Raw genomic sequence first — 223167 nt, forward strand, 5'->3', positions numbered from 1 at the left:
CGTCGGTGGCGGCCGTCCGAGAGGTCGATTCCGAACTCGCGACGGGCGGCGTCCAAGACGTCGCCATCGACGAGCGTCACCTGACACCCGTCGGTAGCCGAGTAGTACCCGGTGCCTCGGTAGTATCGGTCGCCGTCGATACCGCCGTCTCTGAGCGACACCTCCTCGTGGGCGACCATCGGTTCTCCCTTCGACGGGGCCGTATAGAGCGCTGCAACTCGACCGTCCCCCGCTGTCGTCATATCAGAGGCTTCCACCGGAGAGAACGAATACGTTGGGACCGTGGCCCGAGACGCTGTGACCGGACTGTCGTTCCACGGCCGAACTCAACAGAGTGGTTTTGGGTCGACGCCGAGTTCTGCGAGGCCATCTGCGTAGTCGTCGTAGGCGACCTGCACGACGTACTCTGCGACCATCCGTGCGCGTTCCCAATCGCCGTCGTCTTCGCACAGTTCGTCGAGGAGTTCGAGGCCTGTCGAAAGCGTCTCGACGGTCTCTGCTTTCAACTCGCGGAACAGGTCTGCGTTTGCTCTGTCTGCCTCGTTGACGAAGAACCCGATAACCTGCGTGTGCGTCCGAATCGAGACGAGTCCACGTCCGACCATCCCTGCGGCGATACGTTCGATAGTGTCGTCTCGGCCGCGCAGATAGGCGTGCATCGGTCCCGCTCCGTCTGGAAGGTCGATGTCTTCTTCAGCGGCATCGAGGACACGCTGGAGGTGTTCGTCTTCTTGCCGTGCGGTCTTCTCGAACGCCGCGCTTGCACGCCCGTTCGTCTCGTCGGCGGCCCACACCCGAAACGTCTCACAGGCCGCGTGCTCGGAGTAGGCGGCGGCCCGCAGGACGGCCGATTTGGAGAGGTCCGCTTCGGTCAACGCGAGGAGCAGTTTCGAGGAGCCGAGACGTTTCAACTGTGTCTGTTTCGCCGTCTCGACAGTCTCACGAAACGATTCAGCGTTCATGGCCGTCTGTTCGTGCGCCGTCTTCCTGAACGTTACCACGGTGAGAACCCTTCCCTCCGGAACCCCACCGTCCGGTGGTGAATAAAACACCCCACAAAATACAGGTATCAGTCGTGATACTCGGCGGTGAGGGTTGAAATACGGGTGCGAGAGAGCGTTCGGTATGACCGAGGTCCCTGACCGAGTGACGGCCGACGCGCGGGCACGCGTCGACGGAAATCATCTTCTCTCGCGGTTGGATATCGACGAGGCAGAGATCGAACAGCGAAAATCGTTCGTTCGACTCTCGGCCGCAGACGAACGTCGACTTCGCGAGACTGGGTCGGTCTTCGACGACGTTGCCGACGAGTTCGCAGCGGAGTTCTATCGACACCTCGAATCACACGCTGACGCGGCATCGTTCTTCGACCGTTCCACGAAGACCGTCGAGATGCTGAAGACAGACCAGGCGGCCTACCTGCGTGAACTTGGTCGTGGTGAGTACGACACCGAGTACTTCGCACATCGTGCGCGAATCGGGAAGATACACGATATGATAGACCTCGGTCCGAAGTACTACCTCGGTGCGTACACCGTCTATTACGAGGGTCTGACCGAGGCCATCGCCGGCGAGGTAAAAGACGAGTTCTGCGGTTCGACAGGCGGGAATAGCGGGCTGCTCTCGGGACTCGTCGGTGGGGACGACACTGGCGACACCGACGCAGTCGAGGCGGCCGTAGACACGCTCGTCGAACGGCTCCTCCCGGTGTTGAAACTCCTCTCGTTGGACCAGCAAGTGGCGATGGAGACGTACATCGACTCCTACAGCGAGGAGGTTCGGACCGCTGCAGAACGGCGGAAAGAACTCGCCGCAGAGGTCGAAGCAGACGTCAGTGCGCCCATCGAAACGCTGTTGGAAACCTCCGAGGAGGTCACCGACCGAACGACCGACATCGAGGACATCGCGGAGTTCCAAGCGAGCGACATGGCGACAGTTGCGGACGAAGTCTCGAACATGAGCGCGACGGTCGAAGAGGTTGCAGCGACGGCCGAGGAAGTCGAACGGACGAGTGCCGACGCCGCCCACCGTGCGGCCGAAGGAGAGGACGCGGCCGACGAAGCCATCGACGTGATGCAGGACGTGAGTCAAGCAGCAGAGACGGCGTCGGCGGACGTGCAGGGCCTCCACGACCAGATAACGGAAATCGACGAGGTTCTCGACGCCATCAACGACATCGCAGAACAGACGAACCTGTTGGCTCTCAACGCCTCCATCGAGGCGGCCCGTGCTGGCGACGCAGGCGACGGGTTCGCCGTCGTCGCGAACGAGGTGAAGAACCTCGCTGAAGAGTCGCAGGCCCGCGCAACAGAAGTCGAAGAGACCGTCGACAACATCCAAACAGAGGCGCAGGGTACTATCGAGAGTCTCTCGCAGACGACCGACCGCCTCCACGACGGTATCGACCGTGGAGAAGAGGTGATGCGAAGCCTGACGGACATCTCGGCGGCCGTCGAACAGACGACTGCGGGTGTGAGCGAAGTCGCGAAAGCGACAGACGACCAGGCAGTGAGTGCAGAACAAATCGCCGAGATGGTCGACCGAGCGAACGACTTGGCCAACGAGGTTTCCGAGCAGATTGGTGAGGTAGCCGACGCCAACCGGTCACAGACAGAGCAGGTACTCACCATCCGAGAAGCGGCACACAGACTCAGTTCAGACGACACCGCATCGGAGTCTTCTCCCGCAGACGTCCCCGGCGGCGCCGACAGACCGCCTCTCGACATCAGTGCTGACGAGTCGTTCGACGGCCCCCCACACTCTCGACTCAGTAACGACGGTGGGACGCTGGAGTAGCCCAGCGGTCGGGTCTACTCACCACTGTTGGCTCTCCACACTCACTGTTGCCCCCCACACTCACCATTGCCCCCACACTCACTGTCGTCCTCAACACTCACCGTTGCCCCCCACACTCACTGTCGTCCTCAATACTCGCCGTTGCTCGGTCCTGCGGAGCGCTCTTGCGGTGAGAGGTCCTATGGACGGGGATGACTCCCGAAGAACTCGCGGCCCGCCTCAGACGAGGAGCGCCGACGACGATACTCGACGTGCGCAACCGCGACGAGTTCGACGAGTGGCACGTCGAGGGGCGGAACGTCACTGCGACACAGATTCCAGCTATCAAGTTCACGCAGGCCGAGATTCTCGGAACGGTCGCAGAACTCGCAGACCAGTTCCGCGAGAGCGCAGGCCCGGTCGTGGCCGTGTGTGCAGAAGGCCGAGCGAGCGACCACGTCGCCGACCTCTTGTCGGACGCCGGTGTCGCTGCCGAGAACCTCGAATCCGGGATGGACGGCTGGGCACGCGTCTATCGAGCGTCACGTATCGACCACGCGGACGCGACGGTCGTTCAGTACGACCGGCCATCCAGTGGCTGTCTCGGCTACATGGTCGTCTCCGGTGGGGAAGCCGTCGTCGTCGACCCGTTGCGAGCGTTTGCAGACCGTTACGTCGACGACGCGAACGACCACGGTGCCGAAATCGTGGCCGCGCTCGACACGCACGTCCACGCCGACCACGTCAGCGGCGTCCGCGCCGTGGCCGAACGAACGGGTGCGATAGTTGCCCTCCCGGCCGGTGCGGCGGACCGCGGCCTCTCGTTCGACGTTCGACTCCTCGAAGACGGTGACAGCGTCTCTGTCGGCGATACCGAACTCCGCGCCGTTCACTCACCGGGACACACCACCGAGATGACTGCCTACCGATTGGGTGACCTCCTGTTCGTCGGCGACGGCCTCTTTCTCGAGAGCGTCGCCCGCCCGGACCTCGAAGAAGGCGACGACGGCGCACCTGCCGCGGCACGGCGACTCTACGTGACGCTCGTCGAGCGCTACGCTGCCTTCGACGGCGAGACACGCGTCGCCCCTGGGCACTACAGCGACTTGACCCTCGCCGGCGACGACGGCGTCTACGTGGATACGTTGGAACGCCTCCGTCACCGCCTCGGCGCGTTTTCGATGGGTGCCGACGAGTTCGTCGAGTACGTCCTCTCCGATATGCCGCCACGGCCGGCGAACTACGAGCGCATCATCGCCACGAATCTCGGCACCGAACTGCTCGACGCAGACGAAGCGTTCGAGGTGGAGTTAGGTCCCAACAACTGCGCGGCGACGAAAACGAGTGCATAGCGCAGTCGCTCGTCAGTTTTCGGAGAGAGAACGAAGTGACGCGGGCCTCCGCGTCAGAGTCCGTCGTCAGTCGTCTGCGGCAGCGTCAGCGGCGGCGGCGACGTCGTCCTCGATGCTCGGTGGGTAGATGCCGCGTTCGAGTTTCAGGTCGCTCTGCGGGCGCGCCATGCAGGTAAGCGCGTACCGTTCGGCTTCTTCTTCGGTCAGTCCACGGGCCGCAGGTTGGGTGACCTCTCCTTCGAGAATCTCCGCAGAACAGGCGAGACACATGCCAACACGGCAGGAGTACTCTTGTGCGATACCTTCCTCGATGCAGGCTTTGAGGATGGTCTGCTTGTCAGAAACCTCGATGGCCTCACCCGTGCCGACGAACTCGACGGTGTACTCGGTCATAACCCGGCGTATGAGCGACCACACCAAAACTGTTTATCAAACAGTCGCATTCGACCCAAATATGTCGGGGCAAAGAGGACGAATTACTCCATCTCGCCGGTTTCGTCGGTAAACTCTGTGTCGGCTTCCTCGTCGGCCAACTCTGCTTCTTCGTCGCTCATCCGTACGGTGAGTACCGGAACTGGGCAGGTTCGGACGACACGTTCGGTCACGCTCCCGAGCAGGTAGTGGCTCAGTCCCGTGCGGCCGTGGGTCCCCATGACGACGAGGTCGACGTCGTGGGAGTCGATGTAGTCGTGAATCGAACGATACGCAGTCCCGGTGACGACTTCCGAGTCGATTTCGACGCCCGCCGCCTCGGCGGCCTCACGGACGTGCCGGGTGGCGACGTCTCCCTCGCGTTCGAGTGCATCGATGACGACGTCTGCACCGGCGTCGAGCGACGTGTAGATGCTCGTATCGACGACGTACAGCGCGTGAACTCGTGCGCCGTAGGTTTTGGCGATGTCGAGCGCGTGGTCGATGGCTCGTTCGGCGGCTTTGCTCCCGTCGGTCGGCACGAGGATTTCGCTGTACATGACGGATTACACTTAGTTCGGAACGGGGTTAATTCTAGGCCTCGTTCTCGTCGTCTTGGAAGGAGAGAACCGCAGTTTCACACACCTGCAGACCGTCGATTCGAGGCTGTTCGTCTGTGATTTCGACTGTCTCGACGAGTGACCATCCCGACGTGTCGTCGTAGGCGACGCCTTTGACCCACGCGTCGGTGGCAAAGAGGACGCCGCGTGCTGGGCCGTCGTTCTCGACGGCGACGACGAGTTCGAACGCCTCGGAGCGATTCAGGGAGGTGAGTTCCTGTGGCTTCAGTGGTCGTGGGGGGAGGGAGTCGATGAGCGCCATATTCCTGTGCTGCCGGTCGGTGCGGATGACGCTTTCGAAGCCTCGTTCGTGGAGTTCGCCTCTGGACTGCGAGTCGTAACAGTTCACCTCTGGACTGCGAGTCGTAACCTTTCTTTCGTACGGCGCGTCACGTCTGCTCATGATTCCCTCTCGCGTCGAGTCGCGCTTCGACCGGGTGGCCCTCGCCGTGGGTGCGCTCGCGCTCGTCGCGCTCGTCGTCCGACTCGTCGGACTCGGGTCGCGACCCGTCCACTGGGACGAGGCCCGCGTCGGGTACTGGAGCCTTCGCTATCTCGAAACAGGCTACCTGACCTACCGACCAGTCGCCGGCGGCCCACTCGTCTACATCCTCACGCGTACCTCGCTGTCGCTCTTCGGAGCGTCTGATTTCGCGCTTCGACTCCCCGTCGCAGTCGTCGGTGCTGTGCTCCCGTTCGTCGCACTCCTCTTTCGGTCCCACCTCGACGACGACGAAACCGTCGCGCTCGCCGCCATCCTCGCGGCGAGTCCGATTCTCGTCTACTACGGCCGGTTCGCACGGGGTGACGTCCTCGCCATCGGATTCACACTCGCCGCCTTTGGATTCGCACTTCGGTTGTTCGACGGCGAGGGACGGCGATACGCCTACGGCCTCGCAGGGACAGTCGCACTCGCAATCGCCTCGTCCGGCCTCGGTATCGTCGCCCTCGGCTGTCTGGCAATCGCTGGGCTCCTCGTCTTCGACCACGCCGCACTCGTCCAGTCGTCTCTCCCCGCCAGCGCACGACTCGGCGAGTTCGCTGCTCGGGCCCGTGGCAAGGCGACTCCCGCGGCGCGAGCAGTTCTCGTCTTCGTCGGCGTCTACATCTTCACCTTCGCGCCGCGAGCGGGCGTCACCGACGACGCTGGCCTCTACTCACCGGGGACGATTCTCGGCGCGATAGACGTCGCGCTGTTCGATTCCGTCCGTCGGTTCCTCGGTGTCCGTGTCGAGCATCGCTATCCCGACGGAACGCACGAGTTTCTCCCGTACTTCGGTGAGTTCCTCGAGGTACTCGTGTTCGCGGCCCTCCCGGTGACGCTCCTCGGCGTCGCCGCCTTCGTCGTCGACCGATACACGTCAGGCGGACCGCGAACCGTCGTCTCGGCGGCGACGTACTGGGCCGGCGCGTCTGTGGTGTTCGTCCCGATGCTGGCGGAAGTCTCTGCACCGTGGCTTGGAGTCTACGCCGTCGTTCCACTCACGATTCCCGCCGCTGTCGGACTTGCGGGCGTCGCTCGATGGGGACGACGCGCGCTCGACGCCGGCGACGTCCCACGGATTGCTGCAGTCGCGCTCGTGCTTCTCGCGCTCGTCGCACAGACCGGTGCAGTCGCGACGGGAGAGGTCTACGACCCGAGTGACCGGGACACTCGCCTCGCACACTACGCACAACCGTCACACGAGTTCACGTCGTTCCGCGACAACCTCTCTGTGTGGGTTGGACCGACCGACGACGAAGCTGCAGACGTGCTCTACTACGGGAGTTCGATGTACGTCGCCGACGGCGTCGCAGACTACCCACCAGTTCCAGAACAGTGGGGAGAACGATTGCCGATGGCGTGGTACGTCCACCGAGTCGGTGCAGAGACGACGTCTGCCACGTCGCCAACGGAGCTTCGGCAGTCTGCTGACGTCCCACCGGTCGTCGTCGCTCCCGCCGACGAACGCGCGACGTTGGCACCGGTGCTCGACGGATACGTCGCACACGAGTTCGATACCGCTCTCTGGGGGCGGCCAATCGTCGTCTTCGTGAAAAAGTAAGCGCGAACTCGGGGCTTAGCGGAAGCCCATCGCTTCTATCTGCTCTTGGTAGCGGTTCCGGATGGTGACCTCGGTCACCTGCGCGACGTCTGCGACTTCTCGCTGGGTCTTCTTCTCGTTACAGAGCAACGACGCCGCGTAGATTGCGGCGGCGGCGAATCCCGTCGGGGACTTGCCCGAGAGCAGGCCCTGTTCGGCAGAGACGTCGATAATCTCGGTTGCTTTCGCCTGTACCTCTTCGGAGAGGTCGAGTGCGGAGGCGAAACGGGGAACGAACTGCTTGGGGTCTACGGGTTTGAGTTCGAGACCGAGTTCCTGGGAGATGTAGCGGTACGTACGACCAATCTCCTTCTGTGGGACGCGAGAAACTTCAGCAACTTCGTCGAGCGAGCGCGGGATACCTTCCTGCCGGCAGGCGGCATAGAGGGCGGATGTGGCGACGCCCTCGATAGACCGTCCGCGAATCAGGTCTTCGTTGAGTGCGCGACGATAGATGACGGAGGCGACTTCGCGGACGGAGCGTGGGACACCGAGTGCGGACGCCATACGGTCGATTTCGCTGAGCGCGAACTGGAGGTTGCGCTCGCCGGCGTCCTTCGTTCGAATGCGTTCTTGCCACTTACGAAGACGGTGCATCTGCGAGCGTTTTTCGGACGACAGCGACCGACCGTAGGCGTCTTTGTCCTTCCAGTCGATGGTCGTCGTCAGTCCACGGTCGTGCATCGTTTCTGTGATGGGTGCACCGACGCGCGACTTCGACTGCCGTTCCGAGTGGTTGAACGCACGCCACTCTGGTCCGCGGTCGATTTGTCGCTCGTCTAGGACGAGACCACAGTCGTCACACACCAGCTCCCCCTGGTCTGCGTCTGTGACGATCTGGTCGGACCCACACTCCGGGCAGTTGAGTCGCTCGTCCTCTTGTGCCGATGCCTCCTCTCGTTGACGCTGCCGGCTCGGACGTTCCATTAAAAGGTTTCTGGTGGAGAGTGAATTTAAACCTTTTTGTCCATTTTTTGACAAAGGCCGCGGTCTAGCGATTTCGATTCCACAACTTCCGGTGTGTCAGACTCTCCTACTTATACGGTTCCTTGACTAACGGTTAATCGAATGGTCAGAGGTGCTACCACGACACTCGTCATCGTATTTCTCATCGTCTTCGCGGGGTGTCTCGGGAGTGGTGACGTGGCGTCAGATACGACGACGCCCACTATGTCACCTACTGCCACACCGACGTCGACTCCGACAGGCGGCAGTGCAAGTGGCGACGTCACCGTCGAAGTCGTCGAAGTCGTCGATGGCGACACAGTGAAAGTCGTCATGCCAGACGGCGCGCGCGAGACGGTCCGATTGCTCGGCGTCGATACGCCCGAAGTGTACGGAGAGAACACCCCCGACGAGTTCGAGGGTGTCCCCGACACCGAGGCGGGCAAGACGTGTCTCCGTGAGGCAGGATACGACGCGAGCGACTTCGCGAAGTCGAGACTCGAAGGGAAGACCGTCGAACTCCGGTACGACGAGAAGGCGGGAGAACGTGGCTACTACGGCCGACTACTCGCGTACGTCGTCGTCGATGGAACCGAGTTCAACTACGACCTTCTCACCGAGGGACACGCGCGGTTCTACGAGAGTTCGTTCGAAGAACGAGAGCGCTACGAGCGAGCAGAACGGGACGCACGCGAGCGCGGTGTCGGTCTCTGGTCGTGTGCGACAGAAGGGTCGGCGGCAGGCGGGTCGGACCCGACGGCCGACGGTCTCTCTGTCTCTGTCGTCGCCGACGCACCGGGCAACGACAACGACAACCTCGACGAGGAGTACGTGACGCTCCACAACGGCGGAGACGACGCAATCGACCTCTCGGGGTGGACCGTCTCCGACGCAGTCGGTGCCACGTACACGTTCTCCGAGGGGACGGAACTCGCGGCCGGTGCGAAACTCACGCTCTACACGGGGTCAGGAACTGACGCTGCCGACGAGGTCTACTGGGGTCGGTCGTCTGCCGTCTGGAACAACGGCGGCGACACGGTGACGGTCCGAAACGCCGCAGGTGACGTGGTTCTGTCGTACACGTACGAGTAGTCGAATCAGTTGGAGACGGTCGACACCACCGGCCGGAGACGGACGGCCCCATCGCTGAAGACGGACGGTAGCCACGAACAAATCGGAACCGACGGCAGGACGCGTGCGACTCCACTTCGCCGTCAGGGGGAGGGGGCTAAAGCGTGTGACCCCCAAACACACTACGGTATCGTCCGTAATTAGTCTCTAGGGCCATCGAGAGGCCAGATTATGGTGGATGCGTGACTGTCTCTAATTCCGTAATATTACCATCACGCATTCACAAAGTTATATGTATAACCAAAGGAAATGTGTGGGCAACATGAGCACACTCGAATCTTCTCCGGTCGAAACCGCCATCGAATCGTGTCGAACCACCGATTTGACTCCCATCGTCCTCGAGGCGTCGAGTCTGGAGTCGACTGCCCCCGAACACCTGCGTGGCCTGAAGGGTGGACTCGCAGACGCAGGCTACCTCCCCGCCGAACTCGTCGCCGAGGCGGATTTCTGCGAAGACGACCCGCTGGCCGTCCAGTCGGAGTCCGACCGGCTCCGCGAGTACGTGCGCGCCGCGTCGTTCCTCGGAGTCGGCCGAATCACCGTCGACGTCGTCGAGTGCTGCCGTCCCGACGACGTCGAATCGACACTCGCGGCCCTCGAAGAGCGCGCCCACCGCGAGGGTGTTGCTTTTGAGGCTCGCGGCCGCATCGACGCCTGATGGCTACCAAAGCCGCGCTGGAGACGCAGTTGGCGGTGGTCGCCGGGTTCGAGAATCCGAAAGTCGGCCTCGAACAGTATCCGACCCCGCCAGACCTCGCCGCGCACATCGTCCACCTCGCAGACCTCAGGGGCGACATCGAGAACAGGACCGTTCTCGACTTCGGAACCGGGACCGGAATGCTCGCGCTCGGTGCTGCACTCCGGTCTCCTGCTCGCGTCGTCGGCGTCGAACTCGACCCAGAGGCGTTGCAGACAGCAACAGCCAACGCCCGGCGCGTCGGTGCCAGTGCACCCATCCACTGGGTCCGGGGCGACGCGACTCGACTTCCACTGTGCCTCGACGACGACTCCCCTGTCACGGTCCTGATGAACCCCCCGTTCGGTGCTCAGCGGGGGAACGAACACGCGGACCGAGCGTTCCTCGAGTCGGTCGCCGACGTCGCAGACGTGTCGTACTCTGTCCACAACGAGGGTAGCAAGGAGTTCGTCGAGGCGTTCGTCGCCGACGAGGGTGGAGAGTTGACCGACGCCTTCAGGGCGACGTTCGACCTCGAACGCCAGTTCGACTTCCACGAGGCCGACAGAAAGGAACTCGACGCGGAAGTATTCAGAATCGAGTGGTGACGATTCGGCGAGAACTCTGCCACAGTCCCACTGCGCCTCGCACGCAGTCGTTATTGATACGTCTCTTCTCTCGCGACACGAACTCTCGTCTTCTCGTACTCCGCAAAGACGAACTCGCCTTCTCGGACGAACTGGACTCCGGCGAGCGTCGTGGACACGTTCTGTGTCGGCATCGGTCCTCTGACGGTCCTGTTGTCCGACGAGACAGCGATGTCGTATCCCGTCTCCGTCGGAACGACCGAGATGTTTCGCCCGGCGACGACCGGTTCGGCACGAACCGGGTCGGTCGTATAGGCGAGCGACGACGTGCCGTTGGATACGAGGAAGACGCGATACGCGGCCGTTCCCGCCCCTGTGACGACGAACCCGTCGCGTACTGCTGTGACCTGTTCTTGCCACCCGAAACCACCGACTCGGACCGTCGACTCGCCAGCGAAGGCTAGTCGCCCAGTCGAGACGGCAGTCGTCCAGATGCCTCGTCGTTCGCTCTTGACGATGACACCCGACGTGTTCGTCGTCGTCGATTCACCGAACAGTTCGATTTCGAACGCGGCGGTGAGGCCGTTCGGCACGTCTTCGGCGTAGGTCACGTCGTAATCTCTGACCGTGACGCTCTCGCCGGGCAGGTCTTCGTCTGCTGCGGTGAACAGATTGTACGGAATCGCCGGTCCGGTCAATGCGGCAGTGACGACGAGCAAGACGGCGACACCGACCTGCCACCGACGAGTCGAGAGTAGTGACCCTGTCGGCGCGCGGTCACGGAGTGGTCTGTCCGACGCGGAGACAGTGAGTGCGACGACGAGTGCGAGCGCGACGACGAGCGCGAATCCGATGGCCTGAAAGAGGACGAACGTGTCGCTCCCTCGGAACCAGTAGACTGCCCACAACGACTCGCTGACGGCAAAGAGGAGGACGCCGGTGAACGACCGAAGCGCACTGGGTCTGTCAGTCTCTCGGTGGTGGACGACCACGACCCCGAGGATGATGCCGACGAGAAGCCCGATAGCGTGGCCCTGAATGGCGATTTGTGCCCACCACGGCGTCGAGAAGACTGGCCGTGCAGTGGCGACCACTTCGGGCGTCTGGAGCGCGTTGTAGAAGAGACTGAGGACGCGTCCGGAGACGAACGCGAGAACCGTCGTCAAGGGGCGCGTAACGAGGGCGAACCCGGCGAACGCGAAGACGACACCAGAGAACCCGATGACCGGCCCGAGGGCGAACAGCGAGGTAAACAGGCCGACGATGAAGACGCCCGCGGGGAAGATAACGAGGGCACGAGCGTACGGGTTCTCCCGGAACGACCCGAACGACGTCGACCCGCGGCGCGTCGGGTAGTGACTCCACGCGTACTCGGCGATTGGGGCCAGCGTCAGGGTTCCGACGAGGTTCCCGACGAGGTGGCCCGAACTCGAGTGGGTGAACGCCGCGGTGGCCATCCCGAGCGGATAGAAGTACGACCACGCTCGAAACGGGATGACGAGTGGGCGATACCACGACGAGAAGCCACCTTGGACGAACAGATAGACGAAGAGGATGCCACCGGCGCTGACGAGCGTTCCGAGTGGAAGCCCGAAGAGAAACCGGCGCCGGAGCGTGGCCAGGACACGCCCCGGTCGGTCGGCGAGAGAGAGCGCCACGAGAGCGACGACGAGGGCGAAAACGACTGCAAGCCGGTGGAACGGAATCCAGCCGGGAATCTCTAGCATTGGCTACCTTTGTCGTGCGAACGGGTGATAAAGAAACCCGTGGAGAACTGCCTGCTGCGTGCTAGCGGGCGGCACCCGGTGTACCGAACCGGAAGGTCACGCTGTCGGACGTGCGAGGAGGGCTCGCGGTCAGATTTTGCCTTCTGCGTCTTCGGCCAGTTCTTCCATCCGCTTGCCGACGCGACCGGCGCTGGAGAACTCGTCTTCACTCATCGCGGTGGCGAGTGCGTTGCCGAGGACGAAGACGGCGTGCTTGTGTTCACTCTTGGATTTGTGGACGTGGGAGGGGTCGACGCCAAGTTCTTCGTAGGGTTCGAAGAGCGAGGAGTCTACGTGTTCTCGAGACGAGAAGTGGTCTTTGATGATAACCATCTGTTCGTGCAGCTCCAGCAGTTCATCCTTGTGCATGAGAGTGCGTTAGGCGCGATGATGTTTTAAGAGTTATTGGGTAATTCTGTCATTCGGTCAGAAGACGTACTCGTCTTCGTGACCCATCATCCCGTCGTCTTCGAACGCACGGTCCTCGTCGGACATGGGGCCGCTCGTCTTGTACGCGCGAATCCCGGTCGAAAGCAAGTCCTCGATTGCCTCGTCGCGGTTGACGAACTCTCCTTTTTCGACGAGCTGGATGATCTGCATCTCGAGGTGTTCTGGGACGGTAATCTCTACTTTTGGCATCTGAACGTCCGACGCTTTGGAAGGGCTGTATATAACTCTACCGGGGCACCAATCGTAAATATCGAACTTCACCTCACGATATGTGAACTTCCGTTTCGGTTCCGGTGTGCGATGTTGTCGAATCCAGTATCGGGGTGGTCCGGAGTCGTTACAGATAGGTACGTCGGGTCGAAGGTTCGACTATGACCAAGGACGTGACGCATCTCTACGAGGAGTTTGGTGGCGACCGCCTCCCGCCGGGACAGCGTGAGACACAACGATTTCCTGTACTCTCGAAGAGCGGCACCCCGTCGTGGGACCCCGAGACGTGGTCGTTCGAGGTATGGGGTGCCGTCGAGAACCAACTCGACCTCTCGTTCGACGAGTTCCGTGACCTGCCGTCTGAGACGCAACGACAGGACTTCCACTGTGTCACCGGGTGGAGCAAGTTCGACTGCGAGTTCGAAGGTGTGACGTTCCCGGCGCTCGCGGAAGAAGCGGGGGTTACCGATGAGGCCGTCCACGTGATGTTCCACGCGTTGGATGGCTACACGACGAACCTCCCGCTCGACGCGTGCATGCGCGACGAAGTGATGTTCGTCTGGGGCTACGATGACGAGGACCTCCCGGCAGACCACGGTGGCCCTCTCCGCGTCGTCACACCGCACAAGTACGCGTACAAAGGTGCGAAGTGGGTCACTGGCGTCGAGTTCCTCACAGAACCCGAACGTGGGTACTGGGAGAAGCGTGGCTACTCGAACACGGCCAACCCGTGGAACGAAGAGCGGTACAGTTAGAGTTAGTTGCCTGAATCACCGCTCTCGCCACGCCCTTCTCGGATGAATGCTGCGCATCGTTCGGGGTGAGCGAGATATGGGATGTGGCCTGCATCGACGGTTTCGAACCGAACGTCTGGAATCAACTCGACACCTCGTCGAACCTCGCCAGGACTGCCCAGTGGGTCGTGGGCACCCCAGACAATCGTCGTTGGTTGGGAGACCGAACGCAACTCCACGTCGTTGAAGCGAACCGACGAGCGCCACCCCCATGCCGAGATGAGTGCGCCGAACTCGCTCCGTCCCGCCAGTGCCGACTTGGGGTCTGCCTCGTGGGCGGCGATAGCCCGAACGAACGCCGGATGCTTCCGAATGACGGCTCCTTCTCCGAATATGGATGCGATGTCGTAGACGCCTGCCTCACCCGACTTCTGGACTCGTCTGATGACGTCGTTGAGTACGGGAACGGACAGCAACCTGAACGGCAGCGGTGGGTGAGTCCCCGGAAATGCTGGGACACCTCCAACGAGGAATAGTCCGCGGACTCTCTCAGGGTGAGAACGCGCGAACAGGAGACTCGCGTGGCCTCCCATAGAGTGGCCGACGAGGTCGGCGCGCTCTACGTCCATCGCGTCGAGGACACCTTCGAGAACGTCGACTAGTGTCCGCCGAACGGTCGATTCTGTGTAGACGAATCCGTCGCTGAGGCCGTACCCAGGCCGGTCGAACGTGAGCATCCGAACGCCATCGAACTCTCCCATCAGCGGGGCGAGAAATGCACCGAACTCGGCCGTCCCGTGGACGAATACCAGTGGGGGGTCTTCACTCGGTGGGCCGATTTCCAACACGTGTATCCGTCCGCGTGGGCTCTCGAGCTCGACGAACTGCGAACGGACGTCGAGTCCAACTGCGTCGAACAGCGCGTCCTGCGCTCGCTCGAACACCGCCACCGTGTCACGCTCGTGTGAGTTGGCCGGTGTCTCCATGTTTCTTTTCGTGTGCGTAGCCATCGTCACTCCCCCGACACCCGACTCAACTCTCCCGACCACGGTGTCGCGTCGGGTAGTCACCACCCATAGTTCATGTCTAAAGTTAACAATTGTCATGGGGTGGTTCTCCGTTTCGACGGCCAGACATGCGGACTGGTGGGCAGAATCGTCACTTTTGGACCGCCGACCGACACCACCACCCGCCGGAACAGAAGGGAGAGTTTCAAGCGTCCCCGGTCCTGAACGTCGTCCGATGGAACCGTTGCGGACAGACGAGGTCGCCACGCACCTCGTCAGTAGGTCGGTCCGACTGCCTTCACCGCCGGTTACAGCGTCCCTCGCGGCGGTACGACGCCCACGAACGCTGTGGACCGCGCCCGACGAACCAACTGTCGTCGGTGGCGGCGCGGCCGTGACTGTCGAGGCTGACGGACCTGGCCGACTTCGAGAGGTCCGCGAATCGGCGTCTGCACTCCTCGAAACTGCGGACGTCGAGGGACCGACCGTCGCCCGTCCGCGATTCTTCGGCGGATTCGCCTTCCACGAGGACGCGACCGGTCGCGGCCCGTGGGCCGACTTTCCGGCGGCACGCTTCGTCGTCCCGGAAGTACAACTCGTCTTCGACGACGACGAAGCATGGGTGACCGTCACCGCGGTTGACACCACCCCCGAAACCGTCGAAGACCGACTCGATGCAGTCCGGGAGATGCTTCAGAATTTCGAGGAAGCCCCACCCGAAGGGCCGCCCGGTGTCTCGAAACGGCACCGAACGACCTCGATAGACGCGTGGCGAGAGAGCGTCGAGACGGCCGTCTCGCGGATTCGCTCCGGTGAGTTACGAAAAGTCGTTCTCGCACAGGCGCTAGAGGTCGAACTCGACCAACCAGCGTCGGTCCCGGACCTGCTCGCTCGACTCGGAGAGACCTATCCCGACTGCCACCGCTTCCTCGTCGAACCCGCGATGGGGGCGAGTTTCCTCGGTGCGACGCCCGAACGACTCGTCTCACTCCGCGGCAGAGAAGTCTCGACTGGCGCACTCGCCGGAACGACCGGTCGGGGCGACACCGACGACGAAGACGAGTGGTTGGCCGAGGAGCTCCTCGCGAGCGAGAAAGACAACCACGAACACGAACTCGTCGCGGAGACGATTCGCGAGCAACTCGACCCACTTTCGGCCGAGATTCGCGTCGGTGACAGAGGCGTCCGGAAACTCGCCACTGTCCAACATCTCTGGACCCCAATCGACGCCACGCTCGAACACGACGAACACGTCCTCTCGCTCGTCGAGGCGTTACATCCGACGCCGGCCGTCGGTGGTCTGCCACCGAAAGCAGCCCTCGACGTCATCCGCGACACCGAACCGTTCGACCGCGGGTGGTACGCCGCCCCAGTCGGGTGGTTCGACGCCGATGGGGACGGTAGCTTTGCGGTCGCCATTCGCTCTGCAACCGTCGAAGGCACGATGGCGACGCTGTTTGCGGGCGTCGGACTCGTCGCCGACTCCGACCCAGACGCCGAGTGGGACGAAGTGCAACTGAAGTACCGTCCTATCCTCGACGAACTCGAACGCGACGACTGACCGACGCGTCTCCCACGAGAACCGCTCACTGAGGATTCCACTATCACGACGACCCGAGACAATACGAGATGACACACCCGAATCGCAACACCCTCTGGGCACGAACCTTCGTCGACGAACTGGCACGTAGCGGCATCAACGCAGTGTGTATCGCACCCGGCAGTCGCTCGACTCCGCTGACCGAGGCGTTCGACCGTCACGACGACGTCGAGACGTTTTCGCACCTCGACGAGCGGTCGATGGCCTACTTCGCCCTCGGTCGTGCCCGGCGGACCGGGAAAGTGACGCCAATCGTCTGCACCTCGGGAACGGCGGCGGCGAACTTCCACCCCGCGGTTATCGAGGCCTCACAGGGGCGCGTACCGATGCTCGTCCTCACCGCCGACCGACCGCCTGAAATCCGTGACAGCGGGGCGAATCAGACGATAGACCAAGAGAAACTCTACGGGAGCGCCGTCCGCTGGTACAAAGATATGCCCGAACCGGAGGCGACAGACCGGAAACTTCGGAGTCTCCGCACGACTGCGGCCCGTGCCGTTTCGGAAGCAACGGGCGTCGACGCCGGTCCAGTCCACCTCAACTTCCCGTTCCGCAAACCGCTCGAACCGACCTACGTCGAAGGCGACGTTCCCGCCGACATCGACCCGGAGGCACGCGACGGCCGCGACGGGAACACACCATACGTTCGAACGACAGACGGTGTCCCCGAACTCCCCGAAGACCACCTGCGCAACCTCGCAGACGAACTCTCTGTCGGCCGTGGACTCATCGTCGCCGGGCCTGCCGACCCACCGGGATTCAACACCGAAGCCATCGCGGCGTTCGCACACGCGACTGGCTTCCCAATCGTCGCCGACCCGCTCTCTGGGCTACGATTCGGGGGACACACCCGAACGACGACCGTCCTCGGGGGCTACGACGGCTATCTCGACGAACGAATCACCGACGACTGGCCAGACCCAGACGTGGTCGTACGCATCGGTGCGTCTCCGACCTCCAAACCACTCCGGAAGTATCTCGCACGAACCGACGCCCGACAGTACGTCGTCGACCCATCGGGTGAGTGGCGAGAAGCGGAGTTCACCGCGACAGACCTCGTCGAGGCCGAACCGTCCGTCCTCGCGTGGCGGCTCTCGCAACTCGTTCGCAACCGGCCGGACGCCGAATGGAACCAGTTGTGGACGGACGCAGAGGACGCACACTGGGACGCCGTCGACGCCGAGACGGACGCGTTCGAGGGGCGACTTGCCGCAGACGTGGCAGACCTCGCACCCGAACCCTCGACGCTCTTCGTCTCGAACTCGATGCCCGTCCGCGAACTCGACCGATTCGGCCGTCCATCGGCGAAGTCTCGCACTGTCCTCGGAAACCGTGGCGCGTCGGGTATCGACGGAATCGTCTCGTCGGCCCTCGGTGCCGGGTCGGCGTCGACCGACCACCTGACGCTCCTGACCGGTGACCTCGCGTACTATCACGACATGAACGGTCTCCTCGCACTCGGCCGACTCGGCGTCGATGCGACCATCGTCCTCGTGAACAACGACGGCGGCGGTATCTTCCACATGCTCCCCATCGAGGAGTACGAACCACCGTTCACGGAGCAGTTCAAGACGCCACACGGCCTCGATTTCTCTGCAACCGAAGGCCTCTACGACCTCTCGTTCAGTTCCGTCGAGATGGACGAGTTCCGCGACGCCTACGCCGACTCAGTCGCCTCCGACGGAACCGACGTCATCGAAGTCCGCACCGACGCGGCGTCCTCGCACCGCGTCCGCGACGAGGTTCGAGAGCGGGTCGTCGACCAGTTGACCGACTGACTTCCCCGACGAGTCACTCGACGGTTCGACGGCGCTCCTCACCGGACTCTCACCCGCAGTTCTCGGTACTCTTCTCAGACTTACTCCGAACTCAGGCCGACGTCCGTGAGCCGACGTACATCGAAAGGCGGTAGAGAAAGACGTCGAAGAGGACGAACACGACGCCGACGACACCTCCAACGAGCGCGGCGATGCCACCGCCAGCGCTGACGATGAAGACGAACGAACCCACCTGTACTCCTGGGAGTGACACCGGTTCGAAGACGAACCGAACGGCGACTTCCACCAACACGACGCCTATCAAGAACCCGGCACCGATGAGTGCCCCAGCGAGTGCGCCACGAACGAGAAGCGACGAGAACTCCCCAATCTGGATTCGCTCGAGACCACCTGGCTCCAGCGCCCACCGGGTCGCAGCGAACGTCAGTGCCCACAGATAGGTGAACACCAGCACGCCTTCGAGTGTACTGAGGCCGCGCAGGAGGCCGGCCAACTCCCCACTCACGTGTACCGCGATGACTCCCAGAACACCGAACACGACGACGTTGAACGTCGCAACCGCCCACATTTCGAGCGTGTTCGTGCTAGCCATGTGCGAGCACCTCTGCGAGCGCGACGATGAGACCTAACCCGACCCAGGTCGCGGTGTAAAACTGACTCAACCTGGCTTCGTCGATGTCGCCAGCGGCACTCTGGCGCGCGGTGAGGACGACGAACGTCCGAACGAACGACCCGACGACGAACACCGCGACGACGGCGAGCTTCACCGTCAGAATCGTTCCCCAGCGAGTCGTCGGACCCGGTGCGCCGAGTTCGCCCGCGTTTCCGACACCGGTGACGAGCATCACCACCATCGCCCCCCAAAACACCCACTCGTAGTGGACCGCGAGTCGAATACTGTCGTAGCCGACACCGGCCGTTCGAAGCGCGTTCCAGACGAAGAGCGCGCCACCCAGGAGGACAGCCATCCCGCCGACGTGGGCGAACCGGACGAGGAGGACCGACAGCGTGGACATGTCACCAGTGCATCGCCAGCAGAGATAGTATACGTTCGGTTGGTCGACGGGGTGTCGGCCGCGCAAGCGAATCTTTTTGCGCCGCCCGCGCCGCCTCTCGGTATGGTCTCGGAGATTTTCGACCCCGACCGTTGGGAACCGGTCGAGGGGTCCGACGAGTTCGACGACATCACCTATCACCGCGCCGTCGACGTCCCGGCGGTCCGCATCGCCTTCGACCGCCCAGAAGTTCGCAACGCCTTCCGTCCGGGGACGGTCGACGAACTCTACGCCGCGCTCGACCACGCCCGAAAACAGGCCGACGTTGGCTGTATTCTCTTGACCGGCAACGGCCCGTCCGAGAAAGACGGTGGCTGGGCGTTCTGTTCCGGCGGCGACCAGTCGGTTCGCGGTGGCTCTGGCTACGAGTACCGCGACGACGACGAAGCGGACGTCTCCGACGACCCACTCGTCCGCGAGGCGAAAGCCGGCCGATTGCACATCCTCGAAGTCCAGCGCCTCATTCGGTTCATGCCCAAACCCGTCGTCGCCGTCGTCCCCGGATGGGCCGTCGGCGGTGGGCACTCGCTCCACGTCGTCTGTGACATGACGCTCGCCTCGGAGGAACACGCGAAGTTCCTCCAGACCGACCCCGACGTGGCCTCGTTCGACGGTGGGTTCGGGTCGGCGTACCTCGCCAAACAGGTCGGCCAGAAGAAGGCTCGCGAGGTGTTCTTCATGGGCAAGACCTACTCCGCCGAGGAAGCGGTGGACATGGGCATGGCGAACGAAGCGATTCCCCACGAGGAGTTAGAAGACGTCGCGCTGGAGTGGGCCGACGAGATGACGAAGAAGTCGCCGACGGCGATGCGGATGCTCAAGTACGCCTTCAACATGACCGACGACGGCATGGTCGGCCAGCAGGTGTTTGCAGGCGAGGCGACGCGACTGGCGTACATGACCGAGGAAGCCCAAGAAGGCCGCGACGCGTTCTTAGAGAAACGCGAACCGGCGTTCAGGGATTACCCCTGGCACTACTAACTCACCTGTTTCGAGCGGCCTCGAACCCCTCCGACAACCTGGAGGCAAAAAGGCCGCCACTCGCTCGTGCTCAAAAATAGAGATTTTTGGCATCACGAGAGAACGCAGTTCTCTCGAACGACTGTGTTCGCGCCGTGCGGGACAGAACCGTAAACCTTCGAGGGGACTCTGAACGTTCTCTGCGTTCGTTCGAGAGCACTCCCTTCTTTCTGTGAGCCCTCGTTTTGGGAGTATGGTCGAGACGATTCAGGGCGACGTTCTGCACGTCATCCCGCCAGACGAACTGGACGAACACGAACTAGCGCCCGAACTCCAAGAGTTAGCCGAGTCGCGCTACGTCCTGGTACTCCGGAAAGGTGGACACCCCTCGATACTGGACCTCGTCTGGGCGTTTATCCGCCGAAGTCCAATCGAGGCTGTAACTGTTGTGAGTGACCAGTCGGCCGAGGAGGACGACGAAGTGACACTGACTGTCGAAGAAACGGATATCACCGGGGTCTACGTCACAGCGGACTCTCGAGGAGACGCATAGAACCACCCACACCGACGATTTCGTGGCCGAGACGGGCGTCGTATTCCGCACTCCTTCGGAGGGTTCTCACTGAGTGATGGGTTCGACAGCGCGGTTCACTCCGACCTGAACGTCTGCACACCCACGAACCGTGGGACCTGCTGTTTGTACCGCCGATACTCCTCACCGAACTCGTCCTGTAACCACGGTTCCTCCGCAAACGGCAGAAGAAGCACCCACGAGACGTGCAGCAGCGCCAGTATCGTCACCAAGAGCGAGTCGACGACGACGGCGAACCCGACGATACCGACTATCATCCCGACGTACTGTGGATTTCGGGAACGGGCGTAGAGACCAGACGTGTGCAAGTCGCCGGCGAGACCCATCGTCTCGTGACGCTCGAAGGAGTTCTCGCTGGTGGTGAAAACCACGACACCGACGACGGCGAGGACACCACCAACGACGAACTTTGTCGGAGCCGGAAGAACCCACGTTCCCCATTCGAAGACCGCTGTCCCGACGAGAGAGACGTTGAACGAGCCAACACAAACCCAGTGGAGGTGGTACTTCCACGTCAACTCTCCTGGTGGCCAGAAACGCCACGACGAACTGAAGATGGTGACGAGAAGCGTCCCGATGATGACCGACGCCGACGCGACGCCGAGCGCGAACGTAGCCGATTCGAGGAGGGCCATATCTGACGTTCAGTTGTCAATTACATAGCTGTTTGCCTCTGGAGGGGACCATCGAACCACGCCGTGGAATGCAAAATTTGACCCTCCCCGGTCCCTGAGTAAAACGCAATGAGTACCCAGGATATCTCTCGCAGGCAGGCGTGGGTGATGGCGTCTCGGCCGCAGACGCTCCCCGCCGCCGCTGCGCCGGTCTTCGTCGGAACCGCACTCGCGGTCCACGAAGGCGTCTTCGCCCCACTTCCGGCACTCGCGGCACTCGTCGGAGCGCTCTTGATTCAGATTGGGACCAACTTCGCGAACGACTACTACGACGCGGTCCAGGGTGCCGACACCGAGGCACGCGAAGGATTCACCCGCGTCACTGCAGGCGGCCTCATCCCGGCGGCGACGGTGAAGCGAGCGATGTATCTCACGTTCGCCATCGCCATCGTCCTCGGAACCTATCTCGTCTACGTCGGCGGCGTCCCCATCCTCGTCATCGGTCTCCTCTCTGTCGCATCGGGCATCGCCTACACGGGCGGGCCGTACCCACTCGGCTACCACGGCCTCGGCGACCTGTTCGTCTTCGTCTTCTTCGGACTTGTCGCCGTCGTCGGGACGTACTACGTGCAAGCGGCGAGCATCCTCGCAGACCCGCTCTCGATGGGTATCCCGCCGGGAACGGTCCCACTCGTTGCAATCCTCGCCAGTCTCCCGATCGCGGCTATCTCGACGAACATCCTCGTCGTGAACAACGTCCGCGACAAGGAAGAAGACGCGACGACTGGCAAGCGGACGCTCGCCGTCAGATTCGGCTACGGGTTCGCTCGTGGTGAGTACGTCGCGATGCTCGTGTTGGCCTACGTCGTTCCGGTCGTCCTGTGGACGCAGTTCGACTTCGAGTGGTTCGTCCTCTTGCCCGTGCTCTCGATGCCGATCGCGGCGCGAATCGCTCGCACCGTCGTGACGGAGACGAAAGGTGAGAAACTCAATCCGGCGTTAGAAGACACCGGGAAGTTGCTCGCCCTCTACGCCGTCCTCTTTTCGGTCGGTCTGGTCTTCGCGTGATGCGCCTCCGCGAGTTCTCCGTCGCGTTACGACGCCCACTCGGGACTGCGAAGGGCGACATCGACCGGCGAGACGGAGTTCTCGTCGCTGTCGAAGTCGATGGTGTGACCGGCCTCGGGGAAGCGACGCCGCTTCCGGGGTGGACCGAGTCGCTCGCGGCGTGCCGCGAGGCCCTCGAAACGGTGACGAACCCGGTAGAGGCACTCGACGACGGGTCACTCGACAACACGCCTGCGGCCAGACACGCCGTCTCCCTCGCAGTTGCCGACGCCCGTGCTCGCAGTGATGACCGGTCGCTCGCAACCTCCCTAGCCACCGAGTCACACACCTCGCTTCCGGTGAACGCGACGCTCGGTGACGCCGACGTCGAAACCACCGTAAACGCCGCAAGAGATGCCGTCTCGGCAGGATTCGACTGTCTAAAAGTGAAGGTCGGCGCACGCGACCCAGAGACGGACGCAACGCGACTCAGTGCGGTCCGCGACGCCGTCGGTCCGTCCGTCTCGATTCGGGCCGACGCGAACGGCGCGTGGGACCGGTGGACTGCCGACCGGTTCCTCGACGCCGTCGCAGCGCTCGACCTCGAATATCTCGAACAACCGCTTCCGGCAACCCAACTCGATGGACACGCCGCGCTTCGTCGTCTGCACGATACGCCGATTGCACTCGACGAGTCGCTCTCTGTCGTCACGCCCAGTCGGGCGATTGCGTCGAACGCGGCGGACGTTCTCGTTTGCAAACCGATGGCACTCGGCGGCCCAGACCGGACGCTCTCGGTCGCGAACCGCGCGCGTTCCGCCGGTGTCGATGTCGTGGTCACGACGACAATCGACGCCGTCGTCGCCCGACTCGGTGCACTCCACGTCGCCGCCGCACTTCCCGGCGAACGTGCGCACGGCCTTGCAACCGCGGCGTTCCTCGACACCGACGTCGCGGCCGACCCAGCACCTGTTCGAGACGGCGTGATGCACGTCCCCTGTGGTCCTGGCCTCGGTATCGACGTCTCTGCACTCTTCCACTGAACTCGAGAGTGGGTCCGACTTCCTCACCGAAAACCGCGTCACTGTCCTCGGTTCAACTCTCCACGGTCCAAACGTTTAACACGGTTCTGCACGTCTGCGAGGAAAATGGCCGAGGTCGAACTCGACTCCGACGCGGTACAACTCGATATCGAAGCAGGTGTGGCGACGGTGACGCTCGACGCACCCGAAGTTCGAAACGCGCTCACGATGGAGGTGACCGCCGGTGTTCGAGAGGCACTTTCGTCGCTCCCAGAGGAGACGCGGTGTGTCGTCTTCCGTGGCAACGACGGCGCGTTCTGCGCCGGCGGCGACGTCAACGCGATGTTGGAGTTACAGGCCGGTGCGTTGTCGCTTCCCGACGCTGTGGACCACGTCGTCCACGACACGGCAGACTGCATCCGTCGCGTCTACGAGTGTGACCTCCCGACGATTGCGGCTATCGATGGCGCGGCGGTCGGTGCAGGCGGCGCACTCGCTATCGCCTGTGACCTCCAACTGCTCCACGAAGAGGCCCACGTCGGCTTCGGATTCCGTCGCGTCGGCCTCGCCGTCGACTCGGGGCTTTCGTATCTGCTCCCACGGCTCGTCGGTCGGAACGTGGCGATGGAACTCGTCTACACTGGCGAACTCCTCGGTCCAGAGCGAGCACTCGAACTGGGTGTCGTGAACCGCGTCGCCACCGACGAGGAGTTCGAAGACGAACTCGATTCGTTGACCGAGCGTATCGCTGGCGGACCGACGAAAGCGCTCACTGCGTCGAAGCGACTCCTCCGTCGTCCCGGCGACTCGATAGAGGCGACCATCGAACACGAGGCGGCGGCCCAGGCGGTCATCTTCGAGACGGACGACCACACAGAAGGCGTCGAATCGTTCATGGAGCGCCGCGAACCGGAGTTCGAAGGGCAGTAGCCGCGGCAGTAGCGGTGTCGATGGAGTCGGCGTCGGTGAGGTCGTATTCGGCCGTCGTCGGTGCATACTTGTCACCCCCCACCGACAGCGGTGTATGGTCACCGTCACCGTCTGGAACGAGTTTCGACACGAGCGAGACAGCGACGACGTCGCTGCAGTCTACCCGGACGGCATCCACACCGTCGTCGCCGACGCCCTCCGAGAGCGCGGCCACGACGTGGGTACTGCGACACTGGACGAACCCGAACACGGGCTCTCCCAGTCAGTTCTCGACGAGACAGACGTCCTCGTCTGGTGGGGTCACAAAGCCCACGACGAGGTCTCCGACGAGGTCGTCGAACGCGTCGTCGAAGCGGTCCACGACGGCATGGGACTGCTCGTCCTCCACTCGGGTCACTACTCCAAGCCGTTCAAGCGGCTGATGGGCACCACGTGCTCACTGAAGTGGCGCGAAGTGGGCGAGAAAGAACGCATCTGGACGGTCGAACCGAGCCATCCCATCACCGACGGCGTTCCAGAGTCGTTCGAGATACCGCACGCCGAGATGTACGGCGAGCGCTTCGACGTCCCCGCACCGGACGAACTCGTCTTCCTCTCGTGGTTCGAAGGCGGCGAAGTGTTCAGAAGTGGGTGTTGCTACACACGCGGAACGGGTCGCATCTTCTACTTCCGACCGGGCCACGAGACCTACCCCATCTACGAGCAAGCCGAGATTCAGACCGTCCTCGACAACGCCGTCGAGTGGGCCGCACCCGGCGACGGACCGGACCCGTACTTCGGCAACGCCGCACCACTCGAAGACCTCGACTGACCGAGTTTCCGCAGCGTCGTTCTGCCGACGGTGACTGTCTCCAGCACCTGAAAAGCGATTATTCTCCTGTGTGACTAATTCACAGAGGCAGACACCGACTACCTGCAGGTAGGGAGTCGTGGTCGCGGTGGTAGTATGAAAGGTATCCAAGGAAAAACCGCCCTCGTCACGGGTGGTGCATCAGGTATCGGTCGCGCAACAGCACTCCGTTTCGGAGAAGAGGGTGCAAACGTAGTCGTCTCAGACGTTCAGGTAGACGCTGGCAATCAGGTCGTCAGTGAGATAGAGAACGACGGTGGCGAAGCCGTGTTCATCCAGGCAGACGTCTCGAAGGAGTCCGACGTCGCACGACTCGTCGACGAGACGGTGAACACGTACGGTGGCCTCGACTTCGCGCACAACAACGCAGGTATCGAAGGGGAAGTCGGGTCCATCGCGGAGATGGACCTCGAAGACTTCCAGCGAGTCATCGACATCAACCTCACTGGCGTGTTCCTCAGCATGAAATACGAGATTCCGCGCCTCTTGGACCGCGGTGGTGGCGCAATCGTCAACACGGCCTCTGTCGCGGGCATGACTGGTGCCCCGAATCTCTCGCACTACTACGCGGCGAAACACGGCGTCATCGGTCTCACTCGGTCTGCCGCCCTCGAGGTGGCAACCGACAATATTCGGGTCAACGCCGTGCTCCCCGGTGTCATCGAGACGCCGATGGTAGAGCGCTTCACCGCGGGTAACGAGGAAGCCAAAGCGGCACTGCTGAAGGACGAACCTATCGGCCGTCTCGGGAAACCCGAAGAGATAGCGAGTGCCGTCGTCTACCTCTGTTCCGACGACGCCTCGTTCGTCACCGGCCACCCGATGGTCGTCGACGGTGGGTACGTCGTTCCGTAGCCCGTTCTCTCACCATTTTCACCGGCTGGTCTGCCGACTCAGATAAATAGCCTCAGCACTGAGGTGTTCACATGGCACAATCGACGAGTGGACAACGGCGACTCATGTTCGCCCTGTTTGCGGTTGCGACGCTCATCTTCCTCCTCGGAATCGTGGTCATCGGCTTCCTCTCCGGCACCATTTGAAGAGAGAGCTGTCGGCTCAGCGCGTCGCGTCTTCTGGTCGGAAGGTCTTGCCTTCTTTTCCGTCTGCGGTCATCCGGCGGAGTGTCGCGGCGGCGTTGCTCGCGTCGTAGCCGAACAACACGTCCGTGGCGTACTCGTCGGCGACTTCGATAGCGTGGACGAGGTTGTCTACGTCGACGTCGACGGCGTACAGTTCGATAGAGAAATCCACATCGTACGGGTCGAGCAGCGAGACGAACCCTCTCGCGATGGTCTCGAGCCAGTAGGTCGTTCCGTAGTCGAGGTCGTAGAGGGGGACGACGAACTCGTCGACGTAGTCGGAGAGCGCCTCGACGTCGAGCCCGGCGCGTCGGTGGAGATGGCCGGGATAGGGGTCGGGGTAGAGGGTGAGATAGAGCCGGCCGGGGATTCGGTCTGCCGCGTCGGCGACGAAGTCGGTGATGACCTCTGTGCGCCACTCGAACCACGCCTCGTCGTCTTCTGGGTCTCTCTCGTGTTCGTCTGCCCACTCGCCGAACAGTCGCGTACAGCGGTCACAGTGGCAGTATTCGTCGCGGGGGAATCCCACGTCGTCGAGTCGGACGTCGCCGTTCGCGGCGGCGGCGTCCTCGACGATTTCGAGGAGGCCAGCGCGGTACTTCTCGTTGGTCGGGCAGATGTACGCCCAGTCGAAGTACGTCCGGTCGCGCGTGGCGAGGTTGCCGTCGGCGTCGACGGGGACGAGTTCGGGACTCTCGTTCGCGGCGGCGTTGTCGCCGAAACAGGATATCATGTTGACGGCGTTCGAGAGCGGTTCGGCCGCCCGGCCGGTTACGTCTTTGACTTCGTAGAATCCGCGGTCGAATTCGGGCCAGTCGATTTCGTCTTCGTTGCGCGTGACGACCCCGTACATGTCTCCCCGTTCGGGTGGCCGTCGGGTAAGTCGTTCGCTCCTGTCGCTGGCCGGCGAGACGACACTCGTCAGTCGGCGTGGAGCGTGACGCAAAGAATCGGGAACCGGGTGGCGACGGCGGTTACTCTTCGATTTCGACTTCGACCGACTCTCCGTCACCGGAGAAGACGGTGTACAGGAGTGCAACGACTGCCAGAACGAGTACGAGTTTCGCTTTCTTGGACATACTACTGTGTACGACTGCGGCCCACTAAGTGATTACGACATGAACTGTTGGCGCAGTGGAACGTCGTCCGAAACGGGTGTCCAGCAGACACCGACAGAGGAGAGTTAGCTGACGTCGAGGTTGGCTGCGACTTCGTCTTCGCGGACGATGGTGTCGCAGTAATCACACCGGACACCGTCGGAGAGGACGGTGAATCGAGCTTTGATGGGTTCGTCGGCGTTCGAGATACAGTTCGTGTTCGGACACGAGATGATTCCGGAGACGGTCTCCGGGCGGACGACGCGACTCTTCTCGACGACTTCGTAATCGCGGACGATGTTGATGCTCGCCGCCGGCGCGATGAGCGAGAGGACGTCCACTTCGGACTGGCTCAGTTCGCGTCCTTCGACCTTGACGATGTCTTTGCGGCCGAGACGGTCCGATGGGACGTTCATCCCGACAGAGACCGTCTCTCCCCTCGTGCCGTCGATGCCGAGGAGGGCGAGGACGTTGAGTGCCTGCCCGCCGGCGACGTGGTCGATGACGGTACCGTTTTGAATCTTCGAGACGCGGAGTTCGTGGTTCTCTGTCATCGGTCTTGTGAGAGGAGGATGTCCAACAGTGCCATTCGGACGGGAATGCCGTTGTGTGCCTGTTCGAAGTACTTCGCGTGGTCCGTCTCGTCGATGTCGGACGAGATTTCGTCGACGCGTGGAAGCGGGTGCATGATGGTGAGGTCGTCGGACGCCGCTTCGAGCGTCTCCATGTCGATTTGGTACTCCCCGGCCACCTTTCGGTACTCGTTCTCGTCCGGGAAGCGCTCGCGCTGGATGCGCGTCACGTAGAGGACGTCGAGTTGGGGGAGAACCTCGTCCAGTTCGGTGTGTTCTTTGACTTGCGACCCCGACGCGTGGAGGTCGTATCGGACGTTTCGTGGCAAGCGGAGGCTTTCGGGGCTGACGAAGTGCTGACGCGCGTCGAAGTTCGTGAGCGCTTCGGCCAGCGAGTGGACGGTTCTGCCGTACTTCAGGTCGCCCATGATACCGATGGTGAGGTCGTCGAGGCCGGCGTTCTCCCGGATGGTGTAGAGGTCGAGGAGGGTCTGACTCGGGTGCTGACCCGCGCCGTCGCCCGCGTTGATGAGCGGCACGTCGACGAACTCGGACGCCATCTGAGCGGCACCCTCGCTCGGGTGGCGAAGGACGAGGCTATCGGCGTAGCCTTCGACCACACGCACGGTGTCGGCGAGCGTCTCACCTTTCTTGACCGACGACGACTCGACCGGTCCCATATCGACCGTCTGGCCGCCGAGGCGTTTCATCGCGGTGTCGAAGCTCATCCGTGTTCGTGTGCTCGGTTCGAAGAAACAGAGCCCAAGAACTTTCCCGGCGTGTCGTTGCCGGAACGCCGCCGGATTCGCATCGATTTCAGCCGCGTGGTCGAGCACCGCCTCGATATCCTCCCGCGAGAGGTCTGCCGCGGAGATGAGGTGGTCCTGACGCATCGATGAAGTGAGAGACCCACACCGACTTGAATCTCCCGGCATCGGTCGGCGTGTGTGATATACACTCCTGTGTACAGTATTCTCGACCGAGGCAAAAAGTTTCGAGCGTCACGAGGCGCGACAGGACGCTCAGACGGTTACGTGGCCGAGTTCAGGGCCAGTTACCGCTCTGGTCGTAGGCGTTGACGACGCGCTGGATGGCGACGACGTAGGCGGCGGTGCGGAAGTTCGGCAGGTCGTGTTTCTCGTAGGCGTCGACGAGGGTGTCGAAGGCGTTGACGATGACGCGTTCGAGTTCGTCGTTGACGCGCTCTTCGGTCCAGTAGAAGCGCTGGCGGTTCTGGACCCACTCGAAGTACGAGACGGTGACACCGCCGGCGTTGGCGAGGATGTCGGGGAAGACGTGGACACCGCGCTCGGTGAGTACGTCGTCGGCACGGGGTGTGAGCGGACCGTTAGCCGCCTCTGCGATGATGTCGGCCTGCACGTCCTTCGCGAGGTCACCGTCGATGGCGTTTTCGAGTGCTGCGGGGACGAGCAGGTCTACGTCGAGCGTGAGCAGTTCGTCGTTCGTCAGGGACTCGGTGCCCTCGTATCCCGACACAGACCCAGTCTCGTTCTTGAACGCCTTGACGTCGCGGGCGTCGAGGCCGTCGGAGTTGTAGATACCACCGGAGGAGTCGGAGACAGCGACGATGTTGGCACCGAGGTCCTCGATGAGTTTGGCGGCGACAGAACCAGCGTTCCCGTAGCCCTGTACGGCGACGGTCGCGCCTTCGATGTCGCGGTCGAGGTATTTGAACGCCTCACGGGCGGTGAGCATCGTCGAGCGACCCGTCGCTTCGACGCGGCCCTCGCTGCCACCGTTGTCCAGCGCCTTGCCCGTGATGACGCCGGGGGCCGTGGTGTTTTCGAGGGTCTCGTAGGTGTCTTTGATCCAGTTCATCTCGCGCTGCCCGGTGTTCACGTCGGGCGCGGGGATGTCGCGGTCGACGCCGATGAACGGACGAAGTTCCTTGGCGAACGACCGGGAGACGCGTTCGAGTTCGCCCTCGCTGTAGTTCTTGGGGTCGATGACGATTCCACCCTTGCCGCCGCCGTACGGGATGTCGACGACAGCGCATTTGTAGACCATCCACCCCGAAAGCGCCTTCACTTCGTCGCGTGTGACGCCTGGGTGATAGCGAATTCCGCCTTTGTACGGCCCTCGGTCACCGTTGAACTGGGACCGGTAGGCTCGGAAGAGTTCGATACTGCCGTCGTCCATCTCGACGGACAGGTTGGTTTCGAGGACTCGTTCGGGATTTTTCAGACGTTCGATGACGTCGTCGCGCACGTCGAGGTATGCTGCCGCGTCGTCGATTTGTTCCTGTAAACTCTCGAATGGATTCGCCTCTTGTGCCATGCCTTAATACCAACGTGGCATCCGTTTAAGCGTAGCGGAATTTTTACCATACTATAATGATGGTATGCATACCCTGTGGTATAAGGTTCCAATGTATACAACGTTCGTTATTTAGTTCTTTGAACTGTGTGGTGGATGTTAAAATTAGTACGACTCGTCTGCTCGGTCGAGGATGTTCTCGGCTTGCTTGACGAGCGGAGCGTCTATCATCTCACCGTCCACGCCGAAGACGCCTCGGCCCTCAGCGTCTGCTTCGTCTCGGGCCCGAAGCACCTTCTTCGCCCACGCAACGTCTTCGGGGTCAGGAGAGAACGCATCGTTGATGATCGGAACCTGTGTCGGGTGGATAGCTAGCTTTCCGTCGTATCCGAGTTGGCGGCTGAACCGGGCGTCGTCGCGCAGGCCGTCGTCGTCGCGGTAGTCCACGTGGAGCGTGTCTATCGCGTCGATACCTGCTGCCGCGGCCGCGACGACGACTCGCTCGCGGGCGTAGAGTACCTCTGTCCCCTCGTCCGTCCGTGTCGCACCCACGTCGGCCGCGAAGTCTTCCGCACCGAAGATGAGTGCCGTCGTCGCGTCGGCCGCAGCAACCTCCGGCGCGGCGAGGACGCCGGCGGCGTTCTCGACGATGGCGATGATTGGACAGTCGGCACCGACCGCACGCGCGGCGTCTGCGACGCGGGTCACGTCGTCGGCACTCGTCGCCTTGGGAACCACGAGTGCGTCGGGTGGATGGTCGACACAAATCGCCTCCACGTCGTCGAGACCCGCGTCACCCGGATTCACGCGAACCGCGACTTCTGCGTCGGGGTCGTAATCAGGGTCTGAGAGCACCTCGACGACGGCCTCTCGTGCCTCTGTCTTTCGCTCCGGAGCGACTGCGTCTTCGAGGTCGAAGACGAGCACGTCGGCACCGGCAGCGGGGGCTTTTCGCATCAACGAGGGTCTATCACCGGGTGAGAACAGGACGCTCCGTCGTGGCATACCTGCGTGAGAGGTCGAATCGAATCGTGATGAATCTGCTGTCGTGTCCGCGGGAAAATCAGCGTGCGATGGCAGCGGGCAGTCTCGCAGTTAGGGCCAGAGTCCGCGGTGTTCGTGAGCGGCAGAGACGCGCTCGAGTGCGACCATGTAGGCGGCGTCGCGCCACGTGACGTCTTGCGCCTCGACTTGCTCGCGGACGGCGTCCCACGCACGGAGCATCTCGGTCTCCAGTTCGTCGTGGACGCGTTCGAGCGACCACGAGCGGTGGTTGAGGTCCTGCAACCACTCGAAGTACGAGACGGTGACACCGCCGGCGTTGGCGAGGATGTCGGGGACGACCTGGATGCCACGTTCTTCGAAAATCTCACTGGCGGCCGAGGTGGTCGGACCGTTTGCACCTTCGACGATAAGTTCCGCCTGCACGTCGTCGGCGTTCCCTGCGGTCAGCACGTTCCCGATTGCCGCGGGGATGAGCACGTCGACGTCGAGTTCGAGGAGTTCCTCGTTCGAAATCTTCTGCGGTGCGTCGTACTTCATCACGGCTTCCGGTTCTTCCTCGTGAGTCGGCACGTCGTGGGTGTCGAGGCCCTCGGGGTCGTAGATTGCGCCGTTCACGTCGGAGACGGCGACGACCGTCGCACCGTAGTCGTCGAGGAGTCGTGCGGCCGGAGCGCCGACTGAACCGAACCCTTGAACGGCGACGGTCGTATCCTCGATATCCCATCCGAGGTAATCGATTGCTTCGCGTGCGACGATTGCGACCGAGCGACCGGGGGCCGTGTCACGACCCTTGCTTCCACCGACGACTGGTGGCTTGCCCGTGACGACACCGGCCTGCGTCTGGCCTTCCTGCATCGAGTAGGCGTCCATGAACCACGCCATCGTCTGGGCGTCGGTGCCCATGTCGGGCGCTGGGATGTCCTTGGTTGGGCCGATGAACGGACGGAGTTCTTCTGCGAACCGCCGGGTGAGTCGCTCCTTTTCGTCGAGCGAGAGGTCCTTGGGGTTGACGACGATACCGCCCTTGCCACCGCCGAATGGGATGTCCATCACGGCGCACTTCCACGTCATCCACATGGAGAGTCCGATACACTCGTCTTCGGTCACGTCCGGGTGGAACCGAAGGCCGCCCTTGTATGGACCACGAACGCTGTCGTGCTGGGCACGGTACCCAGTGTAGACTTCGGTCGTCCCGTCGTCGCGCTCCAGCGGGACGGAGACACGGTGGACCTGATTGGGGTGATTGAGCCGTTCGATTACTCCAGGGTCGACGTCGAGATGTGCCGCCGCGCGCTTGAGTTGCCGTCGGGCTGTTTCGAGTGCTGTCTCTTCGGCCGATTCGTCGTCTTTTGCTGTGGGTGATGCTGCGGGTGCCATAGTGCATTCGTACCGGCGTTTCACCGGCGATGCCGGTCGGCCCGGTTTTGTCGCACACGGCCACTGGACGCCGACTTACGGCGGCCAACGGGTGTATTCGCGATTTTGGACGGTGGATAATTATAACGGTTATTATTCCCTTACGCTCGGGGCAATAGTTGTCACGCCACGTGGCCTCCCCCGACAGTCACGGCGTTATACGTGGCCTCCCCCGACAGTCACGGCGTTATACGCGGCCTCCACTGACTGTCACGGCGTTATACGTGGCCTCCACCGACCGTCACGGCTTTATCATGGTCTTACACACCCACGAACATGACCGGTCTCTACTACGAAGAGTTCGAAGTCGGCCAGACCATCGAACACGAAAAGCGTCGAACAATCTCCGAGTCCGACAACCAGCAGTTCTGCGATATGACGATGAACCAGCAACCGCTCCACCTCGACGCGGAGTTCGCCGCGGACACCCAGTTCGGAGAGCGCTTGGTCAACGGACTCTACACGATGAGTCTCGCCGTCGGCATCTCCGTCCCAGACACGACGGACGGCACGATAGTCGCCAACCTCAGTTACGACGACGTGTCGCACCCGAACCCGGTGTTCCACGGCGACACCCTTCGCGTACAGTCGACCGTTCTCGACAAACGCGAGACCTCTGACGGCGAACGCGGTATCGTGACGATGAAAGTCGAAGTGTTCAATCAGCACGACGACCTGGTCTGTGAGTTCGAGCGAACGGCCCTCTCCCTGAAGAAAGAACACGTCGAGACGGAGTGAGTCGTCGGCTCGAGTCGCCTCACTGACCACCGTCTCGCCTCCGTACATCTCTTTGGGTCTCGCGTCAGTAGCCAACTCATGGAGTTCGATGGCTTGTCAGACCGCCTCTCTGCGGTCGCCACGAGTGCCCCCCATCCATCCACTATCGCACGGGTCAGCCTCGGCCTGATGGTACTCACGGCAGGAGTCCACAAACTTCTGGACCCACTCGCGTGGACTGTCTACGTCGTCGAGTGGCTTGCACCACTGCTCGTCGTCACACCACTCACGTTCATGCTCGTCAACGGTGTTCTCGAAATCGGATTCGGAATGGCGATTCTCACAGACAGATACACTGCCTTCGCGAGCGCCGTCGCTGGCGTCTCGCTCACAGCGACGGTTCTGTATCTCTGTGTCGTGTTCGTGCTCGAAGGGGGCCTCTTTGGAGACGTTCTCGTCCGCGACATCGGCCTCGCTGGACTGGCATGGGCCGTCGTGGTCAGTTCGCTCCGCCGCTCTACCCGAACAGCGTGATGAGGATGAGTTGCGTGTTCATCAGTCCGGCGACGCCCCACGGAACGGCGACACCAATCGGTATCGCTGCTCGGTAGCGGTTCGGCAGCACCGTCCACGCGACGAGAGCGACGGCGAGCACGACCAGTTTCAGAATCAGGAGCGCTCCGACGGGGCCAAAACTCGGGATGAGCGCGAGTACGACGGGGTTCAGTTCAGCCAACCCTCGTCCGAGTCCGTAGAGGGTCGTCAACACGTCGAGAACCAATGCCAGCATCGTCACGACCCAGAGGATGTTGTCGTCACTGACGACGTGAGAAAGGAGTGCTTTCGGTGTTTCGACCGGCGGGGACCCGTGGCTCATTATCTGCGCAACGACGTGCGACATATACCAAGTCGGGCCCTACCGTCGTCAGTATCGACTGCTTAGGTCAGTTATCGAGACGTTATCTGCCGGAAAAACGGAGTATTAACCTTCGAGCCGGCAGCGATTTAATTGTCGCATTTCTGGTGTAAAATTTGCCGTGAATATCTGTCTTAATCTAGTCAACAATAGAGTGACAGTAGATGTCGAACACACACCGACGATTGGAATGGTCTCTCGTCGCAACGGTCGGTCTGTGGTGGATTCTCGTTGGGACTGTTGCGAATTTCGATTATCTCTCCTCGCTCGGGTGGGTGGCGAACATCGCGCTTATCGTACTCTCTACTGGTTCGATTGCCGGGTTCGCTTGGTGGGTCGCTGAGGAAGACGAGACGTTGTGGGACGCGTTCACCGATAACGCTCGGCAGCTCGGCGTGCACATCGGACTCGTCGACCCCCGTGTCGTCGTCGAGGGCGCGATAGAACAAGACGGTGTCTTGTGGGTCTGTCAGTACTTCCAAGACGGGTCGGCAGATTTCTCGCATCGGGCGTGTCCGTCCTGTCGTCTCGAACTGGTCGAACGACACGCCACTGCGTCTGAGGTCGACCAACGTCTCGTGACGGACGGTGGAACGACGGTGGACGCACTCTCGTGCCCACATTGTGCGTTCGTGGTCCGAGGACAGAAACACGACTCACAAGGTGCAGACGCCGCGCTCTCGAAGTTTCGAGAACACATGAACAGCTTCGACCAGTGGCGACGGATGGCAAGAGAATCTCTCGGGACTGACCCAACGCCGTCTGATGTCTGGGACGAGTACGTGAAAATCACCGACGACGACTCGGTTCGTGCTCGAACGACCGGTGTGCGAGGTGATACAAAACGGCGTGGAATCGACACCTACCCCAGATTTTCCGAACTGAAGCAGAACCGAAACACGCTCGAACGAATCGTCGACCATCTTCCGAAACCGCTCGCGCTCGCTGCGGAGCGTATTCTGGAATTCGACTACCTCGAAAAGAAAGCCTCGGTGAAACGGAAGCGAGACGAAGTCCGAACCGAGTTCGTCCCGCTCAGGGACGCATTCTACGATGAACACCAACCAAAACTGTCCTCACTGACGGCGGCCCGTGCGAGTCGGTCGTGGCCGGAAATCGACCTCTCGGTCGACGAAATTCAAAAGATTTCCCACGACCTCGCTGCCCTCACGGAAATCCGTGCGAAACACGACCGGTATCTCACCGCCCCGGAGTATCAGACGGTGGGGAAGTTTTCGAAACAGTTCGACGACGCCCTCGCTTACGTGCGGACGACAGACGACCTTCGGAACCGACTCGATGCTGCACAATCCGCGGTGGACACGTTCGAAGACGCCTTCGAACCGTACGAAGACCACGACCGGTACCTCGAAGCACGCGTCGAGAGACACCTCCGCGACGAGTTGTCTGCGGCTCGGGACGCGGTCGAAGCGGTCGGTGAGGTGCTCGAATCAGCATCTGGCCCCGTTCCAGAGCCAGCACACCTCCGGTACCTCGACCTCGACTCACACATCGACGACAGAGAACTCGTACTCGACGAGTACGAGTCACGGTTCGTCGACCACGAAGTCGAGACGTACCCCGACGTCTTCACCACAGAACACGGGCCACTCGACGACAAGCAGACGCTCGCAGTCGTCCGAAACGAACCGCACAATCTCGTCGACGCGAGTGCGGGGACCGGGAAGACGCTCACGCTCACTCGTCGTATCCGGTATCTCTACCGGACGGGGACGCAACTGGACGACATCCTCGCCATCACCTTCGGTGGCGATGCTGCCGAAGAGATGCGGACGCGAGTCACCGACGCAATCGGTGGAATCGACTCCGAGCGCCTCAACATCATGACGATTCACTCGTTCGCCCGTGATATCATCTCTCGGTCGACGTTCGACACGATAGAGCGAGGTCGGCTCAAAGACGGCACGGAGAACTTCCTCGACGCCGTTTTCGAAGCGGACGCGCATCGAGACACCGCTCCAGAGTGGATGCGAGAGTTCGACAAATTCCGTTCGGCGCTCGGCGATTCTGACGGCTACATTCGGGAGATGTTCAAGGAGGCTCGAAGTTTCGGCCGTTCTCCAGCAGAGTTGCGCGAGAGAACAGATAAGGCGGATATCGAAGAACACCACGCGGCACACGCCGCCGCTGCACTTCTCGAAGTGTATCTGGCGGTCGGAGCGAGTCGTGACCATCCAATCGACCACGACCACACGATAGAACGCGCGACAGAGCTCGTCCGGGAGTTTCCGGGCAGATACGAGACGCGCTTCGAGCACGTACTCGTCGACGAGTTTCAGGACGTCTCTGAACGGCAGCTCGACTTTATCCAGGCACTGCTTGGCCCCGAGACACACCTGTTTGCGGTTGGTGACGACTGGCAGAGCATCTACGGGTTCCGTGGGTCGAAGCCCGCGTTCTTCCGTGAGTTCGAGTCACGCTTCGAAGAGAGTTCGCGGACCACACTCGAAACCAACTATCGGTGTCCCCCAAGCGTGGTCCGAGCCAGTGCGTCGGTGATGCTCGACAGTGACGAAGCGACGACCAAACAGGTCGACGCGCACGCCGACGACGGAGACCCACCTGTGCTCCATCGACTGTCCGGTCCCTACGACGACCGAATCGGGTCGTACGTCGCAGATATGGTCGAAGATGCCGTCGATGACGGGCTCGACTACGGCGACGTGATGGTCCTCACGCGAACCAACTACGGGCCGAACCCGACGATAGAGTCCCACTTCAACGCTCGGGGGATACCGTTTACCGGGTCCGCTGACGACGGTGCTTCCGTGACGTTCCAGACGGTTCACAGGTCGAAAGGGACCGAAGCACCGTGTGTCATCCTCGCCCACGCTGTCGACGATAGAGAAAATGGGATTCCGATGGAACCACGGACGAACGAAGGGCTCCGACCAGCCATCGACGAGACACTCGACCACTACGAAGAAGAACGCAGACTCTTCTACGTCGCGATGACCCGGACCGAAGAGACGCTCAACATCGTCACTCGGTCGGATGCTATCTCACGGTACGTCTATTCGTTCGACCAGGGAGTCGACGTCGTAGATGCCTCCGTTCAGAGTGTAGAAGCGGTCGTCCAGTACGTCTCGCCGGGCCACGGGGATACGCCCACCAAACTTGGTGTCGATTGCGGGTCCTACGAGACGACTCTCGTCACGTGGATTCACTCTCTCGCCGACGAAGTCGAGAGAGGGGAGACCTACCGGTTCGAATCCCTCCAGAACTACGTGTCCAGACGCAAGGGTGAACTGAAACTCACCGCCGACTCCGAAATCGTCCGACTCGATTGACTCCGTCGCGACACCGACGGTACCGAATACAGAACGGTGCCGTATTATTACAGAACGGTGCCGTGTTTCTTGTCCGGCAGCGACTTCTCCACGGAGGCGTAGAACTCGAAGCGATTCGTGAGTTCGTCGCGGAGCTTCGACGGCGGGACGATTTCGTCGATGACGACTTCGCTCGCCATCCGGTGGACGTCGATATCTTCGCGGTACTCCTCGCGGAGTTCGTCTTCGCGTTGCTTGCGCTCTTCGGGGTCGTCGATGGCGGCGAGTTTGTTCGCGTAGACGGCGTTGATAGCGGCTTCCGGTCCCATGATGCCGATTTCGCCAGAGGGGAGTGCGATGACGCTGTCGGGGTCGTACGCGGGGCCACCCATCGCGTAGATACCTGCGCCGTATGCTTTGCGAACGATGACCGTCTGCTTGGGCACCGTCGCAGACGACGTGGCGTAGATGAACTTCTTTCCCTTCTCCAAGATGGCGTCTTTTTCCACCTGTGACCCGGCCATGAATCCCGGCGTGTCACAGAGGTAGAGCAACGGAATCTCGTAGGCGTCACAGGTCCAGATGAACTCGGCGGCCTTCTCTGCGGCGTCGGGGAAGATTGCGCCCGAACGCTCGGTGGGTTGGTTGGCGACGATGCCGACCGGTCGACCGTCGATTTTGGCGAACGTGGTGACTATCTCCTTCCCGTAGTCGGGTTTGAGTTCGAACATCGACTCGGCGTCGACGACGCGCTCTATCAGGTCGTGGACGTCGTACGGGCGGTTCGGCGATTCGGGGATGAGTTCGTCGATACCGTCGGGCGAATATCGCGGTGGTTTCGGTTCCGACCGGGGTGGTTTCTCGCCCGCCTTGTTCGGGAGATACGTGATGAGTTGTGCGACGAGTTCTCGGGCGTGTTCTTCGTCGCGGGCGACGAGGTCGGCGCTCCCCGACTCCTGTGCGTGCATCTGCGCCCCGCCGAGGTCCTGCATCGAAATCTCCTCACCGGTGACCATCCTCACCATCCGTGGCGAGGCGATGGCCATCGCGGACATGCCTTCGACCATGATGGTGAAGTCGGCGAAGACTGGCGTGTACGCCGCACCGGCGATACACGGCCCGTAGAGCACACAGATTTGCGGGACGTATCCACTCAACATCGAGTGGTTGTAGTAGTACTTCCCGATTCCCTCCCTGTTCGCGAAGAACCCAGACTGTTGGTCGATGCGCCCACCGGAGGAGTCCATCAGATACAACACCGGTTTTCCGGTCTTGAGCGCACGCTGTTGCATCCGGAGGAACTTCTCGACACCACGCCGGGCCATCGACCCTGCCTTCACGGTGAAGTCGTTGGCCATGAAGTGGAGGTCTCGGCCTTCGAACTCGGCAGCACCGGTGAGCAGACCGTCACCAGGGAGACGGGAGTTCGGGTCCGCTTCGTCGACTTCGGGTGAGTTCTCGTGCCACGAGTCGAAGTTGGCGAACTTCCCGTCTTCGAATTTCAATCCATCGGGGAACCAGAGGTCCAGACGGTCGCGGACGAACAGTTTGCCCGCGTCGGGGAGTCGGTCTTTGTACTTCTCCGGACCTCCACCGAGGATGTCGGCGATCTCCTCGCGGAGTTTTTCTTCGCGCTCGGTCGGTTCTAAATCGTCGTCGAGCGGGAAGGTATCCGCAGGCGGTTCGGCGTTCGCGACGGCCTCCTCGCCGTCACCGACGAAGACGTCTACGTCGGTCGCGAGGTGCCGTGCCAGCGCACTCGCGATGGCTTCGGCTTCTTCGCCAGTCGCGCCGTCACCGATTCTGACCTTCATACTCAGGCATGCGATGCCGAATTCAAAATGGTTTTCCATGCACGATTTGCCACCTGTCCGAAACAGGCATGTGTCACCTGAGGAAACACTCCGGGCATGTCCCCTCCCTGGTCTCCCTCTCGACGTTCGTTCCTCCACGCGACGGGTGCCGCCGCCTTCGCCGGTGGCGCCGGCTGTCTCGGCCGCCTGAAGTACGACGCGACAGCGCTCGAAACGGTGCTCGAAGACCCGATATCACGAATCCCACCGGGTGGCCTTCCGCTCCCCGTCGGCTACCTCGGGAGCGCACGTGACACCGCGGGACGAAGCGCGTCGGCACTCGCCGAGCGTCTGTCCTCGCTCCCGGACGACGTCTCACCGGACGACCCCTCTGTCGAGCGAGCGTCGAACCACTTGAAGTGGGGTCGGAAAGCCATCTCTGAGAGCACCCAACAGCAGTTCACCGACGCGATGCGGAGGCTCCGAGAGGCACGAAGTACGTTCGGAAACGGTCACGGATGGCTCGATGTCGCCGTGGAACGAACCGAGACTGACGCCCTTCGAGAACAGCACGCAGACCTGGGCCGTGTGCTCGCCCGTTCGTGGACTGCCGTCGAGTATCGGGCGACGACGATTTCGGTCGGCATCTACGTCGCCGGCGAGACTGAGAACATTCTGCTCGAAGCGACGTCCTCGCTCGAATCGGTCGACCGGGCACTGGACGGTGTCGACAGCACCGACGACGACGAGAAACGCGCTCGACTGTTCGCCGCTGCTGCGGGTGAAACCGCACACGCCCGTGCGGCACTCGCGGACGCGAACGCCGTCGTCGACGGACAGCGTGGACAGGTCTTCGAGGGAACGCCCTCGCTTCGAGACCCGATGGCCGCCGCGGCGCGGAGTCTCCTCGAAACGACCGAGGCGGACATCGAGTCGGTGACGCCGGTTCCGGACGACGACCCATGGGTCGTCCGCGAGGTGCTCGCCGAACTGTCCGTCAGGCCACCGCGAGACGTTCGGGAGGCGCTCGGCGCGGACCGTCCGGCAACGGCACTCTCGAACCTCCGATGGCGGCGACAACGACTCACCGCACGGGAGATACTCGACACTGACACGGTATCGGTTCCAGAGTCGACCGAGGCGCTCGTCTCGTCTCGGCGTGCGGCTATCAAGGCACTCCAGCAGGCGAGTTCGGAGGTCGATGGTCCACTCGAGCAAACCTGTCTTCGACAGGCACAGTTCAAAGCCATCGACGGTGACCGGGACCTCGAGAACGTCGCCAACGAAGCGCGGGGAACTGGGGCCCGAACCACCAAGTTTGCGACACAGGCGTACGCCCACTACGTCGCCGCGTGCACGCTCGCCGAGGCGGCGAAACCGACGGCTACAGAACTCGTCGACGCCGTCGAAAACGAACTCGGTCAGTAGCCCAGTGCGATTCAGTCCAGCGCGGATTCGAGTTTCGCGATGAGGTTCGTGTTGCCGATGTGGAGTGGCGTGCGTGCGTGGAGGTCTGGTTTATCCACGTCGAGGAGCGACTTCTCGCCGTCCGAGGACGCGCCACCAGCAGTTTCGAGGACGTAGCCGATGGGGTAGCCTTCGAACTGGACACGGAGTTTGCCCTCGGGTGCCGATTCGAGAGCGGGATAGCTGAAGATGCCGCCGTACGTGAGAATCTGATTCACGTCGCCAATCATCGACCCGCCGTAGCGGAGTTTCCGAGAGGCGTCCTGCTCGATTTCACGGGCGAACGCTTCGAACTCCTCGGTCCAGTTGGGGACGCGGCCACCGAAACCGTAGACACTGCCTTCGTCGGGTACCGAGATGTCTTCGCGAATGAGTTCGTACGTCGCGTCGTCGTAGATGACGTACTCGTCGACGGTGCCACCACGGGCGATAATCATCGTCATCACGGGACCGAAGAGGACGTAGCCAGCGGCGACGATGTCGCGGCCGTTCGCAGGAAGCGGCGCGTCGTAGACGGCGAAGATGGTCCCCATGGTGTTGTTGGGTTTCAGGTTGGACGACCCGTCGAGTGGGTCGACGGCGACCGACAGCGACCCCGTACCGACGTCTATCGACTCGGGTCGCTCTTCGCTCGCGTATTCGCCAACGCCGTCGAGTGCGCCGATTCGCTCACAGAGTAAGTCGTCGGCGAAGACGTCGGCAGCCATCTGCGTCTCTCCGCTGGGGTTCTGTACCTCCGAGGCGACACGGCGGCCAGGGAGTCCAGTTCGAATCTCCGGCGCGGTGGTCGCGATGACGTCGACGATCTCGTCGATGGTTCTCGTGTCGCTCGCGGAATCTGCGGTGTTGATGTCTTTCGTCGCCATTACAGGTACCTCTCGGAGTACAGACTCGGCGCGCGCGCCGCGGTCCCGACGAGACGGGAACCGGGCGTTTTCGAAGACGTGGGGCCCGCCTGCGAACGGGCGGCGATGGTATCGGCACCAGACATTATCTGGTTCAAATTGGGGTAACCAAATATATAAAATCTGTGTCTATATGTGGTTCGGCCCTGATATCGAGTTTGGGCATTTGAGGGCCCAGAAATCCAAATTTCGGAGGAGTACTGAACGATTGTGTATTACTACTCAGATAGTAAAAGTTCAGATGGCGACTGGTCGAGTCGGCGAGTTACTTGACGGCGTCGAGTGCCTGTGCTTTCCACTCGCGGATGGTCTCCTCGTCGGCTTCGAGTGCGTCCGCGACGTGTTCGGGGTCCGACGTCGCGAGGCGGCGTACCGACCGAACGCCCGCTTCGGCGAGGAGTTCGGCGTCGTCTTCGTCGATACCGTCGAGTGTCGTGAGTGGCGTCGGTTTCGACCGTTCGCGCCACGCCGCTTCGGCGGCGACCGCGTCTCCCGACCCGTCAGCAGTCGTGCCGCTGTTGCTCGGTGTCCAGTCACCACCCTGCGTCACGTTGTGGGTACGGTCGCTGTTCGAACCCGTCGGCTCCCCACTGGGCGTCCAGTCACCGTCTCTCGTCGGTCCGTCGTCCGCGGTGGTCGTCTCCGACGACGCGCCGCTCGGAGACCAATCTCCCGACGCGGTGTCGTCTTCGTCTTCCTTCCACGTCCCGGAGCTCGCTGCGACCCACGCGCGTTCGTCGTCGCCGAGTCCGCGTACTTGTGTGGACCGTCGGTCCAAGTCGTCCCCGGAGTTGAACGACCACGCCAACGAGTGCCACCGCCGAATCTTGGCTGCGACGCCTGGGTTGACCCCTGCTTCGACGAGGTCGCGGTAGCATACGTCTCCATCGACGATGGACTCGACGTCGATATCCGACGATTCCAGAAGTTCTTCGGTCGCCGGCCCGACGAACTTCAAATCCTGGAGTTCTTCCGGGACGGGGTCCGTTTCGGACTCTGAATGGGGCTTGAGCAGGTGCTCTATCGCTTCGTCAGTGTCCGATGGGTGGTTTCCGTCCTCGTCGTCGGTGTCGGTCAGTGGGGTTGCGTTCTCGTCGTCGGTTAGGGGAGTTGCGTTCTCTTCGTCAGTTAGTGGGGTTGCGTTCGCTTCGTCAGTGCCCGTTGGGTGCGCCTCTTCACCGTCCGCATCATGTGTGCCCGTATCGTTCTCGCCAGTCACCGTTGGTTGACACCATTCTGGGACGTAACTTGACTGTTTCCGTGAAAGTCACGAATTTGTCATTATTCTGGACGGGTCGGCAAGTTTTACCTTGCCACCTTGCGGAGTCCAGCGCATGCGTGGAATGAACGATATCGAGACGGTCGGCGTCGTCGGCGCAGGGACGATGGGCAACGGAATCGCACAGGTTGCGGCGATGTCGGGGTACGACGTCGTCATGCGCGATTTGGAGACTGAGTACGTCGAACGCGGCCTCTCGGCCATCGACGACAGTCTCTCGCGGTTCGTCTCGAAAGAGCGACTGAGCGAATCGGAAGCCGAGGCGGCCAAAGACCGCATCACTGGCACGACCGACTTCGACGACCTCGCGGCGTGTGATTTCGTGGTCGAAGCCGCGGTCGAGAACATGGACATCAAACAGTCTATCTTCGCGGACCTCGACGAAACCCTCCCCGACGACGTCATTCTCGGCACGAACACGAGTACGCTCTCGATTACGACTATCGCCTCCGCGACAGACCGCCCCGAACAGGTCGTCGGCCTCCACTTCATGAACCCGGTTCCCATCATGAAGGGCGTCGAAGTCGTCCGCGGCGAGAAGACCGACCCGGCAGTCGTCGAGTTCGCTCACGAGTTCTCCGAAGACCTCGGCAAGGAGACGTGGGAGTCCGACGACAAGCCCGGATTCGTCACCAACCGCATCCTCATGCCGTGGCTGAACGAGGGTATCCGCGCCTACGACGAGGGCGTCGCCTCCAAGGAAGACATCGACCGCGGGATGACGCTCGGCACGAACGTCCCGATGGGACCGCTCACCCTCGCCGACCACATCGGTCTCGACATCTGTCTGGACGCGTCCGAGACGCTCTTCGAGGAACTCGGCGACCGGTACAAACCGGCGTACCTACTCAAGCGCAAAGTCGCCGCCGGTGACCTCGGCAAGAAGACTGGAAAAGGCTTCTACGAGTACGACTGAACCGCCGAGAATCGGCGTTCGGGTCGATTAGAAGGGGCCACATCCCATCGTCGTCGAGATAGACGATTGGTCTATCCCGTCGTCGGTCACGACGAGGCTGTACACCTTGTCGTTGCAGTCGAAATCTGATTTTGGTATCTGCTTTTCGGCTTCGTGGTCTGGCGTCGAGAGCCGAATCCGGTATTTCGCGGGGTCACAAAGGAGGAATCTGATTTTTGAACTCGGCTTGAGTTCGTGGCGACTTTCGAGCTTTGGCGTCCACCGATATGCGCCGTACCGCTCGATGAGAATTTCTGCTTCGACTTTCGATGCAGTCGCGTTGGCGATGACGACTCCGATTGGTTTTCCAAAGAACACGTTATCGACGCCGCGTCGTCCGATGACGTACGTCCGTTCGGTCGTGGCGTCGTCGGGGATGTTTTGGGGCGACGGCACTGACGGCCACTCCGGTTCTGTCTCGTCAGACCCGAGTATCGAACCGCGTCCGAGACACCCGGCGGTTCCTCCGAGCATCGCCATCCCGCCGAGCGCGCCGAGGAACCGTCGGCGTCCGAGTCCGTCCATACGAATCGCTGACAGGAACCGCGTAAGTGTCTTCTGCTCAGTTGCCGTCCCGCAATTTCATCACCACTGCACCCACGACGCCGACGACCAGGAACACCCCACCAATCCCTGCTAACCCCAGCGCCAACCCAGATACCGCCTCCACGCCACCGCTGGCGACGTACGCCAGAATCGCACCGAAGAAGAAGATTGCGGCGACGAATCCCCCGACGAAGAGGACGAACGTCGGCGTAAGGTAGTCGTCTGCGGGCATATCTCCCCATTTGCAACCGGAGCACGAAACTGTTGTCCTGCAGAGAGGAACTCTATCAGTTCTGAAATCCTGCGCGAACCCTTTTATCCAATCCCGCGTGAAGGTCTGGCAATGATAACGGTCGAGAACCTGCGGAAGACCTACGGCGACTTCCCCGCCGTCGTGGGCAGTGACTTCTCGGTCGAGTCTGGCGAGGTGTTCGGCATCGTCGGCCCCAACGGCGCGGGCAAGACGACGACGCTGAAGATGCTCGCCGGACTCGTCGAACCCACCTCCGGCACGGCGGAGGTCCTCGGATTCGACCCCGAAGACCCTGCGATGCGCCGGAAACTCGGCTTCCTCCCCGAGGAGTCACCGCTCTACGAAGATATGACACCCCGGTCGTATCTCCGATTCTTCGCAGACCTCTACGACGTCCCACGCGACGTCGCCGACGAGCGAACCGACGAAGTCCTCGACAGGTTGGACCTCGAATACCGCGACAGACGCATCGGCGACATGTCGAAGGGTATGAAGCGCAAGGTGGCAATCGCCCGGTCACTCGTCAACGACCCCGATTTGCTCATCTACGACGAACCCGCGAGTGGACTCGACCCCCTGACGACGAACGTCGTCCTCGAGTTCGTCCGTGAGCTCCGCGACGAAGGCAAGACCGTCGTCTTCAGCGCCCACAACCTGTTCCACGTCGAATCGGTCTGTGACCGCGTCGTCATCCTCAATCGCGGCGAGATAATCGCCCGTGGGACGGTCCCCGAGATTCGCGCAGAACACGGCGAGACGACGTATCACGTCTACACGACGGTCGAACTCTCGGCGACCGACGGCTTCCCAGCGACAGAACCCGAGGGTGACCGATTCGTCGCGGAAGTAGCCGACATGGCGACGGTCGAGGAGATTCGGGAGGCGGCCGAATCCGCCGGCGGGCGCGTGGCCGATATCCGAACCGACGAGGCGTCGCTCGAAGATATCTTCCTCCGTCTCGCTCGTGAGTCACCGACGACGAGCGCCGCAGAAGGGGGTCGCGGTCGGTCGTGACCGACCGTCCATCGCAGAGACAGGATTCGACAGCGAACGGTTCGACAGCGAACGATTCGACAGCGAACGGTTCGACAGCGAACGATTCGGCCGGTGGTCGAGTCAGTGGCCTCCGCACGCGTCTCGCCGCACACCTCCGTGCAATCGCCCGCATCGCTCAGTGGGAGGTGTCGCGCTCGGCCGGCACCGTCGACCGCAAGACCATCGCACTCGGACTGATTGGGGCACTCGTCGCCGTCGCTATCGCCGCGGGTGCCGTCGGAAGCGGCGTCGCTATCGACCAGGACCTCTACCGGGTCGGAATCGATTCGGACAGCGCGTACTACGACGCAGTCGAGCAGTCGTCGGTCCTCGAACCACGCCCACTCTCGGACCCGAACGTCGAAATCGTCGTGAGCAACACACACGTCTCGGTCAAAGAGACACAGACGAGTAGGGCGGCGTATCAGGCGTTCCGCGAGGCGGTCCAGTCGTACAACGAACGCCAGATGGCGCGCGAACCGAACCAATCTGCGGCGTTTCCAGTCGTCGTCGACCTCCAGTATCGCGAACGCGGCGCGTTAGTCCCACCCGGTAGCAGAGTCGACGGTGGGTCTGGTGACGGGACGGGTGTCGGCGGCGGGTCGGACGCTGTCGGCGGGTCCGGAGACTCGTCGGGCACGACAGGGACAGTTGGAACAGACTCGTCGTCCGGAGCGAGCGATGGAGACGGGTCAGTTGGGTCTGGAGCTGACTCGACCGCGGTCGCGTCCGCCGACGACAGCAGTCTCGGCGCGTCGTCGCTCGGCGGCATGGCGGGCATCTTCGGCGGCGACACCAGCGGGTCGCCCGCGAGTATCAGTCCGCCGTTTCCCTTCGCGTCGCTCGTCCTCGCCTTTGCCTTCCTCGTCCCGATGAACTTCGTGATTCAGGCGTACGGGTCGAGCATCCTCAACGAACGCGTGAACCGCCGCGGCGAACTCTTGCTCGTCGCACCCATCGCACCGGGCGACATCGTCGCCGGAAAGACCCTCCCGTACCTCGCTGGAATGGTCGGCATCACCGTCGTCATCGCGGCAGCTATCGGCGGCGGTCCCGTCTCCGTTGCGGCCGTCATCCCCATCGGGTTGCTGTTCCTCTCGTCGACGTTCGTCGGCGCGATGTTCGCGCGCTCGTTCAAGGAACTCACCTTCGTCACGGTCACCGTCTCCGTCTTCTTGACGACGTACACCTTCGTCCCGGCTATCTTCACGAACGTGACGCCCATCGCGCTCATCTCGCCGTTGACGCTCGTCGTTCGCGACTTGGGTGGCGACGCAATCCCACTCGGCGACTTCGCCTTCTCGGTCGGCCCCATCCTCGTCGCGGCACTCGTGTTGTTCCTCCTCGGAACCGGTGTCTACCGCGAAGAGGATATGTTCACCCAGCGGTCGGTCCCGCTGAAGTTCCTCGACGCGCTGGACAGTCGTATCTCCCGACCACGGTCGATTGCGACGCTCTCTGCGCTGTCGATTCCGTTCGTCTTCATCGCGGAACTGCTCGCAATCGCCGTCCTGTTCGTCCTCCCCGTGGACGTGACGGTTCCGCTCGTCCTCGTCGCCGTCGCAATCGTCGAAGAACTCGCCAAGAGCATGCACATCTACGCCGCCTTCGAGAAGGCGCGATTCGCCCGGACCGTTCGCGTGTCGCTCCTCCTCGGCGGCCTCTCCGGACTTGGCTTCTTCCTCGGCGAGAAGTTCACCGCTATCGTCCAACTCGTCGGACTCCCGTCGCTCACGCTTGGACAGGCGGCGTTCGCACCCTCTGGAATCGGTATCGCCACCGCCGCAGGACTGCTCGTCGCGCCACTCGTGCTCCACGCCGTGACGGCCAGCGTGACTGCACTCGGTGCGAGGCAGGGCAAATCGGCCTACGGGCTCGCACTCGTGGGTGCAATCGGCATTCACGTCGTCTACAACATGCAGGTGGTGAACGCCCTTGGGTAATCCACGACTCGCCATCGCGCGGCGCGAACTCGGGTCTCTCCGAAAGGAGAAGACCATCGTGCTGGCGTTGGCCATCCAACTGTTCGTCGCGGCCTTCTCGTCGTTCCTCGTCGTCGGCCTCGTCTCGCTGTACGACCCAGGTGCAGCGAGTTATCAGGTCGACGTGGCAGTCACCGGTGGCGACGAAGCGGTCACCGACCTGCTCACGGCAATCGACGGCGAATCAGGGCTGGCCGGTCGGACGTACCCATCGACAGACGCGGCGATGACGGCCTTCGAGGAGCGCCAGGTAGACGCGGTCGTCGAGGCATCGACAGGTTCCGAAGGTCGGATACACCTCGTCGCGGTCGCTCCAGACTCGGGCGTGGAGACGACGGCGGTGGTCGTCCGACTGCGCGACGCCCTTCGTGCGCTGGAACGCACCGAACGCGCTCAGCGAAGTGCGTCACTGACGACGAACCCACTGCCGCTTCCACCGGCGACAGAGGCGAGTCCCTACTTCAGTTTCACCTACACGGTGCTCGTCCCACTGCTGTTGTTCCTCCCCGTCTTCATCGCCGGGTCGCTAGTCGTGGACTCGCTGACCGAGGAAGTCGCTCGGGGGACGCTCGAACTCCTCCGCGTCGCGCCAGTGAGTTTCTCTGCCGTCGTCGACGGCAAGGTGCTCGCCGCAGGTGGCCTCGCCCCGATTCAGGCTATCGCGTGGATGTATCTCCTCAGACTCAACGGCACCGGTATCGAGAACGTCGCGTGGTTGTTCGGCATGGTCGCCGGCCTCGCAGCGGTGGTCGTCTCGCTCGGTGCGACAGTCTCGATTACGGCACCGGACCGCCGCATCGCCCAGTTACTCTACTCGATTGGCGTCCTCCTCGTCTTCGCAGGGACGTCGTTGCTCCCGCTCAATCCAACGAACACGGCGGCGAGGTTGGCGCTCGGAACCGCCGGACTCGACGCTCGTCTGGCAGTCGTCGGTCTCTGTGTCGTCGGTCTCGTCTCGCTGGTCGGTCTCCGACTCGTCGTCGACGGTGTCGACCCGAACGAACTCGACTGACGACCCCGGTTCGGCACCGGAAGGCGTACAAGTGCTGAGTTCGACGGGCGACACATGGGAATCGGAGGCACTGCGAAGAAGCTCCAGAAAGTCGCAGAGATGGCCGAAGACGTCTACAAGAAGCTCAACGAACTCCGCGGGCAAATCGTCGAAGTTCGCGAGACGGTCGACGAGACCAAGCAACGAGTGGACAAACTCGAAGCCGAAAACGCCGAACAGCGCGCGATTCTCGAAGCTCTCGCGGAAGAACAGGGCATCGACATCGACGCGACTATCGCGAACGTCCACATCGCCGAGGCCGAAACAGAAGCCGACTCGAGCACGGCCGGTGCCGACGAGACCACTGCCGACGATTCAGACGCCGTAGCCGACGATTCGGCACCCGACAAATAACGGGATTCTTTCTTTGCACCCCGCGGCGGGATGATAACGTTCAGTAACCGGCGCAACATTTGCCTGGGTATGACCACGCACCGCGAACCCCTCGACTCGGTGGTCGATACCGTGGGCGAGACCCCGCTGGTTCGGATTCACGCATCTCCTGACGAGGTTCCGGTCTACGCCAAACTCGAGTCGTTCAACCCCGGCGCGAGCGTCAAAGACCGCATCGGGAAGTACATGCTCGAACAGATGCTGGCGTCTGGCGACCTCCCCGAGGGTGGGACCGTCGTCGAACCGACCGCCGGAAACACCGGTATCGGCTTCGCGGTGGCGGCGAATCAACTCGGTATTCGCGCGGTGTTCGTCGTCCCCGAGCGATTCAGCGTCGAGAAACAGACGCTCATGCGAGCGCTCGGCGCCGACGTGGTCAACACGCCCACCGAAGACGGCATGGGTGGTGCCATCGACCGTGCCCACCAACTCGCGGACGAACTCGACGACGCCGTCGTCCCCCAGCAGTTCTCGAACCCGCTCAACCCCGAGGCACACTACGAGACGACGGCCCCCGAAGTGTACGACGCGCTCGACGACGAGGTTGGTGCGCTCGTCGCTGGGTGTGGGACGGCAGGAACCCTCATGGGACTGGCCCGCTACGGCCGTGAGAGACACCCCGATACGTTCGTGACGGCCGTCGAACCGGTGGGGTCGCTCTACGCACGACTCCACGGCCGGGACGTCGAAGAAGGAGCGTACAAGACGGAGGGCATCGGCACCCACGACCCCGCGACGAACGAGTTGTTCGACCCCGACGTAGTGAACGAAATCGTCCAAATCGGCGACCACGAGACGCACGCCGAGATGCAGCGACTCGCCGCAGAAGAGGGCCACCTCGTCGCGTCCAGTTCTGCGGCGAACGCACTCGCGGCGCTCGACGTCGCAGAACGCGCGGCCGCGGGCGAACTCGACCTCCCGTACGACTCGGTCGTGACTGTCTTCCCCGACTCTTCTGAGCGGTATCTCTCGAAAGGCGTCTACGGCGACTTCGAGTCGTGGGAAGGATAGCGTACTCAGTCTGTTCGACTCGTTCTCGAGCGGCCCCAGTCAGGCGACGAATCTGGCGTGTTCGACCTTGTAACACTTGTCCTGGACGTAGTCGAGACCGGCCTCTTCGGCACGCGCTGCCGCTTCGTCGTCACGAATCCCGAGTTGGAGCCAGACCGCTTTGACGTCGCCATGGTCGGCCGCACGGTCGATTGCGGCATCGACGACGGCACCTGCCTCTGCCGACGGCCGGAACACGTTGACGAGGTCGACAGCTTCGTCTACGTCTGCGAGTGAGTCGTACGCCTTCTCACCGAGTACCTCGTCGTGGAACGGGTTGACGGGCACGACTCGATAGCCGTGACGTTGCATGTACGCCGGAATCTCGTGGGCAGCCTTTCCTGGCGTCGCAGAACACCCGACGACGGCGATGGTTTGGTAGTCGAGCATGGCTCGCAGTCCGTCGGGACTCGTGATGGGCATACCGACACGAACGAGAGTTGTGGATAAAAATCTCGGCCGAGCGTGCGTGGTCAGCGCAGTCGCCGTGGCTGAGTCGGAATCGACAGTCGCCGTTCGAAGACGTCGGCCGTCGGGGTTCGTTCGTCAGTCGCTGGCGAGTCTGACGCTGGGGGCGGCGTCTTCGGAGGTGGTGATGATGCCGTCGAACAACTGTTTGATGGTGTTCATCGTCCGGTCGTCGTGGGCGTCGGCGTCGATGGTGAACAGTCCGAGTCCACCGACGCTCTGGATACGCCCGGTGAAGACGTGGAGGAACCGAAACACCGTCTGGAGGTCGGCGTACATCAGGAGCGTCGAAAGCGAGTGGAGCATGATGCGGTTCTGCTCTAAGCCTCGGTCCTGGTAGTACTCCTGGAGAACCTCGGAGAGTTTGATTCCGATGCCAGTCATATCGACCGGTGACGAGGTGTATTTGATTCGGTCGTCGTCCCGAACGTCGCCGACTCCCTGTTGCCTGGTGACGCAGTCGACGACAGAGACTGGGTTGTCTTCGATTTCGATGCGTTTGTTGATGTCTTTGAGGATGCGGTCTGCACCGTCTTTGGTCGTGACGACGATCGCACCTTCGCCGCGCTCGCTCCCCGCGGCGAGAATATCGAGTGCCAGCGAGCGCTTTCCGGTCAGTGGCGGTCCGCTGATAAGGAGGTTCGTCCCCGGTTCGACCTCGGTGTCGAGGTCGCCGCCAAGTTCATACATACGAGTACCTCAGGTCAGTGGCATCGACTCCGAGGAGTACTATCGCATGACGCTTCCGCTCGCCGGGGGTCATCAGATAGTACGACCATTCGGTGTGCCGGTAATATTCTTTTTGATTGGTGGGTGGAAACTTCCCCTACTCTCGATTCCGAACGGGCCAGTAGCGAGCGCGAGAGACGTCAGAAGGCGATGGTGAGCGACGTTGCACGGCCGACGATGAACGCGAACGCGGCCAAGAACATCCCCTGTTTGAGTCTCCGCTGTGCGGTCCCAGGATTCTCGAACGACTGGGCCGACGCCACGAGCATCACCCCGTCGGCGGGGACGACCAACCCGAGATACACGAGGCCGAACTCACCGCTGACGAACGGGACGGCACTCGCGGCGACGGCGACGACGAGGACGGCGACGCCGAGCCACAGCGACGGTCGTTCACCGACGACGATGGGGAGGGTTCGAAGTCCCTCCTCTCTGTCGCCAGCGATGTCTTCGACGTCTTTGACGATTTCACGGGTGAGCGTCGCCAACGCGGCGAGGACACACAGCACGAGCGCGCCGAGTGGTTCTCCGATTGCAGCTCCGCCGAAGAGGAACGTCGACCCCGTGAGTGCGGCGACGACGACGTTGCCCACGCCGGGGAGTCCCTTGAAGAACTCCGTGTACGCGAGGAGTGCGACGAGGTTGACCACGGCGATGGCGATGGCGACGAGTGGTAACGCGAGTGCCGACACGACAGCGCCGCCGAAGAGGGCGACGCTGAACCACTTCGCCTCCGAGGCGGTGACCGCACCACTCGGAATGGGGCGGTCGGGTCGGTTGATACGGTCGATTTCGCGGTCGAAATAGTCGTTGATAGCGTTCCCCGCACCCGTCGCGAACACTGTGGCGAGGACCGCCGCGACGACGGCGAGCGTGTCGCCGAACGTCGCACCAGCGACGAACGCACCCGTGAACGTGAGGACGCCGGCCGCGATTGCATTCCCCGGTCTGGTGAGTCCGACGAATCCGCGCGCCCGCACTCCGAGAGCCATACCGGGTAGTGTTCGGACACTCCGTATAAATCGCGCGGAGTCGGCCGTCGCGAATCAATTCATTTAAACATGACCGCGGCGCACGAAGGAATGTAGGGCGCTTAGCTCAGTCTGGACAGAGTGCTTGGCTTCGGACCAAGTTGCCGTGGGTTCAAATCCTGCAGCGCCCATCTTTCTGCGACGAACTTCGTGAGGAGCGAAAGATGTCGCGCGAAGGATTTGAATCAGGGAGCGACTGGAAAAAGCGACCGAGGTTCAAATCCTGCAGTGCTCGCTAGGTCCAGATAGACGCGAGCACAGCACGTGACCGCTCTACTTCGACAGCATCACACTCGCGGCTCGCTTGGCTTTGTACCAGTTTTTACCGACGGTCCAGCTCTGTTTCCGGGTCCCATCGTCGGGGTCCCAGTGATACAACCGAGTTTTGGAGTTCCACCAGTTGTGACTCTTTGCCTCGACTGCGGCGACCCACCGATGTTCGTCCTTCCGCACCTTTACGTACTCGAGAACGTCGATCGTCTCGTCGACCGGCGTCCACGGTGGTGACTCCCCGAGACCCTTCTGGACTCGACTGACAGCGTCGACCTCGGCGTTCCAAAACTCTGGACGGACTCTCCACACGTGCACGTTCCTCCACGCTCCCTGGTTGCTGTCCCAGGCTTCTCTCTCGAGTCGGACGCGTATCTCACCTGTCTCGAGGTACAGGTCTCGGACGACGCCCATCCACCAATTGTCTGATTTGTCGATGGTCTTCACGTCGAGGATTTCCCGGCCGTCTTTGGATACTGGTTTCTGCTTCATGTCGCATCTCAATCGAAGTCGGGGTTTTGATTAAAACAGCGTATTCCCCCGATAGAACGCCTCTACCGCAAATTCAGAAAATTAAATATTTTCAATATATTCATCCTGGTATTTTGGGCCCCCCAATTCGTGCGCGAATTCGCGCGTCGCGCACGAAACGCGCGCCCGAATGAAGGGGGTGTTCAGGAAGAACCACCAATATGCTGAACAGTCGGTGAAATCTACTGTCGAAATAGTATATAAAGGAACGTGAAAATCGCGGTCGGGCTAGCATATTCTCGATGCGTTTGCTCTGCATGACGGCGCAAGATGAGGTGGCGTTCGACCGCGACTGACACGCTGATGGCGACACGTCGAGCGGCGAGTTGTTCGGTGGCTCGCTGGTGAATCTTGAGCCTACGTTGGAGTACGATTCGGACGATGCAGGGCCGTGGACGTGGGACTTACCGGGTGATTTCGAACAGATAGTCCACCTCCCGAATCACACCACTCCCATTTCTCCACCCAACCACTCCACAACAACCTCTGCAACCCTACGATGCGCTTCGCCATAAGAAATCGAAGCAGGCGAATCCCCACGTTGCCCACGATACGAACCGAACTGCGTGTGGTTCATCCCCTGAATCTCGTGGAACGTCGCAGTCGGCGGAACCTTCGTCGTCGCGGCCTGGTAGTTTTCCCAGTCGAGAACCGTATCTGCACTCCCGGTGACGCTCAGCACAGCAACCGACTCCTCACTCAGGTCCACGTTGCAGTAGGACGCGAACAGGAGGAGGCCCTCGACCTCGTGTGAACTGGCGTACTGGCAGGCGGCGACACCACCGAGCGAGTGCCCGCCGACGAACCACGTCTGAATCGCGGGGTTCTGACGCTGAATCTTTGCAGCAGCATCAGTGTCGAGGAGGGCAGTGTTGAGTGGCATCTGCGGGATGAACACCGTGACGTTCGCCTGTTTGACCACCGGTGCGAAGGTACTGTAGTAGGCGTCCGGAGCGACACGACCACCCGGATAGAACACGAGTCCAACAGTCGAGTCGGCATTCGCCGGAGCGAGGACGTGCACGCCGTCTGTCTTCTCGACGGACACCTGTGGGTCGTCTACGACTTCTTGGACTGACGACGACGTTCCGTGATACGGCAGCGAAAAGTAGAGCACGACACCGCCGCTGAGAACGACGAAAACGACGAACACGACGACAGCCCCTCGCTTCCACCTGTTCATACTATCTGAGGAGACGTGTCACGTGTATAAACAGTAGCTGTTTGGAGAACTAGTCACGACCTCTCACTCGAGTTCCACTCCCGTCGAGCCCTCAAATTCCCCACTGCCATACGTATCGTACAACTCGACCATTCGGTCGAAGAACACGAACATGAACGCCATCGACACACCCATTCCGACCACTGTTCGGACTCGCTGGCGTTTCACGGCCGCTCGAATCGTATACAGGTTGACCACCCCACCGACGGCCGTGAGTCCGAAGGTTCCTTTCTCCGACAACACCCCTCGGTCGAACCACACCTGCTCACCGAGGACGACGCGCGTCGCCCACGCGTCGTCACTCTCTGGTGGTGAGACGCCAACGAGATTCAGCACTATCGAGAGGAGCGTCGCCACAGCAAGCGGTTTGCTTCGGCGGTAGATGGCCGCGATGAGGATGGGATACGTTGCGACGAACGCCCAAACACTCCGCGGGTTGGCGTGTGGACTCCAGAACACGCTCTCGACCAACTCACCAACAGCCCCCCTGTGTTGGGTTTCGCTCTCGGCCGTCATCGTGGGAGAGATAGGTGCGGAAGGCGAATAAAGACGGCTGGAAGGGTGGTGAGTAGTCGGCGGTGAGCCTACTCGGCCAACATCTGCTGCAAGTCACTCTGCGGGTCACCGGTCGCCCGAAGGCCGAACTCCTCGCTGATGACGTCCGCGAGCGCCGGCGTCAGGAACTCGGGCATCGTCGGTCCGAGATAGATGTCTTCGACGCCGAGCGAGAACAGTCCCAGCAGGATGGCGACGGCCTTCTGTTCGAACCACGAGAGGACGATCGAGAGCGGTAAGTCGTTGACGCCGCAGTCGAACGCCTCCGCGAGTGCAGTCGCAATCTTCACCGTCGAGATGGAGTTGTTACACTGACCGAGGTCGATGTACCGCGGGATGTCGGTGCCGGGGACCGTTCCGTAGTCGATGTCGTTGAAGCGGAACTTACCACACGAGGTGGTCATGATGACGCAGTCTTCGGGAACCGACTGCGCGAGCTCGCGGAAGTAGTCACGGCCGGGCGTCGGGGCGTCACACCCAGCGATGACGAAGAAGTGCCGAATATCGCCGTTTTCGACGGCCTCGACGATTTTCGGGGCGATGTCGAGGACGGTCTGGTGGTGGAAGCCAGTCGAGAGCGTTTCGTTCGAGTGCCAGAACGCAGGTTCCGTCTGCTTGGCTTTCTCGATGACCGGCGTGAAGTCACCATCGTCGATGGTCGGAACGCCTTCCAATCCAGCGACGTTCGTCGTGAAGACCCGGTCGTGGTAACTGTCTCGAGTCGGTTGGACACAGTTCGAGGTACCGACGAAGACGCCGGGGAACTCTTCGAGTAAGGTCCGCTGGTCGTGCCACGCGCCGCCGACGTTCCCCTTCAGGTGGTCGTAGGAGTTGAGTTCGGGATAGCCGTGGGCGGGGAGCATCTCCGAGTGAGTGTAGACGTTCACACCCTCGCCTTCACTCTGTTCGAGAAGTCGCTTGAGCGCGTGCAGGTCGTGGCCCGTGACGAGGATGCTCTGTCCCTCGACGCGGTTCTGTGGGACTTCGACAGGTTCGGGGACACCCAGTTCGTCGATGTGTGCTTCGTCCAGAAGTTCCATCACGCGAACCGTCGCTTCGCCAACCTCCAGTGCGACGTCCAGATGGTCTTCGACGTCGAAGTTGACGTTCGTGAGCGTCGAGTACAGTGCTCGGTGGACCGTCGCGTCCACCTGCTCGTCGACGTACCCCATCTCACGCGCTTCTGTCGCGTACGCCGAGATCCCTTTGAGGCCGTACAAGATGAGTTCCTGTAACCCGTTGAGGTCTTCGTCCTTCCCACAGACGCCGCGGACCGTACACCCACCTTCGGGCGTTTGCTGACACTGATTACAGAGCATAGATGCAGATGTCCAGAGAATAACTGTAAGTACGGACGACGGTTCTCGGCCCGTAGAGATTTGGCTGAACCATTATACGATAGCGACGAACTTACGAGCCGTTTTCCGCCGCTGCGGCCTCACTCACGTCGCTTCGCCCACGTCGACGGAATATCGCTCCCTCCCTCGACCGACAACCGGCCTTCGAACTTCGCAAACGTCGGATTCTGCACGAATCGACCACCCAACACCGTCTCTCCGAGACCGAACTTGCTCGACTCGGAGAGCAGACTCGCAGGCACGTGCGAGAAGATATTCGCGAGGTGAGAGAGGTCTGAACTGGAGTTCATCCGCATCAACAGGAGGTTTTCACACTGCGAGAGGACGTTCTCGTGAATCTTGGCGGGGCGTTGGGTGGACAACAGCAGGTAGAGTCCGAACTTTCGGCCCTCTGCTGCGATGCGAACTGCAGTCTCGGTCGAAATCGCTTGCAAGTCGTCGGCTGGGTTCTGGGGACAGATGTTGTGTGCCTCGTCGACGACGACGAGTGTGGGGCGGCGTCGACTCCGTTCGCGCCACAGATGCGTCAAGACGGAGTTGACGACGACCATCTGTTCGGCCTGTGACCCAATCGTCCCGATATCGACGACGAGACAGCGCCAATCGGTGTTCGCCACGGTGTCGATGAGCGACTGCTCTCCCGGCGAACACCACACATCCCAGTCGGCCAACCCCAAATTTTCGATTCGGAGGCCGAGTTGGCGGGCCTCTTCGGTGAAGTTGTGGGCGACTGCCTCTCGAACTTCGTCCCACGAATACTCCTGTTGTCCGAGTTCGTCGAGAATGTGCCAGAACGTATTGAACTCCGCCGAGTCTTCGAGTGGGTCGAGCCGAAGCACGGTGGCCTGTTCGGGCCGACTGAGGTCGCCGAAGCGAACTCGAAGAACGTCGTCGTCGGCAGTGGCAACCGTCTGGGGACGGAAGACACGCAACGCTGTCGTCGCGTCTGCATAGCGCTCGGCCACCTGCTCGTACGCTGCAGGTGAAAGCGCGTCAGAACGGAAGCGGTTCACCTCGTCTCGTGGGCGCAGTTGGTCGAGACTGACGAAGTCAGAGTTCGGGTCGATGACGATGATTCGAAGGTCGGTCTCGAGCAGTAACTGTTCGAGGACGATACCGAGAGAGAACGTCTTTCCAGAGCCAGATTGTCCACAGAGGAAGCTATGTCGATTGAACCCGCCTGCATCGAGTCGGACGGTTGCGTCGCCATCGACGTACAACGCCTGTCCAATCGGCAGTTTCGCTCGATTCCCAGCCCCTGCGAGGTAGCGACTCACCACGTCGGCGTCGGCCCGAGTGAACGATGCGTTTTGAAACGTATCGGCGTCTGACGTTGCAGTCATCTCGTCTGCACCCACCTTTCTGAGGACGACACCACTGCCGACCAAGAGTGACACCCGAAGGCGGTCTGTGACGCCTGACAGACCGATTCCCTCGGGGAACAGTTCTTCTTGGTCGAGGTCGAACTCGACACCCAGTTCTGCACCTTCGCGCTCGACGACGTCCTTCGTGATAACCTGGCCGAGATACTCGACACCCGCGTCCGTCTGAATCTCGATATAACAGCCGACCGGTAAGGAAAGCGACAGTGGTGCTTCGAAGTTGAACGTCCGCCCATCGATGGAGTACGCTTCCTGCGGGACGTTACGCCCTGCTTGTTCTCGGAGGTAGTCGTGAAGCGCGCGGAGGTTACCACGGAGTTCTGCAATCTTCTGTTCGTTCAATCGATTTCTGTCGTCGGGTTCGTAACTCTCCATTGGCCTTCCTCCCCGCAGACTGCCGACTGGTGTCGATATCGACGTGGGACACGTATTCGAAGGCAGGGACAGACTTTGTTAAGCAGTCGAAACGGGCGAACAGCCACGTTCACGAGAACGTAATCACCGAGGGTGGCCGCGCCGTCGGGTCACACTCGTCACAGAAAGAACCAGATTTTGTTGCAGTTCTCGTGAGGGGAAGTCTCTTATACCCTCCAGTGAAGCCGAGAGTAGAGATGAAGCGTTGTTCGCATCCCGGTTGTTCGTGGCGATCGATTGCCCCTTCAGAGGATGCCGCATTGGCGCAGTTTGCCGAACACCTCGTCGAGTCCCACTCGAAGACGGTCGACGTCGACATTCCGGAGGGGATGGTCCAAATCAAACTCCACGAGGAAGGAGAGTGGGTCACGACGACGTTCGAAGAGGCCCGAAAACTTCACGACCGGTCCCACGACGACTGAAAGACTCGGGAATCGACAGGTCGAACATCGAGACGGTCACGTCCGTCACGACAGTTTCTGTTAAAATAGAATTTACCAGGTAGCTCCGTTCTGCCGACCGGCTAACTACGTCTCTAACTATTATCCCGGCGTCTGTTTGTCTCCATGGAGGTCCACAACAATGGTAAAAGAAATCGTCTGCCGAGACGCGGGCTACGACTGTGACTTCGAGATTCGCTCCGAGAGCGAAGACGAGATGATTCGGTACGTCAAAGAACACGTACAAAATGTCCACGGTGTCGGCATGTCGAGCGACGACATCCGTGGCGCGATGAAGACCGTCTGAGTCTGCGACGGTCACTAACCCGTCTTCGACAGACCACAATCGCGTGGCCTGTGTCGATACAGGTCTCGACACTCGATTTTTCACGATATGGGTGCCCACGAGAGCACGATTACTCCCACCGGACGACCCACGTCGACGATATCTCACTGACACCACCGACCGACGACCGGCCTTCGAACGTCGAAGACACCGGGGAGACTCAGCGGTGTATACGGCGCGTAAGTGTGAAAACGAACAGCGCAACGAGGAAGGCACCGATAAACCCCTCGAATGCACTGAGGACTTCTCCGATTAGCGTCAGATCACCAGGCGGTTGTCCGAGTAAGAACGTGACGTAACTCTGGAGACTGAGTGTGAGGATTTCCCACACTGACGCCGGAGATTCGCCTGTCCGTGGAGTCAGCGTGAGTGCGTACAAGGGTGTGAACGCTGCGATGACTCCGATTGAAGCATATATCACACGGTCGGGTTTCTCACCGTATCCCGTGAGCCCCCCGAGAACGCAACTCCGCCCCCATTTTGTCACGTCGATGATTCGGTTGGTGATGGAGCGACCGTCGTTGTTCAGTGCCCTGTCGAAGTGTGCCCGTCTTCGATTGACCATCTCTCGATAGAAGAACAAACCCGCGGCGGTGTTGTCACCTGCTCGTTCAGCACCGGTCTTTGCATAAAGATAGGTCGTCCAGAGGTCGTCTATCGACGGGTCCCGTCTCGATATCTGCGGAACGACTGCCGCTGCGTCGTCTGAGAGTGTGTGAATGACGTATCCTGCCGAGGCTAAATCGAGGTCGTCACTCGCACTGAAGTCGAATCCGTCGAACCGGGTCCGGAAAAACCGAATGTACTCGAAGAGCGACCCGTCGGGTGTCCCCGAGAATACGACGTCACCAACAGTTGCGAACGCGAGGTCGTAGACGATTGTTCCTGTCGGTGGCTGTCGAAGAACGCCATCAGTGACCGTACTTCTCACGAGACTGAGGTACGCTGGGTCGGTTCGGTCGCTCGTCGCAGCAGGCTCTACGACGAGCGTCGAAATCTGGGCACCATCGAAGAAGAGTGGTGATTCGATTCGTACTCGTTCCGCCTCAACATGCTGCGAAACCGAACAGTTATCCAGTCGGACCGTCCCACGTAGTGTGGCACCTGAGAGGACAATCGACCGATCGACCCTCCCTTCGGTGAGTGAGAACGGCGCTGTGATGACAGCGTCGCTGAGATTGAACTGACGGCTGAACTCGGTCTCGGCGAACGTCGTGTCGTCGTGGAACTGGGCGTTCACGAAATCGGCGTCGTCACCGAAGTTCGAGAGGTCGAAAATCGTCGGCCCTTCGAAGACGGCGTTGTTGAACTGCCCCCACCCGTCGAACGAGACCGCTCGAAACTTGGCCCGGTCTCTGAAGTGCACGTCACGAGCAGAGATCATGTCTTGAAACGTCGTCCACTCGAAGTTCGCATCGTCGTGGAACGTCGCCCACCGAAATCCAGCCCAATCGCGGAACCGTGCTCCTGTAAAGTTCACGGGGGTACCGAACGTTGCGCCACTGAACCCGACACTGTATCGAAAGATTGTCCGACGGAATATCACTTCCCGAGACGAGTCGTCGTTGCTCTCGCGTTCTGTATCAAACTGCTCTCCGAACGTTGCACTCGAAAACCGGATTCGTTGTTCGAATTCGGCATGCTCGCAATCGACACGCCCGAACCTCGCGTGGCGACAATCGATGTAGCCTCGTTGTGTCCCACCGACGGTCGTCGCACGAAGATCGAACTCGTCGAACGTGGCGTCGATGAACTGCCGGTGTCGCCGTCGCTCGTCGGGAGTCTCTAGTCGATTGGCCTGTTCGACTGCATCGAGAAACGCCTGTGTGATGTCGACACCGGCAGGGCGGTCGCTGGGTGAGAGGTGAAACACGCACTTGTCTTTCTCGTCGACAGTCTCGTGCGGACAGGTCCACACACCGTCCTCGACACCGATGTCGTCTGGCCCAAGGAGCCAACTTGCCCTTGCTTTGTTCCTGTCGACGTCGACCTCGTCGTACTCTGGAACCTGAAACGTGTGTGTGCACTTCGTAGTCCGTCGACTCGTCCCCATTCTTCAATGAATTTACTAGTATTCTAATATATGTACTGGCGCCGGAAAAATACTCGTCTGTACCGACGTCGGGCACGCACGACGGTGACCCCGTACCGCGGAACCACACGGACGTCGTGTCGCTACTCGTCTCGGTGTTCGATACCCTGCTTGGAGACGTTCGAACGCGTGACGTAGTCGTCCATCCACTCGGGGTCGTCGTCGGTTTTCTCTTCGGTCCAGGCCCACCCTTCGTAGACGTGAATCTTGTCGGTACCTCGCTCGCGGAGTTTGAGGGTCGCGTGGCCGTCGACTTCGTCTCGGCTCGGTGCCGGGTGGAGTCGTCGGGCGGCTTTCAGCGCTGCTTGCCGCGGATACGTGCCACTGAAGACGCTCGTCTCTTCACCGTCGTCCTCCACGAGGACGAAATTTCGCTTGCCATCATCTCGTACCATGGTCCTTCGTACCACGCGCTCCAAATTAGTAGTTCGTATCGCAACACATTCTGTCGTCGGTGAGTAGAACCGCCGTGAATCGAACCCCGAACCCGAACCGTGTTGTCGCCGGTTCAGTGGGTTACAACAGGGACTCGAGTCGCTGTCGATGGAACGACACGGCGCGAGTGCCCGTTCGTTCTGGGTATCCAGGCCGAGTCACCTCGCCGTTCGAATCGACTGCAGACCGAACGACCGCAGCAATTCGGTGTATCGGTTCGACCGGCGGATATGGACGGACGGTTTCGTAGCCATCGCGGAACGCCTGACGGAGTAGTGTTCCGTCGGAGACGTACCAGTCTGCGACGAGGTGTTCGACCTTTGCCACACCGAGACCTGGTACGGCGGCAAGCGGCTGTCCCCAGTCCAACACCGCAGAGACACTGCCGTCGTCGACCAGCGCATTTCCAGGTCTGAGGTCCCACGGGTACAGCGTCGAGAGGGGGTTCTCGGGGAATGTCGCGTCTTCGACGGCCGCTACGAGCGAGTCTCGAAGCGAGTCGAACGCTGCCGGAAGTGCGTCGATACCGTCGTGGACGTACGACGAAAACCATCGTGGCCAGTCTCGCGTTTCGTCGGCGCGAAACTCGACGCGAGTGCCGACTGGGTTCGCGGTCACTGCGCCGTACCCTTCGAGCGTGAACGCGCCGTGGAGTTCTGCGAGTCCTCGACCGAACGTGTGGGCAATCTCCCGCTGGGTTGCGTCGTCGAGTTCGACGAACTGCTCGTGGAGTTCGCTCCCCGCTGCACGCTCGACGACTGCGTAGCCTCTGTCGGCTATCGTCCCCGTGGTGACGACGGTCGGGACTGGAATGGTCGTCCGGTCACCGACCGCTCGTGCGAGCGCGGTTTCGAGGTGGAGTGCGTCGGCGTCGGTCGCGAGTTGGACGACGACGGCGTGGCCATCGACGAACTCGACTATCACGGTGTGTTTGTGGTTCCCCTTGCGTGCCGGCGTCACCGAGGCGACGTGCCGGTTGGGGAACTCCCGTGTCAACACGGCCGCAACGTAGTCCATTTGGCGTCAGTAGGTGCGAGAGAAAGAAAGACACGTCGGAACGTCGTGCCGAACGCCGTGAAACGACTCACGGAGCGTCGAGGATATCGCCGAGGATGTCGCCGAACTCGTGGAGCGACGAGAGGACGTACTCTGGCGAGTACGCTTCGTCGTCGAAGTCGCGTTCGACGTCGCCCGGACACCACGCCGCGTCGAGTCCCGCCCGCTGTGCCCCGACGACGTCGAACTCGAGTGAGTTTCCGACGTGGACACTGTTGGTGGCGTCTGCTTCGAGACGAGTGAGCGCCCGGTCGAAGGGGTCGGGATGTGGTTTCCGTCGTGGCATATCGCCGGCGAAGACGACGACGTCGAACGCGTCTCCGATGTCGAGTGCGTCGAGTTTGACGGCCTGTCGGTGCTCCGGTCCGTTGGTGACGAGTCCGACGTGTGCATGTGCTTGCGCGGTTTCGAGGGCCGCAACTGCGCCCGGAAGGAACGAGACTGCGGTGTGGTCGACCGTCTCCATGAATCCGTGGGCCAGTGCGTGTGCGTCCACGCTCCGGCCGTACTGCGCGGCGACGCGCTCGAATCCCGAGGCGAGTTGTGTTTCAGGGTCGGTGGGTGACGGTGGTTCGTCGAGCACGCTCCAGAGGTCGGCAGGGTCTCCGAACCGGTCGATACTGGCAGTCGAAAACGCCCCAGCGTAGATGTCTTCGCCGGTCTGGTCGTTCTGGATGAGCGTCCCGTCGAGGTCGAACAGAATCGCGTCGAAGGTTGCCACTCCGGAACTAGGACAGACGCGAATAAAACGTTCGTCCCCAGAAACCGTGAACCGTCACGAGGCGGTCGCTTCTGCTGCCTACGTCGTCACGTCGCCGTCTAACTCGTGGTACTCCCAGACGTGGTCTTTCAGTTCTTCTTCTGTGTCGAAGTGGTCGTCACACAGGTCACACGTGAACTCGGATGCGTCGCTATCGCGTGCACTCATGTGATATAATTGACGTCCAACTCGTATAACAGTACGTCTCGAACTGCCCCGTGAGGAGGCTTTAGAAGCCCTTGCCGAGCAGTTCGCGAGCGATGATGGTCTTTTGAATCTCCGTCGTTCCCTCGTAGATTTGGGTAATCTTCGAGTCACGGTAGAGACGCTCGACGGCGTGGTCGTTGACGAACCCGGCTCCACCGTGAATCTGGACGGCTTCGTCGGCGACGTCGGTCGCGACGTCGGAGGCGAACTCCTTTGCCATCGACGCGAGCGCGGTCAGTTGCCCTTCGTCGTTGTCCACACTCCAGGCGGACTTGTACGTCAGTTGGCGGGCCGCTTCGGTCTTGGTGTGCATCTCGGCGAGTTTGTGCTGAATCGCCTGGAAGTCGCTGATGGAGCGACCGAACTGCTCGCGTTCTTTCGCGTATTCGAGTGCCTGTTCGCTGGCACCTTTCGCGATACCGACACCCTGTGCGGCGACGGCGGTCCGCGTCTCGTCGAAGAACTGCATGAGCTGGAGGAAGCCCATGCCGCGAGTGCCGACGAGGTTCTCCTCGGGGACGCGAACGTCGTCGAGGATGAGTTCGGCGGTGTCGCTGGCGCGGATACCCATCTTGCCCGTAATCTTGTCTGCCTCGAAGCCGTCTCGGTCGGATTCGACGATAATCTGAGAGAACCCGGAGTAGCGGTCGTCCACGTCGGGGTCGGTCTGGCACATGACGACGAAGTAGTCGCCGACGCTCCCGTTCGTAATCCACATCTTGTTCCCGTTGAGGACCCACTCGTCACCGTCTTTCTCGGCGCGGGTCTTCACGGAGGTGACGTCGGAACCGGCCTGGGGTTCACTGATGGCGGCACCCATGACGGACTCGCCTTCGACGATTGGCGGGAGGTAGCGTTCTTTCTGTTCTTCGGTCCCGAAGTTGATGATGGCTTCAGCGCCAAATCCGGCACTCGTGATACAGAGGCCGATACCGGGGTCTACTGCGAACAGTTCCTCGGTGACGATGGCGTTTTCGAGCGATGAGTAGCCGACACCGCCGTATTCGATTGGGAAGTGTGCCCCGGTCAGGCCCATGTCGGCCGCCTTCTGGACGACTTCGTAGGGGTACTTCTCTTCGACGTCGTACTCGTTGGCGACGGGGGCGATTTCGTTCTCCGCAAACCGGCGAACCTCGTCTCGGATGGCTCGCTGTTCCTCGGTGAGTTTGAAGTCCATGATTGATAGACACAAACGCGCCCAATAATGTTTGTCACACTCGGAACAACGGAGAACTAGTTAAAACTAAACACAGTTTTAAAGTGTACTCGTCGTTCGGTGCTCTCTGCCCCGAAATCGGCGTGTTACGGGAGCGGCGTCACTCGAACAGCGCTGCTTCAAGCGCCGGTCTCGCCGTCGTCATCGTCGTCCGTCTCCGAGACGAGTTCGACGACGTTCTCCCGACCCAATCGAAGTTTCTCGACCGTTCCGTCGTCTTCCATCCGTGAGAGGACGCGCGACACCTTCGACTTCGACCAGTCGAGTTCCGCCACCACGTCTTTTTGTCGAACTCGGCCGCCGGCCTCTCGAAGGAGGGTCCGTACACGGTCCTCGTCGGTGACGATCGTCCCTGTACCGACTGTCGTGCTCTCGTCTCCGTCCTCCGTCTCGTCGTGCGGTTTACTGCTATTTCTTGGTGTGTTCGCCGGTCGCGTCGCTCCGGGGTCGGGGTTCGCCGACTCGTCCGCGCTCTCTCCGTCACCGGGGTGATGGCCATCGGATGAGTCGTCGCTCTCGACGGGTCCGCTCGACTGTTGCCACCATGCACCGGCCGCCACGAGGGCGACGAGAAACACGATACCCAATGGGCCAGCAACGGACTCGATTCCCGAGTCGGTCGACGACGGCGTCGTCTTCACACTCGGCTCTTCGACCGGTTTGGGTTCGAAGGTCACACTCGGCTCCCCGTCAGCGAACGATTCGGGGCCGTCCCACGTGAGGACGTTCTCGCTTTCCTCGACTGTGCTGGGAGATGCAGACGCGACTCGGTAGCCAGCAGGGGCGACCAGTTCGAGTGAGTCGTTCTCCGCGATGAACAGGCCGCTCTCGAAGACGTCGCCGACGACGAGACGCCCGTCTCGTTCGACTGCGAAGTTGGTCCAGCGGAATCGGTAGGTGACCACGCCCCACTGCCGCGGAACCGATTGGAGACTCGTCGAAGCCTCGAACCCTGTGGCGTTCATCTCACGGCCCGTCGCTTGGCCTGCCGCGTCGACGGTCCCGTTGAGACGGTCTGAAAATGGTCCGAGATAGGCGTCGGTGTCGTTTTCGAACTGTCGTTGAAACGCGCGATATTCGGCCTCGTCGTCGCTCGTTCGCAAGCGCGTTCGAATCTGTAACTCCCACGTCGCCGTGGTGTTTTCGTGAACTTCGATTCGGAGGACCGTCGTATCGACATCTGGTTGCGTCTGTGCCCGAACTGGCTCTGAGAGTGCGAGGCTCCCGCCGACGAGGCTCAGAACCAATATGAGGGCGACCACGAACTGCGCGTACGACTGGGCCATCTCGCTGGTTGCGGGTACCCCCGACACCTAGATAAATGACGTGGACCGTTTCTCGGTTCTGAGAGCTCCTCCCTCACGACCCAGTCAGCAGTGCTGACGGTCGTGGTGATTGGATGTATCCGCAAAAATCGGCGACTGCAACGGTTTGCAACGGTCTGAAACGGCCCGGAACACACTGAGAAACACCGCCACGGTTCTCCCGGTTTATGACAGTTCCACCGAGTGTGTCTGGCAACGATGCTCCGAAAACTACTCTCGGTGCTGCTCGTCAGTGCCATGCTCGTCGGTGTTGTCGCACCGTCAGCCGTGGCAGCGAGTACACCACACGATACGACCGTCGAACCCGCCGCGGTCGGTGCGGACGCCGGCTGGTTCGCAGCCAACAACACGACGACCGACACGACGTCGAATACGACGACCGACACGACGTCGAACACGACGACAAACGAGTCCACTGAGGACTCGAATGCGTCGAACGGCACAGTCGCGGTGACGGTCGGACAGCAACTGACGACTATCGTCTCGCAGACGGACAGCGAAGTCCGGACGGAAGTCGAAGAAAGTGCGTTCGAAGTCCGATTCGAAGCCAGCGAAGACGACGACCGGGCCGAGGCGATTAGCGAGCGTGCAGAGGAACTCGCAGAGCGTGCCGAAGACATCCGCGAGGAGTACGAAGAGGCTACCGAAGCGTACGAATCCGGCGAGATTAGTCGGTCGACGTACGCCCAGCGAATCGCGACGCTCAACGCACGCAGTGAACACCTCTCGGATTCTGTCTCACGCCTCGAAGCACGCTCGGACAACGTCTCTAACACGAGTCTCCAGACTGCCGGATTCGACGAATCCGAACTCGAGACGATAAACAACTCTCTCGAATCTGTCACGGGGACCGGTGCGAAAGCCCTCCTCCAGCGATTCACAGGGCTCAGCGAAGGTGAAATCGAAATCGAATCTGAGGACGGACTTTCCATCAAAGTCGAGAGCGAAGACGGCGAGGAGTCGCGTGAAATCGAACGGGAGCGCGACGACGACAACAACTTCACCGTCGACCAATCGTCCGCACTCGACAGCGCTCGGTCCGAACTCGGCACGCCTTCGACCGGGTCGTGGTCTCTCGTCGAGAGCGACAAACACACCGACTCGGGATACTACGAGTTCGAGTTCGAACTCACGGGGACGAACTCCACCGGTGACGCAGAAGTGCGCGTCGATGGCTCCTCCGGGACGGTCTTCCGGCTCGAATCAGAGATAGAAGCACCTGGCGAGGAGGATGAGGAAGACGAGGAGGATACTGACGACGAAGAGGACGAGGAGGACGAAGAAGAAGAGGATACTGACGACAAAGAGGACGAAGAGGACGAAGAGGACGAAGAGGACGAAGAAGACGAAGAAGACGAAGAAGACGAGGAGGATAGTGACGACAAAGAAGATGGAGAAGACGAAGAAGACGAGATAGAAGACGGGGATGAAGAAGACGAAGAGGACGACGAAGAGGATGATGAAGACGACGTCGAAACCGACGAACCCGACGAAGAAGAAGACGACGTCGAAACCGACGAACCCGACGAAGAAACGGACACGCCTGACAGTGAGTGACCGAACTGAACTGCTCGTCTACAGCCATCGAGGGTGCGACGAGTGATGGGAGGGGAACGTCGAACACGACTTGCCAGCGCAGCAATCACTGCACTGGTCGTCGTTGCCGCACTGACTGGGTCTGTTGGAGCCATGTCCGGTACCTCCGAGAGTAGTACACCCGCGTCGGCCGATTCGCCTCTCGGACAGTCGGAAACGGCAGTCGGAAACGAGACGTCGGCGTTCGTCGTCGACCTCTCGTCTGACGGGTCTGCTCGCGTCACGCTTCGACTCACGTACAACCTGTCGGAGGAGGCAGACCGAACCGGATTCGAGCGTCTGGAAGCGAACGCCTCCACGTTCGCCCAATCGTACGCGAACCGACTCGAACCGCTCGCGGCACGCGCCTCGAACGAGACGAGCAGACAGATGGTCATCCGTGACCCGACTGCACAGTTCGTCGAGACGGACTCGACCGGTATCGTCGAACTGTCGGCGACGTGGACGAACGTCGCCACACACCGCGACGGACAGGTCGTCCTCGCAGAACCGTTCGACGACGGGTTCGACCCAGAACGGCCGTTCGTCGTCCGCGGCCCGGACGGCTACGAACTCGAATCCGCCACACCAAACCCCGCCGTGAAGACGGCGACGGTGGTGGCCTGGAACACCAGCGAATCTCTCGACGACCTCTCAGTCACGTTCGAATCGACCGACTCGGACACCGACCAACCCGCCGACGAAACGACCACCACATCGACCGAGATGCCGCTCGGTCCCGCACCGATTCTCGCACTGCTCGGTGTGGTTGGCGCACTCGCCGTACTCGGCCGCCGCGACTGAACGCCCCGGTCTGGCCACGGCGGCACTACCTTCTCTCCGTTTTGCCGAACTCGTCTTATCGTTCGCTGACGTATCATCTGCATGAAGCGCCGCACGAAATTCGCCATCGCTGGCCTCGGTGTCGCACTCGCTGCCACTGCACTGTCGCGGGCGTTCCGTTCGAGCGAACCTGGGACAGAGACCGTTCCGTACACCGTGGTCGAGACGCTCGACGGCGTCGAGATTCGGCAGTATCCGACGACGGTGAGCGTCGAGACGACGGCACAGAACACCGGCGTGGCGTTTCGACGACTCTTCCAGTATATCTCGGGCGCGAATCAGTCCCGCGAGAAGGTTTCGATGACCGCACCGGTGACGACTGAATCGGCAGGCGAGTCGATTCCGATGACTGCACCTGTCGCGACCGACCGCACCGACCGCGGCGTACAGCTGTCGTTCTACCTCCCGTCGTCGTACGAGTACGACACTGCACCGCGACCCACCAACCCCGACGTCGAACTGGTCGAACAGTCCGCGCGGACACTCGCAGTCCGGCAGTTTTCGTGGTACGCGACCGACCGACGAACTCAGAAAGAGACCGATTCGTTACTTCAGACACTCGCTGACAACGGCGTCTCGGTCGTCGGCGACGCCTTCCTCATGCAGTACGACCCGCCGTCGACGCTGCCGTTCTTCCGGACGAACGAAGTTGCGGTGGAGATTCAGCGACGAGAACGAGGACTCGGTCCAGTGTAATCGAAGCGGGGACGGCGTTCGTCAACCCGCCGAAAGCGCAACACACCGGCTCCTATTTTTATCAGTTGAGCGACCGAACGTCCAGTCGATGAATCTCGTATCCGCCGTTCGACGAGGTGACTGGCAGGTCGTGTTCGGCTACGCCTTCTTCGTCGCACTTCTCACCGGTGGGTATTACTACAACGTCACGTTCGTCCAACTCGGCCTGTTGGACCTCGGAACCCGTCTCGTTGGGCTGTCCGAGGCCGCAGTCTCTGGATGGATGGCGACACTCGCACTCGTGACGCTCGCGACCGCAATCGCGTTCGGCGTCTCGATGGACCGACGCGGATGGTCGTCGTCGTTGGACGCAAAACTGCGAATTCTCCTCGGCGTCGTCGTCGCGCAGGTTCTCCTGACCGCTGCAGCACCGTTCGTCCGGACCGCCCCGCAGTTCGGAGCGTGGATTATCCTCGCGTCGGTCTCGATGGGCGTCGGATTCCCTGCGACGTTCGCCTTGACTATCGACTTCGTCGCGGTTCGTGACCGCGGTGCTGTTGCAGCGGCGGCGACAGCCCTGACGTACTTCTTGGCGAACGTCTACCCGTTGAACTGGCAGGTCGAGTCGTTCAGCAGGGTCGTCGTCGCCGCGATGCTTCCAGGAGTCGTCCTGCTCGGCGTCCTCGTCTTCAGACCACCCGCGTTCGTCGGCCGACTCTCACGCCACCACGAGCAGTTCGGAGTCGGCCGATTCTGCCACTCCGGGCCGGTTTCGGTTCGCGAGGCGGCGTTTGTCGCCCCACTTGTCTTGATGTTCGGGGTGTTCTTCGTCGACAGTCTCGGCTTTCTCAGAATCCTCGATACACCGTCGTTGGTGCTCACGTCGTGGCAATCGCCCGACTTCTCGATGCACCTGACTTTGGGTGTCGTCCACGTCGTCGGCGCGGTGATGGCCGGCGTCCTCTATACGTCGTTCGACCGGCGAGTCCTCTTTCTCGCGGCGTTCGGTCTGTTCTCGTTTACTCACCTGTTGTACACGTTCGACATCCGCGTCGCGATGTGGTTTCCGTCGCTCACCACTGGACCGAGTTCGCCGCTGAATCCTGCGTTCTACGCAGTTGCAGTCAGTTTCTATACGACACTCAACTTCGCCCTCTGGCCCGACCTCTCGACGCCAGACACGATTGGCACCCACTCGGCTATCGGCATCGGTCTCGCTGGGTTCCTCTCGACGTTCCTGAGTACCGCACTCGCGTTGTACTTCCAGAGTACGTCGGTGACACTTCTCGACCATCTGAACCTCGTGAACGCGCTCGCACTGCTGTTGTTCGTCGGCCTCGTCGTCGGAACGTATCTCGGACGGATGCACACGCTGTGGGAGGGGCGCAATGGCGAACCCAATTGAACTGATTCCACTCTTGGTCGTCGTGTTCCTCCTCGTCGGAGTCCAGGGTGGTGCGGTCGAATCGATGGAAATCGTCACCGACGGCACGCACACCGTCACCGAGATCCCCGACGTCTACGTCGTCGGTGGTGGTGAATCGACCATCCCGGCCAACGCTTCGGTGTCCGGGTCGGTGTACGTCATCGGTGGCACTGCCGACGTACAGGGAACGGTCGACGGCGATGTGACTCAACTCAGTGGCAACCTCACACTCGGACCGACTGCTGTCGTCACCGGCGACACGCAGTACATCGCTGGGTCACTCGATATCGACGACGGTGCCACACTCGAATCGCTCACGACTGCCGAGACGCTCGCGGCGCAGTCGTCGTCCCCAGGGAGAGGAGCGGTGTTCGTGGTCCTCCAGACGGTCGTCCTCGCTGTCGCCGCGGGACTCCTCGTCCGGCGGTTCGAGTTCGCCTTCGACACCGTCGGACGTGCGATTACCGGTCACCCGGTGGTCAGCGGTGTCGTCGGACTCCTCGTCACTGCGACGACGCTCGCGCTCGTCGTGTTCATGGCGATGACGATTATCCTCATTCCGGTGAGCATCCTCGGGGTCGGTGTGGGGGCGCTGACCGTCGCATACGGCCATCTCGTCTACGGATACCTCGTTGGCCGCCGACTACCCATCGACCGGCCGGACGTCTCCGCGGCGGTTGGCGTGGTCGTCGTCGCTATCGCACTCGAACTTCTCGGCGTGGTTCCGGTCGTCGGAACCCTCGTGCAACTCGCTCTCGTGGTCGTGAGTCTCGGTGCGATACTCGTGACGTACTTCGGTCTTCGTCCGTTCGAACCGGTGTCGTTGCCGACGTGAGGAGCGTCCGCAGATAGCGACGCCTGTCGTCAGGAGTTCAGTTCCTCTTCGACGAGCGCCACCGCTCGAGAGACGGCCCCGACAGACGTGAGGTGGCCAGCACCGACTGTCGCTTTCATCGCTTTCGCGGCGCTCCCGCGGAAGATGCTCGGGCCGACCTGTGCGACGGCCCCGTCACCGACCGAGACGATCCATCCTGGGACTTCGAACCGGTACGGTTTCGGACGCGGTGGGAACGCGCCGGGGTCGCCACTCTGTTCGTATGCGACCTGTGCGGCGATGTTGGCGGCGACGACCGACGCCTCACGGATGGCGGCGGACGCACTCGCAGGGATGGGTTCTCCGTCTGCGTCGACGGCCCGCGCGGCGTCGCCGAGGACGAACGTTCGCTCGTCGAGTCGCAGGTCCGCTCTGACGGTGGGGCGTTCGTCTCCCATCGCCCCATCGCCCGTTATCCCACCAGTCCAGACGAGCATGTCGTAGTCGATGTCGCCGGTGTCGGTCTCGACGGTCGAGGGCGTGACGGACTGAACTGTCGTCTCGGTCCGAACGTCGATACCTCTATCCAGCAGTTCGTCTCGGACTGCTCGCTGGAACTCCTCGGCGAACGCTGGCGCGACGGTATCTAACTGTTCGATGAGGACGATATCTGTGTGCGCGGCTTCTTCGTCCCGGAGCGCCGCGAGTTCGCCGGCAACCTGAATGCCCGAGAGGCCGGCACCGCCGACGACGACTGTGCCGCCGTCGTCACAGTCGTCGAAGAACTTCGCGCGGATGGCTTCGGCGTGTTCGAGGCGCTTGAGCGGGAGTGCGTGCGCTTCGAGGCCGGGCATGCCGTAGTAGTTGGTCTCTGCACCGAGACAGACGGCACAGTAGTCGTAGTCGAGTGTGCTCCCATCCGCGAGGTGGACACGGCGGGCCTCCGCATCGACGTTCGTCACGCGCTCGACGATAACCTCGGCGCGGGTCAACGCCTCGTCGAGGGGGACTTGAATCGGGTCTGCGACAGATGGACGCCGAATCGCGCGGTGGACTTCGTGTTGGACGAGGTGGAACGACGAGTCGTTCACCACGGTCAGGTCGGCGTCTGCGGGGAGGCGGCGTTCGAGTTCACGGGCGAGTGTGAGGCCCGCGTACCCGGCACCGAGTACCAGGACACGCATGTCTCTCATGTCGGGCGCGAGAGAAAAGAGGATGACGGCGTCGGAAGGTGTGACGGCGTCAGACCGTCGGTGCCGACGCGCCTCGGTCGCAGTTAGAACAGCGCTTCGGACTCGTCGAGAACTTCGGCGGGGCCACCGACCGACCAGACGTCGGTCTCGACACCGCAGTCGGCGACTGCTTCTTCGACACGGTCGACGTGTTCGGCCGTCGTGTTGACGTAGACGCTCGCGCCGGTGTCCGTCGAGAAGTAGACCGGAATGTCCGCTTCTTTGCGGAGTTGGCGGACGGCGTTGAACACGGCGATAGTGCGCGGTTGCCAGTAGACCCACCCAGCAGGGCCGGTCATCGTGGTTGCTGCGAGCGACAGCGAGTCGTGTTCGGCGAGTTCGAACGCGGCGTCGAAGTCAGCGTCGTACAGCGCATCACGCATGTCGTCGATTTGCGCGTGGATGTGGGCCATCCGGGCCTGGAACATGTGACTGTCCTCGGCCTCGGCGTGGGCCTGTTCGGTCTCCTTGTACGCGGGGACGTGCGCGGCGACGATGCGCAGGTCGTCTTCGAGGTCCGTCTCGATGCGCTCGGAACGGCAGTCGGTGTCGTTCATCCCCGAGTAGAGAATCGAGACAGCACCGGTGACGGCACGGGCGGCGGAGGCCGACCCGAGGCGGGCGATGGTCGAGATTTCGGGGTGCGTCAGGTCGAGGCCGGCCGCCTCGGAGAGTGCCGTCGCCGCGGCGGCGAATCCTGACGCCGACGACCCGAATCCGATGTTCGACGGGAAGGAGTTCTCACTCTCCAGACGAACGCGGTGGTCGAAGCCAGCGAGGTCACGGACCTCGTCGACGACGGCGCGGATGCGCTCTGCGCCGCGTCCGTCGACTTCCTCGCCGCCGATGACGTAGACGTCCTCGTCGGCGTCGGGGAGGAACTCGACCGTCGTCTTCGTGTGACTCGGTGCGGTGCAGACGCTGATACTGTCGTGGTACGGCATCCTGCGCTCCGTGTCTCGCATCCCGTGATACTTGACGAGGCCCTGAATCGGGTGGGCCTTGGCGGTGGCCTTCATGTTCGAAAGGCCGTCAGACTGGGAATTAAACGTCCCGATAGGTATCGGAACTGGTGGCTGGAAAATCGAGAGTGGCCGGCGACGAACCGCCGACGTCAGATGCAGAGCGCGAATTGTGAGCGCAAATTACCGAAGACGTGCCCAAACAGGGCGGTGATGTTCGAGGATGGTTTGCTGTGTGCCTATCGTCGTTACTCCTCGTCCGTCTCTAACTCGTTGCCACGTTCCCAGACGTTCGTGACGCTCTCTCCCATCGGGGGTGTGTGGCTGACATCTCGCATCGTCGATTTCGAATGGCTTGTTGTGTGCTTCATGTTTGCCTTGCTACTCCCTACCACGGTCCAGATAAAAGGGTTTCGCCAATATTATATTACGACTTATTACCATACTAGGAACATGAAACACGACGGGCATTCGACACGAACTCGCGTCGAACGAACGCCCGACGGCAGGCGACTCGTCGTCTCTCGAGCTATCTCGGTGCCGGCCGCTGTCGCCTGGGACGTGTTGGTGTCCGTCAGCGACTGGCCGGAGTGGGGGCCGAGCGTCTCGGCAGTACGTGGCGTCGATGGCCGAATCGAGGACGGAAGCACTGGGGAGGTCCGCGTCGCTGGCGTGTGGGTTCCCTTCACCGTCGAGACGTGTGTCGACCATCGGTGGACGTGGCGCGTCGCTGGCGTTCCGGCGACAGGACACAGTGTCACGCCAATCGGCGTCGACCGCTGTGCGGTGTCGTTCGAGATTCCGGTCGTCGCCGCTCCGTACGCGGTGGTCTGTGAGGTCGCACTTCGTCGAATCGAGCGACTCGCAACGTCGCGTGACCGACGCTCAGAACGGACCGAACAGAAAGACAACGACGGCGAGTACGGCGAGAACGAGCAAGAGAGCCAACAGACCGACGCTCCCTGACTCCTGACTGGCCGCTTCGTTCGCTTCGGCCGCCGCTTCTTCGGCGTCTATCTCGTCGAGAACTTCTTCGAACTCAGGTTGGTGTGGTTCGTGGTACTCGTCGACGACGTCCGACGCCAACTCTGCTGATTCGGTCGCCTCGACGAGGTCGTCTAACGTCGTCAGTGTGATGGGCACGTCGACGTCTTTGGGGTCGACGAGCAGACGTGGCTCTTCGTCTTCGTCTTCGGGTTCTTCGAGTTGGTCTTCGGTCGCAAACGCGAACGCCAGCGTCTCTCTGGCCTGGTCCTCGTCGCCGGTGGTCTGGAGTGTCCCGGCGACGCCCTGTGACTCACACCGCTCTGCGAACACTTCGACTGTCCGCTCGTCGAACGTGGCGTCGACGTCGACCCAGACGACTTCGGACGGTTGCGTTTCCCCGCGTTCTGCGACGAACAGAAACGTTCGGCCGTCTCGCTCGCTCCGTTTGGTACGCTCACCGTTTTTGGCGTGGACCTGGCGGAGAACAGTCGCCACCTCGTCAGCATCGAGAAACGAAAGCACACTCGACAACGACACGTCACTCATTGGTCGAACAGAGAGAAGACCCCGAAATAAATCTTCGCGCTACTCCGGACGAATCAGCTCGAATCGGTCGCGGGTGTGGGTGTACTCGCTTCCGGCGAGACGCCCGACGGCGTCGAGTTTCGTCGTGTCGAGTTTGCCGTCGGTCAACACGTCGTCATCGACGTGGGCGTAGACGACTTCACCGAGGACGAGCGTCGAGGACCCGACTTCCATACTATCGTAGAGCGTACACTCGAAGGCGACTTTCGCGTCGGCGACGCGCGGCGCGTCGACACGGACGGCTTCTGCCTTCTCGATGTCCGCGTGGTCGAACTCGTCGACGTCGGGCGGAACCGTGGCCGCGGTCTGATTCATCGCCTCGACGACGTCGCTCGTGACCACGTTGACGACGAACTCACCGTGTTCGATGACGTTCCGTGGCGTATCTTTCAGCGACGGTCCGTGTCCGACAGGTGCGAAGACGAGTATCGGTGGGTCGATGCTGGCGACGGTGAAGAAACTGTACGGTGCGAGGTTGTCGGCCACCGCGCCGCGGGTACTCACCCACGCAATCGGCCGTGGGACGACTGCCCCCGAGAGCAACCGATACGCCGACCCGAACGCTGTCGGTTCGCCGTCCATCAGTGCGCCTCCGGGGTGGTGACGAGTCGGTACTGTTCGGTCGCTCTCGCCTGGTTGGTCGGGTCGCGTGTCCGTTGAGTCATGTCGTAAGAGGGAGTGTGTGAGACGATGAATCTGTGGTCGAGTGGTCGCTCGTCGAACGCCCGGCTAGAACAGACCGATTCCGACGGCGTAGGGCCACGAGACTGCGCTGAGCGCGAGGAAGACGAGCGCCCCACCGAGCATAACCGTGTTCTTGAGGAAGTCCGTCATCTCGGATTGCTGTTGGTCTTCCGGGACGGCCCAGAAGTTGTGGAACAGTGGCGTACTCACGAGGAGGAACAGCGCAACTGCGCCAGCGGCGACTGTCGGGAAGACGCCCGCGGCGATGCCGAGTCCACCGAAGACGAGCATCCCACCGGAGAAGACGACACCAAAGCGTGGCGCAGGTAGGCCTTTCATCTCGGCGTATCCGGTCATCTGGTCGACGTTCAGGAAGTGGTTCAGTCCCATGAACGCGACGACTGCGCCGAAGAGGGCGCGCGCGACGAGGAACGCGACGTCGGTTCCCGGAGCGGCAAACTGGAGTGAGACGCTCATCTCGACACCTCCATCACCGTCGTCGTCGTGTGCGCTTCAGTCTCGGCGGATGTTGCTAACATTGCGTTATCTGGTACGGGAGTGAATCAACATATATGTTCGCTGACATAGGTGTCACCGGGTGGCTACGGAGGTACCCGGTAACACCAACGACACCGAGCCATCACCGACTGAAACCGGATTTTCTGTCACGTAGATGTCGCCACGAACCCGAACCATTCTTCGATAATTGAGAGTTCAATAAAATCTAGCCCATTTCCGGTATGTATGTGGTAAAATCTCCTAAATCGCACGAAAGATATACCCCCCTCCGGACTGATATACAAATGGGACGTGTCAATAATGATGAAAACCGCTGTTAGGTCTGAGAGCCATGACTGAGACATGGGACTCTGCAGGCTACATCGCAAGTTCTCGATACCGCCTCACTGTCTGTGAGTATTTATCGAAAAATGGGTCCGGTCTCCCCTCGCGTATCGCCGTCGAGACTGACCTCGCTCAGCCGCACGTGTCTCGTGCACTTTCCGAACTCCGAGAACAAGGTATCGTCGAGTTGTTGGTTCCCGACTCTCAACAGAAAGGCCGGTTGTACGGCCTGACTGACCTCGGGGAACTGGCCTACGAACGTGTCGCGTTAGACAACCGAGTCGAACTCTCCGTCGTCGATTCGGACGAGTTCCCTGCACCCGAGCTAATCGAAGAACTCGAATCGAAACACGGGGAGATGCTTCGTGCCATCGCGTGGTGTGAACCAGACGAAGTGCGGGTCAGGTTCTCTTCGCAGGAGGTACTGAACCAGTACGACGAAGATACGATGAAGACCATCGTCTCGACGCTCGTAAACCAAGATTCGATGGCCGAATCACTCGACAACCTGCCTGCAGGCGCCCCCGAGTTCATCGTCTTCGGCCTCGAGAAGGCACTCGTCGTCCTCATTCCGTTGGAAGACGACACCGACCTCCTCGTCTCTGTCGACAAATCGTTCGACAGGAATCTCGAAAACCTCACCGAAACCTGTTTAGAAGTAACCGGTGCAACGGTCCTCGACGCGGACGACTAATACTTCGCATTGCCCCTCGTAGGAGGCCGCAGTGCCGGTCACTCCGATAGTCGTCGGCGTGGATGGTTGCCCGTCTGGCTGGGTCTATGCATGCCATTCAGCCGACGGTCTCACTGTCCGTGTCGTCTCTGACTTCGAAGCGATTTGGAACGACGTCGTCGAACGCGACGCGACACGTGTCTTGGTCGATATCCCGATTGGACTTCCGTCGTCGTCCCGACGCGTGTGTGACGCCGAAGCGCGGCGACGTCTCGGTTCACGGGCTTCCACTGTGTTTTTCGCTCCCGCCAGAGGCGTCCTCGACGCGACCACACACGAACGCGCGAGTGCCGCCAACCGTGACGCGACTGGCTACGGCCTCTCGATACAGGCGTGGAACATCGTCCCGAAGATTCGAGCGGTCGATTCGCTCCTCAGGGCGACCCCTCGCGCTCGGGAACTAGTCCACGAATCTCACCCCGAACTCGCGTTCGCGGCGTTCGCTGGGCAACCACTCGTCGAACCGAAATCGACGTCTGACGGCCGCCGTCGTCGCCTCGAACTCCTTCAGGACGTGTTTCCCGACGACGACCCGGCGGCAGTCTACCGCGAGACACTGGACCGGACGTTGCGCCGTGACCTCAGTCGTGACGATATCGTGGACGCACTCGCTCTCACGGCGGCGGCACGGTTCCCTCTCGAAACTATCCCGGAACGACCACCGACAGACGCGGTGGGCCTTCAGATGGCAATTCACGTCCCACGCCACGTGGGTGATTTCCCATCGTCAATATTGGAGTATCGGCACAATATCGAGAAATAATTGGCAACTGGTAATATATAGCCCAATATATTTTACAAGATTTAACTAAGAGAAGGCTTTTATGCCCATACAACCACTTACGAACTGGCGTGCCCGCGGAAACGGTAACACAGTGCCCTGCCCATCCCGATTCTGTGCCATCTCTCCAGTCGGTCGCGCCTCCCGCTGCCTACACGGGTTCGTCGCCACTGCCCCCGGCGACGACCGTTGCGCCAGTACGTCCGAGAACGGTAGCTTCCGACTGCGTTCACAACTAACTATCAGCCATTGCTGACAGTCTAGCGAAAGGACCATACCGCTATTTCTCCGCGCGGAACGTATCAGGGACTAGTTGGGTTTCCCCGACCACACCCTCCATTGAGACCCGCGGTCCCAGAACGGGCCCGTTACTCGTCTGGGAGAATACAATGAAGAGCCACTTCGCAATCCTGTTTGCTGTACTGCTCGTCCTCGCTTCGGTCCCCGTAGCCGTGGGCCAAGAAGACCGAGAACCGAACAAGGTTCCTGTGTTCCGAGCGTACGTCGTCAACCCAGTCGTCGAACCGGGTGTCGAGACGTCGTTACGCGTCGGGTTCAGGAACGACCCGGTAGACCCCGAAGACGTGTCGAAGACCGCAGATAACGTTCGGGTCGAACTCGAGTCACGAAACACTCCATTCGTCGTCAGGACCGGTGAGGTGTACGTCGGGACGATGAACGACAGCGACACTCGTGAGGTCGAGTTCCGCGTCGAAGCCCCAGAGAATATCGCCGCCGGGGAGTACGACCTTCGACTCAAAGTCACGTACGAGTTCGACGACGCACAACGCCGAACGTACGACCTCGACGTGCCCGTCCGCGTCGAAGAACGCGTTCGGTTCGCCGTCGTCGGGTCAGACTCGTCCGTTCCGGTCGGCGGACAGGGCGCGGTCGCCCTCACCATTCGGAACGTCGGTGAACTCGACGCGAGAAACACCGTCGTCGCCGTAACCGCACAGTCTCCAGATGTCACCTTCGACGGGACGCAGACGGCGACACAGTTCACCACCGAGTGGCCTGCCGGTGAGAACCGGACGTTCGTCTACGACACCTCGCTCGACGCGAATGGCTCGATTCGCGGTTACGTCCTCGCCGTGGATATCGTCTACGAAGACCCCGACGGCAAACGCCTCCAGTACTCGCCGCTCGCCGCGGGGTTCCTCCCAGTCTCAGAACAGTCGTTCTCCCTCCGAAACGTCGAGAGCACGCTTCGCGTCGGTGACGACGGAACCATCGTCGGCGAAGTCGTGAACGACGGCAGCGAACGAGTTCGCAACGTAGTCGTCCAACTGTCGCTTCCCGAAGGGAGCGCGACGGCAACCGAGACGGAGTACGCTGTGGGTGACCTCGGACCCGGTGCGAGCGCACCGTTTTCGTTCGACGTTCAGATATCCGATAGCGCCGACGCCGGGCCGCGACAGTACACTGCGACAGTCACCTACCGAGACGCCGAGGGCGAACGCAGGACGAGCGACGAACTCGACCTCCGGGTGACCGTCGCGTCGTCCTCACCCGAGTTCAGCGTCACCGTCGACGAAGGGACGCTCGAACCCGGACAGTCCGGGCAACTCCGTCTCATCATCGTCAACGACCGAGCAGAGACGCTCCGCGACATCTCGGCCAAGATATATCTCGAAGACCCGCTCTCGTCGAGTGATTCGGAGGCCTTCGTCGACGAACTCGCGCCTGGTGAGTCTGCAGAACTCGTCTTCGACGTGGCGGCAAGTCGGAACGCGCTGGAGAAATCCTACCCGGTCGAACTCGACTTCCGATACGAGAACGACGCCGGTGAGACCACCATCTCCGACGCGTACCGCGTTCCCGTTCGCGTCGAAGCGGTCGAAGACGGCGGGTCGCTCCCGTTCGGCCTCTCGCTTCCCATCATCGGAGCAGCAGTGCTCGCCGCTGCACTCGGTGGGGCCGGGTTCCTCGTCGCCCGCCGTCGCGGACGGCGCTGAGTCGTGGCCCGACTCGACCCCCAGTGGTTCATCGACTGGGCAGACGACAAAATCGTCAACCACTCCCGACGGGTCATCCTCACCTTTCTGGTCATCACCGTCGTCTTCGGCGCGGGACTGAGCGCTGTCTCGACGGAGTCAGGGACCCAACAGTTCGCAGAAGAAGTCCCCGCAGAAGAGGCGTTCACACGTATCTCCGAGGAGTTCTCCCCGCGATTCCAAGAGGGGACTGGCAGTACGCAACTCATCCAGCGTGCGCCGAACGTCCTGACGAGAGGCGAACTCTTGCGGATGCTCGAAGCCCAGAAACGACTGTCTGACCGTGCGGACTTGCGAGTCGTTCAGACTGCGAGCGCAGCGACCATCGTCGCACAGACACTCGACCCGGACGCAGACGCACTGGACCAACAGATACGCGCACTCGAACTGGCGACTGATGGCGAAGTCGCGAAAGCGGTTCGCGAGAACGCCGACAACCCGAGATTCGTCGGCCTCCTCGCAGACGACTTCAACCCGACTGAACCGAGTGCGACTGCGACGATTGGCGTCGTTACCCACTCGATTCCACTCGCCGAGGAGGAGGGTGCCGGGCAGGGCGGTGACAGTCCGCTGAGCCCAATCCAGCAGAAGGCAGTCCGCATCGTCGCCACTGTCGGCGGCGACATCTCCGTCTTCGGGTCGGGTATCATCGCAGACGAGTTCGGGACGGTCATCACCGACTCGCTGCTCATCGTCGTCCCTGCCGCCGTCTTGTTCATCGTGGTGTTCCTCGTCGTCGCGTACCGCGACCTCGTGGACTTACTGTTGGGGACGTCGGCGCTCGTGATGGCGCTCGTCTGGACGTTCGGGTTCCTCGGCCTCGCGAACATCCCGTTCAATCAGGTGATGATTGCGGTCCCACCGCTCTTGCTCGCGGTCGGTATCGACTTCGGGATTCACGCGGTCAACCGCTACCGGGAGGACCGTGCGGATGGCTACGGCGTCGACGACGCGATGCGGAAGGCGACCGACCAACTCCTCGTCGCGTTCTTTATCGTCACCGGGACGACGGTCATCGGATTCCTCTCGAACCTCGTGAGTGACCTCACGCCGATTCGTGACTTCGGTGTCGTCGCCGCCATCGGCATCGTCTTCACGTTCTTCGTCTTCGGTGTCTTCCTCCCCGCCGCGAAAGTCGAAGTCGACAGACTCCGCGAGCGCTACCCAATCCCGACGTTCAGTCAGTCGCCCCTCGGTCGCGAGGGAAGTTCGCTCGGGGCGGTCCTCCGAATCGGCGTCGTCCCCGCACTGCGTGCCCCGGCAGTCGTCATCGTCATCGCCCTCGTCCTCTCGGGGAGTGCGATGTGGTACGCGACGGGTGTCGATACCGAGTTCGGACAAGAAGATTTCTTGCCGCCGGCCGAAGCACCCGCGTATCTGACGGTCCTCCCCGAACCGTTCGCACCTGGTGAGTACAGCGTCGTCGCCGACATCGAGTTCCTCGAAGAGCGCTTTTCCTCGTCACAAAGTGGGGTGGTCACGGTGTATCTCGAAGGGCGAGCGACAGACGACAGCTTCCTCCAAGAACTCGACCGAGTCGCACAGGACCCACCGGAGACGTTCATCTCGGTGGACCGCCGCGCCGACTCGACGAGTATCCTCACCGTGATTCGAGACGAGGCGAGTGGAAACGAGGAGTTCGCGAGAGTCGTCGCACGAAACGACCGAGACGGTGATGGGATACCCGACCGGAACCTCGTCGAAGTGTACGACGCCCTCGTGCTGACCGACTCGGCCGAGCGGGGACTCCAGTACATCTCTGCCAACTACGAGACCGCACGGGTCGATTACCGCGTGAAGGCAGACGCTGACGACGACGCTGTCGTCGCAGACACCCAAGAGATGGCAGACCGCTTCCGAACTGAAGGCACGGCGACCGGTGCAATCGTCGTCTTCGACGCCATCTCCGACCTCATCCTCGACTCGGCGATTCAGAGTCTCGTCCTCTCGATGCTCGGAACCGGGGCCTTCCTCATCTTCGTCTACTGGTGGACCGAAGGACGCCCGTCGCTGGCGCTCGCGAATCTCGTCCCCATCCTCATCGCGGTCACGTTCGTCGCCGGGACGATGCGCCTCTCGGGCATCTCGTTCAACGCGTTTACCGCGACCGTCCTCGCGTTGACCATCGGTCTCGGTGTCGACTACTCGGTTCACATCGTCCACCGGTTCATCGACGAGCGTGTCGACCACGACCTGGAGACGGCACTCGACCGGACGGTCCGCGGGACGGGCGGCGCACTCGCCGGCAGTATGCTCACCACCGTCTTCGGATTGGGCGTCCTCGTCCTCGCAGTGCTCTCCATCCTCGGGCAGTTCGGTCTCCTCACCGCCGCGAGTATCGTCTACTCGTTCCTCGCGTCGATTCTGGTCTTGCCGTCGGCGCTCGCCCTCTGGGACAGACTCAGTGGCAACGACCCGGTGGTTCCGCTCGGCAAACCCGACCACGACACGGGGGGCGTGGCCACCGCCGACTGACCGTACGAGGGTGGCAAACTGTGGCCGGGTGGGCAAACCGAAACCGGGTGGGCAAACTGAGGCCGGGTGGACAAACTGAAGCTGGGTGGACAAACTGAAACCAGGCGGGCAAACTGAAACCGGGTGGGCAAACTGAAGCGGACGCTCGTGCGTACATTTATATCAAAAAACGGGTCCACCCCCATTCGTGCCGTCTTCGAATACGACCCCACCTCGTCCGTACATCGATTCCGACTCCGACTCCGACTCTCACACCGTCTCGTCTATCGCTTTCGGCGTCGAATCACACACCCATGTCGGTGCCAAATCACGCATCCAAGTCGGTGCCGAATCACGCCCCCGTTCCGACGCCGAACATTCGCGTCGTCCCCCACGAGACGACGATGATACCGACGATGAACATCGCGAGCGCACCCATCATCGGAAACGGGTCGAGTGTCGGCCCGCCGAGGAATGGACCGCGGACGATGAGGAACGAGGTTCCCATCGCGAGACCGAGACCGACGCCTGTGACGATAGTGAAAAAGAGTTTTGCCACGCCGATTCCGCGCGTGTCGTTCCGAAAGCTCATGTGTCCTCTTCCGGACGTTCGTCCCTTGAAAGATTTGGCCGTCTTTCTGACGTAACCTACCGTTCGATTCGGAACCCGGTGACTCCATCCGGTTCTTCGTACGTCACGTCGACGTCTCGGACGCTCGCCATCGGACTCCCGTCGTGGCACCACCTCACCATCGACTCGACGTCGTCGCGTGGTCCCTCGAAGACTGCCTCGACGCGGCCGTCGGAGAGGTTCTTCACCCAGCCATCGACACCGAGGTCACGGGCGGTATCGCGGGTCGTCGCTCGGTAGTACACGCCTTGGACGTGGCCAGTGACGTAGACGTGCGCACGAGTACGCGTACTCTCGCTCATACGAGACGATACGACCTCCGATGGCAAAGGCGTGCTGTCTCTCGGTCTGCCGTCGTCTCGGTCCGACTGGGGCGCGGTTCAGCCGCGACGACGCCAAATCGTAGTTCGGCCGTGACGCCGACCAATCGTAGTTCGGACGCGACACCGACCAATCGTGGTTCGATGTGGCACGCATCCCACGAATCGTCAGCATCTAAGTGTCGCCCGGACGACGCAGGACTATGGAACTCTTCGGCACCGCCGGTATTCGCGGCAGTGTGACCGAGCGCGTCACGCCGGAACTCGCGCTTCGTGTCGGCCGCGCCGCCGGGCTCGCCGCACTCGAATCGGGCACCGCGGCCGAGTTCGTCGTCGGTCGAGACGGACGAACCAGCGGCCCAGGTCTCGCGGCCGCCATGGAAGCAGGACTGCTCTCTGCGGGCGCGGACGTGACTCGTATCGGCGTCGTCCCGACCCCGGCGTTGGCGTTCGCCTCGCAGGGTCGCCGCGGCGTCATGCTCACTGCGTCACACAACCCGCCGACGGACAACGGCATCAAGATGTTCGTCGATGGGCAGGAGTACGACCGCACGCTCGAACAGGATATCGAAGCACGCGTCGAAGCCGACTCACCACCCGTCGCGTGGGACCACTGGGGAGCGTCTGGAACGGCGGGCGCACTCCACGACTACCGTTCGGCAATCCTCGAGTTCGCCCGCGGTCACGGGTCCGCCCCGGACGGACTCAGCGTCGCCGTCGATTGTGGAAACGGGATGTCTGCACTCGGCACGCCGCAGGTGCTCCGTGACCTCGGTGCCCACGTCGTCACGCTGAACGCGCAGGTCGACGGCCACTTCCCTGGTCGCGAGTCGAAACCGACGCCCGAGTCGCTAGAAGACCTCCGCGCGTTCGTCGCCGACGGCGACTTCGACTTCGGAATCGGGCACGACGGCGACGCCGACCGAATCGTCATCGTCGACGGAGAGGGTGAAGTCGTCCACGAAGACACGGTCATCGCCATCGTCGGAGAACATTACGTCCGCACGAGCGACGTCGACGACCCCGTGGTCGTCACGACGCCGAACGCCTCGGGCCGCATCGACGAACGCGTTCGTGAGGCTGGCGGGCGCGTCGAACGCGTCCGACTCGGTGCACTCCACGAAGGAATCGCCAGTGCTCGCGACGCCGGTGGCGACGTGGTCTTTGCGGCCGAACCGTGGAAACACATCCACCCGTCGCTCGGCGGGTGGATAGACGGAATCGCCTCGGCGGCACTCATCACCCGCCTCGTCGCCGAGTCGAGCCTCGACGGCCTCCGCGAACCGGTGGCCGAACGACCGTACCGCAAGGTCAGCGTCTCCTGTCCAGACGAGAAGAAAGCTGGCGCGATGACTGCACTCGAAGAGTCACTCCCCGAGGAACTGAATCCCGAATCGGTCGATACCGAGTACGGCGTCCGTCTCGAATTTCCGGACGCGTCGTGGACGCTCGTGCGCCCGTCGGGGACCGAACCGTACGTTCGAATCTACGCGGAAGCAGACGACGTCGACGCTCTCGTGGAGTCTGTCAGAGGCGTCGTCGAAGCCGAGATTTCTCGAGCCTAATCGATAGGTCAGGAACGTAAACTATTTGCAAGTTCCTGAAGATTTGCGAGGATTTCACCCCGTAGACGGCGAAACGACACCTTTAACCGATTTTCGACTCCCTTCTCTCAGTAGGTGTTCACAGATATGGACAGACGTTCTTTTGTCAAGGTAACCGGACTCGCAGGACTCACAGGACTCGCTGGCTGTACGGGCGGCCCCGGTGAGAGCGAAGAAACCACGACCACCGAGGCCTCGGGCGGGGACGGTGGCGAAGAGACGACGACGGCCGCAGAAGAGACGACGACTGAGTCGTCCGAGGACACGACCAACGTCGGGATGGTCTACGCGACTGGTGGCCTCGGTGACGGGTCGTTCAACGACCAGGCTCAGCAGGGTGCCATTCAGGCCGAAGAGGACCTCGGCATCTCGTTCGACGAGGCCCAGCCTGACGAAGTCTCGCAGTTCAAGACGTTCCAGCAGCAGTTCGCACAGTCTACGAACCCGAACTACGACCTCGTCTGCTGTATCGGCTTCCTGCAGACCGACGCTCTGACCGAGACGTCGGAAGCGTACCCCGAACAGAACTTCATGCTCGTCGACAGCGTCGTCGACGCGCCGAACGTCGCCAACTACGTGTTCGCAGAACACGAGGGCTCGTACCTCGTCGGCCAGATGGCCGGTCTGCTGACGACAGAGGAGTTCTCCGCAGGCGCAGGTTCGACGTCCTCCGACTCCGCAACGCTCGGATTCGTCGGTGGCGTCGAGGGGAGCCTCATCAAGAAGTTCGAAGCAGGATTCAAGGCCGGTGCGAAGGCCGCGAACGGAGACGTCGAAGTCCTCACGAACTACACGGGAAGCTTCAACGACCCCGCCGCAGGGAAGGAAGCCGCACTCGCGATGTACAACAACGGTGCCGACATCGTCTACCACGCTTCGGGTAACACCGGCACGGGTGTCTTCCAGGCCGCACAGGAACAGGGCAAGTTCGCCATCGGTGTCGACCGCGACCAGTCGGTGACGAAGTCCTCGTACGCGGACGTCATCCTCGCCAGCATGGTCAAGCGCGTCAACACGGCCGTCTACAACTCCATCGAGTCGGTCGTCGACGAAGAGTTCCAGGGCGGCGGCATCGTCACGCTGGGTCTCGAACAGAACGGTGTCGACATCGTCTACGGCGACAGCCTCAGTTCCGAGATTCCGACCTCCGTCAAAGACGAAGTCGCGGCCTCTCGCGAGGCTATCGTCGCGGGCGACGTCGAAGTCCCGACGGACCCGTCGGACGTCTAAGCGTCGACGGACCTGCAGCTGTCCACGCTTCGACGGAGCCGTCACACGTCTAAGCGTCGACGGACCTGCAGCTGTCCACGCTTCGACGGAGCCGTCACACGTCTAAGCGTCGACGGAGCCGTCACACGTCCGAGGCGGGATAATCCGTCAAACGTCTGAGAACCGGCGTAAAGCCGAACCTATCCGCTTATCAACGAACCACAGGAATTCACACATATGGCCACAGCCGTCCATCTCGACGGAATTACCAAACGGTTCCCCGGCGTCATCGCTAACGACGACGTGGACCTCTCCGTCGAGCGCGGGACTGTACACGCACTCCTCGGAGAGAACGGGGCCGGAAAGACGACGTTGATGAACGTCCTCTATGGCCTCTACCACCCAACCGAGGGCCGTGTCGTCATCGACGACGAGGAACGAACGTTCGAATCACCGCGGGATGCGATCGACGCCGGCGTCGGGATGATTCACCAGCACTTCATGCTGGTCGACCCGATGACCGTCACGGAGAACATCACGCTCGGGAACGAACCAACGAAATGGGGCAATCTCGCCGTCGACAGAGACGCTGCCCGTGAGGCTGTCGTCGAACTCTCGGAGAAGTATGGGTTCGACGTCGACCCGGACGCCAGGGTCGAGGATATCTCTGTGGGCGAACAACAACGAGTCGAGATTTTGAAGGCACTCTATCGTGGTGCCGATATACTCATCCTCGACGAACCGACGGCGGTGCTGACGCCGCAGGAAGTCGAGGAACTGTTCGACGTTTTCGAAGAACTGACCGAGCAAGGCAAGACGATTATCTTCATCTCGCACAAGCTCGGAGAAGCGATGCGCGCCGCCGACGACATCACCGTCCTCCGAGACGGGAAGAACGTCGGAACGGTGGCGGCCGAGGAGACGACTCGTGAGGACCTCGCCAACCTGATGGTCGGCCGTGAGGTCCTCCTCGACATCGAAAAGCCGCCGACAGAGACGGGCGAAACCGTGCTGTCGGTGTCTGACCTCGCTGTCGACGACGACAGAGGCGTTCGCGCGGTCAACGACGTATCGTTCGACGTGAAAGCCGGCGAAGTCTTTGGTATCGCCGGCGTCGACGGCAACGGACAGTCACAACTCATCGAAGCGGTCACCGGACTTCGCAAACTGAAGCGCGGCAGTATCGTCTTCGACGGCGAAGACGTGACGAAGCGCCCACGCCGCGAACGCATCGAAAGCGGGATGGCGTACATCCCCGAGGACCGCCAAGAGCGCGGCCTCGTGATGGATTTCGACCTCGTCGAGAACGCCATCCTCGGCAGTCAACACAGCCCCGAATTCGAATCGAACGGCCGAATCGACTGGGAGTCCACGCGAGGGCACGCCGAAGACATCATCGAGAAGTACGACGTTCGACCGCCGAACCCGGAGGCCATCTCCGAATCGCTCTCCGGCGGGAACCAACAGAAGTTCATCGTCGGCCGCGAGTTCGAACGCGACCCGTCGTTGGTCGTCGCCGCACACCCGACTCGCGGTGTCGACGTCGGGTCTATCGAGTTCATCCACGAGCAACTCCTCGAACTTCGCAGTCGCGGCGTCGCGATTCTCCTCATCTCCTCGAAGTTAGACGAGGTGCAGGGACTCTCGGATAGACTCGGCGTCATGTACGAAGGAGACATCATCGACGTGGTAGACCCGACAGACACGACAGAAGAAGAACTCGGCCTCCTGATGGCCGGACAACACCCCGACGAGCACGACGACGCACCGACCCCGGACGTCGACGGCGTTGCCACGGGCGGTGAGAACCGATGAGCGCCGGTGACCGGGCACGGGACGTCCTCGCTCGCCTCGTCGACGCATCGGCGACCGAACGAATCCTCATCAGTCTCGCGTCGCTGGTCCTCGCAATCGCCGTGGGGACGGTGCTCATCCTCGTCGCTGGTCGGATGACGACGTGTTCTGCCCAATCTGCGGTCTACTACTTCAACGTCGGATTCTGTTACGACCCGGTGTTGGTGTTCGACCGCTTGTTCTTGGGTGCACTCGGCGACCCATTCCGTGGTGGCTGGTCACCTGACGGGCAGTTCTCCATCGCGATGCGCGAGACGACGCTCCTGATATTCACGGGCCTGTCGGTCGCGATGGCGTTCCGCGCGGGTATCTTCAACATCGGGACGCAGGGACAGATGATCGTCGGTGGACTCGCCGCCGCGCTCGGCACCCTCTGGGCGTCGCCGTTCCTCTCGGGGACGGTCGGAACCCTCGTGTTGGTCCCGTTCGGCATCCTCGTTGGTGCCGTCTTCGGTGGACTCTACGGCATGATTCCGGGTCTCCTGAAGGCGTACGCGGAGGCAAACGAGGTCATCACGACCATCATGCTCAACTTCATCGCCGGCGGGGTGACGCTGTATCTCGTCAGCGACGTGTTCAAAGACCCCAACAGTCCGGCGAATCAGACCGTCCCGCTGCCCGATTACGCGCAGTTCCCTGCAGTGCTGTTCGGGAGTCGGCAGGACTTCTCGCTGTACGCCCTGCTGTTCGGTGTCGTCATGCTGTTCGCGCTGTACTACGTCCTCGAACACACCTCGTTCGGGTACGACGTCCGGACGAGTGGGATTCAACCCGAAGCGGCCGAGTACGGTGGCGTCGACGCCGCCAAGACCATCGTGTCGAGTTTCGCCCTCTCGGGTGCCCTCGGCGGTGTCGCGGGCGCGCTCTACGTGACGATGGTCATCGGCAAGTTCCAGGCAGGTGTGCCAGCCTACGGGTTCGACGGGATTACCGTCTCCATCCTTGCGGGCAACAACCCGCTCGGTGTCGGATTCGCCGCACTCCTGTTCGGTGTGCTGAAGAGCGGAACGACGGTCGTCCAGTTCGCGACCGACGTGCCGCCACAACTCGTCGGTGTCCTGCGTGGACTCATCATCCTCTTCGTGGCGATGCCGGAGTTCTTCCGCCTCATCGGCCGGCGTCTCCTGCCGGAGGAAGACAAATCTCGGGCCGTCGCCACCGACGGCGGTGAGCGAATCGCCGATTCGCGGGCCTCGTCGGACGGTCCGTCCGACGGCGGCGTCTCCGGAGGTGAAGACGAATGAGTGAAGAAAACACCACGACACTGTTTGGAAGAGACCTCGGCGGGTTCTCCTCGCGAGCACCCGCTGTCGCCGTCGCAGTCGGTGGCCTCCTCGCCATCTTCCTGTTCGGCCTCATCTTCCCCGAATCGATTGCAGGAACGCTCACCGACATCCTGACGAGCGAAGGGACGCTCTCTTCGGCGCTTCGACTGTCGGTTCCCATCGCCCTCGCGGCACTCGGCGGTATCTTCGCGGAGAAGTCCGGTGTCATCAACATCGGTCTGGAAGGCCTGCTCATCATCTCGGCGTTCACCGCCATCTACGTCACCGACATCACCGGTGGTGTCTGGGTTGGCTTCGCCGGCGGCGTCGTCGCCAGCGTGCTTCTCGCACTGCTGTTCGCCGTCGTCGTCATCGAGTTCCGCGCGGACCAGATTATCGCTGGCCTCGCCGTCTGGCTTATCGCGCTCGGTCTCGCACCGTTCGCCTCCCAAGTCATCTACGGTCGCCCGAACTCCCCGAGCGTCGACACGCCCGGCACCATCACCATCCCGGTGCTGTCGGACATCCCGTTCTTCGGCGCGTTGTTCGACGCCTCGCCGACGGTCTATCTGATGTTCCTCGCCGTCGGCCTCTCGTGGTACGTCCTCAACCGGACGACGTTCGGTCGCTGGGTTCGTGCCAGCGGTGAGAACCCCAAGGCACTCGACACCGCCGGTGTCAACGTCTCGCGCATCCGTTATGCGGCCGTCCTCCTATCGGGCGTCCTCGCTGGGATGGGCGGCGCGGCACTGTCGCTCGACCTCGGCCAGTTCACTGGCAACGGGCCGACGATGGTCAACGGGAAAGGGTTCATCGCCATCGTGGCGTACCTCTTCGGCAACTACAACCCGGTCGGCGCGTTCTTCTCGACGCTCCTGTTCGCCGGACTCGACGCGATGCAGACCGTCTTACAACTGCAGGGTATCGGACTGCCGCGACAGCTCATCCGTATCATCCCGTTCGTGATGGTCATCATCGTCCTCGCGTTCGTCGGCCGCACCCGTATCCCGGCGGCGGCAGGCGAGCACTACGACACGGGTGACGACAACCGATAGTTTGGGCCTCCGGTAATCCGGCCCGCCGATAATTTGGGCCTCCGGTAATCCGGCCCGCCGATAATTTGGGCCTCCGGTAATCCGGGCCCGATTTTCGCTCTTCTGCGTTTCCGCTCGACGCACTACTCTCCCGAAAACACCCACCTCACTCCCTGAGTCTCCCGTCTGAGCTCGTTCTCGTCGGGCGTACCTGTCTACCGATTGACGCACGAACAACCGATGCGGGAGTAAAGAGTTTTCAGCCCACGATATGCAGGTGATACCATGTCCGCACACGAGTATGATGTGGTGGTCGTCGGCGCAGGTACCTCTGGGTGCTACGCCGCCGCGACTATCGCACGAGATGGCTACGACGTAGCCATCGTCGAGCGAAAGAACGAGGAAGACGCAGGCCACATCGCCTGCGGTGACGCCCTGAAAGGCGCGAACGACTTCCCAGAAGCGATTCCGAAGTCGAAGATAGAACCCGCCTTCACGAACACCGAAGTCGACCACGGTCGGTTCGAGATTCCGCAAGAAGACACCGTCCTCGACATCCCCGTCCCCGGCGAGCTCGCCGTCATCGACCGCTGGGAGTACGGCCGCCTCATCATCGAGGGCGCAGACGAAGCGGGCGTCGAGTTCTACTACGACACCGTCGTCCAGGACGTGCTTCAGGACGACGACGGCACCGTCACGGGCATCACTGGCAAGCGCAAGGGCGAGGACGTCCAGTTCGACGCGACCATCGTCATCGACGGCGCAGGGTCGCTGTCGCTCCTGCAGGACAAGGTGGACTTCTCCGGGTCTACGTTCGACACCAACGTCTCGTACTCTCATTTCTCCTCTGCGTACCGCGAAGTCGTCGAAGTGCAGGAACCCGTCGAGTGGTCCGACGCACTCGTGTTCAAGCCGGCCGATATCGCGGCAGGCTACGTCTGGTACTTCCCCCGGACGGACACCATCATCAACGCCGGGCTCGGCTTCCAGATGACCGAAGAACCGATGAAGCTCGTCGACGACCTGAAGAAGGACCTGCGCAACCGCGAGGAGTTCGAGGGCGCAGAAGTCATCGACAAACTCGGTGCCGCGCTCCCGACGCGCCGACCGTACGACTCTGCGACCGCACCCGGCTACATGGCCGTCGGTGACGCCGCAGCACACGTCAACCCGACGACGGGCGGCGGTATCGCCGGTGCGGCCTACGCTGGTTCGTACGCTGGCGAACAGGCAGTCATCGCCCTCGAAGAAGGCGACGTGAGCGAAGAGATACTCTGGCGGTACAACCAGCGCGTCATGGACCACTTCGGTGGCCGCTACGCCAGCCTCGACGTGTACAACATCCTCTCGACGGCCGTCGACGTCGACGACCTGATGGGTCTCATCGCCTCGCTGCCGGGCGAGAAGCTCGCCGAAGCGCTCTACTCCGGGACGACCTCGTTCGGTCCGCTCCTCCTCGTCCAGACCGCCGCTTCGAGCTTCGGTCACTGGCGACAGATTCTGAACTTCTACCGAGTGAAGCAACTCGCCGACGAACTGCTGACCCACTACGAGCGCTATCCGAGTCGGCCGAGTGCCCTCGCCGGCTGGCAAGACGAGCGGGACCGCATCATGGAAGACATCTACGAACTCACGGGCGCGGATCCGAAGTACTGACCTCGTCGGGACGCGCGACGTCTCGGAACTCGAACCGAACCCCTCCTGACTCTCCGCTCGTCGCAGTGACTGACCAGCCGTGGGCGTCGGCGACGCCCGAGACGATTGCGAGGCCGAGGCCGGTCCCGTCGGGGTCGGTCGTGTAGCCGGATTCGAAGACCCGTTCTTGTTCTTCCGGCGGAATGCCGGGACCGTCGTCTTCGACGAAGAAGCCGTCGTCGAGTGGGCCGACACGAACGTGGACGCCCGACGTACTGTGTTCGACAGCGATGTCGGACGGTGAGTCGTCGTCTACCGGACCGCCTCCGTCGGCGGTCGGTGTGGCTGGCCCGTTCGACGCGCTGCCCACGCCGGAGTCTGCCGCCGAGCGCCCGCTGGTCGAGGCAGAGGCGTGCTCGACTGAATTCCGAAAGAGGTTCTCGAAGACCGCCGTGAGTCGCTCGGGGTCGGCGACGAGTGTCGTGTCCGACTCGACGGTGAGGCCAGCGGCGTCGAGGTCGGTGTTGGCCACGGCGTCCGCGGCGACGCTCGCGAGTCCGACCGGTTCGGTCTCACCCACCGCCTCGCCGGTTCGAGCGAGTTCCAGCACGTCTTGTATGAGCGCCTCCATCCGGTCGTGCGCGTCGGCGACCGTCGAGAGATGTTCGTAGCCGTGTCCCTCACGCGCGAGTTCGAGACGCATCTGAGCGACGTTCAGGGGGTTGCGCAGGTCGTGGCTGACGACGGACGCGAACTGGTCGAGTCGCTCGTTTTGTCGCTCGAGTTTCGCTTCGTGAGCGTCGCGCTGGGCGTTCCATCGAACGGCGCCGACCGTGAGTGCGAGCGCTCCGGCCAACAGCACACCGTCTTCGAAGACGAGTGAGAACAGTTCGGGTTGGGCGACGACTTCGTCGAGCGCGTCGGTCGTGGCGTAGACGCAGACGAGAACCGACCCGGCGTAGAGTGGGCGCCAGACACGTTGGTACTCGCGAATACTGGCGAGGGCAATCGACCCGACGAGTAGAACCGGGACGAGCAAGAGTTCGAAGACGAAGCGCCCCCACGAGGCGTCCGAAGTGCTGGGAAAGACGAGGAACTGGATACTGGCGACTCCGACGACGACCACGAGCACGGCGAGGGTCGGTCGGAGGCCAACGTCCTCTGTCGATTCACTTCGGAGCGGCCCCATCGCTGGCGGCTATGCACGGGGGGGACAAATAAGCGCTGGCGGTTTCCCACCAGCTCAGATTGTTGTCAACTCCACATCAACTCTACAAACCTGCCGACTCAGGGCTGTTCTCCGGCGATACGGTCGATACTTCCAGCGATGACGTCGATGGCGATGCGGATGGTCTCTTCGTCTACGTCGAACGTTCGGGTGTGATGGCCGCCAGGGTGGTCGGTGCCGACGCCGACGTACGCGGCGAGACCGCCGTGGTCTTGAACGTGCTGCATGAGGTAGGTAGCGTCTTCGCTCCCGCCCAGGTCGTCGCTTTCGAGAATCGACTCGACGCCCTCGACACCCGCGCTGACGTCGCCGACGATGGTTTTGAGTGCGTCGTCACTTCGGGCGCTCGGTGCTTTACCTTCGACCGAGATATCGACCGTACAGTCGTGCATCGTGGCGGCCGACTCGATGACCGTGTGGGCGCGTTCTTCCATGTACTCCATGAGTTCGGTCGTCTCCCCGCGAACTTCGCCTTCGATGAACGACTCTTCGGCGACGATGTTCGTGGCCGTGCCGCCACCCATCACACCGACGTTGACGCGGGTCGCACCGTCGGAGTGCCGAGAGATACCGTAGAGGTTCTGGGTGGCCGTCGCCGCGGCGAGGTTGGCGTTGTTCCCTTCTTCTGGCTTCGCACCTGCGTGGGCCGGTGCGCCAGTGAACTCCGCGCGGAAGTGCGAGACTGCGAGGAAGCCATCGACCCCGCAGACGATTTCGCCCGTCGGGTGGTCGAGGCCGACGTGGAGTGCGAGGAGGTAGTCAACGTCGTCGAGGAGGCCGCCTTTCGCGACGGCGTTTCCGCCGGCGATCATCTCTTCGCTCGGTTGGAAGAACAGCTTGAACGTCCCTTCGAAGTCGGATGCGGCGACGGCGTCGAGCACACCGAGCCCGATAGTCGCGTGGGCGTCGTGTCCGCAGGCGTGCATGAACCCCTCGTTCTCGGAACGGAACCCCTCCGACGCAGGCACGTGGTCGTCTTCACCAGATTCCGTGATTGGGAGTGCGTCGATGTCGACGCGCAAGCCGATGGTGGGGCCGTCTCCGCGTTCGAGGACGGCCGCTGCACCGGTGAACCCGCCGGCGAGGCGTTCGAGGATGTCTTCTCGCGCGCCTGCCGCGCGTGCCCGCTCGTACCACTCGTCGAGTGAGTCGTCGTCGGGGACGGCCATCCGTTCGTCTGCTGCGAGTATCTCGGGGCCGACGTAGAGGGCGTCGAGGTCGCGCGTCTCCAGTTCGTCTACGATTCGGGCGGTGGTGTAGAACTCGCGCCAGGCGGGTTCTGGGTGTCGGTGGAGGTCGCGTCGGAACGAAACGAGGTCCTCGAAAGGTGCCTGTCGACTCATGCTCGAAATTCTCCATCGCCGCTGATAAACGCTCGTGACAGCGAAGGAGTAAACTCGAATTTTGGAGAAATCGTTGGAGGCAATTCGTGTATCTTTTATTCTCGACCGAAAGTGACACAGACGATGCCAGAAGAACCGGACATAGAGCTCAGTTTCCGCGGGGGGAGACTCGTCAGTGCGCTCCCTATCGCCCTGTTCATCGCGTGGGCGATTTTCCAGAGCGGTATCCTCGGCATAGGCGATACGACCGGCCTCGTCGCGGGGATGCTGACAGGACTCATCGTGGGAATGCTGTTCGTCCGGGGAGACTGGAAGGACTATGCGGACGTTATCTTTGCAGGCATGACCCGACGTGTGGCCGCGACGGCCGTCGTCGCCTGGCTTTGGGCGGGCATGTTCGCTGAAACCATCCAAGTCGGCGGTTTCGTCGATGGCCTCGTGTGGGCGGCGACCATCCTGAACGTCGGTCCGGGGCTGTTCCCGGCCGTGACGTTCCTCTTGGCCGCGCTCCTCGCGACGGGCATCGGCACTGGTTACGGCACTGCAATTGCCTTCACGAGCCTCGTGTTCCCTGCGGGGCTACTCCTCGGTGCGAATCCTGTACTGTTGTTTGGCGCAATCCTCTCGGGCGCTGTCTTCGGTGACAACCTCGCCCCCGTGAGTGACACGACCATCGTCTCTGCGGTGACGCAGGACGCCGACATCGGTGGCGTCGTCGCGTCCCGTGTGAAGTACGCCGTCGTCGCGGCGGCGCTCGCAATCGCGGCCTACCTCGTCGCCGGATTCGGTATCCCCGGCGTCTGGAGTGGCATGCCGCACGCGGACGTGACTGGACAGGTAGACGCGAGTGTCTCCGCGTGGGGACTCGTCCACCTGCTCGACATCGCGTTGGTCATCGTCCTCGCGATTCGCGGCCGCCACATCATCGAAGCCATCTCGTGGGGCCTGTTCGCGGCGGCGCTGTTCAACGTCGCCCTCGGCGCGGCGGGTCTCGTGGACGTCTCGGTGGGAAGCATGCTCCTGTTCAGTGCGCCAGTGAACGGACTGACGCAGGCAGTCGCGTCCCTGCCGGTCGTCGGCGCGTTCGTCGAGACGGTGCCTGCTGCGCAGGTCGGCGTCGGCGGAAGCATCTACTCCGGTGCGGCGGGCTTCTTCCCGCTCATCGTGCTGACGCTCCTGCTCGTCGCCGGTGCCGAAATCATGCGCGCCGGTGGTGGGTTCGACGCGATTCAGGAACTCCTCATCGACCGCATCGCGACGACGGTTCGCCGCGCAGAGACCACGATGGTCCTCGGGACGGCGCTCGTCAACGCGACGGTCACCATCAACACGGCAGCAGAAATCGCAATCGCGCCCTACATCGCCACGCTCGGCAAGCGCTTCAACATCAACGGCTACCGCCGCGCCAACATCCTCGACGCCAACACCTCGGCGCTCGGCTACATCTTCCCGTGGGGCGGTGGCCTGCTCGCCGGCCTCGGTGCCATGCAGGGACTCGTCGGCGGCGAGGCCACACCGTGGTTCACCCAGCAGATGGTCGTCAACCCGGCGAGCGTCTGGCCGTACGTCTTCCACGGCTGGTTCCTCGTGGGTGTGTTCCTCTTCGCCGCGTGGACTGGCTACGGCCGCGAGTACGTCTCTGACCGCACGAGTGAGGAGGTGAGTCGCGTATGAGCCGACTCGACAAACTCCTCGCAGGCTGGACGTTCCGAACCGCGACGCCCACGTTCGAAGCGGGCGAAGAGATTACGGCGTACGTGACCCACCGCGACGACGACGGCTACTCCGTCCGCATCGGTGACTCGGTGCTCCGCATCGACGACGCCGAGGGACTCGAAATCGAGACGAAGGTTCGAGTGAGAGTGACGTCGTTCGACGACGCCACCTACGAAGGGACCGGCGAAGTCGTCGACGTCCTCGGGACGGACGTCTAACGCGAACGAAACGTACCTCTTTTTCGAACGAACCGGAACGGAAAACGAGAAAACGGCGTCGTCGCGCCAGAACCTACGTCGGCGACGTGGTGTCGGGTGTCGAAAAACAGGTCGTCAGTTTCGACGATGTCCGAGTGGTTTCTTCTGTTCGACTTCTATCTCGACGTGGACGCTGTCCGGGAAATCTTTGTGTCCAACTTCGCGGGCGATGTGGTCTGCGCCGTGAATTTCGAGCCGGCGCGTGTAGACGGTGTAGTTCCACGACGAGAACTCGTCGCCCGGTTGGAGCGAGCGATACTGCGGGACGCTCGTGCGTTTCGGCTGGTCGGCGTGGGGGCCGCGACATTCGGCACCTTTCCGCTCGACGAACTGTTTCAGGTTGCCGACGACTCTATCGAGAACAGCCTTGTCACCGCTTTGAAAGGTGAGTTTTGTGACGAAGGTCATAGCTGGGTACTACCTGTCTCTTGGTTGCTCCGACGGTAAAAGCGCATCTACACAGACTCGGAGAGTCGGCGCATCGTGACGGTGAGACACGTCAGCAGGCGACGAGCGGGGTGAGGCCACACACGGAATCTGCACGAACGACTGTGCCAACGTGGTGCATTCTCCGATACCCTCTTAAAGGGTGGAACATTTATTTCGGGTAATGGCAGTCGAAGCGGTCAGCGCTGGCGCCATCCTCTTCCGCGACACCCGCGGCCGGAGGGAGTATTTACTCCTGAAGAGCCGTCCTGGGGACTGGGAGTTCCCGAAAGGCGGGGTCGAAGGGGACGAGGAGCTCCAGCAAACGGCAATCAGGGAGGTCAAAGAGGAGGCGGGAATCGAAGATTTCCGTCTCATCGACGGCTTCCGCGAAGACTACAGCTACGTCTTCGAAGCGAACGGTACGACTATTCACAAGACGGTTCACCTGTTCATCGCACGCTCGTTCGAGGCGTCCGCGGAGCTCTCGACGGAGCACCGTGACCTCCAGTGGCGCGACTACGAGCAGGCAATCAACACCATCACGCAGGATGGTCCGCGCGAAATCTTCGAGCGTGCCCACGAGTTCCTCGACGAACTCGCGGCGACGAACGAAGGCCAGCACAAGTACCTGAAGTAACGGCAGTCGCCCGCCGCGACTCGGTCGTTCAGGACAGTCGCGAGCGACGCGACTCGCGCCGTCCGAGACGTGTCTCCGGGACCGAAACGTCTTCGGTCCCACACACTGATTCCCGCTCGTGAGCGACACCACCGACCGCGACCCGGAGTTTGCCTTCGAGCTTCGCGTCTGTCGCTGGGCAGAACGCGCGTGGCATCCAGACGGCCCGCGCCCCGCGATAGTCGCTCGACAACTCGGCACGCGGAACCGTCGGTGGGACACCGTCGTAATCGAAGTCGACCCCGACGCGTTCGCCGCGCGACACGCCCTCTCGGCCGACGGGTTCGACTCTGACCTCTTGCGCGTCGTCCGCCACGCTCCCGCGGAGTGGCAGTGGTATCGAGACGCGATTCCAGAACCGGACTTTCCGTGGCGACACGTCGTGCCCGCAGTCCACCGTGCAGCAGGCCGTGGGGTCGTCGAGAAACGCCGCGGGTCACGAAATCGCGTCGAGTACAAACAGGTGGCGCCGTACCCCGACTGGGTCGAGCGAATCGTCGCCATCGAGAACAAACCGAACTTAGACGCCAGCGCCGCCCGCGCACTCGCAGACCAGTTAGAACACGACGTGTCGCGGGCGCTCGCAGACGAGGTGTGGGTCGCGACGGAAGCGACCGGGAGACGAGTCGAACCTGCCTTGCTCGAAGACCTGCCGATGGAAGTCGGCATCCTCGCGGTCGATGGCGACGCTGCCGACGTTCTCTGGCACCCGAGCAAACTCACGCCTGACCCCGCGGACGCCCGGCAGCGACTCGTCCTCGCAGAGCGCGCTTACGACCGCGGGTGGCGGGCGTATCTCGATACGATGCGCCCAGACTGTCGGCACTTCGAACTGAGTCGGCGAGGAATGGCACTCGTCCCTCGGTGTGCGGCCAAGGAGTGTTATCAGAGTCAACGCGAGTGTGCACACTCGTGTACCGACTTCGAACCCGAACCGCCCATATGGCGGACGAACGGATGGCCTATCGAGGGCGGGCCAGGAAAGGGACTGCGGCAGATACTCGAATCACGTCGAGAGCGGGCCCGAAAACGGGTGTTCGAGAAGAGGAGAACGCACGACGACTGAGTGTTCTGCGACGTCGTTAGACCACTTCGACGTCCACTTCGTCGCGTCCGACCGCGAGTTTGAACGTCGGCACCGTCCGGTAGACGACTTCGACGACACCTTTCCGACGGAGACTCTGGAGTGCGCGTCGAACGTCGTCGACGTCCGGGTCGATGTCGAACGACTCGCGGAGTTTGTTGAGGACGCTCACGACGCTCTCGGAACGGTCGTCCGGTCCTGCGACGACTTCGAAGACACGGGCTTCGAGGTCGGGGACGCGGATGACACTCGGAACCGACTCTTCTTCGCCGTCGCTTTCGACGCCGGGTTCGACACCGACGAGTTCCGCCGCTTCGGCCGTCGCGCGGATGAGACTGTTGTCGTCGCGGTAGTAGTAGTCTTTCAGTTCAGATTCGAGATACTGGTGGACCTCACTGCCGCTTTCGAGTTCCCATCGGTTCTGCAACTCTTTGTTCTTCGTCGGTTGGAGGCGGACGATGTCGGCGAGTCGTTCTTTCGCCTCGTCGGAGAGCGTCATATGCGGGTGATTCGACGGGGGACGTATAACGTTGTTCTGGAATCCTCAGCAAAACAGGGCAATCGTTAATTATTATCCCTTCACCACTCGTCGGCTCAGCCATGAGCTGGGAGACACTCCGACTCGACTGGGACGGCGACATCGCGACTATCACTATCGACCGACCTGACCGGATGAACGCACTCAACACAGACACACTGGACGCGCTCGAAGAGGCGCTCGACGAGGCCGAAGCAGAGGGTGCGCGAGTGCTCGTCCTCACCGGTGCGGGTGACAAGTCGTTCATCGCCGGTGCCGACATCAGTTACATGAAAGACATCGGAACGCCCGACGCACAGAAGTACGCCGAGCAGGGCCACCGAATCGCCTCCCGCCTTGAAGAGTTCCCGGCACCGACCATCGCGGCCATCAACGGCTACGCGTTCGGTGGTGGGATGGAGTTCGCACTCGCGTGTGACCTTCGCGTCGCCTCCGAGCGCGCGCTCCTCGGACAGACCGAAATCGACCTCGGAATCATGCCCGGATGGGGTGGCAGCATCCGACTCCCTGCCCTCGTGGGAGACGAACTCGCGCGTCGTCTCATCTTCTTCGGCGAGCGCGTCGATGCGAGCGACGCCCACGAGTACGGTATCGTCGGTGAGGTGGTCGCTCACGACCAACTCGACTCCCACGTCGAAGAACTCGCCGCGGACCTCGCCGCCAAACCACGGCACGCCCTCGCCGCGGCCAAGGCCGCAATCAACATGTCGCACGACGCACCCCGCGACGCAGCACTCGACTTCGAAGCGCGCGTCTGGAGCGGTCTGTTCGGAACGCACGACCAAAAAGAGGGGATGGACGCGTTCATCGACAAGCGCGACCCCGAGTTCGAGTAACCACCGACACACCGGGCCCTCCAGTGGGAGTTGCTCGGCTACGAGTACTGTTGTCGGCAAACGGCGGAGGTTGTGTTAGCACGTGTCCTACAACTGCTAAGTAGCTGTATGTGTAATGAATAATCATGCAGGATTCAATCAAGTTGAGTCGTGTCGAACCCATCCTCCAAGACATCTCCTACCCGACGACGCGACGAGACGCGGCCGACGCGTTCGACGGTGTGACACTTCTGTTTGCAGATGGTAACGCCGACCTTGGTGACGTAATCCGCACGTGCTTCACCGACGAGTTCGTCGATTCTCGGGACCTGTTCTACGAACTAAACAACGCACTCCCCATCGAAGCGCTCGGGGAACCGGGACAGTCCGACGGCGACGCCTGAGCCGGTCTCGCTCCGACGTGCCGACTCCTTCTTTCGAGACGACGTAATCCGGACGCTTAAGTGCCTCAAGCGGTAGGACGTACTATCATGGAGTTCTGCGACGAATGCGGGTCCCTCATGACACCGCAGGACGGTGTCTGGGTCTGTTCGAACGGTCACGAGAAAGACCGCGACAGCGAGAAAGAAAAGACGATGGTCACCACGGAAGGCCAACAGTCGAGCGAAGTCGTCGACATGTCCGACGTGGACGCCGGTGAGATTGGCCCGACGACGAAAGCAATCTGCCCGAGTTGTGGCCACGACGTGGCACGCTACGAGATGAAGCAGATTCGCTCCGCTGACGAGTCCGAGACGCGCTTTTTCACGTGTGTCGAGTGCGACCACAAGTGGCGCGAAGACGACCACTGAGCAGTTCGCCTTTTTCCGTTTTGCGTCCGTACTAAGGGGTATGGCCGACGTGCCGCCCCCACCGACACTCCCCTCCCTCGACGGGTGGGTCCGCGTCGACGAGTCTGTCGACCGTCCGTTCGAACTCGGTTTCATCCACGTCGTCGCACGGACCGTGGTCTACGAGGACGCAACCATCCGAGAGCGTGTCCCCACCGACGCCGATGGCCCGTGGAGGTTTCTCTTCGCGACCCGTCTGGAAATCCGACCGCGAACCCCGCCGTCGAAGTCGCTCACTCGACTCGTCGTGAACGGCGCTGCCTCTGGATTCAAAGACCAACTTACCGAGCGTGGCTTTTCCGACATCCACGAAAACTGGCGTCGCTCGCTCGCAGTCCCCGACGGTGAAGCCGAAGTCATCCACTACGATACGAAGGTGACGTTCGCTGGCGTTCGACTCGCCGCAGACGCGTATCTCTCTATCACCCCCCACGATGGGGAGTATCTGCTACTGGGCGGCGCGTATCCAAAAGAAGTCATCGACAGAGATGGAGCGACGGCCGAAGCACTACGCGACGCACTCGACCCAGAGCGCTTCAGAGAAGAGTTGTTCCGCGTGATTCGGCGCATGGAGTGAGGCGTCTCTCTCGCGCACCGACACGGCGGACACGTCGTGAACCGACGGTCTTTCGGTTACTCGTTGCGGGCGAAGACGAGATAGCCCGTGTGGCCGACGCCTGCGGTCGAGGGACGCGACCCGCGCTCACCGAAGTCCATGTGGCGCTGAATCGTCTCGAACGTCTCGACGTCTGAGAGACCGGCCTCGCGTGCTGCTTCGACCGTCGCTCGGGTCCCTTCGACGAACGGGGAGTAGACGGCGACGTAGCCGCCCGTCACGAGGAGGTCGGGTGCCTCGCGGACGACTTCCGGTGCGTTCTCTGTATCGAGCGTGAGCACGTCGAAACTGCCGTCGTCGAGGTCGTCGAGTTCGTCGGTGATGTCACCGGTCCGAACGTCGACGTGGTCTTCGACACCTGCGAGACGCATGTTCTCGCGGGCGACGTCGGCGAAGTCGGCGTTTCGCTCGAACGTCGTCACGTCGACGCCCATTCGGCCGAGATACGCCGAGAGGACGCCCGTTCCGGTTCCGGCGTCGAGGACGTGTTCGCCTGCGGCGATGCCGGTGTGACCGACGATGAGACCGATGTCGCGCGGCATCATCGGCGCACCAGTTCGCTCGAAGTGGTTGAAGAGGTCCGGCCCGCGGGGTTCGCGGACGAGGAACTCCTCGCCGATGTGGGTTTCGAGCGTCTGGCCTGCTTCGACGTCCGCAGGGACCGTCAGCATCCCGAGGTCGGTGTGTAACTCCTCGCCGGGTGCGCGGAGATACTCTCGGTCGCCGTGGACGAGGAGTATCACTCCAGTCGTGCGATGGCCGCGGCGAGGTCGCCGTCTTCGGCCTCCAGCGCTTCGCGGGCCTCGTCCTTCGAGGCACCGGCGCGCTGTGCGACGATTTCGATGTCGGACTCCGGAATTGCACCGTCGTCGGCGTCCGCGTCTTCCTCGTCGTCTCCAGCGCCGAGTTCACGCGTCTCGGGTTCGCCGACGATTTGGTAGGTCTCCTGGCCCTGCGCGTCCATGCGCGTGACCTGCGCGTCCGAGAAGACGAGTTCCTCGTCGGCCGTCTTGATGACGACTTCCTCGGCGTCGAGCTCGGTGACGTCGATACCCATCTGCTTCATCATCTGCTTCATCTTGCGCGGGTTCATCCCGCCGCCTCCAAACATACCCGAAGGGTCGGGGTGGGTTCTCAAAAGCGTGGCGAACGTCGCTGGCGACGTGTCCACCGAACCGACCGTCCCGATGGTGTGAGTATCCTCACTCGACGCGAGAACTGACGGCGATTCCGTTCCCCACGGGGAGAACGATGGTCTCGTAGCGCGGGTCGGCACGGACTGCGTCGAGGTAGGCCGCGATTCCGCGGGTGTCCGCGTTCGTTCCGTCGAGTGCTGCCGGCGTCTCTTCGCCCCATTCGACGAGTGCCCCGAAGTCGATGGGGCCGCGCATCACGTTGTCGGCGACGACGATACCGCCGACTTCGACCCGGTCGCGCACGATTTCGAACGCCTCGGCGTACCGGTGTTTCTGGTGGTCGAAGAGGACGAGGTCGAACTCGCCGTCGACCGATTCGACGAGTTCGAGCGCGTCGCCTTCGAGGAACGTCGTCCGGTCGGCCAGTCCCGCGCGGTCGAGGAACTCACGCGCCATGTCGAGTTCGTCGGGGTCGTGTTCGGTCAAGAACAACTCGCCGTCGTCTGCCATCCCCTTCGCGAACCACGTCGCGGAGTAGCCGAATCCGGACCCGAATTCGAAGAGCCGGTCTGCGTTCGCCAGTTTCGCCAGAAAGCGCAGGACGCCGCCGGCCTCCGGTCCGATGATAGGAAAGCCGTGTTCGGCGGCGTACGACGCCATCTCGGATTGAATCTCGTCGTGGTCGGGTGCCGTCGCGGCGAGAAACCGCTGTGTCTCTTCGGTCAGGATGTCCATACAGACAGAGGGAGTGCATGAGCGATAAAAACCGGCGACGAGAGCGCGGTCGAGACGGCAGGGCGACGAGCTAGCTGACGAAGCACCCGACGCGCCGACCCGCGTGGGTGGCAAACGTTACCGCCCGACTGAATCCCGCCTACTCTTAAGTTGAGTGGTCTCTCATCTTTGACCATGTTTGACCCCGAGGACCTCGACCAGATTCGGGAGGCGAAAGCTGAGTGGGAGGAAGAGACGCTCTCGCCGACACTCGAACGGTTCGGGGAACGAGCGGACGAGTTCACGACCGACACCGGAGGCAACGTCGTCGAACGACTGTACACACCGGCCGACGTCGACACCGACTACGAGGAAGATATCGGCTTCCCAGGCGAGAAACCGTATACGCGCGGCGTCTACCCGACGATGCACCGCGGACGGCTGTGGACGATGCGGCAGTACGCCGGGTTCGGCACGGCCGCAGAGACGAACGAACGCTTCCGCTATCTCATCGACAACGGCTCGTCTGGCCTCTCGTTGGCGTTCGACTTGCCGACACAGATGGGGTACGATTCCGACGCGATGATGGCCGCCGGTGAAGTCGGGAAGTCAGGCGTCGCCATCGACAGCCTCCACGATATGGAGACGGTGTTCGATGGAATCGACCTCGGCGAGGTCTCGACGTCGATGACAATCAACGCGCCCGCGTCGGTGCTGCTGGCGATGTACGTCGCACTCGGCGACAAACAGGGAGTCCCTCGAGACGAACTCCGTGGGACGATTCAAAACGACATTCTGAAAGAGTACGTCGCACGCAACCTCTACATCTACCCACCAGAACCGTCGATGCGACTTATCACGGACATCTTCGAGTTCTGTGCACAGGAGACGCCGAAGTTCAACACCATCTCGATATCTGGATACCACATCCGCGAGGCAGGTTCGACCGCCGCACAGGAGATTGCGTTCACCCTCGGCGACGGCATCCAGTACGTGCAGGCCGCAGTCGACGCCGGCCTCGACGTGGACGACTTCGCACCCCAACTGTCGTTCTTCTTCAACGCCCACAACAACGTCCTCGAAGAGGTGGCGAAGTTCCGCGCCGCCCGTCGTATGTGGGCGAAGATTATGGAAGACCGCTTCGGGGCGGAGAACCCCAAGTCGATGCAGTTGAAGTTCCACACCCAGACCGGTGGCTCGACGCTCACTGCCCAACAGGTCGAAAACAACGTCGTCCGCGTCGCCTATCAGGCACTCGCGGCCGTCCTCGGCGGCACGCAGTCGCTCCACACCAACGGCAAAGACGAGGCGCTGTCGCTGCCGACAGAGAAGTCGGTCCGGACGGCGCTTCGGACGCAGCAGATTCTCGCACACGAGTCCGGTGCAGCGGACACCATCGACCCACTCGCCGGCAGTTACTACGTCGAAGCGCTGACCGACGAAATCGAAGACGAAGCGTTCGAGATTCTCGACGAAGTAGACGAACGCGGTGGGATGCTCGACGCCATCAAGAACCAGTGGGTCCAACGCGAGATTCAGGACGTCGCCTACGAACGCCAGCGTGAAGTCGAAGAAGGCGAGCGAATCATCGTCGGCGTCAACGAGTATCAGGTGGACGAAGAACCGACCGTCGAAGTCCAAGAAGTCACCGAGGAAGAAGAACAGAAACAGGTCGAATCACTCGAGGCAGTCAAAGACGACCGCGACGCAGAGGCCGTCGAGAATGCGCTCGAAGACGTTCGTGCGGCCGCAAACTCCGACGAGAACCTCATCCCACCCATCGTCGAGGCGGTCAAGGCGTACGCGACTGTCGGCGAGGTCTGCGGCGTCCTCCGCGAAGAGTTCGGTGAACACGACCCCGGAATGGCGTGAGGGGTGGTCACACGCGGCGTGACAACGAGTAACTAATTTTATACGTTCACCCGGCCGAATCACGTCGTAAGCCGAACAGTTCGTGCTGACGAACCCACCGAATTGCGCCACCGACGACTATCGCCTCGAGGTACATCCCCACTGCGAGTGCGGGATAGAACACCGAACCGCCTCGGATACTGAACTCGTTGAACGCGAACGTATCGACGAGCATCGCCACTGCGAGTGCTGGGAAGTCGACGACCCACACTTCCTTTGGAAGGACGCCAGCAAACCCCGCACCCCAGGCGAGGAGGAGGACGACGAACACAGTGACTGTTTCGCGGGCGGTTGCCAGTCGAACCACTGCGTCGGATACTCGGGGCGTCGTGTCGCTCACGGACCGACGGGACTTACTCCCCTGTTGGGGTCGACTCCGACGTCTCTGCGAGTTTGACGGCGGTTCCGTAGGCGAGGATTTCGGCGGCACCCTGTGCAACCTCGGCAGTTACGTACCGAACGCTGACGACGGCGTCTGCACCCATCGACTCGGCGTCTTCTATCATCCGTGCTGTCGCTTCGTCGCGGGAGTCGGCCAAGAGACCGGTGTACGACTTGAGCTCTCCGCCGACGACGTTACGGAGTCCCTGCGTGATGTCTCGACCGACGTTTCGCGCGCGAACCGTATTCCCTCTGACCGTACCGAGTGATTCTGTTATCTCACGACCTGCGACTGTCTCGGTTGTAGTTACTATCATGACAGGATAGACGAATCGACTGGGTTTATCCGTTGTGCCCAGAGAGGTGTTGTCATGCACTTCGATCACATCGGAATTGCCACGTCGGACGCCGCCGGATTGGCCGCGTTGTTCGAAGAGTTGTTCGACGCGCCGGTGGCCCACGAGGAGACGTTCGACGGGATGACCGTCGTGTTCCTCGAACTCGAAGACGGATACTTCGAACTACTCGAACCCCACGAAGGCGGTGCTATCAGTCGGTACCTCGAGAAGAACGGCCCAGGCATCCACCACATCGCGCTCGAGACCGACGACATCGAGGGCGCACTGGAGACGGCCCACGACGCAGGTGTCGACCTCATCGACGAGAAACCGCGTCCGGGTGCGTGGGGTCACGACGTCGCGTTCCTTCACCCGAAATCGACCGGTGGCGTACTCGTGGAGTTTGTCTCCCATTAGTGTCTGCTGCCGCCCTCCACAGTCGAGACAGCCCGGTTCGACTCTCGACCTCGCGTCGGCAGGTCACTTACCAGCAAGAGGTGTTCGATGACCGAACATTCGACAGACGACGACGGCAACACGGCGGGCGACGAGGTCACGGTGACGAACCACGGTGATACGACGAGTGACGGCAGTACGGCGGACGAGGACGCTACGGCGATGAATGGCGACACGGCGGACGAGGTCACGACGAGCGACAGTGATACGGCGGACGAGGCCACGACGGCGACGAACGCGCTCTCGGGAACGATGCGAGACTGGCTCTCGCACCGGGTTGCGACCACGCCCGACCAGCGTGCGCTCATCCACGCACCGACGGGCGATTCGATGACCTTCCGTGAACTCGACACGCTCGTCTCGGAGACTGCCGGCCAACTCGCTGCACTCGGTCTCAGACCGGGCGACCATCTCGGCGTCGTACTCGAACCCGCCATCGAGTACGTTCGTCTCGTCCACGCTGCGAGTCGTCTCGGCGTGACGCTCGTCCCGTGTAGCGAACGACTCACACCGAGCGAACTCGGTCGAAATCTCGAACTCGCAGACGTGACGGCACTCGTCTGCGGGGAGTCCACAGAATCGACGGCCGTCGAAGCCACGACGGACATCCCCGTCGTCTCCGTGGACGAACCCCGATGGGAAGGTGTCATCAACCTCTCGTCTATCGCACCGAAGGCGATCACGCCGGTTCAGTGGGACCTCTCAGATACGATGTTACTCCTGTTCACGTCGGGGACGACGGGGACACCGAAGGCCGTTCGACTCACGATGGGGAACGTCTTGGCGAACGCCGTCGCGTCCTCGTTCAGACTCGGACTCTCACAGGGCGACAGATGGTTGGTCACCCTCTCGTTGCACCATATGGGTGGTATCGGGCCGATTCTCCGCAGTCCACTCTACGGTTCGACTATCGTCCTTCGTGAGGGGTTCGACGCCGGTGGGGCGGCCGACGACATCGGGAAGTACGACGTGACGGGCGTCTCGCTCGTTCCGACGATGCTCAAACGAATGCTCGATAGCCGTGGGACGCTGTCGGACTCACTTCGGGTCGTCCTCCTCGGTGGTGCGCCCGCATCCGAGGAACTCATCGAACGCTGTCGGAACTACTCTGTCCCGGTCTACCCGACCTACGGGATGACCGAGACGGCCTCCCAGATTGCGACAGCGAGGCCTCGAGAGGCGTTTTCGTCTGTCGGAACGGTCGGCCGACCGCTGTTCTTCACTGGCCTGGATATCGTGGACGACGACGGCACGCCCGTCGAACCCGGAAGCGCCGGCGAAATCGTCGTCTCCGGGTTGACAGTCTCTCCTGGGTACTACAGTAATCGCGAGGCGACGGCCGACGCGTTCACCGACGCCGGTCTCCGAACTGGCGATATCGGTTACCGCGACGACGATGGGCTCTTGTACGTCCTCAATCGCACGGACGACCGTATCGTCACCGGTGGCGAAAACGTCGACCCAGGCGAGGTCGTCGAGGTGCTTCGTCAGTATCCTGCCATCGAAGACGCGGTGGTCCTGGGCATCCCCGACCCAGAGTGGGGTGAGCGCGTGAGCGCGCTCGTCGTCTTGAGTGACCCGGACCTCAGACTCGACCGGTCTTCTCTCGACGCGTTCTGTCGTGAGCGACTTGCCGGGTTCAAGATACCACGACTCGTCGAACCGGCAGACGAACTCCCCCGAACGGTCTCGGGAACGATCGACCGAGAAGCGGTTCGCGAACAGTTGGAGGCCGCGTTACCGGTCACGGAAGCGGAACCAACACAGACAGCAGTCGACTCCGACAGCGACGGGACCCCACCTGACGAACCCCCCGTCGTCGACGACGCCGAGAGCGACGACGAACACGATGGCGACAGCGACGCTGAGGGGGACACCGACAGCGACGACGAAGGAGACACCAAGAGCGACGTCGAGGAAGACACCAAGAGTGACGTCGAGGAAGACACCAAGAGCAACGTCGAGGAAGACACCAAGAGCAACGTCGAGGAAGACACCAAGAGCAACGTCGAGGAAGACACCGACAGCGACACCGAGGGAGACGAACTGCCGGACTCGACGCCCGTAGAAGGAACGGGCGAGACAACCGACGAGGTGGCCGAAATCGGTGACGACGGACCGGCAGACGACACCGAAGAACGCCCGGACGACGAGGGTGCCGAGAACCTTGCGTCCGATGGTGAACCGGACGAAGCGACAACTGAAGACGCTCGAGACGACGCTGACGAATTGGACGACGAATTCGAATTCGGCGAACCACCAGTCGAAGAACAAGATGCGGACGTCGACCCCGACGGAGACAGCCCCGACGACGCGTGAACCTCTCGAAGCGTTTTTCGAAAATCAGTAGCCTGCGTCTTGCCGGTACCCGTCCAAACAATCATTAGGTTTTGCCACCGACTGGTTGCTATGGTAGGCGCTACCAATCAGACACTTCGACCGTTTTTGTGGCGTGCAGGCAAACTCTTCCCGGACCGTGAAATCGTCTCCCGAACGGCAGAGGGCATCAAACGGTACACGTATGCCGAGTACGAAGGCCGCGTCGCGCAACTCGCGGGCGCACTCGAAGACGCAGGTATCGGTGACGGTGACCGAGTGGCGACCTTCTGTTGGAACCACGGCCGACACTTCGAGACGTACTTCGGCGTGCCGTCGATGGGTGCGCAACTGCACACCATCAACCCACTCCTCCCCGACCACCACATCCAGTACATCGTCGAAAACGCGGAAGACCGCATCATCTTCGTCGACCCGTCGCTCGCCCCGAAACTCGCCAGCGCGTACGACGAAACGTCGTTCGCCTCGGTCGACCAGTTCGTCGTGATGGCGTCGGAGGTCCCCGACGTCGACCTCGAACCGGTCACCGATTACGAGTCGTTCATCGCGGAGTATCCCGACGAGTACGACTGGCCGGACCTCCCGGAAGACCAACCGGCGGGGATGTGTTACACCTCGGGAACCACCGGCAAGCCGAAAGGTGTCGAGTACTCCCAGCAGATGCTCTGGGCACACACGATGGCGACCCTCCCGCAAGCGGGTCTCGACATCGGCGCGGACGACGTCATCATGCCCGTCGTCCCGATGTTCCACGTCAACGCGTGGGGACTGCCGTTCTCGGCGACTGCCGCCGGCGCGAAACACGTCTACCCCGGCCCCTCTCCGACGCCTGCAGACCTCGCGAAACTCATCGAAGACGAAGGCGTGACGATGACCGCAGGAGTGCCGACCGTCTGGCTTGGCCTCCTCGAATATCTCGACGAGAACGACGCCGACATGTCGTCGCTCGAACGCATCGTCATCGGCGGTGCGGCCGCGCCGAAGTCCGTCATCCGCCGATTCGACGAAGAGTACGACGTGGAAGTCGTCCACGCGTGGGGAATGACCGAGATGTCGCCGGTGGGAACCGTCGCACACCTCAAACCGGGGATGGAAGACGAACTCTCGACGGACGAACAGTACGACAAACGCGGTATGCAAGGCCTCCTCGTCACCGGTCTGGAGATGCGCGTCGTCGGCGACGATGGGGACGAAGTCCCGTGGAACGGCGAGGACTTCGGAGAACTGTGGGTCCGCGGTCCGTGGGTCACGACGGAGTACTTCCAGCGCCCCGACGCGAACGAGACAGACTTCGAGGGCAACTGGCTGAAGACGGGCGACGTGGTGACCGTCGACGAAGACGGCTACGTCAAAATCGTCGACCGGGCGAAAGACGTCATCAAATCCGGTGGTGAGTGGATTTCGTCGGTCGAACTCGAAAACACCATCATGGCCCACGACGGTGTGGCGGAAGCGACAGTCGTCGGTGTCCCACACGAGCGCTGGCAGGAGCGCCCCGTCGCGTTCATCGTCCCGAAGAAAGGAGTTGACCAAGACGAACTCAAGAGCGGAGTCGTCGACCTCGTCCGCTCGGAGTTCCCTAAGTGGTGGACGCCCGACGAAGTCGTCTTCATCGAGGAGGTGCCGAAGACTGCGACCGGGAAGTTCGACAAGAAGGTCCTTCGCGAGGAGTACGACGACGCCTCACTCATCGAAGGGAAGACGCCCGACGAAGACGCACCAGCGGAGAACTGACCCCGGACCACGCCACTTTTCTTCGGCACGCGCTGCCCGCGTGAACCGTCCTGTGTGGTAGTCTGTGCGCTAATCCCGTCCTGTGTGGAAGCCTGTGCGGTAATAATCGACAAACACGTTTGAAGTTTGTACTGGTTCCCACATTATTTTGGGTGTTCAAGCCCACAACGACGTATGGAACTTCTCGACGAATCAATCGTGCCCGAGCACGCCCGCGCGGTCAAGCGTGAGGCACGCGAGTTCGCTGAAGAACACATCGCCCCCGTCGCCGAGGCCTACTACGAGTCAGGTGAGTACCCTCACGACGTCCTCCAAGCGGGGATGGACGCTGGATTGGTCGCACAGGACATCAGCGAGGAGTACGGTGGCAGAGGGTTCGACCTCCAACAGATTCTCGCCATCTCCGAAGAGTTCTACCGCGTCGACGCCGGCATCGCGCTGACGCTCCAACTCGCGTCGTTCGGCTGTGAGATTCTGCAACACTACGGGTCCGAAGAACAGAAGCAGACGTGGCTTCGCCCCATCGCGGAGAACGACCAGATTTCGGGACTCGCCGTCTCCGAACCACAGACTGGGTCCGACATGGCTGGGATGGAGACGACGGCCGAGAAGACCGACGACGGCTACGTCCTCAACGGCGAGAAGTACTGGGTCGGCAACGCCGTCGAAGCCGATTGGCTCACCGTCTACGCCAAGACCGGCGACTCGGGCGACCGCTACTCGAACTACTCGATGTTCATCGTCCCGACGGACACGCCTGGGTACGACGCCGAACACATCCCCGAGAAGATGGGCATGCGCGCGTCGAAACAGGGACACATCGTCTTCGACGACTGTGAGGTTCCCGAAGAGAACCTCATCGGCACCGAAGGCGGCGGGTTCTACATGCTCGCGGACTTCTTCAACCACGGCCGTATCGTCGTCGGCGGCCACGGCATCGGCCTCGCCGCCGCTGCCATCGAAGAAGCCTGGACGTTCGTCCACGACCGAGAGGCGTTCGGCCGGACCGTCTCTGAGTTCCAGGCAGTCCAACACATCCTCGCAGACATGCGCATGGAGTTCGAAGCGGCGCGGGCGCTCAACTGGCGCGCGGCCGAAAAAGTCGCGAACAACGACGACGCTGGCTTTTGGGCCGCGGCCACCAAGACGAAATCGACCGAGATGGCAGTCGACGTCGCCGAACGAGGTATGCAACTCCACGGCGGACGCTCTGTCCTCAACGAGTACAAGATATCGCGCGTCTACCGCGACGTCCGTATCCCCGTCATCTACGAGGGAGCGAACGAGATTCAGCGGAATCTCGTCTACCGACAGGGAAGCCTCTAACGGTTAGTTCGACCACACTTCGGCGGATAGAGTTTTACGACGGACTGACTGTCGTCTACGCAGGGTCGTTACTCGCGACTTCGTGACTATCATGCAACTCGAAGAATTCGTCAACTCGCACGCACCGAAAGAGGGTGGCAAAGCATTCGAACTGGAGAACTCGAAACTCCTCGATATCTCGCTCGACGGCGACGTCATGGCCAAAGCCGGAACGATGGTCAGCTATACGGGAGACATCTCGTTCGAACGGAAGTCCGCCGGCGGTCTGACGGGGATGTTGAAGAAGAAAGCCACCGGCGAAGGCCAGGTGATGATGCAGGCGTCCGGAACGGGCAACCTCTATCTCGCCGACCAAGGGAAAGAAGTCCAGATTCTCGAACTCGACGCTGGTGAAGAGATAAGCGTCAACGGAAACGACGTCCTCGCGTTCGAAGACAGCATCGACTGGGACATCAAGATGCTCAAGAGCATCGCCGGTGCGTCGACAGGCGGGTTGTTCAACGTCTTCCTCGAAGGGCCGGGCCACGTCGCAATCACGACGCACGGCGAACCAATCGTACTGGAGACCCCCGTCAGCACGGACCCGAACGCGACTGTCGCGTGGAGCGGCAACGCGTCGCCGTCGACGAAGCGTGACGTGAACATCAAGAGCCTTCTCGGACGCTCGTCGGGCGAGACCTACCAACTTCAGTTCTCGGGGAACGATGGCTTCGTCATCGTCCAACCGTACGAAGAAGTCCAACCGGGCCAGTAAGCAACCAAACACGCGTCTTTCGGCGTTTCAGCGGCCGACAGAGACGTGTGCTAACACGTTATCTGCCTGAAGCGTTATCTCTGTGCCATCCTAATCGTGGGTATGAGTGACAGTAGCGTCCACTTGGTCGACCGCGGTCGCGTCTACGCAGATATGGGGTACGTCCTCGACGGCTATTCGATGGGGAGCGCGTCGAATCCGAATCCCGACCACGAGACCGCCGAGTTCGTCGTCTGGAACGCCGTCGTCGACGGTCCGGACCAGACGCTCCTCTGGGACACCGGTTCGAATCCGAAGGCGGGAGACGGCTACTGGCCTGCGCCGCTGTACGACGCGTTCTCGCACGTCGACGCCGCAGAGCACACACTCGAAGCAGACCTCGACGCAGTCGGCTACTCGTTGTCCGACATCGACGGGGTGGTGATGAGCCACCTCCACCTCGACCACGCCGGTGGACTCGAGGCGTTCGCTGGTTCGGACGTTCCCATCTACGTCCACGAAGAGGAACTGAAGTTCGCCTACTACTCCGCGAAGACGACGAAGGGGTCGATAGCCTACCTTGCGTCGGACTTCGACCACGACTTGAACTGGCGTATCGTCCACGGTGACGAACACACGCTGTTCGATGGCTTCCGTCTCTACCACCTTCCGGGCCACACGCCCGGCGTGATGGGTGCTCACATCGAGACGCCCGAAGGCGACGTACTCATCGCCGGTGACGAGTGTTACGTCGAAGGGAACTACGCGGACGAGATTCCACTCGGACCGGGGTTACTCTGGAGTGACAGACACTGGTTCGATAGCCTGCAGAAAGTAAAGGAGTTGGAGCGTCGGACCGGTGGTGACGTGCTGTTCGGGCACGATTTAGACCGGTTCCGCTCCTTTGGAAGTGGGTGGAACGTCTAGGCGGGCGGAGGGAGGAGACGCCCACCAGCAACGTCAGAAGACGGTGGTGATGGTGGTGGTGGTGATGGTGGTGGGTTGGTTGTCCCGAGGGAGGGAGTAGTCGCGGTCAGATCATGAGTTGGACGTCTGCGTCGGCCATGTGCTGGATGGCCGTCGCCGCGCCCACGCCGGTAGTGACACCGTCGTAGAACTCGTCTTCGTCGTATCCCATCAGTTCGATGGTCATCTGACACGCCTGCAGGTCTACGCCCATGTCGAGAGACGTCTCGATGAGTTCTTCGATGGTCGCAGTGCCGTTGTCTTCTATCTTCTTCTCCATCATGTTCGTCGCGACGCTGTCCATGAACGGAAGCGCGGCGACGGCGTTCGGCATCGGCATGCTGGGGTTGCCAACGGCACTGAGTTTGAGGTTCTTCGACTTCTTCTCGTGGAGGATGTCGAGCCCCCAGAACGTGTGGAAGACCACGACGTCCCAGCCGAAGGCAGCTGCCGTGCTGGCGAGGATGAGCGGTGGGTACGCCATGTCGAGCGTGCCTTTCGTCGCGATGATGGTCATCGACTTCTGCCCGCCGTCGTCGGTCGCCTCTCGGAGGTCAGAGACTTCCTCTTCTAAGGCCTGAATCTGGGCCTGGAGGTCTTCGACAGAGGCGGTCGTCGTTTCGACGGGCGCGTCAGCGTCTGAGCTCATTCCTTCTGGATGTAGTGGAGGAAGAGTGCCTGGCCGTCTTCCTCGGACTCGTCTTGGTCGAGCATGTCGACACCGTCGGTGCTGTCTGCCCAGCCCTTCAGGTCACTCATACTACCGGAGTCTGTGGAGACGACCTCCAGAATCTCTCCGGACGAGAGGTCGTCGACCGCGCTGCGGGTCTTGACGACGGGCATTGGGCAGGACAGTCCTTTCACGTCGAGGGTTTCGTTTGCTTCGTACTCAGTCATGTATCGAGTTCACCTGTGTTGGGTGTAACCCACAATATCAGGGTGTTTCCTAAAAGTGTGTCGGTTCTTGGGCAGACTGCGCAATATCAGACTCGTGCTCCGCTGCACTGTCGTTTCTCGATGTGTTGCGTGGGTTAGGTTCATACGCTGCGCTCGCTCGTGCGTAATCGAACTACTCAGTGGCCTCTGTCGACCGATTTAGTATTGCAGAGAATCTGAACGACTATGCAAACGCTTAAGTTGGGCCATCTAATAGTGGGGGATGCATACATGACTGAACCAGATCTTCCCGAACTGGACGTCGAAGTTCCCCTCATCGAACCCGAGACGCTCAAAGAGCGCATCGACGACGGTGAATCGCTGACTATCCTCGACAACCGCATGTCCTCCGAGTTCGAGGAGTGGCGCATCGAGGGAGAAAACGTCTCTCACGTCAACATCCCCTACTTCGAGTTCCTCGACGAAGACCTGAACGACGACGTCTTCGCGGACCTCCCCGAAGACGAAGAGTTCGTCGTCCTCTGTGCGAAGGGCTCTTCTTCCGAATACGTCGCTGGAGTGCTCATCGACGAAGGCTACGACGCTGTTGCTCTCGAACGTGGCATGAACGGCTGGGCCAGCATCTACGAGTACACCGAACTCGACACCGAAGGCGACGCTGTCGTCGCACAGTACCAGCGTCCATCCAGTGGGTGTCTCGGCTACCTCGTCGTCGACGGCGACGAGGCGGCCGTCGTCGACCCACTCCGGTACTTCTCGGACGTGTACGTGCAGGACGCGAAGGCGATGGGTGCCGAACTGAAGTACGCCATCGACACGCACATCCACGCCGACCACATCAGCGGCGTTCGCACGCTGGTCGAAGACGAAGGCCTCACTGGCGTCATCCCCGAAGCGGCCCTCGACCGTGGCGTCGACTACGACACCGAGGTCGACACCCTCGCCCACGGCGAGACGCTCACCATCGGCGACACCGACCTCGAAGCAATCCACACGCCCGGCCACACCACCGGCATGACGACCTACAAGGTCGACAACGTGCTCTTTACGGGTGACGGTCTGTTCATCGAATCGGTCGCCCGCCCCGACCTCGAAGATGGTGACGAGGGTGCTCCGGACGCCGCCGGCATGCTCTACGACTCGCTGCAAGAGCGCGTCCTGAACCACGACGACCACTTCATCGTCGCCTCTGCGCACTTCAGTGATGCGGCAATCCCCGCCGAAGACGGCACTTACACGGCCACGCTCGGGGAACTCAAGGACACCATGGGTGCTCTCTCCATGCCCAAAGACGAGTTCGTCGAGTTCATCCTCTCGGACATGCCGCCTCGCCCAGCCAACTACATCGACATCATCGAGACCAACCTCGGTGTGCAAGAGTCGGACGACGACCGCGCGTTCGAACTCGAACTTGGCCCGAACAACTGCGCGGCCAGCAACGAAGCACTGACGAACTAAATGTCTGGACTGACGCCGCTCCTCGTCGATAGCCTCTTCCCGAACGGGGTCGCGCACTACGCGCTCGGTGGGCTCCTCATCGGACTCGGGACCGCCATCATCTATCTCGGCACGGGAATCATCGCGGGTGCGAGTACGTTCCTCGAGACGACGCTCTCGTACGTCTCCGACCTCCCGCGATTCAACAAGGCGAAGTACGTCGCGTCGCGCAACTGGCGCGTCGTCTTCACACTGAGTATCGTCGCCGGTGCCGCCATCTACACCCTCACACTCGGTGGGGGCGAATGGTGGGTCTCCGAGGTCCAACCGTGGCGCTTCGCGGTCGGTGGCGTCCTCGTCGGAATCGGTACCCGCGTCGGTAAAGGCTGTACGTCCGGTCACGGGGTTTGCGGCGTCGGCTCTCGCTCGCGAACCTCGTTCGTCAACGTCGCCACGTTCATGCTCGTCGCCATCGGCGTCGCACAACTCCTGCAGGCGCTGGGGGTGTCGCCATGAGTGACGGCGAACGCGGACTCGGATTCCTCCTGACCATCATCGTGGGTGGTCTGATATTCGGGTTCGGTCTCGGACTGAGCAATATGGCCCGACCGGAAGTCGTCCTCGACTTCCTCCAGTTCGACGACTTCGGCCTCGTCTTCGTCATGGGCGGTGCCGCAGTCGTCACTGGAACCGTCTTCGCACTCGCGGAGGCGACCGGCCGTCGCGCTCCGCTCACCGGAATCGACTACGGTCGCCGCCTGAAGTCGTTCGACAAGAACGTCGTCACCGGTGGCGTCATCTTCGGTGCTGGCTGGGGCATCTCGGGTATCTGCCCTGGAGCGGCGTACGCCAGCCTCGGTGTCGGTAACTATCCCATCCTCGTCGCTATCGGTGGGATGTTCCTCGGCGCATATCTCCAAGGGCTGTGGCGCGCTCGGCGGACCGAGAGTGCCACCCGCGGAACCTCGGCCGACTGACGACTCTCGCTCTCACTCTCACTCTCGCTCTCACTCTCACTCTCACCCTCACCCTTACTCTCACTCTCACCCTCACCCTTACTCTCACTCTCACCACCGTTCTATTCGACGGCGCGCCCGTCTCTGTCGACCGCCGTCTGTCTCCTCTCTGACCCACTTTCTTCGGAGCTTCTCGCGTCTGCGCACTGCTCTCTGTTCGACCCTCCGTACTATCTCGAACCACGGCCCGGTCCAGTCTGCCGCCGGTCGCGCCTGGTGTTCGGATAACCGAAGGGCATCCGAAAGCTCACGCACCCCCGACACCCTCGTTCGTGGCAGCGACGACGACACTGTCGAACAAATACTGTATTGTACATTTCATAAAATTCTGTTTTGTCATAGATAGCGGCCATATCTGTTCGTAACACCTCGTGGTACAAATTGAGCCACAGTTTGGCGGTATTTCTATGTCCAATTCATAACTTATGGATATCCAATGAGGATGTGGTATTGTACATTGTTCCCAAAAGCGTTATATCCTCTCTCCGGTTAGCCAGCAGTGTACAGGAAAGCATGATTCGTACAATATCAGTTTCGCGCCCCGCGGGGTGCAGGTAAGATGTTCGGAATCGAAACGCTAGGTGGTACCTCGCAGGCGGCCGCCCTCGTCGGCCTCGTCTTCGTCGAAGCGATGGTGCTGTACGTTGGTTACGGCGTTCTCGAGAGCGTTCTCGGACCTGCAGTGATGAAACTCCTCGGTGGTGAATAGTATGTTCGAACTATTCGGAATCCCGGCCACGATGCTCGTGATGTTCGCCGGTTTCGGCCTTCTCATCGGTATCCTCTTCGGGTTCTTCGGGATGGGTGGGTCGTTCCTCGTCACGCCCGCACTGTTGGTCATGGGATATCCGTCGCGCGTGGCAGTCGGGTCCGGGCTCGCGTTCGTCTTCGGGACGTCCGTCATCGCGACGCTGAAGCACCGTGACCTCGGTCAGGTCGACTACAAACTCGGTGTCTCGATGATTATCGGGACGACCGTCGGCCTCGAAGTCGGGAAGGAAATCGTCCTCTATCTCGAAGAACTGGGTCTCGCCGGCAACATCATCAGCATCACGTACGTGCTGCTCCTCGGCGGAATCGGCGCGTTCGTCACCTACGAAGCACTCAAGGGTGACAGCGGTGGCGGTGTGAGCCACGACGTCGACGAAGACGCCGAAATCGACGCCGACGACATTCCAGAGATAGCCAAGAAGATTCAGAGCTACTCGCTCCCACCGATGCTGACCCTCCGTGGCGGCATTCAGGTCTCGCTCTGGATGATTCTCGCCGTCGCGTTCGCGACGGGCCTCCTCTCGGGCTTCCTCGGTGTCGGGGGCGGCTTCATCCGCATGCCGGCGCTGTTCTACCTGATCGGTGTGCCGGTGCCCATCGCCGTCGGGACTGACCTCTTCGAGATTATGTTCTCGGGCGGTATCGGGTCGTTCCTCTACGCCCAATCCGGGGGTGTCGACCTCTCTATCGTCGCTCCGCTCCTCGCTGGCTCTGCACTCGGTGCCCGCGTCGGCTCTGCGGCGACCTCCATCGTCGACGAAGACGAAATCAAGATTTACTTCGGTCTGATGCTCCTGCTCGGTGCGCTCGCCGTGGCAGTCCGCCAGGCCGGGAACTACCTCGGTATGGGTGTTCTCGACTACGTCAGCCTCGCACTCATCCTCGGGTCTGCGCTGATGGTCGCCGGTGCTGTCGTCTACAGTGCCCTCAAATCGATGCGGGCAGGCACGACCGGTACAACACCCACCGCCGACTAACCCCAGAATCGCCCCTCGAACACAGCCCTCTGTTCTCGTTTTTTCGGTTCGGTGTTGTACGAAGCATACAAACCCTTTTGAGTGCTGACTACGTACCCGCTTACGATAATGGCTACCTCGATGGTCGAATACCTGCAATCCGACATGCAGTGCGAGGGACTCCTCGAGTGTCTCCACGGACTCAAGCAGCTCGACCGACGGTGCTTCGAGGTCCTCGTCGAAACTGAGGACCCCATGACCGTTGACGAAGTTGCTGAGGCCGTCGAACGCGAGCGCTCGACTGCGTACCGTTCCATCCAGCGGCTACTCCAAGCAGGGCTCATTCAGAAAGAACAGGTCAACTACGAACACGGTGGCTACTACCACGTCTATCTGCCCACCGACCCCAACGAAGTCGCAGACGACATGCAGCGGATGCTCAACGACTGGTACGCCCAGATGGGCACGCTCATCCAAGAGTTCCGCGACAAGTACGACGACAAAATTCTCACTGCCGAGTGAGCGGTTTCGCCCGACGATGGCCCGACGTTCAGTACGTCACCTCGTCGCCCTAACTGATTAGGCTCTGCGTTCAACCCCGACCAGCCCCTAGTTTCTTTTGCGACCCCACATGTCGAAGAGTAAAAGCAGTCCCCGCCACAACGAGTTCGTAGAAGAGTGTCCAACGTGCGACTCCCGCACCCCACATCAGGTCTCCATCGAGATCAAGACCGAGAGCAGAAAGCGCGAGAACCGAGAGTTCTCACGCGAACCGTACCGTGTGACACAGTGCTCTCGGTGCGGCGACCGGCGCGCTCAACGTATGAACGACGCGTGAATGACCCGTCAACCACGGTCGAATCTACGCCGACGCACGGCCAAGAGACGACTCGTCAGCCCTCCACCTGATTCGATAGATGACACACGTCCCATCCACCGACACGCCGACCGTCCTCCTCGTCGACGACGAAGTCGAACTCGCTGACAGCCTCGCGCTGTGGCTCGAGCGGCGCTGTGAGGTCAGAGTGGCGTACTCCGGGCGAGAGGCCCTCCAGTCGTTCGATGAGGACGTCGATGTCGTCTTTCTCGACCAAAACTTACCAGGGCTCCCCGGTGAGACAGTCCTCCACGAGTTGCGACGCGACTCGAAGCCCAACACACCAGCAGTCGTCATGTTGACCGCGACGCCGAGTGACGAACTGTCGGAACTCCCCGCTGACGACGTCCTCACCAAACCGGTCACGAAATCAGATATCTTCGATGCGGTCGCTCGCTTCGCCGACGACGCTCACGAAGTGACTGCCGAATAGCGCAGTCTCTCAGTCGTCGCTCGGCACAGCGTTCAGTTCCTCGAAATACGTCTCGATGAGCTTTCGCTCTGCGGCACGGAGGTGTTCGTGGAGCGTCGGCGGAGAGATACCGAGTGAGTCGGCCACTTCTTCGGCAGTGCTCCCGCGTGGCCACTCGAAGTAGCCCGAGACGAGCGACGTCTCCAAGACGGCCTTCTGGCGCTCGGTCAGCTTCCCGTCGAGTTCGGTCCGGAAGGACTCCGTCGATTGCGCGGGTTGTTCGACTTCCCGCTTGGCGACGACGGAGACGTTCGGTGCCGCTCCCGAAATCGCTTCGACGAGTGCCCCGTGGTCGGCGTCGGCAGCGACGTGGACCGCGAGGCTTCCACTCCCGTTCGAGAGTTCGAGCGCTTCGATACTCGCTCCGTGGTCGACGGCGGTGAGGAGGACCGACGCGCCGTCGAGGCGTACCTCTAACACCGATTCGTCGGTTCCCTCGGTGACGACGCGCACTTTGGAGATGTGGTCGTACGTGACGGCCGACTCGACCACGTCGCTTCCAGTTGCACCGCCGACGGTGACGAAACAGGTCACCCCGTCGTCTACCTGTGCCACGCCGTCGAGCGAGAGGTCACAACCAGCGTCTGCAGTGAGCGTCGCGAGTGCGTCCGAATCCGCTCCGAGTCGGAATTCGAGTTCGACGACGCTGTCACCGTTGAGGAGTCGTTTACTCTCGGCGGCGTTGATGCCGTTTCCGACCGTCGCTCCGAGGTCAGCAAACAGCGACGCTGACTCTTCGTCGAACGCCGCCGTCTCGTCGTAGACGGTGAGCGCACCGTACACTGTGCCTTGGTACGAAATCGGGACGCACAGTCCCGAGACGGTCTCGAAGGCGTCTGCGTTTCCATCGAACACCGCAGTTCGATGCTCGGCGGAGAGGTCGTCGAAGACGTACGCGTCGTCGGGGTCGTTCGGGTCGAACACGCTGTCGACGAAACTGTGGTCGACTTCGGACGGTTCGCAATCGAGGCCGGCCTGTGCGGTACACCGAAGTACACCGGCAGCAGTTCGACGGAGAACGAAGGCCGCTTCGTGGGCCTCTGCGACGGCGTCACAGACTGTCTGTTCGATATCGTCGCGCGTTCGAGCGTCGATGAGAGCGCGGTCGATCTCTCGCACGAGTCCGTTGACGCGGTTCAAGCGCTCGAGTTGCTCCTCGCGGTACTGAATCGCCGCCTCGTGTTCGGTTCTGACCGCTTCGAGTCGATGACGCAGTTCGTCGAGTGCTTCCGGTTTGCGGAGTTCGTCGATTTCCCTGCTTTCGAGGGCTTTCTCCGTCGATTCGAGGGCGAAGTACTCGCGTACTTCGGAGTCGAATCCAGACCGAAAGAGGAGTTCCTCGACGGTCTCTTTGACGTCGGTCTTGGTGACCGGTTTCACGAGGTACGTATCGAACGCCATCTCGACGATATCCGTGTCTGGTTCGACGGCGGTCATCATCGCCACGCGGCAGTCGATGCCGCGGGAGCGAATCTCGTCGAGGACGTCGTCGCCGGAGACGCTCGGCATCCGCCGGTCGAGCAGGACCACGTCGACGCTCTCGTCGAGACGGTCCAACGCCTCCTGGCCTCCATAGGCCGTCTCGACGGTAAACCGCTCACCGTCGAGCCAGTATCTACAGGTGTCAGCGAGGTCCTCGTCGTCGTCGACCACGAGGACAGTCTGCTCGGCAACCCGGTGAGTCGGGTGCCCGTCTGCCGAGCTATTGGTGACCATCGTATCGAACACACTGTATCATCGGACAGATATATATCTGCCCATCGGGGAAGGTGGAATTTACTCTGGTTGGAACGTCGTGAAAGACACTCTGATAGGTGTGAACTGGCGTGAACTCGACGCATCTGGCGGCTGTCTCACACTCGGTGCACCGACGACAGCTCCCGTGTCACGCCCGCTGGAACGTCGCGACGAACGACGCCCCGGTCGGTTCGTTGTCTTCGATTCGAAGCTCGCCTCCGTACCCCTCGACGATTTCGCGGACGAGGAACAGACCGAATCCATTTCCGGGGTCCGAGAGGTCTTCGATTCGCTGTTCGAGCAGTGACTGTTTCTCTTCGTCAGGAATGCCCGGACCGTCGTCCGAGACGCGGAGTTCGACGCGCTCGTCACTGACCGCGACGTCGACGTGAACCTCGGGAGTCGGATTGTCGTTGTGTTGAATCGCGTTCTTCAGGAGTTGTTCGACCACTTCGTCGAGCAACTCGTCCGCCAGCACGGGGATTCGGGGAACGCTACCGATGGAGATATTCGCATCTGCTGCACCCGTCGCGTCCACGTCGACGGCGGACAGTCCGGCGTCGATTGCCTCGTGAATCGACCGTTCGTAGAGTTCGTGGGAATCACGCTCGACGATGACCTTCATGAACGTCCGCATCGTGCCGACGAGTTCGGTCATCTCGTCGACTCGGTTTCGAACCGTCTCCAGGTGTGGTTCACCGTCCGGTCCGACGAAGTCGCCGACGATGTCGGCGCGCGCGCCGACGACGTTGAGGCCGTTCAGGAGATTGTGTCTGATGACGCGATTGACGAACTCCAGTCGCTCTCGCTCGCGTCGCAGTTGCCGTTCGCGTTCCTTCCGGTCGGTGATGTCGTGGCCTTCTGGGACGAGTAAGACGACGTCGTCGCCGTCGAAAACCGGCGTGAGAGAGAAGTCGATAACCGCGTCTGGTCGGTCGGGTCCGGTGTCGACTTCGACTTCGTACTGGACGAACTCACCGCTGGCGGCCCGCGAGAGTGCCGCTTTCAGGTCGGAGACACGTTCGTCGTCGCCGCGCCACCACGGTGTCTCCCAAGCGGGACGTCCAACGACGGCGTCTCGGCCGGCGTCGGCGACTTCCAGTGCGGCGTCGTTGACCCGGAGAACTGTCCCGTCGGGGTCGAGAAGTCCCATGTACTGGAACGTACTGTTGAAGACGGCGTCCAACTGGCGTTCTCGCTGTTTTCGCTCCGTCATGTCGCGAGTCACCTTCGCGAACCCGACGACGTCGCCGTCGTCGACGAGCGCGGTAATCGCGACCGAGGCCCAGAACTGCGTCCCATCGGCGCGGACGCGCCACCCTTCGTCTTCGGCACGGCCATCGCGTCGGGCCGCTTCGAGGAGTCGTTCGGGGAGTCCGCGCTCCCGGTCTTCGTCCGTGTAGAAGGTTCGAACGTGCTCGCCGAGGATTTCGCCAGTCGTGTACCCCTTGATGGCTTCGGCCCCACGGTTCCAACTTTCGACGTGGCCGTCGGCGTCCAGACGGAAGATGGCGTACTCTTCGATATCGTCGACGATTCGGGAGAAGGCCGCCTCTCGCCGTTCGAGTTCGCGCTCTCGTTCGCGTCTGACGTGTGAGTCGATGCCGTGAGCGACGGTGTGGCCGAGGTTTTGGATAGGTTCGACCAACTCGGCGGTGAACGCACCTTCGTGTCCGGCGTACATCGTGAGGACGCCGTATCGTTCGTCACCGAAGTCGAGTGGGACAGACGCCGCTGAGTGGTATCCTCGTTCGAGTGCGGCGTCTCGAAGCGCCCCGAAATCTGCTTCGTCGGCGATGCTGTGTGTCGTCTGGACCGTTCCTGACCGCAGTGCGCGCCCAATCGGACCGTCGCCATCGGCGTGTGGCCCAGCGACTGACGCGTCTCCTTCGTCGAGATAGCCGTCTTCGGTGCCGGCCCACGCAGTGGGGCGAATCTCGCCTGTCGTCTCCTCGACCACCCCTATCCAGACGAACCGAAGCGTCTCGGTTTGGACGAGGCGTTCACAGACGTGCTGTTCGACGTCCGCACGTTCCGTTGCAGCGACGATGGTCTCGCTAACGTCGGAGATGACCTCGTTGAACGTGGCGAGGATAGCGAGGCGCTCTTCGAGTTCTCGGTCGGTGGCCGACGACTCGTCGGCCGGCGTCTGCGCGTCACCAGTCATCCGTGGGAGCCCCCCGACCAGTGCGCCGCTGTGGGTGCATGTACCTCGAGTCAGACCCCCATCGACTTGGGCGTTTCCCGGTGTGTCGACACCGGCCCTAACTGAATAGGGAGGTGAATTAGTAGGAACGCTTCCTTCTACGTAGGTGGCCACAGTGACCCCACCCAGGTCACTCGTCGTGCCCGCACGTTCCCGCACAGCGGAACCGAACCCGACCCCCCCTCACTCCGCTCTCGGGAACGTGTCCCTGCCCAAACCCAACTCCCTTTGCGTAACTGACCGACGAGCCACAGCCGTCGGTAGAGCGTCCAACCAGCAGGCTTTCGTTCATGTCCGAACCTACTACATTCATTTCTAGGTGAGCCAGATACAAGACCGAAAACATGACTTACCGCGCACTTTACGGCAGATAAACACATATGTGCAACACATGAGAAAGAACGAGCTAATTCACTTGCACACACTGCTGGTGGAGATCGCCGGGGACTTCCTCGAATCTGGTATCGCGACGCGCGAGGACCTCGAACCGTACCACCAACTCGAAATCGGCCCGATGGCACTTCGGTCCTGCCGCGACGACCACGAAGTCGCCGTCAGGACGCTCGCGACGATACTCGCCATCTGTGCCGCCCGCGACCTCGGTCGCGAGACCAGCACGATTCCCGGCCAGCACCTCCTCGGACCGGGAGGCGAGGTTGGAACGACAGACACCGACCAACGCCTTCGCTCTCACTAATTTTGCCCCTCTGGGAGCTACCCGATTCGTGAGCGGTGCCACCGGGTGACGAGAGGACATAAGACACACCAGTGAGACGGCCCGGTATGCGACTCGAAGATTACTGGGGGGTCGGCCCGAAGACGTCGGCCCGACTGGAGTCGGCACTCGGCAGGGAGGGCGCGGTTGCCGCCATCGAGTCGGCCGACGTGCGAGCGCTCGTCGCCGCGGGCGTCACACGAGGACGCGCGGTCCGTATCCTTCGACGTGCCGACGGCAACAGCGGCATCGAGGCACTCGCGACCCGCGACGCACGCGACGTCTACGACGACCTGTTGACGCTCGCCAGCGACTGCGCACTGACGGAACACGCCGCAGACCGAATCCGCGTGTTGACGCCGTTGCCGACCGTAGACGACCGCCGGGACCGACTCGAACGCGTCCTCGCCGCCAGCGAGGCGTGGGACAGACTCTCTGCGGCGGCACGCGAGGCGGTCGAAGCGGCCTTCGATGCCTACGACGAGGCAGGCGAGACCGAACGGGCCGCAGTCCGTGCCGCACTCGAACTCCGCGACGCTGGCCTCCGAGGCGAGACGTTCGACGCACTCGACGACGCAGACCCAGCGGCGCTCGAAGACGCACTCGGGGCGCTCGGCTACGTCGCTCAAGACGGGTCGGTCGAACCCGGTGCGGACGAACGACTCGACCGGATGCGCACCCGTCTCGAAACGGTCGAAGAACTCGAATCCAGTGCGTTCGACGTCCTCGAGACGATTCAGCAACGTGGCGTCCGCTCGCTAGACGACTTCCGCGCTGCGTTCGTCGAGTACGTCGCACACGAGACTGACCTCACACGCGGCGAAGTCGAGTCCGCCGCAGCAGACGACGCACGCGACGCGACTGACTTCGTGAGTACGTCACTTCGCGCGCTCGTGACCGAACTCGAAGCCGACGTCGAAAAACGAGAGGCAACGGTCGCAGAGGAACTTCGTGACCGAATCTGGGCCGCACGCGACGACGTTGACCTCGCCGTCGAAGCCGTCGACGAAGTCGCGCTGTCGTTGTCGCTCGCACGGTTCGCCGTCGAATACGACCTCACGAAACCGACCGTCGCGGAGACGGGGCTCTCGGTCTGCGGTGCGCGGAACCTCTTTCTCGACGACCCGAAACCCGTCTCCTACGCCGTCGGCGACCACGACCTCTCGTGTTCGTCCGGTCCGGTTCCGCCGTCTGGCGACCGAGTCGCGGTCCTGACTGGGGCGAACAGCGGTGGGAAGACGACGCTGTTGGAGACGCTCTCGCAGGTCGCTATCCTCGCGTCGATGGGACTTCCGGTCCCCGCTGAATCCGCAGTCGTCGGCCGCTTCGACTCGCTCGTCTTCCACCGTCGGCACGCGAGTTTCAACGCGGGCGTCCTCGAATCGACGCTCAAATCCATCGTGCCGCCGCTCTCGGACGACGGCCGGACGCTCATGCTCGTCGACGAGTTCGAAGCCATCACGGAACCCGGACGCGCGGCCGACTTGCTCAATGGGTTGGTGAATCTCACTGTCGAACGCGACGCGTTCGGCGTCTACGTCACACACCTCGCGGACGAACTGAGTCCGTTACCGCCAGAAGCGCGTATCGACGGCATCTTCGCAGAGGGACTGACCGACGAACTGGACCTCCGGGTCGATTACCAACCCCGGTTCGGAACCGTCGGCAAGTCCACGCCCGAGTTCATCGTCTCGCGGTTGGTGGCCAACGCCCGTGACAGAGCAGAGCGCGCTGGCTTCGAAGCACTGGCGGCCGCAGTCGGCGAAGAAGCGGTACAAAAGACACTCTCCGACGCTGAATTCGCCGGGTGAGCGAGCATAGATGGCGATGCGTGGTGACCGCCGGTCGGGACGACTATCGCATCTCGTCGAGCGAGACGAAGGCCTCGACGTCGGCGGTCAACCACGCCTCCATCTGGTCACAGCAACTGTCACGCCGCGGATAGACGGTGACTTGGTCGGAACTCCCTCGGTACGTTACGACGATGCTATGAAGGAGACACTCACCAGTCGAATCCGTACCTGGGCGGTCAACAGACCCTGCAACCGAATCCTGGGACGCGGGCACTTCGGACATTCGCCGTCAGGTGTACAGAGGAGACGGTGATTACATAACCTTCACTAAGTGTGGTAATTATTGACACAGGCGATGGCTGAAGACTGTGGTGGCCGGAGACTGTGGTGGCCGGAGGCTGTGGTCGCTGAAGACTGTGGTCGACACTGAATCAGCGACAGTCTGTCACCGGGCGACATCTGCCGGCGGAGACGACTTGAAGTGCCCTCACGCGCCATCTGCGTGTCGATGGTTGACCCGACGTCTGACTTGGGAGAGAACGTAGACCCTGACGACGCGCCACAGTGTGCAACGTGTGGCGAGGCAATCGTGAACGTACCGACGCATCACGTCGTCACGTGGGTGGACGGCGACGGTGCCGTTCAGTACCGACACTTCTGTAACGACGATTGCCGCGCAGACTGGGACGACGAACGATAATCGAGCGCCGAGTTACTCCACGGACGACCAGAACTGGTCGAGACCGAACCCGAGCATGTCGGAACTGACGGGGCGGAACTCCTCGCGTTCCTGTTCGGGGAAGTACTCGCGGACGCCGTTCCACGAGTCACGCGCGTAGCGTGCGTCCACGAAGACGCGAACGCCGACTTCGTCGGTGCCGCGGATGACCCGCCCGATTGCCTGTCGCGCCTTTCTGACTGCTGGTACCGTCAAGGCTGTCTCGAATCCGTCTCCGAACTCCTTGTCGTACGCCGTCTTCACCGCGCGCGTCCGCGGCGACGACGTGTTGATGAGGGGGACGCCACAGACGACGGCGGCCGAGAGTTTGTCACCGCTGTAATCGACGCCCTCGGTGAGTGTGCCGCGCAGACTCGTGACGAGCACTTTCCCTGTTCCGCCGAAGAAGTCTCGCTTGAGGTCTTCTGTCGCACCGTCACCAGACGACTCGTCGAGGAGCACCGGTTTGTCGACGCGGTCTTCGAGGACGCTCGCCATCCACTCGGCTTCGGCGTAGTTGGGCATCCCGACGAGGACGTTCCCAGGCGACCGGGTGCACACCTCTGCGGCGGCGTCGGTGTAGGCGAGGCGCGTCTCGTTTTCCTCGCCAGGTTGGCCGCGGTTGCTGTGGGTGAACTTCGGGACGTCGACGGCGAAACTCGCGCGATTCGACTCGGGGAACCCGAGGCCGAAGGTCCGTTCGGCAACTGGCCGCCCCTCCTCTGCGAGGGCGTCGAGGCCGGTGACGCGTCGGAACACGTCGATCGGTTCGAGCGTCGCACTCATCAGGACGCCGCCGCCGAAGTCACCCAGTCGCTCGGCGATTGCCTCGCCGGGGACACAGTTGTGAACCGAGATGCGGGCGTTGTAGGCACGCCGCCACGACTCGAGTGGTTCCATCTCGTCCCACGTGCGTTCGAGGTCGATTTCGCGGAAGTGTTTCTCGTGGTCGGCGTAGGCCCACGTCGCCAGCGCTCGGCCTGCCGCAGGTGCGGCCCGACGTTTGTCGTCGTCTTCGACCGAGTCGAGGATGCGGGCGACGGCCGACCCGGTCGCTTCGGCGCGGACCCACGTGCCCTCGTCGTATCCGGCCGACTCGGCCCACTCTGTCAGTTCGTCGACGGTGGGTTCTTCGGGGTCGCGAAGCGGAATCTCCTCGTCCGTGAGTTCGGTCAGGTCCGCCCGCCAACCGACGTATTCGGTGTCGAGGTGTGCCGTCACGCGCCGGTCGAGTTCCTCGCGGAGGTCACGGACGAAATCGCGCGTCTCTTTGAGTTCGCGGAGGGTCACGTCCGCCTCCTGTAACTCACCGCGGACGAGGTCGGCGTCCTCGGTAGATTTGCCGGCGTCGTCGAACTCGACTGGTTGGATGACGCGCGTGAACTCGCTTTCGGCGTCGCGGAGGGTGCGGTCACCGACGCCGACGGAGACGAGGTCACGGACGCGCGGTTCGAGCATGTGCGCTTCGTCGCAGATGACGAACGTCGAGTCGTCGACGAGTGCACCGGTGAACGTGCCGACCGTCGTGGGGTCGAACGCGTGGTAGTAGTTGCCGACGACGACTTCGAGGTGAGGGAGCAACGCTCCCATCACGGAGTGCGGACACGACCCTGCACCGGCGGCGAGCGAGACGAGGTCCTCGGGGGTGATGAGACCCTCGTCAGAGAAGTCGAACGGAACTGCCTCGATTGGGTCGCCGTCGTCCGGCAGGTCTGCGAGGAAGTTGGCGTAGAAGGGGCAGTACTCCACGTCTTCGTACTCCGGCATCGACTTCGGGTAGGGCGTCGGTTCGTCCGCCGTTTCGAGATACGACGGGCCGGTGGTCGTCGCCCCAGTGTCGAGGAGGCCCGTCTGTTGTTCGCGGGCGTCTTTGGCCAGCGCTTCGGCGCTCGTCCGCCCGCCGTCGCCGACGAGCCCACGAGTTCGGTCCCGGAGGCCCTCACAGCGGTCGTAGACGCTCGACTCGTCGATGCCGCCGCAGCGCTCTCTGCTGTACGGACAGACGTCGGCTTTGCCGACGAGCGTGAGTCCGGAGATTGGATTCCACTCGTCGGGAAGGTTCTCGTTGATGGTGCGGAGGTCGGCTTCGAACTGCCGAAGTTGCTGCTTGACGCTCGTCAACACGAACACGCGTTCGTAGTCGGAGTCCGGGTCGCGGACGAGTTCGATGCCGGCAGTGAGCGCGAGCATCGTCTTGCCAGTCCCGCACGCACCTTCGACGACGGCGAATCCGTCGTCGCGGGCGGTCTCTATCGCAGTCTCGATTCCGTCGGCTTGTTCCGGATACGCCTCCGGGTGTCCGAACACCTCCTGCCAGGTCACGCTCTGTGGTCCACTTGCGACGGCCATAGGGGTGTCGGTGACTGGCCGCGTGTTGGTATTTGAACGTTCGCCACAGAAACGTGCGTCAGAACGGTCGGGACTGGCTGCATCGCAGATGGAACCGGATGCGCCGCAGATGGAACCCGGTGCGCTGCAGACGAGACTGGATGCATCGCAGACGAGTCCAGATGCGCCGCAGACGAGACCCCGGTGCGACTCACTCGAGGAACGACGAAATCGCGTCAGCGACGCCTTCCCTGTCGCGTTCGTCGCCGCCGACGCAGACGACGAGTGGCCCGTCGGTCGGCGCGTACACCTTCATCTCGCGTCCTTTCTCGGAGTATCGTGTGCCGGCGATGCGGACCAAGTCTGCGTCGACGAGGTTGCCGAGGTGGTGTCGGACGTTCTGAATCGACGTGTCGACCAACTCGGCGAGTTCCGTCGCCGTCGCGGGCGAGTCGTGGAGGCACGAGAGGATATCGCGGGCGGTATCACAGGAGAGACACGCGATGAGTTGCTCCGTCTCCTCGTCTTCCAGCCAGTGAACGCGGGGAGACGCCTCTCCACCCGTGTCCACGTTTCCTTCTGACGGAAGCAACCCTGACATGGTACGGACAAATCAGTGAAGTAAGTAAACCGTTTCGGGAGATTAGACCGTGGCTTCGTCACCAGTCGAGAGCCCCGGTAGTCGCCCGACGGCGTAGAGGACGGCGAGCACCGCGACGACCACGAGCAGACTCACCGAGAGCGTCCGAAAGACCAGTTCGAATCCGACGTTCGCTTCGGTCAGGAACCCGACAGCACCGCTGCCGTTGGCTTCCAAGAGGAGCGCCGCGCCGCTGAAGACCGCGTACGAACTTCCTCGTGCCTCGCTCGGGAGCGACGAGAGCATGAACGTATCCAGTGCCGGAAACAGACTGTGGATGACGTAGCCCAAGACGGCGACGACGACGGCGACGGCGAGAAAGCCGTGGACGAACGTCAGGGTAAACAGCGACGCCGTGAACGCGACGAGGAGTGCGAGGATGTAGGGGACGTGCGGGAACTTGTCGGCGAGTCGCCCCGAAAGCGAGAAGGCGGGGACGCCCGCCGCGAAGACGATGGTGAGCATCGTACTCGCCGCCGCTGGGGAGAGCCCCTTCGCCTGCGTCATGTACGAGACGAGGAAGTTGAACAGGCCCTGCCAGATGAACCCTGCAGGTGCGATGAGGAGGATTCCCGTGAGGATGAGTTTCCAGTGGCCGAGTGCGGCCGAGAAGTTACGGTCCGCCCCAGTGCCGGTCTCCGTACTCCCGTCTCGGGAGACGGCGTAGAGGAGGACGGTGACGACGGCGGCAGCGACCGAGAGCGCCCAGAACGTCTCGCGCCACGAGAACGACGAGAGGATGACGACGACGATGGGCGCAGCGACGACGGCGGCGACCTGACTGGCGGCCCCGTGGATACCGACCATGCGGCCGACGCGTTCGGGGAAGAGTTCGCCAACCAACGGGACGGCGGAGACGAAGTACGCACCCGAGGCGAGTCCGAGGCCGAACGCACCGATTTGGAGCGTCAGAATCGACGTCGCGCTCGCGGTGAACGCCGCGGCGACGACGAGCACCGTCCCTGCGCCGAGGACGACTCGGTCTCTGGGGACGCGCGTGAGGAGATAGCCAACCGGAATACGGGGGAGTGCGGTCCCCAACCAGACGAGACTCGTCACGACGCCGATAGTCGCCGGGCCGACGCCGAACTGCACCTGGAGGGTCTCGACGAGCGGGGGAAAGGCGACGCGGCCGAAGTTGACGAGGAAGACGAGTCCGCAGAGAGTACCGAAGAGGCGACGGGTCACTGCTCTCACGTTCCCGGTGGCGAGAGTCAAACGTTGCGGAAGCGACCGGGAGTGTCAGGCGAGTCGGTCACGACCACGAGTCTGAAGCGGTCGGTCACGACCACGAGTCTGAAGCGGTCGGTCACGACCACACATGTTAACGCAGGGCCGGGCGAACGACTCCACATGATTACGAGTCGACGTATGGCCGCGGTGGACGTCAACGCCGAGTCACTCGGCGTCCCGCGGAAGCAACTCATGGAGTCTTCCGGAAACGCCGTCGCTCGCGTCTGTCGTGACCTCGCAGAACCCGGTGGGTCGGTCGCAATCGTCGCCGGACGCGGGAACAACGGTGGCGACGCGCTCGTGGCCGCCCGGTTCCTGACCGAGTACGACGTGACTGTCCACTTGCTTGGCCGCCCGGAGACCATCTCGACCGACATCGCCCGCGAGAACTGGGACGCACTCGTCGCCTGCGACATCCCACACCGGACGGTCATCGATTCGACGGCGTTCGACCTCGGCGACCCAGACGTCGTCGTCGATGCGATGCTCGGAACCGGCGTCACTGGCGCACTTCGGGAACCCGAGGCGACTGCCGCCCGCGCCATCAACGACTCGTCGGCGACAGTCCTCGCCGTGGATGTCCCCTCTGGCGTGGACGCGGACACCGGTGAGACCGCTGGCGTCGCCGTCGACGCGGACCACGTCGTCACCTTCCACGACGACAAACCCGGTCTCGACGCACTCGACGCCGCGGTCACCGTCGCCGACATCGGGATTCCAGCAGCGGCCGAGTCGTTCACCGGCCCCGGTGACTTGCTCGCGCTCCGCCGCCACGCCCAGAGCCACAAAGGCGACCACGGCGACGTCCTCGTCGTCGGTGGCGGTCCGTACACTGGTGCACCCGCGCTGGCCGCACAGGCCGCGCTCCGCGCCGGTGCTGACCTCGCTCGTGTCGCCTGCCCCGACCACGTCGCACGCGAAGTACAGGGCTACTCGGAGAACCTCATCGTCAGCGGGTTCGACGGCGACCACCTCGAACCCGGCCACGTCTCGGACCTCCTCGAACTCGCCGCAGAGCGCGACGTCGTCGTCTTCGGCCCCGGTCTGGGCGACGCCGACGACTCACTGGAGGCGGTTCGTGAGTTCCTCGAATCGTACGACGGAACTGCCGTCGTCGACGCCGACGCGTTGCAGGTCGTCCCCGACGTGGACACCGAGGCGACGCTGATTTGTACACCGCACCAAGGAGAGTTAGTGAAGATGGGTGGGCAGACGGACACCGACTGGGAGACGCGGCGCGAACTCGTCGGCGAGTTCGCCGCGGAACTCGGGCACACACTCCTCGTGAAAGGGGCCTACGACGTGATTTCGGACGGCGACGAGGTTCGAGTCAACCGAACCGGCAACCCTGGGATGACCGTCGGTGGGACCGGCGACGTCCTCGCTGGTGCGACCGGTGCGCTCGCGTGCGTCCTCCCCCCACTCGACGCGGCGGCAGTCGCCGCGTACGCAAACGGTCGAGCAGGTGACGTTGCGGCCGGCGAGTTCGGAAACGGCCTCGTCGCGACGGACCTCCTCGAACGACTGCCTGCGGGCCTTCGGAGTGAGATAGATGACTGACGACACACCACGAGACGAGACGAACAGCACCGAATCGAACAGCGGCACCGAACGCGAACTGACACACGTAGACGAGCGCGGGAACGTCCAGATGGTGGACGTAGGAGCAAAGCCTGACACCCAGCGCCGGGCCATCGCGCGCGGAACGATTCACCTCAGTGAATCGACGATTCGCGCCATCCGTGACGACCAAATCGGGAAAGGTGACGTGTTGGCGACTGCGCGAATCGGCGCGGTTCAGGCGGTCAAACACACCTGGGAGACGATTCCGATGTGCCACCAGATTCCTATCACGAACGTCGACACCGAGTTCGACGTCGGAGACGAGACGGTCACACTCACCGTCACCGTCGGAACCACCGGAAAGACTGGGTGCGAGATGGAAGCACTCGAAGGCGTGACCACCGGTCTCAACGTGGTCTGGGATATGGTGAAAGCCGCAGAGAAAGACGACGACGGCCAGTATCCCGGAACGAAGATTACGGACGTCGAAGTGGTGTCGAAAGAAAAAGAGACCCTCGAATAACCGACAGGCGCTGTCGACTTCTCCTGTGTGGCGGAAGTCACCCACCACTAAGTGTCGGCCCATTGTCTCGTAGACCAACAGTATGCCCTCTTCAGCCTCCGCCGGTGATGCGCCCCCAGAAGCCACTGCCGTGGCACGTCGATATCACCGACTCGAACGGTCGATTAGCGGTGCCGTTGCCCTTCTCTCCGTCGGTGTCGTCGCCGCGGCGATTCTCTTTGCACCACTCCTCGTCGGCCTCCTCGTTGCGCTCGCCGTCGTCGTTTTGCTTCGGATTCCACTCTTTCGAACCAGTGGCACTGCCCGACTCGCGTCCACCGCAGAACCACGGTCGGTCCTCGCCGACTTCGAGAGTGCGACCCCACCACTGCTGGCGTTCCAGTGGGGAGTCGCTGACAGCGTCCAATCGGAGGTAGACGGAGCAGTGTACGACTTCTCGTATCTGTTTGGACTCCGGTCGGTGCGGATGGAAACGACGGTTCGGTCGGTCACGGCCTCTGAGAGCGATTCGAGTGCAGACCTCGAACTGGACGTGACGGCGGACGGGAATCCGTGGGGAACGTATTCGGTCTCGATTCACGAGGGCGCGTCCAGAACACTCGCAGATATCGACTGGGAATCGAGTCGCAAATTTGGACTTCGACGCCTCCCACAGTGGTTCGTGGCAGAACGCTACCGTGCCGAGATGCTCACAGCACAGGGCTACCGCGTGCTCGACCGGGACGCGTCGCTGTCGCTGTCGGTGTAGTCCGTCAGTTGTATCGAGAGGAAAACTGGACGTCGTCCGCGAGAATCTCAGTTAGGTCGAGTCGGGCGTCACCGACAACTTCGCCGCCTTCGCCCGTGCTTTCTCGACGATTTCCGGTCGGGCCTCGAACTCGAGGTGGACCTGTTCGCCCTCGTACTCCTCGGTTTCGACGTGGGTGTGGTCGTAGAGCCACGAGACGAGACTCATCGTGTCGTCCGTCATCGGGAGCAAGAGTCGCTCGCGCTCCCACGCGGGCAGTTCTTGCTCGACGCGCTCGGTCAACTCGGAGATGTTCTCGCCGGTGAGCCCCGACACCGCGACTGGGTTCGGCGCGAGTGCCGAGAGTGCGGCGCGCTTCTCCGCGAGTTCCTCGTCGCCTACCTTGTCCACCTTGTTGAACACGGTGACGATGGGCGCTTCGTTGCGCTCGTAGAGCGTGTCGTGACTCGTGATGAGTTTCTCGCGCATCTCCTCGACTGGTTCGGAGGCGTCGACGACGAGTAACACGAGGTCTGCCCGATAGACGGAGTCGAGCGTGGACTTGAACGACTCGACCAGCCAGTGTGGGAGGTCGGAGACGAACCCGACAGTGTCGGTGAGAAGGACGTCGTGTTTGCCCGTCTCGGCACGCCGCGTGGTCGTCCCGAGCGTCGTGAACAACTTGTCCTGCGACTCGGCAGTCGGGTCGAGGTCCGGGTGCAAGTCGTCGTTCTGGCCGACTTCGAGGTCGGCCGCGAGTCGCTGCATCAGCGTGGACTTCCCGGCGTTCGTATAGCCAGCGAGTGCAACGAGGTCGAACCCGGATTCGCGGCGCTGTTCGCGCCGCGTCTCTTCTTTCTCGGCGATGGAGTCGAGTTCGTTCTTGATGCGCGAAATCTGCGCTTTGATGTCGCGTTCGCGACTCTCGTCGTACTCGCCGAGACCCATGAAACCGGGGCGTTCGTCGCGTTTCGCCAGCGACGCTTTCGCCTCGGCGCGCGGGAGTTCGTAGCGTAACTCCGCGAGTTCGACTTGTAACTGCGCTTTGCGGGTGTTGGCCCGCTGTCCGAATATCTCGAGGATGAGCGTGAAGCGGTCGATAACTTCGACGTCGGTCGGGAGTTTCTGGGCGATGTTGTACGTCTGGTACGGGCCCAGTCGGTTGTCGAAGATGACGGCTCGTGCGTCTTCGCGGGCGACGAGCGCCGCTAGCTCGTCTACCTTCCCTTCACCGAAGTGGTAGGCTGCGTCCTCTTCGCGGGTCTGCGAGAGGCTGCCGACGACTTCGTACCCCGCCGCTCGGGCGAGGTCGGTTATCTCGGTGAGTTCGGCGTCTCCGCGGTCGACACGCTTCGCGACGACGACGCGGGTCATCGTTTCACCTCGATTGTGTAGTACGTTGCCTGCACTGTGTCAGACTGTACTAACCGCCGGAGACACTTAAGCCCCGCTCGGTGGTGCTCGTGCATCGAGCGTGTCACCCGCCACCTCCACGTCCATGCTAGAGTAGTACACACTCTGTGTCTTGTATATTGCCCAGCGACAGGTGGAACGTCTCGCCGTCGGTGACTGTCCCCCACAAATGACTTATACGAACGCGCAGGATGTTCGCCGTATGGACCCCTTGCAACTCAGTCTCGACCCACAACAACTCGGCCTCGAGTTCGGTAGTGGGGCCGTCATCGGTGGAATCATCGGATTCGCCGCCAAGAAGGTGGCGAAGCTCATCGCCGTCATCGTCGGCCTCGAACTCGCCGTCTTCAAGTTCCTCGAATCGCGTGGTATCCTCTCTGTCGATTGGGAGCGACTCACCGGTGGCCTCGTCAAGGCGACGGAGAACGCTGCGACTGGTGCACCACCGGATTGGATTTCGTCGATTCTCTCGACGCTCTCTATCTCCGCCGGGTTCTCCGGTGGCTTCCTCGTCGGCTTCAAGAAAGGGTAACGACGGCGTCGCGTCGCCGACAGAACAGTTCGTTCGAAAACCGTCGATTAGCGACTTTCAGAGGTCGTCTTCGTCTTTGACGATTCGCGTCTCGGCCGTCCCGCTGGTGATGTTGTTCACCTTGTCGTAGAAGTCGTTCTGCATCCCTGCCGGGAAGGTGATGACGCCGACCCACGACCCGTCGTTTTGCCACTCTTCGCGTTCGAGGTCGCCGTAACTCCGAATCTGTGCCTGTCCGCTGCCGGCGTATTCGGCGGGTAACTGGACGGCGATGGTGACTTCGGCGAACTTGATGGGCAGCACGGGTCGAAGTGCTTCGAGGGCGTCGTCGACTTGCGACTCGACGGGCTCCATCGGGTCGATTTTGAACCCTGCTTCTTCGAGCGCTCGCTCGATACGCTCGGGCGGGTGTGGCGAGTCGTTCATCTGCGGGTTGACCGCGTTGCGGGCGATGCGGTTGATGAGCGACTTCCGCTTCTGTTCTTGCATCTCCCGGCGCTGGTCGGCCGTAATCTGAATCTCCCCTTTCTTCACGACTTCGGGGATAATCTGCATCGGGTCGGTCGTTCCGAACACCTTTTCGAGGTCGGTTTCGGCCGGCCGGTCACCACGAGAGGCGTCTTCGAACACGTCTTCGGCGGCGATGACGTCTTCTAAGTCGCCGTCGAACTCGCCTCGTTTGATAGCAAGCGCCGCGTCGGGGTCGATGAGTACCTCGAAACGCGCGCCGTGAGATTCCAGGCGGGCAGTGACTGCTTCGTCGAGTGAAATCATAGGTTCCGATACTCTCTCCGTGGTAAAAAGCCCTCGCCGCGTCGGGTCTCGCCGTGTCGTCTGTCGAAATCGCCCGGTTCACACACCGAAGAAACCGTTATGCTGGCCCAACCCCCACGATTCGGTATGAGTTCGCAAGCATCGGAGAAGTCACTCGAAGAACGCATCGAGTTGTTCATGCGTCGGAACTTCCCCCAGATTCAGATGCACGGCGGGAGCGCCGGCATCGAAGCCATCGACGAAGAGACGGGCGAAGTGTGGATTTCCCTCACCGGCGCGTGTTCCGGGTGTGGAATCTCGCCGATGACGATTCAGGCACTCAAGTCGCGGATGGTGATGGAGTTCGAAGAAATCGACGCCGTCCACGCCTCGACCGGAGGGTACTACGACGACGAACCGGGCGCGGGATTCGAACCCGACGTCTCCGACGCGCCGTTCTGAGCGTCGGTCACTCGGACTCTCTGTTATCTCCTTTCGTATCAATCTTGTTTTTGTATTCACATTCTGATATTTTGTCGAGGCCGTGTTGAATACAGAGCGCGAGTCGGTCACACGTCCTGTTGTTACGCTCGTAGTGAACTCTCTGATTTTTGTATTAGTACATCATTACGTTCTAGACGCCGGGGTGCCTCTGACAGAAAACGCCGGCGTCTTGCCTAACCGAGATGCCCACCCGGTTTGGGACGTGAGGTGGGAAATTCTCCATGGTGGTAGGGAATTCCCTCACCTTTTAGAAAAGTACCCAGTTGGTAGATAGTCGTACTCAGACAGTCGTTATTTCAAATTTGGGACTGTCCCCCGATAGAAAATGGACCCGTGAGAAACTCTGGTGTGGCAACTCGATTGGCCTCTCGATCGACGACTAGTTCTTCGAGGCCATGCTGAACTCGTCCTCTGTCCGTATCACGCCACACCGACCAAAGAAGAGTCCGACAGAACCAATCTGTCCTACGCAGAGGACTTCGACAGAACCAATCTGCCCTATTCCGCTTCGCAGGTGACGGTGAAACTGCGCTCGAGGCGTGACGAGCGCACCGCTCACGGTGTTTCGGAGGCAAAAAAGAATACAGATTACGCGAGTTGCTCGATGACGTCGACGAGGTCGTCTTTGCTCTGGACACCGATGACCTGGTGGGCTTTCTCACCGTTCGCGAAGAACTGGAGTGTCGGGACGCTTCGAATCTGTTTCTCGCGGGCGAGGTCCTGCAGTTCGTCGATATCGACTTTCGCCACGACGGCGTCGGTCTCCTCGGCAATCTCCGCGACGGTGGGTTCGAGCATCTTGCACGGCCCACACCACTCGGCGTGGTAGTCGACGAGGACGATATCGTTCTCTGCGATGAGTTCGTCGAGGTGGGCCGCGCTCTCGACGTGGATGGGTGCGTTGGTCGCTTCGGGTGTGCTCATGCCCTCTTGTATCGGCGCGAGGCCCTTACCCATTGCGCCTGTTTGCGCGACGTTGCACGACCGCAAAAAGAGGCGACGTGGACACCGAAAACGCCCGCCTCAGCACTCGTACGTCAGAAGCACGCCGTCGTCCACACGCTCGACAGCCTGGAGCGAGAGACGAGGGAACGCCGAGACGAATCCGTCACCGTCGGCGAGCGTCGGTGCGTCTCGCCCGCCGATGACCATCGACCCGACGTACAGCGTCAGTTCGTCGACGAGGCCAGCGTCGAACAGTGAGAAGATAATCTCGCCACCGCCTTCGACCATCAGTCGTTCGACGCCGTGTGATTCGAGCGATTCGAACGCCGCCGGGAGCGAGACGCGCTCGTCGCCAGCGACGACCACTTCTGCCCCTGCCGTTTCGAGCGCGCCCCGCCGGTCTGCCGGTGCGGCCTCCGAGACGAGTACGTACGTCGTCGCTTCGTCGTCGAGGATTCGTGCGTCTGTCGGCGTGCGCGCTCGAGAGTCGGCGACGACTCGCGCGGGGTGCGACGATTTGCCGCGCGACTCTCGTTTTGAGACGAGTTCGGCGTCGTCGAGCGTCAAGTGCGGGTCGTCGGCGAGGACCGTTCCGACGCCGACCAGAACGGCGTCGGACGCGGCGCGAACCTCGTCCACGCGGGCGAAATCCTCGTCACCGCTAATCTTCACCTGCTCGCGGCGACGCGACGAGAGCTTTCCGTCGACACTCGTGGCGGCGTTGACGTGGACGTGCATACTCGTCGGTCGGCAGGGGGGAGAAAACGCCTTTCGGTGACGTGTCACCCCGATGTCTATCAGACAGGAATTAAATAGGGTTGTGTGGTAGATTGTGGCATCAATGACTCCAAAAGTCCTCATGCTGGGTTGGGGGTTCCCGCCGAACGTCAGCGGTGGACTCGACACACACGTCGGCGAGATGTTCGAGCGACTCGAAGACCGAGACGACGTCGAAATCGAACTTGTCCTCCCCGCCGAATACGCTCCCGACCGTGAGGGAATCGTCGGTGTCCCGACCGGCGAAGGTGACATCATCACGCGAATCGGCCGACTGGGCACGAAGTTCGCCGAGCGCGCTGCCGAGGCCGACATCGTCCACACCCACGACTGGTTCGGCTACGGACCCGGTTCGCGCGCGAAGTCGAACAACGCAGACGTCGAGTGGGTGACGACGTTCCACTCGCTGTCTTCGGACCGCAACATCGACCCGCCACAGCGCGAAGTCGAGACCGAACGCCGCATCGCCGAACGGTGTGACCACCTGCTCGCGGTGAGCAACCTCCTCGCTGGAAAGGTCAAAGAGGAGTACGGCGGCGACTGTCACGTCATCTACAACGGCTTCACCGAAGTCGAGACGACGGGCCGTGACCTGAAAGACGAACTCGAAATCGACGGGAAGATGCTCTTTTTCGTCGGCCGCCACACCGACCAGAAAGGCATCTCACACCTCGTCTACGCGTTGGAGAAACTCGACCGTGACGACGTGACGCTCGTGATGGGTGGGTCGGGCCACCTCACCGACCAACTCAAGCGGTTCGCAGAACTCCTCGGCGTCGAAGACCGAATCGAGTGGGCGGGCTACATCCCCGAAGAGGAACTCGGTGACTACTACGCGGCAGCAGACCTCTTCGTCTCGCCGTCGCTGTCGGAACCGTTCGGAATCACCATCGTCGAGGCGCTCTCGGTTGGCACTCGCGTCGTCGCCACCGAAAGCGGGGCGGCGGAGGTCCTTCCCGAAGACTGCGTCATCGAAGTCGAACCGGACTCGCGGTCGATCGCCGACGGCATCGAGTACGGCCTCTCACTCGAAGGCGAACCCGAGTACGAACCGTACACGTGGGACCGCGTCGTCGACGAGACGGTCGAATACTACCACCAGATTCTCGACGAGAAAACAGACGAAACAGCAGACTGAGCGCGCTTATCGGAGGAGACGGAGGTCGGTCACCGGTTCCGGATGTCGGATTCGGTAGCCGTCTCTCGTCGGAACCATCCCTTCGCGGGGCATCGTCCCGCGCGCAGATTGATACGGTGAGTCGTCGTTCTGAACCGACTGGTACGGTGAGTCGTACGACGACTGATATGGGCTATCCGAACGCTGGTACGCACTGTCGCTCGGGGTGTCTTCGAACCCTTCCGGTGGGAGATAGATTCGCTCGCCGGACTCCGAGCGGACGACGACTGCGGTGTCTTTGTCGCCTTCCATCAGAATCGTCGTCCACCCGTCTTCGATAGTCACCGAAAAGGAGACGTCTTCGTCCGACTCGGGAGTGTCGTCGTTCGTCATACCCCTTCAACTGATACGCGGACACTTAGTGATTCGCCCACGGAACCCGACCGACGAACGCACTCCACCTCCGGCCCCAGCAACCCTTTTTATCCGAAGGGGCCGAAGTGCGCATCGATGGATCTCGAACCACATGCCGAGGAGCTTGCCTCCGCTCTCGGTGTTGACAAAGAGGAGGTCAAATCCGACCTGCAGAACCTCTTGCAGTACAGCGTCCCACTGGACGAAGCCAAACAGAGCGTCCGCCGAAAACACGGCGGGGGCTCGTCGGGAAGCGACGCACCGCCATCGTCGAAGCGTATCGGTGACATCGGCCCGAACGACGGCAACGTCTCGGTGACCGTCCGCGTCCTCACCGTGGGTACGCGCTCTATCGTCTACCAGGGCGACGAACAGACGATTCGCGAAGGTGAACTCGCAGACGAGTCCGGCGTCATCTCCTATACGGCGTGGCAGGACTTCGGTCTCGAACCCGGCGACTCGGTGACGATAGGAAACGCCGGCGTCCGCGAGTGGGACGGCAAACCCGAACTCAACATCGGCGCGGCATCGACCGTCGGCGTGGAGTCAGAGACGGTCGAGACACCGTACGACGACCGAATCGGCGGCGAATCCGACCTCATCGACCTCCAGGCCGGTGACCGTGGCCGCAGTATCGAGGCTCGCGTCCTCGAAGTCGAGTCTCGAACCATCAGCGGCCGCAACGGTGACACGACGATTCTCTCGGGCGTCCTCGCAGACGAGACCGGACGACTGCCCTTCACTGACTGGGCACCTCGCCCGGATATCGAAGAAGGTGCGAGCGTCCGCCTCACGGACGTGTACGTCCGCGAGTTCCGTGGCGTCCCGCAGGTGAACCTCTCCGAGTTCACGACGCTGGAGGTACTCGACGAATCGGTCGCCGTGACCGACTCCGCTCCTCGCCTCAAGATTGGTGAGGCCGTCGATGCCGGTGGTATGTTCGACGTGGAAGTGCTCGGAAACGTCCTCGAAGTCCGCGACGGGTCGGGCCTCATCGAACGCTGCCCCGACTGTGGGCGCGTCGTCCAGAACGGCCAGTGCCGACAACACGGCGAGGTCGACGGCGAAGACGACATGCGCGTGAAAGCAATTCTCGACGACGGCACCGGCACGCTGACGGCTATCCTCGACCACGACCTGACGACGAAAGTCTACGGCGGGACGATGGAAGACGCGATGGCCGCCGCCCGTGAGGCGATGGACAAGGAAGTCGTCGCCGACGAAATCGCGTCGAAACTCGTCGGCCGTGAGTACCGCGTTCGCGGTAATCTCTCGGTAGACGAGTACGGTGCGAACCTCGAAGCAGCCGAGTTCGAAGAGACCGACGACGACCCGGCCGACCGTGCGAAGGCCCTCCTCACGGAGGTGGGCGCATGAGTTCCTCACCGGTCGTCGGCACGCGTGAAGTCGCCTACCGCGTCTTCGCTGCCGAGTTCGACGACGCGTCGCTGTCGTACTCCGAGAGCGACGAAGAACGCGCACCGAACTACGTCGTCACCCCGACGGGCGCACGTCTCAACCGGACGTTCGTCGCCGGTGCGCTCACCGAAGTCGAACACGTGAACGACGAGGTACTCCGCGGCCGAATCGCCGACCCGACTGGTGCGTTCATCACCTACGCCGGGCAGTACCAACCCGAACCGATGGCGTTCCTCGACCAGGCGACGCCGCCGGCGTTCGTCGCCCTGGCCGGAAAGGCGCGGACGTACAAACCGGACGACTCCGACGTCGTCTACACGTCGATTCGCCCCGAGAGCGTCAACACTATCGACGCCGACGTGCGTGACCGTTGGCTGGTCACCACCGCCGAAGCGACGCTCCACCGTATCGCCGTGTTCGACGAGGCGCTCTCGATGCCCCAGCGCGGTGACGAACTGCGCCGCCACCTCGAAGCCCGAGGTGTCGAATCGACGCTCGCCGCGGGCATCCCGCGCGCCATCGACCACTACGGAACCACTCGTTCCTACCTCGAAGCAGTGCGGGCGCTCTCCGTGCAGGCGCTCGAACTCGTCGCTGGCGAACGCGACCAAGTGGAGAACCTCACGGTTGCTCCGGACGACGAAGGCGACGCGACGCTCGGCGCGCTCCCAGAACTCGACCTGCGACCTGCCGACAGCGTCGACGTCGAACCGGCCGCAGAGGAGCGTCCGGCAGAGGCAACGTCCGCTGAAGCGGAAGCAGACGCCGAGGAATCGGTCGAGTCCGACCAACCCGAACCGGCCGACGAAGTCGTATCCGAGACTGCTGACGCGGAGTCGAACGCCACTGCGGATTCGACAGAGCCTGCTGACTCCGAACCCGTCGCCGCCGAAGCGACGACGGTCGGAGCGACCGAGAGCGAACCCGCTCCCGAGACGGAAACCCCCGCCGAACCGGACGAATCCACCGAACCATCGACCACAGACGTGGAGACGACACAGGCGGAGTCTGAACCCGAACCACAATCTGAACCCGAACCGACGTTCTCCGACGAACCCGCCGCCGCAGACGACGACTCGGAACCCGTGGAATCGGACACACCCGGAACACTCGGTGACTTCGACGACGACGGCGCTGACGAGACCTCGTCGTTCGACGACGAACTCGACGACCTGGGTGACTTCGACGACGACCTCCCAGATATCGAAGACGAGGTGAACGCCGAGGGAGCGGCCGACGCATCCGACGCTACTACCTCGACGGCCGACTCCGAGGACGAATCCACCGACCCGTCGGCAATGTACGAGATGGACGAGGAGGAACGCGCCGAAATCGAGTCCGAGTTCGGCACCGAGTTCACGAGCGGGTCCGAGGTGGACCCCGCCGGCGAGGCAGACATCGACGTGCCCGACGTGGACGAAGTCTCCGAACAGGTTGACGAAGACGTGGCCGACTCGGACGCCGAGACGGTCGCAGACGAGGCGCCCGTCGCCGACGAACCCGAACCGGAAGAAGTGACCGACGACACCGACACCGACACCGACTCGACGGGCGGCGACACGCCTGCCGAAGACATCGACCTCGAATCGGTGGTCGTCGAGGCGATGGAAGGTCTCGACGATGGAGACGGTGCCGCACACGACGACGTGGTCGCGGCCGTCGTCGACGAGTACGGCGCTGACGTCGGCGCAGTCGAAGACGCCATCCAGGACGCACTCCTCGGTGGTCGCTGCTACGAACCACAGGACGACGTGCTGAAGGCCATCTGAGGCCGTGTCCAGTCCGCTCGTCGAACCGATTCCCGGTGAACCCGCTGCAGTCGCGCGGACGACACGCCGTGGGTTCCCGGAGCGCTCGCTCGTCGTCGCAGACTATCACGCCGGCATCGAGGCGGGATTGCGGTACGAACGCGGTGTCGAACTCCCGTCGAACGCCGCAGTCCGCCGCGAGCGATTGCTCTCGCTTCTCGACCGAACCGACGCAGACCGACTCGTCGTCCTCGGTGATTTAGGACACCGCATCGGCGACCCGAGAGGCGAGGAAGCAGCGGAGTTGACAGACCTCGTCGACGCAGTCACCGACCGGGCAGAGATGACGCTCGTCCCCGGCAATCACGACGGCGGGCTCGCCGACTTCTTTGGAGACTCCGTCGAGGTGACCGGCCGCGATGGCGTCAGACTCGGTGAAGTTGGCTTCTGTCACGGCCACACGTGGCCCTCTCGGGAGGTCCTCGCCGCCGACGTCGTCTGCTCGGCCCACGAACACCCAGCGGTCAGACTCGAAGACGAAGTCGGTGGGGCGCGAAAAGAGCGCGTCTGGCTTCGCGGGTCGCTCGTTCCGGACGTGTTCGCCGACCACTTCGACGTGGACGGCTCCGAACTGGAGTGGCACGACCCGGAACTCGTGTTGTTTCCGGCGTTCAACGACACCTCCGGCGGGACGTGGGTCAACGTCCCCGGACAGGGATTTCTCTCGCCGTTCTTACCAGACGGACTCGCAGATGGCGAAGCCTACCTGTTAGACGGAACGCGGTTGGGAGACTACCAGCGAGTGTGATGGGGGAACCCGACTCAGCTAGGAGTACGCGAGGACGAGGACGCCGAGAACGAACACTGCGACAGCGCCTAGCTGCGCCAGCCGCTGCCACCCCGACCACTCACGGAAATAGTCTGGAACCCCTCGCTCTCGCTCGTGTACGGCGTAGACGACGAAGACACCGCTGGCGACGACGAGCCCACCCACGAAGACGAGTTCCCACAGGGCGAGTTCGCGGGTTCCGATGCCGAGTGCGATGAAGATATTTCCCACCAGAAACCCTGCCTGTGACAGCCAGAACGTCCGTTCCGGACTCACAGGACCACCGTGTACACCTGTAGTGCCACGCTGGCGAGAAACACTGCTACGCCCGCGGCGACGAGGTAGACGAGCGGCCCCCAGTCTGTCGGGATGTTCACACGGTCGGGATGTCGAAGTGCGGTCATCGAAGCATAGCCGACGACGAGAATGCCAAAGAGTGCGGCGACAGTGCCGATGCCGGCGGTTCCGCTCGCGATATCGAGGCCGACCGAGACTGTCGCCGCGAGACCGTAGACTGCGAACGAGAGCCAGAACGCGCGGGTCGGGGACACAGCACGAAGTTGATTTTTGAACGACATGAACGCTCTGGCCACCACCGCTCCGAGCGGTGTGCTCAATAGCCTCGAACCGTAACCTCGGGCAGATGCCAGACGGCGAGGCCGCCGCCGGAATGGACGCGTTTGCGACGCTCTCGTCGCCCGTCCGTGAGGCGCTCTCTGAGCGTGGATTTTCGACACCGACAGAGCCACAGCGCCGGGCGATTCCCCCACTTGCCGACGGGAAGAACGGCCTCATCATCGCGCCGACGGGAACTGGGAAGACGGAGACGGCGATGTTGCCGGTCTTCTCGGCTATCAGCGAGGCCGAAGACAGATTCGGAATCTCGGCGCTCTACATCACTCCGCTTCGGGCGTTGAACCGCGACATGCGCGAGCGTCTCGACTGGTGGGGCGACATCCTCGATATCGACATCGACGTTCGCCACGGCGACACCACGCAGTACCAGCGCCAGAAGCAGGCGAACGACCCGCCGGACGTGCTGGTGACGACGCCCGAGACGTTGCAGGCGATGCTCACGGGCAAGAAGTTGCGAAAGGCGCTCTCGGACGTCCACCACGTCGTCGTCGACGAGGTTCACGAACTCGCGTCGGCCAAGCGCGGGGCCCAGTTGACTATCGGGTTAGAGCGCCTCCACGAACTCGCGGGGCCGTTCCAGCGAATCGGTCTCTCGGCGACTGTCGGGTCCCCCACCGAGGTTGGGAAGTTCTTGACGGGTGACCGGGAGTTCGAAATCATCGAGGTGGACGTGGACAATCGCGTCGAGTTCGAGGTGGTCCGTCCAGAGGTGACGAACGAAGACGAGCGACTGGCCGGCAAACTCGCAACCGACCCCGAGATAGCGAGCCACGTCCGGACGATACGCGACATCGTTCGCACACACGAGTCGGTGCTCGTCTTCGTCAACACCCGACAGACTGCCGAAGCGCTCGGGTCTCGGTTCAAGAAACTGGGTGACTCCATCGAAGTCCACCACGGGTCGCTCTCGAAAGACGTCCGCATCGACGTCGAAGACCGGTTCAAAGCCGGTGAGTTGGACGCCCTCATCTGTACGTCCTCGATGGAACTCGGCATCGACGTAGGCCGGGTGGACCACGTCGTCCAGTACAACAGTCCGCGCGAAGTCTCCCGACTCCTCCAGCGAGTCGGGCGGGCAGGCCACAGACTGGGCGTCGTCTCCCGAGGGACCATCGTCACCGACCACCCCGACGACACCTTAGAAGCCCTCGCCATCGCCCGAAGGGCGGAGTCGGGTGAAGTCGAACCCGCCCGTGTCCACCACGGGAGTCTCGACACCGTCGCCAACCAAATCGTCGGCATCGTCATGGATTACGGCGACGTCTCTGCCCGACGCGCCTACGAAATCGTCACTCGGGCGTATCCGTTCCGCGACGTCTCAGAAGACGATTTCCGCGCCGTCGTCCGCGAACTCTCGCAGAATCGCCTGCTCTGGGTCGAAGAGGACAAAGACCTCTTGGAGAAGTCCAGCGGGACGTGGCAGTACTTCTACGCCAACCTCTCGATGATTCCCGACGAGGAGACCTACGACGTCCACGACATGTCCTCACGTCGGCAAATCGGGACGCTCGACGAGAAGTTCGTCCTCAACTTCGCGTCTCCGGGTGCGACGTTCATCCAGCGCGGGGAGATGTGGCGCGTCAACGACGTGGACGACGAGGAAGCACGAGTAAACGTCTCACCAATCGAAGACCCCGGCGGCGAAGTTCCGTCGTGGGTCGGGTCGGAGATTCCGGTCCCAGCACCCGTCGCGGGCGAAGTCGGTGAACTCCGGGACGTTGCAGCACCACAGTTCGAATCGGGTGCCGACAGAGAGAGCGTCGCCCGCGACATCGCAATGCGATATCCGACAGACTCGGCGACGGTCTCGACGGCACTCGGCCCTCTCGAACGACAGGTCGAAACCGGCGCACCGATTCCGACCGCAGACCGTCTCGTCATCGAAGGCTCACCCCGGAAGGTGACGCTGAACTCCTGTTACGGCCACCGGGTCAACGAGACGCTCGGACGACTTCTGTCGGCGCTCATCGGCCAGCGAACCGGGTCGTCGGTCGGGATGGAAGTCGACCCCTATCGCGTCGAGTTCGACGTTCCGGGGAAGGTGTCGCCGACGACGTTCGCCGAGGTTCTCCGCGAAACCGACCCCGAACACGTCGAAGCGCTCCTCGAACTCGCGCTCAAGCGCTCGGACTCACTCAAATTCACGCTCGCACAGGTCGCCGCGAAGTTCGGGGCGCTCAAGCGGTATCAGGGCCGCGGTCGGTTCGGCGGCGACAGACTCCTCGCGGCGCTCGAAGACACACCCGTCTACGACGAAGCGGTCAGGGAGGTGTTCCACACCGACCTCGAAGTCGAAGAGACGGTCGAACTGCTTCGGCGACTCCACGCCGGCGACGTCGAACTCGTCGTCGCCCGCGAACCGACGCCAATCGGCACGGGCGGGCGCGGGTCTGGGACCGACCTGCTCGTCCCCGAAAACGCCGACGCGAGCGTCATCGAGACGATACGTGACCGGATTCAAAACGACCGTGTCCTGCTGTTCTGTCTGCACTGCAAGGAATGGACGCGGAAGACGAAAGTCAAGCGCGTGCGCGACCCACAGGAGTGTCCGCAGTGCGGCGCGACCCGTATTGCGGCGCTCAACCCGTGGGACGAAGAGACGGTCAAAGCAGTCCGAGCGACGGAAAAAGACGACGAACAAGAACGCCTGACGAAGCGAGCGTATCGCTCTGCGAGTCTCGTCCAGGCACACGGCAAGAAGGCGGTTATCGCGCTCGCTGCCCGTGGCGTCGGCCCGCACAACGCGGCGCGTATCATCAACAAACTTCGAGAAGACGAAGACGACTTCTACCGCGACATCCTCGAACGGGAACGCGAGTACGCCCGGACGCAGTCGTTCTGGGACTGATTCGGACTCGTTCGGGGACTGGAATCGGTTCTGGGACTGATTACTCCGCTATCGCCCACTCGTCGAGAATCGTCGTCACGGCGGTTTTGAGCGCCTCGAAATCCTGCATCGTGATGCCGTCTGTCGTGACGAAGACCCCGATGTCTTCGAGCGTGATGCGGACGAGGTAGCCGTTTTCGAACACGCGAATGGTGTACTCGTAGTCGCCGAGCTCGGACCCACGATAGGCGTCCTGTGTCATCTTGAAGTCGTGCCACTCGTTTCCGATGAAGGAGTTCAGGTCGGCCTCCTGTTCTAAGTCGTCGCGCAGGTAGACCTGCAGGTAGTCGAATCGGTTGAAGTACGTGAGCGACCGAAGACTGTCTCCGGCGGCGGCACGACACACCGAAATCAGCTTTTCTTGTGCTTCCTCTGGGAGGAGATTTGACATCGGGTTTCGGTGTGTGACCAACTACCAAATAGGCGGCGCATCCGGCAGGTGACGTGACGACCGGTGAAGGAACCGAACGAACTGCGGCGTCTACGCCGACGTGTACGCGTCGCGGTAGTCGCGTTCACGCCGAATGAGTTCCTCGACACCGTATTCGAGGATATCTGCGCCGAGTGACGTCGCGCGGTAGTAGGAGAACAATCCATCGCCGTCCGCGTGGGTTCGCTTTCGTTTCTCGACCAGTCCGGTGTCGACCAGTTTTCGGAGGTGGTAGTGGAGGTTGTTCGCCCGGATATCGAGGGCGTCTTCCAGTTCTTTCGGACTTCGCTCCCCGAAGTGGACCAGTCGGTAAAGCAGGGTAAACCGGGTTCGGTCACCGATAGCCGCCTGCATGTCGAGATACTCGTCCAGCGTGAGGACGCTCGTCGGCGGCAGCAACTCGGCAGGGTCTTCTGGCAGTCCCTTCGCGTCGGCCGGAGAGTTCGTCGCCATCTCGTCTAGTGAGATGTCCCGTACCGACTTAACGATTCTCGAGTCAAACTTCCCTGAAAAGGCCGTTTTTTATATATTGATTCGGTCAGTACGACGGTACATGCGCGATACCATCACACGGGACGACATCCGAGACGCCCTCGGCCGGACCACCTACGACCGCTTTCTCGTCTACGTGATGGGGCCCTACAAGTCGTTCAACCTGAACTACGTCCTCTCGGAGGAAGAACTCGCAGACATCGACGTCGCGGACCTCCCCGGCCCGATTCGGAAGTTGTTCTCGGCGCGAGACGACGTCGATGGCGCACTCGCCCTCCTGCGTCGCCTGCAAGGGTCGTTGCGCGCCGACCCAGGTGTGAACGCGTTTCTCGCCGTCGATATCGACATCGACACCGACGACGTCGACGCCGCGACGCAGAGTATCGCCTTCGCGCAGGCGAGCAACGCGACCGTGTTCGTCCTCCCGTTTCTCGGCCACAACTTCGGCGTCGGCGAAGAGGCTGGGTCCATCCTCGAACGCCTCTCGGAGAGCCACGGCGACCGAATCGTCTTCGTCCACGAGGCGACGGTCACGAGCGAGATGATTCGGGCGGCACGAGCGCGATGGGACCTCAGAGTCGAAACCTACGACACCGAAGACGAACTGCACAAGCGCATCCGACTCTTCGTCGCGGACGTGATGAATCGCGAACTCCACGGCGATTTGGAGCGACTCGACTAGTGTATATCGGACTCCCTAGGCAGTCTACTCCCACCGGTTCGTCGCCTCGTTCCGCCTCGGAAGGAACGGAAGCAAGAACGCGACGAGGAAGACGATTGCCGCGATGACGAGGTAGTCGGGCGTCGTCAAGACGAGGGCGAAAATCGAGAGGACCGACGCCTCACCGGCGTTGACCGCCATAATCGCGTCTGCATCGTTGTTCATAATCACGAGGAACATGAAGATGACCTCTGCAAATACGACCCGGAGTCCTGCTTTCGTGAACCACCACCCGGCAGAGAGCGGTCCTCCCGTGAGTGCGTCTACCTCTCGTTGGACCTTCCGTCGCCACGCCGCGTTCACGACACACCACTGTTGCATGTGAACATGACTCGTGATAGGTCGTGAAAGAAGATAATCTCGACTGTCAGGAGAGACTCGGCCGAACCGACTCCAGTGCCGCGTCGAAGTGTTCCCGTGTGATGCGAATCTCGTCGGCGTGGTCGTTAGCCGCTGTACCCTCGTAGGCGCTGGCGACGTCCTGAATGGCTCGAAGCGCCGCCTCGCGGCAGACTGCGGCGACGTCTGCGCCGGAGTACCCGTCCATATGCGCAGCGACGTCGGTGAGGTCGACGTCGGAACTGAGTGGTTTGTTCCGGACGTGAACGTCGAGGATGGCGCGACGCGCCTCGATGTCGGGGGCGGGCACCTCGACGTGCGTCTCCAGTCGACCGGGACGAAGGAGCGCAGGGTCGAGGGCGTCTCGCCGGTTCGTCGCCGCGAGGACGACGAGGTTCGGATTGTCGGCGGCGTTGTCCATCTCGGTCAGGAGTTGCGAGACGACGCGTTCTGTCACGCCAGAGTCCGACCCCATACTGTCGCGGTTCGTCGCGATAGCGTCGATTTCGTCGAAAAAGAGGATGCTCGGCGCGGCCTGTCGGGCCCGGTCGAACACCTCTCGGACGGATTTCTCGGACTCACCGACGTATCTATCGAGGAGTTCTGGGCCGGCGACGTGGATGAAGTTGACCTCGCTTTCGGCCGCGATAGCACGCGCGAGAAGCGTCTTCCCGGTTCCCGGTGGGCCGTAGAGGAGCAGTCCAGTCGGTGGGTCTGTCGCCGCCGCTTCGAAGAGTGGTGCGTAGGTCAACGGCCACGTGACGGCACGCTCGAGCGTCCGTTTCACGTCGTCGAGGCCGCCGACTGCTTCGAACCCCTTGGTCGGTTGTTCGGCGACGTACTCGCGCATCGCCGAGGGTTCGACTACCGCCATCGCCGTCTCGAAGTCGGCGCGCGTCACCGTCAGGTCTCTGACCGGAACCCCATCGCCGGTGCGCCGAGAGCGTCGAAGTGCGGTCATGGCCGCTTCCTTCGCGAGCGACTCGAGGTCTGCACCGACGAACCCGTGTGTCCGCGAGGCGAGTCGGTCGATGTCCACGTCGTCTGCGAGTGGCATCTGACGGGTGTGGACGTCGAGAATCTCCCGACGGCCACCGACGTTCGGGACGCCAATCTCTATCTCGCGGTCGAACCGCCCACCGCGACGGAGCGCCGGGTCGAGGCTATCGACGCGATTCGTCGCCCCGATGACGACGACGTCGCCACGAGCGTCCAGGCCGTCCATGAGAGAGAGTAGTTGGCCGACGATACGACTCTCGACGTCGCCGCCGTCGTCACGCTTGGCCGCAATCGAATCTATCTCGTCGAAGAATACGATGCTCGGAGACTGCTCGCGCGCCTCTTTGAACACCTCACGGAGTTTCTCTTCTGACTCGCCTTTGTACTTCGAGAGGACTTCTGGCCCCGAAATCGTGATGAACGTCGCGTCGACTTCGTTGGCGACGGCTTTCGCGATGAGCGTCTTCCCGGTGCCCGGCGGGCCGTGGAGGAGCACGCCTTTCGGCGGTTCGATACCGAGGTGGGCGAACACTTCGGGTTCCGACAGTGGGAGTTCTATCATCTCCCGAACCAGGTCGAGTTCGTCGTCGAGGCCACCGATATCTTCGTAGGTGACGCCCGTCGCGCGTCCTCGACCTCCGTCCCCGTCGTCGGTCCCCGTCATGCTCTTGACCGCGTCTCGGACTGCCTCGCTCGCACCCTTCGACTCCGTTGCGGTCACCGTGACGTTCGTCGCGTCGGTGACGCGGACGACCCCACCCGGTCGTGTCTCGCTCACGACGAGGAGTGAACCACCGAGTCGCTCGACGCGGACACGGTCACCGGCCCGAAGGGGGCGATTCCGAATCTCCGATTTCACGACGTCTTCTATCGTCTCTCGACTCACACTGGTTCGTTCGAACGCGCTGGGGCCAGCGAGCGTCACCGACTTCGCGTCGTCGACGTCTATCTTCTGGACGTGGACGGTGTCACCGATTTTGACGCCCGCGTTCGCTCGCGTGTCGGCGTCGACGAGAATCTCGCCGGCGTCAGCACCGGGGCGGGCGGGCCACATCTTCGCCACCGTCTCACGAGTCCCCTCGATGACGACGGTCTCACCACTCAATACACTGAGTTCTCGCCGTGCTGCTTCGGGGAGGCGGGCGATGCCGCGCCCCGCGTCGCGCTTTTCGGCGGCACGGACCACGAGTGTCACCCCGTCTTCGGTCATGACAGTTGCTTGGGTGTCTCAGTTCTTGAGCGTTCGCCCGGAGTAACCGTTTTCCGGACTCGTGTGATAGCCATATACATGGTGACCACGACACAGAAAGACGGAGAGACGTGGTTCCAGTGTGAGGAGTGTGGGATGCTGTTCGACGTCAGAGCAGACGCCCAGGCCCACGAGGATAACTGCGATACCGATAGCCCATCGTACCTCCAGTAAGAGACGGTCGCACCGCCAGCGTCGGACGCTGACTACTCGGGGTCGTGTTCCGCGGCGATTCGTTCGGCGTGGTCGAGCGACGTTGCTCGCTCCCAGCGAACACGCTCGCCGTCGCCGTAGGCGAGTACCTCTTTCAACTCGTCGCGGAGGACGCCCACGCCCCGTCCGACCAGATTCCCATCGGCGTCACCGAGTTCGTAGTAGCCGTAGGCTTCCGGTGCCTTCCCAATCGTCCGCTTTTCCAGGGGTTCCCATCGCTTCCGGAGCATCACTCGGAGACGAACTCGTAGGACTGTTCGCTCCAGTCGTCTTCGACGAAGACGAACACGCGGCCACGGGCCACGTCCGGGTCGGCCTCTATCTCGAAATTGTGGCCGGGCAGGCGGCGTGCGACGACACCAGGAAACAGTTCTTCTTCTTCACCCTCTGCGAGGATGACGCGGCCGACACCGCTGGACTCGAGGACGCCGTCGTGCGTCTTCAGGTCGTTGACGTACATCATCACACCCTCCGTCTCCGTCGGGTCGGTGACGAGTACGTGGACCTCTTTGCCGGGACTCGTCTGCAGCGTGCCCGTAATCGCCTCGGGGACACCTCGGTAGACCGTCGTCCGATTGTCGATATACTCCACTTCGACGCCGTAGTCGTGGAGTTCGATGCCGAGGGTACTCGGGGCGATATCGTTTCGGGCGCTCATACCACGCGATTACTCCGGAACGGTGAAAAACGACGCGATACCGCGTATCGAATACGCAGCGATACCGTGCATCGAACCGGCACGCTCGCCAACTGATTCGGCAGCGGATGATATGGCACCGACCGCTACTTCTTTGCCTCCCCTCGTTTCCGTACAGGTATGCACGGCCGAGCCGCCGCCCTCGGAGCAGGAACCATCCTGAACGCCCTCGCGACGGGGACTGGCTCCGCGTTCGCCATCGACGCAGAGACCACCGCGACGGTCGAATTAGACGACTCGGACGACGTTCGCGGGACCATCGCGGAGGCACCCGACGCCGACACGCGCCTCGTAGAACGCTGTGTCGAACTCGTCGTCGAGCAGTACGGCGACGGCGAGGGCGGCACCGTCGAAACCGAGAGCGACGTGCCGATGGCCGCCGGTCTCAAGAGTTCGAGCGCCGCCGCGAACGCGACAGTGCTCGCCACACTCGACGCAGTCGGTGCGTCGGTCGGCCGCGGTCCGGACGACGACATCACCCGCATCGACGCCTGTCGCCTCGGCGTTCGGGCGGCCCGAGAGGTCGGCGTCACCGTCACCGGTGCGTTCGACGACGCATCGGCGTCCATGCTCGGAGGCGTCGTCGTCACCGACAACACCGAAGACGAACTCGTCGCCCGCGACGAACCAGACTGGGACGTCCTCGTGTGGACACCGCCGGAGCAAGCCTTCAGTGCCGATGCCGACGTCTCTCGCTGTGAGGACGTCGCCTCGATGGCAAATCTCGTCGCAGAACTCGCGCTCGAAGGCCGGTACGCAGAGGCGATGACGGTCAACGGCCTCGCGTTCTCGGCCGCGCTGGACTTTCCGACCGACCCCGCCGTCGAAGCGATGCCTCTCGCAGACGGTGTCTCCCTCTCTGGGACCGGCCCGAGCGTCGTCGCAGTGGGTGACCGTGACGGCCTCGAACAGGTCCAGGAGCGATGGGACGCCCGCGACGGCGAGACACGACTGACCACCACCCGAACTGACGGAGCACGAATCCTATGACAGACGACACGACAGACGACGCCGAATGGATACAGGACATGACGCTCGACGAACTTCGCGAAGAAATCGAAGATATCGACCGCGAAATCGTCGAACTCATCGCTCGCAGAACCTACGTCGCCGACACCGTCGCGCAGGTCAAAGCCGAACACGACCTGCCGACGACCGACGAATCCCAAGAAGAACGTGTGATGGAACGCGCCGGCGAGAACGCCGACCACTTCGAAGTGGATTCCAATTTGGTGAAGGCGATTTTCCGGTTGCTCATCGAGATAAACAAGGCCGAGCAAAGACAGTCTAGATAGCACTAAACAGGTGTAAATCGGCGTCTTGAACCCGGTTTGGGTGCCGCGTTCTTCCGGCTGCTTCTCAATAGGTCAGACCAACTTCTATCGAGTCGGCCACTGGGCACCGCTTGTCTTCTGTCGTACCACACGACTCACGAGACCGAGTACATACCCGACAACGCCTACTGGTCCACCGAATCCAAGCCCGATAATCGCTGGTCCGACTACGTAGCGTTCCCAAACCGTTGGTTCAGTGTGGAAGCCTGCGAAACTACCCCCTGCAACTGCCGCACCGGTTAGTACCCACGCAACCAGTACACTCACCACGGGACCGTTATTTCGTGATGCGTTGATTGCTGCCAAAAGCAGCACCCCAACAAAAAACAGGTACGACGCAGGCGGTTGAGAGAACTCAACAAATGGGATGAGCGTCTGCAGCAAAAATACGAACAGTGCGACGCTGAGAGACAGAAGGATAACACGAAGACCCACAATTCGACTTTCGCCAAACAGATAGGTCGTAACCGTCGTCATCACGAACACGCTCTGTAGAATGTCATCTGAATGTGATAAATTACCTGCCTAAATGGCCCTGTCAAACCTAATTTGGATTTCTACGGATGCAGACGGCGAAACCGCTTTGGTAAGACGCACGTAACACATGCGTATGTCTGAAGCAACTACGAACACCAACGGTGGCGACGATGAAATCGTCACGGTGAACTTCAAAGTCACCCAGTCGTTTCTCGACGAGATAGACGACACGTGGCAGGGACGCGGCTTCAATAGTCGGAGCGAGTTCATTCGCTACACGTTGCGGGACGCAACCGAATTCCCGACGTTCGACCGCGACGAACTCGTCGCGCTCCTCAAAGCCGAAGAAGACATCCGCGAAGGGCGAACGATGAGCGCCCAAGACGCACGAGAGAAATTCGGCACGGACGGCGATGAGTGACGGCGACTGGACGTGAGAACTCACACCGAACGCACAAGACGGCCTCGCCGCGCTCGATGCGCACGAACAAGACCGGATTCTCGACAAACTCGACGAGATAGTCGATTCACCGTGGCGTGACCCGCCGGATTACGGCGAACCGCTCCAGAACAGCCCACACAAGAAAGTTCGCGTCGGCGAGTTTCGACTGGCTGTGACGTTTCGTCAGAACGACCAGCGAATAGTCGTCGCTCGAATCAAACGTCGCGGTGGGGCCTATACTGCTGACGACGACTGAGTCCGTTCGTTCACCAGTATGCTAGATTTCACCATCTTAAACAAGGCGGAGCAACGGCAGAATCGGTGATTCTGCCAAAGCTGTTATCACACTGTCACGATATCGTTCGTCAGAGATGAGCGACTCGGTGACGAGAGACCAACCCGACCTTCTTCGGACCCTCCAACAGTTAGGCATCATCGTCGGTATCCCGGTGTGGGCCTTCCTCTGGTTCTGGCCGATGATTGGGCAGGACTTCACGTCGTACAGCGGCATTGACTACCTACTGCACGCCGAGAGTGCCGTGGCGGGGTTCTTCTTTTCAGGCCTCTTCGTCGGACTCGTGGTTGTGGCGTTGATGTACAATGTGGCTCGGTGATAACTTGAGGGCCAGACTCACTCCTCGTCAGTCGGTTCCAGCGGAATTCTCGACGCGCCGATGTCCTCGTAGTCTTTCTCTGACGAGCGTACGTCCATGTCTGGCGTCGCGTGTCGCCGCGTGGAACGCGTCGAACGGTGTCATCCCTTCGTCGGAGTTTGACCCCCTTCAGGACGATTTGTTTCTCTTGTTCGTCTTGCACAGGAACGAGTTCGAGTAAATTCACAACGAGCGAAACGAAGTCGAACTCATCCGACCAGAGTCACCCCAATGAGCGTCCCAATGCCGTAGGTGAGTATCGCGGCGGCGAGTCCGATTCCGACCTGTCTGAACCCCGAGTACAGGACACTCCGCCCCGTCAACAGCGTGATTCCAGCGCCGATTACGAAGAGTGCGAGGGCACTCAGTATCAAACTCGCTCCAATCGCTGTGAAGCCGGTGAGGAGGAAGAACGGGAGGACAGGGACGATTGCACCGAGCGCGAAGAGGACGAACGACGCTCCGGCGGCTTCCCATGCCGACCCGCCAAGTTCCTCCGTGTCGATGCCGAGTTCCTCACGAGCGAGTGTATCGAGGGCGGTTTCCTCGTCACTGACGAGTTGTGCAGCCAACGATTCCGCCTGCTCCGTCGAGAGACCTTTCGCCTCGTAGATGAGCGCTAACTCCCGCTCCTCCTCTTCGGGGATTTCGGCGAGTTCCTCCGCCTCGATGTCAATCTGGCGCTGGTAGAGTTCCCGAGAGCTTTGGACCGAGAGCCACTCGCCCATCGCCATCGACCCCGCACCTGCGATGAGGCCGGCGAGTCCCGTAATCAGAATGGCCCCCGATTCGAGAGCGGCCCCCGCGACACCCATCACGAGACTGAGGTTCGAGACGAGTCCATCGTTCGCCCCGAGCACCGCCGCACGGAGGGCGTTTCCGCTCGTCGCGCGATGGCGTCCCTCTAGGCGGGCCAGCACGCCACCTTCGACTCCTCGTCCCGGTACCTCCGCGATGGTCGCTAACAGTCGGTCGTGCGACCGTTCGTCTGCGGACAGACCGGTCCCCTTCGCTTCGGGCTGTGCCGTGTACTCTCGACCACCTGCGACTTCCCCTGTTCTCATCGTCGAGAGCACGATTCCGGGGCCGAAGCGTCGCGCCAACCACGCCAGCGTCCTCGCTCGGATGGTCGGCTTAGGAGTCGATACGGTCACCCCAGCCTCTTCGAGTTTCTCCGCCCAAAAGTCGGCGTGTCGCGTCTCTGTCTCGGCTAACCGCCGGTAGACTTCGGTGAGTTGGGGGTGAGATTCCGCCTCTGCCATCGCGCGATAGACTGTCGCACTATCGATTTCGTCTTGCCGATTTTTTCGGTAACGCGCGATGGCTTCCTCGTTCGCCATCGTTCGTTACTATTCGTCGGATTGTCATATAGGTGTGTTGAGCAATTCCGCTCGTCTATCGACTGGTTTTAGCGTTCTGGATCTCGGAACCGGTTTGATTCGACCTCTGTGTAAATCTCGGCGGAGACGCCGCCACGCGGTTACCTGTACTTTCGGTCGTCTTTGAAACTCTCGATGCGGTCGTTCGACTTCCCCCTCGACCCAGCACGATACGCAGTGTCGTCTTTCTGGCGTCCAAATCCGAGTCGTGTGGCAGTGTCGTGTTTCTTCTCGGGCGACGCCTCTTGAGTTCCCGAACGCTTGATGACCGTCGCGTCTTTACATCTGAAACCGTTCTCCGTCTCGACAACGCTGAACTCCAACCGGTCACCCGTCTGTAGCGTGTCGGTGTCCACGTCTGAAATGTGCACGAATACATCGACGGTGTCAGTCGTCTCTGCCGTACTCTCGGTGTCGACATCGGCCGTCGCCACGAACCCGAACCCCCTGTCTTCTTCGAACGAGTGAATTGTTCCTGTCGCCCGTGCGGTGACCTCTCTCGACTGCCCCCGTCGTTCTCTCCTCTCGTCGCGGGCGGGCGGTTGGGTATCCTCGTCTCCACAGTTCGCGTACTTCTTGTGGTATTCAAAATTCGTCTTCGCAGAGAACCGTTTCCCACACGTCTCACACCTGACACTAGCCATGTTAGTGTAAATATCAAGATATATTATATAAATCATACTGTCGGTGTGGTTCTTGGGAACCGTTCGTCAGTCGTGGAAACAGTTCAAACTGTAACTCTCGTTACCGAGCAAAGATAGAAGTCATAGATGCGACTGGTGACAGACGACGTTCACCACATGATGCTCACCGAAGCAACCGAAGACGACATCGGTGTCCTCGTCGAGTACTGGTACGACCTCGCGTCCGAGACGGAACGGTATTCGGAGTTCAACGAACTCGTGTACGACGGCGTCGACGACGTTCCCAAAGCGGGCTTCGAGACCCACTTCGACAGCGACGACATCGCTGACTACCTCGTCGAAGAAGCGGACGAGTCCATCGGGTTCGTCACGCTCCGAGACGGCGAACATCCGTCGAGAGAGTACGAGCGCTACAAGTCGATCGTGAACCTGTTCATCGTGGAGGACTATCGGAACCAAGGCTACGGTGGAGCAGTCGTCGCGGCGGTGAAAGAACTCGCCCGCGAGGACGGGTGTGACCACCTCAAAGTCTCCTGTGAGTGGGAAAACCACGACGCACGCCGGTTCTACGAAGACACTGACTTCGAAGAAAAACAGGTCACGTTCGTCCAAGCAATCGAGTGACAACGACAGGAGACGGTGCGGCAGGAGGTGCGACGGGAAACGGTGAGGCAGGAGACGGTGTCGAACCTAACTCGGCGATATATCGTCGCCACCCCGTACCAACCGCTCTCGTCCCCAGTAGACGGCGACGGCAATCGTACTCACTGCGAGAAGCGCCACGAACGTGAGACTCGCGGGGTCGGAGTCGAGGATGGGGAACATCGCCTGCGACCAGTTGAACGACGCGTGAAACAGCAGTGCAGGGAGAAGGCTTCGGTTCGTGTTGTTGTACACCCACGTCAACAGGACCGAAAAGAGCGTAATCGAGACGGCGAATCCGAGGAACGGGTTTTGGTAGTAAATCGTCTCGCTGGGGATGTAGAACAGCGGAACGTGCCAGATGGCCCAGGTGAGTCCGATGATGACGCCGCTTACGACTGCGCCGAAGCGTTCTTGCAGCGCGTCGAGGAGGTAGCCTCGCCAGCCAAACTCCTCCTGAATCGGGCCGCCGAGAAGCAAGATGAACACGAACGCGATGGGAAGCACGAGCAGGTTTCCGGCCCACGGAAACGACGGGGTGGTGTCGGTGGCGACCGCGACGGCGAGCGACGCGAACACGACGACGGGTGCGAACAGAAGCGCGACGCCCACCCACCGCTTCGGATAGTCGAGTTGGAGTGCTCGGCCAGCGAGTCGTTTGGCACCCTGAAGACCGTCAGCGTAGACGACGAGAACGAACGCAGCAATCGTCGGTCCGAATGCACCGAGTTCTGGGAGGAGTGGAAAACTCTCGATGTATCCCTCGGAGACGAGCGCTCGTGGTACCCAGAATACCCACGACCACCCGAACGTCAGTAGTAAAAACACAGCGACTGCTCGCCAAGTGGTCGACCGACTTCGAGAAGCCATGATGATTGATACGTTCATCTGTACGATAATACTTCCCGACGACCGGAGCGGTTTCTGCGGTCTCTCACGCTCTCACTCTCGGTTCCCTCTCGGTATCGGTGTGGTTTACGCTCGCTTTCGGGGTCCTCACGGAGTCGTTCTGACTCGTTCTGTCGAATCGCCCGGAATTTCTACAGGCGATGCAGAACGTCTGGATTTCGGTCGAGACTGGTGAAATTGGTACAGTTTCGGGTGACAATTAAAACGGACTCTATGCAGAACTGACCAAGAAGTTGGCAAATACCTATTGTCTTTCTTGGCCTCTTTTCAGTCCAGTCAACGGGTGACAGAACGGACGCTGTCCGACTCGTTGATTGGGTAGGTAACTGAAAATGACCACCGAAAAACAACACAACAGCCCGACTCGCCGCAGGTTCTTGCGGACGACGGGACTCGTTGCAGGTGCGCTCGCGCTCGGAGTCACTGCAACTGGAAGCGCAGCAGCGGTCCAGACAGCGAACGGTTGGTACGAAGGAGAAGAAATCTACTACATCAACCACGGTATCGAAGAAGGCGTTACAGAACGCGGCGAAAACGACATCTACCTCATCGGAGGAGACCGGAAGTTCCAGGCACAAGTCGTCGAGTTCGTCCCCGGTGAACGCGGCTACTCACCCCACTGGAACGTCAACCTAGTCCAGACGGCACCGGGAGTGACGGTCAGCGATATACTCGCTTCCGAGTACGCCTCGAGCCACTACCCAGAGGCACTCTTCGACGACGTCGAGGATATTCTCGGAGCACAAGACGCTGGGCTCGTCACCATCACCAAACCAGGTGTCGTAGTGCTCTGCCCCATCGTTCCCGAAAAAGCGGCGGAAGCCCCCGGTAACGACGAACTACCGGAAGTGTTCGAGCCGTGGGAGGAGACGTTCTAATCCCGAAACGATTCGCCATACTACGGCTGTTTTTTGCGCGTTCTGACCCAGCTACCGGCATCGAGACGACCGACTCGTGCCCACGTATCAACCGCCGATATTTCCTTACTGGTGGAACCCGATACTACGTGTGGAATGCCCATTAGACAAGCTGAAACGACGTGGCAAGGTGGAAAAGACGGGAGTGGCGACTTCACGACCGAGAGCGGGTTAGTCGAAGGGACGCTGTCGTTCCCGACTCGGTTCGAAGAAGAACCCGGAACGAATCCTGAAGAACTCATCGGCGCGGCGCACTCTGGGTGTTTCTGCATGCAACTGACAGCGCTCCTCGAAGGTGAGGGCTACACAGCGACCCAACTCCACACCGAAGCGGACGTTCACCTCCGCCCTGCGGATGGTGGTGGCTTCGAGATTCCGAAAATCGACCTGACGCTGGAAGCCGACATCCCCGACATCGACGAGGAGACCTTCGAAGAAATCGCTCAGCAAGCGAAGGAAACCTGCCCAGTTTCGAAAGCGCTGGCCGGCCCCGAAATCACGCTCGACGCGACACTGCTGAGCTAACTCCGACCCGTCATTTTTTCAGACACCAGTTCACCCGAGCGGCCAGTGTACGACTTCTACTCGTCTTTCGAAGCTGTGGGCCCAGAGTCACCACCGTGTTTCGACAGGACACGGCCACTCAGCGATGTGATTCGAACCACTCGACCGCAAACTCGACCAGTTCGGGTTGGCTGCCGTACGTGGCAGTCGCTGCACCGACTGTCCCTTCGGTGAGTCCGACCTCGGATTCGAAATCGGCACCGAGTGCGTCGAAGTCGTCGGAGTCGATTTCGATATCTTCGTACTCGACCACGACTCGCTCGCCGTCTCGGAGCAGCGGTGCGGCCGAGTGGGTGTGTTCTTTCTCGACGTCGGCGCGATACTCCGCGAGGTGAAGTGAGGTGTTTCTGTCGTGGCCGACGCCGAGGAGTAACACATCACCGTCTCTGTCGTAGACACGGGCGAGTGGGGAGTTCTCTCCGAGTCCGTAGTCCAGTTCGTGTCCCCCGACGACTTCGTCGGCCCCTGCGCCCCACGCGGCGAACGAGAGTGACGGGTGTTCGCTCCGGAGGACGTCAGGATAGGTTCGGAAGCATTCAGCTATCGCTCCCATCCCACGTGTGGGCGTCACCTCTGGTCGGAACGGCGGCATCTCGTCACGAATCGGTTGAATCCAGTCGTCGGGAACCGGTGGATTCTCCCACCCTTCGGGGTCGGTGAACTGTCCGCTGTGGGTCGGCATGACGAGCGTTCCCTCCGGGGTGAGGACCTCCTGAAGGGCGTCGACGACTGCTTGCGGACCGCCCGCGACCCAGCCGAGCGAACTGAGAGACGAGTGGACGAGGAGGGTGTCGCCCGCGTCGATACCGAGCGAACGGAAATCCGATGCGAGCGAGGCGACGGTCCCCGGTTCGTCGACTGCCTCGATGGCGTCTGCTTCTGTCATGTGATAGTTGTCTGAACAAGTCGACATCAGTATTGGCTTCGTGAACCGCCAAGAGACATCCTTCCCACACACTGTCCCGGCCGAAAAAACGAACGCAACCACGGTTCGTGGCCGCGCCAATATGCTCGTGACCTACGCTTCGAACACGCGGAGCATCGCCGCCGTATCTGTGCTGTTGACGCACTTCGTTATCTTGCCGTCTTTCATGTCACAGATGTGTGCGAACGAGACGTCGAATCGGTTGCCCGATTCTCTGTCTTTCCCGCGGAACCGCCCGACACCGACGACGGTATCCCCGCCGTCGATGAACCGTTCGGGCTCAACTGAGAGGTCCTCGAACGTCGCCATCGTCTCCATGAAGATGTCGTTCAAGACTGCGTCCGGGCCGATGTGCGACCCTGGACTCGGAGCACCGTCCGGTTCAATCCACTCGATGTCTTCGGAAAACACCGACAGTACGGCGTCGATATCTCCTCGGTTGTACGCTTCGTACGCACTCTCGAGTATCTCGACGTTCGTTCCCGTGCCAATTGCTACCACTTGTCTCACCCCATGTTGTCCTACGAACTCTGAGGAGATAGCGTTAGTACGACGTATGATAGCATTGCAATCTCCGATTGGCGGCCACGTGTCCACGGACTGGTGCGAACCCGCCCCGGTAGACGGTCAGGGAACCGAAACACGAATGTGACGGTGGTGTGTCACGACTCGCATGAGTGACCTTTCTGCTCGCGAGGCGCTCCGCTATGCCACCGAAGATAGTATGCTTGCCCTCTACGGCGTCGTCTTCAGTGGATGGGTGCTCCTCACTGTCGCGGGGGTGGGACTCACCGCGGGGGGTATCGCGTTCGTCTTCGGCCTTCTCTCGGTTCTCGCTGGTGTGCTCGCGCTACTCGCAGGTGGTGTCGCTATCGTATATAAAATCCTGGCCGATAGTCGAGCGGTGTGACCGCCTGACCCGGTTCAGAGATACGTCTCGGCCAGCGCGTCGAGCGCTTCGTGGTGGTGTGTCGTGTGTGGCGCGGTGAGCGGTGAGACCGACACCTTTCCTTCGACCACGGCGCGTCGGTCCGTCCCCTCGGGGTCGGGGATGTCGCCGGTCGCCATTCGTTCCCAGACTCTGTCGTGCAGTCGGACGCTCCCGTCGTCGTAGGTCGCGGTCATGTCGTACAGTTCCGAGGGGTACGTCACTTCCATGTCGGCGGGTTCGCCGTCTTCGGTGGGCATCGGCGCGTTGACGTTCAGATAGTCACACTGCTCGAAGACACCGGCAGCTTCGGCGTGTTCGACGAGATAGGACGCGGCGTGTGTCGCCTCGCGGTAGTCTCGCGGGTCGGTGGCTTTCTGGTGCCACGGAACGTCGCCACCGGGCGGGACGTACATCGAGAGCGCGATAGCGGGGACGTCGAAGAAGGCGGCCTCGACGGCGGCGCTGACGGTGCCAGACCGACCGAGGACGTACGCACCGATGTTCGCCCCTTTGTTGATGCCCGAGACGACCATATCCACGTCGGGACAGAGGGCTTCGAGGCCGGCGACCGTACAGTCTGCGGGCGTCCCGTTCAGTGCGTACCCGAGTTCGTGTTCGGTGACCACGGCGTCGGTCGACATCTTTCGACCGACGGCGCTCTGGTCTGTGGCGGGCGCGACGGCCGTCACGTCTGCGAACACCGAGAGGGCGTCGTAGAGTGCGCGGAATCCGACGCTCTCGATGCCGTCGTCGTTCGTGAGGAGGATAGAACGTTCGCTCATGGTAGCGACTGCGGAGGGAATGCGCAAAAATCCACCCGTCGGTTCGGTGTCGCCGGGGAGTCGGAAGATTACGCGACCATATCGACGATGGTCTGGTCGTCGACGACGAGGTTGTACGCTTCTTCGTCGTCGTTCCAGAGGGCGAGGACGTTCTCGAAGACCAAGACGTCCCCGTACGCCGCGTCCGAGAGGTCGGCGTTCAACACCGTCGATTTCGTCCGGACGGCGTAGTGGTCGACTGCTTCGCTCCCGTCGCCGATTTTGAACACCTGATTCTTTCCTTCGGAGAGGTCGTGACTCAGTTTCACCGCCATCAGGTCGATGCGGTTCGTGACGTGTCGCTCCATCTCGGCCATCTTGGCGAACCGGGCCGCGTTCGCGCGAATATCGACCCGACGCTTGCCGTCGGTTCGGAGGATGCTGTAGGAGTACTGGACGTCGACGTTGACGAACGTCCCTTCGTCTTCGTCGGAGTCCCGTCCTTCGTCGAGTCGGCGCTGGAATCCCGGCACGTCGAGGTCCGGTCTGACGTCGAACGACCACCCACGGTCGGCCGGCGCATAGCCGTCCCAGAGGCGGAGTGTGGGTGAGTAGATGGTCACGTCGCCATCGACAGGGGTGACCTCGCGTTCGACCTCACGGAGACCGATACTCGTGTTTCGGTCCGCGGGTGCGACGGCGACGATGCTCCCGTCGTCTGCGAGAACGTCGAGATATTTCTCGACGACTGCGACGGGGTCGTCGAGTTCGCTCAGGACGCTCGCGAAGAGGACGACGTCGTACTCGCCGTCGGGGTCGAACGCCTCCGCAGTCTCGCGGTGAATCGTGGTCCGAAAGTTCCGCCGCGTCTCACCGAGTACGTGTTCGAGCACGTCGGCAGACGCGCTCGGTTCGACCGCGTGATACTCGACGAGCGAGTCGTCGGGGAGGTAGTCGTGGAGGCCGAGTGCAGGCCCACCCGTTCCCGCGCCAACGTCGAGGACGCGAAGCCGACGCGAGAGAGTGCTTCCCTCGGCTAAATCGTCGAGAACGTACCCAATCGCCGCGTAGTAATCTGGGAGGTGGTAGAGGGCGTAGCCGAGTGCGGCGTCGTCGTCGTACTCGACGGGGTTGCCACGGTAGTAGTCTTCTTTCAACTGGCGGACGCGCTGGCGGAGTCTGTCACCCGCGTCACCGACGTGCCAGTTTGCTCCGTAGCGTCGGATGAGCAGGTCTTCGACGGCGAACGAGTAGTCGTCGGGGAACGCCTCCGGCGACCATCCGGGGGGTGTCACCAGGTCCTCGTTCGCCGGGACGAACGTTCCGTCGTCCTGCTCGAACAGTCCGAGGTCGTAGGCTTCCTCGCGGAGCGTCTGTTTGACGACTGCGGGATGTGGTTGGCCCTCGATGTACTCTGCAATCTCGTCGGGGTCTATCGGGCGAACGTTTCTGAGGTACTTCGCGTTGTCGCGGACGGCGTCTCTATCTATCATCGTCGGGATACTGTGGAGGGTTCTGGTGGGCGCTTTCGTCGGGGGTCGAGGTGACCAGTTGCGTGGTCACGTTGTTCGGGACTCATCGGCGGGCGTACCCATACTCGTCACTCGGCAGGTTCGTGGTTGTCGGTTTCGTCGTCCGCCTGCGCGACGCGCCGATAGAGCTCGGTGAAGGTCTCGCTGTCGGCCACCGCGAGGTCACGAGCGGCGTCTGCAACCCGGTCGGTTCCCTCTCCGAACGAGGCCTGGATGTCTGCGTAGACCCGAGGATTACCAGACGAGACCGACGACACGAGTTCGTCGAGTGCAGCAGAAATCGGCGTGGCGAACTCGTCGCGGACGTCGTCGGCCGCGAGTCCGAACGAGAGGATTGCGGCGTGTGCGGCGGCCTGGACCGTCTCCATCGCCGTGTCGTGTTCCTCTGGCGTGGTCTCGAAGACGTTGTTGCCGGCGCTCGACAGTTCGTCGAGGATGGCCTCACCGAGTGGCCCTGGTTCGTCTACGAAGGCCGCGACGTTCCCCGGCGCGTTCTTCGGCGCGAAAAGCGGGTGGAGACTGAGTCGTTCTCGGTCGGGGAGTTGGTCGCGCATCGCGGTCACGGGCCCTTCCATCGACCCCGTCACGTCGCACATTCCTCGCGCGGCGCGGTGGGCGTGTGCTTCGACCGCCGTCTCGGTGAGACCCATCGGCACTGCGAGACAGACCACGTCGAACTGCTCGTCACCGTCCAGAGGGACTGCGCGACCACCGAGTTCGTCGGCCGCAGCGACCGCTTTCTCGGGGGTCGCGTCTGCGAACGCGAGGTCGGCGTCGACCGTCCGACCGAACCAGCGACCCATCGCACCAGCGCCGACGACGAGCAGTTTCATCGGTTCGGAGTGGTAGCGGGGCACCCAAAAGAGAATCGGTGGCGGCGAGTCCGCCACTGCGTCGTGATGTGCGGCGGACCGCTCGACGAGTCGGTGTCACACAGCGAGTGAACCTGCTCCCGGTCAAACACCGGTGAACGGAACCCCAGTGTACGAACCATCAAGTGACCCTTTGACAATGTGATTCTATGGCAATCGACGACGTCGATTTCGAAGGACGCACTGCCTTCATCACTGGAACGAGTCGGGGTATCGGGAAGCAAATCGCACTCGATTTGGCTGACCGCGGTGCGAACGTCGTCTCGACGGGCAAGACCGTAGAGGAGAAAGACACGCTGCCCGGAACCATCGTGGAGACGACCGAGGAGATTCGCGAGCGAGGTGGCAACTCCATCTGGTGTCAACTCGACGTCCGCGACGACGAGACGATTCAGGCGGCCATCGACGAGACCGTCGACACTTTCGGCGGTATCGACTTCGTCGTCAACAACGCCGGTGCAATCCACATCGCGAACTTCGAGAACACCCCACCGAAACGGTTCGACCTGCTCATGGACGTCAACGCCCGCGGGTCGTACGCGACGACGCACGCCGCGCTCCCGCACCTCCGCGAGAGCGACCACGCACACGTCGTCACCTTCTCTCCTCCGATGCCGGCCCGACCGGCACCAGGAAAGGTCGCGTACGCCCTCTCGAAGTACGGGATGACCTTCATCGCCGAGTCGCTCGCGCAAGAACTCGCCACCGACGACATCGCCGTGAACGCACTCTGGCCGGTGGCCGCTATCGAATCGGAGGCGACCCGCCACTTCGGCATGGGGAGGCCCGAAGATTGGCGCACTCCACAGATTATGTGTGACGCACTCACCGAACTGTTCTCTCGTGACCCCACAGAGTGTACGGGGAACACCTACTACGACGAGGAGATTCTCGCCGAGGCGGGCATCGAGGACCTCTCGTCGTACGCCGTCGTCGAGGGGACCGACCCCGGTCCGATGTCTGCCCAACTGTTCGACCCCGACTACGAGCGCTAGTACACCCCGTTATCGGGTCTGAGACTCGGGGCCAGACGTTTATGTAGTTGAACGCGAGAAAATGCGCAATGGGTTTCCGCGCCCCCAACGCTCCGGAAACATGCTTCTCCCCGCGATATTTTACTGAATCGGCAATTAGAGTTAAATACTACTGGAGGTTCGCCTAGCCCATGGAGTTCCCTCGCCTCCCGTCCCGAGATACGAACGGCCGGAAGGTCGTTCTTCCAGACGACCTCGAGGGTGAACAGACACTGTTGCTCATCAGTTTCGACCGACGACAGCAGTCACTCGTCGGGTCCTGGCGAGGGTTCGCAAAAGAGCTGACAGAGACGTACGACCACTTCGGATACTACGAACTGCTCGTGTTGGGTGGCCGAAGCGGGATGATGCCACCGCTCGCCGGCGGTGGACTGACACCGAGTGCGGCCAGGAGTCGGCCACACGACAACGCGCTCGTCGCACGCGTAGACAAGACGGCACTTCAACGACGCCTCGGCCTCCTCGGTGAGGGAAACATCTACGCGCTTCTCATCGAAGATGGGCAGGTCGTCCGACAGGCCGCGGGTGTTCCCACGCCCGAGACCGCCGACGCACTGGAGAATCTCCTGAAACAGTGGCGCGAGGCCAACTCGGGGTGGACCGACGCGACGAGTGTCGGACCCTCCACGGGCGACAGCGCACTCGACAGTTAGGCGCCGAATTTCGACGGGTTCTGCCGATTCAGGTTTCTATTCGACGATGGGTTCTGCCGGGTCAGATTTCTATTCGACGACGAGTTCGACCCGATAGTCGGTGAGGTTCTCGTAGCCATCTTCGGTGACGACGACCATGTCTTCGATTCGGACGCCACCGACGTCTGGGTCGTAGAGGCCGGGTTCGATGGTGATTACGTGTCCCGGTTTCAGTTCTTCGCCGTTCAGGCTCACACGAGGGAGTTCGTGCACGTCGAGGCCCACGCCGTGGCCCGTGCTGTGGATGAATCCTGTCTCGGCAGACTGGTCGGCCCGAAGCGTGTTCTCGCCGGCCGCTTCGTACACGTCGCAGACGGCGTTGTGGACGTCTTCGCCCGTCGCGCCCGGTTCGACGGCGTCGAGTGCGGCGTGGAACGCTTCTTCGGTCAGGTCGAACCACTCGCGAACCTCGTCGGTCGGTTCGCCCTTGACGAAGGTTCGCGTCATGTCGCCGTTGTACTTCGTCGCCTTGTCGCGCGGGAAGATGTCGACGATGATGGCCTCGTTCGCGTAGAGTGGGCCACTCCCGCGGTTGTGCGGGTCGGCGGCGTCGGCCCCGCCGGCGACGATCGTCTCGTCTAAGGCACAACCGTGACGAAGCAGCGTCACTTCGATTTCTTCTTTCACGCGCTCGCTGGTCAGGGGTTCGCCCTCGTAGACGAGCATTCCGTCGTCGTCCACGTCGGCAGCGCGGATGAGTCGTTCTGCGGCCGCCATCGACGCTTCGTTGGCGTCTTGGGCGTCGTGGATGTACTCGACTTCTTCGTCGCTCTTGACGGCGCGAATCGTCGTCAGTACGTCGTCCGTCTCCGCTTCGACAGAGATGTCCTCGTTGCGAAGGGCGTCGGCAGTACCGAGCGGGAAGTCAGCAGGAACGGCGAGCGACGTCACGTCGTGGTCGGCCAAGAACGCCGCGACGACCTTCGCCTTCCCGACGAGTGGTCCGTACTCGGCGAACTTCTCCCGGTAGTCGTAATCGGAGAGACGCGAGACGGTGTCTGCGCGACTCTCTTTTTTCGCACGCCCGTATTCGAGTGTGGAGACGAGGAGGTGCGTCCCTTCGGGTGTGTAGAGCGTCGTGTACGGGTCCGGCGCGTCGAATCCGGAGAGATACAACTGGTTGGAGTCACTGCCGTCGGCGGAGATGAGATAGCCGTCGAAGTCGTCACCGAGGAGTTCGGCCAATGGTGAGAAGTCGGGTTCCATACTCCGCGATTCGGCCGACCGGTAGTAAAGCCCTCGCGTCGCGGCCGAGGATGGTGGTTTTCGGTCGGCTGACAGGCCCCTGTTTCACTCGGAAGACGGAGTCAGCGCGGGAATTCACCGCGGACGACGTCGGCCAGTTCTTCGAGTTGCCCCGAGAGGTGGCACAACAGGTCGTCCAGTGTGACGATACCGACGAGGCCGTCGTCCGAGACGACCGGGACGCGGCGAACGCCTTCTTCGTGCATCTTGTCGACGACCTCGGCGATTCCGGCGTCGGGAGCGACGCTGAACACGTTGGTCGAGAAGATGTCGTTGGCGACGAGGTCACCGACGTCTCGGTCGCCGGCGACGCCGTAGACCACGATGTCGCGGTCTGTCACGACGCCGGCGACGACGCCTTTCGCGTCGACGACGACGACGCTTCCGACGCGTTCTGTTCGCATGGTCCGGGCGACGTCTACCAACGAATCTTCGACGTCGACTGTGACGACGTCCGTCTGGGCGAGTTCCTTGACGAGCATACTCGTCCTTCGTCACGAGAGGGCATAGAAATACACGTCGTTCCAGCGAGTCGGGAACGCTCTCGTCGCCCGATTTGGCACTTCGACGAGTGGGAGAACGTCGCCGTGTCCGGTACGCTGATACCACGTCACGACGACGCCCGCATATGGACGTACACATCTCGCAGTCTCGGGTTCGGGGGAGAACCCGAGCGCCGCCGTCGAAGAGTTACACACACAGGGCCATCCTCGCGGCAGGATACAGTGACGAAGCAGTCGTTCGCGACGCCCTCGTCAGCGCCGACACCGAAGCGACCATGCGAGCGGTTCGGGCGTTCGGTGGGTCGGTAGTCCGCGACGGACAGACTATCGACGTCGAGGGGTTCGACGGCCGTCCGGGGACGCCCGACGACGTCGTCGACTGCGCCAACTCCGGGACGACGATGCGTCTCGTCACTGGCTGTGCCGCGCTCGGTGAGAACCTGACTATCCTCACCGGTGACGAGTCGCTCCGGTCGCGTCCACAGGGACCACTTCTCGACGCCGTGTTCGACCTCGATGGACGTGCTGAGAGTACACGTCGGAACGGCCAGGCACCACTCATCGTCGGTGATGGACTGTCCGGCGGGACCGTCGAGATACCCGGTGACGTCTCCTCGCAGTACATCACGGCGCTCTTGATGGCTGGCGCGGTCACCGACGAAGGTATCGACGTCGACCTCACGACCGAACTCAAGTCGGCACCGTACGTCGATATCACCCTGGAAGTTCTCGACGACTTCGGCGTCGAAGCGGTGCAGACAGACACCGGATTCTCCGTCCCCGGTGGTCAGTCGTACCGCCCCGTCGGTGGTGAGTACAGCGTCCCCGGCGACTTCTCGTCGATATCGTATCTCCTCGCGGCGGGTGCCGTCGCCGGTGCAGACGGCGAATCGGTCGTCGTCGAAGGTGCGCGTCCGTCTGCACAGGGTGACAAAGCCATCGTCGATATCGTCCGTGACATGGGTGCAGAAGTCGAGTGGGACGAAGACGCCGGAGAACTGACCGTCTCGGTGGCCGACCTCTCGGGAACCACCGTCGACGTGGGCGACACGCCAGACCTCCTCCCGACGATTGCGACACTCGGTGCAATCGCCGACGGCGACACGGTCATCGAGAACTGCGAACACGTCCGCTACAAGGAGACCGACCGCGTGACCGCGATGGCCGAAGAACTCGCCAAGATGGGCGGGAACGTCACCGAACAACAGGACCGTCTGACCATCCACGGCGGCGACACCGACCTCGTCGGTGCCGACGTCGACGGCCGCGGCGACCACCGCATCGTGATGTCGCTCGCCGTCGCCGGTCTCGTCGCGGACGGCGAGACGACCATCTCTGGGGCCGAGCACGTCGACGTGTCGTTCCCGAACTTCTTCGAGACGATGCGTGACCTCGGCGTCGACGTGACCGAAGCCTGAACCCCAGAACGTCACAGACGACTGACGACACAATCTTTTTCCCGACGCCGTCCGGCGACTGTGCCATGCAGCGACCCGACGTCTCGGCACTGCGTGAGCGCCAACTGGACGGTGACTATCTCCTCCCGGCCTACGAGGACTGGTGTTTCGCCCGGATTCCGGGGACGGTTGCCGACCTACTCGGTGCCGACGTCGGGCCGCGTCTTCCCGCCGCGGCAACCGACGAGTACGACGATATCTCTCGCGTCGTCGTCTTCCTCGTCGATGGGTTCGGTCTCGCGCAGTGGGACGGCGAGCGCGAGCGAATCTCTTTCTTGCGTCGGTTCGAACGCGCCGGGCGAGTAACGCCGCTCACCTCCGTGTTTCCGTCGGAGACGGCCAGTGCGTTGAACACCTATCACTCGGCGACACTCCCGTCCGAACACGGCGTCGTCGGGTGGAACGTCTACGAACCGACGGCAGACGAGCAGTTCGAGGCGCTGCCGTTCCTCCGGAAAGACGGAACGCGACCGGAGCGACTCGACTTCGAAGACGTCGCCGACGCGGAGAGCATCTATCCCAGACTGGCCGACGCGGGTATCGAAGTGCATCAGGTGACGCCCTTCCCCAACGAAGCGACGGTGCCACACGAGTACGACCCCGAAGACCTCTCGACGTTCCCCGACGCGTTCGCCGAGGCCGCCGAGGAAGCGTCGGACCCATCGTACATCTTCGCGTACCTCCCACAGACCGACGCCATCGCGCACGCCGAGGGCGTCGACTCCGACGACTACCGCGAGACGGCGGCCGAGACGTTCGACCGAATCTCGGAGGCTATCGCGACGCTCGCGGAGGCCACGGTGGACGACGACGGAGAGACCCTCGTCTGCATCACCGCGGACCACGGCCTCGTCGACACCGACCCCGAGCGAAACGTCGACCTCTCGAGACCGCCGTTCGACGTCGTTTCGGACCTGCGAACGCTCACCGACGGGACGCCGATTCGGTTCTCTGGGAGTCCACGAAACGTCCATCTACACCTCCAATCCGACCGCGTCGACGCCGTCTACGAGACGCTCACGTCGGAACTGGAGGCACGAGTCGTTCGGAAACAGGAGGTGCTCGACACCAACCTGTTCGGCGCGAACCCCTCCGAGACGTTCGAGCGCCGACTCGGTGACCTCGTGGTGGTCCACGAATCTCTCGGCGTCTGGTACGGCGACGAAGAACCGGGGAGTCTCCGGTTCGTCGGCATGCACGGTGGACTCCACCCCGACGAGATGCTGATTCCCTTCGCGACGGCGACGCTCGACTCACTCCGCGAGTGATGATTCGGCGGTGGTGAGTCTCTCGGGACCCTCGCCGGTCACACCGGTCTTTCTGATGATGGCGTCCGTCCACCAGAGTTTGATTACCATCACACCGAGCGTGCCAACTGCCGTTCCGACTGGATTGCGTCGAATCGCAGACGCGAAGGCGTAGAACGTGACGGGGACGTTGAGGACGTTCAGGACGTTCGGGTAGTCGAGTCCCATCGTCCCCTCTCCCTCGTCTAGCCACTCGCGTTCGGCGAGGACGATTCGGCTGAGATAGTTGTCCGTGCGCTCGGGGCGCGGGAAGAGGACGGGGTTGACGGCGATGAACGCCAGCGTGGCGGCGAAGAGTTTCGCGTCGCGCTTGTAGATGGCGTACATGAACACCGGATAGACGAGAATGCGCGTCCCAGCGCTCCACGGGTTCGCGTGGCGCTCCCAGAACGTCGCTTCGAGTCGGCCGCGGAGTCCGCCGTCGGCAGTCGATTCCATAGGTACTCTTCGCCGGCTTCACTTATGAACCTCCGCGCGGCGAACGTCGCCTTCGAAGGGTTCGGATTCACGACGTCGGATAGTCGGTTCTGCCGAACTGCCCATAACGTAACCGCTGTGACGTGACACAGACAGCGGGTGGATGCAGCAACCCAGCTGCGTTCGTTCGTTTCAGTGATGAGAGAGCAGGAGCACGGGGACAGCCCCTCGACGAGGACCGGTGTCTACCGTCCGACAGTACGGACCGCCGCTCACCGAAACGTGGTCGGCTCCGGTGTTCGAAGACGCCTGCAAACCCCGCGAAGGATTAAGCGGGCTGGGAAAGAATGTTTGTGACATCATGACACGTATCGACGAGCTGAAGATTCTCGTCCCGGTCGATGTCTCGGGGACGGACCAGCCACCCCTCGACGTCCTCGACCATCTCGGCACCGTCGAGGTGGTTTTACTCGGGTACTTTCCGGTACCTGACCAGGCCGAACCGGCACTGCTCAGAGACCAGTACGGTCCCGAGGCTACCGACCGGCTGGACGCAGTCGCCGACGAGCACGGGAATCCCGCCGAGGTGCTCGTCTTCACGCACGACCGTGAGGCCACCATCGACCGCATCGCGGACGAGTACGACTGCGACGCGGTGCTGACGGCTGGTCGTTCGACGGTCGTCGGCCGCGTCCTCGTCCCGCTTCGCGGGGACGTGAACCTCGACCGAATCCTTACAGTCGTCGCCGACCTGCTGCTCGCGGGCGACGAGACAGCCACCCTGTTCCACTCGGTCCCAGAGGACGCCGACCCGACCCAGGGAGAATTACTCCTCATGGGGGCCGTCGACCGCCTCGTCGAGTACGGAGTCGAACGCGACAGGGTCGACTGGCAGCTCTCGAAGGGCGGTGACCCACAGACCGACATCGTCGAACTTGGAGCATCGTACGACCTCGTCGTCCTCGGCGAGACCGAACCCTCGCTCCGCGAGCGCATCATCGGGGACGTCCTCTCGGCCATCGTCGACGCGCTCGAGGTCCCGTCGCTCATCGTGAGGGACGTCGAGTGAACCCACACGCCACGAGATGGAGGAGAGACAGATGAGCGTCGAGGGGAACGAACTCGAGCGGACGCTCGGATTCGTCGAGGCGATGACGCTCGGCGGGGGGACGATGATCGGTGCGGGAATATTCATCCTCCCAGGTATCGCCGCTGAAACTGCTGGCCCCGCGAGTTCGGTCTCCTACGCCATCGCTGGCTTCGTCGCGCTGCTCGCGGCACTCTCGCTTTCCGAGCTAGCGACCGGGATGCCCATCGCTGGCGGGAGCTATCACTACGTCAACCGCGCGCTCGGCGGACTCTTTGGGGCCGTCGTCGGCTGGGGGATGTGGACGGGGCTGATGTTCGCGAGCGCGTTCTACATGATTGGCTTCGGGCAGTATCTCGTCGAACCGATTCCGTTCATCGACGGACGGGTCTTCATCGTCGCCCTCGGACTCGTCGGGCTCGTCCTCCTCCTCGGGGTCAACTACTACGGCACCGAGGAGTCGAGCGCCTTCCAGAACGTCACCATCGGAGTCGAGACTGCCATCATCCTCGTCTTCGTCGCGGTCGGCGTGTTCTTCATCGACCCTGGGAACCTCGAACCGTTCGCCCCCTTCGGTCCTGGTGGTGTCATCGCCACGACCGGTATCGTCTTCATCTCGTTCCTCGGCTTCGAAATCATCGCCACCGTCGCCGGCGAGATTAAGAATCCCAGTCGAATCATCCCGCTGTCGATGATTCTCTCGGTGGTGCTGGTGACCATCCTCTACGTCCTCGTCATGCTCGTCAGCACTGGCGTGATTCCCTTCGAGTCGCTCGGTGACTCACCAATTCCGGTTTCGGACGTGGCCGTCACCTACCTCGGTCCAGCAGGGGTCGTCGCAATCGTCTTCGCCGCCATCATCGCGGCGATATCGAGCTCGAACTCCTCGATACTCGCAGCCTCGCGGGTCATCTACGCCATGGGCAGAGACGGGGTCGTGACCGACTGGTTCAACGTGAGCCACCCCCGGTTCTACACCCCCCATCGAGCCATCGCGGCTACTGGCGGCGTGACGGCACTGTTGATTCTCGTCGGCCTCGAAGTCGAGACTATCATCGCGCTGCTTGCAGAGGCAGCAAGCTTCAGTTTCCTCGTCGCCTACTCGCTCGTCCACGTCTCGCTCATCGTCTTCCGGCGGGCCGACCCGGACGGCTACGACCCCTCGTTTGCGCTCCCACGACCGCTCTACCCGGCCGTCCCGATACTGGGAGTGGTGCTGTCGCTCCTCGTCGTCTCGCAGATGGCGACTGTCGTCGTGTTCATCGGGTCGGGCATCGTCGCCTTCGGGGTCGTCTGGTACGCGACCTACACACGGGGCCGCGTCGTGAGCGAAGGACTTCTCAGCGAGGCGATTCGGGGGAAACCCGCCGAGCCGTTCCGCGTGGTCGTTCCGGTGGCGAACCCGGCGACACAGCGCGGCCTCCTCCGTCTGGCCGCGGCCAGCGCACACGCCAACGAGGACCGGGGGACGCCCGAACTCGTCGCGGTCAACGTCACGCCGGTCGCACACCCCTCGCCGCTGCAGAACGTCGAGGCCGACCGCTTCGAGCATCAGCGCGAACTTCTCGAGAGCGCCCACGACATCGCGGCCGAGATGGACGTCACCCTCCGGACCAGAACGGTCGTCGCTCCCGACGTCGGCGAGGCGATACTCGACGTGCTCGAAGAGGAGGACGCCGACGAGGCCATCCTCGGCTGGGATGGGTCGCTCGAACGCGACGGCCACGTCTTCGGCGCAACGGTCGACCCGGTGGTTCGGCACGCGAGCTGTGACGTCTCACTCGTGAACCTCAGAAACGAGACCATCGGGACGCCGGTGGCACTCATCGCCCCTGGCCACAATGCGCCGGTCGTCGCACACCAGGCGGTCGAATTCGCGACCGTCGACGGGACCGTCCCGACCCTGCTGAACGTCCAGTCCCCCCGAGGGAAAGGTGACTCGGACGCCGAAGAACGGGGGCGAGCGGTCGTCACTGACGCCGCCGAGGCGGCAGGACTCGACCCCGACGAGTACGAGGTCCGGGTCGTCGTCGCCGACGATATCGGTCGGGCGGTCGTCGAAGCGACCAGTGAGTACGACACCGTCTGCGTCGGTCTCTCGGGGCGGACCGAGGGGTCACGAATACCCTTCGGAACAGTCACCGAACGAGTCGTGCACGACGTCCCGAGTAACGTCGCCCTGATACGTGGCACGTGAGCGCCCCCCGACGCTCCACTGCCCGCTCTCAGCGGTCGCCCGGTGAAGAAGGGGCGGCCGCGCTACCTATTAATTGAATGAGTTAACTGCTCGGTGGCTCTGCGAACTGAGTGGTCTGGGTTACGGAGGAGTCAGGAGTCGCGCCACTTGTGGCCACACTCGACGCAGGTGAACAGCCGAACCTCGTAGGAGCCGCCCGGCTTCGGCATCATCTGGTAGTGTGCCCGGTCGCTGTCGCAGTCCTCTGCGGGACAGGGCTCTTGCATCGTCTCGGTGGGGCCCTGAGTCGCGTCGGCCACGGCGGGTGCCCCGTCGTCTTGCTGTCCATCCTGGAGCGTCATCGCCGCTTCCGCTTTCGAGTCCCGTCGCTCTTCGTTCTCACAGGAGCGACACACCCACGTGTCGCCCTCCGTGTGCATCATCGAACCACACTCGTCACAGAACTGCATGTTACATAGGAATACGAGATTGTCGGATATATCTGTTAATTTCCACTCCGTCGTGGATTCCACGCAACTGCTCAGGCTGACTGCCTCGACCATTTCTCTTCGCTCGCTTCGTGAGGACAGCGGCGTGCAAGACTTGCGCCCGCTATTCAGCACGGCCCTGCAAACTACCAGACACGGCCGATTTCGACAAAGGTAGAGTGTCCTCCTTCACAACCGCCCACGATTGCACCTATCTACAAACACTAAATGGGCGGACACCCGAGGGTCCGGTAATGAACGGCAACGAATTCGGTCGCCTCTTTCGGGTGACCACCTACGGCGAGAGCCACGGCGACGCCATGGGTGCCACGATATCCGGGTGCCCCGCCGGTGTCGAACTCTCCGTCGAAGATATCCAGCACGAACTCGACCGACGAAAACCGGGCCAGTCGATGATTACGACGAGTCGCGGCGAACCCGACGCCGTCGTCGTCAACTCCGGGACCCAAGACGGCTACACGACGGGAACGCCCATCGGGATGGTCGTCCAGAACAAGGACGCTCGCTCCGGGAAGTACGAACCCTACGTGACCGCGCCCCGTCCGTCACACGGCGACTTCACCTACTCCGCGAAGTTCGGGACGCGCAACTGGGGTGGCGGTGGGCGGTCGTCCGCGCGCGAGACGGTGAACTGGGTCGCGGCCGGGGCCGTCGCCAAGCAGGTGCTCGAACAGAGTGAGTACGATATCGAGGTGAAAGCCCACGTCAACCAGATTGGCGACATCGAAGCGCCACCGGTCTCGTTCGACGAGATACTCGAACACAGCGAGGAAAACGACGTTCGGTGTGCCCACCCCGAGACGGCCGAGAAGATGCAGGAGGCAATCGAACAGTATCAGAAGGAAGGCGATTCCATCGGCGGGTCCATCTACTTCGAGGCACAGGGCGTCCCTCGTGGTCTCGGTGCGCCTCGGTTCGATTCCTTTTCGGCACGACTCGGACAGGCGATGATGGCCGTCCCGGCGGCGACCGCCTTCGAGTTCGGTCTCGGGCGAGAGGCCCGCGAGTGGACCGGGTCGGACCGCAACGAGAACTGGGAGTTCGACGAGGAGGGTGACCCGCGACCAGTCGGCAACAAACACGGCGGCATTCAGGGTGGCATCACCACTGGCCAACCAATCTACGGCGAGATGACGCTCCACGCACCGACGTCGATTCCGAAGAAACAGCGGACTGTCGACTGGGAGACGGGCGAGGAAAAGGAGATACAGGTCGTCGGCAGACACGACCCAGTGCTCCCCCCACGTGGTGTGCCAGTCGTCGAAGCGATGCTCTACTTGACTATCCTCGACTTCATGCTGCTCGGGGGGCACATCAACGCCGACCGCCTCGACGGTGCGGTCGGTGAGTACGACACACAATACCACCCCTCGAGTCCACAAAACGAGTAAAGTACTCGAAATAGAGTTATCACTCCGGAACGAACCGAGAGTGACTCTCCGTTCGTCCACTTTGTTCGCGGTTGCAGTGGGGTAATATAACAATATTAATTCCTTCATTATCTTTCCTTGTCAATCCATAGCAAAGTCTTTAATCAAACCCACTCAATTTTTCAAATAGCGCCCCAGCGGGGCCGTGAGCTCAAATTATGACTGACCACGAACTTATCTGGCGCATCGCAGGGGGTTCCGGTGACGGTATCGCCTCGACCAGCCAGAACTTCGCCAAAGCCCTGATGCGAGCGGGGCTACACGTTTTCACGCATCGACACTACCCGTCGCGCATCCGCGGTGGTCACACGTACACGGAAGTCCGCGTAAGTGCTGACCCAGTAAAGTCGCGCGGTGACGGATACAACTTCCTCCTCGCCCTCGGTGACTCCTTCGCTCGGAACCCGAGTGAGGGTGCATACTACGGCAACGAGGAGATCAAGCCACTCTCCGAGAACCTCGACGAACTCAACGAAGGCGGTGTCATCGTCTACGACTCCGGTCTGCTCGACGCAGACGAAATCGAGAACTTCGACGAGCGTGTCGAGGAGAACGACTGGCACGTCTTCGACATAAACCTCCGCGAAATCGCCCGTGAACACGGCCGCGAGGTCATGCGCAACACCGCCGGTGTTGCTGTCACCTGTGCCATCGCAGACATCGAACCCGACGTCATCAAGAGCCTGATGTCGGACGCGATGCCGGAGAAGATTCTGGAACCGAACCTCACCGTCTTCGACGACGCCTACGAGATGGTCCAAGAGGAGTTCGACATCGCCGCTCCCGACATCTCGGTTCCTGAAGGAGAACACGACGAAGACCAGGTTCTCATCTCTGGCTCCGACGCCATCGCGTACGGTGCCATCGACGAAGGCTGTCGCTTCATCTCCGGGTACCCGATGACCCCGTGGACGGAAGTGTTCGTCATCATGTCGCAGAACCTCCCCGAACTCGGAGGCATCTCCGAGCAGGTGGAAGACGAAATCGCTGCCGCCGCACTGGCGATGGGTGCGTCCCACGCCGGTGTCAAGGCGATGTCCGGTTCGTCTGGTGGTGGGTTCTCGCTCATGTCCGAGCCACTCGGTCTCGCAGAGATCACCGAGACGCCACTCGTCCTCGTCGAGGCCATGCGCGCCGGCCCATCGACGGGTATGCCGACGAAGCCCGAACAGTCCGACATGGAGCACGTCCTGTACACCTCGCAGGGTGACTCCCACCGCGTCGTCTTCGCGCCTGCGACCGCCGCAGAGGCGTACTACCAGACGCGCAAGGCGTTCAAGCTCGCCTACGACTACCAGATTCCGTCTATCGTCCTCTACGACCAGAAGCTCGGTGGCGAACTCACGAACGTCCCGGCATCGGTCTTCGACGAAGAGCCGAACGCGGACCTCGGTTCCGTCCTGACGGAAGAAGAACTCGTGGACGCACCTCACAGCGACGCAGGGACCTTCGAACGCTTCCGCCACGACACCGAAAACGGTGTCTCGCCGCGCTCGCTGCCCGGCCAGAAGGGCGGTCGCTACCTCGCGTCCGGTAACGAACACGAGCCGACCGGTCACATCTCGGAGTCCCCCGAGAACCGCGTCACGCAGATGAACCGCCGCATGCAGAAAGTCGACTCCATCCGTGCGGAACTCGACGACGACAACGAGTTCAACACGGTCTATGGTCCGGAAGACGCCGAACTCGGCCTCATCACCTTCGGTAGCCAGCAGGGTACCGTCGAAGAGGCGGCCGACATCCTCAACGAGAACGGTCACTCGGTGAAGGTCCTCGGTGTCTCCGAACTGATGCCGTTCCCGAAAGAGCAGGTCAAATCGTTCCTCGAGAGCGTCGACGAAGCGCTCGTCGTCGAGATGACGGCCTCGGCGCAGTTCCGTGGCCTCGTCCAGAAGGAACTCGGTGGCTACGGCGACACGATGTCGAGCCTCCTCAAGTACAACGGCAACCCGTTCGAGCCCGCCGACATCGTCGAGGGCTTCGAGACGGCGCTCCTCGAAGGCGAGGAGCTCCCAGACAACCGTACGAAGTTCGTCCCCAAGGTGGGTGAATAAATCATGAGTGCATTCAGCGCAATCGGTGAGGAAACGGAGAAAGACCAAAACGAGTTCACGCCCGGACTCGAACCCCAGCCGACGTGGTGTCCTGGCTGTGGTGACTTCGGTGTGCTCAAGGCTCTGAAGGGTGCGGCGGCCGAACTCGGCCTCTCGCCCGACGAGATGATGGTCACGACCGGTATCGGCTGTTCCGGGAAGCTCAACAGCTACTTCGACGCCTACGGCTTCCACACCATCCACGGTCGTTCGCTCCCCATCGCCCGCGCCGCAAAGCTCGCCAACCCCGGCCTGACCGTCATCGCCGCCGGTGGTGACGGTGACGGCTACGGTATCGGTGGCAACCACTTCATGCACACCGCTCGTGAGAACCACGACATCACCTACATCGTGTTCAACAACGAGATCTTCGGCCTGACGAAGGGGCAGACGTCCCCGACGTCGCCGATGGGTCACAAGTCGAAGACCCAGCCCCACGGCTCGGCCAAGACGCCGCTTCGTCCGCTCTCGCTCTCGCTGAACGCGGGTGCGTCGTACGTCGCGCGGACGGCCGCGGTCAACCCGAACCAGGCGAAAGACATCATCGTCGAAGCCATCCAGCACGACGGCTTCTCCCACGTCGACTTCCTGACGCAGTGCCCGACGTGGAACAAGGACGCACGTCAGTACGTCCCGTACATCGACATCAACGACTCCGACGACTACGAGTTCGACAAGACGAGTCGCGCCGAGGCGTCCGAGATGATGTTCGAGACGGAGAACGCACTTCACGAGGGTACCGTCCTCACCGGCCGGTACTACGTCGACGAGTCCCGTCCGTCCTACCAGCAGGAGAAACAGCGCATCGGCGAGATGCCCGAAGAACCGCTCGCTGAGCGGTACTTCGACGACTCCTACGAGTGGGAACGGTCCTACGACAAGTTCCTCGACAAGCACAAATAACGCACACTGTCGCCGCGTCGAACGGTCGGTCACAGACCAGTTCGACGTGGAGGATATGCGTTTGCGGATTCGCAAGATATTTTTCTCCCGTACAAAAACAAGCGGGCATGGAAACCACGTCCACGGAGGGACGCATCCTCGCAGTCTTGGAAGAAGACGCGAAAGCGTCGTACGCCGAGATTGCAGACCGGGCGGGCGTGTCGAAGCCGACGGTTCGAAAGTACATCAGCAAACTCGAAGACGACGGCGTCATCATCGGCTACTCTGCAGACATCGACCCGAAGAAACTCGCTGGACAGTCGATTGCGATGGTCGGCATCGAATGCGCCAGTGAACGCTACGTGGAGGTCACACGTGCCCTCAAGGACCTCGGCGACGTCGAATCGCTCTACACCTCGTCTGGTGACCACATGCTGATGGCCGAGGTCCGCGCTGTCGACGGCGACTCGCTGGGTGACGTCATCTCTGACAAGATTCTCTCTATCGACGGCGTCGAGGCCGCCCACCCGTCGTTCTTGCAGGAACGACTGAAGTAGCGAACGCTGTCCCACGCTGGTTTCGCGTCCACTTTCACCGTGGTACCTGAAGGTTCAGGTACGTCGCCCGTCTACCCTCACCTGATGGCGGAGGAGACGCTCCCAGGGACTGAGACGGACGACGAACCCGACAGAATCGTCCTCCACGTGGACATGGACTGTTTCTACGCCTCCTGTGAGCGACTCCGCGAACCCGAACTCGTGGGCGAACCCGTCGTCGTCGGGATGGGCTACGAACCCGGCGAAGGCCACGGCGCCGTCGCAACCGCGAGTTACGAAGCACGAGAGTTCGGTGTCGGAAGTGCCCAACCGATATCGACGGCGTTGGAAAAACTGCCCCGGCGTGCAGACGTCGCCCCCGACGAGGACCCTGCTGGAACCGGGCACTATCGTACCGTCGATATCGACTTCTACAAATCCATCGCGAGCGAGGTCAAAGAGATTCTCCACGACTGCGCCGACGTCGTTCGTGAGGTGAGTATCGACGAGGCGTATCTCGACGTGACCGACCGAACCGCGTGGGACTTCGCGCCGTCTGGCGACCGGACGCTCGCAGAAGGCTACGCTCGGTACGTGAAACAGCGAATCGCCCGCGAGGTGGGTGTCACGGCGTCTATCGGCGTCGCACCGAACATGTCCACCGCGAAAATCGCCTCGGACTTCGACAAACCGAACGGCCTCGTCGTCGTCAGACCTGGCGAAGTTCAGTCGTTTCTCGCACCGATAGCTGTCGAAGAGATTCACGGTGTCGGCCCCGTCACGGCCCGCGAGTTGGCGTCTCTCGACATCGACACGGCAGGTGACCTCGCGGCGGCGGACCCGACCACGCTCGAATCCAACTTCGGGTCTCGTGGCCGCGAACTTCACGACCGAGCACGCGGAATCGACGACCGAGCGGTCACGCCGACGGGGCGGCCCAAGAGTCTCTCCAGAGAGTCGGCGTTGACCGACCCGACCGCAGAGATGGACGCGAAACGTGAAGTCGTCCGCGCACTCGCGGCAGACGTGGCCGACCGTGCGCAGTCGCGCGGGGCGATGTATCGGACTATCGGCATCAAAGTGGTCGTGCCGCCGTTCGACATCAACACTCGTGCCCGGTCACTTCCCGGTCCTGTCGACGACCCCGACCTCGTCGAGTCGGTCGCACTGGAACTACTCGACGCAGAGTTCGCAGACGAGCGAGTCCGTAAACTCGGTGTACGAGTCTCAAATCTCTCGTTTTCGGCAGCAGACCAGTCGCGTCTGGACGGGTGGGAGTCGACCGCCGACGCGTCGACTGGTCGTGACGACACAGCGACCGAAGCCGAGCAGTCTGGGTCGAACACAGAACAGTCCGCGTCGAACGCAGAGCAGTCCGCGTCGAACGACGAGAAGCGCCTGGGGCAGTCGTCGCTCGTCGAGTTCGACTGAGTTGCGCCGACGAACGTCGAAGAGAGGGGAGGAACTATGTCCCCCGACGCAGTCGTCCAGAACGGATGACGGATTCGGACACGGAAACCATCTCGGTTGCCGAAATCAGTGACGGACCAGGGGGAGTTGGCAACGAAGATCCGGGGACGACTGTCGACCTACCGGTCGTCGATATTCTCACCGGACGCGGGTTCATTACTGGCAAGTCCGGGTCCGGGAAGTCGAACACGGCGTCGGTGATGATAGAGAACCTGCTGTCGTCGAACTTCCCGGTACTCATCGTCGATACCGACGGCGAGTACTACGGCCTCAAACAGGAGTTCGAACTGCTCCACGCGGGCGCAGACCACGAGTGTGACATTCAGGTCAGTCCCGAACACGCCGAACGACTCGCCACGCTCGCACTCGAACAGAACGTCCCGATTATCCTCGACGTGTCGGGCTATCTCGACGACTCGGCTGCCGACGAGTTAGTGACCGAGGTGGCAAAGCACTTATTTGCGAAAGAAAAGAGGCTGAAGAAACCGTTTCTCATGCTCATCGAGGAGTGCCACGAGTACATCCCCGAGAAAGGTGGGATGGACGAAGCGGGCAAGATGCTCATCAAAATCGGCAAGCGCGGGCGGAAACACGGCCTCGGCGTCGTCGGCATCTCACAGCGCCCGGCCGACGTCAAGAAAGACTTCATCACCCAGTGCGATTGGCTGGTCTGGCACCGCCTCACGTGGCGGAACGACACGAAAGTCGTCGGGCGGATTCTGGGGTCGGAGTACGCCGACGCAATCGAAGATATGGGCAACGGCGAGGGCTTTCTCGTCACCGATTGGTCCGAATCAATCCGTCGCGTGCAGTTCCACAAAAAGCAGACGTTCGACGCGGGAGCGACGCCCGGCCTCGACGACTTCGAGCGCCCCGACCTGAAATCGGTCGACGGCGACCTCGTCTCCGACTTGAAGGAGATATCCGACGAAAAAGAGCGCCGCGAGAGCGAAATCGCCGACCTGAGACAGGAAGTCGAAAAGAAGGAAGCCAAGATTCGGCAACTCGAACGCGAACTCGAAGAGGCCCGCGACCTCTCTCGGATGGCCGACCAGTTCGCCCAGGCGATGTTCCAGAAAGCCGAAGCCCCCTACCGTGGTGGGCAAGGCCGGAATCTCAACCGCCCCGAAGAAAAACAGGCCGCACTGGGCGAGTACGGCGAATCGGACGGTGACGGGGCGGTGAGCGGGGACGTGGGCGAGAGAACGGGCGACGACGAGACGACACCGGACGTGGTCCAACAGGGTGCAACACCCGACGACGTGGCACGCGCAGTCGCGGACACCGACCTCAGCGACGGTACCGACGACGACGCACACCCGAGTGTGCGGAAACACCCACGCCCACCGCTCGAAGCACCCGACGGCCCGCCGTGGCCGACTCACGGACTCCTTCCAGAGGGTGGAGACGTCCCGGAAGACGGGGACGAGAACGCGTGGGAAAACGCAGTCGACATGGGCGACTTCGAACCCGCAGACTTGCAACCAGCGCCCGGTGCCGAGAACAGACGCGACGTGGTCGACAGGATGACCGCAATCGTCAACGCACTCGGAGCGGTCCACCACGGAATGCTCGCCCACTACCGCGAATACGGCATCTCTGACCCGCTTTCGGCCCACGTCGCGGCGGGAGAGACGGGAGACCAACATCTCGCGTACGGTCGCAATCGGTCGCTCCGTCGGGCCGGATTCATCCGCCACGCCGGTCGCGGCCAGTACGAGTACGCGCTTCCCGACCTCGTCAGCGACGAGTACGCGGATCTGTTGGACGCAGACGAACTGCGAGAGACGGTCCAAGCGATAGAGCAGTCGTTCGTCGACGAAGACGACGAGTAACCGCCTCGCAACCGCTGTTTCGTGACTGCCTGCTGACTGCTATTTCGTGACTGGCTTCAAAAAATCGAACTGCGAACCGCGGGTAGCCGTCGTTCTTACAGGCCCGAGACGAGGTCTTCGAGGGCCGCACGCGGGTCGTCGGCCTTGGCGACTCCGGACGCGAGGAGGATACCGCTCGCACCGAGTTCTTCGGCAGTGACGACGTCGTCACCGGTGGAGATACCGGCACCGCAGTAGACGTCGACGTCTTCGTCGACGTTGGCCGCCGAATCGACGGCGTCGGTGACGATACCGGGGTCGGCAGTCGCGACGGAGACGTCGCCGCCGATGAGTTCCGGCGGTTCGACAGCGACCGAGTCAGGACCGAGCGCGGAGACTGCGCCAATCTGTGCGGGGTTGTTCGCACAGACACAGGTCTCCAGTCCGGCGCGTTCTGCGGCCTGGACCGACCCGTCGATGTCTGCCAGTTTCATGCGCTTTTCGGAGTGGTTGATGAGCGTCCCGACTGCGCCTGCCTCTGCAACTGCTTCGGCGAGCGTGCTGCCGGTGTGACTGCCGTAGTCGTTCGGGTCGACGTGTTGGGCCCACGTCTCGACGCCGGTTGCAGCGACACGCGAGATGTCGGCCGCCTGTGGCGACACGGCGATGCGGACGCCGGACTCCTCGGCGACGTCACGCGCGGCGGTGGCTACTTCGATGGGGTCGCACGGGTACGCCTTGAGGTTGACTAGGATGAACACAGTAGACGTCGCGTCCGCCCGGACTAATAAATTGGTTTTCGACATCGGGAGTGACACGAGACTGCGTCTCGTGGGTGAATAACCGGGACGACCGTCGTGGAGAAAATTCGTCGGGTCGGAGAGCGTCGGGCGTCAGTCTTTGCGCTTGACCACGTCGCCCAGCGTCGTCGTCGTGCTGCCGCCGCCAGACCACTCGGAGTCGTCGTCGCTCTCGCCTTCGACGAGCGAGATGTCGAGTTTGCGTTCGAGTTTCTTCCGGACGGTGTCCGGCGGCATGATGTCGCCACGCTCGAGCTTGCGGATGAGACTCGCCTTCTCGTTGAGCGACTTGGCGAGTTCTTCTTGACTCATTCCACGTGACTCGCGAGCCTGACGGATACGGGAGTCGTAGTCGGTGGCAATCTCGTCCATGTCGTCGAACATGTCGCGGCGTCGGCGCGTCTTCGACGACGAGGACGAAGACGAAGACGACCCAGACGAGCGTTTGGCCTTCCCACTCGACGAGGAGGTAGAGTACTTCGAGCTCGCACTGGAAGTCGACTCGGTGCGGACCTCCGTGCCGAACTGGGCGCAGTTGTCACACAGTTGCAGTTCTGCGCCTTCGACTTTCACAGTCTTCAGAGAGGCTTGGTTGGAGCCACACATCTCGCACTGAGGCATACACTCACGTACCGCCCCGCCGCGTATAAAAGGCACGCCACCGGCCACGCGTCTACGGGACGAATGCGCCACTGTCAGTCGGTTACCGCGAGTTTGACGAGAGACCGAAGAAACTGCAGGTGAGTCGTGGTCGCTACGTCAGGTCGCTCCAGGCACCCCAGAATCGCTGGAGTGCGGTGAAGTGGCCGATGATGGCGAAGAACACCAACAGCCACCCGACGAGCGTGAACCCGCCGATGGTGCCAGTGTAGAAGGCCGACGCGAAGCCGACGATACCGATGAGTGCGAGTCTGTCGGCGCGTCCGACGAGTCCGCCGTAGGCACGTCCCAGTCCGACTGCCTGAATCTGCGTGCCGAGGTACGAGGTCATGAGGACGCCCGTGACGGCAGCGAGACCGAGTGCGAACGAGTCGATTCCGGCGGCGAGGCCGACGAGGACGACGATGTCGGCGTAGCGGTCGAGCACGTGGTCGAGCATGTCGCCGGCCTTCGACGAGACGCCTTGCTTGCGGGCGAGTGCGCCATCGACGAGGTCCAACCAGCCGTTGAGGAAGACGAACAGTGCGCCGAGGCCGTACCACAGTGGGTCTGCGATGCCGAACGCGACGCCCGCAGCGACAGCAAAGCCGAAGGCGATGACGCTCACCCCGTTGGGTGACAGTCCAGCGGTGTCGGCCGCCGAGACGAACGGTGCGAGCAGTTTGTCTGCCGTGTCGCGGTATTGGTCCAGCGTCATAGATACTCGATGAAGTCGACGGTTCCTGCCGACGGTTCGCGCTCACCGTTCGCGACGGCGACGATGTCGTCGGCGACGGCCTGTGGGTCGCGGTCGGTCGTGTCTATCTCGTAGACGGCGTCTTCGCCGTGGAATTCGACTGCCTCGCCGAGAACGACGTCGAGGGCTTCGGACTCGCGGTTCTCGCGTGCTTTCGCCTCGGACTCACCACGTTCGAGGAGGCGGTCTTCGAGGACGTCCGGGCGACAGCGAAGGACCACGACACGGTCGGCGTCGAGGTGATGGGCGAGGTGACTCTCGACGAGTCCGTCCCAGTCGCCGAGTCGGTCACGGACGGCGTCGAGGTCGACGACGAGCGTGTCGCGGTCCTCGTCGCGTTCGGTCCAGAGACCGTCGTCCTTCACGAGTTGGTTCAGGTGGACGACGGGTTGGTCGAGTTCGTCGGCGACGAGGTCCGTCGCCGTCGTCTTCCCGGTTCCGGGGGTTCCGGTGACGACGAGTTTCACGCCGTCGGCACCTCCGAGACGATTCGGTTCAAGACGTCGACGGCGCGTTTCGTCTGTTCTTCGGTGCCGCAGGAGACGCGGATGCACTCGGGGAGGCCGAAACTCCCGCAGTCGCGGACGATGACGCCCTCTCGCTGTGCGGCCTCGGAGACCGCAGTCGCGTCACCGACTTCCGCGAGGACGAAGTTGCCGTCGCTCTCCCACGTCGGCACGTCGAGTTCGTCCCGGAAGTAGTCGCGCGACCACCGTGCGGATTCGACCGTCTTCTGGACGTGGTCTTCGTCGTCCAGTGCGGCGAGCGCGGCACGACAGGCGACTTCGCTCGCGGCGAACGGTGTGTTCACGCGGGCGTAGGCGTCGGCCCACTCCTCGGGAACACAGGCGTACCCGATTCGGAGGCCGGCGAGGCCGTAGGCCTTCGAGAAGGTGCGCAAGACGGCGACGTTGTCGTACTCCGAGAGCAGGTCGATAGCCGACGGTTCGTCGGAAAACTCGCCGTAGGCTTCGTCGACGACCAGAAGCGTGTGGTCTTCGACAGCTTCGGCGAGTCCGACGAGTTCTGCTCGTGGGAGGACAGACCCCGACGGATTGTGTGGCGTCGTGAGGTAGACCATGCGCTCGCCGTCGTACGCGTCGAGGACGGCGTCGGCAGTCTGTTCGAAGTCGTCGGCCTTCGACACGTCGTACTGGACGGCGTCGCCGTGGTGGTAGCGGGCGCTCATCGAGTAGTACGAGAATCCGGGTGACGGTTCGAGGACGTCGTCACCGGGTTCGAGCATCGCGCGGGTCAGATAGTCGATAGACCCGTCGGCGCCGGGTGAGACCCACACCTGTTCGGCTTCGAGGTCCCACTTGGCTGCGAGTTTCTCAGTCAGGTCGGTGTGTGCCGTCTTCGGGTAGACGCTCACCGTCGGCGCGGCCGCTTCGATGGCCGCGACGGCCTTCGGACTCGCGCCGTGTGGATTCTCGTTCGAGGAGAGTTTCGTCAGGTCCTCGGGGTCCATCCCGAGTTCGCGGGCGACCTCCTCTGTCCCGCGGCCGGGTACGTAGGGAGCGTGCGCGGAGAGGTCCCGTGGTTGCATGGTCGAAAAATGCGTGTGGCGGTTCTTAAGGGTGCGTACTCTGGGTCGGAGGCCCACTCCGAACCACAGCGCTCACTCGTCGCCAGATTTCGGTCGGTACTGGTCGAACGGCGGTTCGTCGTCGAGTGCGTCGGGGACGAAGAGCGTCGTCTCACCGAAGTTGCGGATGAGTTCTTGCCCTTCACGGCCGGTGAGATAGCCGACGTACGCCATCGCCAGCGCGTAGTTCACGTCGTGTTTGGCGGGGTTCGTCGGGATGACGGCGTAGTCGTTCCGGAGGACGTCCGGACCCCCACCGAGAGGCCCTTCGACGAAACTGCGGAGCGACGTCGAATTCGACATCACGTAGTAGGTCCCCCGGTCGACGAGGGTGTACGCACTGCGACGACTCGTCTGTCTGAGCGTGTCGCCCATCCCGTCACCAGTCGCCTGATACCACCGCCCCGACGGGTTCGCGTCGCACTGTTCCCACAGCAGTTTCTCTCTGATGTGCGTTCCCGACTCGTCACCACGAGAGATGAACAGCGACTCTGTCGCTGCGATGGCTTCGAACGCCGCACGGGGGTCGTTGCCGACTGTCTCGAGACCGGCCGGGTCGTCTTCGGGGCCGACGACGAGGAAGTCGTTGTGCATCAGGTCACGGCGGTTGATACCGTGACCGGCACGGATGAACTCGTCTTCTGCACTCCGTGCGTGCGTGATGACCACGTCAGCGTCGCCGTCGGCGGCGGTTCGGAGGGCGGCACCGGTCCCCTGGACGAGTGTCTTGACGCGCACTCCGTATTTGTCTGCGAACCCCTCGTGGAGCACGTCGAGCAATCCCGTGTCGTAAGCAGTCGTCGCAGTCGCGAGCGTCAGGTCTGCTGACTTCCCACCATTGGCCGTGCCCGACTCGGCCGCAGCGTCACCGCTCGTCGAACCGAGCGTTGCACCCCCGTCTTGCCTCCGGGCGTTGCCGCCGAGACAACCTGCAACGCCGATTGCGCTAGCCGCGCCAATCGCTCGGAGGTACTGCCGTCTCAGCATCGAATCCAGGTTATCGTGCAATACGTAAATTACAGTGACGTCATTCTCACGACGTTGAAATCGGTTTCAGTTACGGCATCCGACCCTGTATCGACTCGGCGAGACGGAGTGAGAGCGCAGCGATAGTGAGTGTCGGGTTCATCGCACCGCCGGTTGGGAAGACGCTCGACCCGGCAATCCAGAGATTCTGCAGGTCGTGTGACCGACACTCGCCGTCGACGACACTCGTCTCTGGGTCTGTCCCCATCCGTGTCGTCCCCATGTGGTGAAACGCTGGGCCGGTGTTGTCTGGTCCGACAGTCCACTCCACGTCGACGCCGAGTTCGTCCATCACCGACGCTTGAATCTCGTTCGCGCGGGCGAGTGCGGCCCTCGTCTGGTCGTCGACGGACCAGTGGACTTCGGGGACTGGGTCGCCCAAATCGTCTGTCGTCTCCGTGTCGAGGGTCACGTAGTTGTCCGCACGTGGCAGTTGCTCGACGAGCGCCCCCATCGCGATGTGGGTCCCGTACGCGTCTGCTAACTGCGTTCGCAACTCGTCGCCCCACGTCTCCGCGTGCAAGGCGTCGACGACGGGTGACGGACCGGCGTAGTTGAGAAACTCCAGTTTGAGTCCGTTGACGGGTTCACTGTCGTCGTAAAACTGGTGTGTCTCGCTCGTGTTGAATCCGACGTGATTCTGTCTGGTCGGCCTGTCGAGTCGGCCACCCATGCCGGCGAACAGGTGTTCCATGAAGTACTGGCCGACGACGCCAGACGAGTTCGCCAGTCCATCGGGGTACTGGTCGGACGCAGAGAGCAAGAGGAGGCGGACGTTCTCGACACCACCACAAGCGAGGACGTACTCGTCTGCGGTCTGCCGGTGTGTCTCACCGTCTGGCGTGGTGTAGACCGCGGCGACGACGGAGGTTCCCGACTCGTCGTGTTCGAGGCGTCGTACCCGCGCGTGGTCGACGACGCGCGCGCCGGCAGACTCCGCCTTCTCGACGTGTGATTCGGCGGTGTACTTCGCACCAGAGGGGCAGACCGGTTTGCACGTCCCGTATCCGACACACGGTGACCGTCCGTCGAAGGGTTCCGAGTTGCGGGCGCTCGGCACGGAGTGCATGTCGATTTCGAGTCGCTCACAGGCCTCGGCAAACAGTGAGTCAGAGTAGGACGGTGGGAACGCCGGGAGTGGATAGGCTTCGTCACGCGGTGGGGCATACGGGTTGTCTACCGCACCGGCGACACCCAACTCGCGTTCTGCGGCGGCGTAGTAGGGCTTGAGGTCGGTGTACGAGATGGGCCAGTCTGCACCGACGCCGTGTCGTGAGTCGAGTTCGAAATCACGTTCGTGGAGGCGCATGACCATCCCTTGCCAGTGGAGTGTGGTTCCGCCGACGCCTTTCACACGTCCGGCGTTCAGCGGGTAGAACGACTCACCGGACGACGTGAACTCGTCTCGTGGGCCGCCCATCTCCCAGGGGGTGCCGAGGCCGGGGCGAACGTGTCGCTCCAGTTGCTCGCGCCTGTCACCGTCGAATCGCGGTCCCGCTTCCAGGACGACGACCGACGCACCTGACGCTGCGAGTCGCTGGGCGACGATGGCACCAGCAGGGCCGGCACCGACGATACACACGTCGGCGTCAGAGACGGGCGTTCGGTCGGTCTGGGCGTGGTTACTCGTCGACATCATCCATCCTCTGTCTCCGCTGTCGTCGCTCGCTGGTAACTCTCGGTCCCACCAGGGTAGCCGATTGGGTTCTCGATTCCGACGAGTCGGCCACCGGTCGGCGAGGCGTAGAACGCGTAGAGCAGTTCGTTCACGACGTGGAACCGAATCCGCTCGGAGAGCGTGCCGTCTGCGACTGGGTCGGCAGTGTCTGCTCCGAGTTCACGGAGGAGCGAGTCGCGTTCGTCTCTCGGGAGGTCGGAAAACGGTTCCCCGTGCCAGTCTCTCGCGACGGCATCGAGTTCTGCGGCCGCCGCTCGCAGCTGTGCACCACGTTCTTCGTCTCTCGTACGCCCGAGAACGTACGCCTCGACGAACTCTCTGATACCCTCTGTCTCGCTCGGGTAGACGACTTCCCCCGCGGCGACCATCGTCGAAACCACGACCGCCTGCGGAATGTCGTCTCTGTCGCCGTCGTCGCTCTCTGCGGTCGGTGGGTCGAATCGGTCGATGGCGACTGCGCCGCCCCCGACGATTCCGAGTCCAGCGAGTACCGCAATCGCGTCCCGTCGCGTCAGTCGCATTGGTTCGAGATTAGGCCAGCCTAAACTTATGGCTTGTCCTCTGATTGCCGTCGGACTCGTCGTGGTATCGAGAGACGAGGGAGAAAGCGAAACCCCCGATGCTGTCGCGTCGTCAGTCCTGACGGACGTCGTGTTCGAGGACGCCGACACCTTCGATTTCGACTTCGACGTGGTCGCCGTCTTCGAGTGGGCCGACGCCTTCGGGCGTGCCCGTCGAGATGACGTCACCTGCTTCGAGCGTCAGGTACGTCGTAATCTCGGCGACGAGTTCCGGGATGGAGAAGATGAGATGTTCGATGCTGGAGTCCTGTCTCGTCTCGCCGTTCACGCGGAGCGAGATGCTAGCGTCGTCGGGGAGGTGTTCGGGGTCGGCGAGGACGGGGCCGAGGGGTGCCGCACCGTCGAACGCCTTGCCACGAACCCAGTTCGTCTCGCGGTCCTGGTCGTCGCGGTTCGACACGTCGTTCATGATTGTGTACCCCGCGACGACGTCTTCTGCGTCTTCGGGCGCGACGTTCCGACACTGCTCGTCGATGACGACGGCCAGTTCTGCCTCGTGTTCGATGTTCTCCTTCCCAGCGGGAAGCGTCACCGTGTCGCCGTGGCTGGCGACGGCGTTCGGCGGTTTGAGAAACAGCAGTGGCCGGTCTGGAACTTCTTCGTCCCGCTCTTCGGCGTGCTTGGCGTAGTTGCGACCGATACAGACGATTTTCGTCGGGTCGCACGGCGGAAGGACATCGACTTCGCCGAGGTCGTACGTCTCCCCACCGAAAGAGACCGAATCGCCGTGCCACTCGCCTCGTCGGACTGCCCCTGCGGGGTCACGGAATCGAACGTGGTGCATGGACGACGAGTCTGTGCCGTTCGTGATAGGTCTTTACATCCCATCCATCGGTTTCCGCAGGTCGGCCCCGACGTCGAAGACGGTGAAGAGACAGACGACGGCGAAGGCGAGCGCCGCACTCGGTGCACCCACAGAGAGTTCCAGCACCTGTCCGGTGGAAGCGACAACTGAGAGAGAGACCGCATAGTAGATGACCCGGACGGGAACCGACTGTTTCGAGTTGGCAGCGCGGAGATTCGGCAACACGTACAGCGCACCGAACGAGAACCCGCCGCCGACGAGAACCGCGCCCACGAGTCCCCAACCGCTGGCGTCGGCGATGGCACCGGCGAACGTGGCAAGTCCCAGTGTCGTGTTCAGATACGCTGCACGCCGAACGAGAAAGCCGTACCCTCCGTCGGGGCCGAGGCCGAGTTCGTTATCTTCGATTCGGTGCCACGGGTGGCCAGTAGAGAGGACGCCCATCCGAAACGCACCGATAGTGACCGACGCCACGGTGAGCGAGACGATGGCGCTCGTCGTCACCGCGACGGGGATGGAGACGGTTTGAAACGCAATCCAGAGCGTCGGCAGCGCGAGTAACATGTGCTGGCCCAGACCGTAGTAGATGATAGCGTCGAGCCACCCATCGAGACCCTTCTCTCGCGTTTCTGGCGTGTCGGGTCGTTCGTCGAGTTGCTGGAGGGCCTGGTCGTTCGGGGACATCACTCGGCATATCTGTTCGTAGACTGAAAAGTAATCCCCCGAATCTCGGGTCGGGACGAGTTGTGACGCCCCGTGCGACGCCCGCACCATCCAGCGTACCGAGTGCGCCCCGAGTGCGTCCCGAGTGCGCCCCGAGTGCGTCCCGAGTGCGCCCCGAGTGCGTCCCGAGAGCGAAGGCCTCGACGCCCGCGAAGATGCGGCCAGACCGTTCTGCTCGAATAGCTTTTTGTGTATTTCACGTGTAACGTTCGAACGCTATGGAACTCACTTGGCACGGTCACTCGACGTGGTACGTCACAGTCGGAGACACCTCACTCCTCATCGACCCGTTCTTCGACAACCCCATCACGTCTCTCGAACCGAGCGACGTCGAGACGCCGGATTACGTCCTCCTCACGCACGGTCACGCGGACCACATCGCGGACGCGGGCGCGTTCGACGGTGCGACCGTCGTCGGAACTCCCGAACTCGTCGGGTACGTCGAAGCCGAGATGGGTGTCGACGAGACGCTCGGCATGAACATCGGCGGGACCGTCGAACTCGGTGACGCCTTCGTCACGATGGTCCGAGCAGACCACACCAACGGTATCAACACGAGCTACGAGTTCGAGGCCGGTGTGCCGGGTGGATACGTGATTAGCGACAAGATGCCGACTCACGAGTCCGACGAAGACACGACGACGTTCTACCACGCTGGCGACACGGGCTTGATGACGGACATGCGTGAGATTACCGGCCCGTATCTCGAACCCGACGCGGCGGCGCTCCCGGTCGGCGACCACTACACGATGGGGCCGTGGCAGGCCGCCATCGCCGCCGATTGGTTGGACGTCGACCACGTCTTCCCGATGCACTACAACACGTTCCCCGCCATCGAAATCGACATCCGCGACTTCGAACACGAAGTGAAAGCCGCTGGCAGTCACGCCGAGGTCCACGTCCTCGACGGCGACGAGTCGTTCACACTCGAATAAGGAGCGACGGTCGCTGCATCCCGTCTTATTTTCTTCCCGGTCGTGCACAGACGAGTCCTATCGAACAATCCTTAGGCTCGACCATTCCTGATCACCGGTGGATGACCGATATTCAAACTTCGACTGTCAGTGACGAAGGCTTCGCCAGTACGAGCCAGGTCGGCGATTTCAATCTCGCAATCGACGCCCTCGACGAGGCGGGTCCGAACCCCAACGCGACCCTCGTCGCGACGTACGCTTCATGTTTCCTCCCCGCGTTCCGCGTCGGTGGACAGAAGACTGGATTCGACGACCTTGGCAAGATTCAAATCGACGCCGACGCCGTCCTCGACGACGCCGACGACCTCGTGGAGATTAGCTTCGACGTCTACGTCGAGAGAGCGCTCTCTGACGAGGAGTTCGCGGAGATTACGGCGCTCGCCGAAGACATCTGCCACGTCCACGACGCGATTCGTGATGGACTGCAAGCAGACGTTACTGTCGTTGGCGGCGCGTTCTGAGCGCTCTCACCGCACAATTTCTGAAAAACCGCGGTGACGGTGCGGACCGTGAACTCGATAGCCCGGTGCGCCGCTGGATTAGTGGTGGCGCTGTCGATATGTTCGAAGGCTCATGGCCTTCCCCTCCACGATTACGACCTCGCCCTCTTGCGGGTCTGATTCAGCGACAGTGTCGACTTGTTCGCGGAAATACGGGCTGTTCGGTTCTTCCATGGAAGACTCTACGTTTCCGGTGTTAAAAATCTTTGTCAGACATTCTCACACGTGGTTACATCACGTGTGAGCTGTCGATTCAGTCGTCTGCGGCCGCTGCGGCCGGTCCGTGGCTGATTTCGGTGCCGAGAACGTCGAGGAACGCCGCCAACCACTCTGGGTGGTCTGGCCAGGCCTGTCCGGTGACGAGATTTCCATCGACGGTCACTTCGTCCACCCACGTGCATCCGGCGCGTTCGACTTCGGGTTGGACTGCTGGGTAAGACGTCATCTCGTAGCCATCGAGGACGCCTGCGGCGGCGAGAATCTGCGGGCCGTGGCAGATAGCGGCGACAGGTTTCTTCTCGTCGAAGAAGTGCCGAACCGTGTCGAGAACGTCGTCGTATCCGCGGAGATACTCCGGTGCACGGCCACCAGGGACGACGAGTGCGTCGTACTCGGCGGGGTCGACATCCGCGAACGTCGCGTTCAGCGCGAAGTCGTGACCGCGGGTCTCCAGATACGTCTGGTCGCCGCGGAAGTCGTGGACAGCGGTCTTACACCGGTCTCCTGCGTCTTTCTCTGGGCACACCGCGTGGACCTCGTGTCCCACCATCTGGAGCGCTTGGAACGGTACCATCACCTCGTAGTCCTCGACGAAATCGCCAGCGAGGAGCAAAATTTTCTTTCCGGGCATGGGAGTTCACCCCACGAAGTACTTATCACCTGAATACTATAATGATTGTGCAGGGGTCGACGATGCCCGCGCGCCGAGAGGCGGGCGAGCCCCTCGTCTGTCCGTCCTGCTTCGTCTGGCCTACTTCGTCCGTCTTGCTTCGTCTATCGTCTACGCACGTCACTCCGAGAGCAACCGCTCGATATCGCCGAGTCCGTCGAGGACGTAGTCGGGTTCGAACGCAGTGTTCGACAGCGTTGCGTCGTCGGTGACGCCGGTTTTGACGACTGCAGTTCCCATCCCAGCGTCGAGTCCGAACGCGATGTCGGTGTCGAGTCTATCTCCGACGACCAACACGTCTTCTGGCGGCAAACCGAGTCTGTCGAGGACGACCCGTTGTGCGACTGTCGAGGGCTTCCCGAACACTTCGTCAGGGTCGCGTCCGGCGACGCCAGCGACAGCGTGAATTATCGCACCAGACCCTGGAATATCACCGTCTGCGGTAGGAATGATGATGTCCGGGTCGGTTCCGTAGAATCTCGCACCATCTCGGAGGGCGACGTAGGCGTCGCGCAAGTCGTCGAAGTCGAACTCGCGGTCGATACCGACGACGACCACCTCGGGTTCGTCGTCTGGGGTGACGAGTTCCAGACCTGCCTCTCGAAGTTGGTCGTGTATTCCGGACTCACCGATACAGAACGTCCGAGCGCCGGGGTGGTGTTCAGCGAGGTAGACGGTGGTCGTCGTGCCGGACGTGACGATTTCGTCGGCCGTCGCCTCGATACCAGCGGTGCGTAACCGTGACTCGTAGGCAGGTGGCGCTTTCGTCGGGTTGTTAGAGACGAACAGACGGTCGAGTCCGGCGGCGTCGATAGCCGCGAGGCCATCGAGCGCACCAGGAATAGCTACGTCTCCCCGGACGACTGTCCCATCGACGTCGAGGACGACACCTCGGTACTCCATCGTCCGTGGTAGGGCACCACAGGTGTTGAACGTTCGCCCCGGAGAACAATTATGTGGCACGGTGTCGTACCTCACTGTATGGGCGTCTCTTCGAAACGACTGGTCGGGTGGTTACGGGGTCCTGCGACTGGAAATAGCGCGATGGGAGTGTACGGATTAGTGACGGCGATGGTCGCACTCTTTTTGACGTACTCGATGGTCGCGACGGTGGTCGTGGTTGTGCCGTTGTTGTCGACGACGACGATTATTCTCGCGACCATCATCGTCTGGGTCGTGATGTGGGCCATCCTCGACGTGCTCGCGAGTCGATATCTCCGAAAGACGCCTACGTAACGCACTCACGACGCCTTCGGTGAGTTCCGGCCGAACCGTCCCAGAACCAAAGAACGATATGTGCTTCGCCCTACCCTCTTACTGTGACGAATACGCAGTTGACGCTCGTCCAGATCGACAACTACGGGCCGTGGACGGTCACACCGGACCCACGACGGGAGATGGACCTCCAGACGCTTCAGTCGCGGTTGTTCGCTGACCTGGCCCAGTTTGTCGGTTCTCGTGACGGATATGTTTTCTTCACTCGTTTCGACAACATGGTTGCGGTCACTAACGGACTGGACCGCGCTGACCACGAACTGCTCCAGGAATCTATCGGCAATCGCTACCCGGTGACGCTCAGTCTCGGTATCGGAGCGGACCGAAATCCTGCAGTCGCGCTCGAACGTGCGACTGACGGTATCCAACGAGCAGGCAGTGCGCAAGACGGGGACCGCCGTGAGGTCCTCTCGGGTGAACCCATCGCGGACGCAGACCGCTCTGCCACCGACCTCCAGATTGCACACTTCGACGTGAACGACGCCACCGGCAAGTACACCGACCGCCTCAACGAGTTCGACACGTTCATCCACATCGAACAGGGCTACGCCTCGCTCATGCGCTACCTCCGGCGCGAGCACGGTGCGCTCTCGTTCTTCGTCGGCGGCGACAACATCATCGCAGTCACCCCTGACCTCTCCGAAGACCAGTACAACGCGGCTATCGACCACGTCGAGGCCGAGGCGGACGTCGAACTCAAAGTCGGCGTCGGCACGGCGAGCAACGCTCACGAAGCAGGCTTCGCCGCCAAACACGCCCTCGAAGACTGCCGTGACTTCGGGACGACTGTCGAGTTCGCAGACGCTTCTATCGAGACCGCACACGACTAACCGATGGAGGGTCGCGCAGTCTACTTCGTCGGTCCGGAAGCCGTCGAAGTCCGTGACTGCGAGGTTCCCGAACCTGGACCCCAGGAGGTTCGCGTGCGGACGCAAACTTCGGCCGTGAGTTCCGGAACCGAGCGACTCGTCTACCGCGGCGAAGCGCCGACCGACCTCCCTTCGGACGTCTCTATCGCCGCGCTCGACGGAGACCTCTCCTTCCCGCTTCGGTACGGATACGCGGCAGTCGGTGAGGTCGAAGCCATCGGTGAATCCGTCGATGCTTCGTGGCGTGGCCGTCGCGTCTTTGGTTTCAACCCACACGAGAGTCAGTTCGTCGCCAGACCGACCGACCTCTATCCGATTCCAGACGACGTCGGCGACGCTCGGGCCGCCTTGTTGCCGACGATGGAGACGGCGCTCAACTTCGTGATGGACGGCAACCCGCGTATCGGCGAACACGTCGTGGTCTTCGGACAGGGTGTCGTCGGCCTCGTGACGACGGCGCTTCTCAGTCAGTTCCCACTCGGGAGTCTCACTGTCGCCGACTGCGTTGCCGAACGGCGCGACCTCGCGCTCGAACTCGGCGCGACGACGGCAGTCCATCCCGACTCACTCGACACCCCTGCAGACGGTGCTGACCTCACTCTCGAACTCTCTGGCAACCCAGACGCACTCGACGACGCACTCGACGTGACGCGATACGCTGGGCGCGTTCTCGTGGGGTCGTGGTACGGGACGAAACCCGCGACACTTGACCTCGGCGGCCAGTTCCATCGCTCTCGAATCAGCATCGAAAGCAGTCAGGTGAGCACTATCGCACCCGACCTCCGAGGCCGATGGGACGCCGACAGACGCTTCTCGCTGGCGTGGGACCATCTGGCCGACCTCCCGCTCGATTCACTCGTCACCCACCGACTTCCAGTCGAGCACGCCTCGCGCGCCTACCAGCTACTCGAAGACGAACCGGACGAAGCCGTCCAAATCCTCTTTACGTATGCGGACTGTTGACAGGTTATGTACCGTCTTTCGGTCCGCAGAGAGATGATAGCCCAGCACTTTCTGACCGTCCCGAATCCTGGACCGGAGGGGGAAATTCACTCGCACGCGTTCACAGTCGAGATAGAACTCTCCGGACCGGAACTCGACCAGTACGGCTATCTCGTCGATATCGACGACGTGAAAGCCGCGTTGGACGCGACGCTGAGTCGCTACCGAGACAAGACGATGAACGACCTCATCGAGTTCCAAGGGAAGAATCCGAGCGTCGAACGACTCGCACACGAGGTGTGTGTCAGATTCGTCGAAGCAGCAACCCTCGAGAACCCCGAGCACATCTCGGTTCGCGTTTGGGAAGACGACGTTGCCAGCGCCACGTACGAGATGGCGCTCTGACGTGCGGGTTGGATTCGTCGTCTACGGACCACTCGACGGACGGTCCGGTGGCTATCGCTACGACCTCGAACTCGTTCGCACGCTCCGGGCCGCGGGCGACGAGGTGACTGTCGTCTCACTCCCTGAACGGCCGTATCGACAGCGATTACGAGACAACGTTACTGCGCACCGTCGCCTCAGCGACCTCGACGTCGACGTTCTCGTCGAAGACGAGTTGTGTCATCCGTCGCTCGCAGGGGTCAACCCACGACTCGACGACGAGACGCCGGTCGTCTCGCTCGTCCACCATCTCCACTCGCGAGAGACCCACACGTCGTGGAGACGGCACGTCAAACAGGCAATCGAGACGCAGTATCTCCACTCGGTCGATGCCTTCGTCTTCAACAGCGAGACGACGCGGGAGACGGTCGCAACGGTGACCGACCCCGAACCGAGCGTCGTCGCCTATCCTGCAGGTGACCGCTTTTCTTCGTTTGGCGCCCCACTGAGCGACGACGAAATACGCTCTCGTGCCGACGACGGGCCACTCCGTGTCGTCTCTGTCGGCAACCTCGAACCGAGAAAGAACGTCGATGGGTTGCTTCGCGCGCTCGCCCGCGTCAGTGGCGACTGGCGACTGACTATCGTCGGAAACGCGGTCGATTCTGCCTACGAGCACTCACTCCGTACGCTCGCAGACGACCTGGGAGTTGCCCAGCGAGTGTCGTTCACGGGGCGACTCCCGGATGCCGACCTCGTGGCGACGCTCCGTGAGTCGCATCTCTTTGCACTCCCATCGCACTACGAGGGGTTCGGTATCGCCGCGCTCGAAGCGATGGGGTTCGGATTACCCGCGCTCGTCTCTACCGAAGGCGGTGCAAGCGAACTCGTGACACACCGCCGGGATGGCTTTCTGGTCGACCCGACGGACGTCTCGGCGATTACCGACGTGATTGCGCCGTTGTGCCGGAATCGAACGCGACTCGTCTCGTACTCGCTGGCCGCACGGGACCGATACACCGAACACGGGACGTGGGACGAGATGGGAAAGACCGTCCGCGACTTTCTCGTGACGTGTGTGGACTGACTCCTTCTCGGACTCTCCCGTCTCGTCCCGTCTCTGTTGTCCCGTCTTCTCTCGTCTCAGGTGTCTTCTCGTCTTCTCTCGTCTCAAGTGTCTGTTCTTCGGACCCACTCTTGCAGTGTGAACCGCTCGTACGGCGTCTCAGATTCGAGTTGCCACTCGTCTGTCTCCCACACGGGATAGAACGTGTCCCCTTCGTACTTGCCAGGGACTCTACTCAGCACCATCCGGTCGAGGTGTGGTTGAAACAGGTCGTAGATAGCGCCACCGCCGATGACGTACGCCGTCTCGGCACCGAGTGATTCTGCGATATCGATGGCGTCCTCGACAGTCCGTGCGTAGTGTGCTGTGTCCACGTCGAACGTCTGTTGGCTTCGACTCAGGACGATTTGGGAACTCCCCGGCAGGTCGTCTCGCATCGAGTCGAACGTCTGGCGACCCATGATTACCGGGTCGTTCGCGATTCGGCCGCGATACTGCTCTTTGTCTTCGGGGATGCTGGGCCACGGAATCTCACCGTCACGGCCGATGACGAAGTTCTCGGAGAGTGCAGCAACAGAGACGAGTTCCATAGGTAGCGTTGTCGGCGCGTCGGGAGAAAGTTGTTGTCCAAGAGGGTGCGAAACGACCCACTGACGGTCCGAGTCCAGGTCTGGGTCCGGGTCCGGGGTCCAGGCCCGAGTTCGAGTTGGACCTGTCGTCTCCACCGTCCGATGGCGTGGACGACACCGTTCGTGCTTCGGACATCGTGGCGCAGATATCTTGTCGGAAATATTGTCTTACAACGAACGTTCTCGAAACCTATCATAATTGGCCTCCTCGTCTGACCTCCCGACAAAGGCCATTTGAAACCAGTTAGCTGTCGATAGTGTACACAAGTAATAATTAAGTTACTGAGAAATTCCGCAACGTGACAATAAAACAATAATTATATTCTGATTGCAAACCATTGGTATATGCCTATCGTATGGTGGGCGGGAGAGAGCATGAAACAGAAATCACTCAACAGGAACGTAACCCGCAGAAGTCTCCTTCGCGGGGCGGCGTCGGCAACACTCTTTGCCGTCGTTGGGACGAGTGCGGCAGGGACTGCAGTAGCGAACAACGAGACCAGCTTCGACCTCATCGCAGGCGGGGGAGACGGAGTCGGTACCAACGTCGGCTCAGTGAAACTCTCGTGCGACGGTTCGAACCTGAGTTTCGCCATCGAGACGACCGGATGGTGGTGTCTCACCGAAACCCACGTCCACGTGGCCGATACCGTCGACGGGGTTCCAACCACTGGCAGCGGAAACCCGATTGTTGGGCACTTCGACCACAACGAGAAACACGACTGTGTGACGACTGTCGGGGATTCGCTCCCGGTGCCTTCGAACGACGGCACAGTCGTCGTCGCGGTTCACGCAGTGGTGGAGACAGTCGACACGCTGGACTACTTCGCACAACAACTTCCATCGTCAGCGACGATTAGCGTCGCCTTCCCAGGAGGTGACAGCTACTTCAACCTCACCGTCAGCGGGGGAACGGTCGTCAACGGACTCTACGACAGTTTCTGTGTCGATACCGACCGAACGATATCGCCTGGTGCGACCTATACAGCACAGGTGTACTCCAGCTACGAATCGCTCCCAGCGGGTCTCATAGAGAACCCACAGAACCTCGACCTGGTCAACTACATCATCAATCAGGGCTGGGTCGGAACGACATCGGCTGGTGGCTATGGCACGTACACCTATGGCGACGTTCAACGAGCTATCTGGACGCTCGTCGATGACGAAGTCAGTGGGGCCGGACTTGGCTCGTGGAACCAGAACCGCGTCAACGAGATTCTCGCGGACACACAGGCCAACGGCGAAGGATTCGTCCCCGGATGTGGTGACTACCTCGCGGTGATATTCGTTCCTGGGAACAACCAGTACATCATCGGACAGGTCGTTGTCGGAACGTTCCCCGTTCCCTGTGAGTACCGCGAAGAGACGGCGTGGGCCAAGGGAACTGAATTCGGCGGCAAGAGCTGGGCGATGTACGTCCAGTACTCGTGCAACAATAGCTAAACACCCCACAGTCGGTCATTTTTGAACGGGATACGATGGTTTCCGGTGAGGGACCCCAGTGGAGGTCTCCAAAGGCAACAGCGGTGGATTGGTGTTAGTTCGCCAGCAGACTCCGGAGTGCCGTCGCGACTTCGTTGAAATCGTGCATCGTGAGTCCGTCTGTCGTCAGGAACACTCCTTTGTCCGGCGTCGTCACTCGCACGAGGAACCCGTTGTCGAAGACGCGAATCGTGAAACGGTAGTTTCCGAGTTCGGACCCGGAGTAGGCGGTGTGCGCGTCGAACCCCCACGACTCGTAATCGACGAACCCAGCGAGGTCTGCGTCCGCTTCGAGGTCAGACCGGAGATATATCTGCTCGTATCTGTCTTTCGTGAAGTACGTAATCGACCGGAGTTGGTCTCCGATGGCCGTCCGACAGGCTGAAACCAATTCTGACTCCCTGGCGTCGTCGATGAGATCTTCCTCTTTAGGTCGCATTGTTCGTCACCACAGAGTAGGTACGCCTCAGCCTGTGCTATCGACTCCTGTGTTTCTCAGTGTGCGAGAACGGTTACCATTCGATAGGTGTGACACACGCACCGCAGCAGTCACCTATCAGTACCAGTATCAGGGAACTCGGTGACGATTCTGACTGTTACTCGTCTGAAGGGGCTTTATGGTAGTCTCTGACTCACGTCATTTCCAGCAACCTACTCCTGAGACCCTGTGTTGCTATATACTTGATTCACAGACTGTTCCGTATGAGCGGTGACCGAGAACAGTTCAACGGAGACGCGAGCGTTCTGTACCAAACCGCAGTCAGAACACCGTTGCCCACCCCAGACGACGAGCGTGTCTTCCACGAAAACATGATGAACGTAGCAGACGCTCGGGAGCAACGGGCAGAGATGCTCGCTGACCCAGACGTCCCGCTACTGGCCGCCTACGAAGCGGAACAAGAGCGCCTCGCCGAGAGTTTCGAACGCCGTCTTCGCCACCTCACGGGCGACGACTACACCGAGGTGGCGATGGCGTACCACGATGGCGAGCGAGACGACCGAATCGGTGCGCTCACGTCGTACTATCTGGAGGCTCTCTGGCGAATCCAACAGCGGACCACCATCTCGGAGATGCTGTTCTTCCCTCTCATCCTTCGATACCCCGATAGTTTCACCGTCAACGTCCGGTTTGCGAGTGGGTACACCACGACAGAATCGGTCTGGTACGAGTCGCCCGAACACATGTCGGAAGAACTCGAAGCGGACCACGCCGACACGTACTACAGCGAGAGTCTGTACTCACAGAAGCAGGCAGCAGCGTACGTCCGACAGACGGCCCAGATTATCCGCGAGGAGTTTCCGGCGCCCGACGAGATGTCGTTCGAAGAACACAAATTCGGCGGCATCGTCTCCGCTGGCGGCCGAAAAGGACCGGTCTTCACGTCGATGCTCGAACGCGTCGAACCAGACCCTGGCCGCTTCGACGAACCAGTCGAGAAACCGACGCTCGTCGAAGCGGGCCTCGAAGCGGTCCAGACGGAACAAGAGTTGCTTCCGGAGAGCGAAGTCGTGCTCTGAGTTGGGTGGACCGAGGGTTCTGTACGCCGGGTAGAGTTGTCGGATGGTCATCAATTTGATTAGCTCACGGAGTGAGCGCCTTCGTACGGAGTGATTTCGGACGATGGCGCAACCATTCGAAATCATCAGCGTTCTCGTGGCACTGGAGTTCGTGGGGATGGCCGCGGTTCTACTTCTACTGGGTCCGCTCGAAGCAGTGGTTTCGGTCGTACCGCTGATGGTGGTGTTGTTAGTTGCATTGCTGGTTTACTGGCGGTGAGACGTTCGTCTTCTAGAGGGACTCGACGAGAATCGCAGTGCAAACATCGGTGTCGCAGACGTTCACCGTGAGATCGCTATTAGAGAGGTGTCGATAATGTCTGAGAAGATGGACGAACCTGCGGACGATGGGAATCCGAGAGCCCGCACCATACTCATCCCATTTCGGCGTCCACTGTGGCAAAACCTCCTCGTCCCCGTCTGTGGCCTCTCTATCTGGGTCGGAGCGTATGCACTGACGTTCGTTCTACTCGGAAACGTGGACATCGCGGCCGGAACCGCGAACGAAGCGATAGCAGCACGTCGACACGCACGCATCGCTGCGACGTTCGTGATGTGCGTCTACTTCGCGGTCGCAACTGGGTTCGGTTTCGGGTGGCCGATGCTCAACTTCGTCTTCCCACTCTTTCTGCCAGCGTTGCTCCCCAACTCTGCGTACGTCCTCTTCAGTGGCCCCGTTCCGGAAGACATCTTCACGACTGGTGAGTATAGCCACCTGAAGGTCGGAACTGCTCACGCACAGTGGTTCGCAGATTTCGTCTGGGTCGGCGTCGCTGCCGCCGTGGGATTGATTGGGACGCTCGTTATCTTCGAGCGAGTGTATCTCACGACGTACGAACGAAAGAAGGCGTTCCTCGACCGATTACCCAAATTTTGAGTCCGTTCGTGGGCAGGCCCGCGATTCTGCTGCTATCGGTGGCGCTCGAGGAAGTGGTGTCGGTCGTGACGACGTCTCAACACCATCGACGCTCGTGTTCGCTGGAACGGTCTCGCTGGGGGCGGAATTATGTCATCAGTCGCCCTCCTGAAGTGTATGAGCGACGTTTCCTTAGACAAGATTGACCGGGGAATCCTGTTCGTCCTGCAGCGTGACGCTCGCAACGTCGCGATTGCCGAGATTGCAGAGGAGGTCAACGTCTCGGCCAGCACCGTCAGGAACCGTATCAAGGCGCTGGAGGAGTCTGAAATCATCCAGGGCTACTTCCCGAAAATCGACTACGAGCGGGCGAACTACCCGCTCCACGTGATGTTCGTCTCTACCGCACCTGCGGAGGAGCGAGACGAACTCGCCCAGAGCGCCATCGAGTGTCATGGCGTCGTGGACGTCCGGGAGATGCTGACGAGCATGCAGAACATCTACGTCGAGGTCGTGGCGATCGACACCCGCGACCTGACCGAAATTACGAACGAACTCTCCAGGCTCGGTCTCGAAATTGTCTCTTCGGAGATTATTACGAATCACTACGTCCGACCGTGGGCCAAGTTCGAGTTCGAGACGGACGAAGAATAATTCGTCCGAACTGTCGAACGTCTCTCGGCCGGTGTGAGTTTCACACCAAATAGAGTCCGAGAACCGTGTTCCTCGAAATCGGACCAGGACGACGGGACGTATCCATCGGCCAATTACGACAGCGATGTAACTGATATATTGGCAAGTTAGTCGTAGGATGGTGTGAAATGAGCAGAACTACTGGGCAGAATTGCAATTTCCACACGGCGGGTGTCCAAAGACAGGCCGACACCAGACAAAATTAATAATTTGGCAGTTTGTCAACTCAAAAGCCAATATAACCGCAATAAATACCAGTATTAGTAATATTTATGCAAATCAAAGCCCAATTATCTGGTATGCCCGCGGAAAAGGTTCCGCTCAGTATTGCCGTTGTCGAAGCGGTCGCAGATGCCCAACGTCTTGACCCACTCAACCTTCCTGCACCCCTCACCGACGCCGTCGATCCTGATGCACTGGACGCCCTGTTTCGGAATGGAACCGGCCACGTCTCCTTCGACTATTGTGGGAATAAGGTCACTGCCGGAGCAGATGGTTCCGTCGAAGTTACCCCGCTGAAGGAAGTCTGACGACCGAATTCAGTGACTCGGTGTGGTCATCGTAGCCGAACGGAACCTCTGTTCGTGACGTCGTAGTCTGCTCCGCGAAGCACGTGGTCTGCACTCTCCGGTTCGTCTACGCCGTCATTGACGAAGTGACGAGCCATCACACACTTGTTGTATGTCCCGAAGTTGCACTTCGAGCACCGCCACATCTCACCTTTTTCGAGTTCGTACTGCAGTCTCGTCTCGTCGAGGATTCGCTGCACCGGTAGTTTCGGTGAGTCTATATCGACACCGCCGCCGTTCGGGGCGTGCTCCTCGCCGTCGTGGTCGATGCTGGCCTCTGATATTCGCGGGGGCCGGAGGGATTTGAACCTCGGTCGCTGACGCTCCCTGGTTCAAATCCTCCGTTGGCAACTTTACACAGACTCACGCCGTCCGCGAGCGACGGAGCGCTCGCTATGTGGGTGAGTTCTGAGAGAAAATGGGGCCGGAGGGATTTGAACCCCCGATCGACTGATATCTCCGGTGGGCACCTCGGAACTCCAGAGGGTCGTCAACACGACCGATGATCAGTCGGCCGCTCAGTATATCAGCTGGAGTGTCGTCCCGGGCGCCAAGCCTCTGGAGTCAGTCGCCATGCCGGGCTTGGCCACAGCCCCGATTCGTTCTATCTGCACTCTCTCGTATGGCGATTTTTCTTAAAGGGGTTTCGATTCTACTCGTCCCGGTCGTCGTCCGCCCAGTCGCACTCTTGGCACTTGTAGGCGGTGACGAACTCGGTCACACTCGGCATGTAGCCGACCTGAATGACGTTTTCTCCACACTCGGGACAGTCGAAGTCGGCGTCTGTTATCGCCTCGGCTTCGAGTGGGCGTTCTCCCTCGACGAGTTCGGCGAGCGTCTCGGGCGTCACCATCCGACCTTGCACGACGCGGTTGCTCATACTCGGACGAACCTCCCCGAGTAACGTAAGCCCTGCGTCAGCGACAGACCGAACGCGGCGACCGAACTACGTCGTCGCCACGGTCACGGTTCGCGTCCGCGGCCCATCGCATTCGACGAGGAGGACCGACTGCCAGCGACCGAGGTCCAACTCGCCGCCGACCACCGGAATCGAGATACCGTTGCCGACGAGGAGTGCGCGGAGATGTGAATCCGCGTTCCCATCCAACTCGTCGTGTCGCCAGCCATCGTCCGAGACGGACTGTGTGAGCATCGATTCGATATCGTCGAGGAGTCGTGATTCGGCTTCGTTGACGCAGACGCCGGTCGTCGTGTGTCGAGAGAAGACGGTACACACGCCGTCGTAGTCGTCGGGAAGCACCGCTGCGACGTGGTCAGTCACGTCGAGTACCTGGAGACGGCGCTCGGTACGAACGTCGAAGGTAGCACGCATGTGACGAACTTCGTCACAGAGCGAGAAAAGTTCAGCCGACGATTACAGCCACGGGGCGCGGGAACCGTCTTCACCGGGGTAGCCGTAGCCCGGTTCCGAGGCGTCGTCGCCCGTCTCCTGTGGGGAGTCGTAGTCGTCGTCGCCGACGTCGTGGTCGTCGACAGCCGAATCGACAGCGTCCTCGTTCGTGATGTCGTCGCCGCCGTCCGCGACGGCCCCGGAGGCCATCGAATCACCGGGTTCGGGACCGTCGGTGACGGTCAGGTCGTCGAACTCGACGTCGTCCTCGTTCGCTCCAGCGGGGTCGAACGCGAACAGCGCCGTGACGCCGAGGACGCCGAGGGCGACAGGGGCCTTCGTCGGCATGAGGCCCAGCACGTCGAGTGCGAGCATGCCGAGGGCGACAGAACTCCCGAAGCGGAACAGGTCGATGTCGACCGACCCGCGCAGGCGAGGCGCGAACAGCGCGACGGACCCAGCGAAGGCGACGCCGGTTCCGGCCGCCGCACCGGCACTGAGGAGTCGCGTCATGTCGGGGTTGACGATGAGTTCTGCGCCCGAGGGGTCGAAACTCGCCACGAGGCCGAGACCGATGATGACGCTCGGCGAGGGGAGATACTCACCGACCTTCGAGGACGCCGTCTTCGCCGCGATGGCGAGGATGACGAGTCCAGCGAAGCGGTGGAACACTTCGAAGTTCAGGAGCGTCTCGATGGTCTCTGCGACAGCGGCCTCTGCGACGGCCACTGGAATGAGGAGTGCACCCAGCAGGAGGATGGACGTGAGTTGCTCGCGGCGCGTGCCGTCCATCTCTGCGAGGATGACTGCGACAGTCGCAGAGCCACCGAAGATGAGCAGTCCGGTCTGGAGGATGCCCGTGATAGATGGGTCGCCCGCCGCAGTAGTCAACGCTCCTGCGATGATGAGCGCGGGGAAGATACCATCGACGAGGGGCAGACCCATAACCGTCGCCAACAAGCGGGTGGCACCACCGACCTGTTGCTCGAGACGAAGGGCGACTGGATGACGTGAGACACTCATTCGATGTTACTGGCCTTCACCATGGCCCAAGCGGCGATATGGACGCAATTCAGACAGTGGCGAACGAAGGTGTCGCACAGTGGGTCCTTTTGGTCCGATATTGAACTCCCGTTTAAATGTCAGCCACATCTGTGTAAAGAGAATGCCGGAGTCGGTGGTCAGTTGACCGGCAATACGCGATGCAGCGGGACACGTGGAGTCCATACACGATAGATTTAGGACAGGAGTATTAAACGTTGTGTGGGATACGACCGCATGGGACACGAGTATCAGTGGACCCAACTTAAAAAGGAGCTACAATTCGTAGATTATTCCCTCTTTTCAGCTACGATACTATAGTACAAGTTCGTGAATATGGTGATTATTCACGAGGGTCTTGCGCCCTGCTAGATAGTAACAGAGACACACAGTCGGCGATTCACTACACTGCGCATACCTATCCACAACTATGTATATCTCGCCAGTGTGTTTGCGATACATCAACACGCCCGTGCTATCTCGCAACCCTTTTGTCGTCCCCGGAACCACGCTTGATATGGCGAACGACGTTCCTGACCGAGAACCTTTCTCTGAGAAGCTTCGGGTACCCGAATCCCTCACGTTCGACGACGTACTGCTCCGACCGATGGAGAGTCGTGTCGAACCCGACGACGCAAACGTTTCGACGCGCGTCTCGAAGAATGTCCAACTCAACATCCCGATTCTCTCTGCGGCGATGGACACCGTCACCGAGAGTGGGATGGCAATCGGGATGGCCCGTGAAGGTGGCCTCGGCGTCCTCCACCGCAACATGGACGCAGAGATGATGGTCCACGAGATAGAACGCGTCAAGCGTGCCGACGAACTCGTCATCCGGCGCGAAGACGTGGTGACGGCCAAACCAGGCCAGACCATCAGCGACGTCGACGAGATGATGGAGCGTGCCGGTGTCTCCGGTGCCCCCGTCGTCGACGACGACGACATCGTCCTCGGAATCATCTCTGGCACCGACATCCGCCCGTACCTCGAAGTCGGTGAGTCCGACGAGGTCAGCGAAGCGATGACGGACGAGGTCATCACGGCCACGCGCGACGTGAGCGCCCGTGAAGCCCTCGAGCTCATGTACGACCACAAGATCGAGCGCGTTCCAATCGTCGACGAGGACAACCACCTCGTCGGTCTCGTGACGATGCAGGGCATCCTCCAGCGTCGTGAACACGAGAACGCCGCCCGCGACGAAGACGGCCGCCTCGTCTGTGGTGTCGCAGTCGGTCCGTTCGACCGAGACCGTGCCCAGAAGGCCGACGAGGCCGGTGCCGACGTCATCTTCATCGACTGCGCCCACGCGCACAACCTCAACGTCATCGACACCGCCCGCGAAATCAAGGAGACCGTCGAAGCCGACGTCGTCGTCGGAAACGTCGGCACGCGCGAGGCCGCAGAAGAGCTCGTCGACTTCGCAGACGGCATCAAGGTCGGTATCGGTCCCGGCTCCATCTGTACGACTCGCGTCGTCTCCGGGTCCGGTATGCCGCAGATTTCCGCCGTCGCCGAAGTCGCAGACGTCGCATCCGAATACGACATCCCCGTCATCGCCGACGGTGGCATCCGCTACTCCGGTGACGCCATCAAGGCCATCGCTGCCGGCGCAGACGCCGTCATGCTCGGGTCGTTCTTCGCAGGTACCGACGAAGCGCCCGGCCGTGTCATCACGATGAACGGCAAGAAGTACAAGCAGTACCGCGGCATGGGGTCCGTCGGTGCAATGCGCTCCGGCGGTGCCGACCGCTACCTCAAAGACGACGACGAAGACGAAGAGTACGTTCCCGAAGGTGTCGAGGCTGCGACGCCGTACAAAGGGTCGCTCGCGTCCGAACTCCACCAACTCGTCGGCGGGATGCAGTCCGGGATGGGCTACGTCGGCGCAGAGACGATTCCGGAAGTCAAAGAGCGCGCCAAGTTCGTCCGCGTCTCGTCGGCCGGCCAGACCGAAGGTCACCCCCACGACGTGATGATTACCGACGAAGCGCCGAACTACAGCCCGAGCGAGTAACCTCGGAACGCCCGTTCGCTTTTTCGACCGTCGAACGCAGTTCTCCACTCACAGACGAATCTCTCACGTTCGTACCCGTTCGAGAGGGCTTCTACAGACTCGAGAATATAGGGATAATTAATAGGGACGTATGTTGTGAGTCTATTAAGCGATGGATACTGCGGAGCTCCGCACTGCACTTCGGAACGCAGGGTTATCTCAATACCAGTCTGAGGCGTATGTAGCCCTCCTCCAGTTGGGTGCTGCGAGTGCAACTGAACTGGCCGACGCGTGTGCCGTCCCGACAGCACGAATCTACGACGTGCTTCGGGACCTCGAATCGAAAGGCTACATAGAGACGTACGAACAGGACAATCTTCACGCACGGGCGTGCGACCCGAAATCCGTGATGGAGGCGCTCAAAAGCCGGGCCGCCCAACTCGACGAAGCGGCAGGTGAAATCGAGTCACGGTGGGAGGAACCGGCGGTCGACCGTCACATGTTGAGTATCGTAAAACGGTTCGAGACGGTGTTCAACCGCACGAAAGAACTGATTCGAGACGCGAAGAGTGAGGTCCAACTCTCGGCGACCCCCGAGCAGTTCGAAGCCCTTCGCCCGTCCCTCATGGAGGCGTACGAGAACGGGGCACTGATAAAAGTCTCACTCCACCCGGAACACGAAGAGGAGATAACGGACGTCGACGAGGCACAGTTTCGGGGTGCTGCATCAGAGGTTAGACACCGCACGCTTCCGACGCCGTTCGTGGCGATTATCGACCGAACCGGCGCGTGTTTCGCTCCACACGCCGACTCGGTGAACCAGTACGGCGTCCTCGTCGACGACTACACGCTCACGTACGTCTTCCACTGGTACTTCCAGACCGCACTGTGGGAGGTCTGGGACGTCGTCTACTCCGCACAAACTACCGAACCACCCATCGCCTACACCGACATTCGGCACTTCGTTCAGGATGTAGAGCCACTTCTCCAGGACGGAAAACGCGTCATCACGCACGTCGATGGTGTCGAGACAGACAACCGCGAACCGGTAGAGGTTGTCGGCGAGTTGACAGACATTCACTACACTGCCGTCTCCGCGCCGAAGGACACGCTGTCGTTTTCCGAACTCGCCGGACAGGTGTGCTTAACAGTCGAATCAGAAGGCGAGACGCTCACTATCGGCGGATGGGGTGCGTTGTTGGAGGAGATAGAAGCGAACCGAATCACCATCGAGTCGATTTCGTAAGTAATCACCGGACCAAAACATTCCGCTTTGCCGGAATGTATAACAACACCGCCTTCTCATATCTGATGTAAGGCGGGAGCCGGGCACACTCAACAAGAGGTATTTTGATATACCACCACACGACATTCAGTTTCGTGAGTGTTCCCGGAACACCACCACACTACCAATGAGTGCAGAACAGCCCCTAGTTCTCATCGTCGAAGATGAGCCCGACCTCGCCGATCTGTACGCAACCTGGCTTAGGGATGACTATCGCGTTCGTGTCGCCTACGGCGGCCGAGAGGCACTCGACGAGCTCGACGACGAGGTTGACGTTGTTCTCCTCGACCGTCGGATGCCCGACCTCTCGGGCGACGAGGCGCTCACCGAGATTCGAAACCGCGGCTTCGACTGCCGTGTTGCGATGGTGACTGCTGTCGAACCGGACTTCGACATCATCGCCATGGGCTTCGACGATTATCTCGTCAAGCCCGTTTCTCGCGAAGCGCTGACCGATACAGTCTCTAATCTCATCTTGCGAAACGCCTACGACGTGGGAATTCAAGACCTGTTCTCGCTCGCCTCGAAGAAGGCGCTCCTCGAGTCCGAAAAAGACGAAGCGACACTCGAAGACAACGAGGAGTACCAGGCGCTCACCGAGAAGCTTTCCGAACTGCGAGGTGAACTCGACGACACACTGGGTCAACTCGACGAGAGTAAGGGGCTCTCTGCAGTCTACCGCGACATCGGTGACACCACCGAAGCCGACGAATCCTGACCAAGCTGTTTTCGCTCCGGGAACGCTGTTTTCGCGTCTACTAGCTGAATTCTCTCTCGAGGAGCCTCTATACAGTACAGTTCGAATTTCTTACAGCTGCATCTCTGTTAATTAAGTTTATTTCATGACAGAGTTACACGAAAATTTATATCTTGCAGTCGCTCCTCGAACCAAGTGCACATGTCCGAAGAATCCAACGCGATGGTTTCGTACCTTCGTCAGAACCCCCGTATGATGGGCGTCCTGTTCACCCTCACTCTCCTGCTCTCGCAAGCAGGAAGTGTCGCTGCCGGAAATTCGACCTACATCTACGGTCCGTAATCACGAGAGAAATTCGTCGTTCCAGTAGACTGTATCGTCGTAGACGACCGGAATCTGTTCTAACAAGAGGAAATCCTTGAGTTCTGCCTCAGAGAAGCCAGTCTCCGTGACCTGCTGAGAGCCGAGATGATATTTTTGTTGACCGGGGAATGCAGGGCTGACCAACGAGCCAGGTCCACAGCGGGACGTCGGATACGTCCTGTAGGTCAGGTCGTACGTATCAGAATCGACCCGGTCTACTTTGCAGAGTATCGCGAAGCCACTTTCGGCCTGTACGACCGAGAGGCTCCCATCCCCGACGACGGCGTATTCGTGGCCAACGTCGCTATACTCTCGGACGAGGTGCAGCGACGTCTGCAGGGGGAACCCGCGATTGAGGTAGCGTGCAATCGTTCTTCCAGCGCTCACAGCCTTACTGTTGATGACCTCACTGAGCGTGACGATGCCGCTGATGCCACCGGCTTCGACGAGTGCGAGACCCTGGTCGTACGATTGGCACGCGTTGAGGAAGAACGCACCAGTGCCGACGTGGTCGAGCGTCTCTGCGTCGACTTTTCCATCACGACACTGGAATCCTTCGTCGTCGATGTGGCCGATGTAGTGGAGGAAGTCGGTCGGTTCCGCGAGTATCTCGCGGAGTTCCGCTCGACTGAGGTTGTAGTGTGCATCCACCTCGAACGAGAGTCCGTTCCGTGACCCGTAGACGTCGTCGACGATGTCGCTCTCTTCGAGCATCCGTGGGTCGTTACAGACGACGGTGATGGCGATGTCGCCCGTCGTTGGTTCGCGCTTGAGTCGGTTGCGGTAGGCAGTGGGCGTCGTCTTACTCGCGCCGACCGGCGTGCCGTCACTAATCCACGCATGCTCGACCGAATCCGTCGACCGTGGCCGGACGTACGTCTCGTTCGGTGACGTCGCGCCCGCACTCCGGACGATGTCGTCCCGGAGGAAGTTGTCGACGACGCTGGCCTGTACTTCCGAATGTGGTATCTCGGTCCCCGACGGCGTCCGCACGACGGCGAGGTCGTTCGTCACGAACGGCAGGAGTTCGATGTTATCCGACTGTGGTGCGACGTGCGTCGTCAACTTCCACTCGGGGATGATGTCGGCGATATGCTCGTACGGCACGTCGAAGTACGCGTCCAGTTGCTCGCTGAGGGTGGCGTCGTACAGCGCCGGGGCGTCGATGCTGGTCCGTGACTCGACAGTCTGTCGCTCGTGAAGGTCGACATCGTAGATGCCCTCGGTTCGAACGACGCAATCGAGGAAGAAGGTTCGCTTGAGGGCGCGAGCGACGCTCTCTTCGAACCCGTGTGGGCCGTCGAACTCGTGGACGAACCCACCTTCGGTGACGAGTCTCGGAGACTCTGCAGGGACGAGCGTCGCACCGAGATAGTACGCCAGCGGTGTCGCCACGAAGATGTGGCGGAGCGTCGGCGGGAGTTCGATACGGACACCCGTATCGGGGACGTTGAGGCCCTCCGGAATGTGGAGTTCGTCGCCGAGTTCGAGGAGCGGGGGGTGACCGCGGAGTGTCGGATACGACCGCTCGACACTCGTCGTCTTGAGTGCCGAACTGAACACGGAGACGGCACGCATCACGTCGAGTGGGTCTTCAGTCGTGGTCACTGTCGTCGCAGGACTCTCGTGAGACGACCGTGCACCGACGAACACCGTCTGCGTCTCGTCGAACGAGAGGACGGTTTGGAGCGGCTGTGCATCGACTTCGAATGGTCCCTCGACTTCGAGATACGTTTTAACCGGTCCAAACAGCTCTATACTGTACGTTCCCGTGTCGAATCGCTCTGCACCCTGCTGGGCAATTTGCGCGAGCATCGAGCCAGTTTCGTCCCGGACGCCGACGAACGTGTTCGCAGCAACTCCGATTTCGTCGGTCACGATTCGAACCGCGGCGTCGGTCGGGAACGCAAAACGTTGGTCGTGCGCCGGTCCGGGTTCGACCGGCGACGGGGTCTGCAAGAGAAACTGGTGACGTTCGACGTTGTCACGGACGACCAAGCCAGTTCCATCTGACGGGAGTGAAAACCCGACTTCGAGTGTAGAGGACTCGGGAGACGGTGCGCTCTGCCCGGACTGATCCATTGTGTGTACGTGACACGATTAGAGGTAAAAAACGTATTGGTCAACTGAAATTCAGTCTTCCAAGGGGAACCAACCGGACGAGACGTCGATGTCTCGGAGGTGCCAGCGCTGTCGGGCACTGGGTCCATCGACGTCTAACTCGACGATGGCATCGAACAACGGGGTGAGCATCCTGTTTATCTCGTCGTCTCTGTCACCGGGCGACCAGACGTGAATCATCCCTTTCTGTGCACGGACGTGGGAAGTCATCACGTGCAGGAAGCGGAACACTTCCTCTGTCTCGTAGTTCTCGAGGAGCGCTGGGAGCGTATCGAACGCCACGCGAAGTTCGGCAGGAGAAAGGCCGTCGGCCAGCCTGTCGTACTCGTCGATATCTTCTGCAATCTCGGCACCGAGTCGCCCGACCCCCCCGTTGACGCGGCGTTCGTACGCCGACTGTATCGGGGCCCCTCCGGACGCCACAGCGGCCGCACTTCGTTCGAGCGTCGTATACCGAATCACGCGCGTCCACTCTGGGGAGCGATTAATCGAGGGGTGGAGTCGAGTGTCGACGGAAGCAGATTCGTTCAGCACGGCGAGTCGTCGACGTGGCTCTGCCGGGGCACCGAGCATCTGTTTCGACGCTCGAGAGTAGAGCTCTCTCGGAACCGAACCGACGACGAGGAGTGCACTTCCGCGTCGCTTGAGGTCGTCCAGCCGAAGCTGGAACGAGGACGTATTCTCAGCGGCGGAGGTGTCCGTATCTCCTCTCGAAACCATTCGTCTCCATGGACGAAACCATATTTAATAATACTTTGCGTGTTGGGTGTGTATAATATGTCACAGTTTGTCATGGTTTTCTCTGTTCGAGGCGGAAACGCCCTCTCGGTGGTGAATTCGTCCGTTTGAGTGCTCACTACTCGGCATGAATCGTCAGTACCGGCACCGACGCGGTGCGCACGACGCGCTCTGTGACACTCCCGAGGAGAACGCGCTCGACGCCGGTCCGACCATGCGTCGCCATCACGATGACGTCGATGTCGTTGTCGGTAGCGTAGTCGACAATTGCTTCGTACGGGACACCCCGAATCACGTCTCCGACTGCCTCGACACCGCGTTCTTCGGCGCGGGCGACGATATCGCCGACGTGGCGGTTGCCTTCCTCTTCGAGCGTTTCGAGTATCGTCCCGCCCATGACGCTGACGCTGTCACGCGTGTCGTCTGCGACGAACAGCACGTGCACCGTCGAGTCGTACCGTTCTGCGAGGCCGAACGCGTGCGAAAGCGCCTGTTCACCTGCCGAACTGCCATCGACTGGAAGCAGAATATCGCCGTACATACTGAGATATTCGTGCCCGTCGAGTGTGAATACTTCGCACAGTGAAAGACAGGAGTGTCGGACAGTACCAGCAGTGAAAGATAGAAGTGACGGACAGTATCAGCAGTGAAAGACAGGAATGACGGGGATATCAGCAGAGAATGACAGGAGTGACGGACGGAATCGGGTGTCGATTACCCGTTTACGTACGCTTCGATTCGGTCCATCGCTTCGCGGAGTTCTCGCATACTCGTCGCGTACGAGACACGGAGGTGACCCTCGCCACCCTCTCCGAAGACGCTCCCCGGCACCAGTGCGACGTTCTGTGCTTCCAGCAGGCCTTCGGCGAACGCCTCGTCGTCGCCGTCTGGAACCTCGGGGAAGACGTAGAACGCACCTTTCGCCTCGAAGCAGTCCATCCCCATCTCTCTGAATCGAGAGATGACGAACCGTCGTCGCCGGTCGTACTCACGACGCATCTCTTCGACTTCGTCGTCACACGACCGCAACGCTTCGATCGCCGCGTACTGTGCCGTCGTCGGGGCGGAGAGCATCCCGTACTGGTGAATCTTGTTCATCGCGTCGATAGCCTCCGGTGGCCCCATCGCGTAGCCAAGACGCAGTCCAGTCATGGCGTACGCCTTCGAAAACCCGTTGAACACGACGGTTCGCTCGCGCATTCCCGGATGCGTCACGATAGACGCGTGTGAATCTTCGTACCGAAGGTCGGCGTATATCTCGTCTGAGAAGACGACGAGGTCGTGTTCCTCGACGAACTCCGCGACGGCAGCGAGTTCGTCTTCGGTCATCACCGCACCCGTCGGGTTGTTCGGATAACAGAGTACGAGGACGTCCGCCTCGTCGGCACCGGCCGCTTCCAGCGCTTCGGGCGTGAGTTTGAACTCGTCTTCGGCGGACGTCGGAACCGGAAGTGGGTCTCCACCGGCGAAGAGAGCCCCCGGCGTGTACGAGATGTACGACGGTTGTGGAATCGCAACGACGTCGCCATCTTCGACGAACGCGCGGAACGCGAGGTCGACGGCCTCACTGGCACCCGTCGTGACGAGAATCTCGCTGTCGGGGTCGTACTCCTGGCCGTAGCGTGTGACGCGCTCGGAGATGGCCTCGCGGAGTTCGCGCATCCCACGGTTCGACGTGTACGAGGTCTTTCCGCGTTCGAGCGAGTCGATAGCAGCGGTCCGGGCCGCCCACGGCGCAGAGAAGTCGGGTTCGCCGACGCCGAGTGAGATGACGTCGTCCATCTCTTCGGCGAGTTCGAAGAAGCGCCGAATACCGGATGGTGGAACCTGTTCGACGCGGTCGGCGACGTGGTCTCCGATGGTCATGGCGACACAGAGAGACGGTCGTCGTCGTCACCGTCACCGAGTTCGATACCCTCCTCCTTGTACGAGTCCATCACGAAGTGGGTGACTGTCTTCGTGACTTCGGGGAGTGGGGCGATACGCTCGGAGATGAACTTCGAGATTCCCTGCATCGAGTCGCCTTCGACTTCGATGAAAAAGTCGTAATCTCCGGAGACGAGTCGAAGGGTTCCGACCTCCGGAAACCGCGCGATGCGGCGGGCAATCTGGTCGTATCCGGTATCACGGTCGAGTTCGACGTCGACTTCGACCTGTGCGCGGACGACTTCCTCGTCGACTTTGTTCCAGTCGACGACCGCTTGATAGCCGCGGACGACCCCGTCGTCTTCCAGTTCTTCGAGCGCTGCTGCCACTGCATCGGCATCTGCGCCCAGTTGTCGGGCCATGTCGTCTACACTCTCTCGAGCGTCGCGACGCAGCAAGTCGAGCAGTGACTGCTTGTCCATGAGAGATGGGTTGCGGGCATCATTGAAATGGTTTGCTCAACCGGGAGGTGTTGTCAGTGAGGTGAACCACTGCTCACGTACCGGACCGACCGCTGTTCTGTCCTGGAAACTGCGGCCTTCCCTCTGTCGGAAAACTATTACAACACGGCCAGAGTGGTGACGGACATGGATACTGAAATCGACGTTGCCGATTTCGATTGGCTCACACTCGACACCGACGAAGAGGTGCGCTGGGCCGACACGCCACATCCCTACAGTCTGGTTCCCGTCCTCGTCATCGGCATCCCGCTGTCGCTGTTCGTCGTCGGGATTCCACTCCTCGTCGCGGGCTATCTCTCGTTCAAGAATACGAACTACGTCGTCACCTCAGACGCCCTCTACAAGAAGACGGGCGTCCTCTCGCGGAACGTCCAGCGAATCGAGTTCGACAAGGTACAGGACACGTCCTACAGTCAGACGTTCCTCGGAGCCCAGTTCGGATACGGGTCTGTGAACATCAGCACTGCCGGTGGCAGCGGTATCGAGATGAGTTTCGATAGCGTGGCGGACCCACAGACGTTGCAGTCGCTCGTCAACGAACGAATCAAGCAACGCAGCGGACGAGCCACAGAATCCGACGGCAAGGCGGCCGTCCTCGACGACATCCTCGCCGAACTCCGCGCGATTCGAGCGGCAGTCGAAGGCGGTACCGAGTCACGGGTGAGCACGAGCGGGGACGACACCGCAGAGACGGTGGGCGCACAGTCGGACGGGACGACACGTCAGACCGACGAGGCCGACTTCGACTTCGACACGTCGGTGACCGACGACCGATGAGTATCGACGACTGGATGGCACGCGGGGTCGACGAAGTCGTCGTCTGGGAGGGACGACCACGTATCCAGACGATTCTCCCTGCTGTCGTCGTTGGGGTGGTCGTCCTCGCCGGCGCTGTCGCCGTCGCGTTCGCAGTGGACCAACCCCTCGTCGGAGTGGTTGGCCTCGTCGGAGTAGCCATCCCTCTCCTGGCGTACGCTCGTGTCACCAACACGCGATTCGCCGTGACCGACAGGGCACTCTACCGAAAGACGGGCATCCTCTCGCGGACCGTCCAACGCGTCTCGTTAGACCGCGTGCAGAACAGCACGTTCTCACAGGGACTCACGGGGTCGATGTTCGACTACGGAACTGTCTCCGTCGAAGCGGCCGGTGGCGGTGGGATTCAGTTCGAGGACGTGAACGACCCGCGGGAGGTTCGGAGCGTAATCGACCGCCGACTCGGAGACGAGACACTCCCTGGGACCGTCGAACAGTGGACCGCCGTCCTCGACGAAGTTCGCGCGCTTCGAACGACACTGGAGTAGTCTGAATTGTGCGGCCAGATAGTCAGAACCGCGCGGCCAGATAGTCGGAACCGCGCGGCCAGATAGCCAGAATCGTGGCTGTCGGATAGTTTAGAATCGTGGGAGTTGGATGGTCACGACGTTTCCAGATGGGTCGTTCTCGTCGAACGAGAGGACGCCGTCCGACTGTCGGACGATGAGATTGACGAGCCACAGCCCCAACCCACTCCCGTGGTAGAGTGGTTCTATCTCTTCTTCCCACGAGAGGACCCGTCGCTCCATCTCTGGAATCGGGTCGCCGTCGTCGACCACCTGAATCGAGGCAGTCGTTTCGTCGAGTTCGACCCGCACGGCTACCGAGACGCTCTCACGAGACGAGTGAACGACCGCATTGTCGACGAGTTCCTCGAGGGCGGTGTGGAGCGCTCGCGTCGAGACGGCACGACAACTCGGCGGGCACTCGGCGGTAATCTGCGCCTCGGGATGTCGCCGTTCCGCTCTCGACACCACAGACTCGACGACTGAGACGACGTCGAGGTGTTTCTTCTTCGGTGGTGACGAGAGAAACGACGTGATTTCCCTCCACTTGGAGGCCGTCTGGAGCAGTTTCTGACTCGTCTGGAGTATCTTCCCCGCTTCGAATCCGTTGGGTTCTCCCTCGGCTGTCTCTGCGAACCCCTGTATCACGTTCAAATCGTTGCGCAGATTGTGCCGCAAAACTCGGTCGATGACCTTCATCTGCGTGAGTCTATCTTCTCGGTCGGAGATGTCTCGAATCAGCCCCACGACCCCGTTGGACTCGCCGTCTTCGTCGATGCGTTCGAAGATGGTCGCGGCAGCGGGGAACTCCTGTCCAGATTTCTTTTTGAGTTGTACCGTGGTGGACGCGTCGGTATCGTCACCGGCACCGTCGAGGGCGTAATCGACGAAGTCGAACTCCATCTCGTCGGCGTAGATGTGGTCGACGGAGGTGCCCGTTATCTCAGCTAACTCGTAGCCAAAGAGGTCGGTGAACGCCGAGTTACAGTTGACGATTCGCTGGTCGTCGTCCACGACGAGTATCGCGTCCTGGATACTCTCGAACAGCGAGTGATACCGGCGTTTTTGCTCACGGATTTTCCGCTCTCGGAGTTTGTTCTCGGTGACGTCGTTGACGACGCCGATACCCGAAAGCGGCGTGCCGTCTTCGTCGAATTCGAGTTCGGCCTTCTCGCGGACCCATCTCGTCTCACCGTCCACCACGATTCTGTGTTCGATGTCGTACGGGTTTCCGTCGAGTGCGGCAGCCCACTCTGTTTCGACGTACTCGCGGTCTTCGGGGTGAACGAGCGACAGGAACTGTTCGTACGTGACGGTCTCACCCCGCGGGATGCCGAAAATCCGGTAACACTCGTCCGACCAGTCGAGTTCGCCCTCTGCAAGGTCGAGATGCCAACTCCCCACGTTTGCAATCTCCTGGGCTTGGGCGAAGTGCATCTCCCGTTCACGAGTACTGTCCATGGGTCGATAGTGACGCTGTTACTATCCACTCCCGAGAGTCCACTAATAGTAGTTTTCGGGGCGAGACTCTCTTTTGATAATTTTCGCCGAACTATTTTGGGGTGGTGTCCACGAAGAGACCGGTTCACTCCACTCGTATCGGACGTTCAAAACAGTATTGTACGTCCCCGGTGCAGGCTTTTGAAATGACGTCGTGGAAACAGTTCGTCGCGTTCTTCCTGTTCGGGTCGCTCGTACTCACCGGTATCGCGCTGTTCGTCGTCCACGTCGATTACGACTACCACTACACGTACGAACGGGAAGTAGCCGAGTTCCCGCGAGACGTGCTCACGATGAAGTACGACGAACTCGACCCTGCGAACCGACGCGTCGTCGACGAGGCCATGGAGACGGGTGGCGTCGTGATGCAAGACGGGAGTTCGATACCCGACGAAGGAATCGAACGGGACGGGCACAACTATCTCTTTTCTGCCTACCGGTCGTTCGACTGGACCGACCCAGGGACGTTCGCCCCGACGGTGCTCGGACTGTTCGGTGGTGTCGGCGTCCTCGCGACTATTCGGTCGGATATGAAGAACTCGGTCGTCCCGTGACGCGACGAAACCTCGTCTAAGAAACGGTGTCGCCGGGTCAGTCGTCTGCCGGACTCGCCGACGAACCGCCCGCGTCCGTCGCGTTCCCAGCGAATCCAACGCCAGCGAGGACGAAGACGAACAAGACGAGTGGCGAGAGGTAGCCGAACAGGTAGTATGGTGCGTACGAGAGCGTCGCCACACCGAGGACGCCGGACATGTACGCGCCGCCGGCGTGCCACGGGAAGAGTGCGCCAGTCGGCGTCCCTGCCGACTCGATAGCCGACGAGAGGTCGGAACTGTCGAGACCGAACTCGTCGTAGGTGTTCCGGAGCGTCATGCCCGGAACGACGATGCTCATGTACTGCTGTGCGGTGAGTGCGTTGGTCAGGATTGCCGAGACTCCCGTCGCGGCGACGAGCGACCCGGTACTCTCGACACCCCGTTCGAGTCGGTGTGCGAGGACGGCGAGGACGCCCGTCTGTTCGAGCAGGCCGCCGAGCGTCAGCGCCGCGACGACGATGGCGATGGTCCACGCGGACCCAGAGACGCCACCGGCGGCGAGCAGACTGTTGACGAGTTCTGACCCGGTCTCCGGACTCGTCCCGCGCATGAACACCTGCCACGCGGTAACGAACGACGCACCCTGGACGAGGATGCTCGTGAGGGCACCTGCGAAGGCGCCTGCGAGGAGGACGTTGAGTGCGGGATAGCCAGCGGCGGCGAGGCCGAACGTGACCGCAAGCGGGAGGAACGCCAGCAGCGTGATGTTGTACGTCGAAGCGAGTGCGGTCTGAATCTCGGAGATTTGACCGGCGGGAATCGCGCCAGAGAACCCGAGGCTCAGGACGACGAACCCGACGAGCGAGAGACCGAAGGCGACGAGTGTACTGTTGCGCATCGCGCGGATGTGGTCGTAGAGGTCGGTGTTCGTCACCGCTGCGGCGAGGTTCGTCGTGTCCGAGAGCGGTGATTGCTTGTCACCGGCGTACGCACCCGTGAGGATGGCACCAGCGGTCATCGGTGCCGGGACACCGAGGCCAGACCCGATACCGATGAAGGCGACACCGAGTGTCCCGACGGCAGTCCACGACGACCCGATTGCGAACGTGGTGACGCCGACGAGGAGAGCCGTCGCCGGGAGGAAAATCTCGGGCGTGAGTAGGTCGAGTCCGAAGTACATCAACGTCGGAATCGTCCCTGCAGAGACCCACGTCGCGACGACGCCGTAGATGATAAACAGGATGAGAAGTGCCTGCAGTCCCATCGACAGACTCCGTTCGATACCGTCGTAGAGGTCACCCCACGTGTAGCCCCAGACGTAGCGACCGAGGAGTCCGACGAGCGCGATACTCCAG

236 protein-coding genes, 2 tRNA genes and 2 pseudogenes (2 of these 240 running past the window's edge) are annotated in these 223167 nt (G+C 61.7%); 124 read left to right on the plus strand and 116 right to left on the minus strand.

Annotated elements, in window-relative coordinates:
- Positions 1-242, minus strand: partial view of an MOSC domain-containing protein gene (locus GJR99_RS01705; protein WP_151108950.1) — the 5' end (the start) only. Its footprint begins 310 nt before the window's first position; 242 of the gene's 552 nt are visible here — the first part of the coding sequence; the start codon lies at positions 240-242; its stop codon lies off the left edge, out of view.
- Between the two features lie 84 nt (positions 243-326).
- A complete protein-coding gene (locus tag GJR99_RS01710) occupies positions 327-962 on the minus strand; it encodes a rubrerythrin family protein (protein ID WP_151108951.1) in 636 nt (211 codons plus the stop codon).
- Positions 963-1125: 163 nt separating this feature from the next.
- Between GJR99_RS01710 and GJR99_RS01715 the strand changes: the two genes are divergently transcribed.
- Positions 1126-2796 carry a globin-coupled sensor protein gene (locus tag GJR99_RS01715; RefSeq protein ID WP_151108952.1) on the plus strand — a complete coding sequence of 557 codons (1671 nt, stop codon included), beginning with the start codon at positions 1126-1128 and terminating at the stop codon, positions 2794-2796.
- A 191-nt stretch (positions 2797-2987) separates the two neighbouring features.
- Positions 2988-4127, plus strand: coding sequence for an MBL fold metallo-hydrolase (locus GJR99_RS01720; RefSeq protein WP_151108953.1), 1140 nt, complete (start codon positions 2988-2990; stop codon positions 4125-4127).
- Between the two features lie 66 nt (positions 4128-4193).
- Here GJR99_RS01720 and GJR99_RS01725 read toward each other — a convergent pair whose 3' ends face one another.
- The 3 genes from GJR99_RS01725 to GJR99_RS01735 form a co-directional block, all read right to left on the minus strand.
- Positions 4194-4520, minus strand: a complete 327-nt coding sequence (locus GJR99_RS01725) for a 2Fe-2S iron-sulfur cluster-binding protein (protein WP_151108954.1) — start codon at positions 4518-4520, stop codon at positions 4194-4196.
- A gap of 83 nt (positions 4521-4603) precedes the next feature.
- Positions 4604-5098 carry a universal stress protein gene (locus tag GJR99_RS01730; RefSeq protein ID WP_151108955.1) on the minus strand — a complete coding sequence of 165 codons (495 nt, stop codon included), beginning with the start codon at positions 5096-5098 and terminating at the stop codon, positions 4604-4606.
- A 34-nt stretch (positions 5099-5132) separates the two neighbouring features.
- Positions 5133-5420, minus strand: a complete 288-nt coding sequence (locus GJR99_RS01735) for a hypothetical protein (protein WP_151113798.1) — start codon at positions 5418-5420, stop codon at positions 5133-5135.
- A 139-nt stretch (positions 5421-5559) separates the two neighbouring features.
- On the opposite strand from GJR99_RS01735, the gene GJR99_RS01740 reads away from it, so the two are divergent.
- Positions 5560-7203, plus strand: coding sequence for a flippase activity-associated protein Agl23 (locus GJR99_RS01740; RefSeq protein ID WP_151108956.1), 1644 nt, complete (start codon positions 5560-5562; stop codon positions 7201-7203).
- A 15-nt stretch (positions 7204-7218) separates the two neighbouring features.
- Here the strand turns inward: GJR99_RS01740 and GJR99_RS01745 are convergent, their stop codons facing one another.
- The gene (locus GJR99_RS01745) at positions 7219-8169 is read right to left on the minus strand and encodes a transcription initiation factor IIB (protein ID WP_151108957.1); all 951 of its coding nucleotides are present in this window, start codon (positions 8167-8169) and stop codon (positions 7219-7221) included.
- Between the two features lie 141 nt (positions 8170-8310).
- Between GJR99_RS01745 and GJR99_RS01750 the strand changes: the two genes are divergently transcribed.
- The 3 genes from GJR99_RS01750 (at position 8311) to GJR99_RS01760 (ending at position 10602) form a co-directional block, all read left to right on the plus strand.
- Positions 8311-9279: a lamin tail domain-containing protein gene (locus GJR99_RS01750; RefSeq protein ID WP_151108958.1), complete on the plus strand. Its 969-nt coding sequence runs from the start codon at positions 8311-8313 to the stop codon at positions 9277-9279.
- Positions 9280-9580: 301 nt separating this feature from the next.
- Positions 9581-9976: a hypothetical protein gene (locus GJR99_RS01755; RefSeq protein ID WP_151108959.1), complete on the plus strand. Its 396-nt coding sequence runs from the start codon at positions 9581-9583 to the stop codon at positions 9974-9976.
- The gene (locus tag GJR99_RS01760) at positions 9976-10602 is read left to right on the plus strand and encodes an METTL5 family protein (protein ID WP_151108960.1); all 627 of its coding nucleotides are present in this window, start codon (positions 9976-9978) and stop codon (positions 10600-10602) included. Before GJR99_RS01755 ends, GJR99_RS01760 begins: the two co-directional genes overlap by 1 nt.
- A gap of 50 nt (positions 10603-10652) precedes the next feature.
- Here GJR99_RS01760 and GJR99_RS01765 read toward each other — a convergent pair whose 3' ends face one another.
- The 3 genes from GJR99_RS01765 to GJR99_RS01775 form a co-directional block, all read right to left on the minus strand.
- The gene (locus GJR99_RS01765) at positions 10653-12308 is read right to left on the minus strand and encodes a rhomboid family intramembrane serine protease (protein WP_151108961.1); all 1656 of its coding nucleotides are present in this window, start codon (positions 12306-12308) and stop codon (positions 10653-10655) included.
- Positions 12309-12437: 129 nt separating this feature from the next.
- Positions 12438-12716, minus strand: coding sequence for a UPF0058 family protein (locus GJR99_RS01770; protein WP_151108962.1), 279 nt, complete (start codon positions 12714-12716; stop codon positions 12438-12440).
- Between the two features lie 57 nt (positions 12717-12773).
- The gene (locus GJR99_RS01775; protein WP_058570520.1) at positions 12774-12986 is read right to left on the minus strand and encodes a ribbon-helix-helix domain-containing protein; all 213 of its coding nucleotides are present in this window, start codon (positions 12984-12986) and stop codon (positions 12774-12776) included.
- 182 nt (positions 12987-13168) lie between these two features.
- On the opposite strand from GJR99_RS01775, the gene GJR99_RS01780 reads away from it, so the two are divergent.
- On the plus strand, positions 13169-13762 hold the full coding sequence (locus GJR99_RS01780; RefSeq protein WP_151108963.1) for a sulfite oxidase-like oxidoreductase: 594 nt from the start codon (positions 13169-13171) through the stop codon (positions 13760-13762).
- Positions 13763-13764: 2 nt separating this feature from the next.
- On the opposite strand, the gene GJR99_RS01785 is transcribed toward GJR99_RS01780, so the two are convergent.
- Positions 13765-14751: an alpha/beta fold hydrolase gene (locus tag GJR99_RS01785; protein ID WP_191967053.1), complete on the minus strand. Its 987-nt coding sequence runs from the start codon at positions 14749-14751 to the stop codon at positions 13765-13767.
- A gap of 232 nt (positions 14752-14983) precedes the next feature.
- Between GJR99_RS01785 and GJR99_RS01790 the strand changes: the two genes are divergently transcribed.
- Together GJR99_RS01790 and menD are read left to right on the plus strand one after the other, a co-directional pair.
- Positions 14984-16309 (plus strand): isochorismate synthase, encoded by a 1326-nt coding sequence (locus tag GJR99_RS01790; RefSeq protein WP_151108965.1) that lies wholly within the window; start codon positions 14984-14986, stop codon positions 16307-16309.
- A 68-nt stretch (positions 16310-16377) separates the two neighbouring features.
- Positions 16378-18126 (plus strand): 2-succinyl-5-enolpyruvyl-6-hydroxy-3-cyclohexene-1-carboxylic-acid synthase, encoded by a 1749-nt coding sequence (menD, locus tag GJR99_RS01795; protein WP_151108966.1) that lies wholly within the window; start codon positions 16378-16380, stop codon positions 18124-18126.
- A 91-nt stretch (positions 18127-18217) separates the two neighbouring features.
- Here the strand turns inward: menD and GJR99_RS01800 are convergent, their stop codons facing one another.
- Positions 18218-18718 (minus strand): hypothetical protein, encoded by a 501-nt coding sequence (locus tag GJR99_RS01800; protein WP_151108967.1) that lies wholly within the window; start codon positions 18716-18718, stop codon positions 18218-18220.
- Entirely contained in the window at positions 18711-19142 is a 432-nt protein-coding gene (locus GJR99_RS01805) for a CopD family protein (protein ID WP_151108968.1), read from the minus strand. The genes GJR99_RS01800 and GJR99_RS01805 overlap by 8 nt, the downstream gene beginning before the upstream one ends.
- A gap of 102 nt (positions 19143-19244) precedes the next feature.
- Between GJR99_RS01805 and GJR99_RS01810 the strand changes: the two genes are divergently transcribed.
- Positions 19245-20162, plus strand: coding sequence for a 1,4-dihydroxy-2-naphthoyl-CoA synthase (locus GJR99_RS01810; RefSeq protein ID WP_151108969.1), 918 nt, complete (start codon positions 19245-19247; stop codon positions 20160-20162).
- 232 nt (positions 20163-20394) lie between these two features.
- Positions 20395-20694 (plus strand): DUF7526 family protein, encoded by a 300-nt coding sequence (locus tag GJR99_RS01815; RefSeq protein WP_151108970.1) that lies wholly within the window; start codon positions 20395-20397, stop codon positions 20692-20694.
- A gap of 95 nt (positions 20695-20789) precedes the next feature.
- Here GJR99_RS01815 and GJR99_RS01820 read toward each other — a convergent pair whose 3' ends face one another.
- Positions 20790-21368, minus strand: a complete 579-nt coding sequence (locus GJR99_RS01820; RefSeq protein WP_151108971.1) for a methyltransferase family protein — start codon at positions 21366-21368, stop codon at positions 20790-20792.
- Positions 21369-21515: 147 nt separating this feature from the next.
- Between GJR99_RS01820 and GJR99_RS01825 the strand changes: the two genes are divergently transcribed.
- From GJR99_RS01825 to GJR99_RS01845, 5 genes are all read left to right on the plus strand, one after another.
- A complete protein-coding gene (locus GJR99_RS01825) occupies positions 21516-22415 on the plus strand; it encodes a 1,4-dihydroxy-2-naphthoate polyprenyltransferase (RefSeq protein WP_343182294.1) in 900 nt (299 codons plus the stop codon).
- Complete coding sequence (locus tag GJR99_RS01830; protein ID WP_151108973.1) at positions 22415-23437, plus strand: mandelate racemase/muconate lactonizing enzyme family protein; 1023 nt, start codon at positions 22415-22417, stop codon at positions 23435-23437. The genes GJR99_RS01825 and GJR99_RS01830 overlap by 1 nt, the downstream gene beginning before the upstream one ends.
- Positions 23438-23542: 105 nt before the next feature.
- A complete protein-coding gene (locus tag GJR99_RS01835; RefSeq protein WP_151108974.1) occupies positions 23543-24346 on the plus strand; it encodes an enoyl-CoA hydratase/isomerase family protein in 804 nt (267 codons plus the stop codon).
- Between the two features lie 94 nt (positions 24347-24440).
- On the plus strand, positions 24441-25157 hold the full coding sequence (locus tag GJR99_RS01840) for a ThuA domain-containing protein (protein ID WP_151108975.1): 717 nt from the start codon (positions 24441-24443) through the stop codon (positions 25155-25157).
- Between the two features lie 135 nt (positions 25158-25292).
- Positions 25293-26051, plus strand: coding sequence for an SDR family oxidoreductase (locus GJR99_RS01845; protein ID WP_151108976.1), 759 nt, complete (start codon positions 25293-25295; stop codon positions 26049-26051).
- A 201-nt stretch (positions 26052-26252) separates the two neighbouring features.
- Here GJR99_RS01845 and GJR99_RS01850 read toward each other — a convergent pair whose 3' ends face one another.
- The 6 genes from GJR99_RS01850 to gdhB form a co-directional block, all read right to left on the minus strand.
- The gene (locus GJR99_RS01850; RefSeq protein WP_151108977.1) at positions 26253-27128 is read right to left on the minus strand and encodes an alpha-amylase family protein; all 876 of its coding nucleotides are present in this window, start codon (positions 27126-27128) and stop codon (positions 26253-26255) included.
- A gap of 330 nt (positions 27129-27458) precedes the next feature.
- Positions 27459-27926: an aspartate carbamoyltransferase regulatory subunit gene (gene pyrI / locus GJR99_RS01855; protein WP_151108978.1), complete on the minus strand. Its 468-nt coding sequence runs from the start codon at positions 27924-27926 to the stop codon at positions 27459-27461.
- The gene (pyrB, locus tag GJR99_RS01860) at positions 27923-28837 is read right to left on the minus strand and encodes an aspartate carbamoyltransferase (RefSeq protein WP_151108979.1); all 915 of its coding nucleotides are present in this window, start codon (positions 28835-28837) and stop codon (positions 27923-27925) included. The genes pyrI and pyrB overlap by 4 nt, the downstream gene beginning before the upstream one ends.
- Before the next feature lie 151 nt (positions 28838-28988).
- Positions 28989-30242, minus strand: a complete 1254-nt coding sequence (locus GJR99_RS01865) for a Glu/Leu/Phe/Val family dehydrogenase (protein ID WP_151108980.1) — start codon at positions 30240-30242, stop codon at positions 28989-28991.
- Positions 30243-30386: 144 nt separating this feature from the next.
- Positions 30387-31226: an HpcH/HpaI aldolase/citrate lyase family protein gene (locus tag GJR99_RS01870; RefSeq protein WP_151108981.1), complete on the minus strand. Its 840-nt coding sequence runs from the start codon at positions 31224-31226 to the stop codon at positions 30387-30389.
- A 90-nt stretch (positions 31227-31316) separates the two neighbouring features.
- Positions 31317-32603 (minus strand): glutamate dehydrogenase GdhB, encoded by a 1287-nt coding sequence (gdhB, locus tag GJR99_RS01875; protein WP_151108982.1) that lies wholly within the window; start codon positions 32601-32603, stop codon positions 31317-31319.
- A gap of 315 nt (positions 32604-32918) precedes the next feature.
- On the opposite strand from gdhB, the gene GJR99_RS01880 reads away from it, so the two are divergent.
- Both GJR99_RS01880 and GJR99_RS01885 read left to right on the plus strand, forming a co-directional pair.
- Positions 32919-33380, plus strand: coding sequence for a MaoC family dehydratase (locus GJR99_RS01880; RefSeq protein ID WP_151108983.1), 462 nt, complete (start codon positions 32919-32921; stop codon positions 33378-33380).
- 78 nt (positions 33381-33458) lie between these two features.
- On the plus strand, positions 33459-33893 hold the full coding sequence (locus GJR99_RS01885) for a DoxX family membrane protein (RefSeq protein WP_151108984.1): 435 nt from the start codon (positions 33459-33461) through the stop codon (positions 33891-33893).
- On the opposite strand, the gene GJR99_RS01890 is transcribed toward GJR99_RS01885, so the two are convergent.
- Complete coding sequence (locus tag GJR99_RS01890) at positions 33877-34236, minus strand: DUF5658 family protein (protein ID WP_151113800.1); 360 nt, start codon at positions 34234-34236, stop codon at positions 33877-33879. The genes GJR99_RS01885 and GJR99_RS01890 overlap by 17 nt on opposite strands.
- A 203-nt stretch (positions 34237-34439) precedes the next feature.
- Between GJR99_RS01890 and GJR99_RS01895 the strand changes: the two genes are divergently transcribed.
- Complete coding sequence (locus GJR99_RS01895; RefSeq protein ID WP_151108985.1) at positions 34440-37586, plus strand: DEAD/DEAH box helicase; 3147 nt, start codon at positions 34440-34442, stop codon at positions 37584-37586.
- Between the two features lie 47 nt (positions 37587-37633).
- Here the strand turns inward: GJR99_RS01895 and GJR99_RS01900 are convergent, their stop codons facing one another.
- The gene (locus GJR99_RS01900) at positions 37634-39379 is read right to left on the minus strand and encodes an acyl-CoA carboxylase subunit beta (protein ID WP_151108986.1); all 1746 of its coding nucleotides are present in this window, start codon (positions 39377-39379) and stop codon (positions 37634-37636) included.
- 96 nt (positions 39380-39475) lie between these two features.
- Here GJR99_RS01900 and GJR99_RS01905 point away from each other — a divergent pair, with 96 nt between their 5' ends.
- Entirely contained in the window at positions 39476-40786 is a 1311-nt protein-coding gene (locus GJR99_RS01905) for a hypothetical protein (protein ID WP_151108987.1), read from the plus strand.
- 11 nt (positions 40787-40797) lie between these two features.
- Here GJR99_RS01905 and GJR99_RS01910 read toward each other — a convergent pair whose 3' ends face one another.
- Both GJR99_RS01910 and GJR99_RS01915 read right to left on the minus strand, forming a co-directional pair.
- On the minus strand, positions 40798-41691 hold the full coding sequence (locus GJR99_RS01910) for a class 1 fructose-bisphosphatase (RefSeq protein WP_151108988.1): 894 nt from the start codon (positions 41689-41691) through the stop codon (positions 40798-40800).
- Positions 41692-41995: 304 nt separating this feature from the next.
- On the minus strand, positions 41996-42949 hold the full coding sequence (locus GJR99_RS01915; RefSeq protein WP_151108989.1) for a DUF4332 domain-containing protein: 954 nt from the start codon (positions 42947-42949) through the stop codon (positions 41996-41998).
- A 115-nt stretch (positions 42950-43064) separates the two neighbouring features.
- Here GJR99_RS01915 and GJR99_RS01920 point away from each other — a divergent pair, with 115 nt between their 5' ends.
- Positions 43065-43925: a 3-hydroxyacyl-CoA dehydrogenase family protein gene (locus GJR99_RS01920; RefSeq protein WP_151108990.1), complete on the plus strand. Its 861-nt coding sequence runs from the start codon at positions 43065-43067 to the stop codon at positions 43923-43925.
- A gap of 27 nt (positions 43926-43952) precedes the next feature.
- Here GJR99_RS01920 and GJR99_RS01925 read toward each other — a convergent pair whose 3' ends face one another.
- The gene (locus tag GJR99_RS01925) at positions 43953-44489 is read right to left on the minus strand and encodes a hypothetical protein (RefSeq protein WP_151108991.1); all 537 of its coding nucleotides are present in this window, start codon (positions 44487-44489) and stop codon (positions 43953-43955) included.
- 37 nt (positions 44490-44526) lie between these two features.
- On the minus strand, positions 44527-44742 hold the full coding sequence (locus GJR99_RS01930; protein WP_151108992.1) for a hypothetical protein: 216 nt from the start codon (positions 44740-44742) through the stop codon (positions 44527-44529).
- A 111-nt stretch (positions 44743-44853) separates the two neighbouring features.
- Here GJR99_RS01930 and GJR99_RS01935 point away from each other — a divergent pair, with 111 nt between their 5' ends.
- From GJR99_RS01935 to GJR99_RS01955, 5 genes are all read left to right on the plus strand, one after another.
- Positions 44854-45777 (plus strand): ABC transporter ATP-binding protein, encoded by a 924-nt coding sequence (locus GJR99_RS01935; RefSeq protein WP_151108993.1) that lies wholly within the window; start codon positions 44854-44856, stop codon positions 45775-45777.
- A 143-nt stretch (positions 45778-45920) separates the two neighbouring features.
- Complete coding sequence (locus GJR99_RS01940; protein ID WP_151113802.1) at positions 45921-47741, plus strand: ABC transporter permease family protein; 1821 nt, start codon at positions 45921-45923, stop codon at positions 47739-47741.
- A complete protein-coding gene (locus GJR99_RS01945) occupies positions 47734-48792 on the plus strand; it encodes an ABC transporter permease (protein ID WP_151108994.1) in 1059 nt (352 codons plus the stop codon). The genes GJR99_RS01940 and GJR99_RS01945 overlap by 8 nt, the downstream gene beginning before the upstream one ends.
- A gap of 54 nt (positions 48793-48846) precedes the next feature.
- Positions 48847-49185: a DUF5798 family protein gene (locus tag GJR99_RS01950; protein ID WP_151108995.1), complete on the plus strand. Its 339-nt coding sequence runs from the start codon at positions 48847-48849 to the stop codon at positions 49183-49185.
- A 69-nt stretch (positions 49186-49254) separates the two neighbouring features.
- Positions 49255-50235 carry a PLP-dependent cysteine synthase family protein gene (locus GJR99_RS01955; RefSeq protein ID WP_151108996.1) on the plus strand — a complete coding sequence of 327 codons (981 nt, stop codon included), beginning with the start codon at positions 49255-49257 and terminating at the stop codon, positions 50233-50235.
- Positions 50236-50274: 39 nt separating this feature from the next.
- Here the strand turns inward: GJR99_RS01955 and GJR99_RS01960 are convergent, their stop codons facing one another.
- From GJR99_RS01960 to GJR99_RS01970, 3 genes are all read right to left on the minus strand, one after another.
- Positions 50275-50697, minus strand: a complete 423-nt coding sequence (locus GJR99_RS01960) for a CoA-binding protein (RefSeq protein ID WP_151108997.1) — start codon at positions 50695-50697, stop codon at positions 50275-50277.
- Positions 50698-50820: 123 nt separating this feature from the next.
- Positions 50821-51432 carry an RAD55 family ATPase gene (locus tag GJR99_RS01965; RefSeq protein ID WP_151108998.1) on the minus strand — a complete coding sequence of 204 codons (612 nt, stop codon included), beginning with the start codon at positions 51430-51432 and terminating at the stop codon, positions 50821-50823.
- 179 nt (positions 51433-51611) lie between these two features.
- Positions 51612-52463: a geranylgeranylglycerol-phosphate geranylgeranyltransferase gene (locus tag GJR99_RS01970; protein ID WP_151108999.1), complete on the minus strand. Its 852-nt coding sequence runs from the start codon at positions 52461-52463 to the stop codon at positions 51612-51614.
- 95 nt (positions 52464-52558) lie between these two features.
- Here GJR99_RS01970 and GJR99_RS01975 point away from each other — a divergent pair.
- Positions 52559-52633: transfer RNA gene (locus tag GJR99_RS01975), tRNA-Arg, on the plus strand.
- A gap of 142 nt (positions 52634-52775) precedes the next feature.
- Here the strand turns inward: GJR99_RS01975 and GJR99_RS01980 are convergent.
- The 5 genes from GJR99_RS01980 to GJR99_RS02000 all read right to left on the minus strand — a co-directional run bounded on the left by GJR99_RS01980 (position 52776) and on the right by GJR99_RS02000 (position 58195).
- Positions 52776-53264, minus strand: coding sequence for a hypothetical protein (locus GJR99_RS01980; protein ID WP_151109000.1), 489 nt, complete (start codon positions 53262-53264; stop codon positions 52776-52778).
- Between the two features lie 481 nt (positions 53265-53745).
- Positions 53746-54486 carry an alpha/beta hydrolase gene (locus GJR99_RS01985; RefSeq protein ID WP_151109001.1) on the minus strand — a complete coding sequence of 247 codons (741 nt, stop codon included), beginning with the start codon at positions 54484-54486 and terminating at the stop codon, positions 53746-53748.
- Between the two features lie 63 nt (positions 54487-54549).
- Positions 54550-55041 (minus strand): DUF6653 family protein, encoded by a 492-nt coding sequence (locus GJR99_RS01990; RefSeq protein WP_151109002.1) that lies wholly within the window; start codon positions 55039-55041, stop codon positions 54550-54552.
- A 68-nt stretch (positions 55042-55109) separates the two neighbouring features.
- Positions 55110-56399, minus strand: coding sequence for a hydroxylamine reductase (gene hcp, locus GJR99_RS01995; protein WP_151109003.1), 1290 nt, complete (start codon positions 56397-56399; stop codon positions 55110-55112).
- A gap of 119 nt (positions 56400-56518) precedes the next feature.
- On the minus strand, positions 56519-58195 hold the full coding sequence (locus tag GJR99_RS02000; protein WP_151109004.1) for an ATP-binding protein: 1677 nt from the start codon (positions 58193-58195) through the stop codon (positions 56519-56521).
- Between the two features lie 236 nt (positions 58196-58431).
- On the opposite strand from GJR99_RS02000, the gene GJR99_RS02005 reads away from it, so the two are divergent.
- Together GJR99_RS02005 and GJR99_RS02010 are read left to right on the plus strand one after the other, a co-directional pair.
- Positions 58432-58656, plus strand: coding sequence for a DUF1059 domain-containing protein (locus GJR99_RS02005; RefSeq protein ID WP_151109005.1), 225 nt, complete (start codon positions 58432-58434; stop codon positions 58654-58656).
- Positions 58657-58816: 160 nt separating this feature from the next.
- Positions 58817-58981, plus strand: coding sequence for a DUF1059 domain-containing protein (locus GJR99_RS02010; RefSeq protein ID WP_151109006.1), 165 nt, complete (start codon positions 58817-58819; stop codon positions 58979-58981).
- A 199-nt stretch (positions 58982-59180) separates the two neighbouring features.
- Here the strand turns inward: GJR99_RS02010 and GJR99_RS02015 are convergent, their stop codons facing one another.
- The 7 genes from GJR99_RS02015 to GJR99_RS02040 form a co-directional block, all read right to left on the minus strand.
- The gene (locus GJR99_RS02015; protein ID WP_151109007.1) at positions 59181-61073 is read right to left on the minus strand and encodes a pentapeptide repeat-containing protein; all 1893 of its coding nucleotides are present in this window, start codon (positions 61071-61073) and stop codon (positions 59181-59183) included.
- 122 nt (positions 61074-61195) lie between these two features.
- A complete protein-coding gene (locus GJR99_RS02020) occupies positions 61196-61507 on the minus strand; it encodes a non-histone chromosomal MC1 family protein (RefSeq protein ID WP_151109008.1) in 312 nt (103 codons plus the stop codon).
- Positions 61508-61628: 121 nt separating this feature from the next.
- Positions 61629-62564, minus strand: a complete 936-nt coding sequence (locus tag GJR99_RS02025; RefSeq protein ID WP_151109009.1) for a phosphotransferase family protein — start codon at positions 62562-62564, stop codon at positions 61629-61631.
- Between the two features lie 67 nt (positions 62565-62631).
- Positions 62632-63324 carry an HAD family hydrolase gene (locus tag GJR99_RS02030; RefSeq protein ID WP_151109010.1) on the minus strand — a complete coding sequence of 231 codons (693 nt, stop codon included), beginning with the start codon at positions 63322-63324 and terminating at the stop codon, positions 62632-62634.
- Between the two features lie 78 nt (positions 63325-63402).
- Positions 63403-63531 (minus strand): hypothetical protein, encoded by a 129-nt coding sequence (locus GJR99_RS17685; RefSeq protein WP_255518291.1) that lies wholly within the window; start codon positions 63529-63531, stop codon positions 63403-63405.
- A 61-nt stretch (positions 63532-63592) separates the two neighbouring features.
- Positions 63593-64747 (minus strand): acyl-CoA dehydrogenase family protein, encoded by a 1155-nt coding sequence (locus GJR99_RS02035; RefSeq protein WP_151109011.1) that lies wholly within the window; start codon positions 64745-64747, stop codon positions 63593-63595.
- 158 nt (positions 64748-64905) lie between these two features.
- Entirely contained in the window at positions 64906-66072 is a 1167-nt protein-coding gene (locus GJR99_RS02040; RefSeq protein WP_151109012.1) for a helix-turn-helix transcriptional regulator, read from the minus strand.
- A 237-nt stretch (positions 66073-66309) separates the two neighbouring features.
- On the opposite strand from GJR99_RS02040, the gene GJR99_RS02045 reads away from it, so the two are divergent.
- The 5 genes from GJR99_RS02045 to GJR99_RS02065 all read left to right on the plus strand — a co-directional run bounded on the left by GJR99_RS02045 (position 66310) and on the right by GJR99_RS02065 (position 71465).
- Positions 66310-67668: a DUF7096 domain-containing protein gene (locus tag GJR99_RS02045; protein WP_154325921.1), complete on the plus strand. Its 1359-nt coding sequence runs from the start codon at positions 66310-66312 to the stop codon at positions 67666-67668.
- Positions 67669-67713: 45 nt separating this feature from the next.
- The gene (locus tag GJR99_RS02050; protein ID WP_151109013.1) at positions 67714-68490 is read left to right on the plus strand and encodes a DUF7345 domain-containing protein; all 777 of its coding nucleotides are present in this window, start codon (positions 67714-67716) and stop codon (positions 68488-68490) included.
- An 81-nt stretch (positions 68491-68571) separates the two neighbouring features.
- A complete protein-coding gene (locus tag GJR99_RS02055) occupies positions 68572-69225 on the plus strand; it encodes an SOUL family heme-binding protein (RefSeq protein ID WP_151109014.1) in 654 nt (217 codons plus the stop codon).
- An 88-nt stretch (positions 69226-69313) separates the two neighbouring features.
- Complete coding sequence (locus GJR99_RS02060; protein WP_151109015.1) at positions 69314-70609, plus strand: MFS transporter; 1296 nt, start codon at positions 69314-69316, stop codon at positions 70607-70609.
- Positions 70593-71465: a bactofilin family protein gene (locus GJR99_RS02065; RefSeq protein ID WP_151109016.1), complete on the plus strand. Its 873-nt coding sequence runs from the start codon at positions 70593-70595 to the stop codon at positions 71463-71465. The genes GJR99_RS02060 and GJR99_RS02065 overlap by 17 nt, the downstream gene beginning before the upstream one ends.
- A 29-nt stretch (positions 71466-71494) precedes the next feature.
- Here GJR99_RS02065 and GJR99_RS02070 read toward each other — a convergent pair whose 3' ends face one another.
- Together GJR99_RS02070 and mvaD are read right to left on the minus strand one after the other, a co-directional pair.
- On the minus strand, positions 71495-72628 hold the full coding sequence (locus tag GJR99_RS02070) for an NAD(P)/FAD-dependent oxidoreductase (protein ID WP_151109017.1): 1134 nt from the start codon (positions 72626-72628) through the stop codon (positions 71495-71497).
- Positions 72629-72720: 92 nt separating this feature from the next.
- Complete coding sequence (gene mvaD / locus GJR99_RS02075; RefSeq protein WP_151109018.1) at positions 72721-73695, minus strand: phosphomevalonate decarboxylase MvaD; 975 nt, start codon at positions 73693-73695, stop codon at positions 72721-72723.
- 396 nt (positions 73696-74091) lie between these two features.
- Between mvaD and GJR99_RS02080 the strand changes: the two genes are divergently transcribed.
- Complete coding sequence (locus GJR99_RS02080; protein ID WP_151109019.1) at positions 74092-74604, plus strand: SRPBCC family protein; 513 nt, start codon at positions 74092-74094, stop codon at positions 74602-74604.
- Here the strand turns inward: GJR99_RS02080 and GJR99_RS02085 are convergent.
- The 3 genes from GJR99_RS02085 to GJR99_RS02095 all read right to left on the minus strand — a co-directional run bounded on the left by GJR99_RS02085 (position 74524) and on the right by GJR99_RS02095 (position 76371).
- Complete coding sequence (locus tag GJR99_RS02085; RefSeq protein WP_151109020.1) at positions 74524-75171, minus strand: hypothetical protein; 648 nt, start codon at positions 75169-75171, stop codon at positions 74524-74526. The genes GJR99_RS02080 and GJR99_RS02085 overlap by 81 nt on opposite strands.
- 39 nt (positions 75172-75210) lie before the next feature.
- Positions 75211-75792: a flavin reductase family protein gene (locus GJR99_RS02090; RefSeq protein WP_151109021.1), complete on the minus strand. Its 582-nt coding sequence runs from the start codon at positions 75790-75792 to the stop codon at positions 75211-75213.
- Positions 75793-75939: 147 nt separating this feature from the next.
- A complete protein-coding gene (locus GJR99_RS02095) occupies positions 75940-76371 on the minus strand; it encodes a DoxX family protein (protein WP_151109022.1) in 432 nt (143 codons plus the stop codon).
- 373 nt (positions 76372-76744) lie between these two features.
- Between GJR99_RS02095 and GJR99_RS02100 the strand changes: the two genes are divergently transcribed.
- From GJR99_RS02100 to GJR99_RS02115, 4 genes are all read left to right on the plus strand, one after another.
- Positions 76745-77431 carry a winged helix-turn-helix domain-containing protein gene (locus GJR99_RS02100; RefSeq protein ID WP_151109023.1) on the plus strand — a complete coding sequence of 229 codons (687 nt, stop codon included), beginning with the start codon at positions 76745-76747 and terminating at the stop codon, positions 77429-77431.
- 31 nt (positions 77432-77462) lie between these two features.
- On the plus strand, positions 77463-78233 hold the full coding sequence (locus GJR99_RS02105; RefSeq protein ID WP_151109024.1) for a DUF429 domain-containing protein: 771 nt from the start codon (positions 77463-77465) through the stop codon (positions 78231-78233).
- A gap of 407 nt (positions 78234-78640) precedes the next feature.
- Complete coding sequence (locus tag GJR99_RS02110) at positions 78641-80209, plus strand: COG1361 S-layer family protein (RefSeq protein WP_151109025.1); 1569 nt, start codon at positions 78641-78643, stop codon at positions 80207-80209.
- A 3-nt stretch (positions 80210-80212) separates the two neighbouring features.
- Complete coding sequence (locus GJR99_RS02115) at positions 80213-82723, plus strand: efflux RND transporter permease subunit (RefSeq protein WP_151109026.1); 2511 nt, start codon at positions 80213-80215, stop codon at positions 82721-82723.
- Between the two features lie 331 nt (positions 82724-83054).
- Here the strand turns inward: GJR99_RS02115 and GJR99_RS02120 are convergent, their stop codons facing one another.
- The gene (locus GJR99_RS02120) at positions 83055-83294 is read right to left on the minus strand and encodes a hypothetical protein (protein WP_151109027.1); all 240 of its coding nucleotides are present in this window, start codon (positions 83292-83294) and stop codon (positions 83055-83057) included.
- A 56-nt stretch (positions 83295-83350) separates the two neighbouring features.
- Entirely contained in the window at positions 83351-83635 is a 285-nt protein-coding gene (locus GJR99_RS02125) for an acylphosphatase (RefSeq protein WP_151109028.1), read from the minus strand.
- A 221-nt stretch (positions 83636-83856) separates the two neighbouring features.
- Here GJR99_RS02125 and GJR99_RS02130 point away from each other — a divergent pair, with 221 nt between their 5' ends.
- The 6 genes from GJR99_RS02130 to GJR99_RS02155 all read left to right on the plus strand — a co-directional run bounded on the left by GJR99_RS02130 (position 83857) and on the right by GJR99_RS02155 (position 92275).
- On the plus strand, positions 83857-85218 hold the full coding sequence (locus GJR99_RS02130; protein WP_151109029.1) for a phosphopentomutase/phosphoglucosamine mutase: 1362 nt from the start codon (positions 83857-83859) through the stop codon (positions 85216-85218).
- Positions 85219-85344: 126 nt separating this feature from the next.
- Positions 85345-86487 (plus strand): BMP family lipoprotein, encoded by a 1143-nt coding sequence (locus GJR99_RS02135; protein ID WP_151109030.1) that lies wholly within the window; start codon positions 85345-85347, stop codon positions 86485-86487.
- Between the two features lie 216 nt (positions 86488-86703).
- A complete protein-coding gene (locus GJR99_RS02140) occupies positions 86704-88281 on the plus strand; it encodes an ABC transporter ATP-binding protein (RefSeq protein WP_151109031.1) in 1578 nt (525 codons plus the stop codon).
- A complete protein-coding gene (locus GJR99_RS02145; protein ID WP_151109032.1) occupies positions 88278-89564 on the plus strand; it encodes an ABC transporter permease in 1287 nt (428 codons plus the stop codon). The genes GJR99_RS02140 and GJR99_RS02145 overlap by 4 nt, the downstream gene beginning before the upstream one ends.
- Positions 89561-90640 carry an ABC transporter permease gene (locus GJR99_RS02150; RefSeq protein WP_151109033.1) on the plus strand — a complete coding sequence of 360 codons (1080 nt, stop codon included), beginning with the start codon at positions 89561-89563 and terminating at the stop codon, positions 90638-90640. The genes GJR99_RS02145 and GJR99_RS02150 overlap by 4 nt, the downstream gene beginning before the upstream one ends.
- A 264-nt stretch (positions 90641-90904) precedes the next feature.
- Positions 90905-92275 (plus strand): geranylgeranyl reductase family protein, encoded by a 1371-nt coding sequence (locus GJR99_RS02155; RefSeq protein WP_151109034.1) that lies wholly within the window; start codon positions 90905-90907, stop codon positions 92273-92275.
- Here GJR99_RS02155 and GJR99_RS02160 read toward each other — a convergent pair.
- Positions 92250-93443 (minus strand): sensor histidine kinase, encoded by a 1194-nt coding sequence (locus GJR99_RS02160; RefSeq protein WP_151109035.1) that lies wholly within the window; start codon positions 93441-93443, stop codon positions 92250-92252. The two genes, GJR99_RS02155 and GJR99_RS02160, sit on opposite strands and share 26 nt — an antisense overlap.
- A 98-nt stretch (positions 93444-93541) precedes the next feature.
- Entirely contained in the window at positions 93542-94825 is a 1284-nt protein-coding gene (locus GJR99_RS02165) for an amidohydrolase (RefSeq protein WP_151109036.1), read from the minus strand.
- A gap of 123 nt (positions 94826-94948) precedes the next feature.
- Between GJR99_RS02165 and GJR99_RS02170 the strand changes: the two genes are divergently transcribed.
- Both GJR99_RS02170 and GJR99_RS02175 read left to right on the plus strand, forming a co-directional pair.
- Complete coding sequence (locus GJR99_RS02170; protein ID WP_151109037.1) at positions 94949-96499, plus strand: Na+/H+ antiporter NhaC family protein; 1551 nt, start codon at positions 94949-94951, stop codon at positions 96497-96499.
- Positions 96496-96759: a DUF7513 family protein gene (locus tag GJR99_RS02175; protein WP_151109038.1), complete on the plus strand. Its 264-nt coding sequence runs from the start codon at positions 96496-96498 to the stop codon at positions 96757-96759. Before GJR99_RS02170 ends, GJR99_RS02175 begins: the two co-directional genes overlap by 4 nt.
- A gap of 114 nt (positions 96760-96873) precedes the next feature.
- On the opposite strand, the gene GJR99_RS02180 is transcribed toward GJR99_RS02175, so the two are convergent.
- Entirely contained in the window at positions 96874-97206 is a 333-nt protein-coding gene (locus GJR99_RS02180; protein ID WP_151109039.1) for an uS10/mL48 family ribosomal protein, read from the minus strand.
- A 202-nt stretch (positions 97207-97408) separates the two neighbouring features.
- Between GJR99_RS02180 and GJR99_RS02185 the strand changes: the two genes are divergently transcribed.
- Both GJR99_RS02185 and GJR99_RS02190 read left to right on the plus strand, forming a co-directional pair.
- Positions 97409-97864, plus strand: coding sequence for a bis(5'-nucleosyl)-tetraphosphatase (locus tag GJR99_RS02185; protein WP_151109040.1), 456 nt, complete (start codon positions 97409-97411; stop codon positions 97862-97864).
- Positions 97865-97982: 118 nt separating this feature from the next.
- On the plus strand, positions 97983-98969 hold the full coding sequence (locus GJR99_RS02190) for a DUF5787 family protein (protein ID WP_151109041.1): 987 nt from the start codon (positions 97983-97985) through the stop codon (positions 98967-98969).
- 16 nt (positions 98970-98985) lie between these two features.
- Here the strand turns inward: GJR99_RS02190 and GJR99_RS02195 are convergent, their stop codons facing one another.
- Positions 98986-99486: a DUF5797 family protein gene (locus GJR99_RS02195; protein ID WP_151109042.1), complete on the minus strand. Its 501-nt coding sequence runs from the start codon at positions 99484-99486 to the stop codon at positions 98986-98988.
- A 101-nt stretch (positions 99487-99587) separates the two neighbouring features.
- On the opposite strand from GJR99_RS02195, the gene GJR99_RS02200 reads away from it, so the two are divergent.
- The 4 genes from GJR99_RS02200 to GJR99_RS02215 all read left to right on the plus strand — a co-directional run bounded on the left by GJR99_RS02200 (position 99588) and on the right by GJR99_RS02215 (position 101768).
- Positions 99588-100361, plus strand: a complete 774-nt coding sequence (locus GJR99_RS02200) for an enoyl-CoA hydratase/isomerase family protein (RefSeq protein ID WP_151109043.1) — start codon at positions 99588-99590, stop codon at positions 100359-100361.
- A 125-nt stretch (positions 100362-100486) separates the two neighbouring features.
- Complete coding sequence (locus GJR99_RS02205; RefSeq protein WP_151109044.1) at positions 100487-100744, plus strand: DUF5789 family protein; 258 nt, start codon at positions 100487-100489, stop codon at positions 100742-100744.
- A gap of 87 nt (positions 100745-100831) precedes the next feature.
- Positions 100832-101152 (plus strand): transcription factor S, encoded by a 321-nt coding sequence (locus GJR99_RS02210; RefSeq protein ID WP_151109045.1) that lies wholly within the window; start codon positions 100832-100834, stop codon positions 101150-101152.
- Between the two features lie 40 nt (positions 101153-101192).
- Positions 101193-101768, plus strand: coding sequence for a DUF6517 family protein (locus GJR99_RS02215; RefSeq protein WP_151109046.1), 576 nt, complete (start codon positions 101193-101195; stop codon positions 101766-101768).
- A 56-nt stretch (positions 101769-101824) separates the two neighbouring features.
- Here GJR99_RS02215 and GJR99_RS02220 read toward each other — a convergent pair whose 3' ends face one another.
- The 3 genes from GJR99_RS02220 to GJR99_RS02230 form a co-directional block, all read right to left on the minus strand.
- Positions 101825-102550 carry a tRNA (adenine-N1)-methyltransferase gene (locus tag GJR99_RS02220; RefSeq protein ID WP_151109047.1) on the minus strand — a complete coding sequence of 242 codons (726 nt, stop codon included), beginning with the start codon at positions 102548-102550 and terminating at the stop codon, positions 101825-101827.
- Positions 102547-102918: a nascent polypeptide-associated complex protein gene (locus GJR99_RS02225; RefSeq protein WP_151109048.1), complete on the minus strand. Its 372-nt coding sequence runs from the start codon at positions 102916-102918 to the stop codon at positions 102547-102549. The genes GJR99_RS02220 and GJR99_RS02225 overlap by 4 nt, the downstream gene beginning before the upstream one ends.
- Positions 102919-103009: 91 nt before the next feature.
- Positions 103010-103678, minus strand: coding sequence for an O-methyltransferase (locus GJR99_RS02230; RefSeq protein WP_151109049.1), 669 nt, complete (start codon positions 103676-103678; stop codon positions 103010-103012).
- A 174-nt stretch (positions 103679-103852) separates the two neighbouring features.
- Between GJR99_RS02230 and GJR99_RS02235 the strand changes: the two genes are divergently transcribed.
- Positions 103853-105529, plus strand: coding sequence for an acyl-CoA mutase large subunit family protein (locus GJR99_RS02235; protein ID WP_151109050.1), 1677 nt, complete (start codon positions 103853-103855; stop codon positions 105527-105529).
- 46 nt (positions 105530-105575) lie between these two features.
- Here the strand turns inward: GJR99_RS02235 and GJR99_RS02240 are convergent, their stop codons facing one another.
- Both GJR99_RS02240 and GJR99_RS02245 read right to left on the minus strand, forming a co-directional pair.
- Positions 105576-105908 (minus strand): hypothetical protein, encoded by a 333-nt coding sequence (locus GJR99_RS02240; RefSeq protein ID WP_151109051.1) that lies wholly within the window; start codon positions 105906-105908, stop codon positions 105576-105578.
- 13 nt (positions 105909-105921) lie between these two features.
- Positions 105922-106266, minus strand: coding sequence for a YbjQ family protein (locus tag GJR99_RS02245; protein WP_151109052.1), 345 nt, complete (start codon positions 106264-106266; stop codon positions 105922-105924).
- Positions 106267-106320: 54 nt separating this feature from the next.
- On the opposite strand from GJR99_RS02245, the gene mce reads away from it, so the two are divergent.
- The 6 genes from mce to GJR99_RS02275 all read left to right on the plus strand — a co-directional run bounded on the left by mce (position 106321) and on the right by GJR99_RS02275 (position 113800).
- The gene (mce, locus tag GJR99_RS02250) at positions 106321-106704 is read left to right on the plus strand and encodes a methylmalonyl-CoA epimerase (protein WP_151109053.1); all 384 of its coding nucleotides are present in this window, start codon (positions 106321-106323) and stop codon (positions 106702-106704) included.
- 201 nt (positions 106705-106905) lie between these two features.
- Positions 106906-109062, plus strand: coding sequence for an o-succinylbenzoate--CoA ligase (gene menE, locus GJR99_RS02255; protein WP_151113804.1), 2157 nt, complete (start codon positions 106906-106908; stop codon positions 109060-109062).
- A gap of 90 nt (positions 109063-109152) precedes the next feature.
- Positions 109153-110814, plus strand: a complete 1662-nt coding sequence (locus GJR99_RS02260; protein WP_151109054.1) for a long-chain fatty acid--CoA ligase — start codon at positions 109153-109155, stop codon at positions 110812-110814.
- Between the two features lie 174 nt (positions 110815-110988).
- On the plus strand, positions 110989-112140 hold the full coding sequence (locus GJR99_RS02265) for an acyl-CoA dehydrogenase family protein (protein ID WP_151109055.1): 1152 nt from the start codon (positions 110989-110991) through the stop codon (positions 112138-112140).
- A 91-nt stretch (positions 112141-112231) separates the two neighbouring features.
- A complete protein-coding gene (locus GJR99_RS02270; protein ID WP_151109056.1) occupies positions 112232-112894 on the plus strand; it encodes an AIM24 family protein in 663 nt (220 codons plus the stop codon).
- A 102-nt stretch (positions 112895-112996) separates the two neighbouring features.
- A complete protein-coding gene (locus GJR99_RS02275) occupies positions 112997-113800 on the plus strand; it encodes an N-acyl homoserine lactonase family protein (protein WP_151109057.1) in 804 nt (267 codons plus the stop codon).
- 106 nt (positions 113801-113906) lie between these two features.
- Here GJR99_RS02275 and GJR99_RS02280 read toward each other — a convergent pair whose 3' ends face one another.
- Positions 113907-114488, minus strand: a complete 582-nt coding sequence (locus tag GJR99_RS02280) for a DsrE/DsrF/DrsH-like family protein (RefSeq protein WP_151109058.1) — start codon at positions 114486-114488, stop codon at positions 113907-113909.
- Positions 114485-114736 carry a sulfurtransferase TusA family protein gene (locus GJR99_RS02285; RefSeq protein WP_151109059.1) on the minus strand — a complete coding sequence of 84 codons (252 nt, stop codon included), beginning with the start codon at positions 114734-114736 and terminating at the stop codon, positions 114485-114487. Before GJR99_RS02285 ends, GJR99_RS02280 begins: the two co-directional genes overlap by 4 nt.
- A 270-nt stretch (positions 114737-115006) precedes the next feature.
- Between GJR99_RS02285 and GJR99_RS02290 the strand changes: the two genes are divergently transcribed.
- The 8 genes from GJR99_RS02290 to GJR99_RS02320 all read left to right on the plus strand — a co-directional run bounded on the left by GJR99_RS02290 (position 115007) and on the right by GJR99_RS02320 (position 120226).
- Positions 115007-116194, plus strand: coding sequence for an MBL fold metallo-hydrolase (locus GJR99_RS02290; RefSeq protein WP_151109060.1), 1188 nt, complete (start codon positions 115007-115009; stop codon positions 116192-116194).
- Positions 116195-116689: a YeeE/YedE family protein gene (locus tag GJR99_RS02295; RefSeq protein WP_151109061.1), complete on the plus strand. Its 495-nt coding sequence runs from the start codon at positions 116195-116197 to the stop codon at positions 116687-116689.
- Positions 116686-117150 (plus strand): YeeE/YedE family protein, encoded by a 465-nt coding sequence (locus tag GJR99_RS02300; RefSeq protein ID WP_151109062.1) that lies wholly within the window; start codon positions 116686-116688, stop codon positions 117148-117150. Before GJR99_RS02295 ends, GJR99_RS02300 begins: the two co-directional genes overlap by 4 nt.
- Positions 117151-117748: 598 nt before the next feature.
- Complete coding sequence (locus GJR99_RS17345; RefSeq protein ID WP_191967054.1) at positions 117749-117898, plus strand: DUF7512 family protein; 150 nt, start codon at positions 117749-117751, stop codon at positions 117896-117898.
- Between the two features lies 1 nt (position 117899).
- Complete coding sequence (locus GJR99_RS02305) at positions 117900-118937, plus strand: sulfite exporter TauE/SafE family protein (protein ID WP_151109063.1); 1038 nt, start codon at positions 117900-117902, stop codon at positions 118935-118937.
- 120 nt (positions 118938-119057) lie between these two features.
- The gene (locus GJR99_RS02310; RefSeq protein WP_151113806.1) at positions 119058-119438 is read left to right on the plus strand and encodes a helix-turn-helix domain-containing protein; all 381 of its coding nucleotides are present in this window, start codon (positions 119058-119060) and stop codon (positions 119436-119438) included.
- 109 nt (positions 119439-119547) lie between these two features.
- Positions 119548-119754 (plus strand): DUF7835 family putative zinc beta-ribbon protein, encoded by a 207-nt coding sequence (locus tag GJR99_RS17785; protein ID WP_151109064.1) that lies wholly within the window; start codon positions 119548-119550, stop codon positions 119752-119754.
- A gap of 79 nt (positions 119755-119833) precedes the next feature.
- Entirely contained in the window at positions 119834-120226 is a 393-nt protein-coding gene (locus GJR99_RS02320) for a response regulator (RefSeq protein WP_151109065.1), read from the plus strand.
- Positions 120227-120235: 9 nt separating this feature from the next.
- Here the strand turns inward: GJR99_RS02320 and GJR99_RS02325 are convergent, their stop codons facing one another.
- Both GJR99_RS02325 and GJR99_RS02330 read right to left on the minus strand, forming a co-directional pair.
- Complete coding sequence (locus GJR99_RS02325) at positions 120236-121981, minus strand: bacterio-opsin activator domain-containing protein (protein WP_151109066.1); 1746 nt, start codon at positions 121979-121981, stop codon at positions 120236-120238.
- 169 nt (positions 121982-122150) lie between these two features.
- A complete protein-coding gene (locus GJR99_RS02330) occupies positions 122151-124169 on the minus strand; it encodes a sensor histidine kinase (RefSeq protein WP_151109067.1) in 2019 nt (672 codons plus the stop codon).
- Between the two features lie 430 nt (positions 124170-124599).
- Between GJR99_RS02330 and GJR99_RS02335 the strand changes: the two genes are divergently transcribed.
- Entirely contained in the window at positions 124600-124905 is a 306-nt protein-coding gene (locus GJR99_RS02335; protein ID WP_151109068.1) for a UPF0058 family protein, read from the plus strand.
- Between the two features lie 86 nt (positions 124906-124991).
- Positions 124992-126734 (plus strand): DNA mismatch repair protein, encoded by a 1743-nt coding sequence (locus tag GJR99_RS02340; RefSeq protein ID WP_151109069.1) that lies wholly within the window; start codon positions 124992-124994, stop codon positions 126732-126734.
- A 43-nt stretch (positions 126735-126777) separates the two neighbouring features.
- Here GJR99_RS02340 and GJR99_RS02345 read toward each other — a convergent pair whose 3' ends face one another.
- A complete protein-coding gene (locus tag GJR99_RS02345; protein ID WP_151109070.1) occupies positions 126778-126999 on the minus strand; it encodes a DUF7511 domain-containing protein in 222 nt (73 codons plus the stop codon).
- A gap of 225 nt (positions 127000-127224) precedes the next feature.
- Between GJR99_RS02345 and GJR99_RS02350 the strand changes: the two genes are divergently transcribed.
- The gene (locus tag GJR99_RS02350) at positions 127225-127416 is read left to right on the plus strand and encodes a DUF7576 family protein (RefSeq protein WP_151109071.1); all 192 of its coding nucleotides are present in this window, start codon (positions 127225-127227) and stop codon (positions 127414-127416) included.
- A gap of 12 nt (positions 127417-127428) precedes the next feature.
- Here the strand turns inward: GJR99_RS02350 and GJR99_RS02355 are convergent, their stop codons facing one another.
- The 3 genes from GJR99_RS02355 to GJR99_RS02365 all read right to left on the minus strand — a co-directional run bounded on the left by GJR99_RS02355 (position 127429) and on the right by GJR99_RS02365 (position 131590).
- On the minus strand, positions 127429-129783 hold the full coding sequence (locus GJR99_RS02355) for an ATP-dependent DNA helicase (RefSeq protein ID WP_151109072.1): 2355 nt from the start codon (positions 129781-129783) through the stop codon (positions 127429-127431).
- Positions 129784-129973: 190 nt separating this feature from the next.
- Complete coding sequence (locus tag GJR99_RS02360; RefSeq protein ID WP_151109073.1) at positions 129974-130363, minus strand: ArsR/SmtB family transcription factor; 390 nt, start codon at positions 130361-130363, stop codon at positions 129974-129976.
- 42 nt (positions 130364-130405) lie between these two features.
- Entirely contained in the window at positions 130406-131590 is a 1185-nt protein-coding gene (locus GJR99_RS02365) for an MFS transporter (RefSeq protein ID WP_151109074.1), read from the minus strand.
- Positions 131591-131755: 165 nt separating this feature from the next.
- On the opposite strand from GJR99_RS02365, the gene GJR99_RS02370 reads away from it, so the two are divergent.
- From GJR99_RS02370 to GJR99_RS02380, 3 genes are all read left to right on the plus strand, one after another.
- Complete coding sequence (locus GJR99_RS02370; protein WP_255518293.1) at positions 131756-133195, plus strand: NAD(P)H-hydrate dehydratase; 1440 nt, start codon at positions 131756-131758, stop codon at positions 133193-133195.
- A complete protein-coding gene (moaC, locus tag GJR99_RS02375; protein WP_151109076.1) occupies positions 133188-133721 on the plus strand; it encodes a cyclic pyranopterin monophosphate synthase MoaC in 534 nt (177 codons plus the stop codon). Before GJR99_RS02370 ends, moaC begins: the two co-directional genes overlap by 8 nt.
- Positions 133722-133803: 82 nt before the next feature.
- Positions 133804-134469: a hypothetical protein gene (locus tag GJR99_RS02380; RefSeq protein WP_151109077.1), complete on the plus strand. Its 666-nt coding sequence runs from the start codon at positions 133804-133806 to the stop codon at positions 134467-134469.
- 51 nt (positions 134470-134520) lie between these two features.
- On the opposite strand, the gene hflX is transcribed toward GJR99_RS02380, so the two are convergent.
- On the minus strand, positions 134521-135822 hold the full coding sequence (gene hflX / locus GJR99_RS02385; protein WP_151109078.1) for a GTPase HflX: 1302 nt from the start codon (positions 135820-135822) through the stop codon (positions 134521-134523).
- 241 nt (positions 135823-136063) lie between these two features.
- Here hflX and GJR99_RS02390 point away from each other — a divergent pair, with 241 nt between their 5' ends.
- The gene (locus tag GJR99_RS02390; protein WP_151109079.1) at positions 136064-136393 is read left to right on the plus strand and encodes an FUN14 domain-containing protein; all 330 of its coding nucleotides are present in this window, start codon (positions 136064-136066) and stop codon (positions 136391-136393) included.
- Positions 136394-136450: 57 nt separating this feature from the next.
- On the opposite strand, the gene GJR99_RS02395 is transcribed toward GJR99_RS02390, so the two are convergent.
- Complete coding sequence (locus GJR99_RS02395; RefSeq protein WP_151109080.1) at positions 136451-137167, minus strand: ribosome assembly factor SBDS; 717 nt, start codon at positions 137165-137167, stop codon at positions 136451-136453.
- A 126-nt stretch (positions 137168-137293) separates the two neighbouring features.
- Here GJR99_RS02395 and GJR99_RS02400 point away from each other — a divergent pair, with 126 nt between their 5' ends.
- Complete coding sequence (locus GJR99_RS02400; protein ID WP_151109081.1) at positions 137294-137608, plus strand: NifU family protein; 315 nt, start codon at positions 137294-137296, stop codon at positions 137606-137608.
- A gap of 630 nt (positions 137609-138238) precedes the next feature.
- Here GJR99_RS02400 and trxA read toward each other — a convergent pair.
- Entirely contained in the window at positions 138239-138574 is a 336-nt protein-coding gene (gene trxA, locus GJR99_RS02405; RefSeq protein ID WP_151113808.1) for a thioredoxin, read from the minus strand.
- 99 nt (positions 138575-138673) lie between these two features.
- The gene (locus GJR99_RS02410; RefSeq protein WP_151109082.1) at positions 138674-139333 is read right to left on the minus strand and encodes a 2,5-diamino-6-(ribosylamino)-4(3H)-pyrimidinone 5'-phosphate reductase; all 660 of its coding nucleotides are present in this window, start codon (positions 139331-139333) and stop codon (positions 138674-138676) included.
- 121 nt (positions 139334-139454) lie between these two features.
- Here GJR99_RS02410 and GJR99_RS02415 point away from each other — a divergent pair, with 121 nt between their 5' ends.
- Positions 139455-140510: a glycosyltransferase family 4 protein gene (locus GJR99_RS02415; protein WP_151113810.1), complete on the plus strand. Its 1056-nt coding sequence runs from the start codon at positions 139455-139457 to the stop codon at positions 140508-140510.
- Between the two features lie 6 nt (positions 140511-140516).
- On the opposite strand, the gene GJR99_RS02420 is transcribed toward GJR99_RS02415, so the two are convergent.
- A complete protein-coding gene (locus GJR99_RS02420; RefSeq protein ID WP_151109083.1) occupies positions 140517-140882 on the minus strand; it encodes a DUF7510 family protein in 366 nt (121 codons plus the stop codon).
- Positions 140883-140999: 117 nt separating this feature from the next.
- Between GJR99_RS02420 and GJR99_RS02425 the strand changes: the two genes are divergently transcribed.
- The 3 genes from GJR99_RS02425 to GJR99_RS02435 are packed head-to-tail and all read left to right on the plus strand — an operon-like array spanning position 141000 to position 144878.
- Entirely contained in the window at positions 141000-142280 is a 1281-nt protein-coding gene (locus tag GJR99_RS02425; RefSeq protein WP_151109084.1) for a Single-stranded DNA binding protein, read from the plus strand.
- On the plus strand, positions 142277-144091 hold the full coding sequence (locus GJR99_RS02430; protein ID WP_151109085.1) for a rpa-associated protein: 1815 nt from the start codon (positions 142277-142279) through the stop codon (positions 144089-144091). The genes GJR99_RS02425 and GJR99_RS02430 overlap by 4 nt, the downstream gene beginning before the upstream one ends.
- A gap of 4 nt (positions 144092-144095) precedes the next feature.
- Positions 144096-144878, plus strand: coding sequence for a metallophosphoesterase (locus GJR99_RS02435; protein WP_151109086.1), 783 nt, complete (start codon positions 144096-144098; stop codon positions 144876-144878).
- A gap of 18 nt (positions 144879-144896) precedes the next feature.
- Here the strand turns inward: GJR99_RS02435 and GJR99_RS02440 are convergent, their stop codons facing one another.
- Both GJR99_RS02440 and GJR99_RS02445 read right to left on the minus strand, forming a co-directional pair.
- Positions 144897-145175, minus strand: coding sequence for a hypothetical protein (locus tag GJR99_RS02440; RefSeq protein ID WP_151109087.1), 279 nt, complete (start codon positions 145173-145175; stop codon positions 144897-144899).
- A complete protein-coding gene (locus tag GJR99_RS02445; RefSeq protein ID WP_151109088.1) occupies positions 145172-145450 on the minus strand; it encodes a hypothetical protein in 279 nt (92 codons plus the stop codon). The genes GJR99_RS02440 and GJR99_RS02445 overlap by 4 nt, the downstream gene beginning before the upstream one ends.
- A 92-nt stretch (positions 145451-145542) precedes the next feature.
- Between GJR99_RS02445 and GJR99_RS02450 the strand changes: the two genes are divergently transcribed.
- On the plus strand, positions 145543-148383 hold the full coding sequence (locus tag GJR99_RS02450) for a DEAD/DEAH box helicase (RefSeq protein ID WP_151109089.1): 2841 nt from the start codon (positions 145543-145545) through the stop codon (positions 148381-148383).
- 40 nt (positions 148384-148423) lie between these two features.
- Here the strand turns inward: GJR99_RS02450 and GJR99_RS02455 are convergent, their stop codons facing one another.
- A complete protein-coding gene (locus GJR99_RS02455; RefSeq protein WP_151109090.1) occupies positions 148424-148813 on the minus strand; it encodes a DUF7522 family protein in 390 nt (129 codons plus the stop codon).
- 90 nt (positions 148814-148903) lie between these two features.
- Positions 148904-149305 carry an ArsR/SmtB family transcription factor gene (locus tag GJR99_RS02460; protein WP_151109091.1) on the minus strand — a complete coding sequence of 134 codons (402 nt, stop codon included), beginning with the start codon at positions 149303-149305 and terminating at the stop codon, positions 148904-148906.
- 100 nt (positions 149306-149405) lie between these two features.
- Between GJR99_RS02460 and GJR99_RS02465 the strand changes: the two genes are divergently transcribed.
- Entirely contained in the window at positions 149406-150026 is a 621-nt protein-coding gene (locus GJR99_RS02465) for a DUF7509 family protein (RefSeq protein WP_151109092.1), read from the plus strand.
- 24 nt (positions 150027-150050) lie between these two features.
- Here the strand turns inward: GJR99_RS02465 and GJR99_RS02470 are convergent, their stop codons facing one another.
- Entirely contained in the window at positions 150051-150368 is a 318-nt protein-coding gene (locus tag GJR99_RS02470; RefSeq protein WP_191967142.1) for a hypothetical protein, read from the minus strand.
- A 64-nt stretch (positions 150369-150432) separates the two neighbouring features.
- Positions 150433-152613, minus strand: coding sequence for a CDC48 family AAA ATPase (locus tag GJR99_RS02475; protein ID WP_151109094.1), 2181 nt, complete (start codon positions 152611-152613; stop codon positions 150433-150435).
- A gap of 78 nt (positions 152614-152691) precedes the next feature.
- Between GJR99_RS02475 and GJR99_RS17690 the strand changes: the two genes are divergently transcribed.
- Positions 152692-152826: a DUF7128 family protein gene (locus GJR99_RS17690; RefSeq protein WP_255518296.1), complete on the plus strand. Its 135-nt coding sequence runs from the start codon at positions 152692-152694 to the stop codon at positions 152824-152826.
- Between the two features lie 32 nt (positions 152827-152858).
- On the opposite strand, the gene GJR99_RS02480 is transcribed toward GJR99_RS17690, so the two are convergent.
- A complete protein-coding gene (locus tag GJR99_RS02480; protein WP_151109095.1) occupies positions 152859-153095 on the minus strand; it encodes a DUF7508 domain-containing protein in 237 nt (78 codons plus the stop codon).
- Positions 153095-153523, minus strand: a complete 429-nt coding sequence (locus GJR99_RS02485) for a DUF5796 family protein (protein WP_151109096.1) — start codon at positions 153521-153523, stop codon at positions 153095-153097. The genes GJR99_RS02480 and GJR99_RS02485 overlap by 1 nt, the downstream gene beginning before the upstream one ends.
- 159 nt (positions 153524-153682) lie before the next feature.
- Here GJR99_RS02485 and GJR99_RS02490 point away from each other — a divergent pair, with 159 nt between their 5' ends.
- The 5 genes and pseudogenes from GJR99_RS02490 (at position 153683) to GJR99_RS02510 (ending at position 156429) form a co-directional block, all read left to right on the plus strand.
- Complete coding sequence (locus GJR99_RS02490; RefSeq protein WP_151109097.1) at positions 153683-154552, plus strand: shikimate kinase; 870 nt, start codon at positions 153683-153685, stop codon at positions 154550-154552.
- Entirely contained in the window at positions 154549-154857 is a 309-nt protein-coding gene (locus tag GJR99_RS02495) for a chorismate mutase (RefSeq protein WP_151109098.1), read from the plus strand. Before GJR99_RS02490 ends, GJR99_RS02495 begins: the two co-directional genes overlap by 4 nt.
- A 649-nt stretch (positions 154858-155506) precedes the next feature.
- Entirely contained in the window at positions 155507-155794 is a 288-nt protein-coding gene (locus tag GJR99_RS02500) for a ribbon-helix-helix domain-containing protein (RefSeq protein ID WP_151109099.1), read from the plus strand.
- A pseudogene (locus tag GJR99_RS02505) lies at positions 155787-156071 on the plus strand (type II toxin-antitoxin system RelE family toxin). The gene GJR99_RS02500 and the pseudogene GJR99_RS02505 overlap by 8 nt, the downstream one beginning before the upstream one ends.
- A 115-nt stretch (positions 156072-156186) precedes the next feature.
- Positions 156187-156429, plus strand: coding sequence for a hypothetical protein (locus GJR99_RS02510; protein ID WP_151109100.1), 243 nt, complete (start codon positions 156187-156189; stop codon positions 156427-156429).
- Between the two features lie 17 nt (positions 156430-156446).
- Here GJR99_RS02510 and GJR99_RS17900 read toward each other — a convergent pair.
- The 3 genes and pseudogenes from GJR99_RS17900 to GJR99_RS02520 all read right to left on the minus strand — a co-directional run.
- Positions 156447-156679: pseudogene (locus tag GJR99_RS17900) on the minus strand (PIN domain nuclease); the annotation flags it as partial.
- Positions 156678-157808, minus strand: a complete 1131-nt coding sequence (locus GJR99_RS02515) for a VIT1/CCC1 transporter family protein (RefSeq protein ID WP_151109101.1) — start codon at positions 157806-157808, stop codon at positions 156678-156680. The pseudogene GJR99_RS17900 and the gene GJR99_RS02515, both read right to left, overlap by 2 nt.
- A gap of 140 nt (positions 157809-157948) precedes the next feature.
- Positions 157949-158491, minus strand: a complete 543-nt coding sequence (locus GJR99_RS02520) for a cold-shock protein (RefSeq protein WP_191967055.1) — start codon at positions 158489-158491, stop codon at positions 157949-157951.
- Between the two features lie 126 nt (positions 158492-158617).
- Between GJR99_RS02520 and GJR99_RS02525 the strand changes: the two genes are divergently transcribed.
- Entirely contained in the window at positions 158618-159115 is a 498-nt protein-coding gene (locus tag GJR99_RS02525) for a GNAT family N-acetyltransferase (RefSeq protein WP_323849363.1), read from the plus strand.
- Positions 159116-159181: 66 nt separating this feature from the next.
- On the opposite strand, the gene GJR99_RS02530 is transcribed toward GJR99_RS02525, so the two are convergent.
- Positions 159182-160003 carry a CPBP family intramembrane glutamic endopeptidase gene (locus GJR99_RS02530; protein ID WP_151109103.1) on the minus strand — a complete coding sequence of 274 codons (822 nt, stop codon included), beginning with the start codon at positions 160001-160003 and terminating at the stop codon, positions 159182-159184.
- 371 nt (positions 160004-160374) lie between these two features.
- Here GJR99_RS02530 and GJR99_RS02535 point away from each other — a divergent pair, with 371 nt between their 5' ends.
- Both GJR99_RS02535 and GJR99_RS02540 read left to right on the plus strand, forming a co-directional pair.
- Positions 160375-160920: a hypothetical protein gene (locus GJR99_RS02535; RefSeq protein WP_151109104.1), complete on the plus strand. Its 546-nt coding sequence runs from the start codon at positions 160375-160377 to the stop codon at positions 160918-160920.
- Positions 160921-161055: 135 nt separating this feature from the next.
- On the plus strand, positions 161056-161484 hold the full coding sequence (locus GJR99_RS02540) for an OsmC family protein (RefSeq protein WP_151109105.1): 429 nt from the start codon (positions 161056-161058) through the stop codon (positions 161482-161484).
- Between the two features lie 118 nt (positions 161485-161602).
- Here the strand turns inward: GJR99_RS02540 and GJR99_RS02545 are convergent, their stop codons facing one another.
- Positions 161603-162409 carry an aminoglycoside N(3)-acetyltransferase gene (locus GJR99_RS02545; RefSeq protein WP_151109106.1) on the minus strand — a complete coding sequence of 269 codons (807 nt, stop codon included), beginning with the start codon at positions 162407-162409 and terminating at the stop codon, positions 161603-161605.
- Between the two features lie 132 nt (positions 162410-162541).
- Positions 162542-162949 (minus strand): nuclear transport factor 2 family protein, encoded by a 408-nt coding sequence (locus tag GJR99_RS02550; protein ID WP_154325924.1) that lies wholly within the window; start codon positions 162947-162949, stop codon positions 162542-162544.
- Positions 162950-163121: 172 nt separating this feature from the next.
- Here GJR99_RS02550 and GJR99_RS02555 point away from each other — a divergent pair, with 172 nt between their 5' ends.
- Complete coding sequence (locus GJR99_RS02555; protein ID WP_151109108.1) at positions 163122-163358, plus strand: hypothetical protein; 237 nt, start codon at positions 163122-163124, stop codon at positions 163356-163358.
- 14 nt (positions 163359-163372) lie between these two features.
- Here the strand turns inward: GJR99_RS02555 and surE are convergent, their stop codons facing one another.
- The 3 genes from surE to GJR99_RS02570 form a co-directional block, all read right to left on the minus strand.
- Positions 163373-164161: a 5'/3'-nucleotidase SurE gene (gene surE, locus GJR99_RS02560; RefSeq protein WP_151109109.1), complete on the minus strand. Its 789-nt coding sequence runs from the start codon at positions 164159-164161 to the stop codon at positions 163373-163375.
- Positions 164162-164229: 68 nt separating this feature from the next.
- Positions 164230-165633, minus strand: coding sequence for a small ribosomal subunit Rsm22 family protein (locus GJR99_RS02565; protein WP_151109110.1), 1404 nt, complete (start codon positions 165631-165633; stop codon positions 164230-164232).
- 107 nt (positions 165634-165740) lie between these two features.
- Positions 165741-166505: a prephenate dehydrogenase/arogenate dehydrogenase family protein gene (locus tag GJR99_RS02570; RefSeq protein WP_151109111.1), complete on the minus strand. Its 765-nt coding sequence runs from the start codon at positions 166503-166505 to the stop codon at positions 165741-165743.
- Positions 166506-166693: 188 nt separating this feature from the next.
- On the opposite strand from GJR99_RS02570, the gene GJR99_RS02575 reads away from it, so the two are divergent.
- Positions 166694-167539, plus strand: a complete 846-nt coding sequence (locus tag GJR99_RS02575; protein WP_151109112.1) for an SDR family oxidoreductase — start codon at positions 166694-166696, stop codon at positions 167537-167539.
- A 170-nt stretch (positions 167540-167709) separates the two neighbouring features.
- On the plus strand, positions 167710-168231 hold the full coding sequence (locus tag GJR99_RS02580; RefSeq protein WP_151109113.1) for a hypothetical protein: 522 nt from the start codon (positions 167710-167712) through the stop codon (positions 168229-168231).
- Positions 168232-168300: 69 nt separating this feature from the next.
- Here the strand turns inward: GJR99_RS02580 and GJR99_RS02585 are convergent, their stop codons facing one another.
- On the minus strand, positions 168301-169476 hold the full coding sequence (locus tag GJR99_RS02585) for a M24 family metallopeptidase (protein ID WP_151109114.1): 1176 nt from the start codon (positions 169474-169476) through the stop codon (positions 168301-168303).
- Between the two features lie 101 nt (positions 169477-169577).
- Positions 169578-169997, minus strand: a complete 420-nt coding sequence (locus tag GJR99_RS02590) for a CBS domain-containing protein (protein ID WP_151109115.1) — start codon at positions 169995-169997, stop codon at positions 169578-169580.
- Between the two features lie 146 nt (positions 169998-170143).
- Here GJR99_RS02590 and aroA point away from each other — a divergent pair, with 146 nt between their 5' ends.
- Positions 170144-171436 carry a 3-phosphoshikimate 1-carboxyvinyltransferase gene (gene aroA / locus GJR99_RS02595; protein WP_151109116.1) on the plus strand — a complete coding sequence of 431 codons (1293 nt, stop codon included), beginning with the start codon at positions 170144-170146 and terminating at the stop codon, positions 171434-171436.
- 65 nt (positions 171437-171501) lie between these two features.
- The gene (locus GJR99_RS02600) at positions 171502-172743 is read left to right on the plus strand and encodes an alkaline phosphatase family protein (protein WP_151109117.1); all 1242 of its coding nucleotides are present in this window, start codon (positions 171502-171504) and stop codon (positions 172741-172743) included.
- Here GJR99_RS02600 and GJR99_RS02605 read toward each other — a convergent pair.
- Positions 172729-173220 (minus strand): DUF6653 family protein, encoded by a 492-nt coding sequence (locus GJR99_RS02605; RefSeq protein WP_151109118.1) that lies wholly within the window; start codon positions 173218-173220, stop codon positions 172729-172731. The genes GJR99_RS02600 and GJR99_RS02605 overlap by 15 nt on opposite strands.
- 340 nt (positions 173221-173560) lie before the next feature.
- On the opposite strand from GJR99_RS02605, the gene GJR99_RS02610 reads away from it, so the two are divergent.
- Complete coding sequence (locus GJR99_RS02610; RefSeq protein WP_151109119.1) at positions 173561-174268, plus strand: universal stress protein; 708 nt, start codon at positions 173561-173563, stop codon at positions 174266-174268.
- A 31-nt stretch (positions 174269-174299) separates the two neighbouring features.
- Positions 174300-176483 (plus strand): amino acid permease, encoded by a 2184-nt coding sequence (locus GJR99_RS02615; RefSeq protein ID WP_151109120.1) that lies wholly within the window; start codon positions 174300-174302, stop codon positions 176481-176483.
- 131 nt (positions 176484-176614) lie between these two features.
- Here GJR99_RS02615 and GJR99_RS02620 read toward each other — a convergent pair whose 3' ends face one another.
- Positions 176615-176932, minus strand: a complete 318-nt coding sequence (locus GJR99_RS02620; RefSeq protein WP_151109121.1) for an RPA12/RPB9/RPC11 RNA polymerase family protein — start codon at positions 176930-176932, stop codon at positions 176615-176617.
- Positions 176933-177204: 272 nt separating this feature from the next.
- On the opposite strand from GJR99_RS02620, the gene aroC reads away from it, so the two are divergent.
- From aroC to GJR99_RS02650, 6 genes are all read left to right on the plus strand, one after another.
- Complete coding sequence (gene aroC, locus GJR99_RS02625; protein WP_151109122.1) at positions 177205-178362, plus strand: chorismate synthase; 1158 nt, start codon at positions 177205-177207, stop codon at positions 178360-178362.
- Positions 178363-178559: 197 nt separating this feature from the next.
- Positions 178560-180455 carry a 2-oxoacid:acceptor oxidoreductase subunit alpha gene (locus GJR99_RS02630; RefSeq protein ID WP_151109123.1) on the plus strand — a complete coding sequence of 632 codons (1896 nt, stop codon included), beginning with the start codon at positions 178560-178562 and terminating at the stop codon, positions 180453-180455.
- 3 nt (positions 180456-180458) lie between these two features.
- Positions 180459-181397, plus strand: coding sequence for a thiamine pyrophosphate-dependent enzyme (locus tag GJR99_RS02635; protein WP_151109124.1), 939 nt, complete (start codon positions 180459-180461; stop codon positions 181395-181397).
- 107 nt (positions 181398-181504) lie between these two features.
- Entirely contained in the window at positions 181505-181933 is a 429-nt protein-coding gene (gene lrpA1, locus GJR99_RS02640; protein ID WP_151109125.1) for an HTH-type transcriptional regulator LrpA1, read from the plus strand.
- A gap of 84 nt (positions 181934-182017) precedes the next feature.
- Positions 182018-183343 carry a DNA polymerase IV gene (gene dinB, locus GJR99_RS02645; protein WP_151109126.1) on the plus strand — a complete coding sequence of 442 codons (1326 nt, stop codon included), beginning with the start codon at positions 182018-182020 and terminating at the stop codon, positions 183341-183343.
- A 65-nt stretch (positions 183344-183408) separates the two neighbouring features.
- A complete protein-coding gene (locus GJR99_RS02650) occupies positions 183409-185217 on the plus strand; it encodes an ATP-binding protein (protein WP_151109127.1) in 1809 nt (602 codons plus the stop codon).
- Positions 185218-185312: 95 nt separating this feature from the next.
- Here the strand turns inward: GJR99_RS02650 and tpiA are convergent, their stop codons facing one another.
- The 10 genes from tpiA to GJR99_RS02700 form a co-directional block, all read right to left on the minus strand.
- Positions 185313-185957 (minus strand): triose-phosphate isomerase, encoded by a 645-nt coding sequence (gene tpiA, locus GJR99_RS02655; RefSeq protein ID WP_151109128.1) that lies wholly within the window; start codon positions 185955-185957, stop codon positions 185313-185315.
- Between the two features lie 132 nt (positions 185958-186089).
- Positions 186090-186617: a multiprotein bridging factor aMBF1 gene (locus tag GJR99_RS02660; RefSeq protein ID WP_151109129.1), complete on the minus strand. Its 528-nt coding sequence runs from the start codon at positions 186615-186617 to the stop codon at positions 186090-186092.
- Between the two features lie 133 nt (positions 186618-186750).
- Entirely contained in the window at positions 186751-187353 is a 603-nt protein-coding gene (locus GJR99_RS02665; protein WP_151109130.1) for a CDP-alcohol phosphatidyltransferase family protein, read from the minus strand.
- On the minus strand, positions 187350-187859 hold the full coding sequence (locus GJR99_RS02670) for an adenylate kinase family protein (RefSeq protein WP_151109131.1): 510 nt from the start codon (positions 187857-187859) through the stop codon (positions 187350-187352). The genes GJR99_RS02665 and GJR99_RS02670 overlap by 4 nt, the downstream gene beginning before the upstream one ends.
- Complete coding sequence (hisC, locus tag GJR99_RS02675) at positions 187856-188941, minus strand: histidinol-phosphate transaminase (RefSeq protein WP_151109132.1); 1086 nt, start codon at positions 188939-188941, stop codon at positions 187856-187858. Before hisC ends, GJR99_RS02670 begins: the two co-directional genes overlap by 4 nt.
- Positions 188942-189013: 72 nt before the next feature.
- Positions 189014-189967 carry a substrate-binding domain-containing protein gene (locus GJR99_RS02680; RefSeq protein ID WP_151109133.1) on the minus strand — a complete coding sequence of 318 codons (954 nt, stop codon included), beginning with the start codon at positions 189965-189967 and terminating at the stop codon, positions 189014-189016.
- A 70-nt stretch (positions 189968-190037) separates the two neighbouring features.
- Entirely contained in the window at positions 190038-191642 is a 1605-nt protein-coding gene (locus GJR99_RS02685) for a GMC family oxidoreductase (RefSeq protein ID WP_151109134.1), read from the minus strand.
- A complete protein-coding gene (locus tag GJR99_RS02690; RefSeq protein WP_151109135.1) occupies positions 191642-192205 on the minus strand; it encodes a gluconate 2-dehydrogenase subunit 3 family protein in 564 nt (187 codons plus the stop codon). Before GJR99_RS02690 ends, GJR99_RS02685 begins: the two co-directional genes overlap by 1 nt.
- 112 nt (positions 192206-192317) lie before the next feature.
- Complete coding sequence (locus GJR99_RS02695; RefSeq protein WP_151109136.1) at positions 192318-193049, minus strand: fumarylacetoacetate hydrolase family protein; 732 nt, start codon at positions 193047-193049, stop codon at positions 192318-192320.
- A gap of 33 nt (positions 193050-193082) precedes the next feature.
- Positions 193083-193754 carry a hypothetical protein gene (locus tag GJR99_RS02700; RefSeq protein ID WP_151109137.1) on the minus strand — a complete coding sequence of 224 codons (672 nt, stop codon included), beginning with the start codon at positions 193752-193754 and terminating at the stop codon, positions 193083-193085.
- Positions 193755-194011: 257 nt separating this feature from the next.
- On the opposite strand from GJR99_RS02700, the gene GJR99_RS02705 reads away from it, so the two are divergent.
- On the plus strand, positions 194012-194728 hold the full coding sequence (locus tag GJR99_RS02705; protein WP_151109138.1) for a metal-dependent hydrolase: 717 nt from the start codon (positions 194012-194014) through the stop codon (positions 194726-194728).
- A gap of 101 nt (positions 194729-194829) precedes the next feature.
- Positions 194830-195228: an OsmC family protein gene (locus GJR99_RS02710; protein ID WP_151109139.1), complete on the plus strand. Its 399-nt coding sequence runs from the start codon at positions 194830-194832 to the stop codon at positions 195226-195228.
- A gap of 78 nt (positions 195229-195306) precedes the next feature.
- Here the strand turns inward: GJR99_RS02710 and GJR99_RS17695 are convergent, their stop codons facing one another.
- The 3 genes from GJR99_RS17695 to GJR99_RS02720 all read right to left on the minus strand — a co-directional run bounded on the left by GJR99_RS17695 (position 195307) and on the right by GJR99_RS02720 (position 197059).
- Positions 195307-195441 carry a hypothetical protein gene (locus GJR99_RS17695; protein ID WP_255518297.1) on the minus strand — a complete coding sequence of 45 codons (135 nt, stop codon included), beginning with the start codon at positions 195439-195441 and terminating at the stop codon, positions 195307-195309.
- 79 nt (positions 195442-195520) lie between these two features.
- Positions 195521-196117: a DJ-1/PfpI family protein gene (locus tag GJR99_RS02715; RefSeq protein ID WP_151109140.1), complete on the minus strand. Its 597-nt coding sequence runs from the start codon at positions 196115-196117 to the stop codon at positions 195521-195523.
- 159 nt (positions 196118-196276) lie between these two features.
- The gene (locus GJR99_RS02720) at positions 196277-197059 is read right to left on the minus strand and encodes an HAD-IIA family hydrolase (RefSeq protein WP_151109141.1); all 783 of its coding nucleotides are present in this window, start codon (positions 197057-197059) and stop codon (positions 196277-196279) included.
- A gap of 78 nt (positions 197060-197137) precedes the next feature.
- Between GJR99_RS02720 and GJR99_RS02725 the strand changes: the two genes are divergently transcribed.
- From GJR99_RS02725 to GJR99_RS02745, 5 genes are all read left to right on the plus strand, one after another.
- Positions 197138-197392 carry a hypothetical protein gene (locus GJR99_RS02725; protein ID WP_151109142.1) on the plus strand — a complete coding sequence of 85 codons (255 nt, stop codon included), beginning with the start codon at positions 197138-197140 and terminating at the stop codon, positions 197390-197392.
- An 83-nt stretch (positions 197393-197475) separates the two neighbouring features.
- A complete protein-coding gene (locus tag GJR99_RS02730) occupies positions 197476-198261 on the plus strand; it encodes a GTP cyclohydrolase III (RefSeq protein WP_151109143.1) in 786 nt (261 codons plus the stop codon).
- Positions 198262-198264: 3 nt separating this feature from the next.
- Entirely contained in the window at positions 198265-199263 is a 999-nt protein-coding gene (locus GJR99_RS02735) for a zinc-dependent alcohol dehydrogenase (protein ID WP_151109144.1), read from the plus strand.
- A 6-nt stretch (positions 199264-199269) separates the two neighbouring features.
- Positions 199270-199647, plus strand: a complete 378-nt coding sequence (locus tag GJR99_RS02740; RefSeq protein WP_151109145.1) for a 6-pyruvoyl trahydropterin synthase family protein — start codon at positions 199270-199272, stop codon at positions 199645-199647.
- A 1-nt stretch (position 199648) separates the two neighbouring features.
- Positions 199649-200713 (plus strand): glycosyltransferase family 4 protein, encoded by a 1065-nt coding sequence (locus tag GJR99_RS02745; protein ID WP_151113814.1) that lies wholly within the window; start codon positions 199649-199651, stop codon positions 200711-200713.
- Between the two features lie 83 nt (positions 200714-200796).
- Here the strand turns inward: GJR99_RS02745 and GJR99_RS02750 are convergent, their stop codons facing one another.
- Complete coding sequence (locus tag GJR99_RS02750; RefSeq protein ID WP_151109146.1) at positions 200797-201282, minus strand: dihydrofolate reductase; 486 nt, start codon at positions 201280-201282, stop codon at positions 200797-200799.
- Between the two features lie 414 nt (positions 201283-201696).
- Between GJR99_RS02750 and GJR99_RS02755 the strand changes: the two genes are divergently transcribed.
- Positions 201697-202764: a hypothetical protein gene (locus GJR99_RS02755; protein WP_151109147.1), complete on the plus strand. Its 1068-nt coding sequence runs from the start codon at positions 201697-201699 to the stop codon at positions 202762-202764.
- Positions 202765-202858: 94 nt separating this feature from the next.
- Here the strand turns inward: GJR99_RS02755 and GJR99_RS02760 are convergent, their stop codons facing one another.
- Entirely contained in the window at positions 202859-203242 is a 384-nt protein-coding gene (locus GJR99_RS02760) for a DUF7522 family protein (RefSeq protein WP_151109148.1), read from the minus strand.
- A 263-nt stretch (positions 203243-203505) separates the two neighbouring features.
- Between GJR99_RS02760 and GJR99_RS02765 the strand changes: the two genes are divergently transcribed.
- The 5 genes from GJR99_RS02765 (at position 203506) to GJR99_RS02780 (ending at position 206439) form a co-directional block, all read left to right on the plus strand.
- Entirely contained in the window at positions 203506-204321 is an 816-nt protein-coding gene (locus tag GJR99_RS02765) for a hypothetical protein (RefSeq protein WP_151109149.1), read from the plus strand.
- 103 nt (positions 204322-204424) lie between these two features.
- Positions 204425-204580, plus strand: a complete 156-nt coding sequence (locus tag GJR99_RS17350) for a hypothetical protein (protein WP_191967056.1) — start codon at positions 204425-204427, stop codon at positions 204578-204580.
- 96 nt (positions 204581-204676) lie between these two features.
- A complete protein-coding gene (locus GJR99_RS02770) occupies positions 204677-205237 on the plus strand; it encodes a hypothetical protein (RefSeq protein ID WP_151109150.1) in 561 nt (186 codons plus the stop codon).
- A gap of 156 nt (positions 205238-205393) precedes the next feature.
- Positions 205394-205870, plus strand: a complete 477-nt coding sequence (locus GJR99_RS02775) for an Lrp/AsnC family transcriptional regulator (protein WP_151109151.1) — start codon at positions 205394-205396, stop codon at positions 205868-205870.
- 338 nt (positions 205871-206208) lie between these two features.
- Complete coding sequence (locus GJR99_RS02780) at positions 206209-206439, plus strand: HalOD1 output domain-containing protein (RefSeq protein ID WP_151109152.1); 231 nt, start codon at positions 206209-206211, stop codon at positions 206437-206439.
- Positions 206440-206897: 458 nt separating this feature from the next.
- Here the strand turns inward: GJR99_RS02780 and GJR99_RS02785 are convergent.
- The 4 genes from GJR99_RS02785 to GJR99_RS02800 all read right to left on the minus strand — a co-directional run bounded on the left by GJR99_RS02785 (position 206898) and on the right by GJR99_RS02800 (position 208774).
- Positions 206898-207074, minus strand: a tRNA-Trp gene (locus tag GJR99_RS02785).
- A gap of 56 nt (positions 207075-207130) precedes the next feature.
- The gene (locus tag GJR99_RS02790; RefSeq protein ID WP_225317589.1) at positions 207131-207358 is read right to left on the minus strand and encodes a DUF5795 family protein; all 228 of its coding nucleotides are present in this window, start codon (positions 207356-207358) and stop codon (positions 207131-207133) included.
- 66 nt (positions 207359-207424) lie between these two features.
- Positions 207425-207811, minus strand: coding sequence for a secondary thiamine-phosphate synthase enzyme YjbQ (locus GJR99_RS02795; RefSeq protein WP_151109153.1), 387 nt, complete (start codon positions 207809-207811; stop codon positions 207425-207427).
- A 42-nt stretch (positions 207812-207853) separates the two neighbouring features.
- Positions 207854-208774, minus strand: coding sequence for a DUF5794 domain-containing protein (locus GJR99_RS02800; RefSeq protein ID WP_151113818.1), 921 nt, complete (start codon positions 208772-208774; stop codon positions 207854-207856).
- Between the two features lie 613 nt (positions 208775-209387).
- Between GJR99_RS02800 and guaB the strand changes: the two genes are divergently transcribed.
- From guaB to GJR99_RS17355, 4 genes are all read left to right on the plus strand, one after another.
- Positions 209388-210884: an IMP dehydrogenase gene (gene guaB, locus GJR99_RS02805; RefSeq protein WP_151109155.1), complete on the plus strand. Its 1497-nt coding sequence runs from the start codon at positions 209388-209390 to the stop codon at positions 210882-210884.
- Positions 210885-211035: 151 nt separating this feature from the next.
- A complete protein-coding gene (locus GJR99_RS02810) occupies positions 211036-212109 on the plus strand; it encodes a TrmB family transcriptional regulator (protein WP_151109156.1) in 1074 nt (357 codons plus the stop codon).
- 166 nt (positions 212110-212275) lie between these two features.
- Positions 212276-212866 (plus strand): HalX domain-containing protein, encoded by a 591-nt coding sequence (locus tag GJR99_RS02815; protein ID WP_151109157.1) that lies wholly within the window; start codon positions 212276-212278, stop codon positions 212864-212866.
- 180 nt (positions 212867-213046) lie between these two features.
- A complete protein-coding gene (locus tag GJR99_RS17355) occupies positions 213047-213187 on the plus strand; it encodes a DUF7503 family protein (RefSeq protein WP_191967057.1) in 141 nt (46 codons plus the stop codon).
- Here the strand turns inward: GJR99_RS17355 and GJR99_RS02820 are convergent, their stop codons facing one another.
- The 5 genes from GJR99_RS02820 to GJR99_RS02840 form a co-directional block, all read right to left on the minus strand.
- Positions 213188-215206: a hypothetical protein gene (locus GJR99_RS02820; RefSeq protein ID WP_151113820.1), complete on the minus strand. Its 2019-nt coding sequence runs from the start codon at positions 215204-215206 to the stop codon at positions 213188-213190.
- 135 nt (positions 215207-215341) lie between these two features.
- Positions 215342-216049, minus strand: a complete 708-nt coding sequence (locus GJR99_RS02825) for a DUF7504 family protein (RefSeq protein WP_151109158.1) — start codon at positions 216047-216049, stop codon at positions 215342-215344.
- 136 nt (positions 216050-216185) lie between these two features.
- Entirely contained in the window at positions 216186-216608 is a 423-nt protein-coding gene (locus GJR99_RS02830; RefSeq protein WP_151109159.1) for a universal stress protein, read from the minus strand.
- 173 nt (positions 216609-216781) lie between these two features.
- A complete protein-coding gene (locus tag GJR99_RS02835) occupies positions 216782-217933 on the minus strand; it encodes a pyridoxal phosphate-dependent aminotransferase (RefSeq protein WP_151109160.1) in 1152 nt (383 codons plus the stop codon).
- Complete coding sequence (locus tag GJR99_RS02840) at positions 217930-218415, minus strand: Lrp/AsnC family transcriptional regulator (RefSeq protein WP_151109161.1); 486 nt, start codon at positions 218413-218415, stop codon at positions 217930-217932. The genes GJR99_RS02835 and GJR99_RS02840 overlap by 4 nt, the downstream gene beginning before the upstream one ends.
- Positions 218416-218580: 165 nt before the next feature.
- Between GJR99_RS02840 and GJR99_RS02845 the strand changes: the two genes are divergently transcribed.
- The gene (locus GJR99_RS02845) at positions 218581-219231 is read left to right on the plus strand and encodes a PH domain-containing protein (RefSeq protein ID WP_151109162.1); all 651 of its coding nucleotides are present in this window, start codon (positions 218581-218583) and stop codon (positions 219229-219231) included.
- Entirely contained in the window at positions 219228-219758 is a 531-nt protein-coding gene (locus GJR99_RS02850) for a PH domain-containing protein (protein WP_151109163.1), read from the plus strand. Before GJR99_RS02845 ends, GJR99_RS02850 begins: the two co-directional genes overlap by 4 nt.
- A gap of 90 nt (positions 219759-219848) precedes the next feature.
- On the opposite strand, the gene GJR99_RS02855 is transcribed toward GJR99_RS02850, so the two are convergent.
- Positions 219849-221237, minus strand: coding sequence for a sensor histidine kinase (locus tag GJR99_RS02855; RefSeq protein ID WP_151109164.1), 1389 nt, complete (start codon positions 221235-221237; stop codon positions 219849-219851).
- Between the two features lie 185 nt (positions 221238-221422).
- Here GJR99_RS02855 and GJR99_RS02860 point away from each other — a divergent pair, with 185 nt between their 5' ends.
- Positions 221423-221830: a hypothetical protein gene (locus GJR99_RS02860; RefSeq protein ID WP_151109165.1), complete on the plus strand. Its 408-nt coding sequence runs from the start codon at positions 221423-221425 to the stop codon at positions 221828-221830.
- Positions 221831-221867: 37 nt separating this feature from the next.
- On the opposite strand, the gene arcD is transcribed toward GJR99_RS02860, so the two are convergent.
- Positions 221868-223167 carry the 3' portion of an arginine/ornithine antiporter ArcD gene (arcD, locus tag GJR99_RS02865; protein WP_151109166.1) on the minus strand. The gene runs 155 nt beyond the window's last position, so 1300 of the gene's 1455 nt are visible here — the last part of the coding sequence; its start codon lies off the right edge, out of view; it ends in the stop codon at positions 221868-221870.

It is taken from the genome of Haloferax marinum (assembly GCF_009674625.1).
Classification (GTDB): Archaea; Halobacteriota; Halobacteria; order Halobacteriales; family Haloferacaceae; genus Haloferax; species Haloferax marinum.

Excerpts from the sequence above, each read along its gene's own strand:
- GJR99_RS02555 (WP_151109108.1), top strand. The coding sequence starts at position 163,122 with ATGAGTGACCTTTCTGCTCGCGAGGCGCTCCGCTATGCCACCGAAGAT.
- GJR99_RS02845 (WP_151109162.1), top strand. The coding sequence starts at position 218,581 with ATGGATACTGAAATCGACGTTGCCGATTTCGATTGGCTCACACTCGAC.
- GJR99_RS02770 (WP_151109150.1), top strand. The coding sequence starts at position 204,677 with ATGTCTGAGAAGATGGACGAACCTGCGGACGATGGGAATCCGAGAGCC.
- GJR99_RS02475 (WP_151109094.1), bottom strand. The coding sequence starts at position 152,613 with ATGACCGAAGACGGGGTGACACTCGTGGTCCGTGCCGCCGAAAAGCGC.
- GJR99_RS02700 (WP_151109137.1), bottom strand. The coding sequence starts at position 193,754 with ATGTCCCCGAACGACCAGGCCCTCCAGCAACTCGACGAACGACCCGAC.
- GJR99_RS02420 (WP_151109083.1), bottom strand. The coding sequence starts at position 140,882 with ATGACGAACGACGACACTCCCGAGTCGGACGAAGACGTCTCCTTTTCG.
- GJR99_RS01740 (WP_151108956.1), top strand. The coding sequence starts at position 5,560 with ATGATTCCCTCTCGCGTCGAGTCGCGCTTCGACCGGGTGGCCCTCGCC.
- GJR99_RS02495 (WP_151109098.1), top strand. The coding sequence starts at position 154,549 with ATGACAGACGACACGACAGACGACGCCGAATGGATACAGGACATGACG.
- GJR99_RS02850 (WP_151109163.1), top strand. The coding sequence starts at position 219,228 with ATGAGTATCGACGACTGGATGGCACGCGGGGTCGACGAAGTCGTCGTC.
- GJR99_RS01965 (WP_151108998.1), bottom strand. The coding sequence starts at position 51,432 with ATGTATGAACTTGGCGGCGACCTCGACACCGAGGTCGAACCGGGGACG.
- GJR99_RS01950 (WP_151108995.1), top strand. The coding sequence starts at position 48,847 with ATGGGAATCGGAGGCACTGCGAAGAAGCTCCAGAAAGTCGCAGAGATG.
- GJR99_RS02575 (WP_151109112.1), top strand. The coding sequence starts at position 166,694 with ATGGCAATCGACGACGTCGATTTCGAAGGACGCACTGCCTTCATCACT.
- GJR99_RS02230 (WP_151109049.1), bottom strand. The coding sequence starts at position 103,678 with ATGGACATCCTGACCGAAGAGACACAGCGGTTTCTCGCCGCGACGGCA.
- GJR99_RS01960 (WP_151108997.1), bottom strand. The coding sequence starts at position 50,697 with ATGCCCATCACGAGTCCCGACGGACTGCGAGCCATGCTCGACTACCAA.
- GJR99_RS17690 (WP_255518296.1), top strand. The coding sequence starts at position 152,692 with ATGGTGACCACGACACAGAAAGACGGAGAGACGTGGTTCCAGTGTGAG.
- GJR99_RS02185 (WP_151109040.1), top strand. The coding sequence starts at position 97,409 with ATGGCAGTCGAAGCGGTCAGCGCTGGCGCCATCCTCTTCCGCGACACC.
- GJR99_RS02235 (WP_151109050.1), top strand. The coding sequence starts at position 103,853 with ATGTTTGACCCCGAGGACCTCGACCAGATTCGGGAGGCGAAAGCTGAG.
- GJR99_RS01810 (WP_151108969.1), top strand. The coding sequence starts at position 19,245 with ATGGTCTCGGAGATTTTCGACCCCGACCGTTGGGAACCGGTCGAGGGG.
- GJR99_RS01710 (WP_151108951.1), bottom strand. The coding sequence starts at position 962 with ATGAACGCTGAATCGTTTCGTGAGACTGTCGAGACGGCGAAACAGACA.
- GJR99_RS02125 (WP_151109028.1), bottom strand. The coding sequence starts at position 83,635 with ATGAGCGAGAGTACGCGTACTCGTGCGCACGTCTACGTCACTGGCCAC.
- GJR99_RS02735 (WP_151109144.1), top strand. The coding sequence starts at position 198,265 with ATGGAGGGTCGCGCAGTCTACTTCGTCGGTCCGGAAGCCGTCGAAGTC.
- GJR99_RS02835 (WP_151109160.1), bottom strand. The coding sequence starts at position 217,933 with ATGACCATCGGAGACCACGTCGCCGACCGCGTCGAACAGGTTCCACCA.
- GJR99_RS02225 (WP_151109048.1), bottom strand. The coding sequence starts at position 102,918 with ATGTTTGGAGGCGGCGGGATGAACCCGCGCAAGATGAAGCAGATGATG.
- GJR99_RS17685 (WP_255518291.1), bottom strand. The coding sequence starts at position 63,531 with ATGAGTGCACGCGATAGCGACGCATCCGAGTTCACGTGTGACCTGTGT.
- GJR99_RS01725 (WP_151108954.1), bottom strand. The coding sequence starts at position 4,520 with ATGACCGAGTACACCGTCGAGTTCGTCGGCACGGGTGAGGCCATCGAG.
- GJR99_RS02330 (WP_151109067.1), bottom strand. The coding sequence starts at position 124,169 with ATGACTGGTGACGCGCAGACGCCGGCCGACGAGTCGTCGGCCACCGAC.
- GJR99_RS02515 (WP_151109101.1), bottom strand. The coding sequence starts at position 157,808 with ATGGCGAACGAGGAAGCCATCGCGCGTTACCGAAAAAATCGGCAAGAC.
- GJR99_RS02530 (WP_151109103.1), bottom strand. The coding sequence starts at position 160,003 with ATGGCTTCTCGAAGTCGGTCGACCACTTGGCGAGCAGTCGCTGTGTTT.
- GJR99_RS02015 (WP_151109007.1), bottom strand. The coding sequence starts at position 61,073 with ATGGGGACGAGTCGACGGACTACGAAGTGCACACACACGTTTCAGGTT.
- GJR99_RS02570 (WP_151109111.1), bottom strand. The coding sequence starts at position 166,505 with ATGAAACTGCTCGTCGTCGGCGCTGGTGCGATGGGTCGCTGGTTCGGT.
- GJR99_RS01935 (WP_151108993.1), top strand. The coding sequence starts at position 44,854 with ATGATAACGGTCGAGAACCTGCGGAAGACCTACGGCGACTTCCCCGCC.
- GJR99_RS17695 (WP_255518297.1), bottom strand. The coding sequence starts at position 195,441 with ATGGAAGAACCGAACAGCCCGTATTTCCGCGAACAAGTCGACACTGTC.
- GJR99_RS02585 (WP_151109114.1), bottom strand. The coding sequence starts at position 169,476 with ATGGAACCCGACTTCTCACCATTGGCCGAACTCCTCGGTGACGACTTC.
- mce (WP_151109053.1), top strand. The coding sequence starts at position 106,321 with ATGCACTTCGATCACATCGGAATTGCCACGTCGGACGCCGCCGGATTG.
- GJR99_RS01955 (WP_151108996.1), top strand. The coding sequence starts at position 49,255 with ATGACCACGCACCGCGAACCCCTCGACTCGGTGGTCGATACCGTGGGC.
- hcp (WP_151109003.1), bottom strand. The coding sequence starts at position 56,399 with ATGCTCTGTAATCAGTGTCAGCAAACGCCCGAAGGTGGGTGTACGGTC.
- GJR99_RS01750 (WP_151108958.1), top strand. The coding sequence starts at position 8,311 with ATGGTCAGAGGTGCTACCACGACACTCGTCATCGTATTTCTCATCGTC.
- GJR99_RS02610 (WP_151109119.1), top strand. The coding sequence starts at position 173,561 with ATGACACGTATCGACGAGCTGAAGATTCTCGTCCCGGTCGATGTCTCG.
- GJR99_RS02765 (WP_151109149.1), top strand. The coding sequence starts at position 203,506 with ATGAGCGGTGACCGAGAACAGTTCAACGGAGACGCGAGCGTTCTGTAC.
- GJR99_RS02060 (WP_151109015.1), top strand. The coding sequence starts at position 69,314 with ATGAATCTCGTATCCGCCGTTCGACGAGGTGACTGGCAGGTCGTGTTC.
- GJR99_RS02210 (WP_151109045.1), top strand. The coding sequence starts at position 100,832 with ATGGAGTTCTGCGACGAATGCGGGTCCCTCATGACACCGCAGGACGGT.
- GJR99_RS01930 (WP_151108992.1), bottom strand. The coding sequence starts at position 44,742 with ATGCCCGCAGACGACTACCTTACGCCGACGTTCGTCCTCTTCGTCGGG.
- GJR99_RS02215 (WP_151109046.1), top strand. The coding sequence starts at position 101,193 with ATGGCCGACGTGCCGCCCCCACCGACACTCCCCTCCCTCGACGGGTGG.
- pyrI (WP_151108978.1), bottom strand. The coding sequence starts at position 27,926 with ATGACAGAGAACCACGAACTCCGCGTCTCGAAGATTCAAAACGGTACC.
- GJR99_RS02305 (WP_151109063.1), top strand. The coding sequence starts at position 117,900 with ATGTTCGAACTATTCGGAATCCCGGCCACGATGCTCGTGATGTTCGCC.
- GJR99_RS02155 (WP_151109034.1), top strand. The coding sequence starts at position 90,905 with ATGTCCGCACACGAGTATGATGTGGTGGTCGTCGGCGCAGGTACCTCT.
- GJR99_RS02450 (WP_151109089.1), top strand. The coding sequence starts at position 145,543 with ATGCCAGACGGCGAGGCCGCCGCCGGAATGGACGCGTTTGCGACGCTC.
- GJR99_RS02050 (WP_151109013.1), top strand. The coding sequence starts at position 67,714 with ATGGGAGGGGAACGTCGAACACGACTTGCCAGCGCAGCAATCACTGCA.
- GJR99_RS02580 (WP_151109113.1), top strand. The coding sequence starts at position 167,710 with ATGGAGTTCCCTCGCCTCCCGTCCCGAGATACGAACGGCCGGAAGGTC.
- GJR99_RS02665 (WP_151109130.1), bottom strand. The coding sequence starts at position 187,353 with ATGACGCTGGACCAATACCGCGACACGGCAGACAAACTGCTCGCACCG.
- GJR99_RS02150 (WP_151109033.1), top strand. The coding sequence starts at position 89,561 with ATGAGTGAAGAAAACACCACGACACTGTTTGGAAGAGACCTCGGCGGG.
- GJR99_RS02680 (WP_151109133.1), bottom strand. The coding sequence starts at position 189,967 with ATGCTGAGACGGCAGTACCTCCGAGCGATTGGCGCGGCTAGCGCAATC.
- GJR99_RS02000 (WP_151109004.1), bottom strand. The coding sequence starts at position 58,195 with ATGGAGAGTTACGAACCCGACGACAGAAATCGATTGAACGAACAGAAG.
- GJR99_RS01730 (WP_151108955.1), bottom strand. The coding sequence starts at position 5,098 with ATGTACAGCGAAATCCTCGTGCCGACCGACGGGAGCAAAGCCGCCGAA.
- GJR99_RS02120 (WP_151109027.1), bottom strand. The coding sequence starts at position 83,294 with ATGAGCTTTCGGAACGACACGCGCGGAATCGGCGTGGCAAAACTCTTT.
- dinB (WP_151109126.1), top strand. The coding sequence starts at position 182,018 with ATGGCGGAGGAGACGCTCCCAGGGACTGAGACGGACGACGAACCCGAC.
- GJR99_RS02510 (WP_151109100.1), top strand. The coding sequence starts at position 156,187 with ATGAGCGACTCGGTGACGAGAGACCAACCCGACCTTCTTCGGACCCTC.
- lrpA1 (WP_151109125.1), top strand. The coding sequence starts at position 181,505 with ATGGAAACCACGTCCACGGAGGGACGCATCCTCGCAGTCTTGGAAGAA.
- GJR99_RS02540 (WP_151109105.1), top strand. The coding sequence starts at position 161,056 with ATGCCCATTAGACAAGCTGAAACGACGTGGCAAGGTGGAAAAGACGGG.
- GJR99_RS02490 (WP_151109097.1), top strand. The coding sequence starts at position 153,683 with ATGCACGGCCGAGCCGCCGCCCTCGGAGCAGGAACCATCCTGAACGCC.
- GJR99_RS02130 (WP_151109029.1), top strand. The coding sequence starts at position 83,857 with ATGGAACTCTTCGGCACCGCCGGTATTCGCGGCAGTGTGACCGAGCGC.
- GJR99_RS02055 (WP_151109014.1), top strand. The coding sequence starts at position 68,572 with ATGAAGCGCCGCACGAAATTCGCCATCGCTGGCCTCGGTGTCGCACTC.
- GJR99_RS01715 (WP_151108952.1), top strand. The coding sequence starts at position 1,126 with ATGACCGAGGTCCCTGACCGAGTGACGGCCGACGCGCGGGCACGCGTC.
- GJR99_RS01865 (WP_151108980.1), bottom strand. The coding sequence starts at position 30,242 with ATGGCACAAGAGGCGAATCCATTCGAGAGTTTACAGGAACAAATCGAC.
- GJR99_RS02265 (WP_151109055.1), top strand. The coding sequence starts at position 110,989 with ATGGAACTTCTCGACGAATCAATCGTGCCCGAGCACGCCCGCGCGGTC.
- GJR99_RS01845 (WP_151108976.1), top strand. The coding sequence starts at position 25,293 with ATGAAAGGTATCCAAGGAAAAACCGCCCTCGTCACGGGTGGTGCATCA.
- GJR99_RS01970 (WP_151108999.1), bottom strand. The coding sequence starts at position 52,463 with ATGGCTCTCGGAGTGCGGGCGCGCGGATTCGTCGGACTCACCAGACCG.
- GJR99_RS02010 (WP_151109006.1), top strand. The coding sequence starts at position 58,817 with ATGGTAAAAGAAATCGTCTGCCGAGACGCGGGCTACGACTGTGACTTC.
- GJR99_RS01770 (WP_151108962.1), bottom strand. The coding sequence starts at position 12,716 with ATGCACAAGGATGAACTGCTGGAGCTGCACGAACAGATGGTTATCATC.
- GJR99_RS02065 (WP_151109016.1), top strand. The coding sequence starts at position 70,593 with ATGGCGAACCCAATTGAACTGATTCCACTCTTGGTCGTCGTGTTCCTC.
- GJR99_RS01785 (WP_191967053.1), bottom strand. The coding sequence starts at position 14,751 with ATGGCTACGCACACGAAAAGAAACATGGAGACACCGGCCAACTCACAC.
- GJR99_RS02135 (WP_151109030.1), top strand. The coding sequence starts at position 85,345 with ATGGACAGACGTTCTTTTGTCAAGGTAACCGGACTCGCAGGACTCACA.
- GJR99_RS02525 (WP_323849363.1), top strand. The coding sequence starts at position 158,618 with ATGCGACTGGTGACAGACGACGTTCACCACATGATGCTCACCGAAGCA.
- GJR99_RS02355 (WP_151109072.1), bottom strand. The coding sequence starts at position 129,783 with ATGGCCGTCGCAAGTGGACCACAGAGCGTGACCTGGCAGGAGGTGTTC.
- GJR99_RS02620 (WP_151109121.1), bottom strand. The coding sequence starts at position 176,932 with ATGCAGTTCTGTGACGAGTGTGGTTCGATGATGCACACGGAGGGCGAC.
- GJR99_RS01870 (WP_151108981.1), bottom strand. The coding sequence starts at position 31,226 with ATGCCACGACGGAGCGTCCTGTTCTCACCCGGTGATAGACCCTCGTTG.
- GJR99_RS02795 (WP_151109153.1), bottom strand. The coding sequence starts at position 207,811 with ATGCGTGCTACCTTCGACGTTCGTACCGAGCGCCGTCTCCAGGTACTC.
- GJR99_RS02455 (WP_151109090.1), bottom strand. The coding sequence starts at position 148,813 with ATGTCAAATCTCCTCCCAGAGGAAGCACAAGAAAAGCTGATTTCGGTG.
- GJR99_RS02370 (WP_255518293.1), top strand. The coding sequence starts at position 131,756 with ATGATTACGAGTCGACGTATGGCCGCGGTGGACGTCAACGCCGAGTCA.
- GJR99_RS02325 (WP_151109066.1), bottom strand. The coding sequence starts at position 121,981 with ATGGTCACCAATAGCTCGGCAGACGGGCACCCGACTCACCGGGTTGCC.
- GJR99_RS02290 (WP_151109060.1), top strand. The coding sequence starts at position 115,007 with ATGACTGAACCAGATCTTCCCGAACTGGACGTCGAAGTTCCCCTCATC.
- GJR99_RS02145 (WP_151109032.1), top strand. The coding sequence starts at position 88,278 with ATGAGCGCCGGTGACCGGGCACGGGACGTCCTCGCTCGCCTCGTCGAC.
- GJR99_RS02280 (WP_151109058.1), bottom strand. The coding sequence starts at position 114,488 with ATGAGCTCAGACGCTGACGCGCCCGTCGAAACGACGACCGCCTCTGTC.
- GJR99_RS02100 (WP_151109023.1), top strand. The coding sequence starts at position 76,745 with ATGACTGAGACATGGGACTCTGCAGGCTACATCGCAAGTTCTCGATAC.
- gdhB (WP_151108982.1), bottom strand. The coding sequence starts at position 32,603 with ATGGCACCCGCAGCATCACCCACAGCAAAAGACGACGAATCGGCCGAA.
- GJR99_RS02110 (WP_151109025.1), top strand. The coding sequence starts at position 78,641 with ATGAAGAGCCACTTCGCAATCCTGTTTGCTGTACTGCTCGTCCTCGCT.
- GJR99_RS02170 (WP_151109037.1), top strand. The coding sequence starts at position 94,949 with ATGCCAGAAGAACCGGACATAGAGCTCAGTTTCCGCGGGGGGAGACTC.
- GJR99_RS02480 (WP_151109095.1), bottom strand. The coding sequence starts at position 153,095 with ATGCTCCGGAAGCGATGGGAACCCCTGGAAAAGCGGACGATTGGGAAG.
- GJR99_RS02040 (WP_151109012.1), bottom strand. The coding sequence starts at position 66,072 with ATGGCCCAGTCGTACGCGCAGTTCGTGGTCGCCCTCATATTGGTTCTG.
- GJR99_RS02295 (WP_151109061.1), top strand. The coding sequence starts at position 116,195 with ATGTCTGGACTGACGCCGCTCCTCGTCGATAGCCTCTTCCCGAACGGG.
- GJR99_RS02085 (WP_151109020.1), bottom strand. The coding sequence starts at position 75,171 with ATGAGTGACGTGTCGTTGTCGAGTGTGCTTTCGTTTCTCGATGCTGAC.
- GJR99_RS01800 (WP_151108967.1), bottom strand. The coding sequence starts at position 18,718 with ATGGCTAGCACGAACACGCTCGAAATGTGGGCGGTTGCGACGTTCAAC.
- GJR99_RS02285 (WP_151109059.1), bottom strand. The coding sequence starts at position 114,736 with ATGACTGAGTACGAAGCAAACGAAACCCTCGACGTGAAAGGACTGTCC.
- hflX (WP_151109078.1), bottom strand. The coding sequence starts at position 135,822 with ATGACCCGCGTCGTCGTCGCGAAGCGTGTCGACCGCGGAGACGCCGAA.
- GJR99_RS01840 (WP_151108975.1), top strand. The coding sequence starts at position 24,441 with ATGGTCACCGTCACCGTCTGGAACGAGTTTCGACACGAGCGAGACAGC.
- GJR99_RS01890 (WP_151113800.1), bottom strand. The coding sequence starts at position 34,236 with ATGAGCCACGGGTCCCCGCCGGTCGAAACACCGAAAGCACTCCTTTCT.
- GJR99_RS17355 (WP_191967057.1), top strand. The coding sequence starts at position 213,047 with ATGTCCGAAGAATCCAACGCGATGGTTTCGTACCTTCGTCAGAACCCC.
- mvaD (WP_151109018.1), bottom strand. The coding sequence starts at position 73,695 with ATGAAGGCCACCGCCAAGGCCCACCCGATTCAGGGCCTCGTCAAGTAT.
- pyrB (WP_151108979.1), bottom strand. The coding sequence starts at position 28,837 with ATGCGTCAGGACCACCTCATCTCCGCGGCAGACCTCTCGCGGGAGGAT.
- GJR99_RS02545 (WP_151109106.1), bottom strand. The coding sequence starts at position 162,409 with ATGACAGAAGCAGACGCCATCGAGGCAGTCGACGAACCGGGGACCGTC.
- menD (WP_151108966.1), top strand. The coding sequence starts at position 16,378 with ATGACACACCCGAATCGCAACACCCTCTGGGCACGAACCTTCGTCGAC.
- GJR99_RS02720 (WP_151109141.1), bottom strand. The coding sequence starts at position 197,059 with ATGGAGTACCGAGGTGTCGTCCTCGACGTCGATGGGACAGTCGTCCGG.
- menE (WP_151113804.1), top strand. The coding sequence starts at position 106,906 with ATGAATGGCGACACGGCGGACGAGGTCACGACGAGCGACAGTGATACG.
- GJR99_RS02460 (WP_151109091.1), bottom strand. The coding sequence starts at position 149,305 with ATGGCGACGAACTCTCCGGCCGACGCGAAGGGACTGCCAGAAGACCCT.
- GJR99_RS02270 (WP_151109056.1), top strand. The coding sequence starts at position 112,232 with ATGCAACTCGAAGAATTCGTCAACTCGCACGCACCGAAAGAGGGTGGC.
- GJR99_RS02660 (WP_151109129.1), bottom strand. The coding sequence starts at position 186,617 with ATGCCTCAGTGCGAGATGTGTGGCTCCAACCAAGCCTCTCTGAAGACT.
- GJR99_RS01735 (WP_151113798.1), bottom strand. The coding sequence starts at position 5,420 with ATGGCGCTCATCGACTCCCTCCCCCCACGACCACTGAAGCCACAGGAA.
- GJR99_RS01885 (WP_151108984.1), top strand. The coding sequence starts at position 33,459 with ATGGAGTTCGATGGCTTGTCAGACCGCCTCTCTGCGGTCGCCACGAGT.
- hisC (WP_151109132.1), bottom strand. The coding sequence starts at position 188,941 with ATGCAACCACGGGACCTCTCCGCGCACGCTCCCTACGTACCCGGCCGC.
- GJR99_RS02310 (WP_151113806.1), top strand. The coding sequence starts at position 119,058 with ATGGTCGAATACCTGCAATCCGACATGCAGTGCGAGGGACTCCTCGAG.
- GJR99_RS02605 (WP_151109118.1), bottom strand. The coding sequence starts at position 173,220 with ATGGAATCGACTGCCGACGGCGGACTCCGCGGCCGACTCGAAGCGACG.
- GJR99_RS02520 (WP_191967055.1), bottom strand. The coding sequence starts at position 158,491 with ATGGCTAGTGTCAGGTGTGAGACGTGTGGGAAACGGTTCTCTGCGAAG.
- GJR99_RS02725 (WP_151109142.1), top strand. The coding sequence starts at position 197,138 with ATGGGCGTCTCTTCGAAACGACTGGTCGGGTGGTTACGGGGTCCTGCG.
- GJR99_RS01760 (WP_151108960.1), top strand. The coding sequence starts at position 9,976 with ATGGCTACCAAAGCCGCGCTGGAGACGCAGTTGGCGGTGGTCGCCGGG.
- GJR99_RS01895 (WP_151108985.1), top strand. The coding sequence starts at position 34,440 with ATGTCGAACACACACCGACGATTGGAATGGTCTCTCGTCGCAACGGTC.
- GJR99_RS02715 (WP_151109140.1), bottom strand. The coding sequence starts at position 196,117 with ATGCCCGGAAAGAAAATTTTGCTCCTCGCTGGCGATTTCGTCGAGGAC.
- GJR99_RS01820 (WP_151108971.1), bottom strand. The coding sequence starts at position 21,368 with ATGGCCCTCCTCGAATCGGCTACGTTCGCGCTCGGCGTCGCGTCGGCG.
- GJR99_RS02500 (WP_151109099.1), top strand. The coding sequence starts at position 155,507 with ATGTCTGAAGCAACTACGAACACCAACGGTGGCGACGATGAAATCGTC.
- GJR99_RS02780 (WP_151109152.1), top strand. The coding sequence starts at position 206,209 with ATGCCCGCGGAAAAGGTTCCGCTCAGTATTGCCGTTGTCGAAGCGGTC.
- GJR99_RS01905 (WP_151108987.1), top strand. The coding sequence starts at position 39,476 with ATGTCCCCTCCCTGGTCTCCCTCTCGACGTTCGTTCCTCCACGCGACG.
- GJR99_RS02750 (WP_151109146.1), bottom strand. The coding sequence starts at position 201,282 with ATGGAACTCGTCTCTGTTGCTGCACTCTCCGAGAACTTCGTCATCGGC.
- GJR99_RS02205 (WP_151109044.1), top strand. The coding sequence starts at position 100,487 with ATGCAGGATTCAATCAAGTTGAGTCGTGTCGAACCCATCCTCCAAGAC.
- GJR99_RS02200 (WP_151109043.1), top strand. The coding sequence starts at position 99,588 with ATGAGCTGGGAGACACTCCGACTCGACTGGGACGGCGACATCGCGACT.
- GJR99_RS02430 (WP_151109085.1), top strand. The coding sequence starts at position 142,277 with ATGAGTTCCTCACCGGTCGTCGGCACGCGTGAAGTCGCCTACCGCGTC.
- GJR99_RS01745 (WP_151108957.1), bottom strand. The coding sequence starts at position 8,169 with ATGGAACGTCCGAGCCGGCAGCGTCAACGAGAGGAGGCATCGGCACAA.
- GJR99_RS02400 (WP_151109081.1), top strand. The coding sequence starts at position 137,294 with ATGAGTTCGCAAGCATCGGAGAAGTCACTCGAAGAACGCATCGAGTTG.
- GJR99_RS17785 (WP_151109064.1), top strand. The coding sequence starts at position 119,548 with ATGTCGAAGAGTAAAAGCAGTCCCCGCCACAACGAGTTCGTAGAAGAG.
- GJR99_RS02020 (WP_151109008.1), bottom strand. The coding sequence starts at position 61,507 with ATGGTACGAGATGATGGCAAGCGAAATTTCGTCCTCGTGGAGGACGAC.
- GJR99_RS02160 (WP_151109035.1), bottom strand. The coding sequence starts at position 93,443 with ATGGGGCCGCTCCGAAGTGAATCGACAGAGGACGTTGGCCTCCGACCG.
- GJR99_RS01910 (WP_151108988.1), bottom strand. The coding sequence starts at position 41,691 with ATGGCGACGAAAGACATCAACACCGCAGATTCCGCGAGCGACACGAGA.
- GJR99_RS02415 (WP_151113810.1), top strand. The coding sequence starts at position 139,455 with ATGCTGGGTTGGGGGTTCCCGCCGAACGTCAGCGGTGGACTCGACACA.
- GJR99_RS02810 (WP_151109156.1), top strand. The coding sequence starts at position 211,036 with ATGGATACTGCGGAGCTCCGCACTGCACTTCGGAACGCAGGGTTATCT.
- GJR99_RS01775 (WP_058570520.1), bottom strand. The coding sequence starts at position 12,986 with ATGCCAAAAGTAGAGATTACCGTCCCAGAACACCTCGAGATGCAGATC.
- GJR99_RS02635 (WP_151109124.1), top strand. The coding sequence starts at position 180,459 with ATGAGTGCATTCAGCGCAATCGGTGAGGAAACGGAGAAAGACCAAAAC.
- GJR99_RS02165 (WP_151109036.1), bottom strand. The coding sequence starts at position 94,825 with ATGAGTCGACAGGCACCTTTCGAGGACCTCGTTTCGTTCCGACGCGAC.
- GJR99_RS17350 (WP_191967056.1), top strand. The coding sequence starts at position 204,425 with ATGGCGCAACCATTCGAAATCATCAGCGTTCTCGTGGCACTGGAGTTC.
- GJR99_RS02340 (WP_151109069.1), top strand. The coding sequence starts at position 124,992 with ATGCGACTCGAAGATTACTGGGGGGTCGGCCCGAAGACGTCGGCCCGA.
- GJR99_RS01850 (WP_151108977.1), bottom strand. The coding sequence starts at position 27,128 with ATGTACGGGGTCGTCACGCGCAACGAAGACGAAATCGACTGGCCCGAA.
- GJR99_RS02260 (WP_151109054.1), top strand. The coding sequence starts at position 109,153 with ATGGTAGGCGCTACCAATCAGACACTTCGACCGTTTTTGTGGCGTGCA.
- GJR99_RS02485 (WP_151109096.1), bottom strand. The coding sequence starts at position 153,523 with ATGAGCGCCCGAAACGATATCGCCCCGAGTACCCTCGGCATCGAACTC.
- surE (WP_151109109.1), bottom strand. The coding sequence starts at position 164,161 with ATGAGCGAACGTTCTATCCTCCTCACGAACGACGACGGCATCGAGAGC.
- GJR99_RS01835 (WP_151108974.1), top strand. The coding sequence starts at position 23,543 with ATGGCCGAGGTCGAACTCGACTCCGACGCGGTACAACTCGATATCGAA.
- GJR99_RS02140 (WP_151109031.1), top strand. The coding sequence starts at position 86,704 with ATGGCCACAGCCGTCCATCTCGACGGAATTACCAAACGGTTCCCCGGC.
- GJR99_RS02070 (WP_151109017.1), bottom strand. The coding sequence starts at position 72,628 with ATGCGTGTCCTGGTACTCGGTGCCGGGTACGCGGGCCTCACACTCGCC.
- GJR99_RS02300 (WP_151109062.1), top strand. The coding sequence starts at position 116,686 with ATGAGTGACGGCGAACGCGGACTCGGATTCCTCCTGACCATCATCGTG.
- GJR99_RS02360 (WP_151109073.1), bottom strand. The coding sequence starts at position 130,363 with ATGTCAGGGTTGCTTCCGTCAGAAGGAAACGTGGACACGGGTGGAGAG.
- GJR99_RS02815 (WP_151109157.1), top strand. The coding sequence starts at position 212,276 with ATGAGTGCAGAACAGCCCCTAGTTCTCATCGTCGAAGATGAGCCCGAC.
- guaB (WP_151109155.1), top strand. The coding sequence starts at position 209,388 with ATGGCGAACGACGTTCCTGACCGAGAACCTTTCTCTGAGAAGCTTCGG.
- GJR99_RS01880 (WP_151108983.1), top strand. The coding sequence starts at position 32,919 with ATGACCGGTCTCTACTACGAAGAGTTCGAAGTCGGCCAGACCATCGAA.
- GJR99_RS01805 (WP_151108968.1), bottom strand. The coding sequence starts at position 19,142 with ATGTCCACGCTGTCGGTCCTCCTCGTCCGGTTCGCCCACGTCGGCGGG.
- GJR99_RS01985 (WP_151109001.1), bottom strand. The coding sequence starts at position 54,486 with ATGAACAGGTGGAAGCGAGGGGCTGTCGTCGTGTTCGTCGTTTTCGTC.
- GJR99_RS02565 (WP_151109110.1), bottom strand. The coding sequence starts at position 165,633 with ATGATAGATAGAGACGCCGTCCGCGACAACGCGAAGTACCTCAGAAAC.
- GJR99_RS01920 (WP_151108990.1), top strand. The coding sequence starts at position 43,065 with ATGCGTGGAATGAACGATATCGAGACGGTCGGCGTCGTCGGCGCAGGG.
- GJR99_RS02685 (WP_151109134.1), bottom strand. The coding sequence starts at position 191,642 with ATGTCGACGAGTAACCACGCCCAGACCGACCGAACGCCCGTCTCTGAC.
- GJR99_RS02245 (WP_151109052.1), bottom strand. The coding sequence starts at position 106,266 with ATGATAGTAACTACAACCGAGACAGTCGCAGGTCGTGAGATAACAGAA.
- GJR99_RS02690 (WP_151109135.1), bottom strand. The coding sequence starts at position 192,205 with ATGCGACTGACGCGACGGGACGCGATTGCGGTACTCGCTGGACTCGGA.
- GJR99_RS01925 (WP_151108991.1), bottom strand. The coding sequence starts at position 44,489 with ATGGACGGACTCGGACGCCGACGGTTCCTCGGCGCGCTCGGCGGGATG.
- GJR99_RS02090 (WP_151109021.1), bottom strand. The coding sequence starts at position 75,792 with ATGGACGGCGAACCGACAGCGTTCGGGTCGGCGTATCGGTTGCTCTCG.
- GJR99_RS02080 (WP_151109019.1), top strand. The coding sequence starts at position 74,092 with ATGAAACACGACGGGCATTCGACACGAACTCGCGTCGAACGAACGCCC.
- GJR99_RS02275 (WP_151109057.1), top strand. The coding sequence starts at position 112,997 with ATGAGTGACAGTAGCGTCCACTTGGTCGACCGCGGTCGCGTCTACGCA.
- GJR99_RS01815 (WP_151108970.1), top strand. The coding sequence starts at position 20,395 with ATGGTCGAGACGATTCAGGGCGACGTTCTGCACGTCATCCCGCCAGAC.
- GJR99_RS02535 (WP_151109104.1), top strand. The coding sequence starts at position 160,375 with ATGACCACCGAAAAACAACACAACAGCCCGACTCGCCGCAGGTTCTTG.
- GJR99_RS02045 (WP_154325921.1), top strand. The coding sequence starts at position 66,310 with ATGCTCCGAAAACTACTCTCGGTGCTGCTCGTCAGTGCCATGCTCGTC.
- GJR99_RS02180 (WP_151109039.1), bottom strand. The coding sequence starts at position 97,206 with ATGACCTTCGTCACAAAACTCACCTTTCAAAGCGGTGACAAGGCTGTT.
- GJR99_RS02800 (WP_151113818.1), bottom strand. The coding sequence starts at position 208,774 with ATGGGTCTGCCCCTCGTCGATGGTATCTTCCCCGCGCTCATCATCGCA.
- GJR99_RS02755 (WP_151109147.1), top strand. The coding sequence starts at position 201,697 with ATGAAACAGAAATCACTCAACAGGAACGTAACCCGCAGAAGTCTCCTT.
- GJR99_RS02590 (WP_151109115.1), bottom strand. The coding sequence starts at position 169,997 with ATGCTCGTCAAGGAACTCGCCCAGACGGACGTCGTCACAGTCGACGTC.
- GJR99_RS02840 (WP_151109161.1), bottom strand. The coding sequence starts at position 218,415 with ATGGACAAGCAGTCACTGCTCGACTTGCTGCGTCGCGACGCTCGAGAG.
- GJR99_RS01980 (WP_151109000.1), bottom strand. The coding sequence starts at position 53,264 with ATGAAGCAGAAACCAGTATCCAAAGACGGCCGGGAAATCCTCGACGTG.
- GJR99_RS02320 (WP_151109065.1), top strand. The coding sequence starts at position 119,834 with ATGACACACGTCCCATCCACCGACACGCCGACCGTCCTCCTCGTCGAC.
- GJR99_RS02095 (WP_151109022.1), bottom strand. The coding sequence starts at position 76,371 with ATGAGCGTCTCACTCCAGTTTGCCGCTCCGGGAACCGACGTCGCGTTC.
- GJR99_RS01755 (WP_151108959.1), top strand. The coding sequence starts at position 9,581 with ATGAGCACACTCGAATCTTCTCCGGTCGAAACCGCCATCGAATCGTGT.
- GJR99_RS02425 (WP_151109084.1), top strand. The coding sequence starts at position 141,000 with ATGGATCTCGAACCACATGCCGAGGAGCTTGCCTCCGCTCTCGGTGTT.
- aroA (WP_151109116.1), top strand. The coding sequence starts at position 170,144 with ATGGACGTACACATCTCGCAGTCTCGGGTTCGGGGGAGAACCCGAGCG.
- trxA (WP_151113808.1), bottom strand. The coding sequence starts at position 138,574 with ATGAGCACACCCGAAGCGACCAACGCACCCATCCACGTCGAGAGCGCG.
- GJR99_RS01780 (WP_151108963.1), top strand. The coding sequence starts at position 13,169 with ATGACCAAGGACGTGACGCATCTCTACGAGGAGTTTGGTGGCGACCGC.
- aroC (WP_151109122.1), top strand. The coding sequence starts at position 177,205 with ATGAACGGCAACGAATTCGGTCGCCTCTTTCGGGTGACCACCTACGGC.
- GJR99_RS02825 (WP_151109158.1), bottom strand. The coding sequence starts at position 216,049 with ATGGTTTCGAGAGGAGATACGGACACCTCCGCCGCTGAGAATACGTCC.
- GJR99_RS02600 (WP_151109117.1), top strand. The coding sequence starts at position 171,502 with ATGCAGCGACCCGACGTCTCGGCACTGCGTGAGCGCCAACTGGACGGT.
- GJR99_RS02710 (WP_151109139.1), top strand. The coding sequence starts at position 194,830 with ATGACCGATATTCAAACTTCGACTGTCAGTGACGAAGGCTTCGCCAGT.
- GJR99_RS02830 (WP_151109159.1), bottom strand. The coding sequence starts at position 216,608 with ATGTACGGCGATATTCTGCTTCCAGTCGATGGCAGTTCGGCAGGTGAA.
- moaC (WP_151109076.1), top strand. The coding sequence starts at position 133,188 with ATGACTGACGACACACCACGAGACGAGACGAACAGCACCGAATCGAAC.
- GJR99_RS02695 (WP_151109136.1), bottom strand. The coding sequence starts at position 193,049 with ATGCACCACGTTCGATTCCGTGACCCCGCAGGGGCAGTCCGACGAGGC.
- GJR99_RS02345 (WP_151109070.1), bottom strand. The coding sequence starts at position 126,999 with ATGTCCGAAGTGCCCGCGTCCCAGGATTCGGTTGCAGGGTCTGTTGAC.
- GJR99_RS02860 (WP_151109165.1), top strand. The coding sequence starts at position 221,423 with ATGACGTCGTGGAAACAGTTCGTCGCGTTCTTCCTGTTCGGGTCGCTC.
- GJR99_RS02790 (WP_225317589.1), bottom strand. The coding sequence starts at position 207,358 with ATGAGCAACCGCGTCGTGCAAGGTCGGATGGTGACGCCCGAGACGCTC.
- GJR99_RS02380 (WP_151109077.1), top strand. The coding sequence starts at position 133,804 with ATGCCCTCTTCAGCCTCCGCCGGTGATGCGCCCCCAGAAGCCACTGCC.
- GJR99_RS02195 (WP_151109042.1), bottom strand. The coding sequence starts at position 99,486 with ATGACGCTCTCCGACGAGGCGAAAGAACGACTCGCCGACATCGTCCGC.
- GJR99_RS02760 (WP_151109148.1), bottom strand. The coding sequence starts at position 203,242 with ATGCGACCTAAAGAGGAAGATCTCATCGACGACGCCAGGGAGTCAGAA.
- GJR99_RS02630 (WP_151109123.1), top strand. The coding sequence starts at position 178,560 with ATGACTGACCACGAACTTATCTGGCGCATCGCAGGGGGTTCCGGTGAC.
- GJR99_RS02335 (WP_151109068.1), top strand. The coding sequence starts at position 124,600 with ATGAGAAAGAACGAGCTAATTCACTTGCACACACTGCTGGTGGAGATC.
- GJR99_RS01825 (WP_343182294.1), top strand. The coding sequence starts at position 21,516 with ATGGCGTCTCGGCCGCAGACGCTCCCCGCCGCCGCTGCGCCGGTCTTC.
- GJR99_RS02740 (WP_151109145.1), top strand. The coding sequence starts at position 199,270 with ATGTACCGTCTTTCGGTCCGCAGAGAGATGATAGCCCAGCACTTTCTG.
- GJR99_RS02175 (WP_151109038.1), top strand. The coding sequence starts at position 96,496 with ATGAGCCGACTCGACAAACTCCTCGCAGGCTGGACGTTCCGAACCGCG.
- GJR99_RS02410 (WP_151109082.1), bottom strand. The coding sequence starts at position 139,333 with ATGCACGTCCACGTCAACGCCGCCACGAGTGTCGACGGAAAGCTCTCG.
- GJR99_RS02705 (WP_151109138.1), top strand. The coding sequence starts at position 194,012 with ATGGAACTCACTTGGCACGGTCACTCGACGTGGTACGTCACAGTCGGA.
- GJR99_RS01765 (WP_151108961.1), bottom strand. The coding sequence starts at position 12,308 with ATGCTAGAGATTCCCGGCTGGATTCCGTTCCACCGGCTTGCAGTCGTT.
- GJR99_RS02350 (WP_151109071.1), top strand. The coding sequence starts at position 127,225 with ATGGTTGACCCGACGTCTGACTTGGGAGAGAACGTAGACCCTGACGAC.
- GJR99_RS01990 (WP_151109002.1), bottom strand. The coding sequence starts at position 55,041 with ATGACGGCCGAGAGCGAAACCCAACACAGGGGGGCTGTTGGTGAGTTG.
- GJR99_RS02035 (WP_151109011.1), bottom strand. The coding sequence starts at position 64,747 with ATGGACTTCAAACTCACCGAGGAACAGCGAGCCATCCGAGACGAGGTT.
- GJR99_RS02390 (WP_151109079.1), top strand. The coding sequence starts at position 136,064 with ATGGACCCCTTGCAACTCAGTCTCGACCCACAACAACTCGGCCTCGAG.
- GJR99_RS02855 (WP_151109164.1), bottom strand. The coding sequence starts at position 221,237 with ATGGACAGTACTCGTGAACGGGAGATGCACTTCGCCCAAGCCCAGGAG.
- GJR99_RS01720 (WP_151108953.1), top strand. The coding sequence starts at position 2,988 with ATGACTCCCGAAGAACTCGCGGCCCGCCTCAGACGAGGAGCGCCGACG.
- GJR99_RS02465 (WP_151109092.1), top strand. The coding sequence starts at position 149,406 with ATGCGCGATACCATCACACGGGACGACATCCGAGACGCCCTCGGCCGG.
- GJR99_RS02650 (WP_151109127.1), top strand. The coding sequence starts at position 183,409 with ATGACGGATTCGGACACGGAAACCATCTCGGTTGCCGAAATCAGTGAC.
- GJR99_RS02775 (WP_151109151.1), top strand. The coding sequence starts at position 205,394 with ATGAGCGACGTTTCCTTAGACAAGATTGACCGGGGAATCCTGTTCGTC.
- GJR99_RS02025 (WP_151109009.1), bottom strand. The coding sequence starts at position 62,564 with ATGGACTACGTTGCGGCCGTGTTGACACGGGAGTTCCCCAACCGGCAC.
- GJR99_RS01830 (WP_151108973.1), top strand. The coding sequence starts at position 22,415 with ATGCGCCTCCGCGAGTTCTCCGTCGCGTTACGACGCCCACTCGGGACT.
- GJR99_RS02005 (WP_151109005.1), top strand. The coding sequence starts at position 58,432 with ATGAAGCGTTGTTCGCATCCCGGTTGTTCGTGGCGATCGATTGCCCCT.
- GJR99_RS01900 (WP_151108986.1), bottom strand. The coding sequence starts at position 39,379 with ATGAAGGTCAGAATCGGTGACGGCGCGACTGGCGAAGAAGCCGAAGCC.
- GJR99_RS02395 (WP_151109080.1), bottom strand. The coding sequence starts at position 137,167 with ATGATTTCACTCGACGAAGCAGTCACTGCCCGCCTGGAATCTCACGGC.
- GJR99_RS17345 (WP_191967054.1), top strand. The coding sequence starts at position 117,749 with ATGTTCGGAATCGAAACGCTAGGTGGTACCTCGCAGGCGGCCGCCCTC.
- GJR99_RS01790 (WP_151108965.1), top strand. The coding sequence starts at position 14,984 with ATGGAACCGTTGCGGACAGACGAGGTCGCCACGCACCTCGTCAGTAGG.
- GJR99_RS02615 (WP_151109120.1), top strand. The coding sequence starts at position 174,300 with ATGAGCGTCGAGGGGAACGAACTCGAGCGGACGCTCGGATTCGTCGAG.